Genomic DNA, 230,686 nt, shown 5'->3' with positions numbered 1-230,686 from the left:
TTTAACAAGCTCTTTTAAGGTGGTAAATAGAAAAAAATTACAGTTTGAAATTATCTCGAAAAAGCTTACGTATCCTTAAGTGACTAAATCGAGTACCTTTTTATGGGATTATTCTTTCTGTAATGGTAAGATTATTCTGAAAAATAAAAAGGAGGGACTCTAATGCGTACAAAAGAACAAATTTCAAACTTATTTCGAAACTTTTCAATAAAGGAATGTAAAGGGTCAAGTGATTTATATGAATATTTATCAATGAAAATTGCTGAAGATGAGGAAGTACTTACACTATCGTCCTATGCTCAGGTAGGTCAACCAGTCCCAAACTTACTATTAGGTGCAGTACATTATTTATTGTTAGCAGGGAAAGAACATCATTTAAAAACGTATTATAGTAGTTTAGTTGAAAATGCCGATACAAATTTAGATAAAGCTTTTAATCATTTTAAAGATTTCTGTAAAGAGTACCGAGAAGAAATCGTTACTTTGTTACAAACGAAACTCGTTCAAACGAATGAAGTAAGACGGTGTGCATACTTATACCCAAGTTTCTGCTACATATTTAACAAAGTGAAGAAGCCGTTAGCGTTAATTGAAATTGGGACAAGTTCTGGATTACAACTGTTCTGGGACCAATATCGTTATTCGTACGGAACGGATGAAATGTACGGAAATATAAATTCAACTGTGCATGTAACTGCTGAAATAAGAGGGGAGAATATGCCGCATTTACTTAAAGAAAGCCCATCTGTCGTAGAAAGAATCGGACTGGATTTACATGTGAATGATTTACATAATGAGGAAGATTATTTATGGCTACGTGCACTCATTTGGCCAGAACATAAAGAAAGGCTTGAAATGTTTGATCAAGCTGCATCTTTAGTGAAAAATGAATCTGTCCAATTCATAGAAGGAGACGGTGTAGAGCTATTATCATCTATTATTGAACAAATAAGTGATGAAGCTGTTATCTGCATTTTCCATACACACGTTGCAAATCAAATACCAGAACAAGTTAAACATAAATTAGAAAAACAAATACAAGAAATCGGCGCAAAACGTGATGTATTCCACCTGTATAACAATATGTGGGATCGTGACCTTCATATTGATTATTATATTAACGGAAACGAATATCGTGAAACGGTTGGAGAAACAGAAGGACACGGGAGATGGTTTAGCTGGAAGATTGGAAATGAGACGCTTATTTAGATTAATATTGGCGCTCTCACTTGTAAAAAGTGAGGGCATAGGTTCAAGCATTAACTAAATGACTAAGGAATAAATATTATTAGTACAATACAAAAAAAGCTTGGGAGAAATCCTAAGCTTTTTTTGTATTACACTTAAACCCCATAATGGATCATGTACTTCTGTTCTGTTGTAGCTTGTTCAATTTTTGAAGCTAACTCAATCAGCTCATCAGAATTTTTGAAGAACTTTGAAGATGTAACTGTTTCATAGAATATTGCTAATGATTCAGGCGGGATAATTGTAATACCGTAATAAGCTAAACCGTATTCCTGATTTTTGACTGTATGAAAGTAGGCTTTCATAATTGATAAATTTCGATTTAAGCTACTGATAATATCATCATCAACAGAAATACAATGATATTTCTCTGGTGTATAATCTTCGTAATTTTTTTGAGAAGTAAAATCGTCAATTATTCCAAAATCATGGACACATGCCATCATTATCATCCTTTCAATTTTAATAAAGTGAGTTCTATTAAAGTAAAATGGTCATTCGTTTAAGTGTAATAGAAATAGTTATGTAGTTCATAAAATATCTTCGGTTCTTCTTCGTGAAGACAGTTTATTTATCGATAAACTCATCGGGAGCCCAAGTGGCGATTTCATTCCCAGGTACAGCGACTACAAGCCATTGCTCACATAGAACACCAGATTGCCAACATTCATAATAATCATGAAAACCATTTACAAAAATAATTTGTCCACTCTCTAATGTAATAATTAAATGAGGGCTTTCTAAGCCGAGTCGTATAGCGGTAACTTTTTGTCTTCTTATCTTAAATATCCTTTCATATTCTTCTTCCTCAGAATAAACTTCAAATTCATCTTCATTTAATGGGTATCTTTTTTGAGGTTTATTAAATAAACACCATTTGGATTCGATATTGATATATAATTGTCCGTCATAATCAACTGAGTCGTGAAAGTTTGTGAAATGAATCTTTATAGCGGCTGGAGAAATACCAAATTGTAATCCATCAACTTATGATCCGATGAATAGATTTTTTAACACTTTTTCAGCGTAAATTTTATCCTCTTGATTCATTCTTGAAATCCTCCTTTTCTTAAAAATATACCTTATATTTTTATTGTAATAAATAAATTTTCATGTAAAATGAACCTTTTGTGAAAAACGAGCGAATATAGTGTGAAAGATCACGAGAAGGGGTTGTAATGTTGGATGAAGTAAAATTAAAAGAATGGCTATAGAGTTTACTTTACTGTTAAAGTATTTCATATAAAAATCACGCATTCATTCTAAGTCATTTACCCAAATTACGATATGTTCAATTTTCATAGGTTTCATCCATCCTATCTGTAGCAATTAGGCTTCCACTGTATTAAGTTTGCATTTGCATTGCAACAATTTTGCTTTGGTGTTAAAGCTAGTTGTTAATTTTTGATTATGTACGTACATACAATATGTAATTAAGTAAATGATCAACATAGTAATTACAGAAAAGGGTGAATGAAGCATATGAATCAATTTGAGCAAATGATGTACGTTGGTGTCATCATGTCTATTGTACTATCCGTTATGATTTTAGGGTCCTTATATTATAATCCTCGACTTTCATTAACTGATTATCCGAAAGATATTCAAAAAGTAGTTTTTCCAAAATCGATTCATGAAAAAAAGCAAACCATTTACTTTAATATTGTATATAATGCTATTCTTTTCAGTTGTCCTTTCGTTTCTACATATATATTACATAAGCATGAAAAATTATTGTATATTGATGCTTATTTACACACTTTTGGTATTTTAATGATTTTTAATTTAGTAGATTTATTTATAATTGATTGGCTAATTTTTTGCTGGATTACTCCGAGGTTTGTTGTGATTCCTAGTACAGAAGGAATGAAGGGATATAAAGATTATAAGTTTCATTTAAGAGGTGCTATAGTCGCTACTAAAATTTTAGCAATCGTAAGTTTATTTTTGGCGGGAATTGCAACAACTATTTAGTGTGAAGAAGGGCATGAAGCTTTTATAAAAGATAAGGATATTTATAATATATAGAATTAGAAATAAGAATTTGATAGTATTGGAGTAAGGAGTTTTAATAACAGTATATTAAACAATATTAATATACTGTTGCAAATGTTTTGATATTATGTAAAATTATACAATTTTACAGAGGCATTTGATAAAATTCAAAAAATATAATGGAGGCTAATATGAAAAAAGTAATTGGCGCAGCAACAGCAACTATTTTTGGATTGGGGGCGTTTACCTCAACTGCTACCGCAGAAACAATCGTAACAGCAGATGTACTTAACGTACGTGAAAAACCGACTACAGAATCAAAAGTGGTCGAAAAAGTAAAGAATGGGCAAGAGTTAAAAGTCATCAATACCGAAGATGGTTGGTCAAAAATTGAATTGAACGGTAAAGAAGTGTTTGTAAGTTCGGAGTTTACAAAAGATGTGTATCATGTAACGGCGAATTTGTTAAATGTACGTACCGAAGCAAACACAGAATCAGAAATTCTTGGCAGACTGAAAAAAGATGATGTAATTGAATCAACGCATCAAGTAAAAGACGGATGGCTGCAATTTGAGTATAAAGGAAAAACAGCTTATGCAAACGTTTCTTTCCTATCAAGTACAGCACCAACTGAAAAGAAAACCGAAGAGAAAACGAAGCAAGTAGCGAAAGTACAAAAATCAGTTAAAGAAAAGAAAGAAGTAAAGACGCAGAAAGTAGCAAAAGCGAAAGAAACAACGAAAGCGCAAGAAATAGTAAAGCCTAAAGAAGAAGTAAAAGTTAAAGAAGAACCGAAAGCGCAAGAAATAGTAAAGCCTAAAGAAGAGAAAAGTAAAGAAGAAGTAAAAGTTAAAGAAGAACCGAAAGCGCAAGAAATAGTAAAGCCTAAAGAAGAGGCAAAAGTTAAAGAAGAAGTAAAAGTTAAAGAAGAACCGAAAGCGCAAGAAATAGTAAAGCCTAAAGAAGAGGCAAAAGTTAAAGAAGAAGTAAAAGCTAAAGAAGAAGAAAAAGTGCAAGAAATAGTAAAGCCTAAAGAAGAGGCAAAAGTCAAAGAAGAAGTAAAAGTTAAAGAAGAAGAAAAAGTGCAAGAAATAACAAAAGCTAAAGAAGAAGAGAAAGCAAGAGAAATAGCAAGAGCTAAAGAAGAAGAGAAAGCAAAAGAAATAACAAAAGCTAAAGAAGAAGAGAAAGCAAGAGAAATAGCAAGAGCTAAAGAAGAAGAGAAAGCAAAAGAAATAGCAAAAGCCAAAGAAGAAGAGAAAGCAAGAGAAATAGCAAAAGCTAAAGAAGAAGAGAAAGCAAGAGAAATAGCAAAAGCTAAAGAAGAAGAGAGAGCGAAAGAAGTATCAAAAAACAACATAGAGTCTGCTAAACGTGAATTAACGGTAGTAGCGACAGCGTATACTGCTGATCCAAGTGAAAATGGTACATATGGTGGACGCGTTTTAACTGCGATGGGGCATGATTTAACGGCAAATCCGAATATGAGAATTATCGCAGTTGACCCGAAAGTAATCCCATTAGGATCTAAAGTATGGGTGGAAGGTTATGGAGAAGCTATCGCTGGTGATACTGGAAGCGCAATTAAAGGTAATCGTATTGATGTATTAATGGGTTCAAAAAGTAAAGCTATGAATTGGGGAAGACAAACTGTTAAAGTGAAAATTTTATAGTAACTATAATGATCCAAATAGAAGTCAGTTCTCTTTATTGAGGCTGGCTTTTATTTTTTTAGTGGAAGTATAATAGGATTCTTAAATGACTTATTAATAAAACTGTAATAAAACATAAAAATTGTATCATGTTTAGAAAAACTATTAAGAATGAGGTAAGGAAGTAGAACAGAAGGGTATTGAGAAGTAGAGAAGAATAGTATGTTGCTACAATTACACAAGATATCGAGGAACGTGAACTTATTTCAGTAGTTGATTTCCAGTTTGGGGAAATGAATATATACTATTATTTATGTAAAGATTGTTCAATTATAAAAACGGAAACACAAAGTACATAACAAGACTAACATATTATATTAGTCTTGTTTTTGTATCGCAACATCATTAAGAATCGCATCAAATATATCTTTTTGCGTAAAGTTATCTGTAAAAATAGTTTCTCTGGAAACCTCAATTGTATCGTGCGGATTATACCATTTTTGTAGGGAATCTTCACCAAATTCATGTCGTTTGTCCCTTGTGTTATGTCGTCTAATAGTTTCCTCTAATGATAAATCAAAGTAATATGTAAATGCATTTTTATCAAAATAACGAATTAATTCTTTTAACATCTCACCATACCTACGACTGTTCAATATACCTTCTAAAATAACAAATTCACATTTTCCTTTTCCGTACTTTGTAATTTCAAATAGTAAATCATGTGATAAATTCCCCATTGTGTCGTGTACTCTAAGCATATCTCTACGCACAACATCCTGTGATACTAAAAGTGTACCTTGTCCGAAATGTTCTTGTAGTTGCTTTGCAATCGTTGTTTTACCACTTGCGGAGTTTCCTCTAAGAATGATTAAAGTGGATGTAAATATAGGATTAGACATAATGTATTCCCCCCAACAGTATTAATTATATAGAAAATTTTAACAAATAAAGTGAGGAAAGTGTATAATTAATATGACGGATATTTAAGGAGGGGGTTAGATGGGGGATATATTAAAAAATGCACGACCTATATGGAAACGGACTTGGTTTCGTTATCTAGGGGCATTTTTTATTGTTCAGTTACTGTTTATCCCGCATTAACGGGCAGTAAGACCCCCACCTCAAAATTCAGCGAAAGCGAAGAAGTTAGGTGGGGGATCAACTGCCCGTAAAAGCCCGAATGGTTCAACTAATAATCAGTGGGGGATGAACAAAACCCCACTGATTAAAGTTTCACTTTATTTTGTGTGAAATAACTGCGTGGGCACCAAACTTTAGGCCAGGCGGAGAGTTTTTTAATAGAATATTAAATTCTCAATTTTTCACTGAATGGTTCACACTCTATACAATCCCGCAATTTAACGTATTTACAGCATTTTTTTCGATTACATTACTACCATATGCATTAGTAGGTGCAATGAAAGATATAACATCAAGAAAAAATATAAAGGAATAATAGAGGTATAATATGCTTTTTCAAAAAGAAGGTTTATTGATTAGATACGTAATGGAAGATGATGCATCTATCGTTTCTAAATGGTTAACGGACCCAGCAGTCCTGCGGTATTACGAAGGACGAGATAATCCGCAGTCTGTAGAAAAGGTGCTTGATCATTTTATACATAATCCAAACAATAATGAAAAAAGATGTTTAATAGAATTTGATACCGTTCCGATTGGTTACATACAAATGTACCCAGTTGATTCAGAGTGGAAAGCGTTATATGGCTATAAAGAATCACAAAATGTATGGGGAATGGACCAATTTATCGGTGAACCAGCCTATTGGGGAAAAGGAATTGGACAAAAACTCGTTCAGGCAGCAATTACATATATTATGGGTGAAATGAGAGCAGAAGCAATTGCAATGGATCCGAAAGTAAATAATGAACGAGCGATAAAGTGTTATGAAAAATGCGGATTTAAAAAAGTAAAGATTTTAAAGGAACATGAGCTGCATGAGGGGAAATTAGAAGATTGTTGGATGATGGAATACAAACAATTATAATGAATATGCAATGGCTTATATAAACGAAGGGAGCTGTGCGAAATGAAAAAAGCGTTAATCGTAATTGATGTGCAAGCGGGTATGTATACAGCTGGAATGCCAGTACATAATGGGGGAAAGTTTTTACAAACACTGCAAGAGCTTATTATGGAATGTCGTTCAAATGATATTCCAGTTATTTATATCCAACATAACGGTCCTAAAGACCATCCGTTAGAAAAAGGTACGGATGGATGGCGAATCCATGCGGCCATCGCTCCGCAAGAAGGAGATAATATTGTTGAAAAGACGACGCCAGATTCATTCCATAAGACAAACTTAAGCGAAGTGTTACAAGAGAAAGGAATTGAACACGTTATTCTTTCGGGAATGCAATCAGAGTATTGTGTAGATACGACAACGCGCAGAGCATGTAGTGAAGGATATAAAGTAACGTTAGTGAGTGATGCGCATAGTACATTTAATACAGAAGTGTTACGTGCTGAAGATATTGTGCAACATCATAACGCAGTATTGGGAGCGTTTGCGGATGTTGTTGCATTAAAAGACTTGAAAGTGGCTGCCTCTAAATAAGAGGTAGTTTTTTTATTAGAAAAAAGCGTCAAATATTGTCGGTAAGTCGATATTTTGAAATAATCGTTTATATAATTTCACGTACCATAATGAAAATATACAAAAAAGGAGCACCACATAATTAAAAAGGGTGCTCCTGCATTAAAATGTTACTTCTTCTTGTCTTTATCCAATATATTTTGTTCTTCAGCAAATTCCGTACCATATGCAAAGCGGCGATTAATACGAATGTTATCATTGTTGTGCCTTGTATGAGAGTTAGAGAAGCGATGAACGATTACTTCAGATAAAGTGAAGACGATGGCAGAAAGGATACTGCCCCATGCAATTTGCATATAGTTGTCTAATAAAATATTACCGAAAATCCATACGCTTAAATATGTTAATAAGAAATCCGACATAATGGCACCAGTATTGCCAATTCGATTTAAAATGATTTTATCAACGAACATGTAGGATACGATTGTAACAAAGAGACTGAATGAAATAATTTGAACAAACGTTGCAGGGAAAAATAAAGCAAGCCCAATGCTAAATGCGATAATGCACGATATAAACTTGATAAGCACTACTGTGAAATCATTCAAAATTCACACCTCCGATTTATACATAGTTTTTCAATAAATTCTGGAGTTCATACATTGTAACGGATTTATTTACGTAAAACTTTTTCATGTTCGGAATTTAGTCTAAATATTATAAAAACAACGGAAAAATGTTATAGTAAAATGAGAGTGTATGACATTTTTAGGTAAGGGGGAATCCAGGATGTGGATTACTTCAGAAGTAGAAATTCCAGATGAGTTAATCGATCACCTTGAGCAAGGAAAGTTAGTGTTATTTGTTGGAGCGGGAGTTTCTATGAAAGGGAAATCAAACTTACCGAATTTTGATGATTTAGTTGATGCAATTGCAAAAACGTTATATGTCGAAAAACGTGAAATAACAGAACCACATGATTATTATCTTGGTAAAATTGCAAAAACAAAAGATGTACATCAAGTTGCAAGAGATCTTGTTCATATAGAGAAATCAAAACCGAATCCATTGCATTTTGCAATTCCAAGGTTATTTCCTTTAGATACAGATATCCGCATTGTAACAACAAATTTTGATCAACATTTTACAACTGCAATTAAGGAAATAAATAGAGATATCAATGTTTATTATGCTCCAGCTTTACCGACTGGGAGAGCATTTAAAGGTCTTGCTTATATACATGGTAATGTAGAACAGGAGAAAGAGGCTTTAATTTTAACAGACGGTGATTTTGGAAGGGCTTACTTAACCGAAGGGTGGGCGAGAAGATTTTTAGTCGATCTATTCTCGAATTACACCGTTTTATTCGTTGGATATAGTCATAATGACCCAGTAATGAAATATTTAGCAACTGGTTTACCACCAAGTACAAGACGATTTGCTTTTGTCGCACAAGGGGAAAATACGTACCACTGGGAACATTTAGGGATAAGACCAATTGTGTATCCGAATAAAGTGAATAATCATCAATCCCTCGTAAAAGCGGTAAAACGCTGGGCGGAATTAATGGGCGATAATTATATTACGAAAAGAATGCGTATTCGGGATATTGTAACGGTTCCCCCGTCAGTAGAACAGGAACAATTATCATACATAAAGCAATCAATTAAAAAAATTGAAACAGTTCGTTACTTTGTGGAATTTGCTCATGATTATGAATGGGTCGAATGGTTAGAAGCAGAAGGTAAATTACAAAATTTGTTTATGCTTACGCCAAACTATAATGAAGTAGATGAATTACTTGCAGAATGGTTAGTGGAACAATTTCTTTTTAGTCATCAGAAAGAATTATTTCAATTAATTTATAAAAACTATTCTAAAATATCACCGTTATTATGGAGAACGATTTGTAACTACTTAAACGAAACGAAGAGTAAGATGGATCCGTTGTTGTTTGCAAGATGGACACTCTTTTTATTAGAAACAGCTGAAAAAGATAGTAGCTCTATAGAAAAGATTTCTAAGTTACTGCAAAAATGTTCTTTTCCTGAGCATAAGGAAATTGCCTTATTGTTACTAACTTTTATTTTAGATGGAAAACTGAAGTTGAAACGTGTAAGAAAATGGGGAAATGATACGCAAGAATCAATAGAACTCGAGGAATCGAGTCGCTTACCAGTATCAACATTTTCTCATGTGGAGCAAATTTGGAACGAAAAGATGAGGCCATATATCACCCATTATGCTGTTCCAATTATGATGATCGGATTAGAAAAATTGAGAATGTTGTCGTTAAGACAAACGGCACTGAAAAAAAGAAATAAGGAAGATGTAGAAAAAGATTTTCATCAAAATGATCTTGCATTTTTAATACAAATTGTAAAAGAGTGTCTAACTTATTTATGTGAAAACAATGAGAAAAAAGCGGATTATTATATTACAGAAATGATAGAAGCAAATAGTGTACTTCAAAAGCGAATTGCAATTGACGCGATGAATAAAAATATTTTTGTTCGTGTAGATGACAAAATGAAATGGTTGTTACATGAAGGACTTCTTTTAGATTTCACTTATAAACATGAAGTTTTTCAACTTTTAAAAAGGCATTATGCACATTGTTTAGAAGAAACAAAAGAAGAAGTCACTCGAACTGTAATAAAGCATCTTACAGAAGAGAGGGTATTTGATGCATGTCTCGTATTAGACTTATTATTCAAGTGTGATTCAAATAGTCCATCTACGGCAAATGGGTATGAGTTAATGAAGCAAAAGCATCCTCATTTTCATTCTGAACGATACAGTGTACAAAAGAAAGAGGATACAGCGCAAAGCATTACTTGTAATGTAACAGCTGACGGATTATTGCAGCTGAAAGATGTTGAAATTATGAAGCAAGTTCGGCAATTTTCGCAAGATGGTGTTTTTGAACAACGCCATTTTTTAGAGATGTTATCAAAAGCATGTAAATTGAATACAGAGTGGAGTATTTCATTCGCATATCAATTAGTAGGAGTGCAAGAAATAAGTAATGAAGTATGGTTTGTTTGTATTAGAGAATGGCGAAATAACCGAGGATTGACAAATGATCAAATCCAAAAAATTATTCCGCTATTGCAGAAATTTGTTAGAAATACTGCTTATCATTGGTTAATTAGTAGTTTTCTATATGAAATTAGTAATCGACTAGAAGAGTTAGAAGAGAATAGTATACGTGTTGTAAAACGCTTTGCTTTTTCAGTGTTTCCTCAAGTTATGAAGAGTGATACGGATTTTAAGCTTGGAAAACAAGATTTTTACAATGAATCAATTCAGCATCCTGTTGGGAAAATGACGGCTGTATTATTAAAGTTGTTATCATATGATCATTTATACGATCGTAATGTATATGAATATTTATTTTTATTTGAAGAACAAGTAAGAGTTAATTTGGAACGAACAAACTTTATGTTTGCTCGTTTAATAGCAGATATTACATTTCTATATCATATTGAAAAGCAATGGTGCCGAAAATATTTGTTACCATACTTAGATTTAAAAAAACAAAATGAAATTACGGAATATGCATGGGCTGGTTTATGTTACACGCAAATAAATTTACCTTTATTTACAGAAATGAAGCGTTTTATTAAGTATGCGATAGAACATTTGGAAGTATTACATCCGCATACGAGGGAAGCTTTCTTGAAGTGGCTTAGCTTTGTATTTATTAAATGTGTACTATATTGGGAGCAAAAAACAGAGTGGTTATACCCTTTACTCATACTAGAAAATGAAGAAAATAAAATTAAATTTATGCAGTTTTTATGCTATTACGTCAAAACATTAAGCGTAAAAGAACAACAAAAATTTTGGACAGCTTGGCTCAGTGTATTTTTACGAGAACGACCAAAAATGGGTGAGATAACTGCGAGAGAATATGTAATGCTTTTACGTATTATCTTATACATGGATGAAATATTAGAAAAAGGATTATGTATTATGTCTCGTGCATTTTCAAGTGTACATGGTAAATGTACAGGTGAGGAAATGAAGCAGTTATTGATTGAAATGCTTCATAAAAAAGAAAGTATGAAAGCGCATAAAGAAATGTTTGCAAATGTGTTTTTTATTTTACTACAAACATGTCACGAAGCCGTTTTATTTGAAAAAGAAATCATACAAATAAAAGAATTATTAGTTCAGTATGAAGTAGAGGAATATGTTTTACATTTACTAGAAAATGAAATAATTCGCATAGGAATTGTAATGGGTGATTTACAAAAAGAATTATAGGATGAAAGTGGAATTTTAAAAAAATATATAAAAAGTTGTTGACAGTGTTTTAAAAAGCGTTCTATAATACGAATCATACTTATTCAATTTCAAAAACATTTGAATAAACAAAGTGCAATGAAGAGATCACAGTAGTGGTTAGTCTTACTGTAACAGAGAGCTGGTGGTTGGTGTGAACCAGTACAGGGATAATCATGAATTACAGTCTTGGAGCATCTTTTTCGTAATAAAGATAGTTTGTCTTTATGAGGAAAAAGCGGTCAATTGATCGTTAACAGTGAAGAGAGGTAGACGGAAAGTTAGTCTACAACTAGGGTGGTACCGCGATAAATATCGTCCCTACTGATTTATTCAGTAGGGACTTTTTGTATTTTAGTGGTCCAACTTGAAAATAAAATAGTCATGCATTGAAAGGAAAAGCAGTAGTTGTTGTTTCCCTGTAACAGAGAGCTGGTGGTTGGTGCGAACCAGTACAAAAACAAGAGCGAATTACAGTCCTGGAGCATCTTTTTCGTAGTAAAGATAGTATTTGTCTTTATGAAGGGAAAGACGGTCAGATGATCGTTAACAATGAAGAGAGGTAGACGAAAGAAGTCTACAACTAGGGTGGTACCGCGATAAATATCGTCCCTACTGATTGCATCAGTAGGGCTTTTTTGTACAAAAAAGTGGGTTTTTAACTAGTAGTTCATGCCTTTGTACGAATTATTAGTTTAAAATAAGAAGAGGTATCGATTCCACTATAAATTTGTATAATTAACCAGTTCAGAAAATAGAGAATCTTTTATTCTCTTACTATACTTTTAAAACATTAGAGGAGGATTTCCAAATGGCAAATCATGAATTAGATCAATTACGTAAACAGGTAGATGAAATTAACTTACAACTATTACACCTTTTAAACAAACGTGGTGAAATTGTTCAAAAAATTGGAGAGCAAAAGCAAGTACAAGGTACGAAACGCTTTGATCCAGTACGTGAGCGTGAAGTACTTGATATGATCGCAGAGCATAACGAAGGACCATTCGAAACATCAACTGTTCAACATATTTTCAAAACGATTTTCAAAGCAAGCTTAGAGTTACAAGAAGATGATAACCGCAAAGCGTTACTAGTATCACGTAAAAAGAAACAAGAAAATACAATCGTTGATGTAAAAGGTGAATTGATTGGAAACGGAACACAAACGTTCATCATGGGACCTTGTGCAGTAGAAAGCTTAGAGCAAGTTCGTCAAGTAGGGCAAGCGATGAAAGATCAAGGCTTAAAATTAATGCGCGGCGGTGCATTCAAACCGAGAACATCTCCATACGATTTCCAAGGTTTAGGAGTAGAAGGACTTCAAATTTTACGTCAAGTAGCAGACGAGTTCGACTTAGCAATTATTAGTGAAATTTTAAATCCGAACGATGTTGAAATGGCATTAGACTACGTTGATGTAATTCAAGTTGGTGCACGTAACATGCAAAACTTCGATTTATTACGTGCTGTAGGTAAAGTTAACAAACCAGTATTATTAAAACGTGGATTAGCAGCAACAATTGATGAGTTCATTAACGCAGCGGAATACATCATTGCGCAAGGCAACGATCAAATTATTCTTTGTGAGCGTGGTATCCGCACATACGAAAGAGCAACACGTAACACATTAGACATTTCTGCAGTACCAATTTTAAAGAAAGAAACACATTTACCAGTTATCGTTGATGTAACACATTCAACTGGACGCAGAGATTTATTATTACCAACAGCGAAAGCGGCACTTGCAATTGGCGCAGATGCAGTAATGGCTGAAGTGCATCCAGATCCAGCAGTTGCATTATCAGATTCTGCACAACAAATGGACATTCCAGAATTCCATAGATTCATGGATGAGTTAAAAGGTTTCAAAAATAAATTATCTTAATTCCATATCATATATGCATTGAAGAGGAAACAGTAGTGCTTATCTCACTGTTAAAGAGAGCTGATGGTCGGTGTGAATCAGTACAAAGGTAAGCATGAATTACAGCCTTGGAGCATCTTTCCCGACAACTTATGGAGGGGAAGACGGTCAAACGATCGTTAAAGAAGAAGAGAGGTAGACGACAGTTGTCTACAACTAGGGTGGTACCGCGATAAACATCGTCCCTACTGAGCGCTCAGTAGGGACTTTTTTGTACAAAAAAATAGTAAAGGGGCAAGAGAAATGAGATACATTACAGCTGGAGAATCACATGGACCGCAGTTAACAGTTATTTTAGAAGGTGTACCAGCAGGTTTGACACTTACGGCGGAACATATTAATAAAGAATTATTAAGAAGACAAAAAGGTCATGGACGCGGAAGACGCATGCAAATTGAAACAGATACAGTTGAAATTGTAAGTGGTGTTCGTCACGGGATGACACTTGGATCACCGATTACGTTAATCGTAAAAAATGATGATTTCAAACATTGGACGAAAGTAATGGGTGCCGAGCCAATTTCGGAAAAAGAAAGTAAAGACATGAAACGTACAATTACAAAACCACGTCCCGGACATGCGGATTTAAATGGAGCAATTAAATATGGTCATCGTGATATAAGAAACGTATTAGAGCGCTCATCTGCAAGAGAAACGACAGTTCGTGTAGCTGCTGGTGCAGTTGCAAAACAAATTTTAAGCGAATTAGGCGTGGAAATTGCAGGACATGTTCTTGAAATTGGTGGAGTAAAAGCAAAACATATTTCAAACTTATCAATTGAAGAAATTCAAACAATTACTGAAAACTCACCAGTTCGATGTTTAGATAAAGAAGTAGAGCAAGAAATGATGAATGCGATTGACAACGCAAAAAGTAGTGGAGATTCAATCGGTGGCATCGTGGAAGTCATTGCAGAAGGTATGCCAATTGGCGTTGGTAGTTACGTTCATTACGATCGTAAATTAGATGCAAAACTTGCTGGTGCAATTATGAGTATAAATGCATTTAAAGGTGCTGAAATTGGCGTAGGTTTTGAAGCGGCACGACAACCTGGAAGCAAAGTGCATGATGAAATTCTGTGGGATAAAGAAAAAGGATACACGAGAAAAACGAATAATGCCGGCGGTTTAGAAGGCGGTATGACAACAGGTATGCCAATTGTCGTAAGAGGCGTTATGAAGCCAATTCCTACTTTATACAAACCGTTAGCAAGCGTTGATATTGATACGAAAGAAGAATTCCAAGCGAGTATTGAAAGATCTGATAGTTGCGCAGTACCAGCAGCGGGTGTAGTAGCTGAATCTGTTGTGGCATGGGAACTTGCAGATGCACTAGTCGAACAATTCGGAAAAGATCGTATGGAATTATTAAAACAAAACATTATGCAACACAATAACTACGCAAAAGAATTTTAATAAAAAGGTGGGTTTAACGTGCAAGTAAAGGATCAACTATCATCATTACAACCATATAAACCAGGTAAATCACCAGAACAAATGAAAGAAGTGTACGGAGATCATTCGTTTGTGAAATTAGCATCGAATGAAAATCCATTCGGTTGTTCACCGAGAGTTTTAGAAGAGTTGCAAAAATCTTGGTTGGAACATTCTTTATATCCTGACGGAGGTGCTACAACGCTCCGTCAAACAATCGCAGATAAGTTGCATGTGCAAATGGAACAAGTACTTTGTGGTAGTGGTTTAGATGAAATCATTCAAATAATAAGCCGCGCCGTATTACGAGCGGGAGATAACATTGTAACAGCAGGTGCAACATTCCCGCAGTACCGTCATCATGCGATTATTGAAGGCTGTGAAGTGAAAGAAATTCCTTTAAATAAAGGTGTATACGATTTAGACGAAATTTCGTCAGCGGTAAATAATAATACGAAAATCGTATGGATTTGTAATCCGAACAACCCGACGGGCACATATGTGAATGAGCAAAAATTAACTCAATTTATTGAAGGCATTAGTGAAAATACGTTAATTGTCATTGATGAAGCGTACTATGAATACGTAACAGCAAAAGACTTCCCTGAGACATTATCGCTTTTAGAAAAACATAAAAACATTCTTGTACTTAGAACGTTTTCTAAAGCATACGGATTAGCTTCTTTCCGCGTTGGATATGCGATCGGACAGGAAGAGCTAATTGAGAAATTAAATGTTGTACGTTTACCATTTAACGTATCTTCATTAGCGCAAAAAGCAGCTACAATTGCTTTTAGTGATGACGAGTTTATTAAAGAAATAGTTCGCGTGAATACAGAAGGATTACAGCAATACGAGAGTTTCTGTAAGGAAAACGGTATACCATTTTATTCGTCACAAACTAATTTCATCTTCTTACCGGTAGATAATGCTGGAGAGATTTATGAAGCTTGCGCACATGCAGGGTTTATTATTCGTCCATTCCCAAATGGTGTCCGTATTACAGTTGGAACAAGGGAGCAAAATGAAGGAGTGATTTCAGTGTTAAAACAACACTTTGAAAATAAAAAAAGTAAGTCTCGAGATGAGGCAAATGCGTAAAAAGGTAGTATTAATTGGAACAGGTTTAATAGGAGGCTCTCTCGCATTAGCAATTAAGAAAGAGCACGATGTAATGATAACAGGTTATGATATATTTAAAGAGCAAGTAGAGCGTGCAAAAGAATTACACGTAGTAGATGAAATAGCAGTTGATTTACAACATGCATGTGAAGAGGCACATTTAATTGTTTTTGCTTCTCCAGTTGAAGAAACGAAGAAGTTATTACACAAACTTGCGTCATTCCGTTTACGAGAAGATGTTATAGTGACTGATGTTGGTAGTACAAAAGGGTCTATTATGAACGAAGCGGAAGCTTTATTTTCAAAGGAAGTTTCTTTCATTGGGGGACATCCGATGGCGGGTTCTCATAAAACGGGAGTTGAAAGCGCAAAGGCGCATTTATTTGAAAATGCATTTTACATTTTAACACCGATGAATCATGTACCAAATGAACAAGTGGAAGACCTTAAAGTATGGTTAAAAGGAACAGGATCACATTTTCTTGTTTTAAATACAGAAGAACATGATTATGTAACAGGGATCGTTAGTCATTTCCCGCATCTTATCGCAGCAGGTTTAGTAAAGCAAGTTGAGAAGCATGCAGGAGATAATCCGCTCATTCATCAACTAGCTGCTGGAGGTTTCAAAGACATTACACGTATCGCATCTAGTAGTCCGAAAATGTGGAGTGATATTGTAAAGCAAAATCGAGAGCATTTAATGGTATTATTAAAAGAGTGGATCTCTGAAATGGAAGGTTTATATAAGACAGTTTCTACTGGAGATGCAGGCGAGATTCAAAACTATTTTGCAGATGCGAAAGAATACCGTGATTCTTTACCAGTAAGAAAGAGTGGTGCAATTCCTGCTTATCACGACTTATACGTTGATGTATTAGATAAGGTGGGGGCATTGGCTCATATTACGAGTATTTTAGCGCGCGAGGAAATTAGTATTACGAACTTGCAAATATTAGAAGCGCGTGAAGGACTGCTTGGGGTATTACGTATTAGCTTCCAAAGGGAAGAAGATCGTATGAAAGCAAAGCTAGCGCTTGGAGAAGAAGAATACCAAACTTATGAAACAATTTAAATGAGAAGGTGAAAAACGTGAAAGAAAGAACAATACAACCTGTTAATAACGGATTGAATGGCAATATTACAATCCCAGGTGATAAATCCATTTCACACCGTGCTGTTATGTTCGGTTCGATTGCAGAAGGGAAAACAACAATTAAAGGTTTCTTGTCCGGTGCAGACTGTTTAAGTACTATTTCATGTTTTAAAGAAATGGGAGTAGAAATTACGCAAAACGGTGATGAAGTTACTGTAGTTGGTAAAGGATTAGAAGGTTTACAAGAACCGAAAGCTGTATTAGATGTTGGTAATTCTGGTACAACAATTCGATTAATGTCAGGTATATTAGCTAACACACCATTTTTCTCTTGCGTACAAGGTGATGAATCTATCGCAAAAAGACCGATGAAGCGTGTAACAAACCCATTAAAACAAATGGGTGCAAACATTGACGGCAGAGAAGAAGGAACATTTACACCGCTAACAATACGTGGTGGAGATTTAAAAGCAATTGAATATATTTCTCCTGTTGCAAGTGCACAAGTAAAGTCAGCTATTTTACTTGCAGGGCTTCGCGCAGAAGGTGTAACAGCTGTTACAGAACCACATATTTCCCGCGATCATACGGAAAGAATGCTTGAAGCATTTGGTGTTAAAGTAACTCGAGAAGGAAAGACAGTGAAGCTGTCAGGTGGACAAAAATTAACAGCAACAAACATTCAAGTGCCAGGTGACGTATCATCAGCAGCATTTTTCTTAGTAGCAGGTGCAATCATCCCAAATAGTAAACTAGTATTACAAAATGTAGGAATGAATCCAACTCGTACAGGTATTATTGATGTTTTAGAGAAAATGGGTGCTACGTTCACTGTAGATCTAATTAACGAAGGGGCATCAGAACCAGCTGCAAATATTACAATTGAAACATCTTCATTAAAAGGAATTGAAATTGGCGGAGATATTATCCCTAGATTAATCGATGAGATTCCTGTAATCGCATTAGCGGCAACGCAAGCGGAAGGAATTACAGTAATTAAAGATGCACACGAATTAAAAGTAAAAGAAACAAATCGTATTGATACAGTCGTTGCTGAGTTAACGAAACTAGGAGCTCGCATAGAAGCAACTGATGACGGCATGATCATTTACGGAAAATCAGCTCTAAAAGGCAATACAGTAAATAGTTATGGTGATCATCGCATCGGAATGATGCTTGCGATTGCTGGCTGCCTGGCAGAAGGAAAAACAATTATTGAAGATGCAGAAGCAGTAGGTGTATCATATCCTACATTCTTTGATGAACTTCAAAAGTTAGCTAAATAATAAGGATGGAAAGCAGATACGTGATGTATCTGCTTTTTTTGTTAAAACGTCTTTCTAATTTCACTTACCGAACTACAAAAGTAAGAATTGTGATACAATTCAAACGGGGAATGGAGGAGAATTATATGAATGTCATACAATTAAAAGAAGATAAGTTCAGAGAAGCATTACGTTTATCAGAATACGCTTTTCAATATAAAGTAGATGAGGAACGATTACAGCAGCAACTTACAAAGATGAAGGAAAGTCATGAAATATACGGCATTATGGAAGGGGAAGACTTAGCAGCAAAACTACATCTTATTCCGTTTCATATTTACATAGGTAAAGAAAAATTTAAAATGGGTGGCGTTGCAGGGGTAGCGACGTATCCTGAGTATAGAAGAAGTGGGTATGTAAAAGAGCTACTTCAATATTCACTTCAAACGATGAAAAAAGATGGCTATACAGTCTCTATGTTACATCCATTTGCGGTTTCATTTTACCGTAAATACGGCTGGGAACTTTGTGCGAATTTAGTCACATGTCATATGACTAAGAGCGATTTAGTGATGAAAAAACAAGTAAATGGCACTGTGAAACGTTTCAATAAAGAAAATCATCCAGAAGAAGTCGAGAAGCTTTATGAAGCATTTGCAGAACGTTTTTCAGGTATGTTAGTTCGAGAGAAGAACTGGTGGTTTCAAGCGGTTTATGATGATTTAACATTAGCGATTTACTATGATGAAAATAAAAAGGCAGCCGGTTACATGTTATACAAAATAGAAAACTATAAAATGACAGTAGAAGAATTTGTACCACTGCATAATGAAGCACGAAATGGTCTGTGGAACTTTATTTGCCAGCATGATTCTATGATTAAAGAACTTGAAATGACAGTAAGTGAAAACGAACCGTTGCTATATTCATTGCAAGAGCCACGCGTGAAGACAGAAATAAAACCATATTTTATGGGAAGAATTGTAGATGTAGAGCAGTTCTTAAAACAATATGAGTTGAGCTGGAACAATGTACAGCAAGAAGTGATTCTACACATTACAGACGCATTTGCTCCGTGGAACAACGTATCAGTGAGGCTTGCGAATCATGAAATAACAATTATGAAAGAGGAAACAATAGATAAAGGAATTAAGCTGGATATTAACGCATTATCTACAATAATGTTTGGCTACAAGCGTCCGTTAGAACTTAATGAACTAGAATTCATTAGCGGAAGCGAAGAGGAAATACAAGCATTTGAGAATATAGTTCCAGTACGTAAAGCTTTTATTTATGATTTCTTTTAAGCTTTAAATAGGAAATGGGGCTGTCCCAAACAAAATTTGGGACGGTTTTCTCTTTGGTTCTCGTTTTTGTCGGTAAGTCGATGTATTCTAAAAACCGCTGATATAAATTGATTCACAAACAAGGGATTAAAATTGCAACTATACGTAGTTACGCACTTGACTTTTAGTCCTTGTAATTTATAATTAAAAACGGAATGAATTTTCATTCCTAAAAATAGAGGTGGAAAAAATGGCTAAAAACAAACAAGAGGATATTTTTGATGCTGCGATGCAACTTTTTGCAGAGCGTGGTTACGATGGTACGACAATTCCAATGATCGCTGAAAAGGCAAAAGTCGGTGCGGGTACTATTTATCGCTATTTTGAAAATAAAGAGGCACTAGTTAACTCATTATTTTCAAAAAGTATGTTAGAGCTTTCTGAAATGATAAAAACAGATTTTCCTGTTGAAGCAAATATTCGTGAACAGTTTAGTCATACGTACAACCGTTTATTTGAATTTGCGAGAAACAATGTGGACGCTTTTTTATTTACAAATTCTCACTGTGACAGTTATTTTCTTGATGAACAAAGTAAGAAAATATTTGACGATTTTATAGGCTTCTTTATGAATATTATTGAAGATGGAATCGCAAAAGGTTTTCTTCGTCCATTGCCTCCAGTTGCTTTAATTATTATTGTATATCAGCCGCTAGAAGCATTAACGAAAGTAATTGCAACAGGGCAATTAGAATACTCGAAAGAGTTAGTAAAAGAATTGGAAGAAAGCTCTTGGAATGCTATTAGAATCATTTGATTCTATAGCTTTATAAGGACAGGAATGAATATTCATTCCTAAATAGATTTAAAAAATGAAAGTAGGAGAGGGTATTTGTGCAACCAAAGGAATGAACATTCATTCCGGAAAAGATTAGTTTAATAGGGTCTATAGAATAAATCAATAGAATGATAGGAATGAACGTTCATTCCTAAAAATAGTTTCAAAATAATAGGAATGAATATTCATTCCGGAACTAACATTATACTTTCAAAATGGGAGATGATTAAAATGAGTAAGCTAAAAAATTGGAGAAGTTTATCTTTTCTATTATGGATAGTTATTACTATTACAATGATCGTAACGATGCCTAATATGGATAAATTAGTGAAAGAAAAAGGGCATATTACGATTCCGAATACAGAGCAAAGTAGTATCGCTGACAAAATGATAAGAGAGATGGATAAAGACGGGACAGAAAAATATGATGTTATAGCTGTTTTTAATAGTGGAAGTAAAGCAGCTTTAACAACTGAGCAAAAAGATGAAATAATAAAAACAATCAACGCTTTACAAAATGAAAAAGAGCAATTAGGAATTAAGGAAGTTGTTTCACATTTAGATAATAAAGACTTGGAAAAACAATTGATATCTAAAGACAATACGACCATTTTAACGCAAATTTCTGTAGATAAAAAACATGGTGAAATATCAAAAATTGCAAATGGGCTTCATAATAAAATTAAACCGAAGGGAGTTAAAACGTACTTAACAGGAAGTGATTTAATAGCGGGTGATTTTCTTACATCCTCTCAAGAGGGAGTGAAAAAGACAGAAGTTATTTCTATCATTTTCATTTTAGTTGTATTAATCATTGTATTTCGTTCACCAATTGTTCCAATCGTTTCTCTGCTTACAGTGGGTGTATCATATTTAGTTTCAATGGGGATTATTGCCCACCTAGTAGATCAATTTAATTTTCCGTTTTCTAACTTTACACAAGTGTTTGTAGTTGTTGTCCTGTTTGGGGTTGGAACAGACTATAACATTTTATTATATACAAGGTTTAAGGAAGAATTAAGTAAACAAGAAAATGCATTTTTAGCTACGAAAGAAACGTTTAAATCGGCAGGGAAAACCGTTTTATATAGTGGGATAGCAGTACTAATTGGTTTTGCATCTCTTGCTTTAGCGAGTTTTAAATTATATCAATCTACTTCAGCCGTAGCAATTGGTGTCGCAGTATTATTACTCGTATTAACTACGTTAAATCCATTTTTTATGGTGCTTTTAGGAAAAGGAATGTTTTATCCAGTAAAAACATTTAAAGGTCATGAGGATAGTCGTTTATGGGGATTTCTTGCGAAAAACTCAGTAGTAAGACCATTCGCAGCTTTAATCATTGTATTTGTGATATCGATTCCTTTCCTAATGAAATATTCTAACACACTAAATTACAATGATTTATTTGAAGTAGATAATAAATATGAATCGAAAAAGGGGATTAACGTAATAGAAGAACATTTTCCACCTGGTTTTTCTTCACCAAGTACGTTAGTCATTCAATCGGATAACAAGTTAGACGAGGCGAGTTCTCTTCAAACTTTAGATGAACTAACTGATAAGATTTTGAAAGTGAAAGGTGTGTCAGAAGTATATTCACCGACGCGTCCAACTGGGGAAAGGATAAAAGAACTATATATAAATAAACAAGCTGGAGAACTAAATACGGGGTTAGGAGATGCCAATGGTGGTATAAAGGACATTAATGATGGGTTAACTGCTGCGAAAGATAAAATGGGTAGTAAAGACTCAAATAGTCTTGCAAACGTTCAAAAGTTAATTGATGGAACAAACGAAGCGAAAAACGGTGTAACGGCATTAGGAACAGCTTTACATCAACTATCAAGTGGTATAAATGACGGAGCACAAGGTGCGCAACAAATTGAGGGTGGATTAACTTCAGTAAATGAAAATATAAATGTTTTATCTAATGCAACTTCACAACTTCATGCTGGTTATGCACAGTTAGAAAAAGGTTTAAGCTCTTACGATCAATACTTCGGAAGTATTTCTCAAGCAATTGATGGTGCGAAAAAAGGTTATGAACAAATTGAAGTGTTAATGACCAATTTTATTCAAACGAAACCAGAATTAGCAAATGATCCGAACATACTACAAACGATAGGAATTGCTAAAGAGGCTCAGAAGCAATTAGGTGTGCTTTCAAATGAATTAAATCAATTAGCAACGCATCATAAAGCGGCGATGGGCTCATTTAAAGAAGCGAATCAATCGTTATTGAAAGTGGATAACGGTTTAAAAGAAATGAACAATGGAGTTACTAAATTACAAAAAGGAGCAGCTGATCTTAAAAATGGATTAGATGAAGGTGCTTCAGGTTCTAAACAAATTGCGAACAAGTCATCTGAGTTACAAACCGGATTAACAAAAATAAATGATGGGCAAGGCCAGTTATTAACCGGGCTGAAAGACTTGCAAGAACAGATGGGGCAATTACAATCAGGATTATCTAAAAGTACAGAAGGGCTCGAAAAGGTAAGTAACGGACTAGGGGATGCTCAGAAATATTTAGGAGAATTGAATGAATCAAAAAGCTCTGAGAAATTTTATATTCCAAAAGAAGTTTTAGAGGGAGAAGATTTCCAAAAAGCATTGAATACGTACATGTCACATGATAGAAAGACTGCTAAAATGACAATCATTTTAGACGTAAATCCGTATTCAAAAGAAGCGATGCCAATCATTGAAGAAATTAATAAAACGATAGACGGTACATTAAATGGTACAGAATTAAAATCAACAAAAAAAGCGATCGGCGGTACAACAGCAAGAAACGTTGATTTAAAAGAAGTAACGGGCCAAGATTTCTTACGTACAGCTACAATTATGTTAATTGGAATTGCGGTTGTATTACTCGTTATTACACGGTCATTTTTAAATACAATCTTCATTATTGGATCTTTAATATTAGCTTATTTTGCATCACTTGGTATAAGTGAAGAAATTAGTACACACATACTAAACGTAGAGTCATTGAGCTGGAATGTACCATTCTTTAGTTTTATAATGATAGTCGCTTTAGGTGTGGATTATAGCATTTTCGTAATGATGAGATACAATGAGCTAGAGGGGGACCCAGCAACGAAAATTGTAAATGCATCTCGTCACATAGGAGGAGTCGTATTATCAGCGGCACTTATTTTAGGTGGTACATTTGCTGCATTAATCCCTTCGGGTGTATTGACGCTTATACAAGTAGCATCTGTTGTTGGTGTTGCACTGTTATTATTAGCTATTATTGTGATGCCAATATTGATACCTGCGTTAATAGGGTTAACGAATAAAATGAAGAATTATACGAAAAAATTAAGTAAAAGAAAGTAAAGAATCCCCTTTTAAAAGGGGATTCTTCTTATTTAATAAATTTGTCCATCACATCTTTATATTTTGCGAATTTTTCATATTTCATATCTCTGTTCATTATGAAATATGCTTCTATATAATATTATTTCGTTAAAAACGTACATTTTATTCAAGATAGAAAAGGGATGAATAGTAATCAACCGTTGCTATTCATCCAGCTTCTACTATATAATAGCTATAGTCTACAATAATTGAGTCGTAATATGCGATTTTTTAAGACAATCGGTGAGAAAACGCTGAAATAAGCGGTATTAGTAGGAGGACACAAATGATTACAGTAAGTAACGTTAGTTTGCGTTTCGCGGATCGCAAATTATTTGAAGATGTTAACATAAAATTCACGCCAGGTAACTGCTACGGTTTAATCGGAGCAAACGGTGCTGGTAAATCAACATTTCTAAAGATTTTATCTGGAGAAATTGAACCATCAACAGGTGATATACATATTACGCCAGGTGAGCGTCTAGCAGTATTAAAACAGAACCACTTCGAATATGAAGAGTTCCCAGTATTAGAAACAGTAATTATGGGTCACACGCAACTTTACAAAGTAATGCAAGAGAAAAATGCTATTTACATGATAGAAGACTTTAGTGATGAAGATGGAATGCGTGCTGCAGAACTTGAAGGTGAGTTCGCTGAGCTTAACGGTTGGGAAGCTGAGTCAGAAGCTGCAATCCTTCTAAAAGGTCTTGGTATTGGTGAAGATCTTCATGACAAAAAATTATCAGAATTGACTGGTGCAGAGAAAGTAAAAGTATTACTTGCTCAAGCATTATTCGGTAAACCTGATATTCTATTACTAGATGAGCCTACCAACCACTTGGACTTAAAAGCGATTCAATGGTTAGAAAACTTCTTAATGAACTTTGAAAATACAGTAATCGTTGTATCCCATGACCGTCACTTCTTAAATAAAGTATGTACGCACATGGCTGATCTTGATTTCGGTAAAATTCAACTTTATGTTGGTAACTATGACTTCTGGTATGAGTCAAGCCAATTAGCTTTAAAATTAACACAAGATGCTAATAAGAAAAAAGAAGAGAAAGTAAAAGAGTTACAAAACTTCATTGCACGCTTTAGCTCAAACGCATCTAAAGCGAAACAAGCAACTTCTCGTAAAAAATTATTAGATAAAATTACATTAGATGATATTAGACCATCATCACGTCGTTACCCATTCGTTGGCTTCACACCTGAGCGTGAAATAGGAAATGACTTATTAACTGTTGAAGGCCTTTCTAAAACAATTGATGGCGAAAAAGTGTTAGATAATGTGTACTTCACTTTAAATAAAGGTGATAAAGTTGCATTTATCGGTCGTAACGATATCGCGATGACAACATTATTTAAAATCCTTATGGGTGAAATGGAGCCAGATAGCGGTTCATTCAAATGGGGTGTTACAACATCTCAATCTTACTTCCCAAGAGATAACTCTAAGTACTTTGAGAACAGTGACTATAACTTAGTTGATTGGTTACGCCAATTCTCTCCACAAGATGAGTCAGAAAGCTTCTTACGTGGTTTCTTAGGCCGTATGTTATTCTCAGGTGAAGAAGTTAAGAAGAACGTTTCTGTATTATCTGGAGGCGAAAAAGTTCGTTGTATGTTATCTAAAATGATGTTAAGTGGTGCGAACGTAATCACACTTGACGATCCAACGAACCACTTAGACCTTGAGTCTATCACTGCATTAAACAACGGTTTAATTGCTTTCAAAGGTACAATGTTATTCACATCTCATGACCATCAGTTCGTACAAACAATTGCAAACCGCATTATCGAAGTAACACCAAACGGTGTAATCGATAAAGAGGCAACTTACGATGAGTACTTAGAAAATGAAGAGCTTCAAAAACAAGTAGATGCAATGTACAAAGGTCAATAATATATCATGAAAAAACTCGCTCTTTTTAGAGCGAGTTTTTTTGTCGAGAAAACATAACACCACTGGTGGGGCAAATGAATAATTATTCAAATATAATATTAATGAACATGAGGATTTTTCATGTACGGAAGAGATGTAATGACTTTAAGATTTAGTTGAAGCAGGGGAATGTAAGGTGAGCAATATAATTAAATAACATTATTTTTTCATGTGAAATATGTACCAAAATTGGAGATAGAATAGTTTGCGAATGAGTTTATAAAGGTATATAGTATGGGATGTCATAATTAGTGGATGAATCTTGGGAGAAAACAGGAAATGTTACAAATGTATTTTGTTAAATAGAAACCAAGGTCAAAATGTTTAAAAAGAAATAGTTGAATAAATACTAGCTTCAAATTATAATTACTAATATTCTTCATATAGTTAAATAAAGATAATCTATTTGAAGAAGAAAATTTGAATAGAGAGACAGACTTATAAAAAATAAGCCTTGGATGATTAAAAGAGGTGGAGAAATGAAACAGTTCTTATTAAAGAGCAAAAGTGTGTTAAGCAATCATTTTGGATTCTTTCTGTTTGCCGTTATTTTATTGTGGCTCAAAACATATGCCGCTTATGTAACGGAATTTAATTTAGGAATTTCAAACACAATCCAAAAATTCTTGCTGTTTTTCAACCCGCTTAGTTCAGCAGTTCTATTTTTAGGACTTGCATTATTTGCAAAAGGGAAACGATCTTATATTTGGTTAATCGTTATCAACTTGTTATTGTCGATTCTTTTATACGCAAACGTAGTATACTATCGCTTTTTCAGTGACTTTATTACGTTCCCGACATTAACACAAACGAATAACTTTGGAGATTTAGGTGGTAGTATTCTTGCGTTGCTACATCTTTATGATCCACTATACTTCCTAGACACGATTATATTAATTGTGTTAGTCGCAACAAAATTCGCAAATCCAAAACCAATTCGTGTTGCGAAGCATAAATTATCTCTAGTATTTGTAGCAGGTATTTTATTATTCAGTGTTAACTTAGGTCTTGCAGAATCCGACCGTCCTGAATTATTAACAAGAACATTCGATAGAAATTATATTGTGAAATATTTAGGGGCATACAACTACACAATTTACGATGGTATTCAAAGTGCGAAAGCATCAACAGAACGAGCATTAGCTGATGGGGATAATATGACAGAAGTAAGAAATTATTTAACATCAACTTATGCAAGTCCAAATCCTGAGTATTTCGGTAAAGGAAAGGGAATGAACGTAATTTATATTCATTTAGAGTCATTCCAAAACTTCTTAATCGATTACAAATTAAATGGTCAAGAAGTTACACCGTTCTTAAACTCATTTACAAAAGATGCGAATACACTATACTTTGATAACTTCTTCCATCAAACAGGACAAGGGAAAACATCTGATGCGGAGTTTATGTTAGAGAATTCAATGTTTGGTTTACCGCAAGGTTCTGTCTTTACAACGAAATCTCATAATACGTATCAATCAGCACCAGCTATTTTAGGACAACAAGGATACACATCAGCAGTATTCCACGGTAACTACAAAACATTCTGGAACCGTGACGATATTTATAAATCATTTGGTTTTAATAAATTCTTTGATGCGTCATACTATGATATGAATGAAAAAGATGTAGTAAACTACGGATTAAAAGATAAACCGTTCTTTAATGAATCTATTCCGTTATTACAAACGTTGAAACAACCGTTCTATACGAAGTTTATTACGTTATCGAACCATTTCCCTTATCCAATCGATAAGGCAGAAGCAACGATTGAACCAGCGACAACAGGCGATTCATCAGTAGATACGTACTTCCAAACAGCACGCTATTTAGATGAATCTGTAAAAGGTTTCATCGATTACTTGAAACAATCTGGTTTATATGATAACTCAATTATCGTTATGTACGGAGACCATTACGGTATTTCAGATAATCATAACGCAGCAATGTCAAAAGTAATGGGTAAAGAAATGAACTCATTTGAAAATGCACAGTTACAACGTGTGCCTTTAATCGTTCGTGTACCAGGAGTGAAAGGTGGCGTACAACATCAATATGGCGGTGAAATTGACGTTCTTCCTACGTTATTACACTTACTAGGTACAGATACGAAAAACTATGTTCAATTCGGTTCAGATTTATTATCACCAGAGCATAAACAAGTCGTTGCGTTCCGTAACGGTAACTACGTAAGCCCAACTGTTACTGCACTGAACGGCAAATACTATGATACAACAACTGGAAAACCTGTAGAATTTACAGATGAAATAAAGAAAAATGAACAAATGGTTCAAAACTCACTAAAATACTCTGACCAAGTCGTAAATGGTGACTTATTACGATTCTACACACCGGAAGGATTCACTCCAGTAGATCGTTCGAAGTATAACTATAACAATCGTGATAAAAACAAAACGAAGGTAAAAACGACTCCGGAAGGGGAAGCTAAATAAATAATAAAAAGCGCTATTCATATGAATAGCGCTTTTTATTTGTAAATATACCATCATTATTAGACAGAACTAGCTGTTGCTTTTTGTTTTGCCTTTCCGAAGAAAACTACACCGACGATGATAATAATGATAAATGCCCATTTAATGAAAGGGTTACTTTCGAAAAATCCAGCAAACCATTTCTCATCTACAATCATTTTTGCAGCAGTATAAGCTAAAACGGCTGCTCCAATCGTAATGATGACAGGAAAACGATCCACCCATTTTAAAATCAATGTACTGCCCCATACGACTACAGGAATAGAAACTAATAGACCAATGATTACTAAAGAAAAGTTACCATGGGCAGCTCCTGCAACAGCGAGTACATTATCAATGCCCATTAACGCATCAGCGATAATAATGGTTTTAATAGCAGACCAAAATCCTTCTTCGGCTTTAATATCATGATTTTTGCCCTCAGCAATCAACTTGTAAGCGATCCATATAAGAAGTATACCGCCAATTAGGAGTAAACCAGGTATTTTTAATAACCAAACGACAACTAAGGTAGCGAGGGCTCTAATAGCGATTGCCCCGACAGTACCCCATATAATAACTTTTTTTTGTTGGTCTTTCGGTAATCTTCTTGCTGCTAATCCAATTACGATGGCATTATCTCCGGCTAACACTAAATCGATTACAATGATGGCAAGCAAGGCAGACAAATATTCAGATGAGAGAAACTCCATATACATATCACTCCTTATGGTTAATATGTGCTAAAGTGTTGATAATATAAAAAGGGTTGAAATTTTATATTCAATCCATAACTTCTTACTATATTTTGATAAATCTGTTTTAATTTCGTATAAGTCGCTTTTGCAATCTTTTTTGTTTTTCGATTCTTTTTCTTAATTTTCGATTCATCTTTTTAATACGGTTTTCTTTTCTACTATCCCAGTTATCACTTCTGATTTCATTAATAGATGTATCTTCCTTAGCGCGAAAACGCCTTACTTTTTTTACGAAGGAAAGGGGGATGTTGCCGATAACACCTTGTTTTTCTAACGAATCCTCTTTACCTAGACACCAATCAGGATGAGATAATAAATAATCGAAATCAAATATTATCTCGTATTTTTTATCCATATATGTATACCATTCATCTAAAGTACACTTATTTTTGTATGTAAATATATTGATCCATCAGTCATAGCGCAGCACCAATAGTCAAAATAGCTCCATAGTACCCATTCTTTCGGTACATCTAGTGTTAAAATTACCATTTTTGAATTTGTTCTACCCCAAGCTTTATGATTTCGATTTGGGTAATTATTTGCTTCCCAGACCCAAATAGGATAGTTACCTTCGTAATGAGGCAATCTTGTTTTAGCAACGCGCACCATCCAGTCATATGAATATAAATCGTCTGGATCGATGAATTCTTTATTACCTTCTAAATAACCAAGTTTCTTAAATTGTTTCCAAGCTTCTTCAGTTTGTACTGTATATACGATCATATGGCACCTACTTATTTAAACTAAATTTTAGTATAACATGTGATTTTGAATTTTTATTGATATTAGAGAAGGGGGAATTTGAGTCGAATATACGAGGAGTAATTCCCAAAACGACAAAAAGACTTGATTCCCAGCTAAAGGGAATCAAGTCTTTTCATTACATACGATTATCATGCCAGAAGTTTAATGGGAAATGTTCGTTCTCATTATATGCTTCTAATTCATATCCTTTTTCTTTCAGTCCTTTAATAATTCCAGGTACTGCTTTTACTGATTGTGGATGAATATCATGCATAAGGATAACTTCTGTTGGATTTGTAGCACCATGTAACACGTTCTCTACAATTTTAGCAGATGCAGCATCAACTTGCATTTTGTTGTATTTCCAGTCTAAAGAATCAATTGTCCAATCCCAAACTTTTAAGCCATTTTCTACAACTTTGTTGCGAAGAGCTTCGTTTAATCCTGGCATAGAGCCGTAAGATGGACGAGTTAATACTGGTGATTTACCTAAAACACCAGCGATTAAGCCTTGGTCTTCCTTCATTTCATCTACGTAATGACCTTCTGTGTAAAGTTTCTTGTAGTTATGAGTCATACTGTGCATCCCAACGTAGTGGCCTTCAGCATCTTCGCGTTTTACAAGATCAGGGAAAGCTTTTACGTTTGAACCAATTAGGAAGAATGTTGCTTTTGCATTTTCTTTCTTTAACATATCTAAAAGCTCAGCTGTGTATTTTCCAGGACCATCATCAAATGTTAAATAAGCGACTTTTCTAACTTGCCCGTTATAATGTTTAGGAGCTTCTTTCGGAGCAAGAGATGTTTGAATCTCACTTACAAGTTGAACAGATTTTGCTTCATCCTCTGTACTAGCTAGAGCAGTATGTACTGATCCCAAAGCCGCTTCGTATGTGAATAATACCCCCGCACAAACTAACATAGCCCTTTTTACTAAAGTTGTCATTCGAATTCCATTGTGCATAATTTTCCTTCTCTCTATAAAAGTTCTACTCTACTATATTAGCAATTATAGGTAGGGAAATGCAAAAAAACTTTTTTACAAGTGTAAAAAAGTTTACTCAAAAGTATGCAAGATTTTATATCAATTGCAGTTTTGAAAAATAGGATGAATTTAAACTTTATTATTTAAACTTTCAATCATCAAATTTAAATCTTCTAATAAGGATGCATGCGCTTTTTTAGGAGAACCTGTATCAAAGGGAGGCTGAGGGTCGTATTCTAACATGAGTTGAACTGCTTTGCTTTTTTCATCTCCAAATTCCCAAGCTATTAACTGAAGGGCCATATCAATACCTGCAGATACACCAGCAGCTGTTATAATTTTTTCATGGCGCACGAATCTCTCTTCAGTTGGAATAGCTCCGAGAGAACGAAGTAAGTTAAAACAGCTCCAATGACTAGTAGCATTAACACCATTTAGTAGACCAGTAGCACCTAAGATTAAGGAGCCTGTACATACAGTTGTAGTCCACTTTGTCGTTTTATGTATTTGGAGAATCCAATTAAGAGTTTCTTCATCCTTCATAAGTTGTGTAAAGTTTGGTGGACGACATCCGGGAATAATAAGAATATCTGCTGAAGTAATTTCATTAAAATTGTAATCAGCATGTAAATAGCCCATTTTCGAATCTAATTTTATTAATCCCTTCGTTTTAGCAACAAATTTTATGTTGTTGTTGCTTTCTGCAGCAAATACTTCGTATGGACCAATAGCATCTAATGCAGTAATTCCATCATAGAGCATAATAACGATTTCCATTAAAACCTCTCCTTTATTTGTTACGAATTGAATCTAGTAACGATAAGGAAGATAAAATTATTGAATATTCTTTTATCGTTACTTTAAATATACTATACCCCTAATGTGTATCGCTTAGTGCAACTGTGTCAAAGGTGTGACGAAATCTATGAATAGGTTCATTTATTTTGAAAAGATGTATTCACTTATTTAATGGGTAAAAGTTTAATTTACTTGGAATTTCTATTAAAAACGATATGCCACTTTCACAGAAAGAAGAAATGAAAAATATAGTACTTAGGCTAAAGTCTTAAAACGAAAGGAGACTAATCATACTTTCGTATCATTTCATTTTCGTTCCAATTATTGATTCGAATATTTTTGTTTTTTATTAAAATATTGGTAAAGAAACAATTACATGAAAAAAGGAGTGGGAATATGGATAATTATATTTGCACTACATGTGGAGTACAGTATCCCGAAAATGAAGAAGCACCTTCTCGCTGTAAAATTTGTAATGAGGAAAGACAATATGTTAATCCAATTGGGCAGTCATGGACAACATTAGAAACGATGCAAAATAGCAATTTATACAAAAACGAAATAATAAAAGAAGAAAGCGGTTTGTATAGCATTACTACTAAACCTAAATTTGCGATTGGACAAACAGCATTTTTAATACAAAGTAAAACTCTAAATGTTATGTGGGATTGCATTAGTTATTTAGATGATAAAACGATACAACGTATATATGATTTAGGTGGTATTCAAGCAATAGCACTTTCTCATCCACATTATTACTCTACACAAGTTAAATGGGCGGAAACATTCAATGTACCTATTTATATTCATGAAGATGATAAAGAGTGGGTGGTTCGTCCGAGTAAGCAAATTAAATTTTGGTCTGGGGAGCATCTGATATTATCGGAAGAACTTACATTGCATCGCTTAGGAGGCCATTTTAAGGGGGGAACTGTTATACATTGGAAAGACGGTAATGAAGGGAAAGGCATTTTGTTATCAGGTGATATTATACAAGTAGTTTCGGATCGAAAATGGGTAAGTTTTATGTATAGTTATCCCAATCTCATTCCATTACCAGCGAATAAAGTTAGAGATATGGCAGAGAAGGTAAAAGATATCCAATTTAGTCGACTATATAATGCATTTCATGGTGTGGTGGAAGATGCGAATAAAGCTGTACAAAGATCTGCTGATCGGTATATAAAGGCCCTGCAAGGAGAACTATTTCATACGTAATAGCTTGTAATTCATCTCTACATTTATATAACTAATTTTATATGAATTTTATACTAAAGTCCTATTGTTTATTAACTAATAGGTCTTTTAACTTAGGAAGTTCACACTAATGAGGGATGTTAAAGGGAATATATGTAACCTATACTAATTACTATAAAGCTTTGGAAAATGAAAAGGAGGAGATTTGCATGAAGAATTGGGTTCAATTTAGAATTGCAAGACCAACAGATAAATTTGAAGAAGTGATAAATTTTTATGAAACAGGATTAGGTTTAAAACGTATAGGGGAATTTCACAATCATGAAGGATATGATGGGGTTATGTTTGGCTTACCAGATGAAGAGTATCATTTGGAGTTTACTACACATGTTAATGGAAGTCCATGTCCGGCACCGACAAAAGATAATTTACTAGTTTTTTATATGCCTAATAAAGATGAAATTGAAAAGATAGTGAATCGATTAAGTAATATGGGCTATCATGAGGTGGAACCAGAAAACCCGTATTGGATAGAGAAAGGAACCACAATAGAGGATCCAGATGGTTGGAGAATTGTGCTTATGAATGCATCTGAATAAAGAAACTATTTTCATATGAAATAGAGTGTAACAAAATAATTTAGACATAAATCCCTACAGTGTTTGTAGGGATTTTTATATAAGAAGATCTTATTGAGAGAGTTATTAAAATGTAGAAAGTATTTTGGCTAAGAACAAATGTAATAAACATAATTTATGAAGGAGGTATAAAAGTATGATAGTAAACCATTTTGAAGAGTTTTCTAAACATGTTGGAAATACACCTCTCATGAAATTAAAATGCGAAGAAACGAAGGATCTTTCTATCTATGCTAAATGTGAATGGCATAACCCTACAGGGTCAATTAAGGATAGGGCAGCACTTGGAATGATTAATAAATATTTACAAGAAGCGGACAAAAAACAAAATATTTTAGAGTATAGTGGTGGAAGCTTAGCGAGGTCAATTGGGTGTATTTGTAATTATTTAGGGATTCAATGCACGTTAGTTTTAAGTTCTGGAACCGGTAAATTTCTATTAAATGAACTTGATCGTTATGGTGCTAACGTAATCTTAGTTGATAAATGTAAAGGGTTCTACGCAGTAATTGAGAAAACAATAGAGATTAGCAAACAAAAGCCAGAATTATACTTTTTATTCCAACATTATAATAATGCAAATCTAGTAAGTCATATAGAAGGTACAGGGCGAGAAATTATTGCACAAATGAATGGAAAACCAATACATGCATGGGTAGCATCTGCTGGTACTGGTGGGACTCTAATGGGAGTCTATACAGCAATAAAGAATTATACAAAAAATGTTGAACTACATTTAGTAATGCCTGCTGAATTGCCTTATGGTTCGGAACAACCACCAAATGATTTAAAGAAATATGCTGGATCAGGTGGGTTCGGCTTAGGAAGGAAACAATATTTCATAGAACAGGAAGAAAATTTGATAGAAAAACAATGGACTTATTCATATGAAGATACCCTGTATGAAATGGCACGTTTTTACAAAGATACTGGTATAAAAATAGGAACTTCTGCGGCAGCGAATTTATTAGCAGCTAAACAAATTGGGAAAGAAAAAGGTGCGAATTTTAATGTAGTTACAGTTTTTCCGGACGCAGGGTCAATAGAAGAGTGGTCAGATGTAAAAAATTTAGTTGAAAAAATAGGTGATTGAGAGGACCATTAAAAGTTCTTTCGTAGTTTATATCTTATTCTACGCAAAATTGATACCATCAAAAAACTGTATGTTTAACATGTACAGTTTTTTAATGGTATAGCTGTGCAATGTTTAGAAATTTCACATACCGTATTTTAAAAATAAATATAGGAAAAACAAAAAGTAATGTAGAATATATCGTACATACATATATACAGTCAACATAAAAGATAAAGAGGTGGGTATATGTTACTTGAAGAAGTAATCCAGCAACTAGAGGAATATGGAACAGAACAAAATCGAAAAACGTATAAAAACCACGGAGCGAAAGAGCCATTATTCGGAGTTAGTTTTGCGAATCTAAAATTGTTAAAAAAGAAAATAAAAAAAGATCACGATTTAGCAGTTGAATTGTGGGAAACAAAAAATATGGACGCGATGACATTAGCAACTTATATTTTAGACCCGAAGAATATAACAGCAGAACAGCTTAATAGTTGGGTTCAGGATGTTGATTATTACTGTTTAATGGATGTTTTTATGACATCTATATGTACTTCGCCAATTGCAATAGAAAGAATGAAAGAGTGGACAAAGTCTAATGATGAATGGATTGGAAGAGCTGGCTGGTCTTTATTAGCAAATATATCGATTAAAAATAAAGCGTTACATGATGATTTCTTCTCTCCATACTTAGAAGAGATTAAAGAAAATATACATAATGAAAAAAATAGAAAAAAAGAAGCGATGAATAGTGCTTTAATCGCAATAGGAATTCGTAATGAAGACTTAGAGCGACAAGCGATTGAAATTGCACGTGAAATTGGAAAAGTAGAGGTTGATCACGGTACAACATCATGTAAAACACCAGATGCAGAAAGCTATATAAAAAAAGCGAGAGAAAGAGCTGAAAAAAAGAAAATGAAATAAGAAAAGAGGAACGGCTATGAAACCCATTGAAGCAGCACAAAGCATAATTACATCACAATTTCCGAATTGTGATGTAGCTTTACTCGGTGGAAGCGTTGCACGAGGAGAAGCGACAAAAACATCTGATCTTGATATTGTAATAGTTGACCAAAGTTTAACTTCTTGTTATAGAGAATCTTTCTATAGTAATGGATGGCCTGTTGAGGTGTTTGTTCATAATTTTACAACATATAAAACCTTTTTCAAAATGGATTGTGATCGAGGGAGACCGTCGTTACCACAATTAGTTTCAGAAGGGGTTGCATTAAAAGGGGAAAAGGAAATTGTTGAGAAATTAAAAAAAGAAGCGAATGATTTACTACATAAAGGACCAGCTAAATGGACCGAAGAAACGATTAAGCAGAAGCGATATTTTATTACGGATATTTTAGATGACTTTATTGGTGCAACAAAAAGAGAAGAAGAATTGTTTATCGCTAATTTATTAGCGGATTTAGTACATGAATATGTATTAAGAGTAAATGGTAGGTGGCTTGGGAGTTCAAAATGGTTTATTAGAGTGCTAAGAAGATATGATGGGCAATATGCAAACAAATTTGTAGCGGCTTTTGATCATTTTTATAAAACGGGAGAGAAAAATGAATTAATTCATTTTATAGAAAAGACGTTAGAACAGTATGGTGGAAGAGTGTTCGAAGGATTTTCTATTGGTAAATAAAAAGAGGAGAGAAAAATGAATGTACCATATGTTCAATTAAGAGAATTGACACTAGATGATGTAGAAGATCGCTATCAATGGTCATTAGATAGAGATGTAACAAAGCATTTAGTCGTACCAGATCAACATCCTCCGTTCACTCGTGGAGATACGAGAAACTGGGTTGAAGCTTGTATAAGCCGAAAAAATGGTTATGAACAAAGGGCGATCGTTACTGAGAAAGGTATACATATTGGATGGGTAGACCTTAAAAATTTTGATAAAACAAATAAAAATGCTGAACTAGGAATTGCGATTGGAAATAAAGACTATTGGGGGAAAGGATTTGGAATGGCAGCTCTAAACAGCATGTTACAAATAGGTTTTTCCCAGTTTGAATTGGAGAAAATTTGGTTACGTGTAGATGAAGATAATACACAAGCTAAAAAGAGTTATGAAAATGCCGGATTTGTATGCGAAGGGTTAATGAGAAATGATCGATTGAGACAGGGAAAGTTCATTCATCGCTATCGTTACAGTATATTAAAAGAAGAGTATGAATCAAAAAATAATAACCTATAAAAATATTATGTCAATTAAAAAGGGGAAGATAAAATGATTCGATTACTTACAAAAGCGGATGCAAAACAATATTGGGAGTTACGTTTACAAGCACTACAAGTAAATCCAGAAGCATTTGTAACGACTTATGAAGAAGCAGTACGTCAAGAAAACCCTCTTGAACGCGTTGCTAGTAATCTTTCATCCAACAGTAGTTTTACATTTGGTGCTTTTAATAATGAAAATCGTTTAGTTGGGGTTGTTACTTTATTAACAGAAGAAAAGGACGCATATAAGCATAAAGGGCATATCGTTGCAATGTATGTAGATACTGAAAATCGAAGAAGTGGTCTTGCACGTGATTTAATACGTAAAGCAATTGAAAGGGCAAAAGAGATGAAGCTAGAGCAATTGAATTTAGGGGTTGTGTCAACGAACGAACCAGCCAAACGATTATATGAATCAATGGGATTTAAAACGTACGGAATTGAAAAAAGGGCTATAAAAATGAATGGTGTGTATAGTGATGATGAACATATGGTGTTGTTCTTTTAAGAGAGGAAGTTTAGCATGAAAGATCTCCATTTAGAAAGAAATATGGACCTTCAAGTAGCGATTTTGTATGCGACGGTTGCTGATACGTTTAATAGATTGCAAAGGTTAGTAGAAGGTACTGAAGAGAACGAACTATCCTATAAAGGGTCTGAAAATAATGAAAATAGTATTGGGCAGTTACTTCAGCATTTAGCAGTTGTCGATTTACATTGGGTGTATCGTTTCAAGGGAGAAGATGTTCCAACAACATTTGAAAATAAATATGGTCCTATGTTGAATGAAGTAGGAGAAATGCCGAGTTTAAGAAAATACACGTTGCAAGAGTTAATGCAAGATTATGAAGCAGTGCAAAAATTGTTTCATGAAGAATGTATGAAACTAACAGAAACTGATTTAACGCGGGAAGTTTTGTATGAAAAAGGGGAAACTGCGACTATAAGATGGGGAATTTGGCATATAGCAGATCATAATCGATATCATCAAGCACATATAAGTCGATTGAGGAAATTATATAGAGCTAGATTACATACAAGTTAAAGATTGTGAATTTTAATTATATTTATTTTGTTGTATAGTATTAGGGAGAAACTAAACAAGGGGTTTTACAATGAAAGCAATTGTTATAGGAATACTGGCATCATTTTTCTTTGCCTTTACCTTTGTTTTAAACCGGGCAATGGACTTAGAAGGTGGAAGCTGGATTTGGAGTGCATCATTACGGTATTATTTTATGGTTCCAATGCTATTACTTATTGTTATGTATAGAGGGAACTTAAAGCAACTCTTTCAATATATGAAAAACAATCCGAAAGAATGGTTAGTATGGAGTATCGTTGGATTTGGTCTCTTTTATGCACCGCTTAGTTTTGCTGGAGCGTTCGGACCAGGTTGGCTTGTTGCATCAACATGGCAAATTACAATCGTTGCAGGGATTTTGTTAACACCATTTTTTGCGGTGGATCCACTACATAAAAAACTTCCGATGAAGGAATTAGTTATGTCGGGTATTATTTTATTCGGTGTTGTTCTCATGCAAGTAGAACATGCTTCTTCATTAGGTATTCGTGAAACCGTTTTATGTGTAGTTCCTGTACTTATTGCAGCATTTGCGTATCCTCTTGGAAATCGAAAAATGATGCAAGTTTGTAAAGGGGAATTAGATGTATTTCAGCGAGTACTCGGTATGACATTAGCAAGTTTACCATTTTGGTTTTTATTATCTGGTTACGAAGTATCAACTGGCGGATTACCGTCAAGTAGCCAAGTTTTTCAATGTTTTATTGTAGCAGTTAGTTCGGGGTTAATCGCGACAGTATTATTTTTCTTTGCAACAGATCTTGTGAAAGATGATCCACAAAAACTAGCAACAGTGGAAGCGACGCAGTCTGGTGAAGTTTTATTTGCGCTAGTAGGAGAGCTGATCTGGTTATCTGCACCAATTCCGTCATCATTATCTTGGATTGGTATGAGTCTCGTTATTATTGGGATGATACTTCATAGTTATGTAGCTGTCGTTGTAAAAAAAGAAGAAAAAATAACGGCGTAATGAGACTAGCTCTTTTTATTAAGAGCTAGTATTTTTTCGTAGAAAGGGATGAAAGTATGAATTTACAACTTGTTGAACAACTTGAAAAAGATTCAATATTAAATGTGCTACAATATGCCGTCGGTCCAAATGAAATAAGCTTAAAGAAAGCAGTATTACTTTATCAAAATAATAAAGGGACTTTGTACAAATATGAAGAAAAAGCTTGTATAGGTATAGAAGTAATCGGAGCAACTAAAGCACGAGTATGTCATATAGCAGTGGATCCAGATTATCGTCAAAAAGGAATTGCACTGCAAATGATTAAAGAGGTTGTAAGAATATATCAATTGACTTATATAGAAGCAGAGACAGACGATGGGGCGGTAGAATTTTATAAAAGAATTGGTTTTCGAGTTAAAAGTTTAGGAGAAAAATATAAGGAAATCGAAAGATTTCATTGTTATTTGGAAAAATAGTATAAAAATATGCATATGGAGTATAGTCTGAAAAAATAAGATCTACATTTTTCTTCATTTCAAAAAACTCTCGTTCATCATTATCTACGATTTTAATAGAGTTTTGAGTCTTCAGTATAATAATATACATATTTTTGTAGTAATGAATATGATTAAGTTAAAAATTAAGAAAAATATGATAATATATTTATATAAAAGTTTAAATTTACATGGCTAGTGGGGGAACCAATATGAAAATGAATGATATAGTAGCAAGTACAAAATTTCCAAATACAATCGAAACAATAACAAAAGATTTAAAAGCATTAGGAATCGAAAAAGGAATGACAATTATCGTTCATTCATCACTAAGTTCTATCGGATGGATATCTGGTGGTGCGGTTGCTGTAGTAGAAGCATTAATGAAAGTTGTTACGGAAGAAGGAACGATAATAATGCCAACGCAATCTTCGGATTTGTCTGATCCGAAACATTGGTCAAGACCACCTGTACCGGAAGACTGGTGGCAAATTATCCGAGATAACGTCCCTGCATTTGATTCACGTATAACCCCAACAAGGGGAATGGGTGAAATAGTTGAATGTTTTCGTACATATCCGAATGTAGTACGTAGTAATCATCCGTTAGGAAGTTTTGCTGCATGGGGAAAACATGCAGTAGAAATAACAATGAACCATTCATTATCAATGAGCTTTGGAGAAGAATCTCCATTAAGAAAAATATACGATTTAGACGGGTACGTATTATTAATTGGTGTTGGATATGATTCAAATACGTCTGTTCATTTATCCGAGGTGCGTACTGGTGCATGTGAGTTAATACAAGTAGGAGCACCTATTATAGAAAACGGTGAAAGAGTGTGGAAAGAGTTTGTTGAAATGGATTACGAATCTGAGAAGTTTGTAGAAATTGGTGTTGAGTTTGAGCGAAAAGGAACTGTAAAAAATGGGAAGATAGGGAATGCAACGTGTCGTCTAATGAAACAGCGTGATATAGTTGACTTTGGAACAGAATGGTTTCGTAAGAAAAATTAGTAAGGGATGGTTACAATGAAAGGGAAAAAGGTATTAATTACGAGCGGTGGTTGTCTAGAAAAATGGGATCAAGTACGCGGGCATACGAATATGGCTAAAGGTACAATCGGAAGGATAATCGCAGAAGAACTTCTAGCTAAAGGGGCACATGTTATATATTTACACGGTTATTTTGCGGAGAAACCGAGCGATGTACATAGAGGGTTAGAATTACATCCATTTGAAGGGATTGTTGATTTACAAGATAAAATGAAAAGTATCATCACACATGAAAAGGTTGATGCGGTTATTATGGCAGCGGCTGGATCAGATTGGATTGTGGAGAAGATCTGTGATCAAGATGGTAATGTTCTTAATATGAACGGAAAAATTTCAAGTGATATTGCACCGATTATTCACTTTCAAAAGGCTCCAAAAGTATTAAAACAAATAAAAGAATGGGACCCAGAAACAGTACTTATTGGTTTTAAACTTGAAAGTGATTTAAATGAAGAAGAACTGTTTGAAAGAGCGAAAAATAGAATGAAAGAAGCAAGGGCGAATGTAATGATTGCGAATTCACCACATTCTTTATATTCGCGCGGAGCTGTGCATTATGTAATTGGACAAGATGGTAAAGGGAAGTTGTGTAATGGGAAAGATGAAACAGCGAAAGAAATTGTCAAAAGCTTAGAGGTATTATGTAATCGTGTCACTGCTTTTTAAAATTAAGTTTTTAGATAAGAATGAATCCGCATAGTAATAAGTAAGCGAAACTTTAATTGGTGGGAATTTTACTTTTACACGAATGTGAAGCGTATATCAACCAAGAGCTATACACAGAATAATTGGTGAGGAGTGGATTCTATGGAACATTTATTAAAGCAAGCTATTAAACTTAGAAACGAAAAGAAATATGCGCAGTCTAAAGAGATGCTTATAGGATTAACAAACTTTACAAAGGATGCAGAAGTACTGTATCAGTGTGCGTGGATACATGATGTAATGGGGCTAGAAACAGAAGCAGTTCCGTATTATGAGCAGGCAATCGCAAATGGACTTGATGGCGAATCCCTTTGCGGTGCTTATATTGGTCTAGGAAGTACATATCGTTGTATAGGGGAATATGAAAAGGCAATTACAGTATTAGAAGCTGGGGTGAAAAAATTCCCAGAGAACGATCCGATGAAAGTATTTTTATCATTAGCAAAATATAACGTAAACGATCACGAGTCAGCGATGAAATTATTACTTGAAACTGTCGTGAAAGTAGAGGAAGTAAAAGAATTTGAACGTGCCATTTCATTTTATAAAGACCACTTAAATGAGGTTTTTAAATAAAGGAGTGAACGTATGAATGTTACACTATCGCGAAGGCGAAAAGGTATTTGGATTGGACTCGTCTCTTTAATTATGCTATCAAACTATTTATTGTATGCTCTTCCAATAGTACCAGCTGCGCCGAAAGAAGTTGTACTTGGGTCATTATTAGATTGCATGTTTGTCATTCCAATCATCACGTATTTCTTCATTATTCGAAAAAGGTACTCGTTAACGTATATAGTTCCTGTTGTAATAGCTGGTTATATTTTTGCAAGATTTATTATTCCAAGTGACTATTTACAAGATTTTTCATACGTTTCTTATATTATAGTTGCAGGAGAAATTGCTTTTGTATGTTTAGAGTTATTCCTTCTATATAAAATTGTTAGAAAGCTTCCTACCATAATAAAAAAATATAAAGAATATAAAAGTGAGTACTCTTCATTTTCTTATGCAATTGATGCTGCGTTTGACGCTACTATGAAAAGAAATAAATTAATAGATATCATTGTAACGGAGTGTAAGTTAATCTATTATGCATTTTTATCGTGGCGTGAAAAAGTACCAGAAGGTGAATACGTATACTCATATCACAAAAAGACTGGTGCAATAGGTGTATATATCATGATCATCCATGCGACCTTAATAGAAAGTATTGGTTTTCATTATTTGCTACACCAGTGGAATCCAGTAATAGCATGGATTTTACTTATTTTAAATGTATACGCGATGATTTATTTTATAGCTGAAATACAAGCGATGCGTAAAAATCCACTTATCGTAACAGAAGAACAAGTAATCATTCAAATTGGATTAGGAAAGAAAATTGTTATACCATTTACACAAATTGATAATATTGCGTTTTGCAAGGATGAATTGCTAACGGCAAAAGAAGGGAAACAGGTATTGGATGCAACTGTTATGGAGTTCATAAAAGAACCTGCTACTTTTGAAATAACATTAAAAGAGCCAGTGAAAGCACAGTTGTTATATGGATTTTCTAAAACAGTAAGTCGTGTGCACTTAAATGTTGATGAAGAACGAAAATTTTATGATGCGGTTAAGGAAAAGTTAAAACATGAGTAATAGTGCTGTTAGTTACATAAAAACAAATGAGTTTCCGTTAGAAGTGAAAAAATATGAAACATGGATAGTGAAAAACTCTTTCTAAATAAGAAGGAGTTTTTCTTGTGTACTTGTATAAATCATTATATAAAGAAGTATATAATTGAGGATAGAACTAGTATGAGGGGAAACAAAATAATGAATAAGTTACTTACATCGAAAAGTGAAATTATAGAAAGAAAAATCCGGTATAACTCAACAATAGTAGATCACAATTGTTTATTACTTGAAAAGCAATCACAAAGTATCGTTTTATTTCACGAGGTGCAGTATTCATTTACAATGACTGCAAAAGATACTAAGTTAACAATCCCAAAAGGAAGTTATACAATCGCATATTATTGGAAAGATCGTCCGTACAATTTATACGTATGGAGAGATATAAAAGGGAAGTATTTAGGTTCCTATTTTAATATCGTAAAAAACACACAAATAAAAGGAGAAGTGGTTTCCTTCGAAGATTTAATCATCGATATTATGGTACTTCCAAATGGAGAATACTTCCTATTAGATGAGGATGAATTACCAGAACCATTAGGAAATTTCGAAGGTGGTTATGTGAACGAAGCTCTTCATTTATTAACGGATACAATTAAAACGTTCTTTCCAAAAATAATAAAAGGGACTGCTGATATCTTTAAAAATAAATAATGTTCGCTAAAACCTAGTTGACTTATCGGAAATATTTGTATAATATGTACTTAATTCCATAACGTATTGCTGATTGGAGAAACCAAAGGCATTTTATCTGTTGATAAAATGCCTTTGGTTTTTTTATTGCACAAATACTGAATCTGTTCATTTATATGAATCATTTTAAGGAGGAGAAGAAATGACTGTTTCAATTGATGGGGTATCAAAATATTTTTTGAAACAAACTGGTACTGTTCAAGTATTAGAGAATATTAATTTTCAATTAGAGAAAGGGGATTTTGTTACAGTAATTGGTCCGAGTGGGTGCGGAAAAAGTACATTACTAAAAATTGTTGCAGGTCTAGATAATGATTTTGAAGGTGAAGTTATTATTGACGGGGAGCCTATCTTAAAAACGAGCAAGAAACAAGGTTTTATTTTTCAAGAGCATAGGCTTTTTCCATGGTTAACAGTTGAAGAAAATATAGCGGCAGATTTGTCGTTAAAAGATAAGTATGTGAAAGATAAGGTGAGAGAATGGGTTGAAATCGTTCGGTTAGATGGCTTTGAAAAATCGTATCCGAAAGAAATTTCAGGCGGGATGTCACAACGTGTTGCGATAGCGAGAGCGTTATTAAGAGATCCGAATGTATTATTACTTGATGAACCTTTTGGAGCGCTGGATGCTTTTACTCGAAGTCATTTACAAGAAGTATTGCTGAATATTTGGGAGCAGAAGAAAACAACAATGATATTCGTTACACATGATATAGACGAAGCGATATATCTTTCAAACCGAATTATCATTATGAGTGCAAAACCAGGGAAAATACATAAAGTGATTGAAAATAATTTGCCTTATCCGCGAAATAAAACTTCTCAATCGTTCCAACAACTTCGAACGAAAGTATTACAGCAGTTTGAATATGGAGGGTTGATTCAAACAAGTATATAGGAAAAGGGTGATTTTATATGTATAAAAAATTTAAAATTCTTTCTTTTGCTTTAGCTATATCAGTATTTTTATTAGGATGTGAAAAAAGTACAGTAAGTAGTAAGAAAGAAGATGTAACAATACAAATTGGTATACAGCAAGGATTAAGCCCGCTATTACTAGCAAAGAAAAAGGGATGGTTTGAAGAGGAGTTTAAAAAAGAAGGAGTTAAAGTGAAATGGACAGAGTTCCAAAGTGGACCTCCTTATTTTGAAGCAATCGCATCAAACCGGTTAGACTTTGGTGAAGTAGGGAATTCTCCAGTCATTTCAGCGCAAGCAGCAGGTATTGGATTTACCGAAATCGCCAATACAAGTTATGCGAGAAAAGGAACTGGAATTCTCGTTCAAAAAGATAGCAAGATTGCGAGTGTAAAAGATTTAAAAGGTAAAAAAATTGCAGTAGCAAAAGGAAGTAGTGCCTTTAATTTATTATATAGAGCGCTTGATAAAGAAGGTATTGATGCAAAAGATGTAAATGTCATTCAATTACAACCAGATGAAGCGCAGCCTGCATTCGAATCAGGATCAGTAGATGCATGGGCGATTTGGGACCCTTTCATATCATTACATACGTTAAATAAAGGTGCGAAGGTGATTGCAGACGGTGAAACATTAAATGTCTCTTCACCAGAATTTTTAATTACGAGGACAAAATTTGCGAAAGAACATCCAGAATTAGTTGAGAAATTCCTCAAAGTTTATGAGAAAGCACGTGTATGGCAAGAGGCTAACTTAGATGAAGCAATAAAAGTGTACACTTCTGTAAAAAAGATAGATGAAGAGATTGTAAAAGAAGTGTTTAATCACGACAAACCAATTTTAGTTCCGGTAACGAAGGAAATAATAGCAGAACAACAAAAGACAGCGGATTTTCAATATAAGCTCGGTTCTATAAAGAAAGAAATTAAGACGGAAAAAGTTGTAGATAATTCTTTCGTAGAAAAAGCATTGAAAGCGAAGTGAAAAGAGGTTTTGTAAAGTGGAAAATACGAAAGCTGTTATGAAACCAGCGAGTATAACGATTAAGAAAAATGGCATAAAGAAGGTACGAAAGTTAAATGTAAAAGTTTTAGTAAGGGCGATTACTATACCGGTTATTATATTAATAATTTGGCAGTTGGCTGGCGTATTCGGTCTTGTTTCTAAAACAGTTTTACCAACACCATTAGATATTTTTCTAGCTTTCCAAGAGCTTATTAAAACAGGAGAGTTATTCGGCCATTTAAGTATTAGTGTATTCAGGGCTGCGGCTGGTTTCTTTATTGGTGGGGGCTTAGGAATCATTTTAGGAACAATTGTTGGATTTTCAACGAGAAGTGAGCAATATTTAGACCCATCTGTGCAAATGTTAAGAACTGTACCTCATTTAGCTGTTGCGCCGCTTTTCGTATTATGGTTCGGTTTTGGTGAAACATCGAAAGTGCTATTAATTGCAGATGGTGCATTTTTTCCTTTATACGTAAACGCATTTTTAGGTATTAGAGGTGTGGATTCAAAGTTATTTGATGTTGCGAGAGTGTTAGAGTTTAGCAAAAGAAAACTAATTACGAAACTAATTTTACCATCTGCATTGCCTAACCTTTTACTAGGAGCAAGGTTATCGTTAGGTATTGCATGGGTGAGTTTAGTAGTAGCAGAACTTATGGGATCTACAGAAGGTATTGGTTATATGATTATGGATGCAAGGCAATTTTCAAATACAGATATCGTATTTGTCGGCATAATTATCTTTGCATTTGTTGGGAAGTTTTCTGACTCTCTAGTACGTTTATTAGAAGTGAAGTTTTTAAGATGGCGAGATAATTTTAAAGGTGAGACTAGGAATTAACATATAAATTATTAGGGGTAATTTATATAGAATTTGTTAGTATACGTTTCAAAATAAATAAGGGGTGTGTAAAGGTATGGAATTATTATGGTTTATTCCGGCTTATGGAGATGGTCGATATTTAGGAACGACAAAACGAGGAAGAGCAGCTGAATATGGTTATTATAAGCAAGTTGCTGCGGCAGCTGATTATTTAGGATATACGGGTGTTTTACTTCCAACTGGTCAAGGATGTGAAGACCCTTGGGTGTTAGCTTCAGCTCTTGCTGCTGAAACAGAAAAACTAAAATTTTTAGTAGCAGTGAGACCAGGACTAATGTCACCTACAGTTGCAGCGAGGATGGCATCTACATTTGATAGAATTTCAGATGGGAGACTACTTATTAATGTAGTAGCTGGAGGAGATCCAGTTGAACTACAAGGAGATGGATTATATCTTGAGCATGATGAAAGATATGAAGCAGCGGATGAATTTTTAAAAGTTTGGAAATCGACATTGCAAGGTGAAACGATCTCTTTAGAAGGAAAACATATTCAAGTTACAGATAGTAAAGTTGTATTCCCGCCAGTTCAAACACCATATCCTCCTATATATTTCGGAGGATCATCAGCTGCTGGAAAAGAAGTAGCAGCTGAACATAGTGATGTATATTTAACGTGGGGAGAGCCACCAGAGCAAGTGAAAGAGAAAATAGAAGAAGTAAGAAAACTTGCAGAAGAGAAGGGGCGTACAGTACGATTTGGCATTAGATTACACGTAATTGTAAGAGAAACAGAAGAAGAAGCGTGGGAAGAGGCAGAACGTTTAATTCAATATGTGGATAATGAAACAATTGAGCTTGCTCAAAAGACATTTGCAAGATATGATTCGGTTGGTCAAAAGAGGATGACACATTTAAATAAAGGTACGAGAGAGTCGTTAGAGATAAGCCCTAATTTATGGGCTGGAATCGGACTTGTAAGAGGTGGGGCAGGTACTGCACTTGTAGGCAATCCACATACAGTAGCAGAAAGGATAAAAGAATATGAATCGTTAGGAATTGATACGTTTGTTTTATCAGGATATCCGCATTTAGAAGAAGCGTATGAAGTGGCAGAATTGTTATTCCCATTATTGAAAAACGAGAAGAAAGAAGAAAATAAAATGGTTGGTGAAATGATTGCTGATGCATATGCATTAAAAAAATAGTGAGAAATAAAGTTTCACCTATTTATTGCTTTATTTTGTTTACTGCCTGTTAATACGGGATAAAAAACCCGCAAGTTATTCGCTTGCGGGTTTTCATCGTAAATTATTAGAAAATATGGTAAAATTAAAGGGTAACTTAAGGTGCGGTTGGTTGTTCAATTATCACTTCTCCGAGTAGGAGGGGGGTGATAATACGTGAGTGAAATAGCGTTGCTACTGCAAGGTGGACTGTTTCTCGTTGCATTGTTAACGTTCGTCGTCGTTTTAATAGACAAGCTCAAAAAATAACAACCCACCTATGCTTATAGAATGTGGGTTGTTTTGTTTGTAAGAAACAAATAGGATAAATGAACAATCCAATCTGCTAAGTTACGTGGACTAGTGTGTAGCCGCACATTAGTCTTTTTTATTTATATACAATTTATAATTGGTTTATGTGATTGTATTGTTCTTTTCATACTCATTATAACACAGTGTCTTTTCATCAAGAAAGGAGACCGTATGTTCTGGTTTCTGTTATATAGTAGGTGCTTTTTCTTTAAACAGCCCATCCATATACTGTTTTAAACTTTGGACATAAAATTTCTGCGTATTCACATTATTTACACCGACAATCGGCGATGGAAGGTCAAATCTTTTTTCTGATAAATGAACGACAACATCAAAGATGTCAAACAAACGAATGAAGCAAAACAGGCCGTCTTTATCGCTAAGTAAAATAAAGTAATGATTTTCACTACTTGTATTTAGCGTATTCCATAAAGAACTTTTGCTTAAATCACGTACAATGCTTTTTTCTTTTAGTTCCACGAAATCTGCATTGGAGAGAATGGTAGAAATATCAATTGCATCTTGATCTTCAAAGTAGCCGTCAACTGCTTGTACAGCGAATGTATAAGCCATTTTTAATACACTCATTTTATATTTACGGTTATCTAATAGTAATTCACGTTGAATAGAACTCGCTACTTTCGTTACACGTTCCTCTTTCCAAATTTCATTATGTAAGGAAATATCGTGCTTTTTACATAGTTTCATAATTAATGCATTAGAATAAAGAATCTCGTCGCTTACTTCGACAACATCAGTCTCAGCAGCCGCAAGTTCCTCACCGTGCTCATTCGTATAGAGTGGGGAATCAATTTGTCTTTTCATTTGTTCAATCTTAAATTGACTCAATTTATGCCTAATTAAAGGACGATCAATATTTGTTGTCATTTGTTCATGACAAGTATCACAAATTGAGTTTGTGAAATAATATCCACATAATATTTCTGGAATGACATATTGTTCACTAAGTTCTTTCGTATCTTTTCTGCAAATGATGCATTGTGTCATTTTTATCACCTTTACCTGCAAATTTGTATGTAATCTCATTGTAGTGTATTTATCGGTATTTTGGAATATTGTAAAGGAAAATATTATGTGAAATTCATACTTATTTTGGTACAATGAAGAGAAGTGCTAGTTTAAAGGAGGCCGTTTTTTTGAAATCAAAAGTGCACTTTTGGACATTAGAAGTGCTAATGGTTGTAGGAATCATATTTATTTGCACAAAAATATCATTTTTATTTCAACCGATTGGTATCTTCATATCAACATTATTTTTCCCAATCTTAATCGCGCTTTTTTTATACTTCATATTTAATCCTGTATTAATCTTTTTGGAGAATAAAAAAGTACCTAGAAATTTAGCGATATTACTGTTATATCTTTTTATCATAACATTAACTGCGGTTGGCGTTGGAGTAGTTGTTCCTACGATTTCACAACAGCTAATGGACTTAGTAAAAAATATGCCAGGCTACATAAAAGAGGGAAAAGTATACATACAAGAATTATCACATCATAGGTTGTTTGAATGGTTATCTACACAAAACTACGTTTCCATTGAAACAATTGAAAAAAATGCAATTGAATACTTAAAAGATATACCAAATACAATTACGTCGAGTGCAACGGCTTTATTTGGTATTATCACGAACGTTGCATTAGTTGTATTTACTGTACCGTTCATTTTATTTTACATGTTTAAAGATGGACATGCCTTTCCAGGAAAAGCGGTAAGTTTATTACCAGAGTCTTACCGTGAAGAGGGGCTTCGTATCATTAAGGAAACGAACGAAACATTATCTGCATATATTCAAGGACAAGCGCTCGTTTGTATATTTGTAGGTGCGTTTACATTTATCGGTTATTTAATTATCGATTTACCGTACGCTTTCGTTTTAGGAATTATTGCAGCATTTACAAACATCATTCCTAACTTAGGTCCATTTATTGGGGCAGCGCCAGCTGTTATTGTAGGACTGTTCGTATCTCCGATGCAAGCATTGTACGTAATTATTATCGTAACAATTGTACAACAGTTTGAAAGTAATATTATTTCACCACGTATTATGAGCTCGAAATTAAACATTCACCCATTAACAATTATTATCCTAATTTTAGGGGTAGGTAACTTTGCTGGAATCATCGGAATGATTTTAGCAGTACCAGTTTATGCAGTAACAAAAACAGTTGTTTCGAACTTAGTGAGATTGTTTAAGACGAAGAGAAGTAATCGGAAATAGTAAAACCTGAGAAAGATACACCGCTTTTTAAGTGGTGTATCTTTTGTTTATAAAAAATAATTAAAAGTGGGTTGATTTGATTTTATTATATATTTTTTATACATCAAATTCAGTGATGAACTTGTGTGATATAAGGCTCTATAAAACTATGTGGAATCCCTCTGAACTATCCAAATCATTTCCTTACAGCACGCTATCAACATCAAAATCGACTCCTTTCAATTCTATATAGTTAAACGATTAAAGGTGAGTGTAGTATTTGCTTCTACGATCTCGAATTTCATTAATAACTTGTTTATATTGTCTTTCTTGTTTTAATTCATTTTGAGATATTGTTTCTTTTTGAATCGTAATCGTTAAAAAGAAAAGGTGAAACTTCATATGTGAATTCCTCCTTTCGAATTGGAATTACAGATGACTACAGTAATGACTTTGTCTTTCTTTTACAGAATCCATAGCTTGATTAATTTGTCGTTCATGAAGCATTTCAGACTCAGAAAATTTATTTTTTTGAATGGTAATGGTTAAAAAGAATACTTTAAATTTCATTGGATAATTACCCCTTTATAAGTGATTTAGAAAAGACGAGTGTAATAAGAAGATTGGCGCTCTTTTACTTCGTCCATAATGTTTTGGATGTGTTGCTCACGTAAAATCTCTTTCTGTGAAAGCTTACGTTTTTGAATGGTGATTGTTAAAAAGAATGCTTTAAATTTCATGAATATATTACCCCTTTAAAATATATTTTTAATACATTTGAGTGTAGTATGAACTTTTAATGTCAGTTATTTTATCAGTCAGTTGTTTTAACTGTTGTTTACGAATGATTTCAGTTTCAGATAAAGTATTTTTTTGAAGCACAGTCGTAAAAAAGAAAATATGAAAAGTCATAAATGAATTCCTCCTTTCGAAAAGGAATTACAGGTGATCACAGTAAAGTGCTTGGCGCTCCTTAACATCATTCATAGCTTTTTCAATTTGCTCATTATGAAGAATTTCATCTTTGGAAATTGTATTTCTTTGAATCGTAATACTTAAAAACAATACGCTAATAGTCATTGAATGTTGCTCCTTTCTTAGAAAAATAATGTAAGAGACTAAAAAAACCGCGCAAAAAAACCACAGGAAGATACAGTTCTCCTATGGCGGGGCGTGAAAAAGCCACAGGAAAGTATACGACCTCCTGTGGCGAATTTATGAATTAAATGAAATAAAGTACGATTTTCAATTCTCCATTAGGGTGGTCGAATTCATATTTAATTGTCCAGAAAACACAGGTGCAGTTAACGCTAAAGTTAATGCATGTAATTGTAATTTCATCATTTCCTTCGACCTCCTTTTAGAATTTTTTTCTTACGTTAGTAAGTATATACAATTAATGGATAATTGTAAACATAAAAAATGAAAATTTTTAATTTTGATTAAAATGCGTATATTTAAAAAGGGATTTGAAAGTAAATATTGTAATTAACGAAATATCGATAAAAATGGGGGATGCTAAATGAAATATATGCATCATAACATAATCGTTATGCTAACAATTTTTTTATTCATTACGGCTTGTTCTAACGGAGAAAGAATAAAAGATATATATGATGTTAGGTCAGATGATTTTAAGAAATATACTGGGACATACGTTGGTAATAATTCAGATGTGGTTGCAATTATTAATCATTTATCCGGTGGTGGAACAGTTCAAAGTATAAGTTTAGAAAATGAAAATATAAAAGTGAACTATGGTGCAAAAGAGAGTGGAGCTCTTACAGAAGAAATGATTGAGACGTATTGGTTTGATGAGAAAGATACGATGAAGAAGAATTTTCTCTTTAATGCTACCTATCTAGTAATTTTAGTACCAAACGCAAAAGCTTATGAGTTTCAAATAGAAAATAAAAACTTTAAGATAACGAGGGAAGAAATGTTATCAATTTTGCATAGGGAATTCGATGATTTTCCAAAAGAAAAAGATATATGGGATAAAAATAAAGTTATAAAGTTCTTTAACGGCAATGAAGAAAAAATTAAAATGCTTGTGGAAGATAAAGATTTTCGGAAATCTTTATTTGCTAAATATCCAGTGAGCCAGTTGAAATAATGGAGGGGAGAAGATGGAGTTAGTATACAAAATTTCTTATCATAGAATGCAGGATCATTATTACAATTTTTGAAAGAAGATATTCCATACATCCCGCATGTAACAGTCGGAAGAAAAGAAAGTGCCGAATTAGCTGCTGAAGTAGTGAAGGAGATTCCTAGTTTGCATGGGAAGTTAAATTGTGTGATTGATAGAATAAGCGTGGAGCGAATTGGAGAGAACGGGGAATCAATTATTGAATTTGAAGTGCCATTTCTAAAAAGCTGACAAAAGTCAGCTTTTTATTTCGTAGCATGAAGTAATGCACCAATTGCACCGCTATTACCACCATCTTGTAAAAAGATTGGTGTTTTATTTTGATATTCGGTGTAGCTACTAATAATATGTTGAAGTTGTATGTTATTACATAAAGTTGAACCAATATAAATAATGTGTTCAATGTTTTTTGTTTCAGCGAATTGAAGGCTTAATGCAGTAACGACTTCACCGACAAGTCCTTGTACAGTAGCTAGTATATCGGAGCTACTATTATTTGATTCTGTAATGGCTGCTTTTCCGAAGTTACTAGCAGTTAAGTTATTATCGATAGGGGAAAGAATACCACCATAAATATCTCCAACCGTAATATCTAGTTCTTTTCTAGAGCCTACTTTTGTTAGAGGGATTACATCTTCAAAATGATCTATATTTGTTAACAATTTTGAAAGTCCCATAATAGTCCCACCGCCAACTCCGGTTCCACCAGCGCGAATATATTGTTCATTATAAACGTAATGGATAGAAGTACCTGTACCGATATTGGTTAAAATAAAATTGCGTATAGCATGTTTTTCTTCTTTTAATATGTATTGGACACCTGCAAGAGTAGCTTTAAATTCGTTTAGCTCTACTATTTTATATGAACTTGTAAGCAGTTGCTGTAATAGTTTCGATTTACCACCCGTAATACATATTTGTTTTATGCCATTGTTGCTTTTAATCCAATCTATTATTTTATGTTGTTCATGCGAATAAAATTTTTCAAAAGTTAATAGCTTTTTTTCGTTAAAATAAGCTATTTTCGTTAATGTGCCTCCAGCATCGATACCGATAGTACGTTCCATTTCCCTACTCCTAACTACGTAATATATTTTCTTATTTATTTAATTGGTTGAGAATAGATATTTCCAACTAATATAAGGAACACTTTAATCTGCTTGATATATTAATAGTTTTTCTATAGTTAAAATAGGCTGGTCGTTTACAGTTGCAATACCTTTACCAAGAATAAAACCTCGGCGATTGCGCGTTAGCTCATAATGTAAATCAAGTTTATCACCGGGATATGCTTTTCCGTGGAATTCAACTCCATCTAAAGAGGAGAGAAATCCTAGTCCTTCAGAATCACTTGTATGTATAAATGCACTAAGCTGAGCAAGTGCTTCTACAATTAACATATGAGGCATATGTTTGTGACTATCGTTTATAAACCATTCGTTATTTGTAATGAGTTTATATCCTGTAACGAATTCATCTTGTTTTACATTTATTACTTTATCAATCATTAAAAATGGATAACGATGGGGAAGTGTGTCTTTAATATGCATATGAAAGTACCTCCAATTAATAATACCCCTGCTAAAGTTAAGCAGGGGAGTGGGAACTAATTTTTAACTAATTCATTTACTTTTTCAAGGACGAAAATGCCGCTATTTCTAATGTTTTCAACAACTTGTTGCAACACTTCTTTATCTTGAACGAGTGCAATACGTACGAAGCCTTCTCCGTGAGGTCCAAATGCGTGACCTGGTGTAACAACGACATTCGCACGATCCATTAATGCATAAGCGAAGTCTAGAGAAGTCCATCCTTGTGGAATTTCAGCCCAGACAAACATACTACCAGCTGGCTTATCGACATTCCAACCAAATGTTCGGAATCCATCGACTAAAGTATCTCTCCGTTCTTGATAAATATCGCGGTTTTTCTCACAAAATGCAGCGCCATTTCTTAGTGCTGCAGATGCCGCTTTTTGAATTGGTAAAAATACACCGTAGTCGGTATTGGATTTAAATTGAGTAAGTGCACGAACAATTTCTTCGTTTCCAATCATATATCCAATACGGCTACCTGCTAAACTATAACTTTTTGACAAAGAATTGATTTCTACGCCAACTTCTTTAGCACCATGTACAGAGAGGAAGCTAATTGGCTTATTACCATCGAAATAAAATTCAGCATAAGCAAAATCATGGACAACGATAATATTATGCTTTTTCGCGAATGCGATTACTTCTTTAAAGAAATCTTCATGGGCCATTGCTGGAACGGGATTCCCTGGGAAGTTTAAAATCATCATCTTCGCTTGATCGGCAATTTCTTCAGGGATGACTTCTAAGTCTGGTAAGAAATCATTCTCTTTCTTTAAAGGCATGTAGTAAGATGTTGCACCAGCCATTTGAATACCTGTTTCATAAGCTGTATATCCTGGATCAGGAACTAATATAATATCACCTGGATTTGCATAAACCATAGGTAAATGAACGAGCCCGTCTTGTGAACCCATTAATAATAAAACTTCTTTATCCGCATTTAATAAAACGTTATGAGTGTTGTTGTAATATTCAGTTACAGCTTCGTGAAATTCTTGAATACCTGATAATGTATACCCGTAGCTCTCTTTCTCACTCGCTGTATGTACCATTGTTTCTCTTACAAAATCAGCGGGCGGCATATCAGGATTTCCGATGCTCAAATCAATCATGTTATGACCTGCTGCAATTTTTTCTTTTTTATAGGCTCCTAATTCACTAAATATAGAAGATTGGAATGCTTTCATTCTAGTTGCTAACGTGTAAGTCATCAAAACCCCTCCTAAAACAGTGCTTTCATTCTGCGTTTTTAATTATTCTGAAAACACATGTTTATATTTTATCATTTTTTTATGAAAATTAAAACGATTGACAAATTTAGAGGAAGTATTAGCCTATTTTGAAAAGTATCGATGTAAATAGCGTAGACGTGTTAATTGAAATGTCTATTATAGGATTCATTTTATATAACTTAAGTTATTTTATAGTTTTTATTAAGTATTTGTGGAAGATTTCTAAAGTGAAATAACGCAGAAAATATTTTCTGCGTTTCCTCTGAAATATAATCATTTCTTTTTATACGTGCATAATTTTTCAGCTGTCAAAAAGTATACATTTAATGTACCGTCGGCAACTTTTAAAGTTTGCTCTGATGTAAATGAATTACCATAATCAATGTGATATACATTAGAATTTTTGACAAATGAGCCTTTATATAAATCGTCTTTATTCTTTGTGGTTTGCATTTCTACTAAATTTTGCACAATTTCCTCTTTATTTTCTTTTTTGACAACTGTTTCAAATTTATAATATACAGGGCATTCACCATTTTTATTGTCAACGACTTCCCAAGAACCGTATATATCGTTATTGCTGCATCCACTAAGTAGGATGATTAGTATAGGAATTGTAAGTAGAACCTTTTTCATTTTGTGCTCCTTTCTTTTAAATTTGAATAAACGTGCGAATACGATAGGGATATTATAATAAATAAAGTTTAAATTTTTTTAAAGAATTATTTAATTTCATATAAAAATTTAGGAGAAATTAAATAAGCATGAATCTAGTGTAAAGTCAGATTCATGCTAGTACCATAGCCTATGTTATATCTTTTTTGAGGATAAATAAAGAGGAAAGCAGAAGCACTATTCCATTTAATATATATACGCTTGCGATCATAAAGGCTAACGTACCTGCGCCAAATCCTGCTTTATCGAATATAGAAGCAAATGTTGCGATAGTCAAAAAGACAATGGGAGTCAGTAGTAAAAATATGAAACCTGCCACGATTCTTTTTTTAAAACTATGTCCAGATAAGGAAATGGCTAAAAAGTTTAGGATGCTAAACAGAGCAATTGCAAAGAGCAGGACAATAAATACTTCAATGCCATCATACATTTTACCACTCCTTTTATAAAGAGTACTCTTTATAATCTATTCGAAATAAAAGGGGGATACTCCTTTAGGTAATTTCAATAAACGTAATAAATAGGCGTATTATAGAACAAAGAAGTATGGATTCAATATTATATCCATACTTCTTTGTTTATTTTATAAATTCGCAGATTGTGAATGCTGTTTTTCATAATGTTTCTGCTTAGAAAGGGAAATAGAAATAATCAATAATGAAACGACTCCGAAGATGAGAACCATATATTGTAACCCAATTGTATCTAAGAAGAACCCTGTGCCAAGTAAGACGATTTGGAACATAACCCTCTCAAACATATTACGGAATGAGAAGAGGCGACCGTGATAACTTTTTTCCACTTTCGTTTGGAAAATTGTCGACATAATAGGGAAGAAGCAGCCAACACTAAACCCAAACAAACCAAATGATGTAAGAGCCATCCATTTTATATCGCTAAAGAACAATGACAGGTGTGCAAAAGCAGTACAAATTGCGAAGAAATATAGTAATTTTTCGGGTTTGAAATGATCAGATAGACGTTTAATTACGAAGGCACCTAACATAAATGCGACACCTTCAATTGTATATATGAACCCTTTAATCGTAGGATCATGTTGCATTTCGCTAATGTTAATAACCATTAAATTAAACCCTGCTATAAATAATAGAGGGATGATACTTAATATAAGTGCTGTAAAAGCAATAGGAATTCCTTTTAAAATACGAAATACTTCCATAAAGCTATTATCTTTTGCAGCTTGTTTACTTGGTGTTGTTGATTTCTTGTCTTCGAATTGTAGGAAGAAAGTCGAGAGGAATAATAAGGCGTATGCTGCCATTGAGAAGGCATACATGTACTGTAAACTCATCACAACTAAAAGAATTCCACCTAGTGAAGTACCTGCAATACGAGCGATTGTACCAACATTCATATGTACACCATTCATTTGTAATAACTCATGCTCACGTACGATGAGTGGAATTACAGATTGTAATGCAGGGAAATAAAATGCTGCTGAAATTTGAAGAGCAACCATAAATGCAATCATAAATGCGATACTTTCAAATTGAATAGCAAAAAACATGAAAATAACACTTAAAACTCGACCAAACCCAGCGTAAAGAAGAACTTTTTTCTTTTCATACTGATCGATGACACGGCCAGCCATAGGTCCAACTAGAACACCGGCTAATAGTCCGATAAATAATATAACTGATTTCATGAAATCAGAAGGGACATATTTTTGCATAAATTCAAGGTTGCCAAGAATACCAAGCCATAATCCTAGACCTGCAATAAACTCCCCAATTAAAACAATCCAAACGTTTTTATTACGCCACATAACATAAAACCTCTCCGTCTTTTAAAATGAAAAACTCGTATATAAAACCTCCTTATTTATGTAGTATTTTTATACGAACTTTTTTAGAGTCAGAGTCTATATTACGTGTTTCATAATTGGATTTCAATCTTTTTGATTTGTAAAAAATTTGATGTATTAATTGATGAAATAAATGAAGCAAAACGTAAAAAATTCATGATTAAAGCTAATAGAAAGTAAGGATAAATATAAAAAAGCAAGAACGTATAACTACGTCTTGCTTTTCCAAAGTACAAAATTAAACATTAATTTCAATTAGCAATATTTACGCTCTTGTCCAATAGCTAAAGCGCTAAAAGATAGAGGACCAGCAACTTCTGTACTTGCACTACTAATAAGGTTTTCTACAGTTAATGAATATTCGTGTGTTCCACTGCTAACGTTTTGGTCTGTAGCTTGGAATGTTTGTACGTAAAATTGTTCAGAATTTGTTGATTCAATACCTACTTGTGTATTGAAAATTTCAATGTTATCAAGGAAAATTCGGAATAAAACTTGTGAAATCTCAGTTATACCTTCTACACCAACTGTAGCTATTAATTCTACTCGATTATTACGTGAATCTCTACTTGAAATTCTCAATTTCAAATTTGCTAGAATTACTTTGTTTGGAGAAGAGGGGATTGCAAAAGTTGTTGCATCAGTTTTACTTATAGGTTGAGTAGCTTAATAATCAATGATATGAGTCATATTCACAACCTCTTCATATACTGAAATACGGAAATAGGGATGAATTATCTTGGACAAATACTAGAATATTATAATAGAGTCCACAACAATTGTTGAAAAGAAGCAATTTACATAAAAGCATCAAGAATATATCATAATAAGATGATATTTTTCTTAATGCTTTTTGTAATTAAGCAGAATATTCTTCTTTACGTACTTCAAAAAATTCATTACGTCGTAAGTAATTATAAATTCTCTCAGAAACTTCTTCTTCTTCAGACACTAAGAAACGATGGTCAAAAGCGTAGAAAGATTGACCTTTAATTAATTTTACATAATATATATTAAACGCCTCCTGACACTAGATTATTACTTTCTTCATATTATGATGGCCTATATGTCTGCTAAAAATACTTGGAGTTTCAAAGGAAGTAAGTAAAGGGATGAAAGAGCTTACAATTTTGTAAGGTTTATGTCACCTTTTTCGATAGTTTACATTCACCAATTTCTTCTATACTACAAATAAGTTGCATAAAATAAGGGGGTAAAAAGATGGATGAAGTAATTGGAGAAGTTGTAGCAGGTATTTGTGAATTTGTAGTAGAAGTAACAGCGGATGCTATAGGAAGTTTAGTTTCCGGAAATGATGAGGAAAAAGAAACATTATAATAATTTGTAAAAGTATAAAGTTGATCAAATTGTAAAGGCTGATTTCTAAAGGGAAGTCAGCTTTTTATTTTTTACATTATATTAACTTAATTTGAATATTCATTTGTTATTATATTGAAGAAACCTATATAAGGAGGTGAATAAACAAATATGTCGAATTCGGGGGCTGATTTATCTGTTTCTCGTTTGATTGTGGCAAATGTAGAGGAAAAGGAATATCATTTTATTGTTCGTGAACATCCGATTGTAGGGAAAGTTATATCGCTATTTGAAAATGGTAAAGAATATGGTTTACTAGATAAACAAATCGCTAATAAAGATAAATTTATTACATCGGAGCTTACTAAATTAGATTATTTTAACTTAGATGTTTTATATCATACACCTGGGTGGATATGGATTGGTATGGATCAATTTGGTTTACATGCTCGTGAGGCTACTTATAACGAAGTAGATGTTATTATGAAGTTGAAAGAGGATTTATATTATATAGATATATACGAAGAAATAAAAATGTAGTAAATATTTAGTCAGGTTAGGGGACAAGTTCCCGTAGCCTTTTTTGTTTAATAGTAAAACGTAAAATTATATTATTTTGATTATAGGTAAACTTGATAAGAAGTGAGATGAAAAGAGGATTTGAAAATACATGAAGAGAATTGTAATAATTATATGAATCGTATATGTAAATAACAATAGAAAGAAGATGATAAAATGAGTAAGGAAGAGCTTGTGAAAAAACAGTTTGGCAGTAATGCAGATAAGTATGTGAATAGTAAAATACATGCTAAAGGACAGGACTTACAATATGTAGTTCAACAAGTTGCGTCTCGCCATAATAATCGTCTTCTTGATGTTGCTACTGGTGGCGGACATGTTGCGAATATGTTAGCACCTATGTTTGAAGAAGTAGTTGCACTTGATTTAACAGAACAGATGTTAGAAGAAGCAAAAGGTTTTATAAAGCAGAATGGTCATGGAAATGTGTCTTTTGTAGTAGGAAACGCAGAGGATTTACCATTTGCAGACCATTTTTTTGATACAATTACATGCCGGATTGCAGCCCATCATTTTACGAATCCGGCTCAATTTATTTTTGAAGTAAATCGTACGTTGGAGGATAATGGATTATTCATCTTAATAGATAATGTTTCGCCAGAAAATAATGAATATGATACATTTTATAATTTTATAGAAAAAAAGCGGGACCCAAGTCATGAACGAGCTCTAAAAAAGACAGAATGGCTTACTTTATTAGAAAAAAACGGTTTGCAAATGCAGTCATGTCTTACTTTTGATAAGAAGTTTGATTTTGACTGGTGGTGTAATATGATGAATGTCCCTGTACAAAAGCGCGAAAAATTAACAGAATGTATGATGAAAGCACCAAACGAAATGAAGGGATATTTTAATATTCAATTTAAAAATAATAAAGTAGATTCATTCTATACTGAAATGGCTATGTTTATATGTAAAAAAAGTACAACATTAAAAAGATAAATGTGTTGCAGTCTTTCTGAAGTACGATATACTTAGTACAGAGAAACTGAGAATTGAGGAATAGTTATAATGATTCGTGTACGCATTGAAGGTACTGAGGAAGAAATGCTTGAATTTATGGGGAAAATGCCGGACATTCCTGGATTTGAAAAGACACATATGAGAGAGCCGAGAAAAGGAAATAACCCGAAATACGATTCGAGTAAAAATGTACTAGCATATTTGTCTTATAAAAAGATTGAAGTCGCCAATAAATAGGCGGCTTTTTTAGTTTGCGCTGTTTCACCGCCTTGTCTTTTTCACATAATAATAATAGTAGATTATGCTGAAGAGGGGTGAGAATAGTTAATAAGAAAATCATCTTTTTTGGAGACTTTGGTATTGATGACGCCGTAGCGTTAATTTATGCAAATAAAACATGTAAATTAGATATTCTAGGTATTGTTGCAGAGTACGGGAATGTATCACGAGAAATCGTTACGGAAAATGTTTATTTTTTAGAAAGGTACTATGCTACACATGTAAAAATTATTGAAGGTGCGAGTAGGCCGATGACAGCTGAAGAACCTTTGTTTTTCCCTGAAATCCATGGGGATCACGGTTTAGGTCCTATTAATCCACCTGAGATGAGAATTTGTAAACGAGAAAATTTTTGTGAATTAATCAAATTAATCGAACCTTGTCCAGAAGATATTATAATTGTGGCGACAGGAAGACTAACGACGCTTGCTACGTTATTTTTATTGTATCCCAATATAATGGATCGTATTTGTTCGTATTATATAATGGGCGGTGCTTTCCTATTTCCAGGTAATGTTACACCAGTATCTGAAGCGAATTTTTATGGTGATCCAATTGCAGCAAATATTGTTATGAAATATGCGAAAAACGCTAGTATATACCCGTTAAATGTAACACAGGGCGCGCTTATTACGCCTGAAATGGCCAATATAATAGATAAACAAGGAACTGGACAGGCGAAACTCATTAAACCAATGATTGATTTTTATTATGAGAACTTCTATAAAAAAGAATATCCGGGTATTGGTGGAAGCCCTATACACGATTTACTACCGTTTGTCTCGTTTATAAATGATAGTATTTTTGAATATAAAAAATCGGCAGTGTGGATTAGTACGACAAATGATGTGACTAGGGGCCAAAGTGTAGCTGACTTTAGAAAAATAGCTGAACCAACAAGGTTTGATGGTCGGCCGATTCAAAGAATTGCTGTTGGTTTTAACTATCCTGCTTTTAAAGAAGAGTTTATGCGAACAATATTGAAGCCAGATTGTCCTTAATGTGTTAATAATAAGTCGGATAAATCGTTAGTCCGAAAAATGGTTTATCAGTCTGTATTATTCTCAAAAGTCTTATAGTTGAGCAGCATGAATAACTTATGAAAAATGTCACATAACTAATGGTAAGCAATTGTTTCTAATTATATTTTGATTGGTTAAATATAAAGGAGGTTATTATATGATTTGGTCTTTAATCGTTGGTGGTTTATTAGGATGGTTTGCAAGCTTAATTACTGGAAGGGATGTACCAGGTGGTGTAATTGGTAATATTATTGCTGGTATTATCGGTTCTTGGATTGGTACGAAATTACTTGGTAGTTTCGGTCCTGTAATAGGCGGATTTGCAATCATTCCTGCTTTAATTGGTGCGGTTATTTTGATTTTCATTGTGAGTTTTTTACTACGAGCAATGCGGAAATGAATGTAGCAGGACTGTTTACATTTGTAAGCAGTCCTTTTTATATGTTATGCTAGTATTATACAATCAGGAGGTGTCAGCATTGAAATCATTTACAGTAAATTTCCATCAAGAAGATAATGCAAAAGCGACAACAGTACATAAATTAAGTGAAGAGGACTTCAATAAAGCAACTGAAAAAGGTACTCGTCATTTATTTGATTTAGATACAAACGTTGGCTTCTTCGTATTCTTTGATGCAGAAGATGCAGAAGGAAATGATCAATACTTAATGTTACAATATGAAGGGGATCATGAAGAACCAACTGCGTGCTACGGATTTGATTTAAAACTATATTATCAATTTTTAGCGCTATACTTAAACGATCTTGAATTCCAAGGCGAAACAGATGAGGAAGAGGAAGAATACGGTCCAATTCATCATTTAGCGCACTTACTTTATCATATTGTTGAAGATGGTAAATCAATCGAAGTATAATATACATATTTGAAGCTGTCCTTTTGGGGCAGCTTTTTTATATGACATTGAATTGGTGTATTATTAGTTGAACCAATAAGGCTTTTACGGGCAGCCCTGCCCATCTAACTTCTTTGTTTCCGCTGAATTTTGAGGTGGAGATTTTACTGCCCGGCAAATAGCAGGATAAATTCATAATAGAAATTTATTTATTACTTTCATGTTAGCATCGTAAAACACCTGTTATAATGATTGTAATTAAATTCATGGAGGCTAATTCTATGCTTGTAGATGTAAAAGCTTTTATTAAAGCTGCAGGTTTAACATGTATTTCATCATTAAGTGGAGATAACACGTTTGTTTATAATTTTGAAACTGTAAAAAACACTATCGCTACACTTTTTAAGAAGCTAAGATTTACCATTTAATTTCATTTCAACCAGTAGGAAAAGAGTAATCACTTCCTACTGGTTTTTTTTCTGTTTGAAGGAGCTGTTGTGACAACATGTTTTAAGTGATAGATAGAGGATATTGTCATTGAGAAGAGAAGGGTTAAATAAGGAGATGAAAATGGTTTCGTTTATCAGGAGGTAGTTACTTCGGATATAACAGACTTGGTTACTTTTTAGAAACAGCTTTTGTAATATATTTTGTACAAGCTTTTTGAGAGAGTGAAGTACTGACTTTTTTGAACAAACATAATTTGAAAAGTAGTGTAATGGGTTGGTTAACGAAATAAATAAGATGCAATAGGGGGTAAAAATGATGAAAATATATTTAAAAATAGTTATGTTATTTTTGGTGTTTACATGTATGTTTGCGCTAGCCGCATGTAAAGAGACAGACGAAAAAAACGAAACAAATCCAACCTTGGAAAATAATAAAAATAAACAAAGTAATTCTTCAGAAGAACAGAAAAATCTTGAAACAAAACCAAGTAATGAAAAAACAACAAAACCATCAACTGAGCCAGATTCGAAAAATAGAACATTTAATCAAAAATCAATTAACCACATTAAAGATTTGTTTGAATTAGCAAAAGAAGGAAAAGTACCTAATGTACCATTTGGAGCCCATACAGGGGATATTGAAGAAATAGAAAAAGCATGGGGGAAAGCGAATAAAACCGAACAAGCAGGGAACGGAATGTACGCAACTTTTACAAATAAAAATGTTGTTTTTGGATTTAATAAAGGGTCACAAGTTTTTGATGTACGCTCATATCATGCAGAACTAAAATCGATTACATTACAAGAAATTGAAAAAGTGTTAGGAAAACCATCTTCAGTTAAAGGGAATGGTGGAGACAAAATATATGTATACAAAGTAAATAACCAGTATGAGTTAAAATTTGTCATTCCAAAATCGACTGGTAATGTAGATCATATTTCCGTGTTTTCACCAGAGGATAGTATTAATAAAATGGCAGGATAAGAAATTAAGTGATTTCAAAAACACCTCGCTCTTTAAGTGAGGTGTTTTAGTTGTAAACAAGGAACGTCTCATTTCATATGCGAAATACTTCACTTTTGTTTTTTAGCATGCATCCAATAAGAAATGTTGATCTACTGAAAAAGTAGTAACTTATAAATTATGTGTAGGCTGGTTTGCGATTTTTTTTCGTTCCAAATTTTGAACAAATAACGCTTGTACAATACCTCCAACTAATAAGAAACTAGCGCAAATATAAAACAGCATACTTCCATTTAACTTACTTAATAAAACTGCACCAATAACTGGTCCACACGTTCGAGATATATCCCAGTGTATACCGTAAATTGAAAAATATAAACCACGTTTATCATGAGGTGCAATTTCTGAAACGAATCGTAATAAATGGTTTAGAGCAATACTTTCTCCAATGACTAAAAAGAGTAAGGTGAAGAATAACGACAATATCGTCGTTGAATAACTAAAGCCAACTGCAGCTATTGTATAGCAGGCGTAAGAAATAAGGATGATTTTCGCCATAGAAAATCGTTCAGACCATTTTACGAGGAAGATTTGTAGAATGATTTCCAAAATGGCTTTACATGTTGAAATAAATGCGAGTATGAATACGAGATTAAGAAATACATGTTCTGCAAAAATACGATAATTCGTCTCAGTTTGTGCATAAAAAAAGCTAATAGGAAGTGTAGAAACCATAAGACCGAATATGGCGTAATGTTTAAAAATAAATTGCTTTGGTGAACTTGCCTCAACTGTTTGTTTTGACATACTTATTGGTGGAACGGTTTCTGGGAGCTGGGTCCAAACAACAACGGCATATATCGTAAGGGTTACACTTTGCACGATAAATAAATATTCTGGGTGAGTATTATAAAAACTTGCACCGATTAAAGGGCCGACTACGGATCCAATTGCTCCCATCGTTTGTAGGAGAGCAAAAATTTCTGCTTGCTGCTCTTTTTTTGTTAAATCAGCAATTTGTGCACGTTGAGCCGGAATATATAAGGAACGGCCAATGCCATTAATGACATATAACAGTGCAAATATAAAAACGGATTGAGCGAAAACGAAACTACCGATTGCAACACTTTGTAGCAATAAGCCGAGTAACATAATCTTTTTCCGGCCATATTTATCAGTAATTCCTCCAGCAATAAGTGTAAATAAAATGTCTGAAAGTGGCTGTAATCCGAAAATCAGCATAGTTATTATTACATTGCCGTTTAACATTTTATTGACGTAAATAATCATAATGATAGCTAACATAGATTCAGTCGTTCTGGTTAATAATTCACCACACAGTCTAATAAAAATAGGTTTATTGTAACGAAGTAAGAGATAATTCAATATTAATTCCTCCTTTCTATATTGAAATGATAAGATGAAAGAAGAATTGGAAAAAGTGTAGAAACAATAGGGAGTATTTTTCACCTTTTAGGGGGATTATGATGTTTATTTTAGATCAATACATTGAACTATGGAGTGCTTATGGAAAAGGGGAAAAAGAGGGAGAACAATTGGAAGTAACAGTGCAAAATATATCTGAAACATTATTTTGTACAGAGCGTAATAGTAAATTAATTATAAAAAAATTAGATGAGTTAAATTGGATCAAGTGGTTTCCAGGTCGCGGCAGAGGAAATCGTTCTAAGTTAATATTTCAAAAGGACCCGATATCTTTAATTTTAGATAGAGGAAAAGAAATAACGAAAAAAGGGGATGTGAAAAGCGGGAGCATATTTGTGGAACGCTATAGCTCACATTTTCCATTAGTAAAGGAAGAATATCACTCCTGGGTGGATTCAATATTTGGTCATAAGATTGAAATGACATCTGAAGGGAGAAGAGATGTACTCCGGTTGCAAGTACAAATGAATTTAGATATCACATTAGATCCTGTATACGCTACAATGCGTTCAGAATGCCATATGGTAAAACATATATTCGATACACTCGTGTATGTAGACGGTAATACAAACATTATAGAGCCAAGACTTGCATTTCACTGGGAATATAATGATGCTGAAAAAATATGGACGTTTTATTTACGAAAAGGAGTTCACTTTCATAATGGAAAACAACTTACTGCACATGATGTTATATACTCATTGAATCGATTTATGAAGCTGGAAAATAATGCACACGCATGGATGTTACAACACGTTGAAAGTATTCGTTCAGTGGATGACTACGTTGTCGAAATTCAATTACATACGGAAAATCGAATGTTTTTACATATGCTAAGTGCAGAACAGTGTTCTATCGTGAATAAAGATGAAGCAGGAGAGCTAATTGGAACAGGGCCTTTTCAATTATATAAAAGTAATGAAAATTTGTTCATTTTAGAAGGTCATCCTTTATATTTTCGTGAAAGACCTTTTTTAGATCGTGTTGAGTTGTGGAATGTAGAACAAGGTGTAAGTACATACGATGTTTTAGTAAAGGCGCAGTATAAAGATAAAGAAAAACATAATAAAGAATTGTCTCGGCTTGAGTCGAACGTGACATATATAACATGTAATCATACGAAAGAAGGACCAATGCAAGATGAGTTATTTCGGAAAGCATTATATAAAATCATTCATGGTTATACAATCGTTCAAGAACTCGGCGGAGAACGTGGAGAAGTGGCACAGAAACTAATATTAGCAGGTGAAAGCATTGTAGAGATTGAGGAAGATGTAGAAAGTTTAATTAAAAGGAGTACTTATCATAATGAAGCGCTACAACTCTACACATTTACAGGACGAGATCATGTTGAAGATGCACAATGGATACAAAAAGAGTGTGTGAAGTACGGGATTCGTGTAGAAAATAATTTTCTTGACATAGAAGAGCTATTGGAAGTAAGTACGATACAAAAGGCCGATATGATGCATGATAGTGCCACAATAAGTGAACGAATAGAAGATAGTCTATTATATATGTTTCTTACAAAAAATAGTTTTATTCATGGACAAAGCAGCATGGACTTTCATGAAAAGTTGTCTCCTTATTTTAAACAAGAAGAATTAGAGAAAAGAGTTACACTGTTACGCGATATTGAGGATACTTTGTTACGTCAAATTCATATTATTCCTTTATATCGTAATAAACAAGAGGTAAGTACACATGAAAAAGTCCAAAATATAATGATTAATTCACAAGGTTGGATTGATTTTTATAATATTTGGTTTAAATCTTGATATATAAGGGCTTTTGCGCATTTTCATAAGATGTGTAAGAGCCTTTTTTTGTATGTGGGAATAGGTTTGTTTTACACATTGTTACCCTACTTGTGATAAAAGTCTATTTACAGCGTAACAGTGTTATGTTACATTGTTATCAGGAAGGGGTGTTATACAGTTGAGTACAGATTTAATTTCAAAAAAAGATTTATTAGAACTAACTGGTATTTCATACGGACAGTTATATAGGTGGAAGAGAAAAAATTTAATACCGGAAGATTGGTTTGTACGAAAGTCAACATTCACGGGTCAAGAGACATTTTTTCCGAAAGAAAAGATATTAGAGCGCATCGATAAGATCCAAACGATGAAAGAGGATTTATCACTTGATGAACTAGCGAATATGTTTTCACCGAGTGTGAGAGAAATTCTTTTAACAAAGGAAGACATTTTACGTAAGGAGATTGCATCAGAACCAGTTTTACAATTTTTCATAGAACAAACGAATAAAACAGCAGAGTTTCAATTTGTAGATATTCTTTATGTGTACATGTTAGAAGAATTACTACAATCGGGAGAGATTAGTTTAGAAGAAGGAAAAATGGTCTTGCAAGTTTTACGTGAAAATTATGAAGCAATTAAACATAAAACTTGTGATTTAATCGTTGTCCGAAAATTAGGGATTTCTACATGTTTATTAGTTTCAAACGTGGACGATTTAATTTTTGAAAAAGGCACTAAAATCGTTTTACGCGAAGCGATTATGAAATATACCGAAGCATTAAAAACTAAATTGTTGTAGTGGAGGAGAAAGTATGCGTACAGATAATTTGATTATAAATGGTTACGGTTCATCCAATGGCGGCGAGTTTCATAAAGTACAATTAAACGGAAAAGGAACTGTGAATGGAAATGTTGAATGTGAGCAATTTGAATGTAACGGTTACGGTGCAGTTACTGGCGATTTGAAAAGTAGCAGTGCACGAATTAGCGGATCTGGTAAAGTCGATGGCACAGTTCATGCTGAAACGATGCGAATTGATGGGAAAGCAACAATTACGCAAGATGTAAAGGCAAACAGTTTGAAAATTGCAGGAAAAGGTACGATAGGTGGAAATGTCACTGGTGAAGAATTTAAGGTCAATGGTCAAGCTACAATTGACGGTAATTGTGAAGTGGATACTTTTTCTTCAGAAGGACAATTTACAATTGGCGGATTATTAAGCGCTGATGAAATAAATATTAATATTCACGGTACATGTCGAGCGAAAGAAATTGGTGGTCAAACGATTAAAGTAAAGCATAGACTAAGTACTTTTAGTAGGCTGTTTAAATCAGTATTTGGTATGCAATTAGAGGCTGAACTATTAGAAGGTGACAATATCGATATTGATTATGCTCACATAAGAACGGTAAGAGGAAATAATGTTACGGTAGGACCGAACTGTGAGATTGAACTAATCGAATATACGGGTGTTCTTACTGTTGATAAAAGCGCAAATGTAAAAGAAATTAAGCAGATTTAATGGAAGGGAGAAAATGATATGGAACATCAACACAGTCTTACTGTTAATGGTTCTGGTAGTTCAGCGGGCGGAGATTATAATAAAGTAAAGATTCGCGGTGAAGGAACGATTTCTAATGATATGAGCTGTAATGAATTTAAAACGTACGGCACGAGTGAAGTGTGCGGTAATATGAAAGTGAAAAGTTATGTCGTGTATGGAGATAGTGAAGTACAAGGAAATGTAGATGCGGAATCTGTAAAAGTATACGGAAATACACAAATGCATAGTGATGCTCATATTGAAAAAATAAAAGTAAGAGGTATGATAGAAGTTAAGGGGAAATTAACTGGTGATTTCGTAGATGTGAAAGGCGCTTTAAATGTAAAAGGAGATATTGAAGTTGAAGAACTATCACTAACTGGTGGCCTTGAAAGTGATGGATTACTTAATGCTGAAAATATTGAAATTTCACTTCGTTATGAAGGTAGCAAAGTAAGAGAAATTGGCGGTCAGAAGATTACCGTTCGTAAAAAAGTGAGATTTATTCCATTTACCAATCATGCTGGAAGCCTCCAAACATCTATCATTGAAGGAGATGATATCTATTTAGAACATACGATTGCTGAAGTTGTAAGAGGAAACAACGTTACAATTGGTCCTGGATGTGAAATTAGTATTGTAGAATATCATACTAGTTTTAACCAAAAAAGTAATGCAGTCGTAAAAGAACATAAACAAATATAAGTAGTATGAGGGAGAGCAAGGTTATGGTTGAGAAGAATAATAGGCTCGGCTTTGTTGTAGCGGGCTTATTGCTAGGTATTTTAATGGCATCAATGGATAATACCATTGTCGTTACAGCGATGGGAACAATCGTTGGTGATTTAGGAGGCCTTGAAAACTTTGTATGGGTCGTTTCTGCCTATATGGTCGCAGAAATGGCAGGTATGCCGATATTCGGAAAACTATCAGATATGTATGGTAGAAAGAGGTTCTTTATTTTCGGTTTAATCGTCTTTATGATTGGTTCGGCACTTTGTGGTACTGCTGAAAATATTACACAGTTAGGGATTTATCGTGCCATTCAAGGTATTGGCGGCGGGGCATTAGTGCCGATCGCGTTTACTATCGTTTTTGATATTTTCCCTCCTGAAAAGCGTGGGAAAATGGGTGGTTTATTCGGAGCAGTATTTGGTTTATCAAGTATTTTTGGTCCGTTGCTTGGTGCGTATATTACAGATTACATAAGCTGGCACTGGGTATTTTATATTAACTTACCGCTTGGCGTTTTAGCACTTATTTTTATTACATTCTTTTATAAAGAGTCAAGAGTTCATAGAAAGCAAAAAATTGATTGGTTTGGCGCAATTACTTTAGTTGGAGCAGTAGTTTCTTTAATGTTTGCGCTTGAACTTGGCGGACAAAAGTATGATTGGGATTCTAACTTTATTTTAAGTTTATTTGGTGGATTCGCTATTTTAATTATTGCATTCATTTTTATTGAACGTAAAGTAGAAGAACCGATCATTTCATTTGAGATGTTTAAACAACGTTTGTTCGGAATGAGTACAATTATTGCTTTATGTTACGGAGCTGCGTTTATGTCAGCAACTGTATACATTCCATTATTCATTCAAGGTGTATACGGTGGCACTGCAACAAACTCGGGATTATTACTTTTACCAATGATGTTAGGCTCAGTCGTAACAGCGCAGTTAGGTGGGTTTTTAACGACAAAGCTTAGCTACCGAAACATTATGATCATTTCTGCGGTTATTATGCTAATTGGACTATTTTTATTAAGCACATTAACGCCAGAAACAAGTCGTGTATTATTAACAGTGTATATGATTATTATCGGATTTGGAGTCGGCTTCTCATTCTCTGTACTAAGTATGGCAGCTATTCACAACTTCGGTATGGAACAGCGCGGATCTGCGACTTCGACGAGTAATTTCATTCGTTCATTAGGTATGACACTTGGTATTACAATCTTCGGAATGATCCAAAGAACAGGTTTCCAAGATCAATTAGAAGAAGCATTTAAAGGCATGAGCGGGGGAATGAATACAAACACATTAGGGGATTCAAGAGCCATTTTATCAGAATCGGCAAGATCTCAAATCCCTCCGCAAATATTAGATAAGATTATTGATGCTCTTTCTAGTTCAATTGTTCAAACATTCATGTGGGCATTGGTACCAGCTGGATTAGCATTCATATTCATTTTCTTTATGGGAAATGAGCGCATGGTAATTAAGAAAGAACAAACAAATAAAAAAAGTGAAACATCAAAAGCGTAATGAAAAAGCTCCTTTCCAATTGGAAAGGAGCTTTTTCGTATGTATGGTGTTAGATTAGCCTTCAATAATTTCGTATTCTTCGTCTGCAAGTAATAAAATTTGTGTTTTCTTACCTTTGTTTTGAACTTCAATTACATCGTATGCACCTAAGTCTCTTACTTTGCTTTGAGAAGCGTTAACCATAACTTCCATAGAATCGATTAAGATATCTTCTTCAATGTATGATTCAGGCAATGCCATATCTTCAGTTTCTAATACACATGCATATAGATTTTGTAAGTTTTCAGCAGTTGGGTTTTGTTCCTCAACATCAATGATGTTTTTTACTGCTTCCATATTTTCTTCTTTTACTTGGTATACTTTAATTTTAGCCATTGTTTTAATCTCCTTTATAACGTAATCGTAGAGGCTACACTTCATTATAACGTTTTTTTCATGAAAGATGAAATTGTTATATGTATTTATAGTAAAAATTATGTGTTATTACTCATTATTGGTGTAATTCCCTTACTAATATTATGAATAGGTAACGATATTCCTACGTTAAAGTTATATTGTCCAAGCTTTTTTGTTTTCCTTTCATATATATGTATTAGCTATTCTATATAGAGAAGGGATGGAGTGTAAGTGGATTGTGAGCCGAAACGTGATTGTGGATGTTGCCAAAATAGTATATGTGAATTTTTACAAAGTCTAGAACCGTATACTAAAGTTGAAAGTATTGTAATAGTAGGAAACGAAATCGTTGTATCTTATTTTCTTTCATTTAATGCGATGAAAGGGATTGTATCATTCGTACAAGAAGACAGTGAGGTTATTTTTGTAGATTGCTCAAAAATTGATGTAATCCGAATAGGAAAAGTTTGTAGTTGCAAATCGAAAGTTAAATATATTGAAGAGGACTTTAGCTTGCTAGGAAATGTGTGCCCGCAATGTTTAACAGAGGGGAGTACAATCTTTTTTGATTTTCATAATCCAGAATTAAATTTATGTTTACAAGCGAAAACAATTGATGCACCTATATGTACTGAATTTACAGATGAACTTGGGAATGTAGTAAAGCAATTTGCAATTGTAGGTGAAGCGATTGTTTCTAAGGATTTTGTTCAAGTACCTGAACTGTTAGATTTTCGATTAGTTTTATCGGATACTGCTGCGAACCCTTTGAAGTTTGGAATGCTGTTCATTAATTTTCCTGATATTACATTCGTTATTCTTTTCGCATCTAGTGGATACTTAAACATTTCAAATTGTTTAAAGGTAGAGAGTGGAACTGGTAATATCGAAATAGAAGAGCTGAAAAAAATGATAAAGGATGACGTTAACACGTACAAGTCAGTTGTTAAATTGACTAAAGTATATAAAAATGGTGAAATGGAATCTTTTATTTCTAAGAAGGAGTTATAACGCATTTTTTGATAAATCCTCATACATTATGTTGAGGGTTTATACATACACGATGTATATTCTAAAGTTTAAAAAGTGAGATACTCTTTTTTTATTAGATGTTATAATAATTTTATATTTGTGAATGATTTATAATTATATAAAAATTTAGTTTAATAGGTGTTTTCTTATATGGTAAATGGTTGATTGAAAAATTATATAAGTTTATTCTAAAAGATTTAGAATAAGATTGATTTTATAGAAGGCGGGAATGTAAATGATACATGAAGCGAATATACATACAAGAAAAAAACTAGTTTCTATGTTTGATGATTTCAATAACGTTATTTTACTTTCTTATTTACAAGGGCATATGGGGACTGCTTGGGTAAATGATCTTGAAAATCCAACAGTAGCACAAGTTACGGTAGGAATTTTCACATTTTACGCTGGAGACCCAAATGTGCAAGAAACAGAAGAGTTATTACGTAACATTCCTGAAAGAATTCTAGTTATCGTAAATAGTGAAGAGTGGAAACAACGCTTAGAAACATTCCATGAAAGAAAAATAGATAAGTTTTTACGCTATAAGTTCAAACGAAATTCAGAAGGTTTTAATCGTTCAAAATTACAGTCTTTTATATCAATACTTCCAAAAGGATATGAGTTAAAAAGAATAGATGAGCATATCGCAAATAGCCCTACATTACATAAAATCTCTGAAGATTTTATAAGTCAATTTCAGTCGGTAGAAGATTATATAAACCGTGGTATAGGTTATAGCATTTTATATAACGGAGAAGTTGTATGTGGTGCATCCTCGTATAGTATTTATAATGATGGAATTGAAATTGAAGTTGCGACTGATCACAATTATAGAAGAAAAGGCTTGGCAACTGTAGTTAGTGCAGCTCTTATATTGGATTGCTTAGAAAATGGAAAGTATCCAAACTGGGACGCAGCGAATACTACATCTGCTAACCTAGCAGAAAAGTTAGGATATGTTTTTGATAAAGCGTATGATACTTATTTTGTGGATAATAGATGAGTGAAGGAAATTACATACTAAAAAATAAATACGCCCTAGTACGTAAGTCTAGGGCGCATTTATTAGTTGGTAAATATCTTCATAACAATCTTATCACATTTTATCTTTTGAATGTTTGGAATTAAAGATATTTATGTGACTTTTTGAAAAAATAAAAGAGCAGCTAGCAAAAGCTAACTGCTCCTCTCCAAGGGAGAATGGAGAAATACAATCATGTTACCTATAGTATTGACGGAACATTGAGTTTTAATCAGCCATTTATAAAAGGAGAGATAAAATATCTTTGATTAATCCTTAGGCTCCGATTAGGAGTACTGATAGAAAAACGATTGAGAATATACTTTTTATTATATTTACAATTTAAATAGTAGAACGTGTTTATCGTAGTTCTCCAAACACCAATTATATTTTTTTAGAATAATTGGATGGACTGCTTCTTTCGTAGTATCGACTTCAGTATAGCCATATTTCTTATAAAAGTTTTCTAATTCCTCAAAAGGAAGACAATATACATCTTGTATTTGTGATTTTTTTACAGTTTCTACTAAAAATGAAACAAGCTCACCAGCTAATTGTAGCCCTCTAAATTTAGGGAGAATAAAAATCCCGCCCATTTCTATAGTATCTGCATCTATTTGGACTAATCGTCCAACACCTGCATACTCGTTGTTATATGTAATAATTGCAACTTTATCTCTCTTTAAATCACTTCGTACAAATCCTATTGATTCATATTGATTATTAATCCATTTTAAATCGTTAGATGTAGCTAGTTGAATACTCATATACATGCTCCTTCCGAATACTAGCGCTCTCTTCATTATATAGAACATAAGATACTATATCAAAGGAACCTTGAGATAGCACATTTGTTTAAGTTATTAGTTAAAAGTGTGGGGTTGCTGGCATTGAAATGTAGGCTTCACCAAATATAGGATAATAATGTTGTGAATTTAGTGTTACATAGTCAAAATAAAAAATAGTTCATGTGTTCGATAACGCACGATTTTTTTAGTGTAGAGAAAATCATAGGGATATTTTAATTAGTAGCTACTGTATTCATTGAAGCTATTAAGGAAATGTGGTAATCGCCAGCCTTAGTGATACAAATCATATTAGGATTTAGTAAAAAAACTCTTCCTGAAAAAGAGGGAGATTAAAGATAAGAGCACTTCGAAAAGTGCCCTTCAGTAACGACTACTCATTCTAAAAATATTATATGAAGTTAAGTGTATTTAAGTATGGGTCTTTTATATAAATGTGAAATAAAAGATGGTTGTCTTCTTGTTAGAAGGCTATTTTTTGTTATTACAAAAAAGAATTAGAAGTAAAATATAAATTCAAGTTACTTGTCCAAACAAATTATTAAAAAATACATAAAATGCTAGTAGTTAGCCAATATTTTAATATTGCTAATTTTTTAGTTTAAAAGGGGTGATTTTATGTGTGATTGTGAAGTTTGTAGACGAAAGAAAAACCGGGATCCATTAAATCGGGATTCTGAACGAAAAAAAGTGGATTCTGAGCCAATAAAAAAGGATTGTGAACCAAAAAAACAGGTTTCTGAGCCAATAAATCAGGATTCCGAATCAGTAAATTCTTATTCATATAGTAAAAATGCAAATTTTTTAGAAGAAGCTATACAAACAGATGAAATCGATCAAGTTTCTGAGGAATATATTGAAATAGTAGATTCAGCAGATGTACAAGTTACTACTACAGATACAAAAGCTGCGCTATCCATCCAAGCTGCGTTACAAGCAGCTATTGTGGTTGTAGTAAGTATTTCTATAGCAGATAGTGAAAAGGCAGATAAAATAACACAAGAATTGTTTCAAAAATCATCTATTAAACAAATTAATAGACAAAAAACATTTATTAAAAATTCCAGAAACGTAACCGTAACAACTACTGATACAGATATTGCAGTGAATATTCAAATTCTCCTTCAAATTTTATTAGCGTTACTAGTTAAACTAAACATTTTATAAAGTGTCTATCCCATTTATATTTAGCTATAATGGTTGACTCAAAGTAAATATTTTTTTGTTGTAATATGTGGTACAAGCTTGGACTTCTTATTATGACTAAATTAAAATTCAAGATTGATGGGAAGGTAAGTGGGGATAACTATACAATAGCAAAGGTGAACTTATTATTTAACAGTAATTAAAACTTATATATGTTAAGTAACGGGAGGCTGTCTTCGCATTAGAAGACAGCCTTTTGATTTCATTAGTAAAAAGAAGGGAAAATAGAAGATTAAGTTACTTGTCCAAGCAATTGTTATTTAAATACATATAATGCTGGTAGTTATTTGAAATTTTTATAGAAAACTGATAGGAGTGAACATTGTAAATGGATGATTTAAATAAATTTTCTTCCTTTAAGTTTGATAAAGATCAAAAGAATATAATTATAGACCTTTTACTCTCAGATATTTTTAATAGGCATGGGATAAATGAAGAAAAACTAAAAAATTTATCGCCAGAAAAAAAGCAGCAAATTAAAAGTATTATTTCTGAAATACAATCACAGGTTAATAATTATTTAGATTGAAAGGGGGTGAACTTATGGAAAAAACATGTCATTCAGATGGAAATAAAAAGTGGAGTGCATTAGATTCTTCAAATCCTCATCCGTCTTTTAAAAATGCTAGCGTTTCAGAAGCAGCTGCGCAAGAAAGTAAAACTTATCAAATTTCTGAAGAATCTATTACAATAGTTGATTCAGCAGATGTAGAAGTTACTACTACTGATACAAAAGCTGCGTTATCTATTCAAGCAGCTTTACAAGCAGCTATTGTGGTTATAATAAGTATTTCTATAGCAGATAGTGAAAAAGCTGATCGTGTAGCACAAGAATTGTTTCAAAAATCATCTATTAAACAAATTAATAAACAAGAAACTGTTATTAGAAATTCTAGAAATGTTACAGTTACGACTACGGATACAGACATAGCAGTAAATGTTCAAATTCTTCTCCAAATTTTATTAGCTTTACTAGTAAAATTAAATATTTTATAAAATGTTTAACCTGTTTTTTTATATAGTGATTCTTACAGGTGAATATAGTACAGGCTATAAATATTAATCATTAACATCGCCAAAATAATAATGAGAACAATGTGATGGGAAATAAAGTTTGGTTGTTTTATGGAAATTTAAAAGCCATTTCCTTTATTGGATGTGGCTTTTAAATTTTAAACAGTATAAATTTTAAACAGTATAAATTTGAAAAGATTATATTAAGATAAAGAATTAAAATATGATGATACAAAATACTTATAAAATTATTCGTGTTATTGAAAAATGATAAGAAAAAGGTGTTTAAAATAGAACCATTTTCATTAATAGTTCAAGTTTTGAAGAATAGTGCATACAATATAAAGTGTTTTCCTTTCTTCATTTAAGTTTTACGTATATAATTTAAAAGTACTATTTTTATTTTATTATTTTATATTTATAACAGAATAGAGGTTTAAAAATGGGTGTTAAAATCATTACGGATAGTGCGGCGGATTTACCAGTAGAATTGCTGCAAGCATATGATATTGATTTAATTCCACTCCGTGTATATGATGAAGTAGAAACAGAGTATTTAGATGGAGTAACATTAGAGTCAGTTACATTACTGCAAAAAATGAGAGAAGGCGCTGTTTATAAAACGTCATTGCCTTCACTTGAAACTTTCCAAGAAAAATTTGTTTCTTATGCAAAAGAAGGTAATCCTTGTATATATTTAGCTTTTTCATCTGAACTGTCTGGTACATATCAATCATCAGTTGTCATTAAAGAGGAAGTAAAAGAAACATATGCAGATTTAGATTTAGAAATTATTGATACGAAATGTGCTTCGCTTGGTCAAGGGCTTGTCGTATTAGAAGCTGCTAAAATGGCAAAAAACGGCGCATCAAAAGAAGACATATTAAAACGTGTCGCTTTTCTAATGAACCATATGGAACATATCTTCACTGTAGCTGACTTACAGTACCTTGTTAGAGGCGGGCGCTTAAGTAAAGTAGCAGGATTTATCGGTGGTTTATTAAACATTAAGCCGATTTTGAACGTGGAAGAAGGAAAACTTGTCCCACTTGAAAAAGTACGAGGGAAAAAGAAAGTATTAAGCCGTATTGTTGATATTATGGAAGAACGTGGAAAATACCTTAAAGGTCAAACAATCGCTATGACTCACGGTGACGACTTAGAAACAGCTGAAGCGTTAAAAGCATTAATTACTGAAAGATTTGGCTGTGAAGTATTTATCGTAAATACAATTGGTGCAGCAATCGGTGCACATACAGGTCCTGGCGTTATAACGTTATTTTTCTTAAATGAAGTAGAGTAAAGGATTGATCTTTTGATCAATCCTTTTTTATTTTTTAATCTGTGATAATCGGTCGATATGGTATGGATGAAGATGAAACCTTTGAAGTTAGCCTATATCAAATGCAATCCTGTAGAGGGAGTATTTTTTATATGTGAAATGATACTTTATGGTAGAAGAAAAGATATAAATAAGAATGCATTTATAGAAATCTGAATATTTAAGGATATCGAAATTTTTTTATTTCATATATAATTGTGTAGGAAGAAATATCTGTAACTATTTGTAAAAATAGGAGGCGGCTATAAAAATGCAAGAAATTGCTAGATGGGATTTAAATCGATTGTATTTGAATGAGGATATTCTATTTCCGATTTTAGAGTTGAAAGAGCAATATTTTGTAACAAAAGATGTAGAGGTTCTTTCAAAGCTTATACAAGCTATTGAAAAAGCAGAATACTATTTGTATTGTCAATGGGTTGAAGAAAGTGTTTCATCTGACCTTACTAAATTGAATGTGAAAGTGAAGGAACTAAAAAGTGAAGTACAGCAAATAATAAAACATAGTGAAGTAGAAACTTCCGATAATATTAATATTAAGTTTATAAAAAATGAACTTAGTGCGTGGGAAGATATGTACATACAATTACGGGATAGGATAGAAATAGAGCACAATAATAAACAATTATCATTTGGACAAGCAAATAATATTGCAATGAATAGTGAAAATGAAAAGGAAAGATTAGAAGTATTCGAGTTACTTACAAGTACTTTACATAAGGAAAAAGAAATCTTTGCTACTGTATTAAATCAAATAGGGAGATTGCGTAATGCAAAGAGTAATGAAATAGAAGATAGAGAGATTTTAACACAATCTTTTCATGCGAATGGCATTTCAGAAGCTGTATTATTCCAAATGTGGAATGCGACAGAAGAAAACCTTGATAAATTAGTAAGTGCTTTAAACGTGTATAAGAAGGGAAAAGAGTCAATTACATGGCATGAACTTATGACAGTAAAGGAAAGTAATGAGGTTATAATTCCTTTTTCAGTAGCAGTACAAAACGTTTATGATGCATGTAAGAATATTGATGAAGAATTAGCAGAATTTGCACGTAATGCGATAGAAAGTGGATGGGTAGATGCTGAACCGAGAGAGAATAAACCACCAGGTGGGTTTTGTGCTCCATTTTTCAGTGAGAAAGAATCACGAATTTCAATGCGCTATGATGGGAGTATAGATAGTGTAAGAGTGCTCGCTCATGAATTAGGACACGCTTGGCATTTTTATAATATGAGTTTCGAACAATCTATATCTTTTTTAGATGATAATTTGCCAATGAGTACGGCTGAATCAGCATCTATTTTCTTTGAAACGGTACTCTTAAATTATCTAATTGAAACAACGGATAGTAAAGATATGAAAAAGTTATTACTTAGCTGGAAAATAAGAAATAGTTTTAATTATGTAATGGCAATACGAGCATCGTATCAGTTTGAAAAAACATTTTATGAAAAATGTAAAGAGGGTCCTTTAAGTGCTGATGAAATTGAGAAATTATCTATAATGGCACAGAAAGCAGCTTATGGAAATGCTTTAAGTGAATACCAACCGTTTGTATGGATGAAATATATTCAATTTTATATAGCAGATGTTCCTTTTTACAATTATCCATACACATTTGGATATTTAGTAAGTTTTAGTTTATTAGAAATCGCTCAAGAAAGTAAAGGTACTTTTCATTCGAAATATAAAGAGTTTTTACGAGAAACAGGAAAGGTTCCAGTAGAGGAGCTTATGAAAAAATATTTTGAAATAGATATAAGAAATTATGAATTTTGGAATAAGGCTTTTATTCAAATTTCTAAAGATATTGATGAATATTTGCAGCTTATGTAAGGGGAGAGTATAGTGGATCAGCAGTTTATAAAAGGTATACCTTTTTCAACTTTAGAATATGCAAAAGCTATAAGTTTATTAAAAGGTTGGCTACATGAACAACAAGAGAAACCAAGGTTTGTAGTAACTGCAAATCCTGAAATTGTTATGTCTGCAAAGGAAAATACGGAAAAATCAAAGCAGTTTAAAAAGATGTTACTATCTGCGGATTTAATAACAGCGGATGGGATTGGTGTCATAATTGGCTCGAAAATATTAAAAGGAACTTTGAAAGAACGTGTTACTGGAGCGGATTTAACTCACGATTTAATAAAATATTGTAACGACAATGAATATCGTGTCTTTCTTTTTGGAGCCGCTCCAGAAAGTAATAAAAAGGCATTAGAAAAATTAAATGAGCAGTTCCCAGGAGCGCAGTTTAAAGGACAGCATGGATTTGTAAATGGTGAAGAAATAAAAATAAAAATTAAGCAATTCAAGCCGCATTTACTACTCGTAGGACTAGGTTCACCAAAACAAGAAGAGTTCATCTATGAAAACATACAAACATTAAACGTTCCGCTATCTATTGGTATCGGAGGCATGATTGATATAGTATCTGGTACTGTAAAAAGAGCACCGAAAATGATGAGGGATACTGGAACTGAATGGCTGTATAGGTTACTCTCACAGCCGAAAAGGTTAAAGAGACAACTTGTACTTCCGAAATTTTTATTGTCGGTTATGTCTGAGAGGATTAAAGGGATTAATTAATAAAGGAGACTACATACATGAACAGAATCGGCATTATTGGAGCAATGCAAATTGAAATAGATTTACTTTTAGAAAAACTAGTTATACAAGAGGAACAGACAATAGCGGGAATGCCTTTTTATATTGGAGAATTCATGGGGATAGAAGTAATTATTACACGTTCTGGTGTAGGGAAAGTAAATGCAGCTGCATGCGCGCAAACATTAATTCATAAATTTGATGTAGACTCTATCATTAATACAGGCGTTGCTGGTGGGTTACATCCAGATGTAAAAGTTGGCGATTTAGTTATTTCAACTAACGTAACCCATCATGATGTAAGTAAAAATCAAATGAAAAACTTATTTCCGTTCAAGGAAGAATTTATCGCAAGTAAGGAATTGGTAGAGTTAGCACGTAAAGCATGTAATAGTAGTAGTTTACGTACTAGGGTTCATGAAGGAAGAATCGTCAGCGGTGAATGTTTTGTTGAAGATTCAAAGTTAAAGGCGAAATTAATAGACGAATACGCACCTCATTGTACAGAAATGGAAGGAGCAGCAATTGGACATGTCGCCTACATAAATGATATACCGTTTCTTGTTATAAGATGTATTTCTGACAGTGCAGATGATGAAGCTCAAGTTTCTTATGATGATTTCGCGAAAACTGCCGCAAATTATTGTTCAGAAATTATCGTTGAGATGCTGAAAAATATATCGAGTAATACTTATAGTTCAAAAGGGGAGAATGACATGTTACAAGCGTTAATTTTTGATATGGACGGAACGTTATTTCAAACAGATAAAATTTTAGAATTATCGTTAGATGATACTTTCAATCACTTAAGATCACTACAACTATGGGATACAGTAACACCAATTAATAAATATAGAGAAATTATGGGTGTGCCGTTACCGCAAGTTTGGGAAGCTTTATTACCGGACCATTCTATTGAAGTAAGAGAACAAACAGATGCATATTTTTTAGATAGACTAATTGAAAACATAAAAAGCGGAAAAGGCGCTTTATATTCAAATGTAAAAGAAATATTTACATATATAAAAGAAAATAATTGTTCAATTTACATTGCTAGTAATGGTTTAACTGAATATTTACGAGCAATCGTAACTTATTATGCTTTAGACAAGTGGGTGACTGAAACGTTTAGTATTGAACAAATACAATCGCTAAATAAAGGTGACTTAGTTAAAAGTATTATGAACAAATATGATATAAAAGAGGCAGCGGTAGTTGGTGACAGGCTATCTGATATAAATGCAGCGAAAGACAACGGTTTACTTGCGATTGGATGTAATTTTGATTTTGCGCAAGAAGATGAACTTGCTCAGGCTGATATAGTAATAGATGATTTAATGGAGTTGAAGGGGATATTATCTGAAGTGAAGAATACGCACGCTATGAATTACATAAAGTAACAACCATAAAAATGCTCAGAATAAATGATTCTCGAGCATTTTTATGTGTTTTCATACTTAGGGGGAATGGACTTGAAAGATATACATATTCAAAAAATAGAAAATTTAATGGAGTATGAATTCAGTCATCTCGTTCAAGACAGTGAAGAAGAAGGTTTTAATTTCCTTATAAGACTAATAAATGAATATAAAAACAAAATAAATGTATTCAATAAAACTGGAGAATGTTTATATGGTGTTTTCCAAGGTGATATGTTAATTGGAGTTGGAGGTTTAAATGAGGATCCGTACACAAAAGACAATAAGATTGTGCGGTTAAGGAGATTTTATATTTCAAGGGATTATCGGCGTATAGGGTTAGGGAACTTATTATTAAACCAACTATTATGTCATGCGGAAAAGTATTTTGAAGTGATTGTTTTACATGCTGACACGAAGCAAGGGGATGTGTTTTATACTGCAAATGGATTTGTAAAAGGGGGATTATATAAGGGATCGAGTCACTACAAACTATTATAGAGATTGCTATCCAAAGAATAGCTACGGACAGGGTTTTTGTTGGTAAATCGATATATCTTAAAAATCGCTGATATATATGAAGTTGCGACCCTTATATAAAAAAACAACTTTTATAATTTCATTTACTAAATTGTTATTATAAAAAAGAGCACCTTAGCTTTTAAAATTTAGCTTATAAGGTGACTCCTTTTCAGTCAATTACGTTTTAACGTTCATTTGTTTCAATAATAATCCTGGTTTACCTTTTACATAATAAAAATGCGGATTATTTTCATCATCATAAAGCATAATATAAGGCTTTTCATTTAGTGGGAGCAGTATAAGTACTTCGTCTATTGTAGTGTGTAACCATTGATTAGTAATAGAAACCGGCTTAGATAATGGGATTTTTATCATATAGCCATCTTTTGGAACGACATTTAAGTTTTTAAATGGACCGGTTATTGCTTTAGCGTATTGAACTGCTTCTTTTTGGATTACTGGATCTAAAGATTGTTTTTGAATGACCATTTCTTTTTGACAATCAAATACTTCAATTTGTTGATTGGTTTTTGCGAACGCATTTGTTGATAATAGAAATAAAAGAAGAGAAATGACCCCGATTTTTTTTATCATAATACAACACCTCACCATTACTATCCCCTCAAAAGCTTTAAATATTTTTCTGTCACATTCATGTAACAAAGATGTTGTATGATACAATTGGTTTTTGTTTAAAAGCAATGGAGGAAAAAATATGAAAGTTTTAATTGCAGATGACGAACAAGATATGTTAAGAATTTTAAAAGCTTATTTTGAAAAAGAAGGCTTCGAAGTTTTATTAGCGAAAGACGGAGAGGAAGCACTTCAAATGTTTTATGATGAAAAAATTGATTTAGCAATTTTGGATTGGATGATGCCGAAACATAGTGGTATTACTGTCTGTCAGGAAATAAAAAAGAATTCAAGCGTAAAAGTGTTAATGCTTACGGCGAAAAGTGAAAGCGAAGATGAATTAGCAGCGCTTCAAAGTGGGGCAGATGAGTACGTAAAAAAACCATTTCATCCAGGAGTACTAATTACACGAGCGAAAAAGCTTATTCAGCATGATGATATTATTCAAGTACAAGATGTAAAGATAAATTTCGCCAAAAATAAAGTATATAAAAATGATATAGAGTTAGAAATTACAAAAACAGAGCTCGAATTAATAAAATGCTTTTTAAATCATAAAGGAACGATTTTAACTCGTAAAAAATTGCTAGATATTGTATGGGGATTTGACTATTTTGGAGAAGAGAGAACTGTTGATACACATGTAAGAAGGCTGCGTAAAAAAATTGGAGAAAATATTATTAAGACGCATCGCGGGCTGGGCTATAGTTTGGAGGAACAAAGTGAATAAACTTGGAAAAAAGTTATTTTTCAGTATTTCTGCAACTGTTATTCTCATCTTTATGATTTCGTTATTATTCATTAACAATCTCTTACCGAACTATAATATTTATAAAACACGTGAAAGCTTAAATAAATTTACAACACAAATACAAAATACAACAGTGGAAAATATAGAGGATGTTATTCATACAATTGAAAGTGAAAACAACGTTACAATTGCGTATACGCCAATTAATCAGTCAGAAGATGCTATGAACGAAGCATTACGCATGCAACTTACGAAAAAGAAAGTGACGTTAAATAAGCTTTGGATTACGAAAGACGAAGTCATGAAAGTGAAGACGGAAGGGCAATCGAATAAACTGTACGATCAAGGAAAGGTAAAAGCGAGTTTTTTTGCTAAATATATTGCGAAAGATGATACGATAATTTTAATTGGGACTTCTATTGCGAATTCAAATGAAATTATAAGTACGTTAAATACATTTTACTTATACATCGTATGTTTCTCGCTGCTTCTTATTATTTTACTTGTGTGGATACTTTCAAAAATAATAACGACGCCACTGAAAGAGCTAAGTGATGTAGCTCAGGATATTTCACATTTGCAGTTTAAAAGAACGAAAGTGAAAACGAATGATGAAATAGGAGAGTTGGCCAATAGTATTAATATCATGAGCGAAAAACTACATGAAGCACATCAAGATTTAACTGATCGTAATGAACATTTAAAACGATTTATGGGTGATGTGACGCATGAATTAAAGACACCGATCGCATTAGTAAAAGCATACTCTATGGGGATTAAAGATGGACTAGATGATGGGACTTACGTAGATACAATTATTAAACAAACAGATCAAATATCAAACTTAATTGAAGAACTATTACGATTTTCTAAACTAGAAAGAGATATTTTACAAAAAGAAGAATTCCCTATTGAACCACTGGTCCAGAGTATATTAGATAAGCATCAGATTGAACTGGATTCGAAAGAAATTAACTTGCAAGTAAACTGTAATACGAGCGATACAATCGTTTATGCAGATTTAAATAAAATGAGAATGGTATTTCAAAATTTAATTTCTAATGCAATAAAATATTCAGCAAATCAAAACATAATAATTACTTTAGAAGATAGAAATAAAAGTATATATTTTCAAATAAAAAATGGCATTCATACGGAAAAAATTAAAGATATCGATAAAATTTGGGAGCCTTTTTACGTACTAGAATTTTCTCGTAGTAAAGAAAAATCAGGTACAGGATTAGGACTAGCGATAGTGAAAAGTATTTTAGAAAGACATGGTTTTGAATATGGAGTTTCCTCTATAGATGGAGAAATTCAATTTTATATAAATGTGAAAAAGGATTAATGAAAATATTAGTCCTTTTTGCAGCTTTAGAGGTTAGCGATACAGGATGAATCACCATAATTTTCAAAATTGATGTATTAAATGGAGAATTAGCAAATGTTCTACTTTCATTAAATTCACGTGAAGTTCACAGGGAAACGTTACATTTACATAGTTACATTTGAATTTAATGAAGTGAGGTATTCGGATTTGAAAAGAAAGAAATTAGTAATAGGTAGCATTTTAATGGGGATGACGTTATCTTTATCCGCATGTGGTTCATCAGATAATATTGTAACTACAAAATCAGGAAGCATTTCAGAAAGTGATTTTAACAAAAAATTAAAAGAAAACTACGGTAAACAGAATTTATCTGAAATGGTAGTAGAGAAAGTATTAGATGATAAATATAAAGTTACGGATGAAGAGGTAACGAAACAACTAAAAGAATTAAAAGACAAGATGGGTGATAATTTTAATACATATATGGAATCTAATGGTGTGAAAAATGAAGATCAGTTGAAAGAGAAATTAAAGCTTACTTTCGCTTTTGAAAAAGCTATTAAAGCAACCGTAACGGAAAAAGATTTTAAAGATCACTATAAGCCAAAGCTTCAAGTTAGCCATATTTTAGTGAAAGATGAAAAGACAGCAAAAGAAATTAAAGAAAAATTAAATAGTGGCGAAGATTTCGCGGCATTGGCTAAACAATATTCAGAGGATCCAGGTTCTAAAGAGAAAGGTGGAGAACTATCTGAATTTGGACCAGGTATGATGGTGAAAGAATTTGAGGATGCTGCATATAAGTTAGAAGTTGGTCAATTGAGTGAACCTGTTAAATCTTCCTTCGGATATCATATTATTAAGTTAACGGATAAAAAAGAGCTTAAATCGTATGAGGAAGAGAAAGAGAATATTCGTAAAGAATTAGAACAGCAACGTATACAAGATCCTCAATTCCATCAACAAGTTACTAGAGATCTGCTTAAAAATGCAGATATAAAGGTATCTGATAAAGACTTGAAAGATACCTTTAAAGAGTTAGAAAAATAATAAATGGAATGTAAGACAATCGATAGAAATATCGGTTGTCTTTTCCTCTATTTATCCCGCTATTTGCCGGGCAGTAAGACCCCCACTTCAAAATTCAGTGGAAGCAAAGAAGTTAGACGGGGGCCCTGCTGCTCGTAAACGCCCGATTGGTGAGTGCTGATTACAGTTTCACTTTATAAAGAAGGGGGGAGTGGGAAAATACTTTCACACCTGCATTAAATTTTACTTAATAAGAAATCTTTGAGTTTCTCAACTTTTATATAAAAATAAAACTGAATTTTCAGTTATTTTTTATATAGTAAAAGAGAACGAATAAGGGGAGGGAACATTTTGAGTAAAAAGAAAATGGCAATTACACTGTCAGCAATGCTATCTGCAACAATTATACCTAGCTTTACTATGGATGTGCATGCAGAGAAGAAGGAAGAGACTAAAAATACGAAAATTGAATTAGAAAATGGGATGACAAAGCCGATTTATTCTCTCGATGAAGCTATTATCGAAAATTTATATGTAGAGACAGAAGTTGATAGTGATCGCGACGGTAAGAAAGACAGAGTATCGATAAAAGTTATGCGTCCAAAGACAGATCCGAATGTGAAGGTTCCTGTTATTTATGAAATGAGTCCATATCGATCTGGATTAAAAGATGTTCCTGTATATAATGTAGATGAAGAATTGTATGCGTATGAAGGAAAACCGTATGGAGCAGTTAATCTTGGTTCGTATGGGAACTATTACGTGCCAAGAGGTTATGCAGTTATTCTAGGCGAAAGTATCGGTACTGGAAAATCAGATGGATGCCCTACAACTGGAGATGAACAAGAAATACTCGGTACAAAGTCTGTTATTGATTGGGTAAACGGTCGCGCGAAAGCATTTACAGAACAGGGTGAGGAAGTTCAGGCAAATTGGTCTACAGGAAATGTAGGTATGACTGGAGTTTCTTATAATGGTACATTACCAAATGCTGTTGCGACTACTGGAGTTGAAGGTTTAAAAACAATTATTCCAATCGCAGCAATTAGTAGTTGGTATGATTATTATCGTGCAAATGGTGCAGTCATTGCTCCAGGCGGATATCAAGGAGAAGATACAGATAATATGGCAGAAGCAGTACTGACAAGAAAGAATCCAGAAGTTTGTGGTCCGATAATGACAGAACTTACTGCTGGACAAGATCGGAAAACGGGTAATTATAACGATTTTTGGGATAAAAGAAATTATGTAAAAGATGCTAAAAATGTAAAAGCGAGTGTATTTGTTGTTCATGGTTTAAACGATTGGAATGTTAAAACGAAACAGTTCGCACAATGGTGGGATGCTCTTGGAGAAAATGATGTACCTCGTAAAATGTGGCTATATTAAGGTGGACACGGTGGGACATCAAGTAATAACTGGCAGCAAACACAAAATAAATGGTTAGATTATTGGTTGTACGGAATTGAAAATGGAATTATGGATGAACCAATGGTTGATGTGCAAAGAGAAAATAAATCGTGGCAAAAGATAAAAAATTGGCCAGATCCAGCGGCTGTACCTTCAAAAATCCGTATGTATTTAAGTAATAAATCAGTCAATTTGCGACTAAGTATGGGATCGGTTAATAAAGTTTTCTCATTCGTAGATGATGCACAAATAAAATCAAATCAATTAGTAGCAAACCCAGAATTAGAAGTAGCCAATCGATTAGTATATACAATGCCTGTACTGCAAAAAGATACGCGTATAAGTGGTATACCAAAGATTTCAATTACAGGAAATATTGATCGATCTGTATTAAATTTAACAGCATTACTTGTTGACTATGGAGGAGCGAAGCCGGAAATCGTAACGAGAGGCTGGATGGATCCACAAAACTTAAAGAGTATAGAAAATTCAACAGCGATTCAACCGGGCAAAGATTATGCATTTACATGGGACATGCAGCCAGATGATTATGTATTTAAAGTGGGGCATCAAATCGGAGTTGTTTTAATTGCAAGTGATTATGATTATACAATTAGACCGAAAGCTGGAACGAAACTTACAGTGAAATTAAGTGAAGTGACATTGCCGATTGTGAAATAAATATTTTTTCTAAAGAGCTTACTAAAGTAAGCTCTTTAATTTACAGTCTGAATTTTTAATTTTTATATTTCAAATTGGAAGGTTATGTAATACAATATCATTATATTCTATGGAAAGTGAGTGATATATTATGACAGTCAGCTCTTTCAAAATCTCATTAAAATTCGAGGTACAGGAAGATTAGTTGAATTGAAATCTTCCGTACGTAAAAACGGAGGAGAAAATAAATGTTTAGTTTTTATAGTACACTTTGTACGGAACTGTATGATTACACAAAACCAGTCGGTTATTCTTTGAATGGTGATATTGAGTATTACAAAGAACGTTTAAAAGATTGTAGAGGAAGAATCCTCGAAGCTGCAGTAGGTTCAGGGCGTGTCATCATTCCACTTCTAGAGGCTGGTTTTACAGTAGATGGGATAGATTATTCACCTGAAATGCTAGATTCTTGCCGTAAGCGCTGTAAAGAGAGAGGCTTACATCCTAATTTATATGAAGGAAGCTTGCAACAATTATCACTTCCGCATAAATATGAGGCAATTATCATTCCTACTGGATCTTTTTGTTTAATTGAAAATCGTGTCGATTCTATAAACGCATTGAAATATTTTTATGAACATCTTAATCCAGGCGGACGATTAATCGTAGATATTATGCTTCCGTATGACTGGAAGACTGGGGAAATTCATACATCGACTTTTTCTTTGCCGAGCGGAGACGGAATCACATTAGAAAATAAATCAATTGAAATAGATTGGCTGAACCAAGTTACTGTATCATATTTGAAATATGAAAAGTGGAGTAAAGGACAGTTAGTACAAACAGAACTACAACGCTTTGCGGTACGTTGGTATGGAATAGAAGAGTTTAAACTTCTGTTAGAAAGTATAGGTTTCTCTAATATTACTTGCTCTGCTGAATATGCTTATAAAAACGAACCGTCAAATGCAAATCAAATGTTTACTTTTGAAGCTGTGCGAAAAGAATAGAACTAATACTATGAATAAAAAAATAAGGCAATCGATTAAAAATCGGCTGCCTTATTTTTAATTTTATGTAATTGTTTATAGAGAAAGATCGGAGGGAAATAAATGAAACTTATATTAATATTTGGCCCACAAGCAGTTGGGAAAATGACAGTGGGTCAAGAATTAGCAACATTAACCGGTTTAAAACTTTTTCATAACCACATGACAATTGATTTAGTAAGTCCAATTTTTGATTACAGTACGACAGAAGCAAAAAGGCTAGTAAGTTTATTTCGTAATGAAATATTTGAAGAAGTATCTAAAAGTGATTTATCTGGAATGATTTTTACGTATATATGGGCATTTGACCTCCAATCGGATTGGGATTATATACATTATGTAGAAAGTATTTTTGAATCAAAAGGTGGGACAGTGTATTTTATAGAGCTGGAAGCGGAATTAGATGAAAGATTAGAACGGAATAAAAGTCCGAATAGATTAGAACATAAACCGAAAAAAAGAGATATTGAGTGGTCTCAAAATAATTTGAAAGAGACGATGAAAAAGCATAGATTAAACTCTCTTCATGGTGAAATTGAAAAAGAAGAGTATATAAAAATTAATAACACGTATTTGAGTGCAAAAGAAGTAGCGGAAATGATTAAAGAGAAGTTTCAATTGTAAAATTTTTGAAGTCTATTTCGTTTCCATTGTCTAAGCATTCTCCTACTAATTACATATACTATTTATGTTAAAATCGGTCGCTATTTTAATATATATAACTATACAGGGAAGAGGAGAGAATAAATTTGGAAAACGTAGAACAAGATAGAATTGAAAATCAAGTGTATTCAAATCGTGTAGTAAGATCAGAATTTGATGCGAATTGGGAAACTTGTATATCAAAGAGTGGTTATGTAATTTATGTAGCAACAAGTAATAATGCTGAAGTAATAGTGCTTCTTGCAGATGGTTCAAGTAAATTATTAATTTTTGAAAAAGGCGGTAAAGTAGTAGTAGGTGGCGGTGGAACAAGTCATTACAGTAAGCCGCATATTGCAATAAATATTTAAGGTAAAACATGTTAATTGAGAAGAAGCTGGAAAACGGTTAGTCATTCATATTTAGAGAATGACTAACCGTTTTTAAATGTGGTTTTTGAAGAATTATATAAGCAATATAAAAAGCATTTCCTATTTCGGCAAATGCTTTTTATATGTTATAGTATAATAGTGTCCTAAAGTAATGTTATTTTAATATATTTCAAATTTTGTTGTGTATTATTTTTATATTAAATTAGCACCTAAAGTATTTTTTTATATAAGGAGTAATAATTAGAGAAATGAAAAATATAGACTTTATACTAGAAAGTGATGAGGCATTAAAACCGTCTGAACGATTAGTGCTATTATTATTAGAGAAGCATAGAATGTTATATACGAACGATCTATTGGCATTATCAAATTTATCATATAAAACATTAACAGACTCATTAACGGCGCTTGTTTTAAAATCGTATGTGTTAAAGGAAACAGGTAAGGGAAGAAGACAGAATTGCTATAGATTAGTATGATAAGGCAGCTGTTTTAGAGAATTTTACATATGTTTTTTTCAAACGTAAGGTGAAAAAAGTTTTTTGTTTTCAAACGAAAAACTCACTATAAGAGGGACGAAGATAGTGGCGTTTCATTTTTGTAAACGTAATTATTTCTTCATTGAAAATACAAAAAATAAACCGCATAAAACAGAAATAAAAAAACAATCCATTTTTAAAATGGATTGTTTTTTTATTGGAATAATATTATTTGATATGTTGAAAGCATGAATAGCAGAATAAACATTACCTGTTTTATTTCATGCAACTGAACAAATATGATGAAAACTATGTGTATAGTTTTTTGCTTGCTTTTTCAGTAACTCTAATGAAATCATGGTCTTCATTGTTTAAAGGCAGTATTTTTAACATTATTGCTATTCAGCATTAAGCACAAAAAGGGATATATAATATTATTATGTAAACTTAAGGTTTTAAAAGGAAAATGTAATAATTAATAGAACATGTAGAAGGAGATGCTTAAATAGTTTGAAGGATGGGAGATTATTATGGAGCATTTACAATCAATAGCACAAGCTGTTATAAGTGGTCATAAGGGAAAAGTAGTGAAGTTTATAAAGGCGAGTCCAAGTATTGTTAACGAATGTAGTGAAGATGGCTGGACACCACTTCATTTAGCAGCTTATTTTGGACAAAAAGAAATAGCGAGTTTTCTTTTAGAAAGCGGTGCAGATATACATAGTAGAGCGAAAAACGAAAATGAAAATACGCCTTTGCAAGCAGCAATCGCGAACAAGCAAAGTGAACTTGTTGCTTTCTTAATTGAAAAAGGATCAAATGTAAATATTATGCAAAGTGGTGGCTGGACAGGACTTCACGAAGCGGCATTATTAGGAAATGAAGAAATAATTATGCTACTCCTTAAAAATGGAGCTAATAAGATGATAAAGAAAAATGATGGGAAAAACAGCGTATGATATTGCATTAGAAAAAGGATATGATCACCTTTTACATCATTTGAAACAGGAAGTGAACTTATGATGAATAAATGGAGTGTTGGTATATTTTTATTTAATGAAGTAGAAGTGTTAGATTTTGCAGGACCATTTGAAGTTTTTTCTGTAACTGAGGTGAATGAAGAAAAACCATTTACTGTTTATACAGTTAGCGAGAATGGAGAAATGATTACAGCAAGGAATGGATTGAAGGTACAGCCAGATTATAGTATTGAAAATTTACCACCAGTGGATATTTTAATAATTCCGGGTGGGCTAGGTGCTAGAAAATATGAAATAAAAAATGAAATAGTAATAAAATGGATTCGCCAACAAATGAAAGAAGTAAAGCTGATGACTTCAGTTTGTACAGGAGCGTTATTACTGGCGAAAGCAGGTTTACTGGAAGGGTTAAAAGCAACAACACATTGGGCTAGTATTGAAAAGTTTAAAAATGAGTTTCAAAATGTTGAAGTTATAGAAAATGTAAAGTTTGTAGATGAAGGACATATTATAACATCTGCCGGAATTTCAGCTGGAATTAATATGGCATTTCATATTGTGAAAAACTTGTTAGGTGTGCATGTTGCGGAGGACACAGCGAAGCGAATGGAGTATGATATTAGTTTGCCAAATTAAAAAGCCCGGATTGGGCTTTTTATATTGAATGAATATAGTTAAGCTCTTCATCACTCAAAATAGGGCGAACAGATGCATTTGCATTTTCTTGTGCTTGCGTTCCTGACTTCGCACCAGGAATTACAACACTTACTGCCGGATGAGAGAGTACATAGCGAAGTGCAAGTTGCCCTAGGGTCTGATTTTTTTTTGAGAGCAACCGAAGTTTCTCTACGGTTTGTAAGTCTTCTTGAAACCAAGTTTCATTTGGCCAATCTTTGCGTAAATCTCCATCTGGAAAAATTGTTTTATTTGTAAATTTTCCAGTTAAAATGCCCATTTTTAATGGACCACGAATAACAGCCCCTAGATTTTTCTCTTGTAAGAATGGTAATATATCTTTTTCTGGTTTTCGATTTAATATATTGTAATCAAGTTGTACGATATCAATTTCGTTGTTGTTATTGAAATGATGAATGTATTGTAAATCATGAGTCGAAACACCGACTGCTCTTACTTTGCCATCACGTTTTAATATGTCAAATGCACGTAGAAATGCTTCTGTTTCTCTACGATTATGCCACCAAATATGACAAAAATAAAGATCAATATAATCTGTTTGAAGACGTTGTAAACTTGTTTCAAATACGGCGATGATTTTTTCAGGAGTATCATATACAGGAACGCCATTAGTGTCGTAGTGATGTCCGATTAAACCACCTTTCGTTGATAGTATAATATCATTACGATGTCCTTTAATCGCGGTAGCCACCAACTTTTCACTATGTCCTAAACCATACACATCCGCAGTATCAATAAAATTCACACCACACTCAATGGCTTTTTTTATAGCAGTTATAGATTGTTTATCGTTAACAGGTCCCCATTCATCACCACCGATTGCCCATGCCCCAAAACCTATTTCAGAAACAGTTATTCCAGTGTTACCTAATGTGCGGTAATGCATATTTCCCCTCCTTGTAAGCATGTTATAACATGGATATGTAGGGAAGGAATTTTGTGTGTGAAAAAACTCTTCTACAATAGTAGAAAAAGAATTACAGAAACTACTATTTTATAGCAGCATGTATAAAAAAAATCGGTGTAAATATGGAAATGTCGTCGAATGCTATCTTTAATTGGTTAATTTATGGGATATTTTTGTGAAGGAGTTTATTTTATAAGAATAGAATTTAGTTTAGTAAGAAAACGTGCCGATGGTAGTGAAAAATATGGGTTAGGGGGATTTGAATGAGGAAACTCAAACGAGTAAATGTTCCTAATATACCAGAGCAGTTATCACAACCTAGTGACAAGCGTAGGATAAATAAAAAGAAGTTAAGGCGACTTATTTTAATGGTCCTTTTTATTGCAGCAACTACTCTGTACGTTCAATATATTTTAACGAAACAACAAGAAGTAATTGATAAGAAGAAAGGTACGATTACGGATCAAAAGGAACAATTAGTATCTTTAAAGAAAGATAAAGATTCTTTAAAGACTAACATAGAAAATTTAACAGACGATGAGGAAGAAATTTTGAAGTTTGCGAGAAAAGAGTATCAATTTTCTAAGTCAAATGAAACTATATTTGTGATGCCCAAGTAATGAAAAAAATAGTTAGCCGTCGCTAACTGTTTTTTTTATGTATGAATGTAATGGTACAAGGAATAATCACATATTGTAAAAATGAAGAGTTTAAGCTATTTTCATAGATATGGAATATGCACTAAAATAAATGTTGTTAAAATTCTGTCAATTATATTATAATACAAGGTAAGCGGATACATTTTTTGATCAACGTTGAGTTCCTCGCTCATACGACTATTAAGAAACCCGTTATCCTCGTATACGAAAGGAAGATAGCTGTTGTACGCTTCAAATACAATTTATATCGTAGGGGATGCGAAAGCACCTCAAAATAATCCCATTACTGAAAAGTTTAAAAGCTATTTCGTAGCATTTGTACTTGTTAAGGATACAGGGGAAATTGTAGATGTAGACTGCTCAGCGACAATTGCATTAACATCTCAATTTGTTAAATATTTATTTCTACATAAAAATATAAATGACCCGGCGTTAGTAATGGAAGTAAAGAACCGATATTTCGGCTCTTCTCAAAAAGCGTTACTTGTAGCGCTAAAAGATGCACAGAAAAAATATAATCAGATTGCTGCTTTGTCTACTCAATCATAGACAAAATCCAGCCGTAAGAATCATTCTTATGGCTGGATTTTTTTATTTCACATTATCATCCTACATCAAAAGTAAACGGAAACAAAGTAGAGAGATAGGAGAGTAAATGCCCAATAGGTTTACTTAATAATCTGTGGGTATAAATCTCCGGTGGATTAAAATTTCACTTCATTGGAGAACGAAAGGATGAACAAAATGAAAATTACAGATGTAAAAGTAAATCGTAGACGTGTAAAACTTCATACACCGTTTAAAACCGCGCTTCGTACTGTAACAGAAATTGAAAGTATAGATGTTTATATTCATACAGATGAAGGAGTGATTGGTAAGGGAGCTGCAGCCGCAACGCCAGTTATTACGGGTGATTTCACCAGTGGAATAGTAGAAGCGATTTTAGGACCGATGCGTTCATGTTTAATTGGTCAAGATATCATTCAGTTTCAGCAGTTACTACAGCGCATTCAAATGAGTTGTATTAGAAATTCAAGTGCGAAAGCAGCGGTAGATATCGCTTTATATGATGTATATTGCCAATATCAAAAGGTGCCGTTATATGCATTGTTAGGCGGGAAGAAAGAAATTTATACGGATATTACAGTGAGTGTGGATGAGCCTGTATTAATGGCAAAAGAAGCGAAGAAACATATAGAAAAAGGATTTCAAACATTAAAGATTAAAGTGGGTAAAGAGGCGCATTTAGATTTGGAACGTATTGAGGCAATTCGAAATGTGGTACCAAGAAATACGACATTACGTTTAGATGCGAATCAAGGTTGGAGTCCAAAAGAAGCGGTCTCTATCATTCAAGGGATGGAAAATCGTAATTTAAATATAGAATTTATTGAACAACCAGTACACGCGAAAGATTGGGATGGGTTAAAGTACGTCAAAGATCGTGTGCAAACGCCAATTATGGCCGATGAAAGTATATTTTCAGCAAGTGATGCATTAAAGCTCGTTCAAGGAAGATATGCAGACTTAATTAATATTAAATTAATGAAATGTGGTGGCATACGTGAAGCATGGCGTATTGCAGATATCGCAGAAACAGCTGGTGTGAAGTGTATGGTGGGAAGCATGATGGAATCTTCACTTTCCGTTAGTGCTGTTGCGCATTTAGCGGCAGCGCATCCTAATATTCATTATTTTGATCTTGATGCACCGCTTTGGTTAATGGAAGAGCCGGAAGGAATGACTTATTCTGGATCAAAGGTAAACCTTCAATCGACAGTGAATAGTAAGTCTTAGGAGAAGAGACTAGTAAACTATTTTTTTTAGGGGGATATATATGAAAAAAGTAGGAACTGCATTTTTAACAACTTTATTTATATTTTCATCGTTTACATCGGCAAATGCTGAAGAAAAGAAGGATAATAAAGCATTTATAGATGTATCTGCTGCAACGTTATGGACAGCACCTGATGCATTAAGGCCAATCGATACACCGAGTGCAACAAATCCAGTGGATCTATGGAAATGGACGAAATCAATGACACTTGACGAGAAACTATGGTTAACAAATGCAAATAAATTAGAAACACAAGCGTTACTCGGTCAAGAAGTAACTGTTATTGATAAGAAAGGCGAGTGGGTGAAGGTATTAGTGCATGGACAGCCAACGCCACGAAATGAAGAAGGTTATCCGGGCTGGATGCCTGAAAAGCAATTAACATATAATCAAGAATTTGCAGATAAAACAAATGAACCTTTTGTGTTAATAACAAAGCCAACAGCGATTTTATATATAAATCCTTCTGAAAAACATAAATCACTTGAAGTCAGTTATAATACAAGACTGCCGCTATTAAGTGAAGACACAATTTCATACCGTGTATTGTTGCCAGATGGTCAGAAAGCATGGCTACGAAAAAATGATGGAACAGTTTACCGCTCTCAAACTGATATTCCAAAACCGACCGCTGATGATTTAATTAACACAGGGAAAATGTTTTTAGGTTTACCGTATATATGGGCTGGTACAAGTGGTTTTGGATTTGATTGCTCTGGCTTCACGCATACGATCTATAAATCGCACGGCATTACAATTCCGCGAGATTCTGGACCGCAATCAAGAGCAGGGGTTGCAGTTGATAAAGAAAACTTACAAAAGGGAGATTTAATTTTCTTTGCACATGATCAAGGGAAAGGTAGTGTCCATCACGTTGCAATGTATATTGGTGATGGCAATATGATTCACTCACCAAGAGCTGAAAGGTCGGTAGAGATTATACCACTAAATACACCAGGATATATAGAAGAATACGCTGGTGCTCGTCGTTACTTACCTTAAAAATAGAGGGGGTTTTTAAATGAAAAAAGTTGTTCGTTACTCATTAGTTAGTACTCTATTAGTTTCTTCATTTTTAGTTGGCTGCGCAAAAGAAAAAACTACAACAAAGCCGAAAGATGAAAAGAAAGTATTACAGTTACTAGAAACGGGTGAAATTCCGTCGTTAAACTCAGTGAAAGTCACAGATGCAATCTCGTTTAACGTTTTGAATAACGTAATGGAAGGACTATTCCGTCTATCGAAAAATGATGAAGTAATTGAGGCAGGCGCACAAAAATATGAAGTGAGTAAAGATGGAAAGACATATACATTTCATTTGCGTGATGCGAAATGGTCAAACGGAGATCCAGTAACCGCTCATGATTACGTATACGCTTGGAAGCAATTGATTAATCCAGATACCGCTTCTCAATATGCATACATTGCGTACGATGTGAAAAACGCTGAGAAGATAAATAAAAAACAACTAGGTCTAGATGAATTAGGAGTAAAAGCGAAGGATGATAAAACGTTCGTCGTAGAGCTAGAACATCCTGTACCGTATTTTACGAAATTATTAATTTTACCATCCTTCTATCCAATTAACGAAAAATATGCGAAAGAGCAAGGTGATAAATACGGATTAGAAGCAAATAAAGCGGTATATAATGGACCATTTACATTATCAGAGTGGAAGCATGAAGCTAGCTTTACAATGAAGAAAAACGATAAGTATTGGGATAAAAAAGAAGTGAAGTTAGATGAAGTAAACTATCAAATTGTAAAAGAAATTTCAACTGCGGTAAATTTATATGAAACAGATAAAGTTGATAGAGCTGTTATTTCTACAGAATTCGTGGATAAATATAAAAATAATAAAGAGCTAAAACAATATACAGATCCAGTTATGTACTTCTTCCGATTTAATGAAAATGTACCGATTCTTAAAAATAAAAATGCACGTCTTGCGCTAAGTACAGTTTTTGATAAGAAAGGACTTGCGGATTCATTTTTAAATGATGGTTCGGTTGCTGCAAACTATTACGTACCAAAAGGATTTTTAAAGGGACCAGATAAAAAAGATTTTAGAAGTACGGCAGGTGAGTTTAATAAAACTGATGTAAAAAAAGCGAAAGAATATTGGGAAAAGGCAAAGCAAGAAACAGGTACAGATGAAGTGACGTTAGAACTATTAAATTATGACTTAGAAAACTTTAAAAAAGTTGGAGAGTACATTAAAGAGCAGCTTGAGAAAAATTTACCAGGTTTAAAAGTGAATGTGAAATTGCAACCACATACGCAAAAATTAGCACTAGAGAAGAAGAAAGAATATGAAATGTCGTTATCACGCTGGTTACCGGATTATCCAGATCCAATGACTTACTTAGAAGTATTCCTTTCTGGAAGTAGTGTTAATAATACAGAATATGCAAACCCAGAATATGATGCGTTAATTAAGAAGATTAAAACAGAATTAGGTAATGATGAAAAGGCTCGCTGGAAAGCAATGCAGGATGCTGAAAAAATGCTACTTGATGATGCAGTAATTGCACCGGTATTCCAGCGCGGATTATCTTACTTACAAAAACCATATGTGAAAGATTTATATGTACATCAATTTGGTCCAGCTACAAGTTTAAAATGGGCAGATGTACAAAAATAAAAGAATGGGGAAACAGACTTCACGTATGTGATAGTCTGTTTTTTTGTACAGTTCCGAATGAAATATAGACATTTCATATGTTTTTTTACGACTTAAAAATAAAATTATTACTAAAATTCCAGTGTGAAATTTATGTAGAATCTTGTATAATTAACGTGTTTCTATGGAAACATTTTCTTGCGCTATTTCTATAGGATTTAATAGAACAAGGAAGGAAATACATACATGTATATAATAGACAAATAGAATGGAACATCATGTATAGAGAAAAAGGAGAGAAAAGATGGCGTGTCAAAGACAAGGGTTACAAGTTAATAACGATAGAAAGAGGGACAGAAGATGAAAATGAAGCATGCTTTTGGTCCTATAATTTTAGCGTGTGTGCTTTTTTTCATTATCATTCTAATCCCATCGAAAAGTTTAGTATCGCTTATTAGTGATAAGAAGGTAGAAGATGCGGCTACTTCTTTACAAAAAGAGAAATTACAAAGTGTTTTCTTACAGCAAAAAATGTTAGATAATTCACAGTATTTACCGATGTACGGTTCATCAGAATTTTTACGAATGGATGCATATCATCCGTCTAATTATTTCAAAGTAAATCCAGCTGGTTTTACACCGTTTTTAATTGGAACTGGCGGTACACAAAGTTTAGCTCATATTTTAAATATGACATCTACTATGGATGAATTAGAAGGTAAAAAAGTAGTCTTTGTTCTTTCACCACAATGGTTTACAAAGACTGGTGTATCACAAGGGGATTTCACTAATAATTTCTCCAAACAACAAGCATATCATTTTATTTTTAATGATGAGATAAATCCAGAAATGAAGAAGCAAATCGCGAAACGGCTATTAGATTATAAAGTTGTTCAAGAAGATGATATATTAAAAAATTCATTAGAAGGTATTGTATATAATGATACGAAACATAACATAAAAGCAGGTTTAGTTAAACCACTTGCTTATATGCATCGAAATATTTTAGATCATAGAGATTTATTTAACTCTTTATTTAAAATCGAACCGATGAAAGAGAAAACAAATAGCGGACTTCGTTCAATTTCTTGGGAAGACGCACGTAAACACGCAGAACAAGAAGGGAAAGCTGAGTCTACTACAAATACATTTGGAATTGAAAATCCGTATTATCATAAGAATAATCTGAAGAAAAAACTTAAAGGTTTAAAAAACTTTAGAGCAAATGAAACATATGATGAATCACCAGAATATAATGATTTACAAATTATTTTAGATTTATTTAAAGAGAAAAATGTCAAACCGCTCTTTATTTCTGTACCTGTAAATGGGCCTTGGTATGATTATACTGGATTCCCGAAAGAACGCCGTGAAGTGTATTATAAAAAAGTTCGAGAACAGGTTGAGAAAGCAGGATATCCAGTAGTTGATTTCTCTGGCCATGAATATGATAAGTATTTCTTAAAAGATACGATTCATTTGGGCTGGAAAGGTTGGATTTATTTTGATGAAGCAGTGCAGAAATTTTATTCTGAGAAATAAAGTATAGAAATCGGAATGGCTATGAGCCGTTCCGATTTTTTTAGTATAGAGGATTTTGGTGAGGACAATTTGGGAATGCATGTATATCTTGAACCTGTCTATAATCATAATGTTTCATTGCGAACTGAGCTTGATAAAGGTATTCATACACATATAATTGACCATCATGCGCTGAACATAATACGCCGGAAGTTCCTTGCCCATTTATGAAGGAAATACCGATAGGGCGTCCGATTAAGTATGGTATTTTTTGCTGCCAATGCATAGGGGAATCACTCCTTTTTGAGATAATATACGAAAAGAATGATCGAATGGTTGCTTATCCATGTAAATGTAGATGGAAAGGTGTTATATAATTCCTGAAGATTAATTCATATATAAATAAAAAGCCGCTATAACTTCGAATGAATTTATAGCGGTTTTTATTATATTCTTAAGCAAGATTTTTGCGCTTTTTTGTCCATTTTTTTATAACGAAGTATAAAAGTATAAGTACGACGCCACCAATTGCAAATGATTTCACATACGGACCAGCAATATCGTTTATATTCTCCCAATTTTCACCTAGTTTTTCACCTAAATAAATGAAAATAATAGACCAAGGGATAATCGCAAGTGCTGTTAATGTAGTGAAACGTAGTAAAGGCATTTTTGTAATACCAGCAGGAATTGAAATCGCATGACGCACTACTGGAATGAAGCGTGCTGTAAAAATGACGCCAGTTCCGTAACGATTAAACCAATCTTCTGCAGCATCTATTTGTTTTTTATGTATGAAAATATATTTTCCATAACGTTCTAATATAGGGCGTCCGCCGTATCGTCCAAGCCAATAAATAAAGATTTGGGCAATAACACCGCCAATTGTACCGAATACAACTGCGCCTATAAATGAGATACTACCATTGAATACTAAGTATCCTGCATAAGCAAGGACAATTTCACTTGGGATAATCTCAATCATAAGTCCAAGCATAATGCCCCAATAACCTAATCCTTCAAAAAACGTTAATACTGAATGAATAAAACTACTTAACATTGTTGCACCTTCTAATTTATGGATTTTTGAATATATGCCCCTTTACTTAATAATATAAAAGGTTCACTATATGTATATTATACCTTATTCATATAGGGGATTGCTATTTCAATTCTTTTATGTCTCCCATAAGTATTATAGTAAAGGATATAAGCCACGTTTTCATGAAGGGTTAATGAAAAGATTATTAAAAATTTCTTATATATCAATGATAATAAACTGAAAATTAAGTATAATGGTATAAGTCTTTCATTTACAAAAATAGGAGGGAAACGTATGTATATTACAGATCCGATTTATGGACCAATCTCTATTCGTGATAGAGATATCCTTCGTTTGATAGATACAAAAGCATTTCAAAGGTTGGCGAATATTAAACAACAAGGACATACTTATTTTTTACATAAGAACGCAATACATACGAGGGAAGAACATTCGATAGGTGTATATGTGCTAGTAAATAAAGTAATAGAACATCTTACTGAGATTGGTGACATACATTTATCGAAATATGAACGAAAGCTAGTATCTACTGTAGCCCTTCTACACGATGTTGGACATGGGCCATATTCACATTGTTTTCAGCAAATATCGGGTGAAGATCATGGTGATTGGACGGTACGAATCATTCAAGAGGACGAAGAAATACGTACGATTTTAAATCAAACACCTAGATTATTAGATGATGTAACGAAAGCTTTAACAGAAGATGGATTTTTTCCAATTATAGATGAGCTCTTATTTAATTCATTAGGAATGGATCAATTAGATTTTTGGAATAGAGATTTATATTACTCATCGCTTGAATTAGAAGGTTTACAGATAGAAGAATTGATTGCTAACATGCGTTTAATTGACGGTAAACTTGTTATTGAAGAATCGGGAATCCCCTTCATTGAACAATTAATGAAAATGAAAGAAGGGCTTTACAATAATGGATTTGGCCACCCGTTTGTGATAGGAAAAGACATATTGCTGCAAACAATTTTTAAAATGATAGAGGAGAAAAATCTTTCGTTCTATACTCCTGAACTTCAAAACTTCTTTCATAACGGAGAGAAGTTAGAAGTAGAGGACTTTCTTCCGTTACAAGATGAAATCATTTTAAATGAAATAAAGTACTTTGCAAAATCAAAGGACGTACAATTAGCGACGTTAATTCAGCTTTATTTTTCAGAAGCCAAAAGTTTATCTTTTGAAAAAGGACTAGAGGGTGATTTTAAAAAGGAAAATAGCACTTTAGCAGTAATAACTGAGAAAAAGGCGTACAGTTCATATGTAGGTGGTATTTACGTCTATAGTGAGGGGCAGTTAGAGGATATTATAGAAAAATCCCCTTTTATTCAACAGATAGTGAGATTACCTAAAAAAGAATATGCATATTCTTTTTAAATTGGTTTGAAAACATAAAATAGATGGGGTGGAAATGTGAACTGGAAAGAACGTCTTCTATAATTGGATGATTTACCAATTATATTAGAATGGTATAACGACGAAGAATTACATAACATAGCAGATGTGAAACCATTTAAGCGATATACAATAGAAGAACTTCGGGAGTATTGGACTAAAAAATTAGCGCGGTCTTATGCAAGTTATCATGTAATAATAGTGAGAGATGAAGTAATAGGAAGAGTCGGATTAAAAAAGACGAAATATGATGATACCTATGTGATGGAATACTCTATTCTTATTGGCGTTTCGAATTTATATTCAAAAGGACTTGGAACAGAAATTACAAAGTATTTCATAAGTAAATCGTTTTTAGATTCCGATATACAAGCAGTTGTATTACAGGTAAGGGAAGACAACAAAAGGGCAATTCGTTGTTATGAGAAAGCTGAATTTAAAAAAGTAAAATCATATATAGAGAATGAAGTGAAAGTGTATGATATGCATAGAATTAAGAATGAGAAAATAGCACATTAAAAAAACAGTTAATTCTGAATGTAATGAGGGTTAGAGGGATATATGGAACCTTAAATGACACTACTTGTAGATATGCGTAATACTACGGCTTTATATGAAATGAAACTTAAATTTAAATAAATCAAGCAAGCATTTGTTGTATATTTGGAACAGATGGTTGCTTGTTTCCGTTATAAAAAAATAGAAGCATTTCTGCTCCTATTTTTTAAGGCTTCACATCTAAGTTCTGTAAAAATAACGTTGCTGTTACGTAACGCTTTGCTAACATTTGTACATAAGCGGTATGTACAGAAAGGGTCGCAATGATAATAGCGTTACGAATTGCTTCGCGTTGTTCGTTATTAATTTGATCGAACTTGCTTGCGATTTTATCAGCTTTTTCTTTTACAATGTTTTCAATTGTATGAACGGTATCTGTTGCATTTAATTGTAAGCAATTCCCTTGATTGAGTTCTTCAAATAGAGAAGAGTATGCTACATATAAATGAACAGGATTGATTAAATCATCACTTCGATCGGCTGGGTCATTTACAATAAGGCGTAATAGCTTACGAATGGATTCAAAATCAAGTGCTGTTTTTAAATCTTCGACAATAAATAGTAAGGCTGCTTGTTCAATTGAATATTTTTTCCCTTTTTGAGGAGAGCCAATCATTTCTTTTATATCTCGTTTCACCCAGTTTTGCATAGCAGTTACAGAGAAACTTGTGTTTTCAATCTGATTGCCAAGCGCAACTATTTCATTTAAAGAAAAACCGACATCAGTATCGTCAATTTTAATCAGCTTTTCAAAAATAGGTGAAAGTGCGGTAGTAATAAAAGCTGTAACGCTTTGTCCGCTTTCAATATCTTTTTTATGTGACTTTGCCCAAGCTTCTTGTAAAATACCGAGAGGCTTTTTCGTATTCCATCCTCTTAGTGATAGAAGAAGGGTAGCCATTTCGTTTCGTGTGAGATGAAATGTTTCCATCTTTTCACCTCCAAAATAATAAAAAGTTCTTATGAACTTATAATATGTTTTGTTTCATTTAAAGTCAATTCTGTTTTGCTTAAATTTTCCTTTGTCACCAAACTGTCGGAAGTAAATAATACTTGCATATTTCGACAAAAGTTCATATAATAAGTTCATAAGAACCTTTAAAATGTTCTTAAAAACAAATCTATCATTCTGAATTTACTAGAAAGATAGATTTCACATATATCTATATAAAAGGAGAATGGATATAATATGTTGAAAAAACTTGTAGCAGTAATGACAGCATTTATGGTTATCTTTGGGGCTAGCAGCTTTATGTTCGTAGATCATGCGGCAGCGAAAAGTTACAAATCTGGTAAAAAATCATTTACACCAAGTTCAGGTCAAAAGTCAAAAGTTGATTTAAACAAAAAAGACTCAAATGTAAATTCTCAAAAAACGACTCCAGATTCAAAAACGAAAGCAACAAACACAGCACCAAAAAGTAATAAAGGAAGCTTTATGAAAGGTTTATTACTAGGTGGTCTTGGTGGTTTACTAATGGGTAGCTTATTTGCAAATATGGGAGCTCTTGGTTCTGTATTAGCGTTTATGGTAAATATGTTAGTAATGGCTGGTATCGTAATGTTAGCAGTTCGTGCATTTAAATACTTCAAAGACCAACGTAAAAAGAAGGCAGATGAAGTAGCATGGAAACAATAAAAATTTCTGAACAAGAATTAATAAATGCGCTTTGCGTATATATAGCTGAAAAAAGACAAGTGGGTCCAGAAGAAGTGTTAGTTGAACTCATGTATGACGATGACTACGGTTTCTCTGCGGAAGTAGAGGTAAATGGTCGCCAGCAAATTTTAATTCAAGCAAACTTAATCGAAGCATTACGCTTATTGCTTGACAGAGAATATAATGTCAATTCATTCGCAGCGAGATTACAGCTTGAATTAGATGATGAAGAAGGTATTTACGCATTAGCGAAATTTAATAACTCGGATGAGTAGAGAAAAGAGCTGTTGAGAATAATCTCAGCAGCTCTTTTTAGTATGTGCATATGTAGAAGAATAATCACGCCAAATTTCATTCATCTTTCGTCTACCGATATCTACCATCGGATTAAACTGAATTGCAGCTTTCTGACGAACAAAGTGAACGTTTTGAATGGCGTGATATAATTGTTGGTCGACTATATCACGTTTTTTACTTGCATATTTAGCAATTGATAGACCTGCAACAGTTCCTTGCGCCATCGCAATTTTTCCGCTTTCAATGCCTGTAATATTGCCAGCTACAAATAAACCTGGAAGAGGGGTTTCCATTGTTTCGGAATGGAGAGGAACGTGTCCGCCTAATTCTGAAATGTAATGGAAGGGACAACCAGCTACAGCTGCAAGTTCGGCAAGTGGGTATAATCCCCCGGCAATACAAACAAAATCTGCTTCATATATTTTCTCTGATCCATTAATAACATTTCCTTTAGAGTCAATATTAGCAATACGTACACCTTCAACTTGATCTGTTCCGATAATTTCAAGAGCTGCTTTCCGAAGGTGAAGTGGCGTTCCGTTTATTTTCATTCCGCTGTTTGGATAGAATGTTAATCCAGCTTTTCGAATCCAATCATATTTCATAAAGTGGCTACCTATTCGTAAAATAGCAGAAGGAGCGAGATGTGCTGCATTTAAAAGAGAGTTTAAAACTTCTTCAGGTTCACCAGCTTTTTGACTTAACTCGCTTTTTTCAGGGAGTACAATATGATCTACTTTAATTCCCGCTAATTGCAATTCACTTAAAATGGCGAAAGACAAAATGTTAGCACCAATAATGATTCCTTTTTTTCCAACTTGCACGCGATGAACATTTGTCATAACTTGAGCTGCTCCAATTGACATCACTCCTGGAAGTGTCCAGCCTGGAAGGGGAATAGAATATTCCGCAGCACCAGTAGCAAGTAGTACGAACGGTGCTTCTAACGTACCGATATTAGTATGTACAAACCAATTGTTTTCATCTTTATCTAAATTATAGACCGAAACACCGCACCTGATATGTACTGAAAGTGATTCTGCTTCTTCATGAAGTCGCTTCGATTCTTCTATTCCGTTCCACCATTCTCCAGTAGGCTCTTGATGCAACTGTCCTAACAATCTCCCGCCCGGCTTCATAAATTCATCAATAACGAGCACTTTTAGTCCGAAACGAGCACAAGAGATAGAAGCAGATAATCCCGCTGGTCCTGCACCAATGATAATTACATCACTCATCGTTTTTTCACCATCTCTCTCACGATATTCGGATGCTGTTTCCCGCTTTCAACAACCATGTTTTCTTCTACAACAGTTAAGCATGCGCGTACATTTGTTTGATTATTTACTGTCACGCGGCATTCGGAACAGTGCCCGATATTACAATAAATACCTCGCGGTGTCCCGCTATCTTCATGAACTCTTAATGTCCGTATTTCATTTGCTAACAGGGCAGCAGCTATCGTTTCATGTTCATATGCTTCGTATTGATGACCGTTAAATTGAAAAGTAATACGCTCACTACTTTGTAAAGTACCTAAAATAGGGTGATGTGTAATTCTATTCATTTACTTTCACCTACCGATCCAAAAGTAACTGCACGTATTGGTGGTTGATATTTTAACGGTAGTTCATTAAGAGTTACGTCAGGATTCGCATTTTCTATCATTCGATCTATCATTATTCTGCATGTGCGACCACCGCAAAATCCCATGCCAGCACGTGTTCTTAGTTTTAATTCTCTTGCCGAGCAGTTATATTCAGCAATTGTCGATTGAAGTTGTCCATATGTAACCTCTTCACAACGACAAACGATTAAGTTGTTTTTATTTGTCATATGTATTCCTCCTCTAGTTCGGTTTGCACAAATTATATATGCAAAAATCATGCCAATATAGAGGGGAGAGGGCTACCTATAAACGCCTGATTGGTGCATACTGATTCTTTATTGAAGTCCGAGTTTCTTTAAACGGTTATATAAAGTAGCCCTTGTTACGCCAAGTTGTTTTGCGCATTCTAATTTATTCCCATTTAAAATTCGTAAAGCCTTTTCAATAACTTTTTTCTCATGCTCATCCATCTCTTCTTGTAAAGAAAGGATTGTATTATTGTTGCTGAGTAATAGGGAATGAGCTGTATGATTGTCTAAATTTTCGGTTGTATGAAATGGTAAATATTCTTGTTTTATAATTCCGTCTGTCGCAAATACCACAAGTCGTTCAACAACGTTTCGAAGTTCGCGAATATTACCTGGCCAATTGTAATGAAGCAGTTCATGCATAATGCTTGAAGGTAAGTCACGAATTGGTCTGTTATAGTTGATTGAAAAATCGTTTAAGAATGAGTATGTGAGTTCGATAATATCCTCTCGTCTTTCACGCAGCGGTGGAATATGCAGGCTAACTACATTTAAACGATAATATAAATCTTCTCGGAAAGTTCCTTTTCTCATTTCTTCTTGTAAATCCCGATTTGTAGCAGCGATAATGCGGAAATCAATATTAATTTCTTTTTCTCCGCCAACTCGGTAATACTTTCGTTCTTGTAGTACACGTAACAGTTTTACTTGCATATCGAGCGGCATTTCGCCAATCTCATCGAGGAATAAAGTACCGCCTTGTGCGAGTTCGATTTTACCTTTTTTCCCTTTACTATTCGCTCCAGAAAAGGCCCCACGCTCGTAACCGAATAATTCACTTTCAAATAAAGCTTCTGGAATTGCCCCGCAGTTAATCGAAATGAAAGGCGCCTTCGCTGCTTCACTTGCTTCATGAATTGCTTTCGCAAATACTTCTTTTCCAACTCCGCTTTCCCCAAGTATTAAAACAGTTGATTTCACCGAACAAACTTTTCTAGCTAATTGTATCGTTCTTTGTATAACAGGACTTTTCCCATTCATCGCAAGGAATGGATCGGATTCATCTTTATACTTTGCCACTTCTTGTTCTAAACGGTGCATTTCATGTGACATATTAAATAGTTTTTCATTTAAAGCGACTTGATTTGTAACATCTGTTTCTGAAACGACTGCTCCTATAATTTCATCATTACAATAAACTGGATTTGAATTAATTAATACGAATAAATCGGGACGAGGCTGATGGAACTGAGCGACTATATTTTTTCCATCATGTAAAGATTGTAAAATTTCCAAGTCTTTATAATCAAAAAAACGAGTAATCGGTTGCCCAATAATCTCATTATGGTTGACTGAAAATATTTTTTCAGCACCATCTGTCCAAGTTCGAACGCATTCTTTACTATCAATGACTGTAACAGAAGAGTCAGTTGTTTGTATTACGGTGTTATAAAATGACTGTAGTTCATTGTAGGACTTATAAAGAAATGGAATCATTTGCTGAGAGGTTATACAGAATATCGGCTCATCATTTTCGTTAAGGATGATAACAGCTAATTCATAAGAAAAAGCGTCAATTAATGTAGTGAATGAGTCATCTACATAAATAATGGCGCAATTATATTCTTCTGTAGTAGAAGGGAGATAATAAAACCTTCCGTTTACTTGCTTAATGTGATTAAGGCTACATGTATGATCGATTAAAATACTTTCCAAAAACTCTTGTATAGTCGGAAATGAAAATGCCATAATATCCTCCCGTTATGTATAAAAAATTTGACAGTGATAAAAAAATAATACACCTATTTACTATAAATTTGAATTATTTTTACAAATAAAAATATTGTTTATGGAAATTGTATATGTGCAGAATTGGCACGTCAATTGCATAAAAGAAAGTGAGAGGTTTAGGGAAAGGAGGAGTATATTGTGAGGCACTGCGACGTTTTAATTATAGGTGGTGGAATAATAGGGTGTTCTATCGCTTATTACACTTCAAAATACGTAAGAGACGTAACAATCATTGAAAAAGGAGAATTTGTCAGCGGGACGTCTTCACGGTGTGATGGGAATATTTTGGCCATTGATAAAGACCCAGGGTTTGATAGTCAAATGTCTTTAGTAAGTCAAAAATTAGTAACTGATTTAAGTGAAAAATTAGAGCATTCATTTGAATATAGGGCACCAGGAAGTATTCTCGTATGTGAGTCAGACGAAGAGATGGAAGCTGCGCAGCAATGGGTAGATCGGCAAAAAGAAGCTGGATTACCGTTTCGAATGCTTGATAGGCAAGATATAAGAGAAGAGTCGCCTTTTTTTGCTGATGATTTATTAGGCGGTTTAGAATGTGCGACGGATTCAACTGTGAATCCATATCTCCTTGCTTTCTCGCTTCTGTCAGAGGCACAAAAGTTTGGCGCAAAAGCCTTTAAGCAGACCGAAGTAAAGAGTATGAAAATAGAGACGAATGGTTCATTTGTTGTAGAAACTACGAATGGTACTTTTACAGCAAAACAAGTTGTAAATGCAGCCGGTGTGTGGGCTCCTAAGATTGGTCAGATGTTAAATGTAAATATACCAATTGAACCGAGAAAAGGGCATATTATAGTAGCATCAAGGCAACAACATGTAGGATGCCGTAAAGTAATGGAATTCGGTTATTTAATTTCTAAATTTGGCGGAAAAAGAAAAGTAGATGCTTTAACTGAAAAATACGGGGTTGCGCTCGTATTTGAGCCTACTGAAAGTCAAAATTTCTTAATTGGAAGTAGTCGTGAATTTGTAGGGTTTCATACGAGAATAAACAATGAAGTCATTAAATGTATCGCAAATAGAGCGACTCGCTTTTATCCGAAAATGGCAGATATGATGGTAATTCGTTCTTACGCTGGTTTACGTCCGTGGACAGAAGATCATTTGCCGATTATTTCACGAGTGGAACATATTCCGAATTATTTCATTGCCGCTGGACATGAAGGGGATGGGATTAGTCTTGCAGCAGTTACTGGGAAAGTAATTGAAGAGTTATTAAATGAAAAAGAGACAATTATTCCTATTGAACCACTTCGTTTGAGTCGTTTTACAGAAAGGGTGTTAAACGGATGAGGTCACAAAGAGTCTTTACGACTATTGATACACATACGGGCGGGAATCCAACGAGGACATTAATTAGCGGACTTCCAAAGTTGATTGGAGAGACGATGGCAGAGAAGATGTTACATATGAAAAAGGAATATGATTGGATTCGAAAATTGTTAATGAATGAACCGCGTGGTCATGATGTAATGTCAGGGGCATTATTAACAGACCCGTGTCATCCTGAGGCTGATATAGGTGTTATATACATAGAGACAGGTGGATACTTACCGATGTGCGGTCACGATACAATCGGTGTATGTACAGCGTTAGTTGAATCAGGTTTAATTCCAGTAGTTGAACCGATTACTTCTTTAAAACTAGATACCCCGGCTGGCTTAGTGGAAGTAGATATTGCTGTTCAAGATGGAAAAGCAAAAGAGGTATCTTTCTGTAACATACCAGCTTTTCTATTGAAAAATATTACTGTACACGTCAAAGACATTGGAACTGTAGAGGCTGATATTGCGTATGGAGGGAATTTTTATGCCATTATTGATGCGAATTCAGTAGGCCTAGAATTAGTACCAGAAAATGCATCTACAATCATCGATAAGGCGATTCATATAAGAAACACAATTAATGAGAAGTTTGAAATCATTCATCCAGAGTATTCGTTTATTAGAGGATTAACACATGTTGAATTTTATACAGATGCTACTCATGAATGTGCGAATGTGAAAAATACAGTTGTTGTACCACCAGGCGGAATAGATCGATCCCCATGCGGTACAGGAACATCTGCGAAGCTAGCTGTATTATACGCTCAAAAAGAAATCAAAATTGGTGAAGAGTTCATTCATGAGAGTATCGTTGGTTCTTTATTTAAAGGATATGTCGTGAATACGACACATGTTGAAAATATTGAAGCTGTCATAACGAAAATTACGGGATCAGCTTGGCTTATGGGTATGCATAAATTTTTTTACAATGAAATGGATCCACTCAAAGAAGGATTTTTGCTAATTCCGCCGATGGAACATGAAACGGAGGATATAAAATGAACATTCAAAAAATGTATACAGCAGTAGACGTACATGTAAATGGCGAGGCATTTCGTGTAATGAAAGACGTACCATGCAAATACTACTACAGTTTGGAGCAATTAAATGAACAATTTTCAGGTGAATTAGCAGAAGAGAGGAAGCTTTTATTAAATGAACCACGTGGTTTTATCGGTTTGAATGGGTGTATTGTCGTTCCATCTATCCATAATGAAGTGGATGCAGCTGTATTATTTTTTAATCATGAAGGTTCGATTCCGCTTCATTATGGGGGCATTGTTGCGGTAATAACGATGTTACTCGAAAGTGGGTATTTAAAAAAGAGAGAGTCCAATCAATACAAAATTGAAACGTTATCTGGAATATTTTTAGTTCATGCGTATGTAGAGAATGATGAAGTTGTATCTGTTTCGTTTGAAAGCAAACTTTGCTATTTGATTGAGGAAAATTTACAGGTTGGTAATGTAAGTTATTCTCTCATACAAGCAGATAAAGTATATGCAGTTGTAGAAAAAGGTGCGTATTCGCCAGAAATTCGTGTTGAAAACATTCCAGAATTGAAAAGATGGGGAGAAGCTACACTGCAGGTTATACAAAAACAGTCGCTAATAAAAAGGCTTATTTTAGTAGATCCTTCGCAAAAAGAAAAGAACCATATAAAGTCGATTACATTTCATGAAGATAACTTTATCGTACGTTCGCCAGGTTTTGTTTCTACTATCGTTTCCTATGTTCATGCGTTATTTAAAAATGATTATATGGCGGATAAACCTTTTAAAAATGAAAGTATATTTAATAGTTTTATAACTGTGGAAAAAGTGAAGAAGGAGGAGCTAGGGTACATTTTCCGTTTTGAAAGTAGAGGATTTATTACAGGAATGCAGACGTTTCTATTAGACCCTACGGATCCATTTCCGGCAGGGTTCTTATTAAAATAAAATGTGATAAGGAGAGATAAATATGCAAAAAATTAAAGGGGCATTTCCAGTATTAATAACACCGATGGATGAATTTCAGGAAATTAATTGGGATGGGGTAAAACAAAATGTAAATTACTTTATCGAACAAAAGGTTGCAGGCATCATCATTAATGGAAGTACAGGAGAGTTTGTAAGTTTATCAAAAGAAGAGCGATTTAAAATGGTAGAAACCGTTTTGAAAGAAATTGATGGCCGTATTCCAGTCATTGTTGGAACTGCTGCGGAAACCACGAAAGAAACAATTGAATATACGAAACATGCAGAAGCGCACGGAGCGGATTGTGCATTAATTATAAACTCTTACTATTGTAAACCGAAGGAAGAGGAGATCTATTTTCATTTTAAAGAAATCTCAAACTCTGTAAATATACCAATTATGTTATACAATAATCCATTTACTTCTGGTGTTGATATGAGTACAGAGCTAATGCTCCGTATTGGAAAAGAGTGTGAAAATGTTACACATATTAAAGAATCTAGCGGAGATATTCGAAAAGCAAGAGATTTAGTAAGACAAAGTGAAGGGGCTTTCCAAGTCTTCTGTGGTTCTGAAGATTTAGTTATGGAATCATATTTAGTTGGTGCCTCGGGATGGGTTTCAGTAGCAGGAAATATCGTTCCTGGTCTCGTTACAAAAATGTATGAGCATTTTCAAAATGGTGAATTAGAAAAAGCATGGGAAATAAACGATGCTATTTTACCACTTTGCGAGTTTCTTGAAGGGTCAGGGAAATATGTTCAAATCGTTAAACGTTCCATGGAATTACATGGGCAAGCGGGAGGACCTTCTCGCTATCCAAGACTAGGATTAACTGTTAACGAAGATCAAAAGCTTCAAACGATTTTATCAAATATTGCAGCTCATGCAGCTGTTTAAATAAGGAGGAGAACATAATGTTAAAGACAAATATTGAGCTGAAACCAAAAGTGGAAGCGTTTTTAAATGAAGAAATTAAAATGTTTATTAATGGCGAATTTGTTTCTGCTATTGGCGGAAAGACGTTTGAAACGTACAATCCAGCAACAGAAGATGTTTTAGCAGTCGTATGTGAAGCGCAAGAAGAGGATATTGATGCTGCAGTAAAAGCAGCAAGATCTGCATTTAAATCTGGTCCGTGGGCAGAAATGACTACTGCTGAAAGAGCGCATCTTATTTATAAATTAGCAGATTTAATTGAAGAACATAGAGAAGAGTTAGCGCAATTAGAAGCTTTAGATAATGGGAAGCCGTATCAAGTAGCACTTGAGGATGATATTTCAGCGACTGTAGAAAATTATCGTTATTACGCAGGATGGGCTACAAAAATTATTGGGCAAACAATCCCGATTTCAAAAGATTACTTAAACTATACGAGACATGAACCTGTAGGTGTTGTAGGTCAGATTATTCCGTGGAACTTTCCGCTCGTTATGTCTTCTTGGGAAATGGGAGCTGCACTGGCGACAGGTTGTACGATCGTATTAAAACCAGCAGAGCAAACACCTTTATCCTTACTATATACAGCAAAACTCTTTAAAGAGGCTGGATTTCCAAACGGTGTTGTAAACTTTGTACCAGGCTTTGGTCCTGAAGCAGGAGCGGCAATTGTAAATCATCATGCCATTGATAAAGTTGCTTTTACAGGATCTACTGTTACAGGAAAGTATATTATGCGTCAGTCTGCAGAAATGATTAAGCATGTAACGTTAGAGCTTGGCGGCAAATCACCAAATATCATTTTAGAAGATGCGGACTTGGAAGAAGCAATTAGTGGTGCATTCCAAGGTATTATGTATAATCACGGTCAAAATTGTAGCGCAGGATCACGTGTATTTGTTCATCGTAAACATTATGAAACTGTAGTAGATGCACTTGTGAAAATGGCGAACAACGTAAAACTTGGAGCAGGTATGGAGAAAGGAACGGAGATGGGTCCACTCGTATCTAAGAAACAACAAGAGCGTGTGTTAAATTACATTGAGCAAGGGAAGAAAGAAGGTGCTACAGTTGCGGCTGGTGGTGAACGTGCGCTTGAAAAAGGTTATTTCGTTAAGCCAACTGTATTCACAGACGTTACAGACGATATGACAATCGTTAAGGAAGAAATATTTGGACCAGTTGTTGTTGTACTTCCATTTGATTCGACAGAAGAAGTAATTGAACGAGCGAACAACTCATCTTATGGCCTTGCTGCGGGTGTATGGACGCAAAATATCAAAACGGGTCATCAAGTGGCAAATAAATTAAAAGCAGGAACAGTGTGGATTAATGATTATAACTTAGAAAATGCAGCTGCACCATTTGGTGGATACAAACAATCTGGTATTGGCCGCGAATTAGGTTCATATGCGCTTGATAATTATACAGAAGTGAAAAGTGTTTGGGTAAATATAAAGTAATAGGGCGTTTTACTGACAAAAATTGAGGGATGAAATAATGAAAGATGCGGACAACTAGAAAGTTTGATAATAGTTGTCCGTTTTCTTATATACAAAATTGTTTTTCAAAAGAATGATAAGGGGGATTTGGATGGAGAATTTAGTAGAATGGTTAGTAGGGCAAGTGTGGAGTATCGGTTTAGTTGTTTTTGCATTAGGGGCAGGCGTATATTTCACGATTGCAACACGCTTTTTGCAAATTCGTTATTTTAAAGAGATGATTAAACTATTATTTGAAGGAAAGAGTTCAGAGACGGGAATATCATCTTTTCAGGCATTTTGTTTAGCCTTATCAGGAAGAGTTGGAATTGGTAATATCGCAGGGGTAGCGACAGCAATCGCTTTCGGCGGGCCTGGAGCTGTATTTTGGATGTGGGTAATGGCTTTGTTAGGGGCAGCGAGCGCGTTTGTTGAATCAACATTATCTCAAGTATACAAAAGTAAAGTAGGGAATGAATATCGCGGCGGTACTCCATATTTCATTGAGAAAGGTTTAAAAATGAAATGGTTTGCAGTCATTGTAGCGGTAGTTGTAACACTTTCATATGGCGTGTTATTACCAGGTATTCAATCTAGTAGTATCGCAGTTGGATTTGAAAACTCTAATGGTATTAACAAATATATAACTGGTATATTTTTAGTCGTGTTACTAGCAGCAATTATTTTTGGTGGTGTAAAGAGAATTGCTGGCGTTTCTCAAATGCTTGTTCCATTTATGGCAATTGGTTATGTAATTGTTACATGTATCATATTAATTGCGAATGTAACGGAGATTCCAAGTATGTTTGCTTTAATTTTCTCTAGCGCATTTGGTGTAAATGAAATGTTTGGTGGAATTGTTGGTGCAGCTATTGCATGGGGCGTAAAACGCGCTGTATTTTCAAACGTTGCTGGTGTCGGAGAAGCGACGTATAGTTCGGCTGCTGCTGAAGTATCGCATCCTGCAAAACAAGGATTAGTTCAAGCGTTTTCCATATATATCGATACAATTGTCGTATGTACAGCGACAGCTCTTATGATATTAATTACAGGTATGTATAATGTTATACCTGAAGGGAAACGCGCTATTGTAAAAAACATAGGAAGTGTGGAAGCAGGTCCAATTTATACGCAACAAGCAGTTGAAACTGTGATGACAGGGTTTGGTCCAATATTTATTTCAATTGCAATTTTCTTTTTTGCATTTACAACGTTACTCGCTTATTACTATATCGCTGAAACGACACTTACTTATTTAGATCGTCAATTGAAGTATGGCTGGTTAAAACCAGTTTTAAAATTTGGATTTTTAATTATGGTTTACATCGGTAGTGTTGAATCAGCGTCGCTTTTATGGAATCTCGGAGATTTAGGAATCGGTAGTATGGCATGGTTAAACTTAATCGCGATTCTATTATTAAGTAAAATCGCATTAAAAGTGTTAAAAGACTATGAAACGCAGAAAAAAGAAGGGAAAGATCCAGTATTTGATCCTAAAAATGTAGGGATTGAAGGATTAACATTTTGGGAAGAAAGAAGTAAAGAGGTTGAAAGGAAAAGTTCTAGAGAAAAAGTTATAGTAGATGATAATTTAAAATTATAACGTAAATTAACTGAAAATTCTTGATTTAAAAGAAGGTATATTGCCTCCATTTCATCGCATACTACAATAGGTATGGATAATATGACTGGAGGGAATAAGATGGAACATGAGCAACATAGTTCGATAAATGATATTCTACATCATTATAAAGAAGGTATAGGTAGTTTTACAAATCAAATTCCTGAAATCGCTGAGACATATAATGCGTTTACGCAAGCTTGTTTTCAAGAGGGTGCTTTAACAAAAAGAGAAAAACAACTTATTGCATTAGGAATTAGTTTAGCAACGCAAGATGAGTATTGTACAATTTATCATACAAAAGGTTGTCTTGATCAAGGATGTTCGGATAAAGAGATTCTGGAAGCATGTGGTGTTTCAGCAGCATTTGCTGGCGGAGCTGCGATGAGTCAAGCGGTAACTTTAGTGCAAGAGTGTTTAACAGAACTGAAAAATCAAAAGCATTGAATAAAAAAACGTTTTAAACTTTATGTTTAAAACGTTTTTTTATGTGAAATTAAATTTGTATTCACTTTAGTATTCTATATCTTCATAAATCGAATTCTCTACATCAGGAAGAACTGTGTATATACTCTTACCGATTAAAGCTTCTAATTCTTTCTTAATTGCATAAAACCCTTTCCAATGTAAAGATGTATGAGATGTTGTACCATGACGCAAACCAACGGAAATTAATCTTCTTTCCAGCGTAGTAAAGCCATCCGCGTCAGCAAGAGCGTCACAAAGAGTAATTACTTTATTGTATAAGTCGTAGTTACTATGTTCATTCAATATTGCAACCAACCGGCTTTTCATATGGTCAGGAACGAGATGCCATTCCGCTGCGATATCTATATGTTCATTTTTACAGGGAAACGAGTGTGTCACACAAATAATGGCGTTTCCTGCATATCCTAAATCATTCATATACATATAACCATCATAGGAATGAATGACCGATTTGGTAAAACCTTTGTATCTTCCGATATCATGCAAAAGGGCAGCGTTATATGCTATGTCAGCGTCTAGGTCATACCCTTTTTTGATAAGCTCTATAATTATGTTTTCAGTTGCATGAGCAACATGTAGTGAATGTTCAAACCAAGGGCCCGGGTTTTGTTCATATGCCCATTCGAGTAATTCTTTTGCATATGTTCTATCTAATATATATTTCATATAGTTATCCTTTCACTAAAAAAATCATATCCTAAATAAATTCATCTTATTATTTCATTATTCCTTCTTTAAAAATTGTTACAATGAAACAAAAGGGGGAAAAGTAATGCGAAATTTAGTAATTGAAGAAATTAAGCAACTAGAAAATGATATGGAAGAACTTTCGAAACTTTTGAAAACGGTTGTAAATGATGGGGCATCAATTGGTTTTTTGCCTCCACTGGAACAAAAAGACGCAACAAAGTATTGGCAAACAGTATTAGCGCCAGAAGTGATATTGTATGTGGCTAAAATAAACAACGAAGTAGCAGGGAGTATTCAATTACAATTAGTTACAAAGCCTAACGGAATTCATAGAGCCGAGATTTGCAAATTAATGACTCATCCAAACTTTAGACGTAACGGTATTGGACGATTGCTTATGCAAAAAGCAGAGGAACGAGCGAAGCAAGAAAACAGGTCTCTTTTAGTATTAGATACTAGAGAAGGAGATCCTTCCAATAAATTGTACAAATCACTAGACTACCAAGAAGTTGGAACAATACCAGGGTATGCAATTTCTCCGAATGGAAAGTTAGATGCTACGGTTCTTTATTATAAATGCATATAAATTGTGATTAAAAGGTTATCATACTGAATAATAAGAAACTATTTTAACACCGTCTATATTTTTCTGGCGGTGTTAAATAAATTTATTGATATAATCCATTTAACGCACTAAATGAATTTGAGAAAGTTTTTAGAGGGTTCTTTTAGTAATGATTCTCGTCTTATAATAAATGTAGAGAAGATGACTAGCCAACTATAGTTATTTTCGCTTTATTATCGGAAGGGGATGAAAGAATGAAAAAGAATAGTTTACAAAAGATGAAGAAAGTTATTTTAAGTGGTGGCGTATTACTTACGGGATTATTAACATTTGGATTTTCAGAAAAGGCTTCAGCTCATGGTTATGTAGAATCACCAGCGAGCCGATCTTATTTATGTAAGCAAGGGGTAAATGTAAATTGTGGACCGATTCAATATGAACCACAAAGTGTAGAAGGGATAGGGGGATTTCCGCAACTAGGACCTTCTGATGGACAAATTGCAGGGGCTGGTCATTTTCCTGCTTTAGATGTTCAAACTGTGGATAGGTGGAAGAAAGTTACGTTAAATGGCGGGACGAATACATTCAAGTGGAAACTAACTGCTCCTCATAGTACGAAAGAGTGGAAATATTATATTACGAAAAAAGGCTGGAATCCAAATAAACCTTTAACGCGATCAGATTTAGATTTAGTGCCATTCTATGTGAAAAATGACGGTGGGGCTAGACCAGGGACAACAGTAACGCATGAAGCAAATGTACCAACTGATCGTAGTGGATACCATCTTATTTTAGCTGTTTGGGAAATTGCAGACACTGGAAATGCGTTTTATCAAGTTATAGATGTAAACCTTGTGAATAATGGCTTAGCTTCAAATTTCGCTTTTAACAACGTAGTGCAAGCTCCTACACTATTTTAATTGAAACATATATTTCGATCATCTAATTCATTTTAGATGATTTTTTTTATGAAAATGATGAAAAATATAGAAGAAAGTGCAATTATTTATAAAAAAATATGCTTTAAATATTGTCATATTTGCTTCTTTAAGATATCCTTTTCATGAAGAGGTGGAAAACATGGAAAAAGTACTAGTTTTCGGGCATAAAAACCCAGATACAGATGCAATTTGTTCTGCAATTGCTTATGCAGAATTGAAAAAAGAATTAGGAATGAATGCTGAGCCTGTACGTTTAGGCGAAATCAGCGGTGAAACTCAATTTGCGTTAGACTATTTTAAAGTAGAAGGACCGCGTTTTGTTGAGACAGTAGCAAGCGAAGTGGACAACGTTATTTTAGTTGACCATAACGAGCGTCAACAAAGTGCTAACGATATCGAATCAGTTCGTGTGTTAGAAGTTATTGACCATCACCGTATTGCTAACTTTGAAACAAGCGATCCTATATACTATCGTTGTGAGCCAGTTGGATGTACAGCTACAATCTTAAACAAAATGTACAAAGAAAATGGCGTTACAATTCGTAAAGAAGTTGCAGGTTTAATGTTATCTGCAATTATTTCAGATTCTTTACTATTCAAATCTCCAACTTGCACAGAACAAGACGTAGCAGCTGCTCGTGAATTAGCGGAAATCGCTGGTGTAGATGCTGATAGCTACGGCTTAGAAATGTTAAAAGCTGGTGCTGACTTAAGCGGAAAAACAATGGAGCAATTAATCTCTCTTGACGCTAAAGAATTCCAAATGGGTAATGCGAAAGTTGAAATCGCACAAGTAAACGCTGTTGATACAAACGACGTTCTTGTACACCAAGCGGAACTTGAAAAAGTAATTTCTGCAGTAGTAGAAGAAAAAGGTTTAGACCTATTCTTATTCGTTGTAACTGATATCTTAACTAACGATTCTGTCGGTCTTGCGATCGGTAAAGCAGCAAACGTTGTTGAGAAAGCATACAACGTATCACTAGAAAACAACACAGCTACATTAAAAGGTGTTGTATCTCGTAAAAAACAAATCGTACCAGTATTAACAGAAGCATTCCAAGCTTAATTTTATTGAGTACACATAAACAGCAAGGACAAGTAGTCAGATTGGCTACTTGTCCTTTTTTATCTCTAAAAAACAGAAAATTAAATGCAGGATTTAATAATTATAGTGAGTATGCCTTTAAACAAAAAAATAGAGATTACAGTATTGAAGATTGTTTTAAGTTTCATGAGTCGATAGAAAAGTGTGTTGTACCAATTTGGAAACAGTTAGGAAGTTTTCTTAAAAAGAATCTTGATGTAAAAACGTATCGTCCCTGGGATCTTGCTCCTTTTAATTTGCAAAAATATCCATTTGAAAATTATATTAATTTATTGGATGGAATTGAAGAAATGTTGCGGAAGACAGATTCATGTTTTCATGAGGAATTTACTCATATAAGGAAAGCGGGATTAATTGACGTACAAGAACGGAAAAATAAAGCACCAGGAGCTGCTTGCTTTACCTTATCTCATAGTAAAGACGTTTTTGTTTATTCTAATTTTAGTTCTTCATTTTATGCGATTCATGCATTAATACATGAATTGGGGCATGCATTTCACTTTTATAAACAATTTAACAATGAAAGTAGTATGCAGGAAAGATACCTTCGTGAAGAGGTGGCGGAACTTTATTCCCTTAGTCTTGAATTACTATTAATGGATAAGCTTAATATTTTTTATACGCAAGAGGATGATTATAAAGAAGTACAGCAAGCTCAATTATATCGTACTTTATCGTTATTAATATCGTCAGTTTCAGGAGATGTATTCCAGCACTGGCTTTATACAAATCCAAACCATTCACCAGAAGAGCGAGATGAGAAATATATTGAACTATGTAAAAGGTATCAATATTCATCAGTTGATATTGCAGGAGTAGAGAATGAAATTGGTTCGAGTCATTTCACTTTGTTCAGTTTCCTTTTTATAAAATTGAATATGCAATTGCGCAAATAGGAGCGATGCAATTGTTTCAAATTTATCGAGAGAATCAGGAACAAGCGATTGCTTTCTTTAAAGAGGGAGCGAGTTCAGATTGGAATTTACCTATACAGGAAATATATATAAATACAGGTGTTGCGTTTGACTTTTCGGAAGAAAGGATACAAAGTACTGCAAGGGCTATTTTAGATTTGATTAACGAATTAAAATAAGGATAGCGTTAGCTATCCTTATAATCGTTTATTCGTAAGATTTTTTCTTGTTTATATAAAATGTGATTATCGCAGTAATGAAGAAAATAGGTATCGCATACACTTGCCCAACAAATAACTTCCAGCCGACATAATTATAGCCTTCAGATGCTGGGATGATAACGGAAATAACGCAAACGATAAAATAGACTAATAGTGCAGGGATAATATTTTTCATTTTTATGAACCTCCTTTTTAATTATATCTATACATCCTTATGTTAAAATTTATATTTAATATTTTGAAGAAAAAAAGCAAAAATTTTTATGGTATTATAATATTTGCAATGAGAGTGATCCATAGTACGTATATGGTAAAATGTGTAATTTTAGCTTTCGGAATTATTATATAGTATTTCGAGAGAAAAATGTACAAAATAACGAATTTTATTTACAGAAGTAAAGGGAGTAGAAATATATATGAAAAGGCTATGTATAATTCCTTGTGGAAAAAAGAAAATTTGGGATAAGCACTCAAACTACGGACCGATGGAAGCAAAAGATGTATATATTAGTCCGTTCGGAAAAGCATGTCAGGCATACGCAACTATGTTTTTCGAAAACTGGGTTATATTATCAGCGAAACATGGATTTTTAAGACCAAATGATATTGTATTAGAAAACTATGATCTTGCATTTGATTCAAAAAGCGATGAGGTAATAAGTATAGAGCAATTACAAAAACAGTTGGTAGATAAAAGTTTATTACAGTTTGACGAAATCGTCTTACTAGCAGGAAAAAAGCATAAAAAAGTAGTGACAAAGTTATATCCAGAAGAAATGATTACATATCCGCTAGAGGGGTGTAAAGGGATTGGGTATATGTTGCAGAGGTTGAAAGAAGCTGTGAAGGAAGGGGAGGAAATATAGGTGAAGTTTCAGTGATTTTAAACTCTATTTATTTAGGGAGCTTAGGCATCGCCGAAAGGGTGATGCTTTTTTGTTCGTGCCGTCAATTTTAGAAAATGTAGGGTGTATGGGTACAGTTAAGATTGTAAGTGGGAATAGCAATAAGACAAGTTTTGAATAGAATATTAAGAAAGGAGATGTTGATGAATAATGGCTAGATATAGTTTGCACGGAGGACATAATAGTATTGTTCAAGGTGCTAATTTCGGGAATCGGAAAGAACACGTTCTGGATAGGCAAGTTAAAGATGCCGTGGCGGCTAAGTTAAGAGCCTTAGGACACACGGTTTATGACGATACGGACGAGGTAGGAACAACTCAATCACAAAATTTAAATAATATCATTCGTAAAAGCAATTCCCATGCTGTGGATTTAGTTATTTCTTTTCATCTTAATGCAAGCGATGGAAATGGACAGGGTGTTGAGGTTCTGTATTATGATCAGAAAGACTTGGCGGCTAAAATCTCAGCTCAACTAGCAAAAGATATTGGATGGCGTGATCGAGGTGCAAAACAGCGTACAGATTTAGCGGTATTAAATGGGACGAAAGCACCTGCTATTCTTATAGAATTAGGATTTATTGATAATGAATCTGACATGGCAAAATGGAATGTTGATAAAATCGCTAATTCTATTGTGTTTGCTCTTACAGGACAAACTGGAGGAGGTACAGTGGATTTGCTCAAAGTAAAAACTGGCGGTGTAGCATTTAGTAATTTACAAGCTTTGGCTCAAGCGATGGTTGATGCGGGTATTGATGGACAAATTGTCGTTCAGAAAGATGGCATTGGTTATGCTATAACGAATGGCTATCCAGCTGGAAATATCGATAAATTTACAGCTTGGTTAGATGCGCGTAAGTGGTACTATGAGTATGTGAGATAAAGTAAAACTTTAATCAGTGGGTTAAAAATACAAGTTGGCTTTTATTATTTTAATGGCTCACGATAATATACTATGTAACCACAAATATGGACAATGTATATAATTAAAACCACCTATCAAAAAGGTGGTTTTAATTATATACTTTAGTTTTTTTGAATAATCATCTTTTAAATCTATAATAATATTCTATTTTTCGATACATAAGTTAAATTTTAAATCATTATCAATGAATACAAAATCTCTACTGCTAATTAAAAAACTGACTTGATTGTTTAAGGGATAAGAGCAAAAAATACAATCTCTGAATATGATAATAAAAAAGGAGATGATGAATAATGGGTTACATTGTAGATATTTCAAAATGGAATGGCAATATTAACTGGGATATCGCAGCCCCACAATTAGATTTCGTAATTGCACGTGTGCAAGATGGTTCAACTTATGTTGATCCTTTATATAATAATTATGTACAAGCAATGAAAGTAAGAAATATTCCGTTTGGTAATTATGCGTTCTGTCGTTTCGTTTCAGTAGAGGATGCACGGATAGAAGCAAGAGACTTTTGGAACCGTGGTGAAAAAAATGCCACAGTTTGGGTAGCTGACGTAGAAGTAAAAACAATGAATGATATGAGAGCGGGTGCACAAGCATTTATTGATGAATTACGTAGATTAGGAGCTAAGAAGGTCGGTTTATATATTGCTCATCATATGTATGCTCCATTTGGAATGGCAAATGTCAATTCTGATTTTGTATGGATTCCTCGTTATGGTGGTAACAAACCGGCGTATCCATGTGATATTTGGCAATACACAGAAACAGGGAATGTAGCTGGTATCGGAAAATGTGATTTAAATGAGCTAATTGGAAATAAACCGTTAGCTTGGTTTATAAATCAAACTGTTGAGCCAATAAAGAAACAAGAAGGGGTTGGAATTATAGTGAATAAATATAACAAAGTAGTTACTTATGAATTTGGTGTAAATTTAATTCCTGACATGATTCAAATGATGGATAAGCTTGGATATACTTCTAAAATAATATCTCCCGGAAATAACCAAGGACTTGTGTATTTCGAGACAGATTATCGTCAAGGGAACGAACTGGACAAAGTAACGGCTTGGTTAGATACGAAAGGAATTAAATTTTTTTATACAAAAGAGTAGTTTGCTAAATAAAAAGCCGTCATGTGACGGCTTTTTATTTTTATGTAATCTTCTAAATCTAGTTATAATATGGAGAAAATAGACTAATAAACAAGCCTTTGTATACTTTCAAACATAGAATATGATGAATTCTATTAAGGAGGAAGCATATCCATGGGGAATACTTGTCATTGTGGGCATTCCCGAAATTGTAATAAATTTTGGGATAATTTAATGTTTGGGAGATGTAGATGTAAACGCAGTGATTTTCACGAATGTTGTTGCAAAGAGAAACCGAAATGTGAGTGTGAAAAATGTCATTGTAAAACGAAACCGAAATGCCATTGTAGAGATGAAGATGAAGGGTATTAATAATAAAAAAGAGTACGATACGTACTCTTTTTTAGGGTGGTTATATTCCATCTTGAACAGATTTCTTTACAATTACCCATGTGTCTTTCTTTTTAACCGTTATAGCTACATTAGTTCCATTAGATTCCTTATAAAAGATATATCCATTGTTTGAGTTTACATATGTTACTGGCTCACCTATGCAATCTCGCGAGCAGGATTTGTTGACCAGTTCAATTAGGGATAGTTCGCTTGGATCGGTTTTACTTGCTTCTATAACAGCATCAAGGTTTGTTTTTCGATAACCTTGCAAGTTTATATGAAAAAGCTGCTCTATTTCTCCTGTAATGCTAGTATTCATTACTTCTACTGAATTCTTTTTTTCTTGAAGAAATCCGTTTTCATAAAGTAATTTTGTATATCCAATCCATGCTATTAATACTAGCATGAAAAACATACCCGTCATTTTAAGCATTCGAAGTCGTTTACTTATAATTGTTTCTGAGTATTTCATTCAGTCTAATCCTCCAATGTTTTTAATTTAAAATATGCTTGGATACATACTTTTAGAAGAGGATGAGAATGAATGAGTTTTCAATAAAAAAGAAAACATCCAGAGCTAGATGCTTTCCTTTTTTGTATGTTTCGCTATCTGTTAGTTACTTGTTTCATCAGCGGTCTTATTTCTTTAACTGGTGGTTTCTTATCATAGGCATCAACGTAAGAAAAGTAGTAGTTTAAGTTTCTTAGAAGACCTTTTCCTATTTTTGCACTTAAGAAAGGAAATACTTGTCCAGTATAATCATCGAGAGATTTACAGTAATATTTTTCATCTAAATATATACTGTATTTACATGTTAGTTCTACTAAAGGATTCCCTTCATCATCAAATACTTCTTTAGAATCAATAATATCTATTAGTGCAAATTTTTCATTTAGGTAAACTTTCTTTTTTTTCTCGTGTTTATTTGTAAGTATAAAAACGAGCCCAATCGCGTTAATCAAACTATTTCCTCCTATAAAAAACGGATATTAATAAAATATATCGATATAAGCTAAATGTAAAGAGGAGAGGTGAAATATCATGGAGAGAAAGTTAAATAAGCCGATTTATGTTTGGGAATCGACTTATTTTATCAAGTATTACTTAGTAGTAATACCTACTCTGATTAACATTTCACTTTATTGAAATACTTGTGGGAATTGTTTTACGATTGCGTTTGTTATCATGTCGGCCATTTCTAATGCTTCTTTTTCAATTTTATCGTAAAGTTGTACTCCTGCTTCATAATCTTTATTTAGGAAGGTAAGTGCTTCTGCTTTCGTTAGTGCTAAATGTTCATAAAACATTTTTCGGAATTCTTCTTTTCCTATATATGGGTTGATGTTATTAAGAAACTCAACGATTTCATCACCATTAGCGTACCATTTTTTCTCTATAGCGGCAGCTGCATTTTGATCACCAGTTTTTGCGGCTTTAACAAGATCTGCTGCAATGACTAAGTGATCCTTAATTAATGCACTATATTTTTTTACTGCATCTTCACCGTAAAATGGTTCAAGTGATAGTCCCATATGTGTTGCGTTTTGTAGAAGGCGTCCAACAGTAACGTTAACATCGGGTAAATTAAATACAATACTTATAATAGCCAATCTCGTCCAAGCGACGTGTTGTTCCCATAAAGAACGCATATACCCTTTTAAAAAATTCTCGTTTTTACTAATTCGGTAGTTACGTACGGATAAATCATAGTTTACATAAGGGTTATGGTAGGGGGAGTAATACGATTGCCAATAAGAATACATAAATAGTAACACTCCTTTGAACATGTATAACTCAAAGTATGATATAGATTTATGTTTAGTTACGTGTCCTAGATTATTTTTAGGGAATTTGAATTGGAGAAATTAGGTGAATGATCTTGTGGTATATATGAATAAATTGAATATAAAGTAAAAGAGGGTCTGCAAGGGAAGTTACAGACCCTCAAAAGGGTATTGCCGAGATGTCGGACTCGACTACGTAATGTTATCATAAAATTCTTTTGAAAAAACCTGGTAAATGTGTCCAAATGAAATTGGGACCTTAATAAAGTCAAAGAGACCTGCTTCCCGCGGCAGGCCCCATTAACTAGATAATGTCGATGAGCAAAAACTCATCTGGAGTACTTTCATAGTAACAAGTAAAATGTGTTTTGTGTATTGAGAAAGAAGAATTGCATAATTATATGTGAACAATTAAAATCCCAACAATTTATGATTATCATTAATTGTTGGGATTTAAATATGGTTATAAAATGGAAAAAAGACTTGGAAGTGAGATTGAGGTGTAGAAGTAAGTAATCATGAAAAAGACCTGCTAATATAAGCAGGTCAACTTAAGGGGTTTATCCAACAGATTATTATATATGGTAACAACTGAATTGTAGTAAGTCTATACATTTAATATTGAGAAAAATTCTGCGAATGATATATTTTTTGCGCATATATTAACATCTAAAAAGTTGAGAAAGAAAATTAAAAAGCTTTTTATAAGAGAATAATGGTTGGTACTTATAGTATGATTCATATTTCCACGCATCATTATTAGAGAATTGGAGTTGTGTTGTTTTCTTTTTTGCCGTGATGGAACTCATATTATGATGTTTCATATAGAAACCTCCTGAATTTATATGTATACGATTAGTAGTATTCAAGAAAGGGAAATAAAATGAATATTTAAATTGAAACTCTTTCTTCATGTTTACTGGATTTACGTTATAAATGTTGTAAAACATATAAAACATGGATGCTAATTCATATTAAATAGGTGGAGAAACATAGAATAATGAAAAAATAATAAGCATCTATTCATCTCTTTCAAGTCGCATAAGTGATTGATATAATAGAAGTAGATGAAAGATAAAGAAAAGCAGGTGACTCTTTTTTGTTTACTAAAGCACAAGAACTTTTAGCGTCCTATTTTGGTTATTCTTCGTTTCGAAGAGGACAAGATGAAACAATTAAAAATGTACTAGATGGGAAAGATACAGTATGTATTATGCCAACGGGTGGCGGTAAGTCGATTTGTTATCAAATTCCGGCATTAGTATTTGAAGGAACGACGTTGGTTATATCGCCTTTAATATCACTTATGAAGGATCAAGTAGATACATTGGTACAGAATGGCATTTCAGCTACATATATTAATAGTTCTATTTCTATTGCCGAAGCAAATCAGCGAATTCAATTAGCGAAACAAGGACATTACAAATTACTTTATGTCGCGCCTGAGCGTCTTGATTCGATGGAGTTTGTTGACCAACTTATCGATATGAAAATCCCTATGATTGCGATTGATGAAGCACACTGTATTTCACAGTGGGGACATGATTTCCGTCCAAGTTATTTACATATACATCGCATATTAGATTATCTTCCAGAAAAACCGCTCGTATTAGCATTAACAGCAACAGCAACACCGCAAGTACGTGAGGACATTTGTAACACACTTGAAATTAATCAAGAAAATACAATTATGACAACGTTTGAGCGTGAGAACTTATCGTTTTCTGTCATTAAAGGGCAAGATCGAAATGCATATTTGGCGGATTATATTCGTCAAAATCAAAAGGAATCTGGGATTATATATGCAGCTACTAGAAAAGTAGTCGATCAGTTATATGAAGATTTAATGAAGGCTGGAGTTTCTGTATCAAAATATCATGCTGGTATGAGTGATAGTGATCGAAATGAGCAACAAGAACTCTTTTTACGAGATGAAGTAAGTGTAATGGTAGCAACATCTGCATTCGGGATGGGTATTGATAAATCGAATATTCGTTACGTAATTCATTATCAGCTTCCAAAAAATATGGAAAGTTACTATCAAGAAGCAGGACGTGCTGGTCGTGACGGATTAGATAGCACATGTATATTGTTATATTCTTCTCAAGATGTACAAGTACAGCGTTTTTTAATTGATCAATCAACTGGAGAATCACGTTTTTCAAATGAACTTGAAAAATTGCAAAATATGACCGATTACTGTCATACAGAACAATGTTTACAATCATTCATTTTGCAATACTTTGGAGAAGAACCGAAAGAAGATTGTGGACGCTGTGGTAATTGTACAGACGATCGCGAGAGCATTGATGTGACAAGGGAATCACAAATGGTTTTATCATGCATGATTAGAACGAACCAACGCTTTGGGAAGCAAATGATAGCGCAAGTATTAACGGGGTCGAAAAATAAGAAAGTTATTGAATTTAATTTTCATACTTTACCAACGTATGGGCTTTTATCGAACCGTAGTGTAAAAGAGGTCAGTGAGTTTATTGAGTTTTTAATTTCAGATGAGTTAATTGCAGTTGAACATGGCACTTATCCGACGTTAAAAGTAACAGAAAAAGGGAAAGAAGTATTACTTGGTAAAGAGAATGTTTTACGAAAAGAACGAGTAGAGACAAGACAAATTGTACAAGACCATCCTTTATTTGAAGTGCTTCGTGAAGTACGTAAAGAAATTGCACAAGGAGAAGGTGTACCTCCGTTCGTTATTTTCTCTGACCAAACATTAAAAGATATGTGCGTGAAAATGCCGCAAAGTGATTCCGAATTGTTGACGGTAAAAGGTATCGGAGAACACAAACTTGTGAAATATGGCTCGCACTTCTTACAAGCAGTTCAGCATTTTATTGAGGAAAATCCAAATTACGCTGAAACGATTAAGACAGAAGTAGTTGCAGAGCGTAAAAAGTCAGGAAAAGCGTCCGCAAATTCTCATTTAGAAACGTATGAAATGTATAAACAAGGTATTGATTTGAATGAGATTGCAAAAGAACGTAACTTATCAAGACAAACAATCGAAAACCATTTAATTCGCTGCTACGAGGATGGAATGGAAGTAGAGTGGCAAAGTTTTGTTCCAGCAGAGTATGAATCTCTTATTGAAACTGCCGTTCAAAATGCTGAGGGTGGTCTGAAATCTATTAAAGAACAGCTTCCGAATGAAGTGAGTTACTTTATGATTCGTGCTTATTTACAAATAAGAAAGTAGAGACATATAAAGGGGATAAGATTTTATGTATCATGTTTTCGTTTATGGCACGTTAAGAAGAGGACAAACGAATGCTCATTATATGTTAGGTGCAACGTGCATTGCAGACAGAGCTTGGACATATGGAAAATTATTTGATACGAATGAAGGATATCCGGCTATGACTTATTCGATTGAAGAAAAGGTGTATGGAGAAGTTTATGTAGTAAATGATGAGATATTGTGTAAGTTAGATGAACTAGAAGAATATACAGGTAATGCGGAGACCGATTTATATGATCGAATCACGCAAACAGTATATGTTGCTGATAGGGAAATAGAAGCATATGTGTATATCGCTCAAGATAAAAAGATGATATTGAAAGTTATTGATTCTGGTGACTGGGTGGAGTATCAAAAAGAAAAATAAAAGTAGCTAAAGAGTAGATAGTGGAATAATCCATTATCTATTTTTTATACTTTCACTTTCAAAATTCTTATTATTTTGATGAATTGTAAATATAGGGAAATCAAAAGGAGGATTTTTCATGGGCATTAGAAATTTAGTTTCTCACCTGTAACAGAAAAATAATTTGCAGGAGGAGAATAATAATGAACGAATTAAATGTAAAAGAATTTTATAAAAAACAATTTGAACTAATAAGCTATGATATAAATAATGAAAATTGGTTACAGGAAGTTGCTAAAGAAGTGCAAGAACAAGTTGGATATCCAATTCAGACGATGTTAGAACTAGGAGCTGGAAATGGCGGATTTGCAAGGGCGATGTCTAATTTGAATGTAAAAATGACTACTGTTGAGCTTGTACCGGAGTTAGCTATGTTTGCAAAAGAACATGCTACTAATGATATTGAGGTTCATTGCGCCGATTTTTATAAAATTAACTTTAAAGAAAAGTTTGATGTTGTTATTTATTTAGACGGATTTGGTGTAGGAACAGATGAGGAACAATTGATTCTATTAAAACGAATTAAAAATTGGATGATGGATGATGGATGTGCACTTATTGATATTTATCAACCGTTATATTGGGAAAAGGCCAATGGACAAGAAATGCCGATAGGTTCTGCAATGCGAAAGTATGAATATGATAGTGAAAATGCAAGAATGCTAGACCATTGGTGGGAAATAGATTCTTCAAATGATATCGTGACACAATCTTTACGCTGCTATGCTGTAGGTGAGATTAGTAATTTATGTGCCGAGGCTCATTTAAGTATAGTTGGGATTTTCCCAGGAGGAGCGCATGATTTTGAAGCTGGGAAATATAAAGAGCGATCCTCTTTAAATGAATGTTTATCATATCGAATAAAAGTAAAAAAGAGTAGGGATTAAATCCTTACTCTTTTTACTTTTATTGTGTGAATAATTGTCGTTTTTGTATACATCAATTTAATATATGTGTAGTTGTGTGATTTAAATGTTGCATATTCTTTTTAAATTAGAAAGATGAAAAGTAAGTTTTTTCGGAAAATTTAAATAGAAACTATTGACTTTATGATTGGATTTTTAATACAATGATACTTCGACTGAAAAATTAGAACGGACAGGAGGGAATCGTCGAAATGAGCAACATATTTGAAGATGAGTTACAAAAAATGAAGGATACTTTGCATACGATGGATGAGCAATTGGATAAGCTTGAAAAAATCCCAGTTTATTATGGAGAAGATTTTAAGGAGCAAATTCTTGAAAGTATGAGAGAGTCTAATAGACAAAATTTACGTATTGGTGTGCAAGAGCCGTACTTTGGAAGGTTAGATTTTCAGGAAGATGGTAAAGAAGCAGCTATGCCGATTTATATTGGAAAAGTAGGGGTTTCGGATATGGACACGATGAAACCAATCATTATTGATTGGAGAGCACCTGTCGCAAGTATGTTTTATTCATTTACCGGTGGAGAAGAATTAGCATTTTATCAATCACCAGATGGGTTAGTAGAAGGTGATGTGTATTTAAAACGAAACATTTCTATTCGAAAAAGAGAACTTGAACGTGTCGTTGATACATATGTAAAAGGAAATGAAGATGTATCACATGCCGATGATTTTCTTCTATATCGATTAGGTGAGAATAAAGATAATAAACTAAAGGATATTGTTTCAACGATTCAATCGGAACAAAATGATATTATTCGTGCGGAAAGAAACTTGCCATTATTAATTCAAGGGGTTGCAGGGAGCGGAAAGACAACAATTGCTTTACATCGCCTTGCTTTTTTGATTTATGAATATCGTGAGCAGCTAGAAGCTGAGAGAATGATCGTATTTGCGCCGAATAGTCTGTTTTTAGACTATATTTCGAGTGTACTTCCTGAATTAGGTGTAGGGAATATTAGTCAAACAACGTTTCCGGATTGGGCATTACGCACGTTAGATGATTCAGTGAAACTAAAGCAGACAGAAGAAAAATTGAAAGAAGCATTTTCAATTAATCGTGATGAAGAAAAGGTTATGCTCGGTAAATTGAAAGGTACACTGGAATTTAAGTTCTTTATTGAAGAGAGAATGATTCAATTTGAAAATGAATTAATACCAACAAGTGATTTTGAGGCATGGGACAAAGCTATTATTCCAGTAGAAGACATAAAAAAATGGATGCAAGTTGAATATAAACATTATCCATTAAAGAAAAGAAGAGAAAGATTAGTCGGCCGAATGAAGCGCTGGATTGAAATTGAACTGAAAAAGTATGGAGAAACAAACGAGAAGAAATTATTAAAAAAAGAAGCGACAAAGAGATTGAACACTTATATGAAGTTTTGGCCGAAAATGAGCCCACTTTCACTATATAGTTCAATATTGAAAAGTAAAGAAATACTCGAAGTATTGCCTGAAGAACTTGTGAAAGAAACTGAAAAGAGTTGTCGTAAAAAAGAAGTGTATGTAGAAGATTTACCAGCTTTAATTTACATACATCACCGCATAACAGGTATTGAAATCGGACAGAAATTCCATCACGTCGTTATTGATGAAGCGCAAGATTTTCCACCATTCCAAGTTTATGTATTAAAAGAAATTACACTAGGTAATTCTTTTACTATATTAGGTGATTTATCTCAAGCAATTTATGATTATCAAGGAATTGAAGATTGGAGTGCTTTTAAAGAAGTATTCCAAGAAACAGGTTATTATGAACTGACGAGAAGTTATCGTTCTACAAAAGAAATTATAGAATTTGCGAACGAAATAATTAAAAATGCAGAGATTCCAGTTGGGCTCGCAACACCAGTTTTTCGCAGTGGTGAAGATGTTAAGGTAATCCATGCAGAAGATCAATTTAATGAGATTATGAAGACGTTAAAACATCTACAAAACGAAGATGTGAAAACCATTGCGGTAATAGGAAGAACAGACGATGAATGCCGCGATATATATGAGAAATTAACAAAAGCAGGATTGGCTGTAAACGTTATTGAAGCAGATCAAAGTAAATATGAAGGTGGTATTTCAGTAGTACCTGTCTATTTAGCGAAAGGTTTAGAATTTGATGCGGTGCTTTTAATTGATGTGGATGAAGAACATTACAAAAACACAAAACATGATGCAAAGTTACTATATGTCGGATGTACAAGATCACTTCATGATTTATGGATTTTCCATAGTGGGGAAGCGTCACCTTTAATTAAAGGATTAAAATAAAGTGAAACTATAATCAGTGGGGAGTTTTACTGCAAGCTAATGTGGGATAAATATAAAAAGAGGATTTTCTAGTACTGTATGAAAATCCTCTTTTTTATATTGAAATGGTAGATGTGTAAAATGACAATAAAGTTATTTAATTTTAAAACCTAAAACAAGTATAACCCCGCTCTAAATTTAGGACGGGGTTAAAACATAGTTATTTAATTTTCGATATAAGATACTTCACTGTACTTAAAAATATAACAATAAAGTCGTTTGAAAATCTAAGTTTTATTCAACAATATCGCCCATTGTTGAATAATGTTCAATTTTAAACGAATAAAGCCATTAATATTAAATTTTGATAGCTATCATTCAATTTTACACCCTTTGCTTTTCTACCCTCTTCAAAGAAGCCTAGATTCTTATATAACTGGATTGCACCTAGATTATCTTCCATTACCTCAAGACAAACTTTTTCAATCTTACTGTTATTTTTAGCCCAATTGATTAACGTTTCTAGAAGAGCTCTTCCAATACCATAATTTCGATATTCAGGTAGTATGGTCATCGCGAAAGCCCCTTGATGACTAATTTTTTCTTTGTTTCCGTTCTTAAAATCTATTGCACCGACTAACTTACCATCAACTTCAGCAATAAACTGTACATAATTTGGATTTTCATGATAAGCTTTTAACGTTTTTTGAATAGCATCGATACGCACCTTTTTTACATCCTCAACCGTACTTAGCGTGTATGGAGCGTTTATTAAAGCTTTTGAAGCAGAATCTAGTATTCTTTCTGCATCCTGTTCTTTAGCTTCTCTAATTATTACTGTTTTTCCATCCTTAGATTTATAAGTAAAAACATTAGTTGATAAGATACTACACACACCCTTTCGGAATATAATTAATTAAAATTTTTAACTGTTTCGCGATTCTTAAGTAAGAAAAAGTCGTATCACCTTTTTCTGCATTCGCTCTGCTTCAACTTAATAACGATTATTTCAAATGTTTCTAATTTTTACAATAATTTATTCCGTTATATAACCCGATTTTTGAATAACATGACTGGCGTTTTTTAAACAAATTCATTATCTCTGTACAAGATGAATTAACGACTTGAGCTGTTGTATAAATAATATACAATGACCTTTTCTAATTCCTTAGTTTGTCCTTTTTCCCGTATACGAACGGCATCTACTGGAATTTGTGTATGTTTTAACCAATCTAGAATAAGGTGTAGTTGTACTTGTATTTGACCAATGTGTAGCTTCTTTATGTTCTTATTCTGAATTCTATTAATTAATTGCAGCATATAGGGAAGTTTTTCTATACATTCGCTTAAATCTCCGCAATAACCTGAAGGGAATTCATTTGTACCAAATTCTAAAGTATTGATGTAATTAGAAACTAGGTATATCATGGCTTTTTGTTCGGTATAACCACCTAATTCAATCGCTTTTCGAAGGGATTTTTCTAAATCGTCTTCTTTATTGCTAGAGTCCATATAAATTCCTATCCATCTAAAAGGTCTTGAATCAATCGGATTGTTTTCTGTCCATCTATATAGAATATCAATTAGAAAACTATTTAGTGAGAAAGTTAAGACCTCATCTTTTTCGTTTAATGCATCTAAAATAGTAAACAGCGAAATGGCAAACTCTTCTTGATCTTTTGATTCCCATTTCTTTGCATTTGAAATAAATGTCTCTAAATGTTTATAAGCTAATTTTCGAAGTCCCGCTTCGCGATGCTGACAGTAACAAATAAAATCATGCCAATGTTCATTTGTATTCATATTTATAATAATGGTTTGTAATGCAGTGTGAGGTTTATGTATTATAAGTCCCCCAATCTATTAAGAACGTGTTGAAAATTTAGTGTTATTATATCATTACATAAATTAAAAAGGGAGAGTTACTATGATTACAAAAGTAATTACGAAAAGTAATTGGGAAATCGCAAAAATAATTGGAGAAATTAATGAAGATTCACTTATAGAAGAGGGATTTATTCATTGTTCATTAGTAGATCAAGCTTTAAAAGTTGCAGAAAAATATTTCAAGCATGAAGAAGATGTTTTATTACTTACAATTGATCCAGCCCTATTAAAAGCAGAAGTAAAATATGAACTTGCTTCTAACGGTCAAGAATATCCGCATGTTTACGGAGTAATTAATGTTGAGGCGATTGTAGAGGTTGTTCCATTGCATAAAGAAAACGGAGAGTTTATCCCGCATTAACAGACAGCTCGATTGGTGAGGGCTGATAATCAGTGGGGAATGAACCAAACCCCCACTGATTAAAAAAGATAAGTATGTTATATATGTTAGTGAGAAAAGCGCAAATCATATAGTTAGTGTGTTTTATTATCCGTTTTTTGGTAAAAAATATTGTTTTTATCACACTAATACTGTACGATACATAGTATAAAACATATACTGTATGACATATAGTAATGGGAAAGAGGTGAGTGAATGGATGCTTTATTAAATTCGTTAATTACTGAACTAAGAAGAGGAACATTAACATTAGCGGTTTTAAGCCAGTTAAGAACACCGCAGTATGGGTATTCACTTGTCCAATTATTGGAGAAATCAGGGATCACAATCGATCAAAGTACTTTATATCCACTACTTCGCCGATTAGAAAAGCAAGAGCTAGTGACGAGTAGTTGGGATAAAACGGAGAGTAGACCGCGTAAGTATTACGTTTTAAGTGAATACGGATTAGAGATATTTTTGCAGTTAAAAAAGGAATGGATAAAGGATTCGAAGGAACTTTATAACTTATTAAAGGAGGACAAGAATGAATTTAATTGATATTTATGTCGAGGAAGTAGCGAAGAGATTACCTGAAAAAAATCGTGAAGATATTATTCTTGAACTACGGTCAACAATCGAGGATATGTTACCGGATGATTATAATGAAGATGATGAAAAAAGAGTTCTTGAAAAATTGGGAAGTCCAGTTGCATTAGCTAATGGGTACTTGGATAGACCAATGCATTTAATTGGACCACGTTATTTTGATGTATATATGACATTATTAAAAATGATCTTACCAATCGCAGTTGTAATTGCGCTTATTTCAATGGTTGCAGAAAATTTTATTAGTTATAGTGGTGATCAGGCTGTATTAAATGTTATTTTAAAATTGATAGGTGAAGGCATTGGAAGAACGTTTGAAGTAGGTTTCCAAGTATTTTTCTGGCTGACAGTTGTGTTTGCTGTTATAGAAAGAACGGATAAAGAAAAGGACCCACAACCATTAACAACAAGTTTAAAAAAATGGACGCCGGATGATTTGAAAAATATTGCGTATATCCCGAAGAAAAAGGCGATCTCAAAGTTTGAAGTGTTTGGAGGTCTAATGTGGACGGCAATATGGGCTACACTTTACTTCTATGCGAATCATCTCGTTGGCGTATACAATGGTACGGAAAATGGACTGAAGTTTGTCTCGCCAACTTTTAATCAAGATGTTTTACTGCAGTACTGGCCAATTGTTGTAATTATGATCGTTTTTGAAATAGGTATATCCCTTTATAAATTAGTGCAAGGAAAATGGACGCAAAGATTGGCGATTGGAAATGCTATTCTTCAAGTAGCTGGGACGATAGTATTCATTGTAATTGTAGTAAATCCACATTTATTTAACACAGGATTTATTACGTATTTGGCAAATGCATTTACTATTTCCACAGAGGAGTTTAAAACGTGGCTCATTGGGGGAGGAATTTTCTTCTATACGTTATCTGCTGCAATAAATATATTTGATGGTTTCCGAAAAGCTAGTATTCGTACGTAGATAAAAATCGGAAATTTCGGTAAAATAAAACTATTAAAAAGATAGTGAAATAAGATGAACATGATGAAAGGAAGAAAACAATGATAAGGGAAGCAACGAAAAGAGATTTAGCATACATTTTAGATATTTATAACGATGCGATACTTTATACAACAGCTGTATATGCGTATAAACCTGTAACCCTTGAAAATAGAATAGATTGGTATGAACAAAAAAAGGCCGAAGGGTATCCAATTTTCATATACGAATTAGATAATAAAGTAGTAGGATTTGCGACATTCGGCCCATTTAGAGCGTGGCCTGCTTATAAATATTCAGTTGAACATTCTGTGTATGTAGATAAGACATATAGAAAAAATGGCATTGGGTCTTTATTCATGAAAGAATTAATTAAAATTGCGAAGGAACGAGAGTATATGACCTTAATTGCTGGAATTGATGCAGAGAATGAGAAAAGTATTGCCTTGCATCAAAACTATGGATTTGTTCATGCAGGGACAATAAAAAAAGCTGGTTATAAGTTTAATAAATGGCTAGATTTAGCTTTTTATCAGCTGGAGCTTAACGGTCCTGAAAATCCTATAGAAGAATAAATATTTTTCGGTAGCAAGAAAAAATTCATGCTACCTTTTTCTTATTTTAATAGCTGATGAAAAGGTTTTTTATATTCAATATTGAATTATTAGAAGTTAATATAACGATATGAAAAGAGGGATGGAAATGGAAACTGTCATAAATAAAATAAAAGAGGTACAATCTAATTATGTGGGAATGGAAATTTATTCTACAAAAAACAATCGTATAGTTGCTTCATATAATAGTGAATTAAATATTCCGTTAGCATCAGCAGCAAAATTAGTTATTGGATTTGTAGTAGCACAAATGGTGAAGGAAAATAAACATAATTGGAATGATATACTTCATCACATTAAATTTAATCCGCATGAAGATAGTACGCAGTTATATCCGCATTTACAAGGAAGAACTTCTTTAACACTTAGTCAAGCGGTCGAGGTAATGATAGCTTGTCATGATAGCTACGTTGCACAGTCAGTTGTAATGCACTGTGGTGGATGGGATGCTGTGAAAATGTATGTACAAACGTACTTTTCAAAAATTCATATACAAGAGAATGCTAGAGATGAGAAAAATATTGGAGACTTAAATGAAGTTCTTGCCCTTTTGATACAAACCTTTCAAGGTTATAAATCAGAACCAGAATTATGGGAACCAATTATTAGTGGCATGGTAAGACAACAAGGAGAGTATGAAGAAATCCCATATTATCATTTAGCTCATATGACAGGTGGATTGCTCACAGCTACAATAAATATTGGTATAATAGGAATGTTTAACGAATTTCCGCTTCTTTATGTGATTGGGGGAAAAGATTTACCGAATCGACGTGAAAATAAAGAGGTAGATGAAGCTTTTGCAGTAGTTTTAAAGTACATATACAAAGAATATAGTGAAAACATGCTAGGAGTGAGCGGTTGAAAAGAAACTTAAAGACTTCAACAATCATTATTTTAATTTTAACGATTATTGCTCTTGAAGTTGGAATCGCACTATATAATCACAATTTGTCATTAGATACAATTTACTTTGCAGCAATCCTTATTTGTATTGTATTGCTTTTTGGTACACGTGTTTCTGAAGAGAAAGAAAGTAAATCGAAACGAGGGCGAAGAAAAACAGCTCTTATATTTTGGCCATCTATTTTATTGTCTATCACTTGTTTCGCAGTTATAAGTTACATAAGGATAGGCTATGTCTCTGTACCAGGGATAATTGGCTTTTCATGCTTTGTTACATATGGTGGATTCGTATGTATTAGTATTTTAAAGAGAAAAAATAAAATGTAGCTTACTGAGCTGAAAGGAAGCAATATATATGAAACATATAAAGAACGGTACACGCACTGAAGGAGAATATATTAAAAATAAAGTTATTCAATATAATATGTCCATCTTAACAGATGAGGCAAGACAGACGATGGAAGAAGTAAGCCTCGTAGTAAAAAATGAAGAAGGAAAAATTTTTGGTGGCGTAACAGGTACGATGTATTTTTATCACCTTCATATCGACTTTTTATGGGTTGATGAATCAGTTCGTCATGACGGTTATGGTAGCCAACTTTTACATGAAATTGAAGGTATTGCGAAGGAAAAAGGGTGTAGATTAATATTGCTAGATTCATTTAGTTTCCAAGCACCAGAATTTTATAAAAAGCACGGTTACAGGGAGTATGGTGTCGTTGAAGATCACCCGAAAGGTCATAGTCAGCACTTTTTTGAAAAGAGATTATAATAATATTATGTATACTGTTTGATGGGAGAAAGAATATGTACACGTATAAATTGCAACAAGAACAACCAATCTGTGCAGAAAAAATAAAAAAACTTTATGATTCTGTCAGTTGGTGGCCAGAAAGAAAAGAAGTCGATATTGAAAAAATGTTAAAGAATAGCATAGCCATTGGAGTATGGGAAGAAAATGAATTAGTTGGATTTGCTAGAGTCGTTTCTGATGGTATTTTTCGAGCATACATTGAAGATGTTGTCGTACATGAGAGTGTAAGAAATAATGGTATTGGAGAGAAGATGCTAACAATATTACTTCGAGAAATATCTCATATTGATATTGTTAGTCTATTTTGCGGAGAGAAGCTAATAAAGTTTTATGGTGAGCAACAATTTCAAACAACGAAGCAAATTGTGATGCATCGTAATCAAACAGGGAAAGAATAAGAGGTGCCAATTAAAATGAATGCAACAAGAGCGTACTGTTTATCGAAAAGAAAAGCGAAAGAAGATTCTCCAGATGGCTGGAGTGCAACATGTATGAGGCTTAATAATAAAATATTTGCGATAGTAAATCATGAAGAAGGTGAAAAAGCTGCGATTACATTGAAGTGTGACCCAGAAGTCGCATTAAGAATAAGAGAAGATTATCCAGAAACAATTATTCCAGGCTATCATATGAATAAAAAACATTGGAATACTATTTATATTCATAAGGGTATAGAACAGGAGCAAATAAATAAAATGATTGATTGGTCGTATGATTTAGTATTACAATCATTTTCAAAGAAAAAGCAGCAGGAGTTAATGAATTAATATGTATTAGGAGTGTGTGTAATGAAAGATTCGATTAAAGATACGTATGATAAATTAGCGAGTACATATAAAGAAAATCTAGATTTCGCAAATCCATATAACAGTTATTATGAAAGACCGGCGATGATGGAGCTTATTTCAAAGGAACTAGAAGGAAAAAAGATACTAGATGCTGGATGTGCAGCTGGATGGTATACTTCTCAATTCATAGGAAGAGGAGCAAATGTTACAGCAATTGACGTAAGTCCTGAAATGGTAAAAGCAGCAAAAGAAAATATAGGAGAAGAAGCGACGTTCCTTTGTCATGATCTGCAAGAAACATTGCCATTTGAAGATAATATGTATGATGTGATTGTAAGTTCATTAACTCTTCATTATATAGAAAATTGGAATCAAGTATTTCAAGAATTTCGTCGTGTATTGAAGCCAGGTGGAGAACTTATTTATTCTATTCATCATCCTTTTATGGATTTCACAAAGTTTCCATGTGAAAATTATTTTGAAAAACAGTTATTAATAGATACTTGGGTTAAACCGAATATTACTATTGAAGTCAAGTTTTTTAGAAGATCATTACAAGACATACTAAATGAAACTACAAATTATTTTGTATTAGAAGAGATAGTGGAACCGAAGGCAATTGAAAAAATGAAAGAAGTAAGCGAAAAATCATATCATTATTTAAATATGAATCCACATTTTCTTATCATAAAAGCAATCAATAAATAGCTAGTAAAATAACTTTGTTTTACTAGCTATTTACAGTTTTACATTACATATTAGGAGACTTTAAAATGAATACGAAACGAAATAGAGTAGTATATGCACTATTTACTATAGTTGTTATTATTTTAGGTCTTAGCTCAAGAAAGTTTGCTTTTGCACTACCACATCTATTAAATGATTATTTAGGTGATGCATTATGGGCATTAATGATTTTCACTGGCTTTGGATTTTTGTTTCCTAAAACAGAGACGAAGAAGTTGGCTTTTATTAGTTTAATGTTTTGCTACGGGATTGAAGCGAGCCAATTGTATCATGCGGAATGGATAGATAGCATGCGTGCAACGACTTTGGGGGGACTCGTGTTGGGATACGGTTTTTTGTGGAGTGATGTAGTGGCTTATACAATTGGTGTTGGAGTGGGAATACTTTGTGAGTTTATGTTACGGAGGAAATAATCGATTTTAAAAAGGAGCCCTTTATGAAAAAAATAATATTAATTGGTTCTGGTGGTTCAGGAAAATCTACATTAGCAAGGCAGTTAGGGAATAAATTAAATATTAAGGTGCATCATCTTGATGCATTATTTTGGAAACCGAATTGGGAAGGTGTTCCGAGAGAAGAACAAATAACAGTTCAAAATAACTTAATTAAAGATGAGAAATGGATTATTGATGGGAATTATGGCGGGACGATGGGTATAAGACTGAATGCAGCTGATACAATTATCTTCCTTGATATTCATAGAACAATTTGTGTTTATAGGGCTTTTAAAAGAATTGTAAAATACCGAAATAAAACAAGACCAGATATGGGCGCGGGATGTGAAGAAAGATTTGATTTGCAATTTTTTAAATGGATATGGGAATATCCTAATGCTAAACGACCTACAATTTTAAAAGGGTTAGAGCAATTGCCGGAAGAGAAAAAGGTTATTGTTTTAAAATCTCCAAATGAGGTTCGGAAATTTTTAGAGCACATATAATTATAGAATGTAACACAAAAATTCTTTGTGAATCTTACCGATTAGTTTAATAAAACTAATCGTTTTTTATTATGAAAAATTTAACGCTTTTTGAAAATTGTATTTTGTAATGAGTATATGACTTTAAGTTCATATAAAATGAACGTTTGGAGGAATAGAAAATGACTAACGATTTAATTCAACTAATCGATTCATTAATGGTCAATATTCCAGCTGGAGAGGTAGTATTAAGAGATGATCGAATAAAAAAAGAATGGCTAGTACAAATTCAACCATTTCTTCTTGCAAAGTATGCTGTAACAATGGAACTATATGATGCTATTACAAATAGTACATTAAATAATTTTGATAAAAATCATAAACCAGTTGTCAATATTTCATGGAACGATGCTATTGCGTTTTGTAATGTACTTTCAAAAAAAGCGGGATTAAAAGAATATTATTCTATTAGTGATGGTGGTCAAATTGTGAAATGTAATTTAGATTCAAATGGCTACCGATTACCATCTGAGGCGGAGTGGCAATATGCATGTAAAGCAAGTACAACCGGATATACATACGGGAAACTTCTTGATATAGCGTGGTATAATGAAAATTCAAATGGACAAATTCATGACGTTGGCCAAAAGGAACCGAATGCATGGGGACTTTATGATATGCTAGGGAACGTTTGGGAATGGTGCTATGATTTGTATGATGAAAAAGTATACGGATCATACCGCATTTTTCGTGGAGGTAGTTGGGCGGAGGCAGCGAGAGGTTGCGGCGCTACTTGTCGTCGCCGAAGCCATCCCACATTTCATATAGAAGATCTCGGTTTTAGACTTGCTAGGTCAATTTAGCAGGAATATGATACGAACAACAAAGAAAAGAGTATGGAGAGAATCCATACTCTTGCTAACATAGAAATGATTTAACGTAAGGAGTGTTTATAATGGCGCGTGTTTTATGTATTAACGCTGGATCAGAAGGACATATAAATCCAACTTTACCGGTTGTAGAAGAATTGATTTCTCGCGGTGAAGAGGTCGTTTATTTCTCAATAGAAGCTTTCAGGGAGCGGATTGAAAAGACAGGTGCTACTGTACGAACGATTGATGATCAAAAATTTATAAAAGCGTTTCTATCTGGAGGCAGAAATTATTTACAGGAAAGAATAAACGGTCTTCTACATACAGCGGATATTGTTATACCTAGTGTTCTAGAACAAATTGAAGGTGAACATTTTGATTACATAATTCATGATTCTATGTTTGGCTGTGGGCACTTAATTGCTCAAATTCTTAAACTGCCATCCATAAATTCATGTACATCTTTTGCGCAGGATGAAAAATCTTTTGAACAAATGTTAGGTCATCTGTCAAAAAATATTCCAGTAGAAATTCATGATAAAATACAGAATGATTTTCAAAACTTAACGAAGGGAATTGCTGAAAAATATGGTGTTGAAATAAAATCACAGTATGAAGTTTTCTGTAATCCTGCACCCCTTACTATTGTGTATACAATTAAGAAGTTCCAGCCTTTTGGTGATACGTTTGATGAAACATATAAATTTGTAGGACCATCTATCTCTGCACACGTGAAAAACAGAGACGTTGATTTTACTTCAATTGAAGAAAAAAGTCCGATTTATATTTCATTAGGTACTGTTTTTAATGAAGCGATTGACTTTTATAAACTGTGTATGAAGGCCTTTGAGAATAATGAGCATACAATTGTTATGTCTATTGGTAATAAAACGAAAATAAGTAATCTAGGCGAAATTCCTAAAAACTTCATTGTGAAACACTATGTGCCTCAAACCGAACTGCTTACTTATACGAAACTATTTATTACACACGGCGGGATGAACAGTACGCATGAAGGACTATATAACGGGGTTCTGCTCGTTGTAATACCGCAAAGTGCAGATCAGCCAGCAATCGCAAAGCAAGTGGAGAGTCTTGGAGCAGGAGTTCAATTACATATGAATGAATTAACCGTGGAGAAATTGCGTGAAAGTGTGGAGTTAATTTTAAATAACCCTTCATATAAAGAGGCTGCTTTGAATTTGAAGGAATCATTCCGAACATCGGGTGGATATAAGGAAGCTGTTGATGAAATTTTCACATTTGTAGGTCAGTAATAAATATAAAGTTATACAACAGAAAAGTGTCTATATTAAATGATATAGACACTTTTCTGTTGTAAGAAGAGAAGAATTGTTTAAATGGAAAAAATGAAAATACTAAATGTGAATTTTGAGAACTAAGTCTACAATTTCTGCTGCACACTTTTATTTTATCCCGTATTAACCGACCGTAAAACCCCAACTAATTAAAGTTTTACTTTATGATTTCAGGATGTGGTTTTATATGTTAGTAATAATTTCACTGTTTCTGCACAACTTCTGCACATGCTTAGGCGAGTTCTATGTCATGATATATTCATAAAGTGAAATATTTCACAAGGAAAAAATATATTTTCACTGCGGTGTATGCATAATTAATACATACATCGGTACAAGTTTGTCTCTTGTTATTCTTTTACATCAAAGCCCACATTCCACTACAAAGTATAACAAGAAGGAGACATGAACATGAATAATCGATTTTTAAAACAACTACAAAACATGAAAATGAACAAAAAAAGTTTAGGAGCTGTAGCATTAACAGCTGGAATTATTAGTACGACACTTATTCCTCAAAATGCTTATGCGCACGGTTTTGTTGAAAAGCCCGGTAGCCGATCCGCTTTATGTAGTCCAACTTATGGTGCGCTAAATGTAAACTGCGGAAGTGTTATGTATGAACCACAAAGTTTAGAAGCTCCAAAAGGGTTCCCACAAGGTGGTCCAGTAGATGGACAAGTTGCTTCAGCAGGCGGAAAATTTGGTGGTATTTTAGATCAACAAACAGCAAATCGTTGGTTTAAAAATACAATCACTGGTGGGGAAAATACATTTACTTGGAAGTATACTGCGCCTCACTTAACGAGTAAGTGGCATTACTATATTACTAAAAAAGGATGGAATCCAAATAAAGCGCTAACAAGAGCAGATTTTGAACCAATTGGAACTGTGCAACACGATGGTTCTGCAGCTTCAAATAATTTAACTCATAAAATTAATGTACCTACTGATCGTAGTGGATATCATGTGATTTTAGCAGTATGGGATGTAGCTGATACAGCAAATGCATTCTATAATGTAATTGATGTTAATCTTATTAATGATGTGAAACCAGACATAGAAGCGCCAAGTATTCCAAATGGACTTCAGACGAAAAAAGTAACAGCGAATAGTGTAGAACTAACATGGAACTCTTCTACGGATAATGTAGGGGTAAAAGGATATCAAATCTTCCGTAACGGAGAGATGATCGATACAATACTAGGCACTCATTTTATTGATAAGAAATTACAACCAAGCACAGAATACTCTTATACTGTAAAAGCAATTGACGCAGCTGGAAATGTATCGAAAGAAAGTACAGCGCTTACAGTAAAAACAACAGTTGCGACTCCTGATACAGAAGCACCAACACAACCAAAAGGATTACATAGTATGGGAACGACAGCATCAAGTGTGGATTTAATGTGGAGTCCATCTGACGATAACATTGGTGTAGACCATTATGATATTTATAGAGAAATAGAAGGATTAATGAAAAAGATTGCAACATCCAATACAACTTCTTATATGGATAAAAATCTGCTTGCTAATACTACTTATAAATATGTAGTGAAAGCTGTTGATGTAGCTGGAAATGAATCCGTACAGAGTGATATATCCACAATTACTACAAAAGCTGAAAGCGCTTCATATGAAGCGTGGGATGCAAAAAAAGCATATAAAAAGGGAGATAGAGTTCTACACGAAGGAAAAGTATATGAAGCAGTCCAGAGTTATCAAGGAAATGGTGATCCAAACTGGATTTATGCATTATCATTATGGAAAACAGTGTAAGCTTTACCTAGGCATGAACTAAGAGATGATGGGCTTTGATGCAAAAGGGAATCTTGAGAATTCGCTTTTCTATTTATAAAAAAGACGACGTATTCAGCGTCGTCTTTTTTTCTAAATTTTACTTCCCTTCATTCAATGATGATAAGTCCCGTAATTAATTAAACTAAAGTGTTATTTTAATAAAATAGCGGGAAAAGGAGAGATTTATAGAAAAATCGTTGTGTATGATTCTAAAATGTTTTTGAAAATGTATGGAGTGAAATAAAAAGAACCCTTTGTAAAACGGGTTCTTTTGGTGCGTTAATCTATTAATTACAATCTTGATGATATTCATCACATGAATCTTTATTATCGTTACAGCAAATACAAAATGTTTTTTGCACAAATAAACTAACTATACTAGTAGGGCCTTCCTGTTTCGTAAAAGTAAGACTTTGAAAATCTTCAACTTGAAATATTTTTGTTTGAACAGGTTGTAATGTTGTAGTAATTGGGCGGCTAGATTTTCTTGTTAGAATAGTTACTTGAACGGGTGCACTCATCCCGACAACGAATAACTGAATTAATGTTTTATTATGATTGTTTGTGAAATCCTCAAATACAGTTTGTGGAGCGGTGGTTTCAAGGAAAACAGATAAAGGTATATTTCCATTTGCATTTTCTTCAGAACCAGTTATCGTATGAGTTTCAATAAAACAGTTATTTTTTTGATCGTTCGAATACGATTGGTTTTTATAATATTTTTTACCATCTTTATAAAAATAATTAGCCATAATTATTTTGCTCTCCTTTCTTTGGAATATCAATATATAGTATTAATTAAAAGGAAAGAGTGCTTGTACTAAAGAATAATATCCGCTCTTGAAAATAATTGAAAAAACAATTTGATATGCATACTATTTGAGAATGTTGTAGTTTCTAACTAAAAATAAGCACACATTAAAGTGTGCTCTAGATAAGAAAGGTAAGAATCTTATGAATGGAGAATCTCCATTCAATAACATATGCTTGTCAAATTTTAAGGTGAAAACTTTTTAACAAGAAAGTTATTCAGAAAATTTTCCTGTGATGATAAAATTATATTTTTGATTTTAAATGTTTGGAATTATGGATGTCGAGATGGATTTTTAAAAAAATTATAGAAATTTAATTTTACTATAAATAAAGGAGCAGTTAGCCAAGTTTAACTAATCGATATATAGATATTATATTGAGTTATGTATTGTATTCGAGGAGGAATAAAGAATGTGTACGTATTGGGAAACGTATTTAGAGAATTCTCCGAGAAGCAAGAAAAAAATAAATGAGCCGTTAGCAAAAGCTAACGGCAAACAGGGATGTCACACTAGATGTATTTATAATATTAAAGAAATATTGATTTTTATTCAAATGGAGAGAAGTAGGCTATTAACATGGAGATGCATAAATTCATATCCTGTAAGTAGTAAATTAATGACGGGATAGATTGAAAATGGATGATCCGATTAAGGAGATAGTTGGTGCTTGGTTTGTTGCAGTAGGGACAATTATTGCTGCGGTTGGTAGTACACCTTTTAAAAAATTGAATGACGAATTAAGAAGAGATTTAAACGTATGGGGGAATGTATTACAGGCAACAGGGAACGGCCTAGAAGCTGATGGACAAGGGGAAATATCTCTTGAAAAAATCGGTAATGAAATCCAATCAATTGGTAATGTAACGGTTTTAACAGGACTCATTATAGAATTTGAAGATAATACACAAAAAAAAGTAGTGATTGCAGGGAATTGGATTCAAGCATTAGGTGGTATTACATCAATAGGTGGTGAATTAGAGGATAGTTCCGACATAGATGAATCGTATAACATTGTTGGGAATGTGTTACAAGCGACTGGAAATTCATTACAGGCAATAGGTGGAATAGATGAATTGAAAGCTAGTCGGGATAAAGTGGAAGAAATTTCGGAAGGAAATGAGGAGGATGGACAGATTATAGTGATTACGGGGAGCTGGATTCAAGCGGTTGGTTCAGTAGTTTCATTAATCGGTCAAATAAGAGAAGAAAGACAAGAGATTTTAGACAACAATTCATAGTGAGTTTAATAAAATATTCTTTTTAAAGTGAAAGCAAACAGAATATAGTGCGAATAGAAAACTAGAGAATGCCAATTTCATTAAGGGTGTTTTAAGACTATGTATGCTAGGTTCTTTGCTTTCAAGTTAAAAGTTCTTTCATTGGAATATTCACTAAAGAGACTTTCAAGTGAATAAGATACAGAGAGGTGACTATATGAATAAACAATATAGTCACCTTTCTATTATGATAACATTTTCGTCATAAGTATATGTGGAATGCTATCTTCCATGAATATATCAGAAGAAGTTTGATAGCCTAATTTTTTATAAAATCCTTCAGCTTGTGTTTGACCGTGTAGCTTCACTTTTGTAACTTGTTCGTTACGAGCAATTTCTTCTAACGTTTGAATGATAACTTTACCTAATCCGTATGTACGATAATCTTTTAAAATACAAATACGTTCTAATTTTCCGACACCATCAACAAATCGTATACGCCCTGTGCCTACAGGAAACTCATGATAATAAACTAAAATATGTTTACATTGCTCTCCGATTTCATCGAATATATCGAATTCATCTGCAAGAGGGACACCTTGTTCTTTTACAAATACTTCTTTTCGAATGTGAAAGGCAGTTTCTAAATCAGTAAGTTCTGTTATAAGTTTGGATTGCAAAATGTTCAGTCCTTTCTAGTGTAATCAGCTTGTGTTTTCATAGTATATCATAATAAAGTGCTATTAAGAGAAGATGAACATACTAAAAAGCCAACTTTAAAAAGTCAGCTTTTATTACAATTCCTTTATCCCATTTTTAGTGCAGATAATTGCTTTACTCGTCATACTTATAAACAATCCTGTTTCAACTACACCAGTAATCATTTTTAATTGGGTGTGTAAATGGGCAGGATTAGAAATATGATTAGAGAATATACAATCGATAATCATGTTATTGTTATCGGTTATATAGGTTTCATTATTTTTCAAACGTAATGTTGTTTGACACCCTAAAGACTGAATTTTATTTTCGGTTTGTTTCCATGAAAAAGGGATGATTTCAACAGGTAATGGAAAATTACCTAAATGTGTTACAAGTTTCGATTCATCAGCAATGATAATTAGTTCTTTAGAGGAAGAGGCAACGATTTTTTCACGAAGTAATGCACCACCACCGCCTTTTATAAGTTGTAAATTTGAATCAATTTCATCCGCTCCATCAATTGTAAGATCAAGACTTTGTACGTCGTTTAACGAAATTAGGGGGATATTTAGTTGCTGTGCTAATGCTTCAGTTTCCTTTGATGTCGGTACAGCTTGAAATGATAATCCTTCTTTTACATACTCACCTAATTTTTGTATTGTCCAATATACAGTAGAACCTGTACCAAGCCCAATCTTCATACCATCATTTACAAAGTTAGCAGCATATTCGCCAGCGAGTTGTTTTAAATTCATCGCTTTACTCCGCCGGACGTGGCCCAGCATCAAGACTTGAATTTTCAACTGTAAGTACCGGACGAACGACTATATCTTTATGTACACGCATTTGACAAGATAATCGTAAATGATCTTCAATCCCTTTTTCCGTCATTGCATGTTTCTCATTCGCACTCGCTTCACAGAAATCACCTGCTAGTATTTCTACTCTACAAGTCGTGCAACGTGCATTCCCGCCGCAACGATGGAGAATGTTGACACCGCTATCTTCAATTGCTAATACTAACTTTGTTCCTTCTTTCACATCAAAAGTTCCCGCACCTTCAATTGTTAATTTTGGCAAATTTGTTCCTCCTCACGTAAAATTGTACATAACATATTTATGACCGCGAATTCTTGAACATAAACATTATTTTTTTATACCCCCCGTAACTTTTTTAAATGTAGAATCGTTTATTAAGTAAGCGCTGAAAAGGAGTGGTTATTTTGTGCACAAAAGTAACTCATGTTTTAAAGAATCATATCGATATGAATCATTCAAATATAAATTTTTTAATTGAACAATATGGAGAGCTAAAAAGATACTGTACTTTTTTAACGAAAAACAAATGGGATGGGGAAGATCTCGCCCAAGAAACGGTGTGTAAAGTGCTTCAAAAATATAGAAATAAAGATATTTGTATGACACTCGTCTATAAAATAGCTAGAAATCGTTGGTTAGATCAGATGAAGTCTAAGTCTGTTCATGAAAAAATAAGAGAACAAATCACTGTTGAAGAACCACATGAGAACATTGCAGATTTGCATGAAATGGTAGGGAAAGTATTGTCTTCATTAAATGTACAGCAATCCGCAATTTTATTATTAAAAGATGTTTTTCAATATAGTATCGCTGATATTGCTAAATTGTGTTCTGTATCAGAAGGTGCAGTGAAAGCTTCTTTATTTCGGAGTAGAAATAGGCTGAAAACTGTAAGTGAAGAAGGGATCGAGATAGTCGAATTCACAGAGGATATTGAAGTTGTTGTAACGTCTATTCGTGAGGAAAGACCGGAATTGTTAACGAAACTTCTTCCGACAATAGATTTTACTAAGTTACCATCTAAACAGCCAGTCTTATTATTTAGTGTAAAAGAACCTTCTTCCTACAGTTGTATGCTTTGCGTTGCATAACAAGTATTGGAGGGATTTAAAATGAATGCAATTCCATATGTAGTAGAACAAACAAAATTAGGAGAACGTTCCTATGATATATATTCAAGGTTATTAAAAGACCGCATTATTATTATCGGTTCAGAAATTAATGATCAAGTAGCGAGTAGTGTCGTAGCTCAATTATTATTTTTAGAAGCAGAAGATGCAGAGAAAGATATATTCTTATACATCAATAGCCCCGGCGGTTCAACGACAGCAGGTTTTGCAATATTAGATACGATGAATTTAATTAAACCAGATGTGCAAACGCTGTGCATGGGCTTTGCGGCATCATTTGGTGCATTGCTATTATTATCTGGAGCAAAAGGAAAACGGTTTGCGCTCCCTAACAGTGAAATTATGATTCATCAGCCGCTTGGTGGTGCACAAGGGCAAGCAACAGAAATTGAAATAACTGCGAAAAGAATATTAAAGTTAAAGCATGATATTAATAAAATGATTGCAGAAAAAACAGGCCAACCGATTGAAAGAGTAGCACATGATACAGAAAGAGATTATTTTATGACTGCAGAAGAAGCGAAGGAATATGGGATTGTAGATGATGTTGTTACGAAAAAATAAGATGAAAAAGGCTAGAGGATATATTAATTCTCTAGCCTTTTTATTAATCCTTTACCCATTCATCAACTAATGCTTGATTTTTTTTAATCCATTTTCGCGCAGCTTCTTCAGGATCTTTTGTTTTATTTAACATGACCATTAACGTACCGAGCTGTTCATCGTTCATTTTCCATTTATCAAAGTATTTTATAACATCTGGGTGATCTTTTTCGAAACCTTTACGAACGGAGTAATAAATGTCATCTTTTTCACCATATACTTTCTTAGGGTCTTTTAAATATTTCAAGTCAAATTCTGAAAACCCCCAATGCGGATTCCAAAGCGTAACAGCGATTGGTTTCTTTTTTGTATATGCTTTCTTTAGTTCACTCATCATCGCAGCTTCAGAGGATTGGACAAGTTTTAGTTTTATATCATATTCTTTCATTGCTTTATTCGTTAAATTCATAAGACTACTACCGGGTTCGATACCGACAATTTTATTATCTAGTTCATCTTTATGAGCATTTAAATCTTCGATACTGTTTATATTTTTCATATAAGAAGGGACGACTAAACCTAGTCCAGTACCTTCGTACCATTTTGATTTTAAGACAATATCATCTTTATAACGATCGTTTAGCGGTTTATCTGTAACTGGTAGCCATACTTCTAAATTCGCATCAACATCGCCACGAGCAACACCAGTCCAAATTGCGGCTTTTTCTAAATACATGAGCTCAACTTTGTAGCCTTTTTCTTCTAATAAAACTTTCCACATGTTTGCAGTTGCAATATTTTCTTTCCAACTTGTTACACCAAGTTTAATTTTCCCTTTCGAATTTGCATTTGTTGCATTACATGAAGTGAAAATCATAGTAATAAATAATGCAAGGCATATAAACCAAATTTTCTTTCGCATTGAAAACCTCCTAAGTAACGTTTGCCTTATAAAATAAATGTATAAGTAAGCATTCTTATTATGAACGGAAACGAGAATTTTAAAGAAATCTTATGAATGTCATTTTTATGTAATATTTCTTTGTAAAATCGCAACACTATGTGAATAGATGGGTAGAAAAGGAGTAGTGACATGGATAATACAAAGGTGCGTGTTGAAAACGTAACAAAAGTATTCGGGAAACATCCGCAAAGAGCCCTTTCCTTATTAAAAGAAGGAAAAAGTAAATCGGAAATTTTAAAAGAGACAGGAATGAACGTTGGGGTGAAAAAAGCAACGTTTGAAGTATACTCTGGAGAAATTTTCGTTATTATGGGTTTGTCTGGTAGCGGGAAATCTACGCTAGTTCGTATGTTAAATCAATTGATTAAACCAACTGCAGGTCATATATACATAGATGGTGAAGACATCGCAACGATGGGAAAAGAAGAGTTACGAAGAGTAAGAAGAACGAAAATGAGTATGGTATTTCAGAAATTCGCTCTATTTCCGCATCGTACAGTTATACAAAATGTTGCATATGGGTTAGAAATACAAGGAGTTCCGGTTGAAGAGCGAGAGAAAAAAGCGTTAGAATCGCTACAGTTAGTAGGACTCGATCATCATAAAGATAATTATCCAAGTCAACTTAGTGGCGGTATGCAGCAGCGCGTTGGAATCGCAAGGGCGCTAACGAATAATCCAGATGTATTACTAATGGACGAGTCATTCAGTGCATTAGATCCACTTATTCGAAAAGAAATGCAAGATGAATTGTTAGAGTTGCAAGATAAAATGGAAAAAACGATTATATTTATTACGCATGATTTAGATGAAGCGCTTCGAATTGGAGATCGTATCGCATTAATGAAAGATGGAGAAATCGTTCAAATTGGAACGCCAGAAGAAATTATGATGAGCCCCGCTAATGAATTTGTAGAAAAGTTTGTTGCGGACGTGAATTTAGGAAAAGTAATTACGGCGGAGTCTATTTTAAAACGACCAGAAACTTTATTAATTGATCGTGGACCTCGTGTAGCCCTTCAAATTATGAGGAATGCTGGTGTTTCAACTGTATATGTTGTAAACAAAAAGTATGAGTTTTTAGGTATATTAACTGCGGATGATGCGAGTAAGGCAGTACAAAAACAGTGGCCGATTGCTGATTTATTACTTAATGATATTCCGCATGTGTATTTAGATACTTTACTGGAAGAGACGTATGCAAAAATGGCGGAGATGAAATATCCGTTACCAGTAATCGATGAGAAGAAAAGGCTAAGAGGAATTATTAAACGTGAAAGTGTCATTCAAGCTCTTGCAGGAAACATTGAGGAAGAGGTGAAAGACGATGAATAGTATACCGCGTATTCCGTTAGGGGAATGGGTCGACTCATTTGTTGTAAGTTTATATGAGCACTTTGAAGGCTTATTCCGAGGATTCTCTTATATTATTGGTGGATTCGTTGATTTACTCACTAATTTTTTAATAATAATTCCTGCCATATTGATGATTATTATCTTATGTTTCCTCATTTGGTACACAACGAGAAAACTATCTTTAGTCATTTTTACGCTTATTGGATTATTATTTATTTTGAATATTAACTACTGGGCACAAACGATGCAAACATTAGCACTCGTACTTACGTCAGTTATTATTTCAATTATTGTCGGAATTCCAATTGGTATATTAGCATCTCAAAATGAACGTTTCTCAAAATTTTTAAAACCAACATTAGATTTTATGCAAACAATGCCTGCATTCGTATACCTTATTCCAGCGATCACATTTTTCGGAGTAGGTGTAGTACCTGGAATTATTGCATCAGTAATCTTTGCAATGCCACCGACAATTCGTTTTACTGACTTAGGAATTAGACAAGTTCCAGAAGATTTAATTGAAGCAGCGAATGCATTTGGATCCACTGCATCACAAAAACTATTTAAAGTACAATTACCACTTGCAACCGGAACGATTATGGCTGGTGTGAACCAAAGTATTATGCTTTCGTTATCAATGGTTGTAACAGCGTCACTTGTAGGAGCTCCTGGACTTGGAGTTGATGTATATCGCTCGGTAACACAAGTTAATATCGGAATGGGATTTGAAGCTGGATTAGCTATCGTAGTAATCGCAATTATATTAGACCGAATTACACAAGGGTTCCATACGAAAAGAAAATAATGACCAAAAAACACACTTTTATACTACAAAGTGTGTTTTTTATTGCATCCAGTTTACATACGAACGATAACAGAACCTCCAGCTGGTGCACAAACTTGGTTTTGCTGTTGTTCCATGGATTTAATTAATTGATTATTTTCTTCAATTAATGAGATTAATTTAGCTAACTGACTTTCAAGACTTGCGATGCGCTGCATCATATATTGTGAATCATGATGCAATGTATTCCTTACAGGATGGGGGAATAAACATACTGTTGATTTATATTTGGATTCCAATGAGGATGCATTTGAATCGTTCCTCCTTCAATAAATTACGGATCTTTCTTATAGTAAATGCCTATATATATTTAATGGTTACTTGAAATTTTTTCATTATAAAAGGAGTATGTACAGAAAATGGAAAATATTATATATGAAGTTAAAGTGCATTTTTTGAAAAGATTCAAGCGAGATAGTGCGTATATTAATACATTTAAGTGAATGCATGTTGTTTAGGGAGAAATGATGGGAGGAGATGCAATTTTGGCTAAAAATAAAAAAAGAAATGATGCTTTGGCAATAGGTGTCGGTATAGGGGTTGTAATCGGTGTATTTCAAGGGCACTTTACAAATAATTTAGTAATCGGAATTGTGATTGGGATTATAATTGGGATTGCGTTTTTGAAGAAATAATGAGGTGTAAATTCATTTCAAAAATTGCTGTATAAAGAGAATGAAAATTCGGAATACGAAACTTATTTTTCCTTTTTTTGTGATATTATATATGAAAAGGATGGTGATGGATATGTCAACAAACAATCAAGTAGAACAAAACTGCTTCATTTGCGAAAAACATAAAGGAAATATTATAGTTCCAGGTGGAGCTATTTACGAAGATGAACTCGTTTACGTTGGACATGTCTACTGGGATAGTGAAGAAACATACCTAGGTTATGTAATGATAGATATAAAAAGACATGTACCTGGCCTTGCTGAACTAACAGATGAAGAAGCGAAAGCGTTCGGACTTATAACAAGTAGAGTAAGTAAAGCGCTAAAAGAAAGCGAAGGTGCAGAGCATATTTACACTTTTGTTTCAGGAAATGGTGTACCACATATGCATATGCACATTATTCCACGTTATCCAAATACACCAAAAGAATTTTGGTCACCAACCGAAGTAGCGAAATGGACTGGTGCACCATATGGTGATGAAGAGAAAATAAAAAAACTATGCGAAAGAATACGTAAGTATATGGTAAATGAGTATGCATACAACAAATAATACACAATATTCATGGGTTGGAAATATAGAAATGTGTTTAGGAGAAATTTCAGTTAAGCAATATGGTGATATTGTACTTGGTAAATATGGCGGGAATATAAGTGCTGGAGCGAAAAAGAATGAAGATGGTGTATTAGTTTGGTCAAATGGTGAATGGGAATTTGCAGCTATATTAGATGGACATAATAGTGCAGAAAGTGTTGATTTAGTAGTAAATACAATCGAAAAAGAATATGAAAATATAAAAGTAATTTTGAATGAACCAATTAATACAGTGTTTCAATCTATTGAAAATCATATACTGACAATTTTTCAGTCATCTTCATTTAAGGAAAAGTGCAAAAGAATACAAGGTGAAACAGCTTGCTTACTATGTGTAAGAAAAGAAAATTATATATGGTGGCTTTCTATTGGTGATTGTTTAGTGTATGTATTTCATGAAGAGTTACATAAGTTAGGACAATATGCATTAAATCAACGTCATTTTTACGAATGGATTGGAAATGTAAACACATTTGATTTACCTGTTCCTTGTTATTCATCAGGTATTCGTGAATTACGTACTGGAAAGAACCGAATTGTAATGGTGACAGATGGAGTATTAGAATGCGGGGAACGCCGATATGAAACGCCAGTAAATCTGTATAATAATATGAATAGAAATAATAAAAAACTTGAAGAAAGTGTTCATCATGTATTAGAGCACGTTCATCATCAATTCGGACGCGATAGTGCGACTATAATTAGTTGGGACGTTGAAAATAAAGAGAGTGCTACGTATCCGAGTGATCAGCCGGAGAAAAGGTAAAGGAGGAGGCCTTTCTGTTTCTTTTGAAACTAATTGTCTTATTGTTATGGATTATAATTTTATTCTTTTTAGAAAAAATTGTGAGGAAGAAGTTAAATATACCGAGACAAACTGGATGGAATAGTAAATATGTCAGCCAATCACATAAATGGGGGCAATGGATTATCATTATTTCTTATGTAGTACTTATGATGATAGGTTCAATTTTGAATCCAATATACATGACTTATATACCAATTTTCTTTTTTATGACGTTGTACATTTTTCAAGGATATATGCAGTGGAAATATGATAGGAAAGCAAAAGAATATATTATTTCGTTTGGAATTGTTCCGTTACTAATAATTACAGGTTTTATTTTGAATGTATTCTATAATACGTATTGGTGATGAATGGTCATACAAATAAAGGGTGAGAAAATGATAAGACCACGTTTACGGGCTGAAGTAATGATTGTAAACGACGAACATTCAAAAGTACTAGTACAATGTGATGAGAATGAATCATTTTATCGTTTTCCAGGTGGCTCTATTGAATTTGGTGAAACGTCAAAAGAAGCAATAATTCGAGAGTTAATAGAAGAATACGATTTGAAAGTTGATGTTCAAGAGTTAGCAATTGTAAATGAACATATTTTTGAGTGGGGCAACGAAAATGGTCATCATTGTACATTGATACATTGGGGGACTGTTGAAAAAATCATTACAAATGAAATAAGGCATAAAGAGCATGAGGATATTATATTAATTTGGAAAAGTCTAGAGGAATTACAGGAGAAGCCGACATATCCTGAAGGCATCATAAGTTATTTAGAAGGGGATAACCGTAATATAGTCCAATTTATTTCAAGTAATTAAATGAAATAATAGGAGGGGTGAAAATGGGAGCTTCTACTTTTGGGATTATAACTATTGTTTTTTGTATAGCTGTCTACTTTCTCGATAAGTTTTTAAGAAAAAAATTGAATATGCCCAAGGGTGGTTTTTGGGGATATAAGAAACATGTAAATAGTTTACATAAAAAATTGGAAATAGGACTACTTTTTATTTATTTAATAACTAGCTTTATATTTATCTTTAAATTTGAAAGTGTTAATATCGCTTATGTCATTTTTACTTATTTAGGTGGGACGTTAATCTTAAGAGCATTGATGGAATGGAAGTATGATAAAGAATCGAAAGAATATATATTTTCGGTAATTGGGGTATTCACGTTTATTTTTATGACTTCGATACTATTTTACTTCTTTCCACCTGCTGTATAATAAAAATTTGATAGTACAAATAATGAAATAACTAATAAGCAAGAAACCATTTACTACTAAATGGTTTCTTGTTTATTTAAGCATTTATTTTAGTTAATATAGATGTAATGAAATTAGTTTTATCCTCTGCATACTTATGTTTATCAGTAGGATTAGCTTGTGAAAGTTGAATTTTTAACTGTTCATACTGCATGCGTGCAGTTATATTGTCTTTTAAGTAATCACGAAATTGTAATTGTTCTATTAAATATGTATTCCCTTGTTCATATATATGAATTTGATGAGTTCTTGGTTCACTTTTATTAAAATAGTATCTTTCGGGTAATACTTCTTTTCTATATTTATAGTTTAGTAGTTCTAACTTTTTAATAAAATGTATACCGTCCGTATAATTTTCTAATTCAATTGCTATATCAATAATTGGCTTTGCACTTAAATATGGAATAGAAGTACTACCAATATGGTGTATCGCTAAAATATGTTCGCCAATTTGTTCCTCAATGATTTGTTTCTCTTTCATAAACTCAATTTCCCATTCTTCAGTCCACGGCACTAAAAACACTTTCCCATATGGTAAACCTAACATTTAATTAGCACCTCTTTCAAAATAGTTTTCAAAAAGTTTATTACATCTTCTTAAAGCTTCTCAAAACAAGGTGTTCCCACAATCTCCAAGGAAGAATCTTCTTCGTAAAGATCATAAATTTTACACCTTTTCCAATAGGATATCGTAAAGTAGTACGCTTTGTTTCAGCAATTTCAACGATTTTATTAGCAACATCTATCGGATTACCAAATGTATCACTACCGCTATTAATATGTTTTTGTATTTTATCCATATATTCTTTGTAAGGAGATGTTGTATCAGATTGGTTTTCAGCTAGTTGTTTACCAACCTCCCATATATTTGTATTGTAAGAACCAGGTTCAATTAAAGCGACATCTATTCCGAAAGGTTTTAATTCTAAGCGAAGCGATTCACTCCAGCCTTCTAATGCATATTTTGAAGATACATAAGGAGATAAACCAGGGAATCCAACTTGGCCGCTAATGCTGCTTATATTAATGATTTTTCCACTTCTTTGTTTTCTCATATATGGTAAAACAAGCTGGGTAATTGATATAGCTCCAAATAGGTTCGTTTCAAATTGTTTACGGTATTCCTCTACTGGAATTTCTTCTACAAAGCCGCCATTTGCATATCCTGCATTATTAACAAGTAGGTCTACTTTTTGTATTTCTTTTAAAAATAATTGGAAGTTATGTATAGAGTTTTGATCGGTTACATCTAATTGTTGAATTTTTATGTTTTGTTGTAAGTTGAGTTGAGTAGCTTGAGATAGTAAGTTCACTTGTTTTTCAAGGTTCCGCATTGTAGCAATAACTAAATAATCTTTTTTTGCGAGTTCGAGTGTAGTTAATAGTCCAAATCCACTTGAGGCTCCAGTAATTATTGCGATTTTTTTATTCATTTTTCGCCAGCTTTCTTTTTCTTTTATCATAACGAGTTATGATAAGAAAATCTATTATTCTTACATTTAGTATGAAATCAATTTGTATGTAAAAAAAGGGGATTATAGGGAATCAGCGTATATAGAGTAGTGTATATTAATATGATAATGAAATGAGGGAAGAAAAATGGTCCATGTAAAAGCTGTATTAGCGGATCAGTTATTAGCAAATGCAAATGATCCCAGTTGGTATATGCCATTTTCAGATGCAGTTAAGGGTTTGTCTGAGAGGGAAGCTTGCTGGAAACCGAATGAAGAGAGTAATAGTATAGCTGAAATCGTACAACATTTACTGTATTGGAACTCTACGTGGCAAACTAGGTATAAAGAATCAAATGTGAATGCAGTACCCGCTATAGGAGATAATAACAAAAGTTTTATGCTTTCAGATAATCAAACTTTCGATGAATTACGGGAAAAACTACTAGAAAAACTGTTACAATGGCAAAATCTCATTAATGAAGAAAAGGTTGAAAGTGATGTAGTGGGATTTCCTGTTTCTGCAAAGTGGTGGGAAGTGTTAGCGAATGTAACAACTCATAATGCATATCATATTGGGCAAATTATTTACATCCGAAAATTACAGCAGAGCTTTGAGAATGAATAAGATAATAGTTCTCAAATTAGGTGAACAAAGGTGGACAAAACGAGACAAACGTCTCATTTTGTCCACTTTTTTATTGTTAAAAGATAGAGAAAACCTATTAAAACAAGGATTCGAAATTGGCACAATACTTGCAATATAAAAGACGAACAAGAAAATAGGAGGGCTGGACATGTTAAAAACAACTGAAAGTAAAGGGAATGAAATTACGAAAGAACAAGCTCATTGGATGTACGAAAAAATGTTAGAAATTCGTAAGTTTGAAGATAAGGTGCATGAATTGTTCGCGCAAGGCGTTTTGCCAGGTTTCGTTCATTTATACGCAGGTGAAGAAGCGGTAGCAGTTGGTGTATGTGCCCACTTAACGGATAGTGACAGTATTACAAGTACACATAGAGGTCATGGACATTGTATCGCAAAAGGTTGTGATTTAAATGGTATGATGGCTGAACTTTTCGGGAAAGCGACAGGATTATGTAAAGGTAAAGGCGGTTCCATGCATATTGCCGATTTAGATAAAGGAATGCTTGGTGCGAATGGCATTGTAGGCGGGGGTTTCCCACTTGCTTGCGGTTCAGCATTAACAGCTAAATATAAAGGAACAAAGGATGTAAGTGTTTGCTTCTTCGGTGACGGAGCAAATAATGAAGGGACATTTCATGAAGGGGTTAATTTAGCAGCGATTTGGAAGTTACCAGTTATTTTTATTGCAGAAAATAATGGTTATGGTGAAGCAACTACATTTGAATATGCTTCAAGTTGTGATTCTATTGCCAATCGTGCAAAAGCTTATAATATTCCAGGTGTTCAAGTAGATGGAAAAGATCTTCTCGCTGTATATAAAGCTGCTGCAGAAGCAGTGGAACGTGCGCGTAATGGTGATGGTCCAACAATTATTGAATGTATGACATATCGTAATTATGGTCATTTCGAAGGTGAAGCGCAAACATATAAAACAACAGAAGAAAAAGAAGAACATTTAAATGAAAAAGATGCAATTGTGAATTTCCGTAAGCATTTAATTCATGAAGGTTTATTAACAGAATCTGAACTTGTTGATATGGAAAAAGCAGTAGATGATGCAGTACAAAGATCCATTGAATTTAGTGAAAATAGTCCATACCCAGACGATGAAGAATTATTAAAAGATGTATACGTTTCTTACAAATAAGAGGAGGGTGAAAAATTATGACTAGAACAGTAAGTATGTCAACTGCAATTAATGAAGCGATGAAAATCTCAATGCGTCGTGATGAAAATGTAATTTTAATAGGTGAAGATGTTGCAGGCGGTGCACAAGTTGATCACCTGCAAGATGATGAAGCTTGGGGTGGTGTTCTTGGTGTTACGAAAGGACTTGTACAAGAGTTTGGTCGAAATCGTATATTGGATACACCAATTTCTGAAGCGGGTTATATGGGAGCTGCGATGGCAGCTGCTGCAACTGGGTTACGTCCGATAGCTGAGTTAATGTTTAATGATTTTATCGGTAGTTGTCTTGACCAAGTATTAAACCAAGGTGCGAAATTCCGTTATATGTTTGGAGGTAAAGCGAAAGTACCCGTTACAGTACGTACGATGCATGGCGCTGGTTTTAGTGCAGCAGCTCAACATTCACAAAGTTTGTACGCATTATTTACGAGCATACCAGGTATTAAAGTTGTTGTTCCTTCCACACCGTATGATGCAAAAGGCTTATTATTAGCGGCAATTGAAGATGATGATCCAGTAATCTTCTTTGAGGATAAAACACTTTACAATATGAAAGGTGAAGTGCCAGAAGGATACTATACAATTCCATTAGGAAAAGCAGATATTAAACGGGAAGGTTCTGATGTAACAATTGTCGCAATCGGAAAGCAAGTTCATACAGCGCTTGCAGCTGCAAAGCAATTATCGAAAAAGGGGCTTGAAGTAGAAGTAATTGATCCACGATCTTTATCACCACTTGATGAAGATACTATTTTATCATCTGTTGAAAAAACAAATCGTCTTATCGTCATTGACGAAGCGAATCCTAGATGTAGTATTGCAACAGATATTGCGGCAATTGTAGCGGATAAAGGTTTTGATTTGTTAGATGCACCTATTAAACGAATTACAGCACCACATACACCTGTTCCGTTCTCACCACCACTTGAAAAGTTGTATTTGCCAACGCCAGAAAAAGTAATTGAAACTGTATCAGAAATGATTGGAGACCAATCTTTATTACATGTGTAATAAAACGATGAGAAGGGAGAGAGACACATGGCTGTAGAAGTTGTAATGCCGAAGTTAGGTATGGCGATGAAAGAAGGTATTATTACGAACTGGAATATTAAAGCAGGCGATAATGTAGCAAAAGGAGAACTAATTGCTAGTATTAATTCAGAAAAAATTGAAACGGAAATTGAAGCGCCAGCTGATGGTACGGTACTTGATATAGCTGTAAGTGAAGATGAAGGAGTGCCGCCTGGTACTGTAATTTGCTACATCGGTAAACCGAATGAAAAGGTAGAAATGCAGGAAAGCACACATGTTGTAGAAGAAAAAACATCTAATATAGAAGTACAAAATGTACAAAATCAAGAAGCAAATGGGAAAGAAGTATCGAAGCAAAGAATTAAAATTTCACCTGTAGCGAAGAAAATTGCAAAGTCTGAAAATCTGGATATCAAGGCATTAGTTGGTACAGGTCCTGGCGGAAGGATTACAAAGGCAGATGTATTAAAAGTACTTGAGGTAAGAGTAAACGTTCCGGAAATATCTGAACGAGAAGAAAGTAAAGCGATTCCTGTTACTGGTCTGCGTAAAGCAATCGCAAATCGTATGCACGCAAGCTTACAAAATAGCGCACAATTAACGTTAACGATGAAAGTAGATGTAACAGATTTAGTTGCTTTACATAAAGAAATAGCGGAAGTTGTACAAAAAAGATATGATAATAAATTAACTATTACGGATTTCGTCTCGCATGCTGTTGTATTAGCACTTGGAGAGCATAAAGAAATGAACAGCGCTTATATAGATGATGCAATTCATCAATTTGAACATGTGCATTTAGGCATGGCAGTCGCATTAGAAAAAGGGTTAGTCGTTCCAGCTATTCGCTTTGCAAATAATTTATCTTTAGTAGAGTTGTCTAAAGAGATTAAGAATGTGGCACAAAAGGCACGAGCAGGTAGCTTAAGTAGTGATGATATGCACGGAACGACATTTACAATTAGTAATTTAGGTAGCTTTGGTATTGAATATTTCACACCGGTATTAAATACACCTGAAACTGGTATTTTAGGTGTAGGTGCAATTGAACATGTTCCTGTATTTAAAGGGAAAAAATTAAGAAAAGGAAGTATGTTACCTTTAAGTTTAACATTCGATCATCGTGTATTAGACGGTGCACCAGCAGCTGCATTTTTACGCACAATTAAACATTATTTAGAAGAACCTATAACAATTCTTTTATAAAGAGAAGGTGAGAGAATGAGTAAATTAGTTGTTATTGGGGGCGGACCTGCTGGCTATGTAGCAGCAATTACCGCGGCTCAAAATGGCAAAGATGTCACTCTTATTGATGAAGCTGACCTTGGCGGAACATGTTTAAATGTTGGGTGTATGCCTACGAAATCACTGTTAGAAAGTGCTGAAGTACATGACATTGTGAGAAAAGCGAATGATTATGGAGTTACGATTAATACAGAAAATATCTCAATTGATTGGGGTCAAATACAGGCGAGGAAATCACAAATCGTAAAGCAACTCGTCCAAGGAATACAATATTTAATGAAGAAAAATAAAATTAAAGTTGTAAAAGGAAAAGCGAAATTCGAAACGGATCATCGTGTGCGAGTTGTACAAGGAAATAAAGAAGAAGTAATTGATGGAGGGAGCTTTATTATTGCAGCTGGTTCCGAACCTACAGAATTACCATTCGCTCCGTTCGATGGAAAATGGATTTTAAATAGTAGCCATGCAATGTCTCTTGAGAGTGTACCATCTTCATTGTTAATCGTTGGCGGTGGTGTAATAGGATGTGAGTTTGCAAGTATTTATAGTAGACTCGGCACAAAAGTATCGATAGTTGAGATGGCACCGCAATTACTACCTGGTGAAGATGAAGATATCGCGAATATTTTAAGAGAGAAATTAGAAAAAGATGGTGTGGAAATTTTTACGGGAGCAGTTTTAAAAGGATTAAATAACTATAAGAAGCAAGCTTCATTTGAATACGAGGGAATTACTCACGAAGTAACTCCAGAATTTGTTCTTGTTTCTGTAGGAAGAAAACCACGAGTACAACAATTAGGATTAGAAAAGGCAGGAGTTCAGTTTTCAAATAAAGGGATTGCTGTGAATGAACATATGCAAACGAACGTATCACATATTTACGCAGTTGGTGATGTGATCGGTGGAATTCAGCTTGCTCACGTTGCCTTCCATGAAGGAACGACAGCAGCATTACACGCAAGCGGAGAAGACGTGAAAGTAAATTATCACGCTGTTCCCCGTTGTATATACACAGCTCCAGAAATAGCTAGTGTCGGGTTAAGTGAAAAAGGTGCAAGAGAACAATATGGTGATATTCTCATTGGAGAATTCCATTTTACAGCGAACGGAAAAGCTCTTATTTTAGGAGAACAAACGGGTAAAGTAAAAGTCATTGTGGAACCTAAATCCCAAGAAATTGTAGGGATTTCTATTATCGGTCCTCATGCAACTGAACTTATTGGTCAAGGGACCGTAATGATTCATACAGAAGTTACCGCTGATATAATGAGAGATTATATTGCAGCGCATCCAACCTTATCTGAAGCGATTCATGAAGCATTATTGCAAGCTGTAGGACAGGCTGTACATGCTTAAATCGAATTATAATAAACCACTATTCTCTAAATGAATGAGAGAATAGTGGTTTGAATTTTTATAGAAGAAATTAAATCCTCTATTACTTTTTAATGTCAATAGCTGAAGTTTTATCGTTCCATTCAGGAGCTAAATTAGCAGTTTTACCGTACCAATCAGCGTGTTTAAATAAAACGCCTTTTCCATATCCTTGTGTTGAAGTGTGTTCCCAAAGTGTTGTTGAATAACTTGCAGAAGGCGACGCTGTACTTACAGAAGAAATTCTGTCATTCCAGCTAGATGGTAAGTTTTTAAAGCCACTGCTCCAGTAAATATATTGGCCACCTTTATCTTTATGTTCATAAAAATCAGTACTACCAGCACCACTACCTAAAGGATTAATATTATTTTTAATTGCTTTTTTATCCTTTGCAATATACGCATCCAATGTTTCGCGGCTAGTAAAACCATAAGCTAGCCAATCTCCATTTTCATTTTGCTTAGGTAATACCATAGTAATTTGGATATCTTTCTTATCCTGATCACTTAATTTTGCAAATGAATTAACATTTTGTTCATCCACTTTTAAATAATCAAATGACTTAATTGTGTTACTTTTTTCCTCAGCGCTTACTGCACCTAGTCCTCCAGTTAATGCAAAACCCGCTACTAATGTCCCTGCTACTAATTTCTTCAACATATAACCATCCCTTTTTGTTTGAATTTTTGTACAGGTGAATCTTGTACAGCTAAAATGTATTCTAATTTTATACTTTTGTAAATATTCTGAAGTTTTAGAAATAATAGGCGGAATATTTACATTTTTACATTATTTCTTTAGAAAAAATGGTTATTGGAATGATATAATAAGTGGATGTATTGCTTTTACTGGATGTAAAGATATTTTAGGAGAGGTGTCATTGAAATATTTTACAAGAGAATGGTATAAAAAAATGCAAGTTTTAGAATTTGTAAGTTTTATAGAGTCTATAAAAGAATGGTCGGAAATGGATATACAAAGTTTAAAGGAAGAAATAGAGGAAAGGAAAATAGATTTATTAAAATTCCTTCCTGAATCGATATACTCAATTATACAAAACATAACAATTAATTCAGAATACCCCTCAGGTGAACTGAAAAAACTTATGCAAGAGTGGACAACAGATTATGAGAAAAGAATGGCACAATTAGATCAATCATACGTAGAATATTTTAATTCCATTGAGAAAAAACTTCCGTCAAATGTCGCTCAGTTACACAAGACATCACTACACGATAGTGTAATTAAAGTAATAAAGAGAGAATCAGAAGATACTTTGTCTATCGTATTAGATTGCAGTGGTACTTTTAGTGAATTTGATAAACTTGAAGTAACCTTTATAGGAGTAACAAAGTGTTCTATGCAGGAAAACTTTGACAGTGCTTGGTGGCTATATCATGAAATAGCTCTTACTGAAGATGGTTTTGAACTAGGTGTTTTATTTGACTCTCCATTTAGAGAAGTGACGATTTGCGCAGCAGATGTATTACTTGTGAAGAAATAATGTTGTATGGAGTATTACAAACGTTTGACATAATAAAAAAATAAAGTTATTGTAGATACATGGAGTCTACAATAGGAGCTGTACTATGAAATATTCTAAAGCTACAAATTATGCTCTTCATACAATGCTTTTTCTGGCAAAGGCCACACCAAATAAGTTAGTTAGTGTTTACCAATTAGCAGAAATGCAAAATGTTTCACCAACGTACTTGTCTAAAATACTAACTAAGTTGACGAAGGAAGGGATGATACACTCATCATCTGGTCCAAAGGGCGGTTACTCGCTTAGTAAGAATTGGGAAGATATTTCATTTTTAGATATTATACATGCAATTGAAGGCAAAACATCATTGTTTGACTGTTGTTTACATGACAAACCTGGATGTTTAATTAATGAGGCAATGCTCGCAGCAGAAGAGAAAATGGAAGAAGAGTTAAGAAATCAAAAAATCGTAGATCTTGCGAAAAAAATAAAAGTGGATTTTTAATCTGCTTTTATTTTTAAATTAATTAAGGATAAAAAGGCTCTTTAATATCTTTAATTGTAGTTAGAAAATGATATGAAGAAGGAGAGAAGATGATGAATAATTTTTGGAATGATCGATATAAATCAGATGAATATTTTTACGGGGAAGAACCTAATACATTTATTAAAGAACAAGCATTTCGTTTAGCAAATCACAATAAAGTAATAGCATTTGCGGAGGGGGAAGGTAGAAATGCTGTATTTCTAGCAAGACAAGGGAACGAAGTAACAGCTATTGATTATTCGAAAGATGGATTAGAAAAGACAAAAAAATTGGCAGAGAAGCATAACGTAAACGTGCATACAAAAAAAGTAGATTTATTAGCTGATAGTTTGCCAGAAAATGAATATGATGCGGCAATTATGGTATTTGGACATTTTCATGATGATTATAAAAAAATGATATTAGATAAAATGATACAAACGATAAAGCCTGGTGGATTAATTATGTTTGAAGTTTACTCAAAAAAACAAATAAACTATAGTACTGGTGGACCAAAAGATGTTGATATGCTGTATGATCCAATTGATATCCTTACTTGGTGTGAAGAACATAAGGTAATTCATTTCTTTAATGGAGAACAAGAGCGAGTTGAAGGGAAAGGGCACACTGGTTTAGCTGATGTTATTCAAGTTGTTATTAGAAAATTAATATAAGTGTTAATGAAAGTTAAATGTATGAATGTAAAAAGACCAGTCGTATAAGACTGGTCTTTCTATTTAGATACTAAATTATCAAGCTTCCAATATGTATTTGTTAACGGCGCAGCTTTGCTATCTATGTATAAATACATATTATTTAAATCTTTTGGTGAAGTTTTCAGTTCAAATACAACGTCAGTAGTTAAAGAGAATTCGTGTGGAACATTTTTATAGTGCTCGTCACCTATCGGATGAGCTTCACCTTCATATTTCTGACCAGTTTTTTCATCTTGTATGAAATATTTTATTTCCGAAAGATCAATAGTTTGTCCATCGTCTCGAACATTATTAATCATAACACGAGTAGTAAGGCGCCGCTCTTCGTCTATTTTTTCAAACTTTGCATTCTCAACTGTCGCTCTATAGTATTCATTTTTAACTATTTCTCCATAGTGCATTGCATTCTTTTCGAGAGCGCTCTTTTCTTGTTTTGGTGTAGTATTGCTATTGCACCCTGTTAATATTCCTGTAAATAATAATGCTGTACATGTCGTTTTGATTAGTGATTTCATAGTAATCCCTTTCTGTATTAAAAAGTAAAACATAGGAATAATTTTACATGAATAAGGAAATAAATAGAAGTCTTTTAGTGGAATATGCAAATCTGCATTTATTTTATGTGAAGTTAACAAAATAGAAAAAGAGGAAAACACTGCATAAAGACGGAAGAAAAAGGATTGAAAATATTGTGAAACGGAAGAAACGTGCATATAATTAATATAAAGTTCAAATTTCTGAACCTTCAATAACGGTGGTGATAACATGTTTACTGAAGAACGTCGAGAGAAAATTTTAGAACTACTTAATACAGATGGAAGAGTAATAGCAAAGGATCTTGCGGAAAGATTTGATATGTCTATTGATTCTATAAGAAGAGATTTGTCTATTATGGAAAAGGATGGTTTATTAAAAAGAACGCACGGAGGTGCAATTGAACTTACGCGAGTGAGAAACTTAGCTGCGGAACCAACTAAACGTTATAGTGATAGCTCAATATATGAGGACACAATTGCAAGAGTTGCGGTATCTTATATACAAGAAGGTGATTCAATTTTTATTGGTGGGGCTTCCGTTCATAATGCGATGCTGAAATATTTACCGGAAGTATCATTTACGGTTATTACGAATTCTATAGAAATAGCTGGTTATCTACGAGAATATAAGAATATTGATACGTATTTAATTGGCGGAAAAGTAAAACCTTCAGGGAATATTACTGATACACTTGCCTCTGAATTGATAAGCAGATTTTCTATTGATCTGTATTTCTCTACAGGTGGAGGCATTTCATTACAAGGTATTAGTACCGCAACACCTGAAGTTGCTTATTTTAGTAAAAGAGTAAGTGAAATTGCTAGAAGAAATATTTGTTTAGTTCCGCATAATAAACTTGGAATAGATTGTTTTATAAGAGGAGAGTCTCTAAAAAAAATTGACATTATTATAACTGACGAAGAGGCTAGTAAAGAAACTGTTCAGGACTTTGAGAAACAAGGTAAACAAGTTGTAATAGCGCCATTATATTCATTTGAAAGGAGTTTGACATGATTGTAAAAGAGCAAGAGTTTCATATAAATGGATTAACTTATACAATTCGTTCTGCAGCTGAGAAAGATGCAGAGCAGTTATCGAAAATTAGAGTTCAGATTGATGGAGAAACTGAAAATATGGATAGAGATGCTGGAGAGGGATTTATAGATGATCTAGGATTTCAAAAAATAATAAAAACAGATAGTGAAGAGACTAAGAATCTCTTTTTAGTTGTAGAAGTGCACAATCGAATCGTTGGATTTTCAAGATGTGAAGGGTCAAATTTTAAGAGATTATCTCATAAAGTGGAGTTTGGTGTTTGTATTTTAAAAGAGTTTTGGGGATATAGAATGGGTAAGAGTCTATTGCAACAATCTATTAAATGGGCTGATGAAAATGCAGTAAATAAAATATCTTTACAAGTATTAGAGACAAACGAGAAAGCTATTCATCTGTATAAAAAATTAGGTTTTGAAGTAGAAGGCATTTTGAAAAATGACAAAAGACTATCGGATGGAAAGTATTATAATACGGTAGTGATGGGAAGGTTTACTGATACTTTTCATAAAAGAGGGGAAGAGGTATGTTTTACAGAAGGAAGTACTATGTAGTGAAAAATGAATTCATAGAAGTATTTAATGATCATTTCAATAACACGAACTTACCTAATCAGTTAAAGCATGGCTCTAGGCTAATAGGACGCTGGATGAAAGGTAATAAGAATGGTACGTCTGAAGTATTCGCCATATGGGAATATGATAGTTTTGAAAGGTATAAAGAAATTGAATCGAAAATTAGAAGTGACGAGATTCATGTAAAAAGAATACATGATTGGTATGAAAAACATGGCGGAAGAGAATATGTTTTACAGAAGTACATAGTAGAGATGAAAAATGAAGAGTTAGTATGTACTGTAAAATAATAGGAGCGAAGACTAATGCAGGTCAGAACGAAATTATATATTAGTTTATCAGCCGCTATTTTATTTGCAATAGCCGTGATTGTTTTCTTTATAAATGGTAATCCACAAAAGTGGTTTTGGTTATGTATTTTCTTTGCGTCCATTATACAAAATATGGTGCTACTAAAAAAGAATAAAGACGCACATTAATATATTCAAATTATCAACATATTTGTGTCATCTTTCTAGTTGTATTGAAAACGCTTTTATTCAGTTTTATAATAGAAGTATGTTTTATAAATCTCCAAAACAATTAAAAGGGAGATGATACAATGTTAGCTTCACCGTTTTACTTACATACATGGAAAAAGTTTATTGATGAAGGAGTCTTTGATTCGAACCGTATAAACGAAAGAATTTCAGAGTCATGGCATCGATGTAGACAAGCAAATGTGAATCCTTATATGAATAAAGGTCAGAAAATTTTGTCTTCTAATGTTTTTCAAGAACAAAAGAAAAAGAGTGAAATTTTTCTTGATATAGCATTACCTCAAATACAAAATATGAGAAAAACCATTGATGAACTACAAATGATGGCATTATTAATCGATCCAGATGGTTATGTTCTATCGTTAAGTGGAAATAAACAAACGTTAAAGCGAGCGAAACATATTAATTTTATTGAAGGTGTAAAATGGACAGAAGCAGCTGTTGGTACAAATGCAATTGGAACAGCGCTAGAAATTGAAGAAGCTATTATGATAAGTGGTACTGAACATTATTCCGTGGCATCTCATAGCTGGAGTTGTGCGGCTGCTCCTATCCATAATGATGACGGGAAATTAATTGGTGTTCTAGATTTCTCCTGTCCAATTGAATTTTCGCATCCATATATGCTCGGTATGGTAACTTCAATTGCACATGCAATAGAACGTGAATGTAGCATAAGAGTTCATCAAAATGAATTACACTTAATTCATCGTTTTTTGGATGTCATTGATAGTGACGAACAAGTAGTTATTTGTAATCATCGTGATGTTATCGTTTCTGCGAGTAAGAGTGTTCGTGAACGAATAAATAATTGGTCAAGAATGAAGCTTGAAGAGTTAATGCACCATGGATTGGAAACTAAATTAGAGATACCAGTATATAGTAATGAAAGAATGATTGGGAAATGTATGTATTTAAAGAAAAACAAACAAATAAATACATATTCTGCTTTCGCATTTATAAAAGGAATTACTTTTTCAGGAGTTACCGGGACAAGCAAAGCATTTCAACACACACTAGAAGAAATTAAGCTTGTTTCACCGACTGATGCTAGTGTGTATGTATGTGGTGAGACAGGAGTAGGAAAGGAATATGTTGCGAGAGCGATTCATGAAAATAGCCCAAGAAAAGATGGTCCCTTTATAGCTGTTAACTGCGGTTCTCTGCCTAAAGAATTAATGGAAAGTGAATTGTTCGGTTACGTTGAAGGTGCGTTTACAGGTGCGCGACGTCAAGGGTATAAAGGGAAATTTGAACAAGCGCATGGAGGAACATTATTTTTAGATGAAATTGGTGAAGTACCACCAGAGATGCAAGTAGCATTATTGCGTGTTTTACAAGAACGTACAATAACTCCAATAGGAAGTTCAAAAGAGGTACCAGTAAATATTCGTATTATTACTGCCACACATAAAGATTTACTACGGTTAGTAGAAGAAGGGAAATTCCGTCAAGATTTATATTATCGTTTGCACGTTTATCCGTTATATGTTCCATCGTTAATAGAAAGAAAAGAGGATATCTCATATTTTATACAACACTTTTGCGAACGGAAGAATTGGAATGTTGTATTTCCAAAGAGTATTTGCAATCAATTTTTACAACATACATGGCCCGGAAATATTCGAGAACTAGTAAATGTATTAGAACGCATTTACATCTTGTCGCAAGGACGGGAAATATGCGAAAAGCAAGTCGCTTTTTTGCTACAAACAATGATGGGAAATCAACAACAACTTGAGTTACAAGTTGAAAATAAAACAGAACATCCACTAAATTTTCGCGAAAAAATACAGCGTGATAGCATGATTGAGGTATTACAAAAGACAAACGGAAATGTTTCATTAGCTGCAAAACTATTAGATGTACCCCGTAGTACATTTTATAAGCGAATGCAAAAATATAAGTTATAAAGTAGATTTTTGTAATCTACTTTTTCTTTGTGGGCTCATGTTCTGTCGGAATCTGCGCTTACCGGGGAAATAATAGAATTGTTAGAAGGGAAATTTCCTAATGGAGGTTAGTATGTGAAGTATATTGAGATTGGAATCGGGAATAAGTGGTTCGTTCGAACGGAAACTGAAAATAAAGATGGGACTGAATTTGAAGAACGAGGAATTATAAAACCTATTTACTTAGAGTCTGTATACGTACGAATTTGGTTTCGGAAAACGTGTTTTATTTTTGATACGAAAGAGGGTTTTAAGAAAGATAAGAAGAGAAGGATTGAATATAAATTTATTGTTGGAATTGTGAGTAGGGTGACTGAAGAAAAAGTACGCTAATGAAAAGCATGTAAAGTAAAAGTGGTACTCAATCAATTGAGTACCACTTTCAGTAAATGATAGAAATTTGTTTGCAAGTTTTTCTAGCGACATGTTTTTATCCTTTCTATATAGAAGTTTGTATTAAGAATATTATGCAATAAATATCAGAAAATACAGTTATTAATAGATTAGGAGAGAATAGTATGTCAATGTCACTATATTATAAAAAAATCCGTGAGCAATTAGGGCATGAACTAATATTCATGCCGAGTGTAGCTGCTATTATAAAAAATAAACAGGGGGATATTTTATCCCGCATTAACGGGCAGTAAGACTCCCATCTCAAAATTCAGCGAAAGCAAAGAAGTTAGGTGGGGGATAATAAAACCCCCACTGATTAAAGTTTCACTTTATTTCAATATCCTGGTGGGGAATACTGGAGTTTGCCAGCTGGAGCAATTGAACTTGGGGAAACTCCAGAAGAAGCCGTAGTTAGGGAAGTTTGGGAAGAAACAGGATTGAAAGTACAAGTAAAAAAACAAAAAGGAGTATTTGGAGGAGAAAAGTACCGCCATACATATCCGAATGGTGATGAAGTAGAATATATTATTGTTGTGTTTGAGTGTGAAGTTAGCGGTGGCGAGTTGAAATCGATAGATGGTGAATCGTTAAAACTAAAATATTTCCCTTTATCTGAAAAGCCCCTTTTAGCATTGCCATACCCAGATAAAATATTTTTATAAATGTAAAATAGCACACCGTATTTATTGCAGGTGTGCTATTTATATAACCCCGTCGTATACATTTCCGTCAATGTATGTACTATCTCTTCTAACTCTAATTTTTTATCATTTTTCACAATCGCCCAAAGAAACATCTCATTCATTGCGAACCAAGCACGTGCTACAATTTCTTTATTTAATTCAGGCTGTGCTAATCCACTTTCTTGAGAGTATGTAATATCCTGCGTAATATTGTTTATGAAGCGTTCCCGTATCTCGTCCCATTTTTTACGTATCTCTTTTGATAATCCGATTGCTTCTTCTACAACTTGTAAAATAGCTCGTTCTTTCTTTGCTAGTTGGAGAAATGCTCTAACTTGATTTCGAATCATTTTATGAGCTTCTTCCTTCGTTTGAGGCAAAAAGGAGCGCTTGGCAATATTATGAAATTGATTCATAACATCTTCCATTAAACTAATTAGGAGATCGTCTTTGTTTTTGAAGTATACATATGCTGTTCCGTAACCGGTTTCTGCATGTTTAATAATTTGTGTAATTGTCGTTTTTTGAAATCCGTTACGTATAAAAATAGTGTAACCAGAGTGTAGTAGTTTCTTCTTCGTTTCTAAGGAGCGGTGTTTTCTTGATGAAAGAGTAGAGTTTTTCAAAGAATCACCTCTTTATACTGAAATGTCTGAAAATATAACTGTATTGTAAAAGAAGTTCATATATAAAGTCAACTGACATAATATCATTGACGTTATATCAATTAAGGTGCTATATTTCAATTAGTTAGAATAAAAAGAAAATTAAGAGAAGGTGACACCATGTATAAAGAACCATTTCAACCAACTTATGAGTATGCGCTTGAATGTGATAAACATGATGAACTGAAAGATTTTCAAACTGAATTCTATAAAAAAGAAGGTACTATATATTTAGATGGAAACTCATTAGGGCTACTTTCAAAAAGAGCAGAGAAATCATTACTTACGTTGCTAGATTCGTGGAAAGAATATGGAATTGACGGTTGGACTGAAGGTGAGCACCCGTGGTTCTTCCTTTCAGAGAAATTAGGTAAACTTACAGCCCCTCTTATTGGAGCTTTACCGGAGGAAACTATTGTAACCGGTTCTACGACTACAAATATACACCAAGTTATTGCGACGTTTTATGAACCGAAAGGAATACGTACAAAAATACTTGCGGATGAATTAACTTTCCCGTCAGATATTTATGCACTTCAAAGTCAAATACGTTTAAAAGGATTAGACCCAGATGAGCATCTAGTAAGAGTGAAAAGCCGAGATGGTAGAACACTTTCTGAAGAAGATATTATTCATGCGATGGAAGATGATATCGCTTTAATTTTATTACCTTCTGTTTTATATAGAAGTGGTCAAATTCTTGATATGAAACGTTTAACAACGGAAGCACATAAACGAGACATTCATATCGGATTTGATTTATGTCATTCAATAGGATCTATTCCGCATCATTTCAAAGATTGGGATGTTGATTTTGCTGTTTGGTGCAATTATAAATATTTAAATGCAGGACCGGGTAGTGTTGCAGGACTTTATGTAAATAATAAACATTTTAATAGACTGCCAGGGTTGTCTGGATGGTTTAGTTCTAAAAAAGATAAGCAGTTTGATATGGAGCATACATTAACAGCCGCTGATCATGCAGGTGCTTATCAAATTGGTACACCTCACGTATTAAGTATAGCACCATTAATTGGTTCTCTTGAAATTTTCAAAGATGCTGGTATTGAACGTTTACGTGAGAAGTCTTTACATATTACGAGATACATGCTGAATTTAATTGATCATGAATTAAAAGATTTCGGATTTACAATTGGAAATCCGTTAGAGGATGAAAGTCGAGGCGGGCACATTTATTTAGAGCATGCAGAAGCAGCACGTATATGTAAAGCGCTAAAGGCAAATGGAGTAATTCCAGATTTTAGAGCGCCAAATGGAGTGAGACTTGCGCCGGTCGCTTTATATAACACATACGAAGAAGTGTGGAAATCTGTACAAATATTAAAGGGAATTATGAAAGAAGAAAAGTATAAGCAGTTTGAAAATAAGCGAGAGGTTGTGGCATAAGTATGAAAACATCAGAGTGGATTGATATTTCACAACCGCTAAATAATAATATTGCAACGTGGCCAGGAGACACACCGTTCTCGTATGAAGTTTCATGGTCAAAAGAAGAAAGTGGCTCGGTAAATGTCGGAAAGTTAACGATGAGTATTCATACAGGCACTCATATTGATGCACCATTTCATTTTGATAATGATGGAAAGAAAGTATTGGATTTAGATGTTCAAGTTTATGTTGGCCCAGCACGGATTATTGACGTTTCTAATCTTGAAAGCATCGGGAAAAAGGAATTAGAAAACTTTCATTTAGAAGGTGTAGAACGATTATTATTACGTACATCTTCACATGGAAAAAATGAAGAATTTCCAGATGTGATCCCTCATTTACGTGCAGACATAGCACCTTTTCTATCAGAGAAAGGTATTCGTTTAATCGGAGTAGATGTACCATCAGTTGATCCGTTAGATGATAAAGAATTAGCAGCGCATCATCAATTATTTAAACATGGAATTCATATTTTAGAAAATGTCGTATTAGATCATGTAGCAGACGGTGATTATGAACTTATTGCATTACCACTTGCATTAACTGATGCAGATGGAAGTCCAGTTCGAGCCGTTATTAGACCAATATAAGTAGAATTATATAAAAGGGGCGTTTGGCTAATATGAAAGAAAATGAAAAAGTAATTATTGAAAAAGGGATTCATACGGATTTTAAAGAGAATATGACGTATGGGGAGTATTTACAATTAGATAGTTTACTATCTTCTCAAAAAAGATTATCGGACCATCATGATGAAATGTTATTTATCGTTATCCACCAAGCAAGTGAGCTTTGGATGAAGCTCATTTTACATGAGCTAAATGCGGCGATTGAATCTATTAAACAAGATAAATTACAACCAGCTTTTAAAATGTTAGCACGTGTATCGAAAATTCAGTCTCAAATTATTCAATCTTGGGATATTCTTGCGACATTAACACCATCAGAATATATTGAGTTTCGTGATTCACTCGGTCAAGCTTCAGGTTTTCAATCGTATCAATATCGTATGATTGAGTATGCACTTGGCTATAAAACGCCGCACGCATTAAAAATTTATGAAAAGGATCCAGAATTACATGCACGACTTCATAAAGCGCTACATGCACCAAGTCTATATGATGTCGCGATTCAAGCATTAGTAAAAGAAGGATTCCCTATTCATAAAGATGTGTTAAACCGTGATATTACGCAGCCTTATGAAGAAGATGCAACAGTAGAAGCGGCGTGGTTAGAAGTGTATGTGGATGTGAAAAAATATTGGGATTTATATCAGCTTGCTGAAAAATTGATTGATATTGAAGACTGGCTACAACAATGGCGTTTCCGTCATATGAAAACAGTAGAAAGAATTATTGGACATAAAATGGGAACAGGTGGATCCTCCGGTGTTTCTTATTTAAAACGAGTACTTGATCAAAGATTCTTCCCAGAGCTTTGGAATGTTCGTACGAAATTATAAAAATAAACCTGTCAGTTCATTATGGCTGACAGGTTTATTTTTATTTGAGCACAATTATGTTTAAAATGAAGTAACAAGATATAATAAATGGAGTAACTATTTAAATGGAGGTAAAGTTTTTGGATTTCAAGCAACTAGAAAATAAATTCGAAAAGAAAAAAGTGAATACATTTCTTGTTTATCAAAAAGGGGAATTAACAACTGAGTATTATAAAACACCTGAATGTACAAATAACTTATATAAAATAAATTCGATTACAAAAAGTATCGTATCTTTATTAATTGGTATTGCAATTGATAAGGGCTATATAAATGATATACATACACCGATTACAGAGTGGATTGAAAATGTACCTGGGGAAAAACATGATTTGACGCTTTATCACTTATTAACAATGACTACTGGTGAGGATTGGAAAGAGTTTGGGAATGGAGTAGTATTCCCAAATGACTTTGTAGAATCAGAGAACTGGGTACAGTACATATTAGAAAAGCCAATAATTGAAAAACCTGCTACAAAAATGAATTATAATTCAGGTTCTTCTCATTTACTGAGCTATATTATTCAAGAAGCTACTGGAATGTCGACAGAGCGGTTTGCAAAGAAATATTTATTTGATCCATTAGAAATTAACGAATACGAATGGCAACAAGATCCGCAGGGTATATATGTTGGCGGCTTCGGTATGAAAATGAAATCTACAGATTTATTAAAATTAGGAAAATTATGTTTACAAAATGGATATTGGAATGGGAAAGAAATTGTATCAGCACAATGGTTAGAAGAGTCAAGCAGGGCGCAATTTGAAACATATGAACATGTCGGTGCCTATGGATATCACTGGTGGGTATTACATAACGAAAGATTTCACATACCGTATTGTATATATTTCGCTATGGGATATGGCGGACAATACATCGTTATCATTCCTCAGTTAGAAGTAGTAGCTATTATAAGTAGTCATATGCCAAAGCGTGGGCTCGTTCCATTAAAATTATTTATTGAGCATGTACAGGGAAATTCTAATTATTTATAAGAAAAGGAGGGAATGTATGAGGGGTGAAAAAACTTTATCTTTATTTAGATTATGTTTAAGTCTTCTAGCATGTAGCGCCATTATTACGCAATTCATAATCAGGGCACAAGTGAAACCGTTCAATCCAGTTAACTTTTTTAGTTTCTTTACGATCGAAAGTAACATTTTAGTTGCATGTATTCTCCTTTTAAGCAGTATCGGAACAGCTACATTTGGTCGATCAGAGCAGTTTGGTATACTTCGTGGTGCGGCAACGGTATATATACTTACGACAGGACTAATTTATTTTTTACTATTAAGAGGATTAGAAGAATCACTTCAAACTGCAATACCATGGGTAAATACGGTGCTGCATTATATCATGCCAATTACCATGCTTTTAGATTGGATTTTAAATCCACCAAATAAGAAAATCACCTGGAAAAAAGCTGCAAGTTGGCTCTTATTCCCGTTTTTTTACGTTGTATATAGCTTATTACGTGGTCCAATCGTAAATTGGTATCCATATCCTTTTTTAGATCCGAGAATAGGAGGATATGGTAGAGTCCTTTTATATAGTATAGGGATAGCTGTTGTAATTGGCGCTATTTGTATATTGGTAAGATTTTTAGGGAATCGAAATTTTAGGAAAGAATTTTAGAAATGCAAGAACCCCACTGTTTCTGTTTTTAACAGTGGGGGTTCACTTTATCTACTCGTCTTCTGAAACGACAACTTTATAAATTTCTCCGTCTTCGTTTCAAATTCTACATCAACAAAAACACCATATTCTTTTCCATCTTCACGTAACCACAATTTAAATTTTTCAACAGTTATTTGAACTGTTTTGGGTTTTCTACCTATATGTAGATAATCAATAATTTCTGCTTTTGGGTATTGTTCTTTCGTCTTTTCTACGGCAAGTTTACCCCATTTGGCATACGGCGGCTGCGCATGAACAATTGATGAGCCTGTATATATATTTGAACATGTTGTTAGGAACAGAATGACGAGTGCGACACGTTTTAACGATTTTTTCATGATGAACTCCTTTTATCCTTTTTTTATATTGTTTACATATTTTTTCAACGATATTAGTTTGGATTTTTTTGTCTTCTTTACATAAAAGCGAGGCTTTTACAAAACATAACCAAGAAATCATTTCTGTAATTAAGGAGGGAAAAGTATGCGCCAAAAAGCTATTTTTAAAATAGCAGTTTTACTTGCGTTCATAGGACTGTCTTTAATGGTCAGTAGTATACAACTAAAGAATGTAGAAGCTTTTTCTAATCAAGTCATTCAAAGAGGAGCATCTGGCGAAGATGTCATTGAACTGCAATCTCGTTTGAAATATAACGGATTTTATACGGGAAAAGTGGATGGTGTTTTCGGATGGGGTACATATTGGGCACTTCGGAATTTTCAAGAGAAATTCGGATTACCCGTTGATGGTTTAGCTGGAGCTAAAACGAAGCAAATGCTCGTGAAGGCAACGAAGTATGACAAGTCCACTGCCAATAAAGGAAATAGTGGTAGTACTGCACAAAAAAATAAACCATCTCAAAATAAAGGGACAAATGTTCCGAATGGTTATTCGCAAAATGACATTCAACTCATGGCAAACGCAGTATACGGGGAATCACGTGGTGAACCGTATTTAGGACAAGTTGCAGTAGCTGCTGTTATTTTAAATCGTGTTACAAGTGCATCATTTCCAAATACCGTTTCAGGAGTAATATTTGAGCCAAGAGCCTTTACGGCAGTTGCGGATGGGCAAATATATTTAACGCCAAATGAAACAGCGAAAAAAGCTGTATTAGATGCGATTAATGGATGGGATCCAACAGGAAATGCTTTATATTATTTCAATCCAGATACTGCGACTAGTAAATGGATTTGGACTCGTCCACAAATTAAAAAAATCGGTAAACATATTTTCTGTAAATAGAGCGGAGGTGGGACAATGTTACGAGGTATTATCATTGTATTATTAACAGTCGGTGTAGTAGGAACAGGATACTGGGGCTATAAAGAGCACCAAGAGAAAAATGCGGTTTTAATTAGAGCGGAAAATAGCTATCAACGTGCATTCCATGATTTAGCATACGAAGTCGATTTATTACACGATAAAATTGGCACAACACTTGCGATGAATTCACGATCATCTTTATCACCTGCATTAGCGGATGTATGGCGTTTAACATCTGAAGCTCGCTCAGATGTAGGGCAACTTCCTTTAACATTAATGCCATTTAATAAAACGGAAGAATTTTTAGCGAATATCGGTGATTTTAGTTACCGTGCAGCCATTCGTGATTTAGAAAAAGAGCCTTTAAATGAGCAAGAATATAAAACGTTGCAAACTTTATATTCAAATGCAGGAAATATACAAGATGAACTAAGAAAAGTACAACATCTTGTTTTGAAAAATAATTTACGCTGGATGGATGTAGAAATGGCACTTGCATCAAATCGCGATCCAGCAGATAACACAATTATTGATGGATTGAAAACTGTAGAGAAAAACGTAACATCATATTCTTCTACAAACTTCGGACCGACCTTTACAAGTGCGCAAAAAAATAAAAAAGGCGGATTTGAAGCGCAAGGAAAGGCAATTTCTAAAGATGAAGCGGCGAAAATTGCAAAATCGTTTTTGAATTTAAAAGGAAATGAAAAAGTAGATGTTGAGAAAAGCGGAAAAGGTGCGAAAGAATCTTTCTATAGTGTGAAAATTAAAGATGAAGCAACGAACAATGAGTTTTATATGGATATTACGGGAAAAGGCGGATATCCAATTTGGGTTATGAATAACCGCGAAATTAAAGAACAGAAAGTTAGTTTAAACGATGCAGGTAGTAAAGGTTTGAAATTTTTAAAGGACCATAAGTTTAATAATATGGAGCTTTATGATAGCTCTCAATATGATAATGTTGGTGTGTTTACGTATGTAGTAAATGAAAATGGAGTACGAATTTATCCAGAAGCAATCCAAATGAAAATTGCTTTAGATGACGGTTCTATCGTAGGGTTCTCCGCAAAAGAATATTTAGCGTCGCATCAAAAACGAACAGTTCCATCGGCAAAGTTAACTGTAGCAGAAGCAAGAAAGAAAATCAATCCGGATGTGAAAGTAATGGAAGAACGTAAAGCTGTAGTAGTCAATGATTTGCATAATGAAGTACTTTGCTATGAATTTGTAGGTACTTTAGGAAAAGATACGTACCAAATATTCATTAATGCTAATAGTGGGGCCGAAGAAAAGGTAAAGAAAATGCAAGCTGTTGAAAAAATTTATGATTAAACCTTAATAGTGAAGTGGTGAAAATAATGAAAACTCTAATATATATATTGATGCTTTGCTTCGTTATAACTGGATGCAGTATTGGAAAAAAAGACAATCCAAACGAAAAGCCGGAACAAAAAAATGTCTCAATGAAAAATGTTAATTATACGAATAAATCAAATAAGCCAAATGAAAAAGCAGCAGATCATTTAGCATCTTTAGCTGCAAGTGTGCCAGGTGTGAATGATGCGACAGCCGTAGTAGTCGGCAAATATGCAATTGTAGGTATAGACGTAAAAGCAAAACTTGATCGAACTCGAGTTGAATCAATTAAATACTCTGTTGCAGAAAGTTTAAAAAATGATCCTGATGGTGCTAATGCAGTCGTTGTAGCAGATGTTGATACGTATGAACGCCTCAAACAAATTGGAAAGCAAATTAAAAAAGGAAAAACAGGTGAAGGTATACTAGATGAATTAGCGGCTATTGTGGGCCGAGTAATGCCACAAGTTCCAAATGATATGATTGAAAATAGAGAAACGAATCCAATTAAAGATAATGATAAACAATTACCAAAAGATGAAAAACAAGAGCTAAGAAAAGAACAGGATGATCAATCAAATAATCATTTGAATAAATGAAATTAGCCTCGTACTTAATTGTACGAGGTTTTTGAATATAATATTAAATATTCAGTTTATTTTTAAGGGAATATATGGTTTAATTATGATGGGAGGGACAACTGTTATGATGAAAAAAAGCGCATGTATATTGTTTAGTTTTTGCTTAGGTTTCAGTATGACAGCGTGTGAACAGAGAAAAGAAGTGAAAAATCAAACAGCAACTTCTTCTACTGTGATGGAAAGGCAACAGAAAGCGTCTATCAATATAAACCATTTCTCGAACATAAATGAAGGAATGACTTATACAGAAGTAAAAGATTTAATTGGTTGTGAAGGGGATTTACTTATAGAAGAAGGGGTAGAGCATTCTACACAAATTAAACAAATTTTTGCTTGGAAAGGAAACGATCCAAATTCATTTGTTGAAATTACCTTTTTAGATGGAAGAGTGCATTCAAAAGTACAGCAAGGTATAAGTTAATAAGCAAAAAATGGGAGAGTTTAGCATGAACATACACACAGGGGAAATTCAATTAGTTCCGTATAAGGAGAAATATAAAGAAGTTATACAAACATTTACTTTACCAAGTGAACAAGTTCAGTTTACATCAGATCCAAGCGCATTACTGGAGAAAGCAAAAAGTGATCGTACAAAAAATGTGATTGTTATTTTAGATTACAATGGGGTACCGGTTGGTCTTTTCGCATTGCAAACGGGAGATAGAGTAAAGGAGTTTACGGATAATGAGGATGCTTTACTTTTAACATCATTTTCTATTAATCACAATAGACAAAGAAAGGGATACGCTAAAAAGTCATTGTTATTATTAGAAGAGTTTGTAAAACGTTATTTTCCAATAAAAAATGAAGTTGTACTTGCTGTGAATGAAAGAAATATTCCTGCACAAAATTTATATGCAAAAGTCGGCTTCAAAGATAAAGGTTTTAGAAGAATGGGACCAATTGGCCAACAAATAATAATGCATTTACCTATAATGAAATAATGAGATAGAAAACTTACTCTTGAATATTCATGTAGTAGGTTTTTTTATTTTAACAATATATAATATATGTATATAAAATGAAACAGAAATGAAGGATATAAAAAATGAATCAAGATAGACAATGGAATATTGTTGGGGGAAGAGTGATTAAAACTGGGATTGCAGTTTTTCTTACAGTGTTAGTTTGTAATTTTTTTAACATCCCAACTATTTTTGCTGTAATAACAGCAATTGTTACAATTGAACCAACTGCAACAGACTCAATAAAAAAAGGGCTTATTCGCTTTCCGGCCTCAACAATTGGATCGGCATATGCCATGACTTTCACATTTTTCCTAGGCCATCAAGCAATTTCTTATGCATTAGCTGCGATGTTTACGATTGTTACATGTCAAAAACTAAGGTTACATGCGGGAACATTAGTCGCGACTTTAACTGCTGTAGCTATGATTCCAATTACGGCAGATCATTATTTTACTGCATTTTTAATTCGTTTAGCTACTACATCTACTGGTATTATAGTATCTACTTTAGTGAATTTTTTCATTTTCCCACCACACTACACGAAAACGATTTTTGGATGTACAGAGGATCTATTTGCTAAAACAGCAAATATTATGGAAGAATGGATTACTGCATTACTTGCAGGAAAAGGTATGAAAAAGGAGACAGCTCAGGATCTATCTAAATTGACTTTATTATTGCATAAGGCGATACAATTTGTTCAATATGAGCAGAAAGATTGGAAATATCATCACCATACAAAGAAGGAAATGAGAAGCTTTTTACTTGTACAAAAGCAATTGCATTTATTACAGCAAATCATTTACCATATAGATAATTTAGCTCGAGTGTCAATTGAGACCTGTGACTGGTCACAAAGTGAAAGGGAAATATTACAACAAACAACTTATTCTATAATTGCTATATTGAGAAACCGTTGTAATGAAATTGATGAGGAACATTTTAAACTTATTGCTGAATTAGACAAGCAATTTTGGAGTTATAAAAATGATTTAAAAGATTATAAACCAGATCATTATCATCACCATTTCTCAAGTGAATCTATTATTTTATTTGAGGTATTATCTATTCATGATATGTTAGAAGAATTAAAACAAATATCCGAGAAATATGAGTGGGAAAATCAATTCAGTTGATAAATTCATTTTATTGTGGGGGAATAATATGACAATTTATGTTGCACTACTAAGAGGAATCAATGTCGGTGGACATAAAGTAATCAAAATGGCTGATTTAAAACGATTGTTTGAATCAATAGAATTAAAACATGTGAAAACATATATACAAAGTGGTAATATCGTGTTCGAATCTGAGGAAGGTATAAACTTTCTAAAGGACCGAATACAATCTGAAATGAAAAATGAATTTGATTTCGATGTTCCAGTCATGCTAAGAACACATGATGAATTTATAAATATTATTAAACAATGTCCGTATGAAGTTCATTCATTGTTAGAAGGAGAAAGTGTTCATGTTGCTTTTTTAGCTAATGTACTTTCTGAAGAAGAGAGTAGTCAATTGCTTACATTTAAAAGTGAACTTGAAGATTGCTATATAGATGAGAAGGTTGCTTATTTGTTTTTCAAAAATAGCATTCGAAATTCTAAATTAATGAACCAGTTTCAGAAGTTACATACACCAGCTACAGTTAGGAATTGGCGGACTGTGAATAAATTAAAAGCAATTGTAGAGAGTATGTAAATATAAAAAGATGAGGTTTTCTACATGTAGAAAACCTCATCTTTTTACTTATATTGTTTTGCAACTATGAGTTCGACAATAGGATAAATAAAGAATGAAGAGCAAATTGCGATGAACAGAGGGAGGTTTTTAACGCCATCTAAATTAGCCCCCATAGAAAATCCTTCGGAGAAGATTAATAAAAGGAACATTATAACTACAAGCACAAAATACGCAATTTTAAAGCTTTTATATGTAATTTGTTGGCCCATTTCATCTTGACTTTCTTCTGATACACCGTGGGGATCTCCCCAAGTAATGTGATTAATTAAATTACTAAGTATTAACGAAATAGCAAAAATCGTACTACCCAAAATAGAACCTTCAGTGATGTATTTATATGTGCCATGTACTATTATTGCAATTAATGCTAAAACAATGATGATAAAAATAGTTTTTTTAGTATTCAATAAATAATTGCCCCCCTCGATTGTAAAAAACTCTTTACAAATATAAGTATAAAATTGGAAAAGTATCATGTCAAATACTTTTTACATAAAATATGTAAGTATGCAATATTTTGGTTTTATGATAAATAAAAAATTACAATACATTTGAATGTAAAAGAATGGGCTCGCATATATTTGGAAGGGATGTCAGATTAATTTAGGGGGTAGTTATGTCTATACTTTTAAAAGCTGGTGCAGATGCAGGAAACAACGGTTTGAAGTTAATGGTGAAAGGGCAAGACCCTATTTTTATTCCGAGTATTTATTCTTTATATATAGGTGAGCCTACAGGACTCTTAGATGAGGTAGATGTTTCATTATCTGAATTAGAAAACCACATTGATGTGACTATAAGTTCGCCATCGTTAATGCTAAATAATGTACGATACATCGTTGGAGAAAAAGTCATTCAAGATCAATTAAAAGGTACTGAGGTAGAGAAGAAATCGAATAAGTCAACGGATGAGTTAATGGTTATTACAATACTATCAGGTTTGGCGGTAAGCGCTATGCGTCAAAGTCCAACTTCTAGCCATATTAATATTCGTTATGATTTATCTGTCGCTCTTCCTATGCAGCTTATTACACAAGAAATAGCTGCTGAAAATGCAAAACGTTATATGGGAAATCATAAGGTTATTTTCCATTATCCGAACGGACGCGATGTGACAATTAATGTTTCAATTGAGTTTTGTAAATGCCTGCCTGAGGGCGCATCTGGGACGTGGGGCATTGTATACGATGAAGAAGGAAATGTTGTGAAACATAAAATAGAATGTGAGCCGAATCAAGTTTCTGAAATTGATTTTGTAGATAAGACTCTACTCTCTTTTGATATTGGTGCAGGGACGACAGAAGAAGTTGTTTCATTAGGGGTAAATTTCCGTCCGCAACTAAGTAAAGGTTTATCTTATGGTGTAAAAGAGACGTTATTACAAATTATCACGAGATGGAACCGAAAGTATCCAACTAAGACGGTTGATAGTATTACAGAATTCAATCAAATTTATTTAAATGATAAGCATCCGAGAAATACCTTATTAGTTGAGGAATCACAGCCGGCACTATTAGGTTTAGCAGCTCGTGTTGCAACAGATATTATAAATAAAATTGATGATATGAAAGACGATCCATACGTGTTTATTTATGGCGGTGGTGCAGTAATTATTAAAAACAGTTTAAAAATGATTTTAAAGCAAAAAGGACGACTCAAAAATGTAATCTTTGTAGATAATCCGTTATTTACCAATGCACGAGGATTATTAGTCTATACTTGTTCGCCAAAATATAGAGAGCATAAGCAAAAAGAGTTAGGATTTACAAACTTAACGATAAGTTAGTTGGTGGAAGTATGCGATCTAGGCGATATAAACGTGGTGATCGAGTAAAAATCAATATTCATAAATCGGTATCACCTGAAATGCTTGCGTGGCTGAATAAACAATCAAATCCAACTAATTTCTTCTTTTTTGCTGCGCAGCAACTATTTAAACAAGTAGGAGATATTGACGTTTCTAAAGCTTTACCAAGCAGCCATGTTTTCTCATTATATGTGGAGCCTTCATCCTTATTAAAAGTTGAAGTAAACCCTTTTAAAAACATGACACTAGAAACAAATACATCCACCGAAAATGCAAAAAAAAAATTATGGGAATCTGTTGATCAATTAGATTGTCCATTTTTTTAAACATAGAAAAATATAAGAAGTCCCATCACTATACATACGAATACAGTGATGGGTTTTTGTTTGTAAATAGAAGGGGCACAATATAATTTGTGCCCCTTTTGTTAATTATTTGTTTGTCTAAATTTCAGATGTATGTTTAGAAACAGCAGTAATTATGTTTTCCCAGTCATCTGGATGGTTTTCATGGCCTGCCCCTTTAAGAGTTAATAGTACTGAGTTTGGAATTTCATCAATTAGTGCGAGGCCATGTTCGAATGGGAGTGCTGTATCATCTGTTCCGTGAATAACCAATGTAGGTGCTTGTATGGAGTGAAGTACACCTTCATATGCATCATCACCTTGAAGTAAAGCATGATTAAACATACTTAATAAATTATTTGCGCGTTCTATTTCTTGTTTTACTTGTGTATAAACTCTATTTTCATCAAATATTCGTTCTGATCCACATAATAGACGAGATCCTGAAACTAAATACTCTGCCACATCGTTTTTATTTGTCCAATCTATACTTGTGCCATTTACATGATGTGTTAAAATTCTTTCATCCATTGGAGGTAAATCGCGAGTATTGTCATCAGATCCTATTACACTAGTCGCTAGTAAAGTTAGCGTCAAAATTCTTTCGGGATGTTTTATAGCGGCAATTTGAGCAATCATACCACCTAATGACATACCAAATAGGTGAGCTTTATCAATATGATAAGCATCTAGTACTCCAATTGCATCTTCAGCCATATCTGTTACTGTATAATTGGAAGTTCTAGGTTCGTAGGCAACAGAGCGTCCAACATCACGGTTATCAAAGCGAATAACAAATTTCCCCGTACTAGCCAACAGCTCACAAAACTCTTCGTCCCAATAAACCATGGAACATGTAGCGCCCATAATTAATAAAATAGCAGGGTTCTTAGGGTTCCCAAAGCTTTCTGTACATATATCAATTCCGTTTATTTTAAATATCTTTTCACTCATATAGTTAGCCTCATTTCTTTTGAATTTAATTAATAAAACAGTTTTGGATGATTCTAAGATGTGTGTAAGATTCTTTTTGAAATTCATCCCGCTATTTGCCGGGCAGTAAGAGCCCGATTGGTGAGGAATGATTAAAGTTTTACTTTATAATGCTTTTTGCATAATTACCCCCAAAAATAAGTATATGGTAATTCAAGGCAAAAAATTTTGAGAAATAATTGTATGTTATTAAAATAAACAGCAAGGAGGAGAGGAAATGAAAGCAATTGTTATTGATCGATATGGCAGTGTTGAAGAATTGAAAGAAAGACAAGTTTTAAAATCGGTTGTTAAGAATAACGAAAAAGCTCAACAATAAATAATAGCCCATACTACACATTGTCATTTTCGGGTATTATTTATTGTTGGCTATTGTGTTATTACTTCTAACAAATACTGTTTCGTATTGTATCATGTAATTTCTCTAATCCAATTGCCATATCTTTCTCGTTTAACATTGAATAGCTAATTCTTAATTGGTTATCATTTGTTTCGTAGTTTAATAGACAAGCTGTTCCTGGTAAAAAAGAGACATCTACTTCATTTGCTTTTTGTAATAAGGTAAAGGGATCTATCGAATCAGGCAGTTTCACCCATAAATTAAAACCGCCATTTGGTATCTCAAAGTTTAGTCCTTTTAATGGCGATAGTATATCAATTGTTAAATCACGTCTCATCTGTAAAGCTGTACGTAATTTTTCTAAATGATTTTTCATACGTTCCGCACGTAAGAAAGGTAGAAGTGCCTTCTGTGTTAATAAAGGACTACCGATATCCATGGAACCTTTCACTGCATATAGCCATTCAAAAATAGGACCATCGGCAAAAAGTGCTGCGATACGGAGTCCTGGTGCTAACGTTTTACTAAATCCTTTTATATATATCACGTGGCCATCCTTATCAAAACTTTTGATTGGTGGTGGGACTATAGCACCTTCAAAATATATTTCTCCGAAAGAATCATCTTCAATGATAAAAAATTGATATAGCTCCGCTAGTTCTATAAGTTCCATTCTTCGTTCTTTACTCATTACTGTACCTGTCGGGTTCTGGAAGGTGGGATTTGTATACAATAAAACAGGATTTTTACTTTGACAAATATCATCAATTAAGTCGGAGCGAACTCCATGATTATCAAGAGAAATAGGAATGATTTGAACACCTTTATTGATGAAAACGTCAAGCGCAGCACTGTAACATGGACTTTCTACTAATACGATATCTCCAGGTTTTAATAATGTTTGAGCAATTAAATCAATTCCTTGTTGTGCTCCGCTTGTAATTAATAATTGAGATGGGTCCGTCACTAATTTCTGGTGTTCATTTAAGTAATTTGCTATTTCAACTCGCAGTTCATAATCGCCTTGAACTGGCCCATAAGTTGCTAACAACATCGGATTTTTATCTAGCAATTTATGCATTTCGTCTGCCAAAAATGGATTTGGTAACAGACGAGGATACAGAATTGCTTGTGAAAAATCATAATATTTACGGTGCTTATTCATTGCATATTGAGAACGCATAACATTAATAGATCTTGATTGTTGCCATTTATACGGTATCGGTTTGAAATCTTTCTTTACACGTTTATATATGTAAGCACCTTTTCCTTGTTCGATGCGTATATACCCTTTCGTTTCTAACTGTTTATACGCTTTACGAACAGTTAATACATTGATTTGTAAATCTGTGGCCATACAACGTAAAGAAGGAAGGGATTCACCATGTGAAAGCATACCACTTTGTACTCTTTCAACAATTTGCATATATATTTGCTTGTAATACGGTATGTTTGATTCTTTACGCAATACAATCTTCATAGTTTCACCTATTTTTCTTTTTAATTTAATTAAAGCGAAAAATATATAGGGAATCAACTACAACTTGAAGTAACTGTTATATGTATTGATACACTGTTATACACCATACCCTCTATACTCATTTTAAGAGTAAAAAGGAGGAAGAAAAATGGTCATTTTTAATTACATTTTAGTATGTATTATTTTCGGGACAACATTTTTAACAATAAAAATTGGAATTGAAGCAGGGGCGCCACCGTTGTTTTCAGCAGGAATTCGATTCTTTTTAGCGGGCATAATCCTTATGATTATTTTTAAATTAAAGCGAAAAGAAATTATGCCACATATATTTTCAAAACGTATTATGTATGCTGGATTTTGTTTAACATTTATGACATTCGCAAGTTTATATTGGTCAGAACAATATATTTCTTCGGGATTAGCTGCTGTTCTTTCTGCTACGGGACCAATGATGATTTTATTAATACAAGCAAAGAGGAATAGGGAGAAATTACAAAAGGAGCAACTCGTTGCTTTAGTTATCGCACTAATAGGTGTTATATTTGTTTCTTTACCAGGAATGCATCAACAAGTAAGTTTCATATGGAGTATTGCTTGTATTGTTTTAGTTATAGGAGAGTTATTTTACGGAATAGGCTCTATTCGTTCGAAAGAAATACTTTCAGATTTATCAAATGTATCACCATTTCTTATTAACGGTATTCAAATGTTTTATGGAGGGATTTTACTACTAATCGCATCTATTATTGTAGAACAACCAAATGTAACTGTATTAACTTCATGGAGTGTACAATGGCCTATTTTATATCTCATATTTATCGGATCGATCGGTGGACACGGACTATATTACTGGCTCTTATCAAAAACAAATCCAGTATTTCCATCGACGTGGTTATATGTATCACCATTAATTGCAATAATTGTGGGATATATCATTTTAGGAGAACCTTTAAATCCTATAATGGGAATGGGGGCTTGTTTTATATTGATTGGTGTATTTTTAGCCAATCGTTCTACACTACGGACTTATTTCAAAAAAGGGCGGTTATTAGAGAAGGAGATGTAGTTTAATAAAGCAACAGCCCTGTATATTACAGGACTGATACAATAAAAAACACAGTTGGTTATTTTTCCAACTGTGTTTTTTATAATTAATTCACTTTTTTAATAAAACCTTTATAATGACGTTTTACAAGCTGGCTTTCTAACGTCTTCATAGTTTCTAGTGCTACACCGACAATGATAAGTAAGCTTGTACCACCAATTTGGGCAGAAGGTGGTAACGTAGCAATTTTCGTGAATACGAGCGGTAATATAGAAATTGCACCTAAGAAAATTGCACCGATAAATGTTAAACGGTATAAAATTTTAGTTACATATTGTTCAGTTGCTTTACCAGGACGAATACCAGGAACATATCCATTTTGCTTTTTCAAATTCTCAGCCATTTGTTCAGGATTTACTTGAATAAATGCGTAGAAGTATGTGAAAGCAACGATAAGACCGACATAAAGTGTCATTCCAATTGGATGTGCGAAATCAAGATTTGCAACTAACCATTTTGATATGCTTGAATCAGGGAAGAGCTGCGCAATTGTACGCGGCGTCATTAAAAATGCAGAAGCAAAGATAACTGGTATAACACCAGCACTATTTACTTTAAGAGGTAAATGAGTGTTTTTTGCTCCTTGATATTGATTGTTTCCTGAAACAGCTTTTGCATATTGTATCGGTATTTTACGTACAGCTTGTTGAATGTAAATAACGCCAACAACTATCGCTAAAATTACGAGTCCAATTAAAACAATTTTTATTATGTGCATGAATAGCTGATCGCCAGCATTTTGGAATTGTTGTAAATAAATTTGATTTGCAACATTTGGAATCGCGGCAACGAGACCTGCGAAGATAATCATCGAAATACCATTACCAACTCCGTTAGCGGTAATTTGTTCGCCTAACCAAAGTAAAAATGCAGTACCTGCAGTTAAAACTGTCGCAATAAATAAGTATGTAGTCCAGCTTTGATCTGTTATTAATTGTCCACCAGCTATATTATTAAAGCCATAAGACATTCCGATGGCCTGTATGAATGCGAGAATGATTGTAAAGTATCGAGTGAATTGAGCTGATTTCTTACGGCCCATTTCTCCTTGCTTTGCCCATTCCGAAAATTTAGGTATAACATCCATTTGAAGTAATTGTACTATGATAGAAGCTGTAATATATGGTGTAATACCTACAGCAAAGATTGAGAAGTGTTGCAGTGCTCCTCCACCAAATACGTTTAACATACCTAGAACGTTAGCTTGATCTTGTACTTTTAATACCTCTGCGTTAGTATGAGGAACTGGAATAAACGTGCCAATTCGAAAAACGATTAACATCGCTAGTGTAAAAAGGATTTTCCTTCTTATCTCAGCTACTCTCATGAAATTTGAAATCGTACGAAACATTATGTCGCCTCCTATATTTTTATCAGTAAAAAACTGATTATTATACCCTATGAAGTAACCACAAACCTCCTTCCGCACTAAATTCATTTGACAAATGGATTTTCATACACTTTGTAGTTTTCACGGATATAAAAATATAAGGTGTCATATAAGCGACCTATACACTTTTCGTAATCATTCAATACCCATAATATATCGAATAAATTCACAAATGTACATACATACGCATGAAAAATGAATAAATAGGGTCATTTTTTACATTTATTTAATGATAAATTGATAGGACATTATTATTCACGATTGTTATACATGTTATAAAAATAAAGGCGAGCCACTATGATTTATAGCTTATATTCATTCAAATGTGTCAGCTAATAGTGTCTCCCAATCTTTAAATGATAATTTATTAGTTATATGTTTTAGTGCATTAGGTACAACAATATGACAAATAAGTTCTAAGCTATTACCATCTGGATCAATAAAATAAACAGATGCATTACCTTGATGTGGACGGACAAAGGGTTCAATAGATTCATTACTTCCAAACGGAACGGTTTTAATTTGAAGTGAGTGTAACCAATGTAATGATTCTTTTAAATCCTCATATGAAACTCTAAATGCAATATGACGTAAAGAAGGATGATATTTTGTTTCGTATTCAGAGCCCGCCCATAATCCTAGCCAACTTTTCCCATCCTCAATCCAAAAGAATGCTGTTGACTCATCGCTCCAGGCTAACTTCAATCCTAGTTTTTCATAAAATTCGATAGATTGTTGTAAATTACTCACTGGTAAATGTGCTTCGTATATTCCTTTAATCAATTAAAATCCTCCACCTTTTTATTTCCTTACAATTAATATATCGATTTAAAAAGAATGTAAAATCAAATAAAAGTATGAAAGTACATACTACTTTAGTAGTAGTAATCAATTATATTACAATTGAAATTTATCCCCCGCTGATTAAAGGTTCACTTTATATGATTAGAGAATTCTTTTAATTTAAGAAGGAATAAATGTTAAAAAAAGCTAATTAAACAGTGTACGTATTTATAGGGGAGAAGATGTAAATGAAAGTTGTTATAAAAAAATTACCACCATTAGAAGTAGCGTATATAAGACGAACTGGTAGCTACTTTGAACCGCAAAATCACTGGGGAAAGTTACTGAACTGGTCAATTGAAAATAACCTTTATCCACCAGAGCAATCATTTATCGGAATATCATTAGATAATCCTGAACTCGTTGCAAGTCATAAGTGCCGGCATGATGCATGTGTTACGATTCCTGAAAACTTCGATAAAGAAAAGTATCATGATGTGCAATTTAAAAGATTAGATGGAGGTACATATGGTCTATACCAGTTCTATGGTGAACCTCATAAATTAAGTGAAGCGTATCAATACATGTATGCAGAGTGGCTACCAAATAGTGAGTATGATGCAGATTATGATAGAGATAATTTAGAGTTTTGCTTAAATAATGTTCCTGAGGATTTAGAAGGAAAGTTAAAGGTTGATTTATTTGTGGCTTTAAAATGAAATTGGAATAGTAGTGAAAGAAAATCTTTTTTCGAAGATAATATTTCTAGCGTAGGAATTTAAGTATGTAGGTTGCAATGAAAGGAGAATCCACATGGATACATTTGTAAATAACAAGTTTTATGAAACGAGATATCAATTAGTTGAGGAAATTAATTTGTTGAGTGATGCTCAATTTAATAGGAAACCAGATAAGGATAAATGGAGTATTGCACAAGTTTGTCATCATTTAGTTTTATTAGATGAAAGAGTGATAACAGTTATTTCCTCAGGGTTAAAAAAGTTAGATAGTACCCAAAATGAGCGTAAAGAAATTCACACTATTTTATTAGATAGAACGAAAAAGTTTATAGCTCCAGAAATGATTGAACCAAGTATAGAACCATTTGAAGTGGAGCAAATGCTCAATATGCTAAACGAATCAAGAAAAGAATTGATGCGTTTTCTGAGTACAATAGAAGATGAATCTAAATTAGTAAAAAAATCAGTGATGCATCCAGCTCTTGGAGAATTATTTCTTGATCAGTGGATAGAATTAATCTATTTGCATGAACAGCGTCATATAGAACAAATCAAAGAGATAAAATTGCTTTGTGAAATTGAAAAGTAAAAATCATTCCCTGTTTATTGATGCGTATTATAAACAGGGGAAACGATTGATTCATATTGATTCAGAAGAAAACAAAAATAGAATGAAATTAGTTGAAAGTAACCAATAAGCTTAAGAAAATATAAAACTATCCGATTTTCTGTATAAGTATAACCCCGTCTTAAATGAAGAGCGGGGTTATTTTTTTTGAAAGTGTTTTTATTTAGAAGGAAATAAATCAGCAACGAAATTCAAAAAATTAATCATCATAACATATTGTATATGCACGTTTTAATAAATTGAAATGATAATGAATGATATATCCTTATTTTGAAAGTACACTTCACACCCTTAAGGAAGGGGTATTCTGTCAGGAAACGATAAAATACAATTCTGTTAGGGGATGTATGCAATTTATTCTCTTTATTTTTGCAACAGAACCACCTTCAAAATTATCTTTTGTAGTTGAAGTTTCCCGAATAATAAGTTACATTTTTAAAGTTCAAACAACTTTACGAAAGTACAAAAAGGGGAGAAATATTATTATTATGCAAAAAATGAAATGGAAGAACTATGTATGTTACTTTGTAATTCTATTACTGCTCGGAACAGCAGTAATAGTCAAACCACCTATCTCTAAGGCTGAGGAATCTGAAGTTAATATTACATTGTTAGGTACTGCAGATATTCATGGCAGATTTATGCCTTGGGATTATGCGCTTGATGGAGCAAATATAAGTGGAAGTTTGACGCAGCTTTATACGGTTATAAAGAAGGTCCGTCAAGAAAATCAAAATACCATATTAGTAGATGCCGGGGATACAATTCAAGGAAACTCAGTAGAATTATTCAACGATAAGCCACAATCGCCAATGATGGTAGCGATGAATACAATGGGATATGACGCCTGGGCATTTGGAAATCATGAATTCAACTTTGGATTAGATACATTGAAAAAAGTTAGTGAGCAATATAAGGGAAAAACGTTAGCAGGAAATATTTATAAGGAAAATGGAGAGCGCTTTCTTCCTGCATATACAATTGTAGAAAAAGGTGGAATTAAAGTTGGGATTATTGGTATGAATACACCAATGATTAGTGATTTTGAAAAAGGGACAGATCACTTAAATGGTTTAGTGGTGAAAAATCCGGTAGAAGAGACGAAAAAGGCAATTAAGGAATTAGAAGGTAAAGTAGATGTAATGGTAGGAGTTATGCATATGGGATTAGAAAATGAGAATGGTATCCCTGGTACTGGTGTTCAAGATATTGCAAATGCTTGTCCGGAACTAAGCGCTATTTTTGCGGCTCACATGCATAAACTTGTAAAAAAAGAAGTTGTAAATGGCGTAATTATTACAGAGCCAGATAAATATGGAACACATATTTCACGTATTGACCTTACTTTTACAAAGCAAGATGGGAAGTTGGTTTTAAAAGATAAAACTGCTACCGCTATACCTGTAAAAAATGCTGATGGAACAACGATAATATCTGATCCTACACTTGAAGAAACACTAACACCTTTTCACGAATATGCGAGAAGAGATGCAAATGTTGTAGTCGCTCAATTAAAGGGTAGAAATCTTGTTCCTGAAAATGAAATAAAGGGTATCCCAAGTGTTCAGATTCAAGAAACACCTTTATCAGATTTCTTTCATGAAGTCATGCTCTACTACAGTAAAGCAGATGTAGTAGCCCATCAAATTGATAATGATTATGCCCGTTTGGATACAGGTCCTATTAAGAAAAAAGATATTGCGTATAATTACCAATATGCCTTGGGAGAAATTACAGTATATAAGATTTCTGGAAAAGATTTAAAAGACTATATGGAATGGGCAGCAGGATATTTTAACTCATCTCGTGCCGGAGATGTAACCGTTAGCTTTGATAAAACCCGCCGTGCATCTAAATACAGTACGAACGATTTCTTTGGAGGCGTAAAATACGAAATTGACTTAACAAAACCATACGGAAGTAGAATTACAAATTTACGCTCTATTCGTACAAACAAACCAATCAAAATGAGCGATGTTATGACGCTGGGAATGAATGCATATAGAATGGAGGCTCTTCAGGCAAAAGGAGGAGCTTTAGAGGGGCGTAAGTTTGAACAAATTTGGTCATCTAAACAAGAGAATGCATTTGGAGAAACAGGTGGAACCATTCGTAACCTTGCTATTACATATTTAAAAGAGGTAAAGAACGGTGTATACACACCAAAAGTTATGCGTAATTGGAAAATTACTGGTGTAGATTTACATTCTTCAGAGCATAAGGCTGTAGTTGATCTTGTGAATAAAGGGATTTTAGAAATTCCAAAAACAGAAGACGGAAAATACACAAATATAGCATCTATAAATACGAAAGATTCAATTACAAAAGAAGAGATTGTAGCACTCTCACAAAAAGCAAATATTAATCCAAATCAGTTTAAGCATATAAAAACGAAAGGTGAATTTTACAAAAAACTTAGTAGGATTACTAAAAAAATATAAATTATAAGGTTTCTTATAGTAATTGTTATTTTAATAGCATTAAACCCACTCTTACAATAGTAAAGAGTGGGTTTTTATGTTGTTATTTAGATGTAAGTGCACTTTTATTAGAATGAATATAGATAATTAACCAATTGGATGAGCGCCTAAAAGGACTCTTTTTTATTCAAATTAATGTTCATATGTGTTCCGTTCATTATTTATAATATTGACCACAATTTATGTAATTTTGCATAATGTTACATAAATTGTGTATTTTCTCTTTTTTCCGACAGAAATAGACAGTATACTTTGTACAAGCTTTCTATTTCAAAAATTATACGAGGTGAAATAATGAAAAACACAAAGACATTAACTAAGGTAGCATTAACAACAGGATTAGCTTTAACAGCTGTGGCACCATATGGGGTAGGTCATGCAGAGGAAACAGATCAGTTACAAGTTCAAATTCAGGAGGAATCGTTCCGTTCGGGTGAACTTACACAACCGTCACAAAAGGCACCAGAAAATGTAGTAAAGGATGCACTTAAGGAGAAAACAGAGCAAGCTCTGTCCCAAAAACAAGTCAATGGAGAAGCAGGAGTAGATTATAAAGTCCTTCAAAAACGTGGTTCGTATGATGGAACTACACTTGTACGTATGCAGCAAACATACGAAGGAAAAGAAGTATATGGCCATCAATTAACTGCACATGTAGATAATAATGGTGTTATTAAAAGTGTTTCAGGTGATAGCGCGCAAAATTTAAAACAAGAAGAATTGAAAAAACCTATTAATCTATCAAAAGATGAAGCAAAACAATTTATTTATACGAAGTACGGGAACGATATCAAGTTTATTACTGAGCCAGAAGTTAAAGAGGTTATTTTTGTTGATGAAAATAATGGACAAGCTAAAAATGCATACCAAGTTACCTTTGAAGCCGCAACACCAAACTATGTTTCTGGTACTTATTTAGTAAATGCACAAAATGGTGATATGTTAAAAAATATGGTACAAGAATCTAACTTAAAGGCCAGTGACAAACTAGTTGGAGCTTTAAAGAAAAGTAAACAAAGCAGTCTTACATCATTAACTGGAACAGGAAAAGATGATTTAGGTATTTCTCGTTCATTTGGTATCTCTAAACAAAGTAATGGCAAATATGCTCTTGCTGATTATACAAGAGGGCAAGGGATTGAAACATATGATGTGAATTACAAAGATATTACTAAAGAAGAAAGCTATTATCCTGGTACATTAGCGACTAGTACTTCGGCAACATTTAACGATCCCAAAGCGGTAAGTGCTCATTACTTAGCAACAAAAGTATTTGATTTTTATAAAGATAAATACAAGCGTAATAGCTTTGATAATAAGGGACAAAAGGTAGTTTCAGTTGTACACGCTTGGGATTCTGAAGAGACGAATGATCCGAAGAATTGGCAGAATGCATTAAGTGCTAATAATGGAAGTATGCTTGTATATGGTGATCCTATTGTTAAAGCATATGACGTAGCTGGACATGAATTTACACATGCTGTTACTTCTAGCGAATCTAATCTTGAATATTACGGGGAATCCGGTGCGATTAATGAGGCACTATCTGATATTATGGGAACATCTATTGAGAAATACGTAAATAATGGAAACTTTAACTGGACAATGGGAGAACAAACGGGATCTGTTTTCCGTGATATGGAAAACCCAGCTTCTGTTCCATCTTCACTTGGAGTACCTTATCCAGATGATTACAGTGAATTTAACGATTTTAATGGATGGGATCAAGGCGGTGTTCATTTTAATTCAAGTATTATTAATAAAGTTGCGTATCTCATTGCAAAAGGCGGAACTCATAACGGAGTGACTGTTAAAGGAATTGGTGAAGATAAAATGTTTGATATTTTCTATTATGCAAATACTGATGAGTTAAACATGACTTCTAATTTCAAAGAATTGAGATCAGCATGTATTCGAGTGGCAACTAATAAATATGGTGCAAATACAGCTGAAGTTCAAGCAGTTCAAAAGGCATTTGATGCAGCAAAAATTAAGTAATTTAGAAATATAGTTATCATTCGTATATTAATACATTATGAAAAAACAGCTAATATCATTTTAAGGATATTAGCTGTTTTTTTACTTAGCAATGTATTGTTGGAAATAAACTGACTAAGCAATAATTAGGTGCGTTATCTGTAAGAAGTTGCGACAAATAAATAAGGTTTAAAGTGTGTAAAAACAGAAAATTAATAATATATTGACCTCTTGATAGAAAGTCTATAAAATGAAAGCGATAACAAACGATTGCTTTAAAATGATTTCCCTGACCTTTTAGCATTTACAAATATATGAGGGCATACACAAATCTATTTTTTTAAGCAATTTATGCAAACGCTTCCGTATTAAAAGGTCATTGAAATACATACGTGAAAATAGCCAATATGGAGGTGAAGCAAAAGAGATTTCTAGATTAATTTAAGCAGTGTTATTCAGTGTAAGCATAATAAATCGCTAGTAATATTTGAAGAAAGGGTGTATGTGGTGCAAATTATAAAAAGATTAATTAACAAAACAGTTTTATTACTTACTTTAATCGTTATGTTATCATCTGTTTTCTCCTTTCAGGGTGTGAAGGCAGTTTCAAATTCGAAAACAACTGAAGTTATCATTCATTACAAAGAGAAGCTTGGAAATACAAAAGACTGGAATCTTTGGTTATGGGGAGAAAATGCAAATGGTACATCTTATGAATTTACTGGTGAAGATGAATTTGGAAAATACGCTAAGATAAAAATAGACGGTGACTATAATCGTGTAGGATTTATAGTTCGAACAAATGAATGGGAAAAAGATGGTGGGGATCGTTGGATTGAAAATATAAAGGGCGGTCGTGCTGAAGTATGGATTCTTTCGGGCGATGAAAAAGTATATAACTCTAAGCCTTCTTCAGATCTCTCAATTCAAAAAGCAACTATTGATAGTTTCCATGAAATTACCGTAACGACTAATGTCCCGTTTCATATTAGGGAAAAGAAAATTGAAATTGAAGGCATTAAAATTAAAAATATTAGTCCTTATGATATAAATAGTGGAGATATTACTAATAAGGTCAAAATAATTACGGAACAGAAAATTGATTTAAAACAAACATACAAAGTTAAAATAGAAAACTTAGCTGATACGAATACTGAAATTGGTAAAGTCATTCGTAGCGAGGAATTTGATAATTTATTTTATTATAGTGGTAACGATTTAGGGAATACATATACCGCGCAACATACAAAGTTCCGTTTATGGGCTCCTACTGCAAGCGAAGCGAAGTTAGTTACATATAAAAACTGGAACGATAAAATAGGTGCTGAAATAAACATGCAACAAGGTGAAAAGGGAACTTGGACAGCAGAACTAAAGGGGAATCAAAAAGGGCTCTTTTATACGTATAAGGTCAAAATTGGTGATAAGTGGACTGAAGCGGTTGATCCATATGTGCGTGCTGCTTCTGTAAATGGAGATAAAGGTGCAGTCGTTAATTTAGAAGAAACAAATCCGAAAAAATGGAAAGCAAACAAAAAGCCAAAATTTAAAAATCCGGAAGATGCTATTATTTATGAGTTACATGTACGCGATCTTTCCATCCAACCTGAAAGTGGTATTAAACAGAAAGGGAAGTATTTAGGTGTAACAGAAAAAGGAACAAAAGGGCCAGAAGGTGTAAAAACAGGACTTGATCATATAAAGGATCTAGGTGTTACTCACGTTCAGTTTTTACCGATATTTGATTATGCTTCTGTAAATGAAGAGACTTTAAATGAACCGCAATATAACTGGGGATATGATCCTAAAAATTTCAACGTTCCAGAAGGCTCCTATTCTACAAATCCTTATGAGCCGACTGTGCGAATAACTGAATTGAAGCAAATGGTTCAAACACTACATGATAATAATCTTCGAGTAGTGATGGATGTAGTATATAACCATATGTATAACGCTGCTGAATCTAATTTCCATAAGTTAGTTCCAGGTTATTATTATCGTTACAATGAAGATGGAACATTTGCAAATGGAACTGGAGTAGGAAATGATACTGCTTCAGAAAGAAAAATGATGAGGAAATTTATGATAGATTCCGTCACATATTGGGCAAAAGAATACAATTTAGATGGATTCCGTTTTGATTTAATGGGTATTCATGATTATGAAACGATGAATGAAATACGTAAAGCTGTTAATCAAATTGACCCTTCTATTATACTACACGGAGAAGGATGGGATTTAAATACACCTCTTGCAGCTGAGCTGAAAGCAAATCAAAAAAATGCAGAGAAAATGAAAGGGATTGCTCATTTTAACGATAATATACGTGATGGGTTGAAAGGTAGTGTATTTGAGGAAAAGGAAAATGGTTTTATAAATGGAAAGGAAAACATGGAAGATCGTATTAAAAAAGGTATTACGGCAGGTATTGACTACGATACAAATTCGTCTACCTATCAAGATCCGGAACAGGTATTAACTTATGTGGAAGCACATGACAATCATACATTATGGGATAAACTTGAGTTAACTAATTCAGGTGACAGTGAAGAAGTGCGAAAACAAATGCACAAATTGTCTTCTTCAATTTTATTAACATCACAAGGAGTTCCATTTTTACATGCAGGGCAAGAGTTTATGCGGACGAAATACGGTGATCATAATAGTTACAAATCTCCAGATTCAATTAACCAGATGGATTGGCTGCGCCGTGCAACGTTTAATAATGAAGTAGATTATATGAAGGGTTTAATAGAATTACGCAAAAAGTACTCAGCTTTTCGAATGACATCTGCAGAGCAAATAAAAACACACGTATCATTTATTGATGCTCCGAAAAATACGGTAGCTTATACAATAGAGGGGAATAAAAATGAATACTTTACAGTGGCTCACAATGCAAATAGAGAAGCTGTTGAAATAACACTTCCATCGAAAGGGCCTTGGAAAGTACTAGTAGACAGCAAGCAGGCGGGAAGTAAACCACTTTATGTTGTCCATGACAATAAAATTAAAGTTCCTGCATTAAGTTCATTTGTCTTAAAAACAGAGAAACCGATTAAATAAAAGCGAAGAATGTGGAAATAAATACTGCATTGAGCAAATTTAACAAGGATTGCAAATAAAAAAAGCGAAGTGAAGATTATTCTCACTTCGTTTTTAAAGTTAATGTAATATAATTTCACATACTGTAATTATATTACAATTTAATAAAAGAAATAAGCAATAGATTATTTCTTTTGTGGCAGTAGGAGAAGAAGATATCTTTGAGTTTATTTATAAAATTACCTGAAATACATTCGTAATTCAGATAATGTTTATTATATATTCGAACATATAACGAACTAGATGTTCGAGTTGTATTAATTCCTACAAATCGTTTAAAAATAACAAAGGCGTAAAAAGTATAAGGAATTAAAATAGAGAAAAGACACCATTCAAGGTGTCTTTTCTCTATTTTGAATATGAAATGTAAGTAACTCGATTGTATGTAATAGTATGTGATATTTTCACACTAACTGATTAAGAAAAATTTAAAACTCTTTTCTTAATCTATTTGTAATAAATTACATCATAAAATTTTATCGATATAATAAATAAAACTTTCTCAACATTATTTGATTTAATAACTATATTCAACCGCTCTCCAATCCATTACAATAATTTCACATTGGAAATACATGAATATTCTCAATGTTATAAATGGTTTATACCTTATAGGATTACTATGGGAAAGGATGTGAAATATCCAAAAAGAAATCATTTTTTATGATGAAATAAAAAATTTTAATGAAGAAAAAGTTATTTCATTATTTTCAAGTTTCGTTAAAGTGCATGTATTTATAATCACTATGAGACAAGGAGCAGAATCCAAAAAAATTTTTGTAAATTAGAAAATTGCATTTCAAAAATAAGTTAAACGTTTATGGAGGGTTATATGAGCGAGAAAATTTATTACTGGTCTCCGATTAAGCATTGGGAGAAGTTGCATAATGAAGTTTTGATAGGGGAAATGAGATTTACAGGTATTCTGTCTGAGTGGTTTCCAGATTTTTATTTTATGGCTCAAAAAGGTGTGAAAATTAGTGAACTAGTAGAGCGCTTTTCGTTAGGAAATGTAGAAGAGACACAAAAAAACATAGAGCTCATGATAAAAAATCGTGTGTTAGTAAGTAATATATTACACCCAAGAGAAGTATTTTCTTCACAAGAAAAGATTTTTTCAAATCCATATAGCAACCAGATTCGCTTTTCTAAAGAAAAGTTAGATAAGTATATGAGTGAACAATTAAATCGCACGCACGTTGCTGCACGGTCGACCGAAATTCAACTTGAAACAACAAATGAGCTACCTACTATAATTAAGGAACGTAGATCTTGTCGTCAATTTGATACGGAAAAACATATTAGTTTTTCGGAATTTTCCCAATTCTTATCAACTCTAAAACAGGTTAAGGAAGAAAAAATATACTATCATTACGCAAGTGCAGGCGGGCTCTATCCCATTGATATCTTTGTTTATATAAAACCAAAACGTATAGAGGATATGAAAGCTGGATTTTATTATTATAACCCATCAAAAAACAGTCTTGTGATTGTAAACAACATTGATCAAGTGATCAAAAGTGATCATGAGTTAATTAATCAGGATTTATTTACTCAATCTGCATTCTCAGTTTATTTGATTTATAATGCGAACGCTTCTATCCCGAAATACGGTTCAGATGGATATTTATTTGCTTGTATTGAGTCAGGCATTATCACTGCTACCTTAAATATGGTTGCTGAAACATTAAATTTAGGGGTTTGTTCAGTTGGTCATATGAAATTTGAAGATATTCAGCAATTTTTATGTTTGGATAATCATCAAGTGTTTCTCCATGGGCTTGAAGTTGGCTTAAAAATTAACGAGTAGAAGAAATGAATATTAGGGGGATAAAGATAAAAATGCACATTAAAGATCGAAGTTCAATTCATGAAAATAAAGAAGTAGAAGCGTTTTGGAAGGAGCAATTATCTTCCGAGATTCTCGATTTTTCTGTATTTAAATTTAATAGCGATTACCAACTAAATAAAGAAACACCTTGTGAGTACGTTCAAGTCAGAGTGAATGTAGAATTTAGTAAAAGTATACAAAAAATAAGTAAGTCTCAAGATTTATTATTATTTAGCTGGTTTCAAGCCGCTTTAAGGGTTTGTTTGGCACATTATACAGATCAAGAAAGAATTACCATTGGTATTCCTATAATTGAAAAGAATCTTGAACAAAGTGAGAATCTTAATAAGTTGATTCCTTTAGGAAGTGAAATCCATCCGCATCACCCCTTTAAACAATTAGTAAATGAGATTGAACAAACGACTTTATTCGGGTATGAAAATCAGGAGTATCCGCTCTCTGAATTATTAGTTAAACACAATTTAACTCCTTTTCAAATTGTAATCGGGATGGAAGGATTACATAATGAAAATTCGCTAGAAGAATACGCAGAGAATAATTTAGCCCTATGGATACGAAGAAAATGGAATGAAATACATAATGAATTTGAATTTCAAATTTCTTGTAAGTCCCGTTCATTCTCTTCTTTGCAACAGTTTGCCAATTCGTATTGTTATGTTTTAAAGCAAGTTTCACAAAATCCGAATTTGGCATTGAAAGATATTTGTATTATTGCAGAAGAAGAAAAAGAGTTGTTAGAAGGATTGAATACTTTTCAAACGGGCATAGACTTGTTTCAATCATTTCAAGATTTGTTTGAAGCGCAAGTATTAAAAACTCCAGATCAAATTGCTGTTGTTTGTAATGATCAATCTTTGACATATAGAGAATTGAATAAGAAAGCGAATCAATTGGCTTCTATTCTTCAAAGTAAAGGTGTTTCAAAAGAAAGTATTATTGGCGTTATGGTAGATCGGTCATTAGAAATGATTATTGGTATGATGGGGATTTTAAAAGCAGGAGCAGCGTATTTACCAATCGACCCTAACTACCCAACTGAACGAATTGAATATATGTTACAAGATAGTCAAGCAAAATATTTACTTAGTAAGCGAACAGAGGAAGTATTGCCGCAATTTGCGGGTGAAGTACTGTATCTTGATAAAGAATATCTTTTCCAAGGTGAAGAAAGTAATTTAGTACGAGAACATAATCCTAATGATTTGGCTTATGTTATTTACACATCAGGATCGACAGGAAATCCAAAAGGGGTAATGATAGAACAAAAATCGCTAGTTCATTTTTTAAATGTAATGAGAGAAAAAGTAAAGGCTAATCAATCATTCTTGTTTCTTGCTAGTGTATCTTTTGATATTTCCTTGTTAGAAATATGTCTTCCTTTAACGCAAGGTTCAAAAGTAGTAATTGCTACAGAGGACCAGTTTGCAACAAAAGAATTGGCTCATTTGGTCAAAAAACATAAGGTGGATTTATGGGAATCAACGCCATCGCGAATGGAAGTGATTTTGAGTGATCCAGAAGGGGCAAATTTTCTAAAAGATTTAAAATCTATTTTATTAGCAGGAGAAGCATTTTCCATTGATTTGGTTGAAAAAATTCGTTGTATCAGTGAAGCAACAATTTTAAATATTTATGGTCCCACAGAAACAACCATTTGCTCAACAGTAAAAGACTTGAGCATTTCCAAAGAAGTTACGATTGGCAAACCAAATCCGAATTATCATTCCTATATATTGAATAAGTATGGCCAATTAAAACCATTTGGAATTCCTGGTGAACTCTGCATTGCTGGAGTAGCGGTAGCACGAGGGTATCTTGGTAAAAGTAAACTGACAGATGAAAAATTTGTACCGAATCCTTTTACGGCAGGAGAAATGATGTATCATACAGGTGATCTCGTTCGTTGGTTGCCTAATGGAGAACTTGAGTATTTAGGTCGAATGGATCATCAAGTGAAAATTCGGGGGTATCGGATTGAATTAAGAGAAATCGAAACTCAATTAAGGGAATATCCAGAAATAAACCAGGCTATCGTTGTTGATCAAGTGTATGGAAATAGGAAATTATTAGCTGCCTACTATGTATCGGATAACAAGGTGTCTTTTGGTGAAATCAGAAAATATTTAAGTGATAAATTACCTGAGTTTATGATTCCTGAAAAAATGATTCAGGTAGAAGAGATTCCATTGAATCCAAATGGAAAAGTGGATAGAAAAAGGTTATTGGATATAACACAAACGGATTATGTATCAATCCCATACGTTGCCCCGCGCAATGAAATTGAACAAAAATTAGTGTGTGCATGGGAAAAAGTTATGGAGATTGAGGGAATCGGTATTCATGATAATTTTTTTGCATTAAAAGGAGAATCCATTAAAGCACTTCAAGTAATTAATTTACTAAGAAAAGACTGCTTAAAAATAAGTACAACAGATTTTTTTAAGCACCCTACAATCGCTCAACTGAGTTCTTGTGTAAAGTTAGAGCATAAAGAGGAAAACTTTGAAAGTAGACCAACTCATGTTAAAGATTTATCTAATCCATTTTCCTTAACAGAAGTTCAGACAGCGTATATGTTAGGAAGGAATTCACAGTTTGAATTAAGTGGTATTTCACCTCAAACATATTTTGAATATGAAACAACATTGGATATCAATCGTCTTTCAAAAAGTTTTCAAAAGGTAATCCATCGTCATCCAATGTTGCGAGCTGTAATTTTACCAGAGGGAAAACAGCAAATATTACAAAGCGTTCCTGATTACGAGATTGAAATAGTGAGTCTCATAGATTTAGATGATAGGAATCAACATGCTCGCTTACAAGAAGAGCGTTCTCGAATGACTAACCATGTATTCCCTTTGGGGCAATGGCCTTTGTTTGAATTGAAAGCTTTTCTTTTAAAAGAAGACACGTATTTATTATGTTTTCGATACGATGCTTTGTTAATGGACGGAGCAAGCATGAACATTGTTGGACAGGATTTGTTGCATTATTATTATAAACCAAATCAAAAATTAGAATCTTTATCTTTTGATTTTCAAGATTATATGTTTATCTATGATGAAATGGAACAAAGCGAAGAATATAAAACAGCAAAAGATTATTGGACAAGTAAGCTTCCTGACTTTCCGTTTGCACCTTCTTTGCTGTTAAAAAAGGATCCAGCAGAGATTGCTACTCCTAAATTCCAATCACTTACAAAAATCCTGGATAATAAAAAATGGACAAAGCTAAGAAAGTTAGCACAAGAGAAAGAGGTAACTCCTTCCGCTCTACTTTGTACAATATATGGTGATGTGTTGGCATATTGGAGTAATCAACGTCGATTAGCAATTAACTTGACTGTATTTAACCGTTATCCTGTTCATGATGAAGTAGAACAGATTGTTGGAGATTTCACATCGCTTATTTTATTGGATGTTGATGTAAAACCAGAGCAAACTTTCTTTACTAGAGTAAAAGAAACGCAATCTACTTTATTAGATGGCCTTGAACATCGTCATTACGATGGAGTTAACTTTATTCGAGATTTTACTCGATATCATCAAATGACGCCAAAAGCAGTTATGCCAATCGTTTTCACCTCGATGTTAGCAGGTGCAGGTGCTTTCTCTTGGGAACAACTTGGTTCTCTTCGCTATATTCATGCTCGGACTCCACAAGTGTATTTGGATAATGTAGTAATTGAAAAAAATGGTGAGTTATTAATTAGCTGGAATTATGTTGAAGAGTTGTTTGATATTGATGTGATAGAAGCAATGTTTTCCCAATTTGTTGACTTATTGGAACAATTGGTGAAACAAAGCGATATAACATCTTTGCAGATGAAAGAATCGGATCAAACTTTAATTGAACAATATAATGAAACAACAGAAAAAATACCTTCAACTACTCTGTATCAATTATTTACAGACCAAGTAAAACGTACACCGAATGAAGTAGCGGTGGTATTTGAGCAAAAATGGTTAACATACTCGGAACTTCATAAACGCTCCAATCAAATTGCCCACTTCTTAAAAGAGCAGGGCATTGGTCTTGGTGACAAAGTCGGTCTTTTAGCCAAAAGACGAGTTGACACAATTGTTAATATGCTAGGTATTTTAAAAGCAGGTGCTGCTTATGTTCCGATTGATCCCAATCATCCTTTAGATCGCCAAACATATATTTTAAAAAATAGCTCATGCAAGCTTTTATTAGAACCTAGTCTTTATGAAGAAAATGATTTGTCATTTTATACAACAGAAGACATGCCCGCTATTGCTGGTCCAGAAGATATTGCCTATATTATATACACTTCAGGAAGTACAGGAAAACCAAAAGGAGTAATTATTACTCACCAAGCGGTTACAAATACGATTCAAGACATAAATCAAAAATATGAGGTAAATGAAGATGATCGTATTATTGGTATCTCTTCCATGTGTTTTGACCTATCTGTATACGATATTTTTGGAGCTTTAAGCACAGGTGCAATGTTAGTAATGATTCGTGATCCGAGAGACATGCAAGAATTAATCCGCACTGTCGAACGTAGAGGGATTACAATTTGGAATACAGTGCCTGCAATCATGGATTTGGCATTGGATCAAGTAGGTTCTCATTTTGAACATTCTTCTTTACGTTTAGTTTTACATAGTGGAGATTGGATTCCGCTTTCTTTACCAGAAAAAATAAAACGACATTTTCCGATTGCAGAAGTAGTTTCACTAGGAGGAGCAACAGAAGCATCGATTTGGTCAATTTATTATCCGGTCAAACAGGTGGAATCACATTGGAATAGTATTCCATACGGGATGCCCTTGGCAAACCAAACGTATTATGTGTTGAACTATGAAAAGAAAATGTGCCCTGTTGGTGTAATTGGAGATTTATATATCGGGGGAGTGGGCCTTGCTAAAGGATATTTAAATGATGAAAAGAAAACAAATGAAGCGTTTGTGTCACATCCTGATTTTGGTCTTATATACAAAACAGGAGATTGTGGAAAAATGCATTCTGAGGGATATATTGAATTTTTAGGCCGCCAAGATTACCAAGTAAAAATTCAAGGGTATCGAGTAGAGTTAGAAGAAATCGCTCATTGTCTTCTAACTTATAAACAAGTCGAACATGCTGTCGTAATTGATCAAACAGATGAGAACGGAATAAAATTTTTAGTTGCATATGTGGTAACTGAGCAAAATATTAGTACAACAGAACTACGAAAGCATTTGCGAGATCACTTGCCAGATTACATGATTCCTTCTTATTTTGTTTATTTGGATCAATTACCCTTGACTCCAAACGGTAAATTAGATAGAAAAGCGCTCCCTACTCCCGAGAAACAAACAAATGAAGTATTTATTGCTCCAAAAACTGAAATGGAAAAAATATTAACTAGTATTTGGCAAGAAGTACTCAAAATAGATCAAGTTGGAGTAAATGATCATTTCTTCGCCTTAGGTGGAGATTCGATAAAAGCGATTCAAGTGTCCGTCAGACTGTATCGACAAGGATTTGAGCTTGAACCAAAAAATCTATTTTCATTTCCTATATTAAGGGACATGGTTCAATTTGTTAAAAAGCTAGACCATTTTTCAAGTTCACAAACAAATGATGTAAACATAATGAACGATAATAAAGCTACATTACTAAATATTAAAGATAAACAACTTAATCAACAAACACTTACCAAAATACAAGAAAAAATGCCGGATATAAAAATAGAACGTATTTACCCGTTAGCACCTTTCCAAGAAGTTATTTATGAACATGCTACGAATGAACCTGATACAAATGCATATTTTGAACAAACAATTTGGGCACTTGAGGGGGAGTTGGATATTAAACTCTTTATTCAGTGTTTCCAACAATTAGTTGATCGTCATGATTCTTTAAGAACAATAATTGTGCAAGATGAACAAGCAAAACCTTGGCAAGCTGTTCTATATGATGTTCAAATAAATTCAGAAATAAAAAACTTGATTGAGATGACGAAACAAGAACAGCAAGAATTCCTAAAACAGTGGATGAATGAAAATTTAAGTCGAGGATTTAAAAATGATGAACTTATGACACGTCTCTGTATATTCCAACTAGGTAATAACGAGCATAAGGTAATTTGGAGTTCCCATCATCTATTATGTGATGGTTGGAGCGTCAGCATTTTGATAGACGAATTATTCCAGCTCTATGAAACAACAAATGCGGGAACTACGGCGGGGTTACCTATAGTAAAACCTTTTGAAACATTCATAGACTGGACTTTGGTACAAGATCATGAGAAAGCACGTCATTTTTGGAGGGATTATTTATCAGGATACAATCAGAAAATTAGTATTCCTAAAAAGAAAGTCCCATCTAAAAGTGAAGGGTTAAACTTCACTTTTATGGATTTAACCTTAGACAAGGATTTGACTAATCAGTTACAGACATTTGTAACTAAAAACAATATAACTATGAATACAGCACTACTAGCTGTATGGGGAATATTACTTGGCAAATTCAACGGAACGAGAGAAGTAGTATTGCCTAATCTCGTATCAGTCAGACCTCCCGAAGTAGAAGGAATTGAAAGTATGTTCGGTCTGTTCACAAATGTTTTGCCTATCCGATTAGCATGGACAGAAACGCAGTCTTTTGTGGACTTCCTGCAAAAGGTACAACTAGAGACATTGAAATGTAATGAGTATGCATACTATTCATTTGTTGATATACAAAAGCAAAGTGAATTAAAAACTGAGTTGACTGACCATCTTTGGGTTTTTGAAAACTATCCAACTAATCCAGCAATCTTTTCTTCAAATGAAAACAGACATTTTGCTATCACGGATTACGAAGTTGTTGATGAGCCACATGTAAAGTATGGAATTATGTGCTTCCCTGAAGAAAGACTTACAATAAAGTTTGGATATGATCAAACTTTATATGAAGCGAAGAAAATACAGGAAATATTAAATCACATCCATTGCTTAATCAACATGATTCTTCAAAATCCAATACAAACAATTTGTGATTACAAATTATAAAAAATGAAAAGGCGAGCAAGAACTCGCCTTTTTAAATAGAATAGGGGTAAATCAAATGACAAAAAACTTGCAGCTATCAGCCGAAGAAATGCGTCAGTTAGGATATCAAGCGGTTGACTTGATTGTTGATCATATGAATCATTTAAAAAGTAAACCAGTTTCAGAAACGATTGATAGTAATATTTTTAGAGACAAGCTAATTGAAACGATTCCGGAAAACGGATCTAATCCAAAAGAATTACTTCATTTTCTTAATAACAATGTGTTTAATCAAATTACTCATGTGGATCATCCTCATTTTATGGCTTTTGTGCCAGGTCCTAACAATTATGTTGGTGTATTAGCAGATTTTTTAGCAAGTGGGTTTAATGTATTTCCTACAGCTTGGATAGTAGGTGCAGGTGCCGAACAAATTGAATTAACGACAATTAACTGGTTAAAATCAATGCTAGGATTCCCTGATTCAGCTGAAGGACTATTTGTCAGTGGTGGTTCCATGGCTAATTTGACTGCACTTACTGTAGCGAGACAGGTCAAGCTGAATAATGACATAGAAAATGCGATTGTTTATTTTTCTAACCAAACTCATTTTTCTGTAGATCGAGCACTTAAAGTATTAGGTTTTAAACAGCATCAAATTTGCCGAATTGAGACAGATGAAGACTTAAAAATTTCAGTTAGTACTTTAAGAAAACAAATAAAAGAAGATCGATTAAAAGGGAAAAAACCATTCTGTGTTATTGCTAATGCAGGGACAACGAATTGCGGAGCGGTGGACTCCCTCGATGAATTGGCTGATGTATGTGGTGATGAAGATATATGGCTACACGTGGATGGGGCTTATGGGGCTGCAGCAATTCTCAGTGAAAAAGGAAGGGAGTTATTAAGTGGAATTCATCGTGCCGATTCTTTAACGTTAGACCCGCATAAATGGCTTTTTCAGCCTTATGATGTTGGTTGTGTACTTATTCGAAATAGCCAATATTTAAGTGAAACATTCCGTATGATCCCAGAGTATATTAAGGATACAGAAACTAATATAGAAGAAAAAGTGAATTTTGGGGAGCGTGGAATTGAACTTTCTCGTAGATTTAGAGCATTAAAGGTATGGCTTTCTTTTAAAGCATTCGGAGTTACAGCTTTTCGTGAGGCAATTGATCATGGCATTATGCTAGCTGAACAAGTTGAAGAGTTTTTAAGGAAAGAAAAAGATTGGGAAGTAGTAACACCCGCCCAATTAGGAATTGTTACTTTTCGTTATATTCCATGTGAGCTAACATCTACAGATACAATTCATGAAATAAACAAAAAATTAGTGGAAGAAATTAATCAAAGAGGATTTGCTATGCTAAGTACTACTAAATTAAAAGAAAAAATAGTAATTCGACTTTGCTCTATCAACCCAAGGACAACAAAAGAAGAAATACTTCAAATCATGATGAACATAAAAGCATTGGCAGAGGAAATAAACACATCGCCTAAACATCTTATATCTGTTTCTCAACCTTGATATATTAGGCGGATTTTACATATTAATAGCCGATTCTCATTTAGAATCGGCTATTATGTTTAAATGATAACATATATACTATTTATAAGTATTTATCTTGTAATGGGATTAAGCCTCAACCTTGGATACTCGTTTGAAACCAGTCTTTATTGCTTGTACTATTTCGTTCACAGCATAAATAGATACATCGGCATTTGGATTTAACCCTTCAAACCAGTGATAGGCATTTGGATATAAATGAAACTCCACATCAACACCAGCTTGCGCTAGTTTGCTTACATAGGTTAATGTTTCGCTGCGGAATGGATCTAATTGACCAACAAATGTGTAAGTATACGGTAAGTCACTATAATCCTCAGCTCGAGAAGGTGCTGCATAGGCAGGGATTTGATCCGTTCCATACATTTCTCCTAAATACATTTTCCAGCCAGCTTCATTTGCCTTTTGATTCCAAACAAATCCCTCTTTAATTTCATTCGCTGAAGGTGTATCATTTCTGTCATCAATCATTGGATATAGTGGCATTTGTAAACAAATTGAAGGATATTTTCGATCTCGGGCTAATAATGATAATGCTGCTGTTAGTCCACCGCCGGCACTTACTCCTGCAACCCCAATACGATTTGAATCAATGTTTAATGACTTTGCATTATCAGCAATCCATTTTAAAGCTGAATAACAATCCTCAATTGGTGCTGGGTAAGGGTGTTCAGGTGCTAAGCGGTAGTCTACAGATACAACCACACAGCCAGCTTCTTTTGCAAACCTCATACAAGTATCATCGTTATCATCTATAGAACCTAAGATATAACCACCACCATGTATCCATAATAAGACAGGTAAAGATTCATGATTTGATTTTGGACGATAAATTCGTAATGGTAACGGATTATCATCAGGCCCAACAATGACTTTATCTGTTAAAGAAAGAGAGTCATCAACAACGGTAGGTGGTCTCATTTGAGCTATTCCTTCTCTGATTGATTGCAAGTTTTCCGGGCGTAAATCGAGATCCGGAAACATCTCTAACCCTTGTAATAATTCTGGATTTACTCTAGTTTTCATTTTAGCACCTCTATTTGTAATTGTTTTCAAATAAATGAAGTGTATATTCTAAGTAGTTTAATTGTGAAAGAACACCACAATTAAATTGTAAATTGGATATGTTATAACGGTCAACAGAATATTCGGAAATTAAAACCTTTCTCAAGAAGGACTTTCATGCAATTAATAATACAAGTATTGGATTTAAGAGCAAAGTGGTTTAATGTCGTTGTAATTATGTACATTAGAAAAATTTCTTTTCTAGACTCATGAAGAATTATGAAAAGCAAAATTTTATAGATAGTTATCTTAAAAATAAACAAAGAGAGAAGAACTAACCAATGTTCTTCTCTCTTTTTCATATGTAATTAGGGTATCCTTAACTGCAAATACGGATGGTATAGATTAATGGATGAATAATTTCCTTTTAAATTAATAACGGAATACATAAAGATTTTTATATGTAATATTGCATATACAGGGACTACTAGTGAAAATGTTGAGCAATGTTTTTCCATATGGTAAATTAGTTCCTTAGTTATTTATTTTATTTCATTTTCAATCGTGTAAGGCTAGGGGCGAAGATTTACAAAGGTGACTAGTAAAAAATATAACAATATAAGTATAAGATTTTGTACTTAGTAATCTCGCGATTTAAGGCATGACATTGGATAAGTGCGGGGAGTTCAATCGATTTTGAATAAAATCAATAGTATCAGTTGCAATTTTTTTACGTTTAAGAACGATCCCGGCATGCCCACATTTATAAATATATCGTGGAGGTCTTTCCCAAGATTCCCACAAGTAGTCTGTATCCTCAGAATGCACATATAGATCATGCTTACCTGAAATTAATAAAATATTTTCTTTTTTTACTTTTGGCAATGCTTGACTCGGTTCAGTGATTTTCCAATAATCTATTAAATCATCATACGTAACACCATGATGTTCCAAGTCTTCTCTAATAAATTTACCTGGAGTTGTATTCCAAATAGAATAAGAAAGTCGATTTGCATAGAAAATGGATGCTAACACATCAATTTCTTCTTCAACAAGAGAGGTTAAGTTAGTAATAAATCCGCCTAAACTAATTCCTATTAGAATCAGGGGCCCATTTTTATTTGCTTTAATCCATTTAATCAAAGCTCGTAAGTCAGCTACCGCTTGTCTAGTTGCTTGTAATGTTCGTTCAATATTTGCACTTACCATATACTCTCCACTGAATAAGGATTGATCGGGTTTTCTTTCAAAATGATAGGGTAGAGTGAAATAATACATATTCCACTTCAGGCTGGTCATATGATCGTGGAATATTTTTTTCACACGTTCGTTAGAATCCATTCTCCAACCGTGAACAAAGATAACATGAGGTGCATTTTCATTTTTATGTAAGAATAATTCCCCAGTTACAGAGTCGTTGCGTGAATCACCGGATTGAACCGAACTTTTATAGTTGAATTGCCCAACCATGTATTCATTTTCCTGCTTTGAATGCTTAATGTCAAAATGAAAATGTGATGGTTGTACTTTATAAAAAGATTCTATGTCCTTTATATTTAATGAAGTGTTAGAAAGGGAAGTAAACTGAAATGCTACACTTCTTTTTTTATGTAAATCATATAAGGCGTACCGATCAATGAGTTTTGAAAAAATCAAATTAACCTCCTCCAAAATACATATTGTTTAAAACATGGACAAAATTTATGTTGTAAATTAATTATAAAATATTCTCTTTTCCTAATAGTAGGTGATAAATTTGTATATCATATTATAAAGCTTGCAATAAAATAAAACTATAAATATATACTAAAATTTAAGAAGTAAGTTAATGTTCATATCCGTATAAAAGAATATTAAATTGTTTCTTTTCTTATTAAAAGATGTAATTTCTATTAGGAAACTTACATTCTCATATAAATATTTACAAATAGGTTTCTCTATATTTATTGTATAGAAATTACACAGTAAATATTTTTTGTGCTACATACATTAAATTAATCTTAACCTTTAATAAATTTATTAAACGGAATAACTCCTTATCAATATTCAAAAACGGCTGCATTTTTGAATTTGTGTTCTAGCTTTTCTGAAACAGGTAAATAACTACACATAAACTCCTTATATCTCTAGTTAAACTACCGATTAGCTCCATATAAACTCTAGATAACCTATATAGAATACAAGTTATCAAGGAGGTAAGAAAAAATGAATTTTATGAAACGAGCAATTCTCAGTATGAAAAAAAGGATAGGAACATCATTAATTTTGATGGCAGTTTTTCTGATTGTTACAAATTTGGTTCTTTCAGGTTTCACAATCCAAAATGCATCAAAAAAAGCAGCGGATGCTGCAAGAAAAAAACTTGGTGCAGATGTTACTTTAGGTCTTGATTTCGACAAATTAGGTCAAAAAGCTAAGGAAACTGGAGAAATGCCAAATCCGCCGCAGCTCGATGCAAAAGAAACAGATCAATTAGCGAAGTCCAAGTATGTAAAAGATTATAATTACATAGCTAACACTTTCGGTATTTCTGATGGGCTTAAACTAGTAGGAGCTTCAGAAGGAGAAGGAAAAGGTAAAGTGGGAATGGCGGCTGCGCGAGGCGGTTCAAGCTCTGGTACAGAAATCGATATGAACGCTTCTTTTATGATTGAGGGAGTTCGCAAGACTGCATTACAAGAAAGCTTTAAAAACGGAAAAAGTAAAATCATTGATGGAAAACCAATAACAGAGCAAATGAAGGATCAGAATGTAGCTTTAATGGAAAAACGATTAGCGGAATTAAACAATTTGAAAGTAGGAGACAAAGTTAAAGTGCAATCAGGGGATAAGAAGGAAACCCTTGAGGTTGAAATTATCGGTATTTACGAAACAAATGAGCAAGCAATGGGTCAACAGGCTCCTCCTATTATGGATCCAGCTAATAAACTATATATGCCGCATTCAACTATGAAAAAATTAGAAGTAGACCAAGGTATAAGTAGTGTTCAAGTCGTGTATTTCTTGAATGATCCACAATATATTGATGCATTTAAAAAAGAAGCAAGAAAATTTAATATTGATTTTAATTATTATAAATTAGATGCGCATGATTCATTGTACAAGCAAATGATTGGTCCTATCGAAAATATCTCTTCGACTTCTCAAATGATTATTTATATTGTATCGATTGCAGGTGCGATCATTTTAGGATTAATCATAATGCTATCAATTAAAGGGCGTCGTAAAGAAATGGGAATTCTATTGTCCATTGGAGAGAAAAAGTGGAAGCTGATGGCGCAATTCGTAGTAGAAGTAGTGTGTGTCGCTATTTTAGCATTTGGATTATCCATAACAACAGGAGCTAAAGTTTCTCAATATATCGGGGATAATTTACTTTCGAATGAAATTGCTACTTCAAGCGAAGAAACAGATACCTCGCAACATGGTACTGTAATGATGGCTGGACCTGGTGGTACTCTACAAAATCAAAAAGAAGATCCGATTAATAAAATTGATGTAAGTGTAACAGGAGAAGATGTAGGAAAAATGGGTGGAATTGGACTAGCTATTGCTATAATAGCAACGCTTCTTCCGGCATTATCTATTCTACGTTTAAACCCAAAACAAATTCTTTTAAAAGATGAATGAGGAGGCTCGATATGGAGACAATTTTACAGTTTAAAAATTTAGATTATTATTATGAAAGTAATGGAAAAAATGTAGCGATACTAGAAAATGTTAACTTTTCTTTTCAAAAAGGACATTTCTACACGATTTTAGGACCATCTGGATCTGGTAAAACTACGACTCTAAGCTTAGGTTGTGGACTAGATGTCCCTAAAAATGGTTATGTACTGTATAATGGCAAAGATATTAGAAAAATTGGTTTGGATCGATACCGTAATCAAAATGTATCTGTAATTTTCCAATCTTATAACTTAATAACCTATATGACAGCTCTTCAAAATGTCTTAACAGCAATGGAAATTACAGGTGTTAAAGTGCAAAATAAAACAGCAAGAGCATTACAGTTATTAGAGAGGGTAGGACTCTCAGAAGCTGAAGCGAAACGAAACGTCCTGCAACTAAGCGGTGGGCAACAACAGCGTGTAGCAATTGCTCGAGCACTATCTTGTAATGTTGATTTATTGATTGCGGATGAGCCAACAGGAAACCTTGATGAGCAAACCGCAATGGATATTATAGAACTGTTTCAAGAACTTGCACATAAAGAGAATAAATGTATTATTGTTGTGACGCACTCACAGGAGGTTGCTAAAAAATCAGATCGTGCAGTGTATTTAAGTAAGAAGAAGTTGGTTGTAAATGAAATCTAATATAAACATCGTAGCTGTTCAATTCACATAATTTTCAAAATCTAGACCTTTCAAAAGCTTATATTTGATTTATAATAAAATCAAGCCATAATCAAAATGGTCTCCCTGTACTGAATGTTAAAATAGTTTGTTGTTCCCGTTTTAATAATATTTGAAAAAGAACTTGTAGGATATTCTACAAGTTCTTTTTAGTATAATTGGTTACCTATATCATGGGATAATCATACATAAAAAACGGAACATTACCTAGATGTATAATCTAAATATCGTCCCGTTTACCTATCTATGTATCTGTATAGTTATTGCAGAATTAAACCTACAATCATAATTAAACTAAATACTATCATCCAACCAAACGCACAATATCCAAAAATTTTAATCCATTTAGGTAATTGATTCATGTTAATTTTATTTGTGGGAACTCCTTGCATCGAAAACATCATTTTTTGATCTCTATCTCTATTATTTTGTTGTTCATACATAATATCATCACCTTTCCAGAACTATTGTGTTTATAGTATATCAACCTAAAGAAAATTATGTACAGAATAAAAGAGGATAGCATATATATTATGTGGTGAATTTTATAAATAAATGCATTTAATTGCCATGATTCTAAGTGCTAATACGTTATAAATACTGAACAAGAGCCCTACATAAATAGGACTCTTGTTCTTCAAATATTAACTTGCTGGATATGCATCAGAACCAAGATAACGTTCTTTTATAATTTGAAGATGATGAAGCTCATGACCGGCAATGATGTATGCTAATGCACGAACTGTAACTTCAGAATTATTCGCATTTCCTCTTTGTGACCAGGCTTCTTTATCTAAGCTTCTAAGTAAATACAGGGTAGATTGGCGAACAACTATTAAATTCTCAAGAAGATCTTGCATAGATTGCTTATCAAAAGCAGCTCTAAGAACATACATATCATCATTATAGCCTGGAAGTTCTGCTGTCTCGCCTCGAGCGATAGATAGCAATCGATACGCCATAATACGTTCTGTATCTGCTATATGACCGATTACTTCTTTTATACTCCATTTAGTAGGAGCATACCGGAAAAGTCCCTTACTATTAGAAATTCCCTTTAATAAAAGATTCGTTTCCTTCATTTGTTGTTCTAGAATATGTATGATATTTCCGTCTGATACCAAGTTGGTATACGTTGCATAATAGGAGTTATATTCACTTACCTTTGGTCTTATTTCCATACGAATCATCCTTTATGTTTAATCTTTACATATAGCTTATCATAAAAGAATTCCAAATTAATCTGAAAAATGGAGGTGAATAAACATTTTTCATCCTCCTTTTCAGTTTCATAGATGAAATGTATCTCAAATAAGAGAATCTAATTTGCTGCTAAGCGTAATTTCGCTTTTTTTGCTGTTATAGGTAAACATTTAAGTTGAATACAGTTTGTCACTACTTATGACAATCGCCATTTAAAAAGTAGCATACGTCATTAAACGAAAAGCCTGTTAATAAGTTTATACTTACTACAAAAACAAATAAACTCGCCCTATTTAAAGGAGAGTTTATTTGTTTTTATGTTTAGATAGCGGAATACTCATGCAAAATTGCACACTATGTTCCATATTTTTTATTGAATACTTTATATCTAACGTTTCAAGAATTTGTTTAACAATATATAGCCCCAAACCACTTCCTCCAGTATTTCGATTCCTTGATTTTTCAATTCGATAAAATGGTTTGAAAATTTGTTGAATATCTTCATCTTTAATATTGATACCTGTATTTATAATTTTCATTTCGATTTGATCTTGTTTAGAATTCTCTCTTAACTTTATATAGACTTTTTCATTATGTGGTGAATACATAACCGCATTGTGGATAATATTTTTGCATGCTTTTTCTAAAAGAGCACAATCTGTATAAATAGAAAGGTCAGAATCAAATTCTTTTATTATTTCGATACTTTTTTGAGAAGCAAAAAATTCGAGATCTTTTGTGATTGTACCTATTAACTTTGAAGGATTAACTTCCTCTACTTTTAGTTTGAAGGTGTGTTGTTCTAATTTCGATACGCTTAAAATTTCACGAACTAATTGTTCCATACTTTCAATAATTTGATGATTTTTCTTTAAATATTGATCGCGATTTTGATAAGGGCCAATATTGTATATCATCCCTTCTAAGTATCCTTTCATTACAGTAAGAGGGGACTTTAATTCATGTGCTACAATCGCAAAAAACTCTCTGCGTTTTGTTTCTATTTCTCTTTCTTTTTCAATATCATTTTTTAATTGTTCATTTGCTTTTTTTAAATCAAACATAGCTTGTTGTAAGTTAATAGACATGTCATTCAAACTATTAGACAATTCTCCTAACTCATCTGTAGAGCGAACCTCAATTTTTTCGGAGAAATCTAAATTTGCCATCTTTTGTGCACCTTCATTAATATAAATAAGTGGCTTTGTAATAAACCTGGAATAAAAATAAGCACTTCCTATACCAATAATGAGCACAATGATACTAATATAGGGGAGAAATCGTACTAAAACCTGTGAAGCTTCATCAATCGGTTGAAATGTAGCAAAGACTATAAGTGTTAAACTACCATCTTGGAATTGAATTGGTTTCGTAACGTTATATGAATTGCTAAGGGTACTTGCATTCTCGAATCGTGTTGCTTTAGTAACTACTGTTTTTTGCGTACCACTTTGAATAAAAGAAAATGAAGGAGAGTAAATAATTACTCCTTCTTTATTTTGAAGGTAAAGCATCGCATTATTTTTTTTTGCGTATTCATCAAAAAGTGGTATCGCATCTTGAAACGTAAGATTTTTAGACTTATCAATGATTTCGTTTATCCCTGTTTGAAGTTGATCTGTTTTATATTGCTCATAAAACGTAGGGAGAAAGAAGTATAAAGTTAAATAAATCAATACTGCAAAGGATAACAAAATGAGAGATGTAGTCATAAAGAGTTTATAAGTAATTTGCTTCATCTTCATGAGTTTCACAATACTATTCATCAATTTTATAACCAATACCCTTTATTGTTTTAATATAAGGGATAGCTAATTTTTTGCGTAGGTTTTTAATATGTGTATCAATTATTCGTGTTTCTCCAAAATAATCGTACCCCCAAACCTTCTCTACGATATTTTCTCTTGTAAGTACTTTTCTCTCATTTTGAAATAGTAGTTGTAGAATTTCAAACTCTTTTGTCGTTAATATAATTTCAACATCATTTACATAGACTCTATATGCATCCACATCGATACGAACTTCTTTAAATATCAAATGATTATTTACATTTTTATCATAACTTCTTCTAAGTACAGCTTCGACTCGTCTAATCAAAACATGAAATGAAAAGGGTTTTGTTATATAATCATCGATCCCAAGATCGAATCCTTTCATTTGATCTTCCTCTTCTTCCAACGCAGTTAGCATAATAATTGGTACGTTTGACTGACTTCGAATCATTTTAGAAACTTCAAACCCATTAAGATTGGGCATCATGACATCTAGGAGAATTAAATCAAAGGATTGCTTATTAAATTGTGTCATACCCTCTAGTCCATCTGAAGCGACTACCACTGTATAATGCTGTGTCATTAAAAATTGTTTAATTAATTCCTGAATTTCTTGATCGTCCTCTACCACGAGAATATGATAGTTTTTCATAATATCACCTCTGGTAGTCATTATAGCCGTACTATCTGGAGTTTATGTGGAGATACAGTAGTAAACTTCATAGGACGTTTACTACCAAAAAGTATTATTAGCTATATTACTTTTTTATGGAGAAATAATTGATTAAAAAACTTATCGTATGAATTGATGTATGAATAATATTTACGAAAAACTAATGTATAATAATGTGAATTGTATGTAATTTCTTAAAATTCGTGAAAATATACTTGTACTTCTTTACCAAAAGAGGGAAAGGAATTTTAATATAGAAGAAGCTACAGTAATACTAGAGTGTGTGCCAAGAACTTTGGATTTCTCTCATCTAGTTTCTATTTAATCGTTAATCACTACATAACAATGTTCTGGCTAAACCAAAAGTTTAAAGGTACAAACTTGGAGAGATTTATATAATGTTAGAAAGGTTGTGAAATGATTTGAAGTGTTATAAAGGTATGCTGTTTGATTTAGATGATACCTTACTTGATAGGGATAAGGCAGTAGCGGCATTATTTTTAATTGTTTTAGAAAAGTGTTATGAAAATGTAGATGGTGCGGCTAAAAGCAACATGTTACAGAAATTCAAAGAATACGATAAAAGAGAATATGGCATAAGTAATAAAACGACAGTTTTAGAATCATTGTTTGATGAATTCACGCCGAAGTATAGACTGCCACGCAATTATATCCAAGATTTTTGGAATAATAATTTCCCTAGATGTTTTTCAATAGACCAAAATACTATTCATTTCTTAAATCAAATAAAGAAGCACTTTAAAGTTGGAATTATAACAAATGGCTCAACTCAGAGGCAAAAAGCTAAAATATTTAACACGAATTTAAATAGGTATTTTGAAACAATCATTATTTCTGAAGAAGTGGGATTTAGTAAACCTGATAAACGTATATTCGAACTAGCGTTAAATAAGCTAAATTTACAGCCGGAAAATACTTTATTTGTTGGGGATGACTTAGAAAAGGATATTGCTGGTCCTCAAAATATAAATATAAAAGGTGTGTGGTTTAACCCTCAAAAAATCAAGAATACTACCAAAATACAACCATATGCCGAGATTAACACTTTGGATAGTTTGTTAAGTTATGTTACTCCACAATATTTTTATAACAAGTAAAAGCAATTTCATATATATATTCAAAAATATAAAAAAGAGAAACTATCATTAATTTCATTGACCGTATTAGTAATAAAGAATAGAGGCGATTTTAATAGCTGCGGCTAATTTAATCTATGATTAATACGAAGTTTTGTAAAACAATTTTACTCATACGGTGCACATTATAAAGGGGTGGGACTATGGACATAAAGAAAGTAGTAATCGATGGAATCAATATTGCGGTCATTAGAAACGATCAGGTATTAATATCGGATGTTCAGTCTGCATTAGATACTATGGCAACAGTTCAATACGAGGTAGATGCGAAGCATATTATTATCCACAAGTCATTAATAAGTGAAAGCTTCTTTGATTTAAAAACACGTCTTGCGGGTGATATCCTTCAAAAGTTTATAAACTACAAGGTAAAGATTGCTATCATTGGGGATTTCTCTATTTACACTAGTAAAAGCTTAAAAGACTTTATTTATGAATGTAATAAAGGGAATGACATTTTTTACTTAGCAACTGAGCAACAAGCAATTGAAAAACTAAGTACATTAAAGTAAAAATTATATCCTGCTAAATTCCCCCATTTCACTTAGTTCATGATTATATACGATATAGAAGAACTGATGTTTGTGGTAAACTAAGAGATGAATAAAGGGGGAGTTTTTTTGAACAATTTTAATGATACGATCCGAAATTTAAATAATATAGTTTACCAACCTAACAATTTAATGATTACGAATCTAAAAGAAGAAAAGCAAAACGCAGAATATGCAGGATGTTTATTCCACTTAAATAACAAAACCATTCGTTTTAGAAAATCAAAAGTTACTCCTAATAAAATTGGTCAATTTGTTTCTTTTTGGGAGAAAGATGACAATATGCAAAATCAAGCATTTTCTTATGACGCTGCTCCTGATTTATTAGTTATTACTTGTATAGATGATCATAAACTAGGACAATTCATTTTGCCTAAAGAGATTCTTCTTAAGGAAAAAATCTTGAGAACACAAAATCAAAAAGGCAAGATGGCTATGAGGATTTATCCTATATGGGATAAGCCTGTTAGCAATCAAGCTAAAAAGAGCCAAATGTGGCAACTTCAGTATTTTGTTGATTTAAGCGATTGTAATAATTTACCTATAGACAAACTATTAAATTTGTATTTGTAGCTTCTTATCTTTAGTGATCTTGTCGGTTAGACTTTTTGTACCGGTACAGTTACATAAAATGTACGTTGTTACAGTACCCCTTAAAACTTACAATCAGCATATATTATTTAAACTTATAAAATTTTAAGGGGTGCTAAATATGACAAGTTTACAAGATCAGCTTTTCGCAAGATTAAATCTTAAAAAACGTAATGAAGTAACGTTTGAAGAATTACCTACTATACTCTTTTCATTTGCACATACTATACCATTTGAGAATTTAGACGTTATAGCACAAAATACGAATCAAATCTCTCTGGAAAACTTACGAGAGAAAATTTTAACTAGTTCCCGTGGTGGACTTTGCTACGAATTAAACACCCTTTTTTACTATTTCTTAAAAGACTGTGGCTATGATGTACAACTGGCATTAGGTACGGTTTATAAAAATGATATAAATGCATGGGCACTTGAGGATGGCCATATAACAATTATTTTAACTTATGCTAATGTACAGTATTTAATTGATGTAGGTATAGCTTCATTAGTACCTCTTGTTCCTGTACCTTTTACTGATGAGTCTGTTTCTTCAAAGAATGGGTCGTACCGGGTGAGACGAAAAGATACGAGTAAAGGAAATTATGTTTTAGAAAGAATAGATGCTGAAGGAGAATGGAAAGTTTGTCATGCCTTTTATAAACATATTATTGATGAGATAGTAGTAAACGATGTTCAAAGAAGAGTAATAGAAGATGAGAAATCTATTTTTAATAAGGGACCAATTGCAGTGAAATTGACGGACTCTGGGCATGTCTCTTTAACGAATAATAGTGTAACTGAAATTATTTATGGAGCAAAAACTAAGCGTGAGGTTACAGAAGAGCAATATAGAGAGCTTTTATATACTTTATTTGCTATTAAGTTATGAATAATAAAGATAGCCGGTACTTAATCAGAGGCGGCTATCTTTATTATTTTTTGGTGTAAATGGTTTTCGTCTAATATGTTTCGGAAACTGCGGTATAGTTAATGTTTCCTCAGTTTCTTCATATGTATGAAAAACTGGTTCTTTTGCAGCAGAATAATATGATTTAAAGTTTGATTTTCTTAATACATATAATACACTAGAACAGTACGAAAAAGTATGTACAATGAATTTTGAATGTAAAGGAAGATTATTATGTCAGTTATTGATAAATTGAAACTTAATAAGTATACAAATATGGTCGTAATTAACGAACCAAGTAATTATGACATTTTTACAGGTAAAGAAACTGTATTCTCAAAAGAACACGATGCTATCTTTATATTTGTAGAAACGCTTGATGAAATGGTGAAACAAACGAATTTTATTATTAGTAATGAAGAATTACTAATTGAAAAAGGTTACGTGTTCTTCGCATATCCGAAAAAAGGTAATGCTCGTTATAGTACGTTTATTCACCGTGATGAGATGTTTCCGGCATTAAACGTTGGAGAAGATGGTTATGTGGGAGAAAGCAATATTAAATTTGCACGAATGGTAAGTATGGATGAAGTCTTTACTGTTGTAGGTTTAAAACGTGAAAAGAAAAAAACAATGAAAACATCTGCTATGAGTCAATGTGTTGCCGATTATGCAGATCGAATTAAAGATGTTGAAGCATTATTAACAAATCACCCGAATGAACTTAAGTTTTATCAAAGTTTAACGCCTGGATACCAAAAAGATTGGGCACGTAATCTTTTTTCTGTGAAACAAGAAAAAACACGTGAAAAACGTCTAGAGAAAATGATAGAAATCCTTTCACAAGGCTATAAAACAATTGAATTATTCCGTAAGAAGAAAAAATAATGACTAAGAAAGTCACAATGCTGCAACAATTAATTGTGATGAGTACATTGAAAAAAGTATTCCTTCCATTATACTAAGGAATGTTCTTATATTTATATAATTAGCAAAAAGAGAAAAGGTGTTTGAAATGAAATCGTATATTGTAGTTGGATCTGGAATTTTAGGAGCGTCTACTGCTTATCATCTTGCTAAAGCAGGTGCGAATGTTACTATCGTGGATCGCCAACAATTAGGGCAAGCAACTGATGCAGGAGCAGGTATTGTATGTCCATGGCTATCACAGCGTCGTAATAAAGCATGGTATAAAATCGTTAAAGGCGGTGCAAGTTACTATTCTTCGTTAATTCAGCAATTAGAAGAAGACGGTGAAACTGACACAGGATATAATCGTGTAGGTGCAATTAGTTTACATACTGACGAAAAAAAGTTAGATCAAATGGAAGAGCGAGCTTATAAACGACGTGAAGATGCCCCAGAGATTGGTGAAATCACTCGCTTATCAGCTGAAGAAACAAAAAAATTATTCCCAGCATTATCAGACGAATATAGTTCTGTTCATATTAGTGGTGCTGCACGAGTAAATGGAAGATTATTACGCAATGCATTAATAAGTGCTGCGAAAAAACATGGTGCAACTTTTATAAAAGGCGATGCCATATTAGTCCGTGAAGGAAATCATATTACTGGAGTTATAGTAAACGATGAAACAATTTTAGCAGAAAAGGTTCTTGTAACTGCAGGTGCATGGGCGAATGAAATCTTGAACCCATTAGGAATTAATTTCTTAGTTACATTCCAAAAAGGACAAATTGTTCATCTGCAAATTGAAAATACAGCAACAGAAAATATGCCAGTTGTTATGCCGCCAAACGATCAATATATTTTAACGTTCGACAATGGTCATGTCGTAATTGGTGCAACACATGAGAATGATACGGGTTTCGATCATCGTGTAACAGCAGGTGGTCTACATGAAGTATTCCATAAAGCATTAGCAGTTGCACCTGGCTTAGAAAATGCTACAATGCTTGAAACGAGAGTTGGATTCAGACCATTCACACCAGGATTCTTACCTGTTATCGGACCGCTACCTAACTTTGAAGGAATTCTCGTTGCGAATGGATTAGGAGCTTCGGGTTTAACAGCTGGTCCATACTTAGGAGCGGAACTTGCTAAACTAGCGCTCGGACAACCGATTGAATTAGATTTAAATGATTATGACGTTGCTGGAGCAATTGAATAATATGGGGTACTGCTAACATTTAGGAAAACCATGCTAAACAAATTTGACAAGGAATAAACAGTTTTTCCTCTGTTAAGAGTATGCCTGTTTATGAAAAATAAAATTCTTTAAAAATAGAGGGCCGACATTATAAACCTGCATTAATAATGTAGAATTGTGATGTCGGCTCTTTATTCATATTGATTTAAAACTTATTTTCGAGAGGAGGTTAAGTAATGAGAGCACCATATCAAGTATTGATATTTCCTTATATAAAAACTGACGATTCTATTCAATATGGTATTTTTAACCGAAGTGATTATGGTTATTGGCAAGGAATAGCTGGTGGCGGAGAAGACGGTGAGATTCCTATTGAATCAGCAAAACGGGAAGCGTTTGAAGAGGCTGGTATTACAAGAGAATGTCCATATATACAATTAGATTCTGTGTCTTCACTACCAGTAGAGGATGTAGTTGGAGGATTCCTTTGGGGAGAAGAGGTTTATGTAATAAAAGAATTTTCTTTTGGAGTTAAAGTCCCTACAAAAAACATATCATTATCTAAAGAACACTTCAATTATAAATGGTTATGCTTCGAGGAAGCAGTAACGTTTTTGAAATGGGATAGCAACAAAACAGCATTGTGGGAATTAAACAAAAGGCTATTAAAACAATAAAAGTTTTAGCTAACAAAGATATTAGTGGAACAAGAATTTGAACAATTAAAAAAATCTTGCTACACTTCTAAACAGTGTTTTAGATTATAAAATAGAGTAATATAGATTTGGCATGGGTAATGAACTAAGAGAACTTGCACTAAGAAAAGCCCTATACAGTTGCCTGTGAAAAAATGAAAATAGTTAGAAATATTTTTATGTTGTACAGTTTTTGGCTATGAATAGCGGAATAAATATTAAGTATTCAACAGTTCAAATAGAACGAGTCATCTTTTTATTTTAAGAAGAAAGATGACTCGTTTTATGCTAAAATTCGCTTAGTGTATATTTTCGTTAAAATGTGGGTGGGCCCCTTTTAGCAAAACCGGAGTGGGAATGATGAGTATAAATAGTTTTGTGGGATTAATAAAGGACGAATTATTAAAAGAGGTAAGCATACGAAGTGAGGATGAATTCGAGCCTGTAGTAGTTAAAGATATTCCTAGACTTTGGAAGTGTTTAGGGACAGGTAATTATGCCGCAGTATTCATGCACAGAGAATACAAAGATTGGGTAGTGAAAGTTTACGTGCGAGAAGGAGAAGGAATTGAAAAAGAGTCAGAAGCATACCGAAGAATTGGAAATCATCCTTCTTATTCAAAGCTTATATATAAAGGAGAAAATTTCATAGTATTGAAACGTTTAAAAGAAATTACTTTATACGATGCTATTCATAAGGGGATTAAAATTCCTAAGCAGGTAATACTTGATATCAATGAGGCTTTGGAGTATGCGAGGGAACAAGGGTTAACTCCTTGTGATGTTCACGGGAAAAATGTGATGATGGAAAAAGGAAGGGGATATGTGGTCGATGTATCTGATTTCTTAAAAACAAAAGAAGATAGTAAGTGGAGAGACCTAGAAAAGGCATATTTCACCTTTTATTTTCCTTTCATTTATAAATTGCCTTTCCCCGTTAAAATACCGTATTTTATGTTAAACATTGTTAGACGTTCGTACAGAAAATATAAGAAGCTTAAAAAGAAATTCAAATTATAAAAGGACCACATATGTTCCCAAAAACGAGTTGAATTCACATAAATTACTGTAGAAAAATTTAAATTTTTGTTTAGGGGCTACTTCAAGACCTTAGCTTGCTGGGTATATGGTGCTACCCCATTACTATCAACTTAAGAATTGATAGTAATGGGGTATTTAATTTCTTATCTTGATGAGTATGGGATACTGCCAGCATTTCTTCTATCTTCTATATTCTTGTTGTAGGGTGTTATAAAATTCTTAAGTTAATAGGCCTTGAGTGGCATACAATAGCAGAATTAACGAGTAAATGTAACAATCTCATCAACAGCTTTGATATAACCACCTGCCTCACGGAATGATTGACTAATTTTTTTGGCATTCTCTTTGTAAATCGAATGCTGCAACACTTCATTAACGGCATGTTTTAAATCCTCAGCCAATAATTGCTGGATATTTAACATAAATCCTGCGCCATAAAGTGATTCACTTGTGCTATTCATTCCACAATGACTAATAAATACATCCGCTTGGCGCAGTATATCTAATTGTGGAAGATAATTACCAACAATAAAATTATCAGGTATATCTCCTAGCTGCTCCACTGTTAATTGTTTGCCTATACTAAGCTTTCGCATTGAGATCTTTTAAACCGACGAAACATTTTTGATAGAATTCAGGCTGATTATTAATTATGGTTCCCATAGAAATATGCAACCCATTTTCCAGGTAAAGACTGTGCATCATAGAGGATGTAATCGTATGTTTCTTTGGAGGTTTCTTCAAAAATGGAATCAGTAATTCTTTCCATAGCATGAAGGAAGTGTAATAAGTACTCTTGAGGATGGGAAGTCATAAGATTCATAGTTTCCGAAAGCTCTCTTTGTGCCTCTTGATTGATGGGACGGAATTGTGCACCTGCTTTTTTGATTTTTTCTTCAAAATCATTTGATGAATAATAGACAATGTTGTCTCCACGTTGTACTAAATCATGTACTAATCCTAATGTTGGATTTAAGTGTCCTTCTCCACCTATATTGATGTAAAGTGCTTTTTTCATCTTTATCCCCTCCAGTAAATTTGATATCGTAAAATGTAAACGATTTTTTATTTTGTTTGAATTATAACGAACGAAGTGAATAAATGTCTATTTTAATTTTTGAATATTCTTAATTTTTAGAGGGTATTTTATTTAGATAACTTGATGGATGTGGCGAGACCCCACATCCATCAAGTTAAGAAAAAGAAACACCCCAAAAACAAAAAAATGAGATGACTTCTCAAAGTAACTAACTGTAGAGAAAGAAAAATTTCATTTAGTGGGTACTTCAAAACCTTAGCTTAATGGCGATGGGTTCACCATATCAAAACAAGAAAATTGTGCGTATAGACATATTTTTCAACCGCTTCCTGTACGTTAAGGGAATCGTTATTTTTTTACAGTTTTTTTATTATGGAATTCAAAATAACTAATTATAATAGGTGAAAAAACAATCAATAGTTGGGTTACGGAAAGGATTCGAATTTACATTCTTTCTCAATACATATTATGGATAAATAAAGTAAAATATGGGTTAGGGTTATGTCTCATGTTGTGTTAATCCTAACAATAACTAAGGGTACATAATATGCTTTCATACCTTTGAATAATTTTGTTATAGAAGGGATGGAGATTTAAATGGCTCAACTTGTTGGTATTGATAGATACCTTTGTACTGGGGCTTTAATCTATATGCGTGAGGGCCTTTCCCTAAGTCTTGTTAGGAAGTAAGGAACAGCAAGCAAACACTTATACAATATGAATAGAGGAGAGGAATGCCTTATGAAAATACGTAGTCAAATTACATGTGCAAGTTTGGCCCTTTTAATAGTTGGAAGTTCCCTGTTATATACAACACCAACCTCAATTATAAAAGCAGAGCCCACTCAGAATGTATCTAGTTCGTTACAAACAAATACGCAACGAGATCATACTTCCGTCAAGCAAGCAATGCGGGATACATTGCAACTTGGATACCCGGGGATACTTGCTAAAACTTCTGAGGGTGGAAAAACGTGGGGGTATGCCGCTGGAATAGCGGATCTGAGAACCAAGAAACCAATGAAAACAGATTTTCGCTTTCGCATTGGGAGTGTGACGAAGACGTTCACCGCAACAGTTGTACTTCAATTAGCTGGAGAGAATCGCCTGAAGCTAAACGACTACATCGAAGACTGGTTGCCTGGTGTCATTCAAGGAAATGGATATGATGGTAACAAGATTACTATCCGGCACATATTGAACCATACAAGTGGTATCGCTGAATACTCAAGGTCAAAAGACGCTGATTTTACGGATACAAAAAAATCGTATACGGCTGAAGAGTTAGTGAAGATGGGGGTTTCTCTGCCTCCAGACTTTGCTCCAGGAAAGGGCTGGTCTTATTCAAACACAGGATACGTATTACTGGGCATTCTTATTGAAAAAGTAACTGGAAACAGCTATGCGGAAGAGGTTGAAAATCGAATTATTGAACCACTTGAATTGTCGAATACATTCCTACCAGGCAACTCAAGTGTTATTCCAGGCACTAACCATGCCCGTGGATATGTCCAACCAGACGGAGCAAGTGAGCTAAAAGACGTTACTTATTATAACCCAAGTGCAGGTAGCTCTGCTGGAGATATGATTTCTACTGCTGACGACTTAAACAAATTCTTCTCTTACTTGCTCGGTGGCAAATTACTGAAGGAACAGCAACTAAAACAAATGCTTACTACAGTTCCTACAGGAAAAGAAGGAATCGATGGATATGGTCTTGGAATCTATGAAACTAAGCTGCCAAGCGGTGTCTCGATATGGGGACACTCAGGTGGCATTCTAGGGTTTACAACTCTAGTTGGAGGTACACTTGGAGGCAATCATACGTTGGTCGTCAATTGGAATAGTTTGGGTAGAACTGGCAGTCCTAATCCTTTTAAAAATATTTTACTTGCTGAATTTAGCAAGTAGGAAAAAAGGAAAAATTTATCGTAGTTTTCATAGTTGAAAATGTACTTTTCTGGTTCAAAAGCCCCAACTTATTTTCAAGAAAACTTTGGGGCTTTTTTTGTTTTGGTGGCGTTTATTCTTAAGTTGATGGATGTGTGGTGCTACCCCATCGCTATCAAGCTAAAAAAGTAGGTCACCCCAAAAAAGAGAAAATACGTTAAATTCTCATAGATAACTAT

Annotated in this window: 236 protein-coding genes, 11 pseudogenes and 3 other annotated features; of the genes and pseudogenes, 180 read left to right on the top strand and 67 right to left on the bottom strand. The window is 33.5% G+C overall.

Features of this window, described 5'->3' with window-relative positions; translation table 11 throughout:
• Positions 1 to 162: 162 nt before the first annotated feature.
• Positions 163 to 1,209, top strand: a complete 1,047-nt coding sequence (locus DOS87_RS15770; protein ID WP_097826167.1) for a DUF2332 domain-containing protein — start codon at positions 163 to 165, stop codon at positions 1,207 to 1,209.
• A 134-nt stretch (positions 1,210 to 1,343) separates the two neighbouring features.
• On the opposite strand, the gene DOS87_RS15765 is transcribed toward DOS87_RS15770, so the two are convergent.
• Both DOS87_RS15765 and DOS87_RS15760 read right to left on the bottom strand, forming a co-directional pair.
• The gene (locus DOS87_RS15765) at positions 1,344 to 1,694 is read right to left on the bottom strand and encodes a short-chain dehydrogenase (protein WP_141403414.1); all 351 of its coding nucleotides are present in this window, start codon (positions 1,692 to 1,694) and stop codon (positions 1,344 to 1,346) included.
• 121 nt (positions 1,695 to 1,815) lie between these two features.
• On the bottom strand, positions 1,816 to 2,214 hold the full coding sequence (locus DOS87_RS15760) for a hypothetical protein (protein WP_261795691.1): 399 nt from the start codon (positions 2,212 to 2,214) through the stop codon (positions 1,816 to 1,818).
• 516 nt (positions 2,215 to 2,730) lie between these two features.
• Between DOS87_RS15760 and DOS87_RS15755 the strand changes: the two genes are divergently transcribed.
• Complete coding sequence (locus DOS87_RS15755; RefSeq protein WP_001071238.1) at positions 2,731 to 3,222, top strand: hypothetical protein; 492 nt, start codon at positions 2,731 to 2,733, stop codon at positions 3,220 to 3,222.
• Between the two features lie 212 nt (positions 3,223 to 3,434).
• A complete protein-coding gene (entB, locus tag DOS87_RS15750) occupies positions 3,435 to 4,916 on the top strand; it encodes a cell wall-binding protein EntB (protein ID WP_208730017.1) in 1,482 nt (493 codons plus the stop codon).
• Between the two features lie 356 nt (positions 4,917 to 5,272).
• Here entB and DOS87_RS15745 read toward each other — a convergent pair whose 3' ends face one another.
• Positions 5,273 to 5,797: a kinase gene (locus DOS87_RS15745; protein WP_000070084.1), complete on the bottom strand. Its 525-nt coding sequence runs from the start codon at positions 5,795 to 5,797 to the stop codon at positions 5,273 to 5,275.
• A gap of 100 nt (positions 5,798 to 5,897) precedes the next feature.
• On the opposite strand from DOS87_RS15745, the pseudogene DOS87_RS15740 reads away from it, so the two are divergent.
• The 4 genes and pseudogenes from DOS87_RS15740 to DOS87_RS15725 all read left to right on the top strand — a co-directional run.
• A pseudogene (locus DOS87_RS15740) lies at positions 5,898 to 5,984 on the top strand (hypothetical protein); the annotation flags it as partial.
• A gap of 151 nt (positions 5,985 to 6,135) precedes the next feature.
• Positions 6,136 to 6,354, top strand: a pseudogene (locus DOS87_RS15735) (YfzA family protein); the annotation flags it as partial.
• A 12-nt stretch (positions 6,355 to 6,366) separates the two neighbouring features.
• Positions 6,367 to 6,906 (top strand): GNAT family N-acetyltransferase, encoded by a 540-nt coding sequence (locus tag DOS87_RS15730; RefSeq protein ID WP_000898779.1) that lies wholly within the window; start codon positions 6,367 to 6,369, stop codon positions 6,904 to 6,906.
• A gap of 42 nt (positions 6,907 to 6,948) precedes the next feature.
• Positions 6,949 to 7,479, top strand: coding sequence for a cysteine hydrolase family protein (locus DOS87_RS15725; protein WP_017763308.1), 531 nt, complete (start codon positions 6,949 to 6,951; stop codon positions 7,477 to 7,479).
• A gap of 149 nt (positions 7,480 to 7,628) precedes the next feature.
• On the opposite strand, the gene DOS87_RS15720 is transcribed toward DOS87_RS15725, so the two are convergent.
• Positions 7,629 to 8,066: a YndM family protein gene (locus DOS87_RS15720; protein WP_000997702.1), complete on the bottom strand. Its 438-nt coding sequence runs from the start codon at positions 8,064 to 8,066 to the stop codon at positions 7,629 to 7,631.
• Positions 8,067 to 8,247: 181 nt separating this feature from the next.
• Here DOS87_RS15720 and DOS87_RS15715 point away from each other — a divergent pair, with 181 nt between their 5' ends.
• The 11 genes from DOS87_RS15715 to DOS87_RS15665 all read left to right on the top strand — a co-directional run bounded on the left by DOS87_RS15715 (position 8,248) and on the right by DOS87_RS15665 (position 28,486).
• The gene (locus DOS87_RS15715) at positions 8,248 to 11,730 is read left to right on the top strand and encodes a DUF4020 domain-containing protein (RefSeq protein WP_000265189.1); all 3,483 of its coding nucleotides are present in this window, start codon (positions 8,248 to 8,250) and stop codon (positions 11,728 to 11,730) included.
• 108 nt (positions 11,731 to 11,838) lie between these two features.
• Positions 11,839 to 12,074, top strand: a binding site (T-box leader).
• 54 nt (positions 12,075 to 12,128) lie between these two features.
• Positions 12,129 to 12,365 (top strand) — a binding site (T-box leader).
• A gap of 194 nt (positions 12,366 to 12,559) precedes the next feature.
• The gene (locus tag DOS87_RS15710; RefSeq protein WP_001273575.1) at positions 12,560 to 13,636 is read left to right on the top strand and encodes a bifunctional 3-deoxy-7-phosphoheptulonate synthase/chorismate mutase; all 1,077 of its coding nucleotides are present in this window, start codon (positions 12,560 to 12,562) and stop codon (positions 13,634 to 13,636) included.
• 9 nt (positions 13,637 to 13,645) lie between these two features.
• Positions 13,646 to 13,865: a binding site (T-box leader), on the top strand.
• Positions 13,866 to 13,918: 53 nt separating this feature from the next.
• Entirely contained in the window at positions 13,919 to 15,091 is a 1,173-nt protein-coding gene (aroC, locus tag DOS87_RS15705; RefSeq protein ID WP_001269426.1) for a chorismate synthase, read from the top strand.
• A gap of 18 nt (positions 15,092 to 15,109) precedes the next feature.
• The gene (gene hisC, locus DOS87_RS15700) at positions 15,110 to 16,210 is read left to right on the top strand and encodes a histidinol-phosphate transaminase (protein WP_001197269.1); all 1,101 of its coding nucleotides are present in this window, start codon (positions 15,110 to 15,112) and stop codon (positions 16,208 to 16,210) included.
• On the top strand, positions 16,203 to 17,303 hold the full coding sequence (tyrA, locus tag DOS87_RS15695; RefSeq protein WP_001228126.1) for a prephenate dehydrogenase: 1,101 nt from the start codon (positions 16,203 to 16,205) through the stop codon (positions 17,301 to 17,303). The genes hisC and tyrA overlap by 8 nt, the downstream gene beginning before the upstream one ends.
• Positions 17,304 to 17,320: 17 nt before the next feature.
• Positions 17,321 to 18,610, top strand: coding sequence for a 3-phosphoshikimate 1-carboxyvinyltransferase (gene aroA / locus DOS87_RS15690; RefSeq protein WP_000664637.1), 1,290 nt, complete (start codon positions 17,321 to 17,323; stop codon positions 18,608 to 18,610).
• 125 nt (positions 18,611 to 18,735) lie between these two features.
• Complete coding sequence (eis, locus tag DOS87_RS15685) at positions 18,736 to 19,896, top strand: GNAT family N-acetyltransferase (protein WP_208730016.1); 1,161 nt, start codon at positions 18,736 to 18,738, stop codon at positions 19,894 to 19,896.
• Positions 19,897 to 20,125: 229 nt separating this feature from the next.
• Entirely contained in the window at positions 20,126 to 20,692 is a 567-nt protein-coding gene (locus tag DOS87_RS15680) for a TetR/AcrR family transcriptional regulator (RefSeq protein ID WP_001107300.1), read from the top strand.
• A 252-nt stretch (positions 20,693 to 20,944) separates the two neighbouring features.
• Positions 20,945 to 24,061, top strand: a complete 3,117-nt coding sequence (locus DOS87_RS15675) for an MMPL family transporter (protein WP_142307955.1) — start codon at positions 20,945 to 20,947, stop codon at positions 24,059 to 24,061.
• 307 nt (positions 24,062 to 24,368) lie between these two features.
• Positions 24,369 to 25,994: an ABC-F family ATP-binding cassette domain-containing protein gene (locus tag DOS87_RS15670; RefSeq protein ID WP_208730015.1), complete on the top strand. Its 1,626-nt coding sequence runs from the start codon at positions 24,369 to 24,371 to the stop codon at positions 25,992 to 25,994.
• A gap of 518 nt (positions 25,995 to 26,512) precedes the next feature.
• On the top strand, positions 26,513 to 28,486 hold the full coding sequence (locus DOS87_RS15665; RefSeq protein WP_029442622.1) for a lipoteichoic acid synthase: 1,974 nt from the start codon (positions 26,513 to 26,515) through the stop codon (positions 28,484 to 28,486).
• 59 nt (positions 28,487 to 28,545) lie between these two features.
• Here DOS87_RS15665 and DOS87_RS15660 read toward each other — a convergent pair whose 3' ends face one another.
• The 4 genes and pseudogenes from DOS87_RS15660 to DOS87_RS15645 all read right to left on the bottom strand — a co-directional run bounded on the left by DOS87_RS15660 (position 28,546) and on the right by DOS87_RS15645 (position 31,771).
• Complete coding sequence (locus tag DOS87_RS15660) at positions 28,546 to 29,217, bottom strand: TerC family protein (RefSeq protein ID WP_000395169.1); 672 nt, start codon at positions 29,215 to 29,217, stop codon at positions 28,546 to 28,548.
• 109 nt (positions 29,218 to 29,326) lie between these two features.
• Positions 29,327 to 29,988: pseudogene (locus tag DOS87_RS15655) on the bottom strand (DUF3841 domain-containing protein).
• A gap of 157 nt (positions 29,989 to 30,145) precedes the next feature.
• Positions 30,146 to 30,973, bottom strand: coding sequence for a peptidoglycan-N-acetylglucosamine deacetylase (locus tag DOS87_RS15650; protein ID WP_000551449.1), 828 nt, complete (start codon positions 30,971 to 30,973; stop codon positions 30,146 to 30,148).
• A gap of 150 nt (positions 30,974 to 31,123) precedes the next feature.
• A complete protein-coding gene (locus DOS87_RS15645; RefSeq protein ID WP_000407025.1) occupies positions 31,124 to 31,771 on the bottom strand; it encodes a DJ-1/PfpI family protein in 648 nt (215 codons plus the stop codon).
• A gap of 417 nt (positions 31,772 to 32,188) precedes the next feature.
• On the opposite strand from DOS87_RS15645, the gene DOS87_RS15640 reads away from it, so the two are divergent.
• The 20 genes from DOS87_RS15640 (at position 32,189) to DOS87_RS29885 (ending at position 47,844) form a co-directional block, all read left to right on the top strand.
• Positions 32,189 to 33,010, top strand: coding sequence for an MBL fold metallo-hydrolase (locus tag DOS87_RS15640; RefSeq protein ID WP_000371021.1), 822 nt, complete (start codon positions 32,189 to 32,191; stop codon positions 33,008 to 33,010).
• Between the two features lie 188 nt (positions 33,011 to 33,198).
• On the top strand, positions 33,199 to 33,588 hold the full coding sequence (locus DOS87_RS15635) for a VOC family protein (protein WP_000800663.1): 390 nt from the start codon (positions 33,199 to 33,201) through the stop codon (positions 33,586 to 33,588).
• 175 nt (positions 33,589 to 33,763) lie between these two features.
• Positions 33,764 to 34,720, top strand: a complete 957-nt coding sequence (locus tag DOS87_RS15630; protein ID WP_208730014.1) for a PLP-dependent cysteine synthase family protein — start codon at positions 33,764 to 33,766, stop codon at positions 34,718 to 34,720.
• 228 nt (positions 34,721 to 34,948) lie between these two features.
• Entirely contained in the window at positions 34,949 to 35,632 is a 684-nt protein-coding gene (locus DOS87_RS15625) for a DNA alkylation repair protein (protein WP_071714203.1), read from the top strand.
• A 16-nt stretch (positions 35,633 to 35,648) separates the two neighbouring features.
• The gene (locus DOS87_RS15620) at positions 35,649 to 36,350 is read left to right on the top strand and encodes a nucleotidyltransferase domain-containing protein (RefSeq protein ID WP_071714204.1); all 702 of its coding nucleotides are present in this window, start codon (positions 35,649 to 35,651) and stop codon (positions 36,348 to 36,350) included.
• A gap of 15 nt (positions 36,351 to 36,365) precedes the next feature.
• A complete protein-coding gene (locus tag DOS87_RS15615) occupies positions 36,366 to 36,911 on the top strand; it encodes a GNAT family N-acetyltransferase (protein ID WP_071714205.1) in 546 nt (181 codons plus the stop codon).
• A gap of 33 nt (positions 36,912 to 36,944) precedes the next feature.
• Complete coding sequence (locus tag DOS87_RS15610; protein ID WP_000620322.1) at positions 36,945 to 37,445, top strand: GNAT family N-acetyltransferase; 501 nt, start codon at positions 36,945 to 36,947, stop codon at positions 37,443 to 37,445.
• A gap of 15 nt (positions 37,446 to 37,460) precedes the next feature.
• On the top strand, positions 37,461 to 37,982 hold the full coding sequence (locus tag DOS87_RS15605; protein WP_000653847.1) for a DinB family protein: 522 nt from the start codon (positions 37,461 to 37,463) through the stop codon (positions 37,980 to 37,982).
• A 70-nt stretch (positions 37,983 to 38,052) separates the two neighbouring features.
• On the top strand, positions 38,053 to 38,991 hold the full coding sequence (locus DOS87_RS15600; RefSeq protein WP_000644594.1) for a DMT family transporter: 939 nt from the start codon (positions 38,053 to 38,055) through the stop codon (positions 38,989 to 38,991).
• A 56-nt stretch (positions 38,992 to 39,047) separates the two neighbouring features.
• Positions 39,048 to 39,449 carry a GNAT family N-acetyltransferase gene (locus tag DOS87_RS15595; protein ID WP_001053229.1) on the top strand — a complete coding sequence of 134 codons (402 nt, stop codon included), beginning with the start codon at positions 39,048 to 39,050 and terminating at the stop codon, positions 39,447 to 39,449.
• A gap of 236 nt (positions 39,450 to 39,685) precedes the next feature.
• On the top strand, positions 39,686 to 40,483 hold the full coding sequence (locus DOS87_RS15590; RefSeq protein WP_127726076.1) for an AAC(3) family N-acetyltransferase: 798 nt from the start codon (positions 39,686 to 39,688) through the stop codon (positions 40,481 to 40,483).
• A 15-nt stretch (positions 40,484 to 40,498) separates the two neighbouring features.
• Complete coding sequence (locus DOS87_RS15585; RefSeq protein WP_000676727.1) at positions 40,499 to 41,188, top strand: phosphopantothenoylcysteine decarboxylase domain-containing protein; 690 nt, start codon at positions 40,499 to 40,501, stop codon at positions 41,186 to 41,188.
• A 141-nt stretch (positions 41,189 to 41,329) separates the two neighbouring features.
• Positions 41,330 to 41,803 (top strand): tetratricopeptide repeat protein, encoded by a 474-nt coding sequence (locus tag DOS87_RS15580; RefSeq protein WP_000400637.1) that lies wholly within the window; start codon positions 41,330 to 41,332, stop codon positions 41,801 to 41,803.
• 12 nt (positions 41,804 to 41,815) lie between these two features.
• Positions 41,816 to 42,871, top strand: a complete 1,056-nt coding sequence (locus tag DOS87_RS15575) for a hypothetical protein (protein WP_097853373.1) — start codon at positions 41,816 to 41,818, stop codon at positions 42,869 to 42,871.
• A 177-nt stretch (positions 42,872 to 43,048) separates the two neighbouring features.
• Complete coding sequence (locus DOS87_RS15570; RefSeq protein WP_071714209.1) at positions 43,049 to 43,561, top strand: ribonuclease FAU-1 family protein; 513 nt, start codon at positions 43,049 to 43,051, stop codon at positions 43,559 to 43,561.
• A 181-nt stretch (positions 43,562 to 43,742) separates the two neighbouring features.
• Entirely contained in the window at positions 43,743 to 44,498 is a 756-nt protein-coding gene (locus DOS87_RS15565; RefSeq protein ID WP_000218578.1) for an ABC transporter ATP-binding protein, read from the top strand.
• Between the two features lie 17 nt (positions 44,499 to 44,515).
• Positions 44,516 to 45,502 (top strand): aliphatic sulfonate ABC transporter substrate-binding protein, encoded by a 987-nt coding sequence (locus DOS87_RS15560; RefSeq protein ID WP_000276915.1) that lies wholly within the window; start codon positions 44,516 to 44,518, stop codon positions 45,500 to 45,502.
• 16 nt (positions 45,503 to 45,518) lie between these two features.
• Complete coding sequence (locus tag DOS87_RS15555) at positions 45,519 to 46,367, top strand: ABC transporter permease (protein WP_208730013.1); 849 nt, start codon at positions 45,519 to 45,521, stop codon at positions 46,365 to 46,367.
• Between the two features lie 76 nt (positions 46,368 to 46,443).
• On the top strand, positions 46,444 to 47,556 hold the full coding sequence (gene ssuD / locus DOS87_RS15550) for an FMNH2-dependent alkanesulfonate monooxygenase (protein ID WP_000422253.1): 1,113 nt from the start codon (positions 46,444 to 46,446) through the stop codon (positions 47,554 to 47,556).
• Between the two features lie 195 nt (positions 47,557 to 47,751).
• Positions 47,752 to 47,844: a putative holin-like toxin gene (locus tag DOS87_RS29885; RefSeq protein ID WP_001289320.1), complete on the top strand. Its 93-nt coding sequence runs from the start codon at positions 47,752 to 47,754 to the stop codon at positions 47,842 to 47,844.
• Between the two features lie 228 nt (positions 47,845 to 48,072).
• On the opposite strand, the gene DOS87_RS15545 is transcribed toward DOS87_RS29885, so the two are convergent.
• Positions 48,073 to 48,894 (bottom strand): HNH endonuclease, encoded by an 822-nt coding sequence (locus DOS87_RS15545; protein ID WP_000189714.1) that lies wholly within the window; start codon positions 48,892 to 48,894, stop codon positions 48,073 to 48,075.
• Between the two features lie 149 nt (positions 48,895 to 49,043).
• Between DOS87_RS15545 and DOS87_RS15540 the strand changes: the two genes are divergently transcribed.
• A complete protein-coding gene (locus DOS87_RS15540) occupies positions 49,044 to 50,129 on the top strand; it encodes an AI-2E family transporter (protein ID WP_000837892.1) in 1,086 nt (361 codons plus the stop codon).
• A 240-nt stretch (positions 50,130 to 50,369) separates the two neighbouring features.
• On the opposite strand, the gene DOS87_RS15535 is transcribed toward DOS87_RS15540, so the two are convergent.
• The 5 genes from DOS87_RS15535 to DOS87_RS15515 are packed head-to-tail and all read right to left on the bottom strand — an operon-like array spanning position 50,370 to position 51,188.
• Positions 50,370 to 50,510 carry a YrzI family small protein gene (locus DOS87_RS15535; RefSeq protein WP_000668498.1) on the bottom strand — a complete coding sequence of 47 codons (141 nt, stop codon included), beginning with the start codon at positions 50,508 to 50,510 and terminating at the stop codon, positions 50,370 to 50,372.
• A gap of 27 nt (positions 50,511 to 50,537) precedes the next feature.
• Positions 50,538 to 50,678, bottom strand: coding sequence for a YrzI family small protein (locus tag DOS87_RS15530; protein WP_000669805.1), 141 nt, complete (start codon positions 50,676 to 50,678; stop codon positions 50,538 to 50,540).
• A gap of 26 nt (positions 50,679 to 50,704) precedes the next feature.
• Entirely contained in the window at positions 50,705 to 50,848 is a 144-nt protein-coding gene (locus tag DOS87_RS15525; RefSeq protein ID WP_000668963.1) for a YrzI family small protein, read from the bottom strand.
• A gap of 28 nt (positions 50,849 to 50,876) precedes the next feature.
• Positions 50,877 to 51,020 carry a YrzI family small protein gene (locus DOS87_RS15520; protein ID WP_000142727.1) on the bottom strand — a complete coding sequence of 48 codons (144 nt, stop codon included), beginning with the start codon at positions 51,018 to 51,020 and terminating at the stop codon, positions 50,877 to 50,879.
• Between the two features lie 27 nt (positions 51,021 to 51,047).
• A complete protein-coding gene (locus tag DOS87_RS15515; RefSeq protein ID WP_000156193.1) occupies positions 51,048 to 51,188 on the bottom strand; it encodes a YrzI family small protein in 141 nt (46 codons plus the stop codon).
• Positions 51,189 to 51,630: 442 nt separating this feature from the next.
• On the opposite strand from DOS87_RS15515, the gene DOS87_RS15510 reads away from it, so the two are divergent.
• Positions 51,631 to 52,224 (top strand): DUF4825 domain-containing protein, encoded by a 594-nt coding sequence (locus tag DOS87_RS15510; protein ID WP_000876530.1) that lies wholly within the window; start codon positions 51,631 to 51,633, stop codon positions 52,222 to 52,224.
• A gap of 51 nt (positions 52,225 to 52,275) precedes the next feature.
• Positions 52,276 to 52,491 (top strand): annotated as a pseudogene (locus tag DOS87_RS15505) (2'-5' RNA ligase family protein); the annotation flags it as partial.
• A 14-nt stretch (positions 52,492 to 52,505) separates the two neighbouring features.
• On the opposite strand, the gene coaW reads toward DOS87_RS15505, so the two are convergent.
• The 8 genes from coaW to DOS87_RS15465 all read right to left on the bottom strand — a co-directional run bounded on the left by coaW (position 52,506) and on the right by DOS87_RS15465 (position 58,599).
• The gene (gene coaW, locus DOS87_RS15500; protein WP_208730012.1) at positions 52,506 to 53,327 is read right to left on the bottom strand and encodes a type II pantothenate kinase; all 822 of its coding nucleotides are present in this window, start codon (positions 53,325 to 53,327) and stop codon (positions 52,506 to 52,508) included.
• Positions 53,328 to 53,411: 84 nt separating this feature from the next.
• Positions 53,412 to 53,810, bottom strand: a complete 399-nt coding sequence (locus tag DOS87_RS15495; protein ID WP_000547637.1) for a 3-hydroxyacyl-ACP dehydratase FabZ family protein — start codon at positions 53,808 to 53,810, stop codon at positions 53,412 to 53,414.
• Positions 53,811 to 53,866: 56 nt separating this feature from the next.
• Complete coding sequence (locus DOS87_RS15490) at positions 53,867 to 55,066, bottom strand: LL-diaminopimelate aminotransferase (protein WP_000222695.1); 1,200 nt, start codon at positions 55,064 to 55,066, stop codon at positions 53,867 to 53,869.
• A gap of 294 nt (positions 55,067 to 55,360) precedes the next feature.
• Positions 55,361 to 55,723: a hypothetical protein gene (locus DOS87_RS15485; RefSeq protein WP_000757024.1), complete on the bottom strand. Its 363-nt coding sequence runs from the start codon at positions 55,721 to 55,723 to the stop codon at positions 55,361 to 55,363.
• A gap of 169 nt (positions 55,724 to 55,892) precedes the next feature.
• On the bottom strand, positions 55,893 to 56,192 hold the full coding sequence (locus tag DOS87_RS15480) for a hypothetical protein (RefSeq protein ID WP_144514312.1): 300 nt from the start codon (positions 56,190 to 56,192) through the stop codon (positions 55,893 to 55,895).
• Between the two features lie 153 nt (positions 56,193 to 56,345).
• Complete coding sequence (locus tag DOS87_RS15475) at positions 56,346 to 57,548, bottom strand: MFS transporter (protein WP_000269259.1); 1,203 nt, start codon at positions 57,546 to 57,548, stop codon at positions 56,346 to 56,348.
• Between the two features lie 294 nt (positions 57,549 to 57,842).
• Positions 57,843 to 58,241 (bottom strand): exosporium protein ExsC, encoded by a 399-nt coding sequence (gene exsC, locus DOS87_RS15470; protein ID WP_223837280.1) that lies wholly within the window; start codon positions 58,239 to 58,241, stop codon positions 57,843 to 57,845.
• A gap of 205 nt (positions 58,242 to 58,446) precedes the next feature.
• Complete coding sequence (locus tag DOS87_RS15465) at positions 58,447 to 58,599, bottom strand: YqbF domain-containing protein (RefSeq protein ID WP_074789873.1); 153 nt, start codon at positions 58,597 to 58,599, stop codon at positions 58,447 to 58,449.
• A gap of 476 nt (positions 58,600 to 59,075) precedes the next feature.
• On the opposite strand from DOS87_RS15465, the gene DOS87_RS15460 reads away from it, so the two are divergent.
• The 9 genes and pseudogenes from DOS87_RS15460 to DOS87_RS15420 all read left to right on the top strand — a co-directional run bounded on the left by DOS87_RS15460 (position 59,076) and on the right by DOS87_RS15420 (position 64,035).
• Positions 59,076 to 59,444: a hypothetical protein gene (locus DOS87_RS15460; protein ID WP_000071474.1), complete on the top strand. Its 369-nt coding sequence runs from the start codon at positions 59,076 to 59,078 to the stop codon at positions 59,442 to 59,444.
• A 195-nt stretch (positions 59,445 to 59,639) separates the two neighbouring features.
• Positions 59,640 to 60,425, top strand: a complete 786-nt coding sequence (locus DOS87_RS15455) for a class I SAM-dependent methyltransferase (RefSeq protein ID WP_000031314.1) — start codon at positions 59,640 to 59,642, stop codon at positions 60,423 to 60,425.
• Between the two features lie 69 nt (positions 60,426 to 60,494).
• On the top strand, positions 60,495 to 60,683 hold the full coding sequence (locus tag DOS87_RS15450) for a DUF3970 family protein (RefSeq protein WP_000621885.1): 189 nt from the start codon (positions 60,495 to 60,497) through the stop codon (positions 60,681 to 60,683).
• 77 nt (positions 60,684 to 60,760) lie between these two features.
• Positions 60,761 to 61,726, top strand: a complete 966-nt coding sequence (locus DOS87_RS15445) for a nucleoside hydrolase (protein WP_001223689.1) — start codon at positions 60,761 to 60,763, stop codon at positions 61,724 to 61,726.
• A gap of 178 nt (positions 61,727 to 61,904) precedes the next feature.
• Positions 61,905 to 62,147, top strand: a complete 243-nt coding sequence (locus DOS87_RS15440; RefSeq protein ID WP_000638310.1) for a GlsB/YeaQ/YmgE family stress response membrane protein — start codon at positions 61,905 to 61,907, stop codon at positions 62,145 to 62,147.
• A 79-nt stretch (positions 62,148 to 62,226) separates the two neighbouring features.
• Positions 62,227 to 62,622: a hypothetical protein gene (locus DOS87_RS15435; protein WP_000834883.1), complete on the top strand. Its 396-nt coding sequence runs from the start codon at positions 62,227 to 62,229 to the stop codon at positions 62,620 to 62,622.
• A gap of 260 nt (positions 62,623 to 62,882) precedes the next feature.
• The gene (locus tag DOS87_RS15430) at positions 62,883 to 63,029 is read left to right on the top strand and encodes a hypothetical protein (protein WP_000959552.1); all 147 of its coding nucleotides are present in this window, start codon (positions 62,883 to 62,885) and stop codon (positions 63,027 to 63,029) included.
• A gap of 140 nt (positions 63,030 to 63,169) precedes the next feature.
• Positions 63,170 to 63,340: pseudogene (locus tag DOS87_RS15425) on the top strand (aminopeptidase); the annotation flags it as partial.
• 23 nt (positions 63,341 to 63,363) lie between these two features.
• Entirely contained in the window at positions 63,364 to 64,035 is a 672-nt protein-coding gene (locus tag DOS87_RS15420) for a YjgB family protein (protein ID WP_015945824.1), read from the top strand.
• A gap of 150 nt (positions 64,036 to 64,185) precedes the next feature.
• Here DOS87_RS15420 and DOS87_RS15415 read toward each other — a convergent pair whose 3' ends face one another.
• Positions 64,186 to 65,400, bottom strand: a complete 1,215-nt coding sequence (locus DOS87_RS15415) for an MDR family MFS transporter (RefSeq protein ID WP_001108447.1) — start codon at positions 65,398 to 65,400, stop codon at positions 64,186 to 64,188.
• A gap of 101 nt (positions 65,401 to 65,501) precedes the next feature.
• On the opposite strand from DOS87_RS15415, the gene DOS87_RS15410 reads away from it, so the two are divergent.
• From DOS87_RS15410 to DOS87_RS15390, 5 genes are all read left to right on the top strand, one after another.
• The gene (locus tag DOS87_RS15410) at positions 65,502 to 67,238 is read left to right on the top strand and encodes an ABC transporter substrate-binding protein (protein WP_017763287.1); all 1,737 of its coding nucleotides are present in this window, start codon (positions 65,502 to 65,504) and stop codon (positions 67,236 to 67,238) included.
• A 160-nt stretch (positions 67,239 to 67,398) separates the two neighbouring features.
• A complete protein-coding gene (locus tag DOS87_RS15405; protein WP_000102242.1) occupies positions 67,399 to 68,022 on the top strand; it encodes a YhbD family protein in 624 nt (207 codons plus the stop codon).
• A 13-nt stretch (positions 68,023 to 68,035) separates the two neighbouring features.
• A complete protein-coding gene (locus tag DOS87_RS15400) occupies positions 68,036 to 68,746 on the top strand; it encodes a bactofilin family protein (protein WP_001258382.1) in 711 nt (236 codons plus the stop codon).
• Between the two features lie 18 nt (positions 68,747 to 68,764).
• Positions 68,765 to 69,472 carry a hypothetical protein gene (locus tag DOS87_RS15395; protein WP_000401029.1) on the top strand — a complete coding sequence of 236 codons (708 nt, stop codon included), beginning with the start codon at positions 68,765 to 68,767 and terminating at the stop codon, positions 69,470 to 69,472.
• Positions 69,473 to 69,495: 23 nt separating this feature from the next.
• A complete protein-coding gene (locus DOS87_RS15390) occupies positions 69,496 to 71,031 on the top strand; it encodes an MDR family MFS transporter (RefSeq protein ID WP_000229652.1) in 1,536 nt (511 codons plus the stop codon).
• 54 nt (positions 71,032 to 71,085) lie between these two features.
• Here the strand turns inward: DOS87_RS15390 and DOS87_RS15385 are convergent, their stop codons facing one another.
• The gene (locus DOS87_RS15385) at positions 71,086 to 71,406 is read right to left on the bottom strand and encodes a hypothetical protein (protein ID WP_001062742.1); all 321 of its coding nucleotides are present in this window, start codon (positions 71,404 to 71,406) and stop codon (positions 71,086 to 71,088) included.
• Positions 71,407 to 71,658: 252 nt separating this feature from the next.
• On the opposite strand from DOS87_RS15385, the gene DOS87_RS15380 reads away from it, so the two are divergent.
• Complete coding sequence (locus DOS87_RS15380; RefSeq protein WP_098578497.1) at positions 71,659 to 72,438, top strand: BC_2878 family exosporium-associated protein; 780 nt, start codon at positions 71,659 to 71,661, stop codon at positions 72,436 to 72,438.
• A 256-nt stretch (positions 72,439 to 72,694) separates the two neighbouring features.
• Positions 72,695 to 73,465, top strand: a complete 771-nt coding sequence (locus DOS87_RS15375) for a GNAT family N-acetyltransferase (protein ID WP_000581063.1) — start codon at positions 72,695 to 72,697, stop codon at positions 73,463 to 73,465.
• A 353-nt stretch (positions 73,466 to 73,818) separates the two neighbouring features.
• Here the strand turns inward: DOS87_RS15375 and DOS87_RS15370 are convergent, their stop codons facing one another.
• Positions 73,819 to 74,250, bottom strand: coding sequence for a GNAT family N-acetyltransferase (locus tag DOS87_RS15370; RefSeq protein ID WP_000027164.1), 432 nt, complete (start codon positions 74,248 to 74,250; stop codon positions 73,819 to 73,821).
• 657 nt (positions 74,251 to 74,907) lie between these two features.
• Here DOS87_RS15370 and DOS87_RS15365 point away from each other — a divergent pair.
• The 8 genes from DOS87_RS15365 (at position 74,908) to DOS87_RS15330 (ending at position 82,381) form a co-directional block, all read left to right on the top strand.
• The gene (locus DOS87_RS15365; RefSeq protein ID WP_000332789.1) at positions 74,908 to 75,456 is read left to right on the top strand and encodes a spore coat protein; all 549 of its coding nucleotides are present in this window, start codon (positions 74,908 to 74,910) and stop codon (positions 75,454 to 75,456) included.
• Between the two features lie 367 nt (positions 75,457 to 75,823).
• The gene (locus DOS87_RS15360) at positions 75,824 to 76,024 is read left to right on the top strand and encodes a spore coat protein (protein ID WP_000342252.1); all 201 of its coding nucleotides are present in this window, start codon (positions 75,824 to 75,826) and stop codon (positions 76,022 to 76,024) included.
• Positions 76,025 to 76,038: 14 nt separating this feature from the next.
• Positions 76,039 to 76,491 (top strand): spore coat protein, encoded by a 453-nt coding sequence (locus DOS87_RS15355; protein WP_000415813.1) that lies wholly within the window; start codon positions 76,039 to 76,041, stop codon positions 76,489 to 76,491.
• Positions 76,492 to 76,951: 460 nt separating this feature from the next.
• Positions 76,952 to 77,812 (top strand): DegV family protein, encoded by an 861-nt coding sequence (locus DOS87_RS15350; protein WP_000538298.1) that lies wholly within the window; start codon positions 76,952 to 76,954, stop codon positions 77,810 to 77,812.
• A 289-nt stretch (positions 77,813 to 78,101) separates the two neighbouring features.
• Complete coding sequence (locus DOS87_RS15345) at positions 78,102 to 79,691, top strand: M3 family metallopeptidase (RefSeq protein WP_098577857.1); 1,590 nt, start codon at positions 78,102 to 78,104, stop codon at positions 79,689 to 79,691.
• Positions 79,692 to 79,703: 12 nt separating this feature from the next.
• On the top strand, positions 79,704 to 80,444 hold the full coding sequence (locus DOS87_RS15340) for a WecB/TagA/CpsF family glycosyltransferase (RefSeq protein WP_098577858.1): 741 nt from the start codon (positions 79,704 to 79,706) through the stop codon (positions 80,442 to 80,444).
• 17 nt (positions 80,445 to 80,461) lie between these two features.
• The gene (locus tag DOS87_RS15335; protein ID WP_001079713.1) at positions 80,462 to 81,862 is read left to right on the top strand and encodes a 5'-methylthioadenosine/adenosylhomocysteine nucleosidase; all 1,401 of its coding nucleotides are present in this window, start codon (positions 80,462 to 80,464) and stop codon (positions 81,860 to 81,862) included.
• 24 nt (positions 81,863 to 81,886) lie between these two features.
• Positions 81,887 to 82,381 carry a GNAT family N-acetyltransferase gene (locus DOS87_RS15330; protein ID WP_057187471.1) on the top strand — a complete coding sequence of 165 codons (495 nt, stop codon included), beginning with the start codon at positions 81,887 to 81,889 and terminating at the stop codon, positions 82,379 to 82,381.
• A gap of 198 nt (positions 82,382 to 82,579) precedes the next feature.
• Here DOS87_RS15330 and DOS87_RS15325 read toward each other — a convergent pair whose 3' ends face one another.
• Positions 82,580 to 82,996 (bottom strand): hypothetical protein, encoded by a 417-nt coding sequence (locus DOS87_RS15325; protein ID WP_000591758.1) that lies wholly within the window; start codon positions 82,994 to 82,996, stop codon positions 82,580 to 82,582.
• 121 nt (positions 82,997 to 83,117) lie between these two features.
• On the opposite strand from DOS87_RS15325, the gene DOS87_RS15320 reads away from it, so the two are divergent.
• The 10 genes and pseudogenes from DOS87_RS15320 (at position 83,118) to DOS87_RS15275 (ending at position 92,393) form a co-directional block, all read left to right on the top strand.
• Positions 83,118 to 83,765: a response regulator transcription factor gene (locus DOS87_RS15320; protein WP_000865984.1), complete on the top strand. Its 648-nt coding sequence runs from the start codon at positions 83,118 to 83,120 to the stop codon at positions 83,763 to 83,765.
• A complete protein-coding gene (locus tag DOS87_RS15315; protein ID WP_001037228.1) occupies positions 83,758 to 85,134 on the top strand; it encodes a sensor histidine kinase in 1,377 nt (458 codons plus the stop codon). Before DOS87_RS15320 ends, DOS87_RS15315 begins: the two co-directional genes overlap by 8 nt.
• A 189-nt stretch (positions 85,135 to 85,323) precedes the next feature.
• The gene (locus DOS87_RS15310; protein WP_015945822.1) at positions 85,324 to 86,166 is read left to right on the top strand and encodes a peptidylprolyl isomerase PrsA; all 843 of its coding nucleotides are present in this window, start codon (positions 85,324 to 85,326) and stop codon (positions 86,164 to 86,166) included.
• 330 nt (positions 86,167 to 86,496) lie between these two features.
• Positions 86,497 to 88,236 (top strand): annotated as a pseudogene (locus DOS87_RS15305) (Xaa-Pro dipeptidyl-peptidase).
• A gap of 227 nt (positions 88,237 to 88,463) precedes the next feature.
• A complete protein-coding gene (locus DOS87_RS15300) occupies positions 88,464 to 89,225 on the top strand; it encodes a class I SAM-dependent methyltransferase (RefSeq protein ID WP_000490920.1) in 762 nt (253 codons plus the stop codon).
• Between the two features lie 102 nt (positions 89,226 to 89,327).
• The gene (locus DOS87_RS15295) at positions 89,328 to 89,888 is read left to right on the top strand and encodes an AAA family ATPase (protein ID WP_000767068.1); all 561 of its coding nucleotides are present in this window, start codon (positions 89,328 to 89,330) and stop codon (positions 89,886 to 89,888) included.
• Between the two features lie 125 nt (positions 89,889 to 90,013).
• The gene (locus DOS87_RS15290) at positions 90,014 to 90,277 is read left to right on the top strand and encodes a hypothetical protein (protein ID WP_000432422.1); all 264 of its coding nucleotides are present in this window, start codon (positions 90,014 to 90,016) and stop codon (positions 90,275 to 90,277) included.
• Between the two features lie 269 nt (positions 90,278 to 90,546).
• Positions 90,547 to 90,777, top strand: coding sequence for a hypothetical protein (locus tag DOS87_RS15285; protein WP_000789031.1), 231 nt, complete (start codon positions 90,547 to 90,549; stop codon positions 90,775 to 90,777).
• Positions 90,778 to 91,307: 530 nt separating this feature from the next.
• Positions 91,308 to 91,800, top strand: a pseudogene (locus tag DOS87_RS15280) (ankyrin repeat domain-containing protein).
• The gene (locus DOS87_RS15275; protein ID WP_000981426.1) at positions 91,797 to 92,393 is read left to right on the top strand and encodes a DJ-1/PfpI family protein; all 597 of its coding nucleotides are present in this window, start codon (positions 91,797 to 91,799) and stop codon (positions 92,391 to 92,393) included. Before DOS87_RS15280 ends, DOS87_RS15275 begins: the two are co-directional and overlap by 4 nt.
• A gap of 19 nt (positions 92,394 to 92,412) precedes the next feature.
• Here DOS87_RS15275 and DOS87_RS15270 read toward each other — a convergent pair whose 3' ends face one another.
• Positions 92,413 to 93,339 carry an aldo/keto reductase gene (locus tag DOS87_RS15270; protein ID WP_000559372.1) on the bottom strand — a complete coding sequence of 309 codons (927 nt, stop codon included), beginning with the start codon at positions 93,337 to 93,339 and terminating at the stop codon, positions 92,413 to 92,415.
• 284 nt (positions 93,340 to 93,623) lie between these two features.
• Here DOS87_RS15270 and DOS87_RS15265 point away from each other — a divergent pair, with 284 nt between their 5' ends.
• The 6 genes from DOS87_RS15265 to dltD all read left to right on the top strand — a co-directional run bounded on the left by DOS87_RS15265 (position 93,624) and on the right by dltD (position 100,021).
• Positions 93,624 to 93,980: an FtsB family cell division protein gene (locus DOS87_RS15265; protein WP_001228728.1), complete on the top strand. Its 357-nt coding sequence runs from the start codon at positions 93,624 to 93,626 to the stop codon at positions 93,978 to 93,980.
• A gap of 261 nt (positions 93,981 to 94,241) precedes the next feature.
• The gene (locus tag DOS87_RS15260) at positions 94,242 to 94,568 is read left to right on the top strand and encodes a DUF3870 domain-containing protein (protein ID WP_000271316.1); all 327 of its coding nucleotides are present in this window, start codon (positions 94,242 to 94,244) and stop codon (positions 94,566 to 94,568) included.
• 186 nt (positions 94,569 to 94,754) lie between these two features.
• The gene (locus DOS87_RS15255; protein WP_017763261.1) at positions 94,755 to 95,816 is read left to right on the top strand and encodes a dipeptide epimerase; all 1,062 of its coding nucleotides are present in this window, start codon (positions 94,755 to 94,757) and stop codon (positions 95,814 to 95,816) included.
• Between the two features lie 40 nt (positions 95,817 to 95,856).
• Positions 95,857 to 96,858, top strand: coding sequence for a C40 family peptidase (locus DOS87_RS15250; protein ID WP_017763260.1), 1,002 nt, complete (start codon positions 95,857 to 95,859; stop codon positions 96,856 to 96,858).
• Positions 96,859 to 96,877: 19 nt separating this feature from the next.
• Positions 96,878 to 98,500, top strand: coding sequence for a peptide ABC transporter substrate-binding protein (locus DOS87_RS15245; RefSeq protein WP_000758265.1), 1,623 nt, complete (start codon positions 96,878 to 96,880; stop codon positions 98,498 to 98,500).
• 339 nt (positions 98,501 to 98,839) lie between these two features.
• Positions 98,840 to 100,021 carry a D-alanyl-lipoteichoic acid biosynthesis protein DltD gene (gene dltD, locus DOS87_RS15240; RefSeq protein WP_000782293.1) on the top strand — a complete coding sequence of 394 codons (1,182 nt, stop codon included), beginning with the start codon at positions 98,840 to 98,842 and terminating at the stop codon, positions 100,019 to 100,021.
• Between the two features lie 40 nt (positions 100,022 to 100,061).
• Here the strand turns inward: dltD and DOS87_RS15235 are convergent, their stop codons facing one another.
• Positions 100,062 to 100,286, bottom strand: coding sequence for a hypothetical protein (locus DOS87_RS15235; protein WP_000558692.1), 225 nt, complete (start codon positions 100,284 to 100,286; stop codon positions 100,062 to 100,064).
• Positions 100,287 to 100,454: 168 nt separating this feature from the next.
• Positions 100,455 to 101,060 (bottom strand): undecaprenyl phosphate transporter UptA, encoded by a 606-nt coding sequence (locus DOS87_RS15230; protein ID WP_000952913.1) that lies wholly within the window; start codon positions 101,058 to 101,060, stop codon positions 100,455 to 100,457.
• 276 nt (positions 101,061 to 101,336) lie between these two features.
• Between DOS87_RS15230 and DOS87_RS15225 the strand changes: the two genes are divergently transcribed.
• On the top strand, positions 101,337 to 102,452 hold the full coding sequence (locus DOS87_RS15225) for an HD domain-containing protein (RefSeq protein ID WP_208730011.1): 1,116 nt from the start codon (positions 101,337 to 101,339) through the stop codon (positions 102,450 to 102,452).
• 63 nt (positions 102,453 to 102,515) lie between these two features.
• Positions 102,516 to 102,989, top strand: a complete 474-nt coding sequence (locus DOS87_RS15220) for a GNAT family N-acetyltransferase (protein WP_206776795.1) — start codon at positions 102,516 to 102,518, stop codon at positions 102,987 to 102,989.
• 205 nt (positions 102,990 to 103,194) lie between these two features.
• On the opposite strand, the gene DOS87_RS15215 is transcribed toward DOS87_RS15220, so the two are convergent.
• A complete protein-coding gene (locus DOS87_RS15215) occupies positions 103,195 to 103,959 on the bottom strand; it encodes a DUF1836 domain-containing protein (RefSeq protein ID WP_000447231.1) in 765 nt (254 codons plus the stop codon).
• A 258-nt stretch (positions 103,960 to 104,217) separates the two neighbouring features.
• Between DOS87_RS15215 and DOS87_RS15210 the strand changes: the two genes are divergently transcribed.
• A complete protein-coding gene (locus tag DOS87_RS15210; protein WP_000914478.1) occupies positions 104,218 to 104,667 on the top strand; it encodes a hypothetical protein in 450 nt (149 codons plus the stop codon).
• Positions 104,655 to 104,963 carry a YxcD family protein gene (locus DOS87_RS15205; RefSeq protein WP_000447759.1) on the top strand — a complete coding sequence of 103 codons (309 nt, stop codon included), beginning with the start codon at positions 104,655 to 104,657 and terminating at the stop codon, positions 104,961 to 104,963. Before DOS87_RS15210 ends, DOS87_RS15205 begins: the two co-directional genes overlap by 13 nt.
• Positions 104,964 to 104,987: 24 nt before the next feature.
• Here DOS87_RS15205 and DOS87_RS15200 read toward each other — a convergent pair whose 3' ends face one another.
• The 4 genes from DOS87_RS15200 to DOS87_RS15185 all read right to left on the bottom strand — a co-directional run bounded on the left by DOS87_RS15200 (position 104,988) and on the right by DOS87_RS15185 (position 108,591).
• Positions 104,988 to 106,223 carry an NAD(P)/FAD-dependent oxidoreductase gene (locus tag DOS87_RS15200; RefSeq protein WP_016098630.1) on the bottom strand — a complete coding sequence of 412 codons (1,236 nt, stop codon included), beginning with the start codon at positions 106,221 to 106,223 and terminating at the stop codon, positions 104,988 to 104,990.
• A complete protein-coding gene (locus tag DOS87_RS15195) occupies positions 106,220 to 106,552 on the bottom strand; it encodes a (2Fe-2S)-binding protein (RefSeq protein WP_001080019.1) in 333 nt (110 codons plus the stop codon). Before DOS87_RS15195 ends, DOS87_RS15200 begins: the two co-directional genes overlap by 4 nt.
• Entirely contained in the window at positions 106,549 to 106,821 is a 273-nt protein-coding gene (locus DOS87_RS15190) for a (2Fe-2S)-binding protein (RefSeq protein WP_000182619.1), read from the bottom strand. The genes DOS87_RS15195 and DOS87_RS15190 overlap by 4 nt, the downstream gene beginning before the upstream one ends.
• Before the next feature lie 108 nt (positions 106,822 to 106,929).
• Positions 106,930 to 108,591 carry a sigma-54 interaction domain-containing protein gene (locus DOS87_RS15185; protein WP_208730010.1) on the bottom strand — a complete coding sequence of 554 codons (1,662 nt, stop codon included), beginning with the start codon at positions 108,589 to 108,591 and terminating at the stop codon, positions 106,930 to 106,932.
• 180 nt (positions 108,592 to 108,771) lie between these two features.
• Between DOS87_RS15185 and DOS87_RS15180 the strand changes: the two genes are divergently transcribed.
• The 7 genes from DOS87_RS15180 to DOS87_RS15150 all read left to right on the top strand — a co-directional run bounded on the left by DOS87_RS15180 (position 108,772) and on the right by DOS87_RS15150 (position 116,426).
• A complete protein-coding gene (locus DOS87_RS15180; protein ID WP_208730009.1) occupies positions 108,772 to 109,947 on the top strand; it encodes an NAD(P)/FAD-dependent oxidoreductase in 1,176 nt (391 codons plus the stop codon).
• Positions 109,944 to 110,981 (top strand): proline racemase family protein, encoded by a 1,038-nt coding sequence (locus tag DOS87_RS15175; RefSeq protein WP_001257539.1) that lies wholly within the window; start codon positions 109,944 to 109,946, stop codon positions 110,979 to 110,981. Before DOS87_RS15180 ends, DOS87_RS15175 begins: the two co-directional genes overlap by 4 nt.
• Positions 110,978 to 111,919 carry a proline racemase family protein gene (locus DOS87_RS15170; RefSeq protein ID WP_001025577.1) on the top strand — a complete coding sequence of 314 codons (942 nt, stop codon included), beginning with the start codon at positions 110,978 to 110,980 and terminating at the stop codon, positions 111,917 to 111,919. Before DOS87_RS15175 ends, DOS87_RS15170 begins: the two co-directional genes overlap by 4 nt.
• 22 nt (positions 111,920 to 111,941) lie before the next feature.
• Positions 111,942 to 112,838, top strand: coding sequence for a 4-hydroxy-tetrahydrodipicolinate synthase (dapA, locus tag DOS87_RS15165; RefSeq protein WP_001169450.1), 897 nt, complete (start codon positions 111,942 to 111,944; stop codon positions 112,836 to 112,838).
• A gap of 17 nt (positions 112,839 to 112,855) precedes the next feature.
• Positions 112,856 to 114,340 (top strand): aldehyde dehydrogenase family protein, encoded by a 1,485-nt coding sequence (locus DOS87_RS15160; protein WP_208730008.1) that lies wholly within the window; start codon positions 112,856 to 112,858, stop codon positions 114,338 to 114,340.
• 130 nt (positions 114,341 to 114,470) lie between these two features.
• The gene (locus DOS87_RS15155) at positions 114,471 to 115,961 is read left to right on the top strand and encodes an alanine/glycine:cation symporter family protein (RefSeq protein WP_208730007.1); all 1,491 of its coding nucleotides are present in this window, start codon (positions 114,471 to 114,473) and stop codon (positions 115,959 to 115,961) included.
• Between the two features lie 72 nt (positions 115,962 to 116,033).
• Positions 116,034 to 116,426, top strand: coding sequence for a carboxymuconolactone decarboxylase family protein (locus DOS87_RS15150; protein WP_001999958.1), 393 nt, complete (start codon positions 116,034 to 116,036; stop codon positions 116,424 to 116,426).
• Between the two features lie 66 nt (positions 116,427 to 116,492).
• Here DOS87_RS15150 and DOS87_RS15145 read toward each other — a convergent pair whose 3' ends face one another.
• Entirely contained in the window at positions 116,493 to 117,134 is a 642-nt protein-coding gene (locus tag DOS87_RS15145) for an HD domain-containing protein (protein ID WP_000874108.1), read from the bottom strand.
• A 106-nt stretch (positions 117,135 to 117,240) separates the two neighbouring features.
• Between DOS87_RS15145 and DOS87_RS15140 the strand changes: the two genes are divergently transcribed.
• From DOS87_RS15140 to DOS87_RS15125, 4 genes and pseudogenes are all read left to right on the top strand, one after another.
• Positions 117,241 to 117,744 carry a GNAT family N-acetyltransferase gene (locus DOS87_RS15140; protein WP_001245262.1) on the top strand — a complete coding sequence of 168 codons (504 nt, stop codon included), beginning with the start codon at positions 117,241 to 117,243 and terminating at the stop codon, positions 117,742 to 117,744.
• A gap of 233 nt (positions 117,745 to 117,977) precedes the next feature.
• Entirely contained in the window at positions 117,978 to 118,643 is a 666-nt protein-coding gene (locus tag DOS87_RS15135; RefSeq protein WP_000742282.1) for a lytic polysaccharide monooxygenase, read from the top strand.
• Positions 118,644 to 118,803: 160 nt separating this feature from the next.
• A complete protein-coding gene (gene ppaC, locus DOS87_RS15130) occupies positions 118,804 to 119,733 on the top strand; it encodes a manganese-dependent inorganic pyrophosphatase (protein ID WP_000416871.1) in 930 nt (309 codons plus the stop codon).
• 71 nt (positions 119,734 to 119,804) lie between these two features.
• Positions 119,805 to 120,865, top strand: a pseudogene (locus DOS87_RS15125) (M3 family oligoendopeptidase); the annotation flags it as partial.
• 28 nt (positions 120,866 to 120,893) lie between these two features.
• Here DOS87_RS15125 and DOS87_RS15120 read toward each other — a convergent pair.
• Complete coding sequence (locus DOS87_RS15120) at positions 120,894 to 121,082, bottom strand: DUF4017 family protein (protein WP_000789485.1); 189 nt, start codon at positions 121,080 to 121,082, stop codon at positions 120,894 to 120,896.
• 241 nt (positions 121,083 to 121,323) lie between these two features.
• Here DOS87_RS15120 and DOS87_RS15115 point away from each other — a divergent pair, with 241 nt between their 5' ends.
• The 3 genes from DOS87_RS15115 to DOS87_RS15105 all read left to right on the top strand — a co-directional run bounded on the left by DOS87_RS15115 (position 121,324) and on the right by DOS87_RS15105 (position 123,863).
• Entirely contained in the window at positions 121,324 to 121,773 is a 450-nt protein-coding gene (locus tag DOS87_RS15115) for a DUF6884 domain-containing protein (RefSeq protein WP_000824878.1), read from the top strand.
• 189 nt (positions 121,774 to 121,962) lie between these two features.
• The gene (locus tag DOS87_RS15110; protein ID WP_000135285.1) at positions 121,963 to 122,697 is read left to right on the top strand and encodes an N-acetylmuramoyl-L-alanine amidase; all 735 of its coding nucleotides are present in this window, start codon (positions 121,963 to 121,965) and stop codon (positions 122,695 to 122,697) included.
• Positions 122,698 to 123,032: 335 nt separating this feature from the next.
• Entirely contained in the window at positions 123,033 to 123,863 is an 831-nt protein-coding gene (locus DOS87_RS15105; protein ID WP_000540626.1) for a GH25 family lysozyme, read from the top strand.
• Positions 123,864 to 124,254: 391 nt separating this feature from the next.
• On the opposite strand, the gene DOS87_RS15100 is transcribed toward DOS87_RS15105, so the two are convergent.
• From DOS87_RS15100 to DOS87_RS15090, 3 genes are all read right to left on the bottom strand, one after another.
• Positions 124,255 to 124,707, bottom strand: coding sequence for a hypothetical protein (locus tag DOS87_RS15100; RefSeq protein WP_000877576.1), 453 nt, complete (start codon positions 124,705 to 124,707; stop codon positions 124,255 to 124,257).
• 134 nt (positions 124,708 to 124,841) lie between these two features.
• Complete coding sequence (locus DOS87_RS15095) at positions 124,842 to 125,198, bottom strand: hypothetical protein (RefSeq protein ID WP_000606231.1); 357 nt, start codon at positions 125,196 to 125,198, stop codon at positions 124,842 to 124,844.
• A gap of 177 nt (positions 125,199 to 125,375) precedes the next feature.
• Positions 125,376 to 125,999, bottom strand: a complete 624-nt coding sequence (locus tag DOS87_RS15090) for a hypothetical protein (RefSeq protein WP_000287734.1) — start codon at positions 125,997 to 125,999, stop codon at positions 125,376 to 125,378.
• A gap of 1,120 nt (positions 126,000 to 127,119) precedes the next feature.
• Here DOS87_RS15090 and recQ point away from each other — a divergent pair.
• From recQ to DOS87_RS15070, 4 genes are all read left to right on the top strand, one after another.
• On the top strand, positions 127,120 to 129,237 hold the full coding sequence (recQ, locus tag DOS87_RS15085; RefSeq protein WP_000494275.1) for a DNA helicase RecQ: 2,118 nt from the start codon (positions 127,120 to 127,122) through the stop codon (positions 129,235 to 129,237).
• Between the two features lie 25 nt (positions 129,238 to 129,262).
• Positions 129,263 to 129,646, top strand: a complete 384-nt coding sequence (locus DOS87_RS15080; RefSeq protein ID WP_000274901.1) for a gamma-glutamylcyclotransferase family protein — start codon at positions 129,263 to 129,265, stop codon at positions 129,644 to 129,646.
• 182 nt (positions 129,647 to 129,828) lie between these two features.
• Positions 129,829 to 130,572, top strand: a complete 744-nt coding sequence (locus DOS87_RS15075; RefSeq protein WP_001004294.1) for a class I SAM-dependent methyltransferase — start codon at positions 129,829 to 129,831, stop codon at positions 130,570 to 130,572.
• A gap of 230 nt (positions 130,573 to 130,802) precedes the next feature.
• On the top strand, positions 130,803 to 132,878 hold the full coding sequence (locus tag DOS87_RS15070; RefSeq protein ID WP_000065164.1) for a HelD family protein: 2,076 nt from the start codon (positions 130,803 to 130,805) through the stop codon (positions 132,876 to 132,878).
• A gap of 313 nt (positions 132,879 to 133,191) precedes the next feature.
• Here the strand turns inward: DOS87_RS15070 and DOS87_RS15065 are convergent, their stop codons facing one another.
• Together DOS87_RS15065 and DOS87_RS15060 are read right to left on the bottom strand one after the other, a co-directional pair.
• Positions 133,192 to 133,752: a GNAT family N-acetyltransferase gene (locus DOS87_RS15065; protein ID WP_180227754.1), complete on the bottom strand. Its 561-nt coding sequence runs from the start codon at positions 133,750 to 133,752 to the stop codon at positions 133,192 to 133,194.
• Positions 133,753 to 133,973: 221 nt separating this feature from the next.
• The gene (locus DOS87_RS15060; RefSeq protein WP_001095278.1) at positions 133,974 to 134,660 is read right to left on the bottom strand and encodes a hypothetical protein; all 687 of its coding nucleotides are present in this window, start codon (positions 134,658 to 134,660) and stop codon (positions 133,974 to 133,976) included.
• Positions 134,661 to 134,784: 124 nt separating this feature from the next.
• Between DOS87_RS15060 and DOS87_RS15055 the strand changes: the two genes are divergently transcribed.
• From DOS87_RS15055 to DOS87_RS14985, 15 genes are all read left to right on the top strand, one after another.
• On the top strand, positions 134,785 to 135,105 hold the full coding sequence (locus DOS87_RS15055; RefSeq protein ID WP_000629079.1) for a DUF952 domain-containing protein: 321 nt from the start codon (positions 134,785 to 134,787) through the stop codon (positions 135,103 to 135,105).
• A gap of 234 nt (positions 135,106 to 135,339) precedes the next feature.
• Positions 135,340 to 135,684: a PadR family transcriptional regulator gene (locus DOS87_RS15050; protein ID WP_000339346.1), complete on the top strand. Its 345-nt coding sequence runs from the start codon at positions 135,340 to 135,342 to the stop codon at positions 135,682 to 135,684.
• Positions 135,671 to 136,672, top strand: a complete 1,002-nt coding sequence (locus DOS87_RS15045) for an HAAS signaling domain-containing protein (RefSeq protein WP_001048843.1) — start codon at positions 135,671 to 135,673, stop codon at positions 136,670 to 136,672. Before DOS87_RS15050 ends, DOS87_RS15045 begins: the two co-directional genes overlap by 14 nt.
• An 80-nt stretch (positions 136,673 to 136,752) precedes the next feature.
• Entirely contained in the window at positions 136,753 to 137,265 is a 513-nt protein-coding gene (locus DOS87_RS15040) for a GNAT family N-acetyltransferase (protein ID WP_000617519.1), read from the top strand.
• Positions 137,266 to 137,392: 127 nt separating this feature from the next.
• On the top strand, positions 137,393 to 138,169 hold the full coding sequence (locus DOS87_RS15035) for a serine hydrolase (RefSeq protein ID WP_000450757.1): 777 nt from the start codon (positions 137,393 to 137,395) through the stop codon (positions 138,167 to 138,169).
• Positions 138,166 to 138,537, top strand: coding sequence for a hypothetical protein (locus tag DOS87_RS15030; protein WP_000828002.1), 372 nt, complete (start codon positions 138,166 to 138,168; stop codon positions 138,535 to 138,537). The genes DOS87_RS15035 and DOS87_RS15030 overlap by 4 nt, the downstream gene beginning before the upstream one ends.
• A 28-nt stretch (positions 138,538 to 138,565) precedes the next feature.
• Entirely contained in the window at positions 138,566 to 138,982 is a 417-nt protein-coding gene (locus tag DOS87_RS15025; protein WP_000680538.1) for a GNAT family N-acetyltransferase, read from the top strand.
• 35 nt (positions 138,983 to 139,017) lie between these two features.
• On the top strand, positions 139,018 to 139,422 hold the full coding sequence (locus DOS87_RS15020; RefSeq protein ID WP_000288977.1) for a GNAT family N-acetyltransferase: 405 nt from the start codon (positions 139,018 to 139,020) through the stop codon (positions 139,420 to 139,422).
• Positions 139,423 to 139,437: 15 nt separating this feature from the next.
• Complete coding sequence (locus tag DOS87_RS15015; protein ID WP_000994614.1) at positions 139,438 to 139,791, top strand: MmcQ/YjbR family DNA-binding protein; 354 nt, start codon at positions 139,438 to 139,440, stop codon at positions 139,789 to 139,791.
• Positions 139,792 to 139,812: 21 nt separating this feature from the next.
• A complete protein-coding gene (locus DOS87_RS15010; protein ID WP_000655265.1) occupies positions 139,813 to 140,520 on the top strand; it encodes a class I SAM-dependent methyltransferase in 708 nt (235 codons plus the stop codon).
• Between the two features lie 65 nt (positions 140,521 to 140,585).
• On the top strand, positions 140,586 to 140,972 hold the full coding sequence (locus DOS87_RS15005) for a ribosomal maturation YjgA family protein (protein ID WP_098578555.1): 387 nt from the start codon (positions 140,586 to 140,588) through the stop codon (positions 140,970 to 140,972).
• 23 nt (positions 140,973 to 140,995) lie between these two features.
• Positions 140,996 to 141,499 carry a DNA topology modulation protein gene (locus DOS87_RS15000; protein ID WP_000720562.1) on the top strand — a complete coding sequence of 168 codons (504 nt, stop codon included), beginning with the start codon at positions 140,996 to 140,998 and terminating at the stop codon, positions 141,497 to 141,499.
• Between the two features lie 161 nt (positions 141,500 to 141,660).
• Positions 141,661 to 142,341, top strand: a complete 681-nt coding sequence (locus DOS87_RS14995) for a formylglycine-generating enzyme family protein (protein WP_098578554.1) — start codon at positions 141,661 to 141,663, stop codon at positions 142,339 to 142,341.
• A 92-nt stretch (positions 142,342 to 142,433) separates the two neighbouring features.
• Positions 142,434 to 143,627 carry a macrolide family glycosyltransferase gene (locus DOS87_RS14990; protein ID WP_208730006.1) on the top strand — a complete coding sequence of 398 codons (1,194 nt, stop codon included), beginning with the start codon at positions 142,434 to 142,436 and terminating at the stop codon, positions 143,625 to 143,627.
• A 453-nt stretch (positions 143,628 to 144,080) separates the two neighbouring features.
• Positions 144,081 to 145,448 (top strand): lytic polysaccharide monooxygenase, encoded by a 1,368-nt coding sequence (locus DOS87_RS14985; protein ID WP_001065153.1) that lies wholly within the window; start codon positions 144,081 to 144,083, stop codon positions 145,446 to 145,448.
• A gap of 308 nt (positions 145,449 to 145,756) precedes the next feature.
• Here the strand turns inward: DOS87_RS14985 and DOS87_RS14980 are convergent, their stop codons facing one another.
• Complete coding sequence (locus tag DOS87_RS14980; protein ID WP_000024965.1) at positions 145,757 to 146,221, bottom strand: hypothetical protein; 465 nt, start codon at positions 146,219 to 146,221, stop codon at positions 145,757 to 145,759.
• A 472-nt stretch (positions 146,222 to 146,693) separates the two neighbouring features.
• Between DOS87_RS14980 and DOS87_RS14975 the strand changes: the two genes are divergently transcribed.
• Positions 146,694 to 146,912, top strand: coding sequence for a hypothetical protein (locus DOS87_RS14975; RefSeq protein ID WP_000337734.1), 219 nt, complete (start codon positions 146,694 to 146,696; stop codon positions 146,910 to 146,912).
• Positions 146,913 to 146,919: 7 nt separating this feature from the next.
• Entirely contained in the window at positions 146,920 to 147,522 is a 603-nt protein-coding gene (locus DOS87_RS14970; protein ID WP_000342605.1) for a DUF6944 family repetitive protein, read from the top strand.
• Between the two features lie 224 nt (positions 147,523 to 147,746).
• Here the strand turns inward: DOS87_RS14970 and DOS87_RS14965 are convergent, their stop codons facing one another.
• The 3 genes from DOS87_RS14965 to DOS87_RS14955 all read right to left on the bottom strand — a co-directional run bounded on the left by DOS87_RS14965 (position 147,747) and on the right by DOS87_RS14955 (position 149,283).
• Complete coding sequence (locus tag DOS87_RS14965; RefSeq protein ID WP_001190875.1) at positions 147,747 to 148,181, bottom strand: GNAT family N-acetyltransferase; 435 nt, start codon at positions 148,179 to 148,181, stop codon at positions 147,747 to 147,749.
• A gap of 114 nt (positions 148,182 to 148,295) precedes the next feature.
• Positions 148,296 to 148,958 carry a ribose 5-phosphate isomerase A gene (rpiA, locus tag DOS87_RS14960; RefSeq protein WP_001049995.1) on the bottom strand — a complete coding sequence of 221 codons (663 nt, stop codon included), beginning with the start codon at positions 148,956 to 148,958 and terminating at the stop codon, positions 148,296 to 148,298.
• Positions 148,959 to 148,962: 4 nt separating this feature from the next.
• Positions 148,963 to 149,283: a 2Fe-2S iron-sulfur cluster-binding protein gene (locus tag DOS87_RS14955; protein ID WP_001125391.1), complete on the bottom strand. Its 321-nt coding sequence runs from the start codon at positions 149,281 to 149,283 to the stop codon at positions 148,963 to 148,965.
• A gap of 143 nt (positions 149,284 to 149,426) precedes the next feature.
• Between DOS87_RS14955 and DOS87_RS14950 the strand changes: the two genes are divergently transcribed.
• A complete protein-coding gene (locus DOS87_RS14950) occupies positions 149,427 to 150,113 on the top strand; it encodes an RNA polymerase subunit sigma-70 (protein ID WP_000337517.1) in 687 nt (228 codons plus the stop codon).
• Between the two features lie 21 nt (positions 150,114 to 150,134).
• Positions 150,135 to 150,716 (top strand): ATP-dependent Clp endopeptidase proteolytic subunit ClpP, encoded by a 582-nt coding sequence (gene clpP, locus DOS87_RS14945; protein WP_000991612.1) that lies wholly within the window; start codon positions 150,135 to 150,137, stop codon positions 150,714 to 150,716.
• Positions 150,717 to 150,759: 43 nt separating this feature from the next.
• On the opposite strand, the gene DOS87_RS14940 is transcribed toward clpP, so the two are convergent.
• Complete coding sequence (locus tag DOS87_RS14940) at positions 150,760 to 151,617, bottom strand: glycine betaine ABC transporter substrate-binding protein (protein ID WP_001227615.1); 858 nt, start codon at positions 151,615 to 151,617, stop codon at positions 150,760 to 150,762.
• Positions 151,618 to 151,788: 171 nt separating this feature from the next.
• Here DOS87_RS14940 and DOS87_RS14935 point away from each other — a divergent pair, with 171 nt between their 5' ends.
• Positions 151,789 to 152,994, top strand: coding sequence for a quaternary amine ABC transporter ATP-binding protein (locus tag DOS87_RS14935; RefSeq protein WP_000370606.1), 1,206 nt, complete (start codon positions 151,789 to 151,791; stop codon positions 152,992 to 152,994).
• Positions 152,987 to 153,823, top strand: a complete 837-nt coding sequence (locus DOS87_RS14930) for an ABC transporter permease (RefSeq protein WP_001084773.1) — start codon at positions 152,987 to 152,989, stop codon at positions 153,821 to 153,823. Before DOS87_RS14935 ends, DOS87_RS14930 begins: the two co-directional genes overlap by 8 nt.
• Before the next feature lie 53 nt (positions 153,824 to 153,876).
• On the opposite strand, the pseudogene DOS87_RS14925 reads toward DOS87_RS14930, so the two are convergent.
• Positions 153,877 to 154,112 (bottom strand): annotated as a pseudogene (locus DOS87_RS14925) (hypothetical protein).
• A gap of 217 nt (positions 154,113 to 154,329) precedes the next feature.
• Here DOS87_RS14925 and DOS87_RS14920 point away from each other — a divergent pair.
• The 6 genes from DOS87_RS14920 to DOS87_RS14895 all read left to right on the top strand — a co-directional run bounded on the left by DOS87_RS14920 (position 154,330) and on the right by DOS87_RS14895 (position 157,161).
• Positions 154,330 to 154,497, top strand: a complete 168-nt coding sequence (locus DOS87_RS14920; protein WP_000508401.1) for a glycine zipper domain-containing protein — start codon at positions 154,330 to 154,332, stop codon at positions 154,495 to 154,497.
• A gap of 91 nt (positions 154,498 to 154,588) precedes the next feature.
• Positions 154,589 to 155,089: an HIT family protein gene (locus DOS87_RS14915; protein ID WP_025118383.1), complete on the top strand. Its 501-nt coding sequence runs from the start codon at positions 154,589 to 154,591 to the stop codon at positions 155,087 to 155,089.
• Complete coding sequence (locus DOS87_RS14910) at positions 155,073 to 155,897, top strand: PP2C family serine/threonine-protein phosphatase (RefSeq protein ID WP_000557601.1); 825 nt, start codon at positions 155,073 to 155,075, stop codon at positions 155,895 to 155,897. The genes DOS87_RS14915 and DOS87_RS14910 overlap by 17 nt, the downstream gene beginning before the upstream one ends.
• Positions 155,898 to 155,920: 23 nt before the next feature.
• A complete protein-coding gene (locus DOS87_RS14905; RefSeq protein WP_000767735.1) occupies positions 155,921 to 156,286 on the top strand; it encodes a DUF4181 domain-containing protein in 366 nt (121 codons plus the stop codon).
• Between the two features lie 30 nt (positions 156,287 to 156,316).
• Positions 156,317 to 156,754, top strand: a complete 438-nt coding sequence (locus DOS87_RS14900) for an NUDIX domain-containing protein (RefSeq protein WP_000620919.1) — start codon at positions 156,317 to 156,319, stop codon at positions 156,752 to 156,754.
• 23 nt (positions 156,755 to 156,777) lie between these two features.
• Positions 156,778 to 157,161 carry a DUF4181 domain-containing protein gene (locus DOS87_RS14895; protein ID WP_000501282.1) on the top strand — a complete coding sequence of 128 codons (384 nt, stop codon included), beginning with the start codon at positions 156,778 to 156,780 and terminating at the stop codon, positions 157,159 to 157,161.
• Positions 157,162 to 157,237: 76 nt separating this feature from the next.
• On the opposite strand, the gene DOS87_RS14890 is transcribed toward DOS87_RS14895, so the two are convergent.
• Positions 157,238 to 157,747 (bottom strand): GrpB family protein, encoded by a 510-nt coding sequence (locus DOS87_RS14890; RefSeq protein WP_097946184.1) that lies wholly within the window; start codon positions 157,745 to 157,747, stop codon positions 157,238 to 157,240.
• 40 nt (positions 157,748 to 157,787) lie between these two features.
• Positions 157,788 to 158,633 carry an oxidoreductase gene (locus DOS87_RS14885; RefSeq protein WP_065228957.1) on the bottom strand — a complete coding sequence of 282 codons (846 nt, stop codon included), beginning with the start codon at positions 158,631 to 158,633 and terminating at the stop codon, positions 157,788 to 157,790.
• A 166-nt stretch (positions 158,634 to 158,799) separates the two neighbouring features.
• On the opposite strand from DOS87_RS14885, the gene DOS87_RS14880 reads away from it, so the two are divergent.
• From DOS87_RS14880 to lpdA, 5 genes are all read left to right on the top strand, one after another.
• The gene (locus DOS87_RS14880; RefSeq protein WP_000233779.1) at positions 158,800 to 159,279 is read left to right on the top strand and encodes a DinB family protein; all 480 of its coding nucleotides are present in this window, start codon (positions 158,800 to 158,802) and stop codon (positions 159,277 to 159,279) included.
• 169 nt (positions 159,280 to 159,448) lie between these two features.
• On the top strand, positions 159,449 to 160,447 hold the full coding sequence (gene acoA / locus DOS87_RS14875) for an acetoin:2,6-dichlorophenolindophenol oxidoreductase subunit alpha (protein ID WP_098578610.1): 999 nt from the start codon (positions 159,449 to 159,451) through the stop codon (positions 160,445 to 160,447).
• A gap of 17 nt (positions 160,448 to 160,464) precedes the next feature.
• Positions 160,465 to 161,499, top strand: coding sequence for an acetoin:2,6-dichlorophenolindophenol oxidoreductase subunit beta (gene acoB, locus DOS87_RS14870; RefSeq protein WP_000198898.1), 1,035 nt, complete (start codon positions 160,465 to 160,467; stop codon positions 161,497 to 161,499).
• A 27-nt stretch (positions 161,500 to 161,526) separates the two neighbouring features.
• Complete coding sequence (locus DOS87_RS14865) at positions 161,527 to 162,726, top strand: dihydrolipoamide acetyltransferase family protein (RefSeq protein ID WP_098578611.1); 1,200 nt, start codon at positions 161,527 to 161,529, stop codon at positions 162,724 to 162,726.
• Positions 162,727 to 162,741: 15 nt separating this feature from the next.
• On the top strand, positions 162,742 to 164,121 hold the full coding sequence (gene lpdA / locus DOS87_RS14860; RefSeq protein ID WP_208730005.1) for a dihydrolipoyl dehydrogenase: 1,380 nt from the start codon (positions 162,742 to 162,744) through the stop codon (positions 164,119 to 164,121).
• Between the two features lie 82 nt (positions 164,122 to 164,203).
• Here lpdA and DOS87_RS14855 read toward each other — a convergent pair whose 3' ends face one another.
• Entirely contained in the window at positions 164,204 to 164,800 is a 597-nt protein-coding gene (locus DOS87_RS14855) for a hypothetical protein (RefSeq protein ID WP_000914437.1), read from the bottom strand.
• A 220-nt stretch (positions 164,801 to 165,020) separates the two neighbouring features.
• Here DOS87_RS14855 and DOS87_RS14850 point away from each other — a divergent pair, with 220 nt between their 5' ends.
• The 3 genes from DOS87_RS14850 (at position 165,021) to DOS87_RS14840 (ending at position 166,826) form a co-directional block, all read left to right on the top strand.
• On the top strand, positions 165,021 to 165,644 hold the full coding sequence (locus tag DOS87_RS14850) for a DUF4085 domain-containing protein (protein ID WP_000873450.1): 624 nt from the start codon (positions 165,021 to 165,023) through the stop codon (positions 165,642 to 165,644).
• 85 nt (positions 165,645 to 165,729) lie between these two features.
• Positions 165,730 to 166,131, top strand: a complete 402-nt coding sequence (locus DOS87_RS14845; RefSeq protein ID WP_000877653.1) for an Rrf2 family transcriptional regulator — start codon at positions 165,730 to 165,732, stop codon at positions 166,129 to 166,131.
• An 89-nt stretch (positions 166,132 to 166,220) separates the two neighbouring features.
• Positions 166,221 to 166,826 (top strand): class I SAM-dependent methyltransferase, encoded by a 606-nt coding sequence (locus DOS87_RS14840; protein ID WP_002082658.1) that lies wholly within the window; start codon positions 166,221 to 166,223, stop codon positions 166,824 to 166,826.
• A 59-nt stretch (positions 166,827 to 166,885) separates the two neighbouring features.
• On the opposite strand, the gene DOS87_RS14835 is transcribed toward DOS87_RS14840, so the two are convergent.
• On the bottom strand, positions 166,886 to 167,383 hold the full coding sequence (locus tag DOS87_RS14835) for a hypothetical protein (protein ID WP_000838461.1): 498 nt from the start codon (positions 167,381 to 167,383) through the stop codon (positions 166,886 to 166,888).
• Positions 167,384 to 167,633: 250 nt separating this feature from the next.
• Here DOS87_RS14835 and DOS87_RS14830 point away from each other — a divergent pair, with 250 nt between their 5' ends.
• The 8 genes and pseudogenes from DOS87_RS14830 to DOS87_RS14795 all read left to right on the top strand — a co-directional run bounded on the left by DOS87_RS14830 (position 167,634) and on the right by DOS87_RS14795 (position 172,582).
• A complete protein-coding gene (locus DOS87_RS14830; RefSeq protein ID WP_000493642.1) occupies positions 167,634 to 168,419 on the top strand; it encodes a DeoR/GlpR family DNA-binding transcription regulator in 786 nt (261 codons plus the stop codon).
• Positions 168,416 to 169,012 (top strand): GNAT family N-acetyltransferase, encoded by a 597-nt coding sequence (locus DOS87_RS14825; RefSeq protein WP_000635676.1) that lies wholly within the window; start codon positions 168,416 to 168,418, stop codon positions 169,010 to 169,012. The genes DOS87_RS14830 and DOS87_RS14825 overlap by 4 nt, the downstream gene beginning before the upstream one ends.
• Positions 168,985 to 169,323 carry an NIPSNAP family protein gene (locus tag DOS87_RS14820; RefSeq protein WP_000499995.1) on the top strand — a complete coding sequence of 113 codons (339 nt, stop codon included), beginning with the start codon at positions 168,985 to 168,987 and terminating at the stop codon, positions 169,321 to 169,323. Before DOS87_RS14825 ends, DOS87_RS14820 begins: the two co-directional genes overlap by 28 nt.
• Positions 169,324 to 169,338: 15 nt before the next feature.
• Positions 169,339 to 169,512 (top strand): hypothetical protein, encoded by a 174-nt coding sequence (locus DOS87_RS14815; protein WP_001198098.1) that lies wholly within the window; start codon positions 169,339 to 169,341, stop codon positions 169,510 to 169,512.
• Between the two features lie 122 nt (positions 169,513 to 169,634).
• Positions 169,635 to 171,485, top strand: coding sequence for a sigma-54-dependent Fis family transcriptional regulator (locus tag DOS87_RS14810; RefSeq protein WP_000881380.1), 1,851 nt, complete (start codon positions 169,635 to 169,637; stop codon positions 171,483 to 171,485).
• 114 nt (positions 171,486 to 171,599) lie between these two features.
• Positions 171,600 to 171,857, top strand: a complete 258-nt coding sequence (locus DOS87_RS14805) for a DUF3977 family protein (RefSeq protein ID WP_000873836.1) — start codon at positions 171,600 to 171,602, stop codon at positions 171,855 to 171,857.
• A 185-nt stretch (positions 171,858 to 172,042) separates the two neighbouring features.
• The gene (locus tag DOS87_RS14800; RefSeq protein ID WP_000062924.1) at positions 172,043 to 172,171 is read left to right on the top strand and encodes an NUDIX hydrolase; all 129 of its coding nucleotides are present in this window, start codon (positions 172,043 to 172,045) and stop codon (positions 172,169 to 172,171) included.
• A 15-nt stretch (positions 172,172 to 172,186) separates the two neighbouring features.
• Positions 172,187 to 172,582 (top strand): annotated as a pseudogene (locus DOS87_RS14795) (NUDIX domain-containing protein).
• 35 nt (positions 172,583 to 172,617) lie between these two features.
• Here DOS87_RS14795 and DOS87_RS14790 read toward each other — a convergent pair.
• Positions 172,618 to 173,229, bottom strand: a complete 612-nt coding sequence (locus DOS87_RS14790; RefSeq protein WP_000798548.1) for a TetR/AcrR family transcriptional regulator — start codon at positions 173,227 to 173,229, stop codon at positions 172,618 to 172,620.
• Positions 173,230 to 173,388: 159 nt separating this feature from the next.
• On the opposite strand from DOS87_RS14790, the gene kynU reads away from it, so the two are divergent.
• The 5 genes from kynU (at position 173,389) to DOS87_RS14765 (ending at position 177,856) form a co-directional block, all read left to right on the top strand.
• On the top strand, positions 173,389 to 174,675 hold the full coding sequence (gene kynU / locus DOS87_RS14785; RefSeq protein ID WP_000276297.1) for a kynureninase: 1,287 nt from the start codon (positions 173,389 to 173,391) through the stop codon (positions 174,673 to 174,675).
• Positions 174,676 to 174,677: 2 nt separating this feature from the next.
• Positions 174,678 to 175,307 carry an arylformamidase gene (gene kynB, locus DOS87_RS14780; RefSeq protein WP_000858071.1) on the top strand — a complete coding sequence of 210 codons (630 nt, stop codon included), beginning with the start codon at positions 174,678 to 174,680 and terminating at the stop codon, positions 175,305 to 175,307.
• A 32-nt stretch (positions 175,308 to 175,339) separates the two neighbouring features.
• A complete protein-coding gene (kynA, locus tag DOS87_RS14775; protein ID WP_000661939.1) occupies positions 175,340 to 176,179 on the top strand; it encodes a tryptophan 2,3-dioxygenase in 840 nt (279 codons plus the stop codon).
• A gap of 119 nt (positions 176,180 to 176,298) precedes the next feature.
• Positions 176,299 to 177,216, top strand: coding sequence for a serine hydrolase domain-containing protein (locus tag DOS87_RS14770; RefSeq protein WP_000346260.1), 918 nt, complete (start codon positions 176,299 to 176,301; stop codon positions 177,214 to 177,216).
• A gap of 16 nt (positions 177,217 to 177,232) precedes the next feature.
• Positions 177,233 to 177,856, top strand: coding sequence for a Pr6Pr family membrane protein (locus DOS87_RS14765; RefSeq protein ID WP_001213866.1), 624 nt, complete (start codon positions 177,233 to 177,235; stop codon positions 177,854 to 177,856).
• Positions 177,857 to 177,903: 47 nt separating this feature from the next.
• On the opposite strand, the gene DOS87_RS14760 is transcribed toward DOS87_RS14765, so the two are convergent.
• Positions 177,904 to 178,236: a DUF3889 domain-containing protein gene (locus DOS87_RS14760; RefSeq protein WP_000749154.1), complete on the bottom strand. Its 333-nt coding sequence runs from the start codon at positions 178,234 to 178,236 to the stop codon at positions 177,904 to 177,906.
• Between the two features lie 145 nt (positions 178,237 to 178,381).
• Between DOS87_RS14760 and sleB the strand changes: the two genes are divergently transcribed.
• The 7 genes from sleB to DOS87_RS14725 all read left to right on the top strand — a co-directional run bounded on the left by sleB (position 178,382) and on the right by DOS87_RS14725 (position 183,833).
• The gene (gene sleB / locus DOS87_RS14755) at positions 178,382 to 179,143 is read left to right on the top strand and encodes a spore cortex-lytic enzyme (RefSeq protein ID WP_001249046.1); all 762 of its coding nucleotides are present in this window, start codon (positions 178,382 to 178,384) and stop codon (positions 179,141 to 179,143) included.
• A gap of 15 nt (positions 179,144 to 179,158) precedes the next feature.
• Complete coding sequence (ypeB, locus tag DOS87_RS14750; protein ID WP_000943737.1) at positions 179,159 to 180,499, top strand: germination protein YpeB; 1,341 nt, start codon at positions 179,159 to 179,161, stop codon at positions 180,497 to 180,499.
• Between the two features lie 26 nt (positions 180,500 to 180,525).
• The gene (locus tag DOS87_RS14745; protein ID WP_000854056.1) at positions 180,526 to 181,122 is read left to right on the top strand and encodes a YhcN/YlaJ family sporulation lipoprotein; all 597 of its coding nucleotides are present in this window, start codon (positions 180,526 to 180,528) and stop codon (positions 181,120 to 181,122) included.
• Positions 181,123 to 181,228: 106 nt separating this feature from the next.
• Positions 181,229 to 181,585 carry a hypothetical protein gene (locus tag DOS87_RS14740; protein WP_000976437.1) on the top strand — a complete coding sequence of 119 codons (357 nt, stop codon included), beginning with the start codon at positions 181,229 to 181,231 and terminating at the stop codon, positions 181,583 to 181,585.
• Positions 181,586 to 181,595: 10 nt separating this feature from the next.
• A complete protein-coding gene (locus DOS87_RS14735) occupies positions 181,596 to 182,108 on the top strand; it encodes a GNAT family N-acetyltransferase (RefSeq protein WP_118961769.1) in 513 nt (170 codons plus the stop codon).
• Positions 182,109 to 182,212: 104 nt separating this feature from the next.
• Positions 182,213 to 183,268, top strand: a complete 1,056-nt coding sequence (locus DOS87_RS14730) for an aromatic acid exporter family protein (RefSeq protein WP_016077574.1) — start codon at positions 182,213 to 182,215, stop codon at positions 183,266 to 183,268.
• Positions 183,269 to 183,296: 28 nt separating this feature from the next.
• A complete protein-coding gene (locus DOS87_RS14725; RefSeq protein WP_000158574.1) occupies positions 183,297 to 183,833 on the top strand; it encodes a DUF1697 domain-containing protein in 537 nt (178 codons plus the stop codon).
• Between the two features lie 44 nt (positions 183,834 to 183,877).
• Here DOS87_RS14725 and DOS87_RS14720 read toward each other — a convergent pair whose 3' ends face one another.
• On the bottom strand, positions 183,878 to 184,282 hold the full coding sequence (locus DOS87_RS14720; protein ID WP_001093136.1) for a hypothetical protein: 405 nt from the start codon (positions 184,280 to 184,282) through the stop codon (positions 183,878 to 183,880).
• Positions 184,283 to 184,491: 209 nt separating this feature from the next.
• Here DOS87_RS14720 and DOS87_RS14715 point away from each other — a divergent pair, with 209 nt between their 5' ends.
• Together DOS87_RS14715 and DOS87_RS14710 are read left to right on the top strand one after the other, a co-directional pair.
• On the top strand, positions 184,492 to 185,661 hold the full coding sequence (locus tag DOS87_RS14715; RefSeq protein ID WP_098577951.1) for a ParM/StbA family protein: 1,170 nt from the start codon (positions 184,492 to 184,494) through the stop codon (positions 185,659 to 185,661).
• An 11-nt stretch (positions 185,662 to 185,672) separates the two neighbouring features.
• Complete coding sequence (locus DOS87_RS14710; RefSeq protein WP_001257762.1) at positions 185,673 to 186,008, top strand: hypothetical protein; 336 nt, start codon at positions 185,673 to 185,675, stop codon at positions 186,006 to 186,008.
• A gap of 117 nt (positions 186,009 to 186,125) precedes the next feature.
• Here DOS87_RS14710 and DOS87_RS14705 read toward each other — a convergent pair whose 3' ends face one another.
• Positions 186,126 to 186,980: a BCA family alpha/beta fold macrolide esterase gene (locus DOS87_RS14705; RefSeq protein ID WP_001290768.1), complete on the bottom strand. Its 855-nt coding sequence runs from the start codon at positions 186,978 to 186,980 to the stop codon at positions 186,126 to 186,128.
• Positions 186,981 to 187,405: 425 nt separating this feature from the next.
• A complete protein-coding gene (locus tag DOS87_RS14700; protein WP_000706774.1) occupies positions 187,406 to 188,839 on the bottom strand; it encodes a MocR-like pyridoxine biosynthesis transcription factor PdxR in 1,434 nt (477 codons plus the stop codon).
• Between the two features lie 148 nt (positions 188,840 to 188,987).
• On the opposite strand from DOS87_RS14700, the gene DOS87_RS14695 reads away from it, so the two are divergent.
• Positions 188,988 to 189,905, top strand: coding sequence for a DMT family transporter (locus DOS87_RS14695; protein ID WP_000234335.1), 918 nt, complete (start codon positions 188,988 to 188,990; stop codon positions 189,903 to 189,905).
• 85 nt (positions 189,906 to 189,990) lie between these two features.
• On the opposite strand, the gene secY is transcribed toward DOS87_RS14695, so the two are convergent.
• Both secY and DOS87_RS14685 read right to left on the bottom strand, forming a co-directional pair.
• Entirely contained in the window at positions 189,991 to 191,295 is a 1,305-nt protein-coding gene (gene secY, locus DOS87_RS14690; RefSeq protein WP_000490132.1) for a preprotein translocase subunit SecY, read from the bottom strand.
• Positions 191,296 to 191,649: 354 nt separating this feature from the next.
• Positions 191,650 to 192,117 carry a VOC family protein gene (locus tag DOS87_RS14685; protein WP_000589638.1) on the bottom strand — a complete coding sequence of 156 codons (468 nt, stop codon included), beginning with the start codon at positions 192,115 to 192,117 and terminating at the stop codon, positions 191,650 to 191,652.
• Positions 192,118 to 192,365: 248 nt separating this feature from the next.
• Here DOS87_RS14685 and DOS87_RS14680 point away from each other — a divergent pair, with 248 nt between their 5' ends.
• From DOS87_RS14680 to DOS87_RS14645, 8 genes are all read left to right on the top strand, one after another.
• The gene (locus DOS87_RS14680) at positions 192,366 to 192,836 is read left to right on the top strand and encodes an AraC family transcriptional regulator (protein ID WP_000869618.1); all 471 of its coding nucleotides are present in this window, start codon (positions 192,366 to 192,368) and stop codon (positions 192,834 to 192,836) included.
• Positions 192,837 to 192,930: 94 nt separating this feature from the next.
• Positions 192,931 to 193,446: a DinB family protein gene (locus tag DOS87_RS14675; protein ID WP_000379383.1), complete on the top strand. Its 516-nt coding sequence runs from the start codon at positions 192,931 to 192,933 to the stop codon at positions 193,444 to 193,446.
• Between the two features lie 527 nt (positions 193,447 to 193,973).
• On the top strand, positions 193,974 to 195,926 hold the full coding sequence (locus DOS87_RS14670; RefSeq protein WP_098577953.1) for a bifunctional metallophosphatase/5'-nucleotidase: 1,953 nt from the start codon (positions 193,974 to 193,976) through the stop codon (positions 195,924 to 195,926).
• A gap of 333 nt (positions 195,927 to 196,259) precedes the next feature.
• Positions 196,260 to 197,963 (top strand): M4 family metallopeptidase, encoded by a 1,704-nt coding sequence (locus DOS87_RS14665; protein WP_000799184.1) that lies wholly within the window; start codon positions 196,260 to 196,262, stop codon positions 197,961 to 197,963.
• A 486-nt stretch (positions 197,964 to 198,449) separates the two neighbouring features.
• Positions 198,450 to 201,008 carry a type I pullulanase gene (gene pulA, locus DOS87_RS14660; RefSeq protein WP_098577950.1) on the top strand — a complete coding sequence of 853 codons (2,559 nt, stop codon included), beginning with the start codon at positions 198,450 to 198,452 and terminating at the stop codon, positions 201,006 to 201,008.
• Between the two features lie 871 nt (positions 201,009 to 201,879).
• On the top strand, positions 201,880 to 202,857 hold the full coding sequence (locus DOS87_RS14655) for a SagB/ThcOx family dehydrogenase (protein WP_063675424.1): 978 nt from the start codon (positions 201,880 to 201,882) through the stop codon (positions 202,855 to 202,857).
• Positions 202,858 to 202,889: 32 nt separating this feature from the next.
• A complete protein-coding gene (locus DOS87_RS14650; RefSeq protein ID WP_142330495.1) occupies positions 202,890 to 209,906 on the top strand; it encodes a non-ribosomal peptide synthetase in 7,017 nt (2,338 codons plus the stop codon).
• A 55-nt stretch (positions 209,907 to 209,961) separates the two neighbouring features.
• Positions 209,962 to 211,416 (top strand): pyridoxal phosphate-dependent decarboxylase family protein, encoded by a 1,455-nt coding sequence (locus DOS87_RS14645; protein ID WP_098577948.1) that lies wholly within the window; start codon positions 209,962 to 209,964, stop codon positions 211,414 to 211,416.
• 108 nt (positions 211,417 to 211,524) lie between these two features.
• Here DOS87_RS14645 and DOS87_RS14640 read toward each other — a convergent pair whose 3' ends face one another.
• Together DOS87_RS14640 and DOS87_RS14635 are read right to left on the bottom strand one after the other, a co-directional pair.
• The gene (locus DOS87_RS14640; protein ID WP_000857939.1) at positions 211,525 to 212,481 is read right to left on the bottom strand and encodes an alpha/beta hydrolase; all 957 of its coding nucleotides are present in this window, start codon (positions 212,479 to 212,481) and stop codon (positions 211,525 to 211,527) included.
• Positions 212,482 to 213,114: 633 nt separating this feature from the next.
• Complete coding sequence (locus DOS87_RS14635) at positions 213,115 to 214,116, bottom strand: alpha/beta hydrolase (RefSeq protein WP_000577701.1); 1,002 nt, start codon at positions 214,114 to 214,116, stop codon at positions 213,115 to 213,117.
• Between the two features lie 549 nt (positions 214,117 to 214,665).
• Between DOS87_RS14635 and DOS87_RS14630 the strand changes: the two genes are divergently transcribed.
• Together DOS87_RS14630 and DOS87_RS14625 are read left to right on the top strand one after the other, a co-directional pair.
• Positions 214,666 to 216,090 carry an ABC transporter permease gene (locus DOS87_RS14630; protein ID WP_001010216.1) on the top strand — a complete coding sequence of 475 codons (1,425 nt, stop codon included), beginning with the start codon at positions 214,666 to 214,668 and terminating at the stop codon, positions 216,088 to 216,090.
• 11 nt (positions 216,091 to 216,101) lie between these two features.
• Complete coding sequence (locus DOS87_RS14625) at positions 216,102 to 216,779, top strand: ABC transporter ATP-binding protein (RefSeq protein ID WP_000447865.1); 678 nt, start codon at positions 216,102 to 216,104, stop codon at positions 216,777 to 216,779.
• 299 nt (positions 216,780 to 217,078) lie between these two features.
• Here DOS87_RS14625 and DOS87_RS14620 read toward each other — a convergent pair whose 3' ends face one another.
• From DOS87_RS14620 to DOS87_RS14605, 4 genes are all read right to left on the bottom strand, one after another.
• On the bottom strand, positions 217,079 to 217,261 hold the full coding sequence (locus DOS87_RS14620; protein ID WP_000273237.1) for a hypothetical protein: 183 nt from the start codon (positions 217,259 to 217,261) through the stop codon (positions 217,079 to 217,081).
• A gap of 201 nt (positions 217,262 to 217,462) precedes the next feature.
• Positions 217,463 to 217,999, bottom strand: a complete 537-nt coding sequence (locus tag DOS87_RS14615) for a DinB family protein (RefSeq protein WP_000405918.1) — start codon at positions 217,997 to 217,999, stop codon at positions 217,463 to 217,465.
• A gap of 327 nt (positions 218,000 to 218,326) precedes the next feature.
• Positions 218,327 to 219,787 (bottom strand): sensor histidine kinase, encoded by a 1,461-nt coding sequence (locus DOS87_RS14610; protein ID WP_001084893.1) that lies wholly within the window; start codon positions 219,785 to 219,787, stop codon positions 218,327 to 218,329.
• Positions 219,780 to 220,445: a response regulator transcription factor gene (locus DOS87_RS14605; protein ID WP_000800727.1), complete on the bottom strand. Its 666-nt coding sequence runs from the start codon at positions 220,443 to 220,445 to the stop codon at positions 219,780 to 219,782. The genes DOS87_RS14610 and DOS87_RS14605 overlap by 8 nt, the downstream gene beginning before the upstream one ends.
• A gap of 461 nt (positions 220,446 to 220,906) precedes the next feature.
• Between DOS87_RS14605 and DOS87_RS14600 the strand changes: the two genes are divergently transcribed.
• The 4 genes from DOS87_RS14600 to DOS87_RS14585 all read left to right on the top strand — a co-directional run bounded on the left by DOS87_RS14600 (position 220,907) and on the right by DOS87_RS14585 (position 223,654).
• Positions 220,907 to 221,584: an HAD family hydrolase gene (locus tag DOS87_RS14600; protein WP_000895696.1), complete on the top strand. Its 678-nt coding sequence runs from the start codon at positions 220,907 to 220,909 to the stop codon at positions 221,582 to 221,584.
• Between the two features lie 182 nt (positions 221,585 to 221,766).
• Positions 221,767 to 222,135 carry a DUF4180 domain-containing protein gene (locus tag DOS87_RS14595; protein WP_098578581.1) on the top strand — a complete coding sequence of 123 codons (369 nt, stop codon included), beginning with the start codon at positions 221,767 to 221,769 and terminating at the stop codon, positions 222,133 to 222,135.
• 108 nt (positions 222,136 to 222,243) lie between these two features.
• Entirely contained in the window at positions 222,244 to 222,747 is a 504-nt protein-coding gene (locus DOS87_RS14590; RefSeq protein ID WP_001058784.1) for a MepB family protein, read from the top strand.
• 139 nt (positions 222,748 to 222,886) lie between these two features.
• The gene (locus DOS87_RS14585) at positions 222,887 to 223,654 is read left to right on the top strand and encodes an arylamine N-acetyltransferase family protein (RefSeq protein ID WP_000202738.1); all 768 of its coding nucleotides are present in this window, start codon (positions 222,887 to 222,889) and stop codon (positions 223,652 to 223,654) included.
• A 20-nt stretch (positions 223,655 to 223,674) separates the two neighbouring features.
• On the opposite strand, the pseudogene DOS87_RS30630 reads toward DOS87_RS14585, so the two are convergent.
• Positions 223,675 to 223,879 (bottom strand): annotated as a pseudogene (locus tag DOS87_RS30630) (hypothetical protein).
• A gap of 27 nt (positions 223,880 to 223,906) precedes the next feature.
• On the opposite strand from DOS87_RS30630, the gene DOS87_RS14580 reads away from it, so the two are divergent.
• From DOS87_RS14580 to DOS87_RS14565, 4 genes are all read left to right on the top strand, one after another.
• Positions 223,907 to 224,560 (top strand): YdeI/OmpD-associated family protein, encoded by a 654-nt coding sequence (locus DOS87_RS14580; RefSeq protein WP_000110860.1) that lies wholly within the window; start codon positions 223,907 to 223,909, stop codon positions 224,558 to 224,560.
• Between the two features lie 127 nt (positions 224,561 to 224,687).
• Positions 224,688 to 225,803, top strand: a complete 1,116-nt coding sequence (locus DOS87_RS14575; RefSeq protein WP_081143695.1) for an NAD(P)/FAD-dependent oxidoreductase — start codon at positions 224,688 to 224,690, stop codon at positions 225,801 to 225,803.
• Positions 225,804 to 226,018: 215 nt separating this feature from the next.
• Positions 226,019 to 226,459: an NUDIX hydrolase gene (locus tag DOS87_RS14570; protein WP_001202616.1), complete on the top strand. Its 441-nt coding sequence runs from the start codon at positions 226,019 to 226,021 to the stop codon at positions 226,457 to 226,459.
• A gap of 378 nt (positions 226,460 to 226,837) precedes the next feature.
• Positions 226,838 to 227,497 carry a protein kinase family protein gene (locus tag DOS87_RS14565; protein WP_000026523.1) on the top strand — a complete coding sequence of 220 codons (660 nt, stop codon included), beginning with the start codon at positions 226,838 to 226,840 and terminating at the stop codon, positions 227,495 to 227,497.
• 278 nt (positions 227,498 to 227,775) lie between these two features.
• On the opposite strand, the gene DOS87_RS30220 is transcribed toward DOS87_RS14565, so the two are convergent.
• Both DOS87_RS30220 and DOS87_RS14555 read right to left on the bottom strand, forming a co-directional pair.
• Entirely contained in the window at positions 227,776 to 228,114 is a 339-nt protein-coding gene (locus DOS87_RS30220; protein ID WP_003265578.1) for a glycosyltransferase, read from the bottom strand.
• Positions 228,115 to 228,164: 50 nt separating this feature from the next.
• Complete coding sequence (locus tag DOS87_RS14555; protein WP_003309556.1) at positions 228,165 to 228,536, bottom strand: glycosyltransferase; 372 nt, start codon at positions 228,534 to 228,536, stop codon at positions 228,165 to 228,167.
• Positions 228,537 to 229,298: 762 nt separating this feature from the next.
• Here DOS87_RS14555 and DOS87_RS14550 point away from each other — a divergent pair.
• Complete coding sequence (locus DOS87_RS14550; RefSeq protein ID WP_000702513.1) at positions 229,299 to 230,468, top strand: serine hydrolase domain-containing protein; 1,170 nt, start codon at positions 229,299 to 229,301, stop codon at positions 230,466 to 230,468.
• Positions 230,469 to 230,686: the final 218 nt, after the last annotated feature.

It is taken from the genome of Bacillus sp. CR71 (assembly GCF_003429245.1).
GTDB lineage: Bacteria > Bacillota > Bacilli > Bacillales > Bacillaceae_G > Bacillus_A > Bacillus_A thuringiensis_S.
The sequence above is the reverse complement of the archived record's forward strand: the minus strand, read 5'-3'. Positions and strand labels throughout refer to the sequence as shown.

Bases quoted from the DNA above. Each gene is read 5' to 3' on its own strand.
- DOS87_RS15770 (WP_097826167.1), top strand. From the start codon at position 163: ATGCGTACAAAAGAACAAATTTCAAACTTATTTCGAAACTTTTCAATA.
- DOS87_RS15765 (WP_141403414.1), bottom strand. From the start codon at position 1,694: ATGATGGCATGTGTCCATGATTTTGGAATAATTGACGATTTTACTTCT.
- DOS87_RS15755 (WP_001071238.1), top strand. From the start codon at position 2,731: ATGAATCAATTTGAGCAAATGATGTACGTTGGTGTCATCATGTCTATT.
- entB (WP_208730017.1), top strand. From the start codon at position 3,435: ATGAAAAAAGTAATTGGCGCAGCAACAGCAACTATTTTTGGATTGGGG.
- DOS87_RS15745 (WP_000070084.1), bottom strand. From the start codon at position 5,797: ATGTCTAATCCTATATTTACATCCACTTTAATCATTCTTAGAGGAAAC.
- DOS87_RS15730 (WP_000898779.1), top strand. From the start codon at position 6,367: ATGCTTTTTCAAAAAGAAGGTTTATTGATTAGATACGTAATGGAAGAT.
- DOS87_RS15725 (WP_017763308.1), top strand. From the start codon at position 6,949: ATGAAAAAAGCGTTAATCGTAATTGATGTGCAAGCGGGTATGTATACA.
- DOS87_RS15715 (WP_000265189.1), top strand. From the start codon at position 8,248: ATGTGGATTACTTCAGAAGTAGAAATTCCAGATGAGTTAATCGATCAC.
- DOS87_RS15710 (WP_001273575.1), top strand. From the start codon at position 12,560: ATGGCAAATCATGAATTAGATCAATTACGTAAACAGGTAGATGAAATT.
- aroC (WP_001269426.1), top strand. From the start codon at position 13,919: ATGAGATACATTACAGCTGGAGAATCACATGGACCGCAGTTAACAGTT.
- tyrA (WP_001228126.1), top strand. From the start codon at position 16,203: ATGCGTAAAAAGGTAGTATTAATTGGAACAGGTTTAATAGGAGGCTCT.
- eis (WP_208730016.1), top strand. From the start codon at position 18,736: ATGAATGTCATACAATTAAAAGAAGATAAGTTCAGAGAAGCATTACGT.
- DOS87_RS15680 (WP_001107300.1), top strand. From the start codon at position 20,126: ATGGCTAAAAACAAACAAGAGGATATTTTTGATGCTGCGATGCAACTT.
- DOS87_RS15675 (WP_142307955.1), top strand. From the start codon at position 20,945: ATGAGTAAGCTAAAAAATTGGAGAAGTTTATCTTTTCTATTATGGATA.
- DOS87_RS15670 (WP_208730015.1), top strand. From the start codon at position 24,369: ATGATTACAGTAAGTAACGTTAGTTTGCGTTTCGCGGATCGCAAATTA.
- DOS87_RS15665 (WP_029442622.1), top strand. From the start codon at position 26,513: ATGAAACAGTTCTTATTAAAGAGCAAAAGTGTGTTAAGCAATCATTTT.
- DOS87_RS15660 (WP_000395169.1), bottom strand. From the start codon at position 29,217: ATGGAGTTTCTCTCATCTGAATATTTGTCTGCCTTGCTTGCCATCATT.
- DOS87_RS15650 (WP_000551449.1), bottom strand. From the start codon at position 30,973: ATGCACAATGGAATTCGAATGACAACTTTAGTAAAAAGGGCTATGTTA.
- DOS87_RS15645 (WP_000407025.1), bottom strand. From the start codon at position 31,771: ATGGAAATCGTTATTATGCTCTATGATGGAATTACTGCATTAGATGCT.
- DOS87_RS15640 (WP_000371021.1), top strand. From the start codon at position 32,189: ATGGATAATTATATTTGCACTACATGTGGAGTACAGTATCCCGAAAAT.
- DOS87_RS15635 (WP_000800663.1), top strand. From the start codon at position 33,199: ATGAAGAATTGGGTTCAATTTAGAATTGCAAGACCAACAGATAAATTT.
- DOS87_RS15630 (WP_208730014.1), top strand. From the start codon at position 33,764: ATGATAGTAAACCATTTTGAAGAGTTTTCTAAACATGTTGGAAATACA.
- DOS87_RS15625 (WP_071714203.1), top strand. From the start codon at position 34,949: ATGTTACTTGAAGAAGTAATCCAGCAACTAGAGGAATATGGAACAGAA.
- DOS87_RS15620 (WP_071714204.1), top strand. From the start codon at position 35,649: ATGAAACCCATTGAAGCAGCACAAAGCATAATTACATCACAATTTCCG.
- DOS87_RS15615 (WP_071714205.1), top strand. From the start codon at position 36,366: ATGAATGTACCATATGTTCAATTAAGAGAATTGACACTAGATGATGTA.
- DOS87_RS15610 (WP_000620322.1), top strand. From the start codon at position 36,945: ATGATTCGATTACTTACAAAAGCGGATGCAAAACAATATTGGGAGTTA.
- DOS87_RS15605 (WP_000653847.1), top strand. From the start codon at position 37,461: ATGAAAGATCTCCATTTAGAAAGAAATATGGACCTTCAAGTAGCGATT.
- DOS87_RS15600 (WP_000644594.1), top strand. From the start codon at position 38,053: ATGAAAGCAATTGTTATAGGAATACTGGCATCATTTTTCTTTGCCTTT.
- DOS87_RS15595 (WP_001053229.1), top strand. From the start codon at position 39,048: ATGAATTTACAACTTGTTGAACAACTTGAAAAAGATTCAATATTAAAT.
- DOS87_RS15590 (WP_127726076.1), top strand. From the start codon at position 39,686: ATGAATGATATAGTAGCAAGTACAAAATTTCCAAATACAATCGAAACA.
- DOS87_RS15585 (WP_000676727.1), top strand. From the start codon at position 40,499: ATGAAAGGGAAAAAGGTATTAATTACGAGCGGTGGTTGTCTAGAAAAA.
- DOS87_RS15580 (WP_000400637.1), top strand. From the start codon at position 41,330: ATGGAACATTTATTAAAGCAAGCTATTAAACTTAGAAACGAAAAGAAA.
- DOS87_RS15575 (WP_097853373.1), top strand. From the start codon at position 41,816: ATGAATGTTACACTATCGCGAAGGCGAAAAGGTATTTGGATTGGACTC.
- DOS87_RS15570 (WP_071714209.1), top strand. From the start codon at position 43,049: ATGAATAAGTTACTTACATCGAAAAGTGAAATTATAGAAAGAAAAATC.
- DOS87_RS15565 (WP_000218578.1), top strand. From the start codon at position 43,743: ATGACTGTTTCAATTGATGGGGTATCAAAATATTTTTTGAAACAAACT.
- DOS87_RS15560 (WP_000276915.1), top strand. From the start codon at position 44,516: ATGTATAAAAAATTTAAAATTCTTTCTTTTGCTTTAGCTATATCAGTA.
- ssuD (WP_000422253.1), top strand. From the start codon at position 46,444: ATGGAATTATTATGGTTTATTCCGGCTTATGGAGATGGTCGATATTTA.
- DOS87_RS15545 (WP_000189714.1), bottom strand. From the start codon at position 48,894: ATGACACAATGCATCATTTGCAGAAAAGATACGAAAGAACTTAGTGAA.
- DOS87_RS15535 (WP_000668498.1), bottom strand. From the start codon at position 50,510: ATGAAGTTTCACCTTTTCTTTTTAACGATTACGATTCAAAAAGAAACA.
- DOS87_RS15530 (WP_000669805.1), bottom strand. From the start codon at position 50,678: ATGAAATTTAAAGTATTCTTTTTAACCATTACCATTCAAAAAAATAAA.
- DOS87_RS15525 (WP_000668963.1), bottom strand. From the start codon at position 50,848: ATGAAATTTAAAGCATTCTTTTTAACAATCACCATTCAAAAACGTAAG.
- DOS87_RS15520 (WP_000142727.1), bottom strand. From the start codon at position 51,020: ATGACTTTTCATATTTTCTTTTTTACGACTGTGCTTCAAAAAAATACT.
- DOS87_RS15515 (WP_000156193.1), bottom strand. From the start codon at position 51,188: ATGACTATTAGCGTATTGTTTTTAAGTATTACGATTCAAAGAAATACA.
- DOS87_RS15510 (WP_000876530.1), top strand. From the start codon at position 51,631: ATGAAATATATGCATCATAACATAATCGTTATGCTAACAATTTTTTTA.
- coaW (WP_208730012.1), bottom strand. From the start codon at position 53,327: ATGGAACGTACTATCGGTATCGATGCTGGAGGCACATTAACGAAAATA.
- DOS87_RS15495 (WP_000547637.1), bottom strand. From the start codon at position 53,810: ATGCATATTAAAGACACACTTCCCCATCGTTATCCATTTTTAATGATT.
- DOS87_RS15490 (WP_000222695.1), bottom strand. From the start codon at position 55,066: ATGACTTACACGTTAGCAACTAGAATGAAAGCATTCCAATCTTCTATA.
- DOS87_RS15485 (WP_000757024.1), bottom strand. From the start codon at position 55,723: ATGAAAAAGGTTCTACTTACAATTCCTATACTAATCATCCTACTTAGT.
- DOS87_RS15480 (WP_144514312.1), bottom strand. From the start codon at position 56,192: ATGTATGATGGCATTGAAGTATTTATTGTCCTGCTCTTTGCAATTGCT.
- DOS87_RS15475 (WP_000269259.1), bottom strand. From the start codon at position 57,548: ATGTGGCGTAATAAAAACGTTTGGATTGTTTTAATTGGGGAGTTTATT.
- DOS87_RS15460 (WP_000071474.1), top strand. From the start codon at position 59,076: ATGTCGAATTCGGGGGCTGATTTATCTGTTTCTCGTTTGATTGTGGCA.
- DOS87_RS15455 (WP_000031314.1), top strand. From the start codon at position 59,640: ATGAGTAAGGAAGAGCTTGTGAAAAAACAGTTTGGCAGTAATGCAGAT.
- DOS87_RS15450 (WP_000621885.1), top strand. From the start codon at position 60,495: ATGATTCGTGTACGCATTGAAGGTACTGAGGAAGAAATGCTTGAATTT.
- DOS87_RS15440 (WP_000638310.1), top strand. From the start codon at position 61,905: ATGATTTGGTCTTTAATCGTTGGTGGTTTATTAGGATGGTTTGCAAGC.
- DOS87_RS15430 (WP_000959552.1), top strand. From the start codon at position 62,883: ATGCTTGTAGATGTAAAAGCTTTTATTAAAGCTGCAGGTTTAACATGT.
- DOS87_RS15420 (WP_015945824.1), top strand. From the start codon at position 63,364: ATGATGAAAATATATTTAAAAATAGTTATGTTATTTTTGGTGTTTACA.
- DOS87_RS15410 (WP_017763287.1), top strand. From the start codon at position 65,502: ATGTTTATTTTAGATCAATACATTGAACTATGGAGTGCTTATGGAAAA.
- DOS87_RS15400 (WP_001258382.1), top strand. From the start codon at position 68,036: ATGCGTACAGATAATTTGATTATAAATGGTTACGGTTCATCCAATGGC.
- DOS87_RS15395 (WP_000401029.1), top strand. From the start codon at position 68,765: ATGGAACATCAACACAGTCTTACTGTTAATGGTTCTGGTAGTTCAGCG.
- DOS87_RS15390 (WP_000229652.1), top strand. From the start codon at position 69,496: ATGGTTGAGAAGAATAATAGGCTCGGCTTTGTTGTAGCGGGCTTATTG.
- DOS87_RS15385 (WP_001062742.1), bottom strand. From the start codon at position 71,406: ATGGCTAAAATTAAAGTATACCAAGTAAAAGAAGAAAATATGGAAGCA.
- DOS87_RS15375 (WP_000581063.1), top strand. From the start codon at position 72,695: ATGATACATGAAGCGAATATACATACAAGAAAAAAACTAGTTTCTATG.
- DOS87_RS15370 (WP_000027164.1), bottom strand. From the start codon at position 74,250: ATGAGTATTCAACTAGCTACATCTAACGATTTAAAATGGATTAATAAT.
- DOS87_RS15365 (WP_000332789.1), top strand. From the start codon at position 74,908: ATGTGTGATTGTGAAGTTTGTAGACGAAAGAAAAACCGGGATCCATTA.
- DOS87_RS15360 (WP_000342252.1), top strand. From the start codon at position 75,824: ATGGATGATTTAAATAAATTTTCTTCCTTTAAGTTTGATAAAGATCAA.
- DOS87_RS15355 (WP_000415813.1), top strand. From the start codon at position 76,039: ATGGAAAAAACATGTCATTCAGATGGAAATAAAAAGTGGAGTGCATTA.
- DOS87_RS15350 (WP_000538298.1), top strand. From the start codon at position 76,952: ATGGGTGTTAAAATCATTACGGATAGTGCGGCGGATTTACCAGTAGAA.
- DOS87_RS15345 (WP_098577857.1), top strand. From the start codon at position 78,102: ATGCAAGAAATTGCTAGATGGGATTTAAATCGATTGTATTTGAATGAG.
- DOS87_RS15335 (WP_001079713.1), top strand. From the start codon at position 80,462: ATGAACAGAATCGGCATTATTGGAGCAATGCAAATTGAAATAGATTTA.
- DOS87_RS15330 (WP_057187471.1), top strand. From the start codon at position 81,887: ATGATTCTCGAGCATTTTTATGTGTTTTCATACTTAGGGGGAATGGAC.
- DOS87_RS15325 (WP_000591758.1), bottom strand. From the start codon at position 82,996: ATGATAAAAAAAATCGGGGTCATTTCTCTTCTTTTATTTCTATTATCA.
- DOS87_RS15320 (WP_000865984.1), top strand. From the start codon at position 83,118: ATGAAAGTTTTAATTGCAGATGACGAACAAGATATGTTAAGAATTTTA.
- DOS87_RS15300 (WP_000490920.1), top strand. From the start codon at position 88,464: ATGTTTAGTTTTTATAGTACACTTTGTACGGAACTGTATGATTACACA.
- DOS87_RS15295 (WP_000767068.1), top strand. From the start codon at position 89,328: ATGAAACTTATATTAATATTTGGCCCACAAGCAGTTGGGAAAATGACA.
- DOS87_RS15285 (WP_000789031.1), top strand. From the start codon at position 90,547: ATGAAAAATATAGACTTTATACTAGAAAGTGATGAGGCATTAAAACCG.
- DOS87_RS15275 (WP_000981426.1), top strand. From the start codon at position 91,797: ATGATGAATAAATGGAGTGTTGGTATATTTTTATTTAATGAAGTAGAA.
- DOS87_RS15270 (WP_000559372.1), bottom strand. From the start codon at position 93,339: ATGCATTACCGCACATTAGGTAACACTGGAATAACTGTTTCTGAAATA.
- DOS87_RS15265 (WP_001228728.1), top strand. From the start codon at position 93,624: ATGAGGAAACTCAAACGAGTAAATGTTCCTAATATACCAGAGCAGTTA.
- DOS87_RS15255 (WP_017763261.1), top strand. From the start codon at position 94,755: ATGAACAAAATGAAAATTACAGATGTAAAAGTAAATCGTAGACGTGTA.
- DOS87_RS15250 (WP_017763260.1), top strand. From the start codon at position 95,857: ATGAAAAAAGTAGGAACTGCATTTTTAACAACTTTATTTATATTTTCA.
- DOS87_RS15245 (WP_000758265.1), top strand. From the start codon at position 96,878: ATGAAAAAAGTTGTTCGTTACTCATTAGTTAGTACTCTATTAGTTTCT.
- dltD (WP_000782293.1), top strand. From the start codon at position 98,840: ATGAAAATGAAGCATGCTTTTGGTCCTATAATTTTAGCGTGTGTGCTT.
- DOS87_RS15235 (WP_000558692.1), bottom strand. From the start codon at position 100,286: ATGCATTGGCAGCAAAAAATACCATACTTAATCGGACGCCCTATCGGT.
- DOS87_RS15230 (WP_000952913.1), bottom strand. From the start codon at position 101,060: ATGTTAAGTAGTTTTATTCATTCAGTATTAACGTTTTTTGAAGGATTA.
- DOS87_RS15225 (WP_208730011.1), top strand. From the start codon at position 101,337: ATGTATATTACAGATCCGATTTATGGACCAATCTCTATTCGTGATAGA.
- DOS87_RS15215 (WP_000447231.1), bottom strand. From the start codon at position 103,959: ATGGAAACATTTCATCTCACACGAAACGAAATGGCTACCCTTCTTCTA.
- DOS87_RS15210 (WP_000914478.1), top strand. From the start codon at position 104,218: ATGTTGAAAAAACTTGTAGCAGTAATGACAGCATTTATGGTTATCTTT.
- DOS87_RS15205 (WP_000447759.1), top strand. From the start codon at position 104,655: ATGGAAACAATAAAAATTTCTGAACAAGAATTAATAAATGCGCTTTGC.
- DOS87_RS15200 (WP_016098630.1), bottom strand. From the start codon at position 106,223: ATGAGTGATGTAATTATCATTGGTGCAGGACCAGCGGGATTATCTGCT.
- DOS87_RS15195 (WP_001080019.1), bottom strand. From the start codon at position 106,552: ATGAATAGAATTACACATCACCCTATTTTAGGTACTTTACAAAGTAGT.
- DOS87_RS15190 (WP_000182619.1), bottom strand. From the start codon at position 106,821: ATGACAAATAAAAACAACTTAATCGTTTGTCGTTGTGAAGAGGTTACA.
- DOS87_RS15185 (WP_208730010.1), bottom strand. From the start codon at position 108,591: ATGGCATTTTCATTTCCGACTATACAAGAGTTTTTGGAAAGTATTTTA.
- DOS87_RS15175 (WP_001257539.1), top strand. From the start codon at position 109,944: ATGAGGTCACAAAGAGTCTTTACGACTATTGATACACATACGGGCGGG.
- DOS87_RS15170 (WP_001025577.1), top strand. From the start codon at position 110,978: ATGAACATTCAAAAAATGTATACAGCAGTAGACGTACATGTAAATGGC.
- dapA (WP_001169450.1), top strand. From the start codon at position 111,942: ATGCAAAAAATTAAAGGGGCATTTCCAGTATTAATAACACCGATGGAT.
- DOS87_RS15160 (WP_208730008.1), top strand. From the start codon at position 112,856: ATGTTAAAGACAAATATTGAGCTGAAACCAAAAGTGGAAGCGTTTTTA.
- DOS87_RS15155 (WP_208730007.1), top strand. From the start codon at position 114,471: ATGGAGAATTTAGTAGAATGGTTAGTAGGGCAAGTGTGGAGTATCGGT.
- DOS87_RS15150 (WP_001999958.1), top strand. From the start codon at position 116,034: ATGGATAATATGACTGGAGGGAATAAGATGGAACATGAGCAACATAGT.
- DOS87_RS15145 (WP_000874108.1), bottom strand. From the start codon at position 117,134: ATGAAATATATATTAGATAGAACATATGCAAAAGAATTACTCGAATGG.
- DOS87_RS15140 (WP_001245262.1), top strand. From the start codon at position 117,241: ATGCGAAATTTAGTAATTGAAGAAATTAAGCAACTAGAAAATGATATG.
- DOS87_RS15135 (WP_000742282.1), top strand. From the start codon at position 117,978: ATGAAAAAGAATAGTTTACAAAAGATGAAGAAAGTTATTTTAAGTGGT.
- ppaC (WP_000416871.1), top strand. From the start codon at position 118,804: ATGGAAAAAGTACTAGTTTTCGGGCATAAAAACCCAGATACAGATGCA.
- DOS87_RS15120 (WP_000789485.1), bottom strand. From the start codon at position 121,082: ATGAAAAATATTATCCCTGCACTATTAGTCTATTTTATCGTTTGCGTT.
- DOS87_RS15115 (WP_000824878.1), top strand. From the start codon at position 121,324: ATGAAAAGGCTATGTATAATTCCTTGTGGAAAAAAGAAAATTTGGGAT.
- DOS87_RS15110 (WP_000135285.1), top strand. From the start codon at position 121,963: ATGGCTAGATATAGTTTGCACGGAGGACATAATAGTATTGTTCAAGGT.
- DOS87_RS15105 (WP_000540626.1), top strand. From the start codon at position 123,033: ATGGGTTACATTGTAGATATTTCAAAATGGAATGGCAATATTAACTGG.
- DOS87_RS15100 (WP_000877576.1), bottom strand. From the start codon at position 124,707: ATGAAATACTCAGAAACAATTATAAGTAAACGACTTCGAATGCTTAAA.
- DOS87_RS15090 (WP_000287734.1), bottom strand. From the start codon at position 125,999: ATGTATTCTTATTGGCAATCGTATTACTCCCCCTACCATAACCCTTAT.
- DOS87_RS15080 (WP_000274901.1), top strand. From the start codon at position 129,263: ATGTATCATGTTTTCGTTTATGGCACGTTAAGAAGAGGACAAACGAAT.
- DOS87_RS15075 (WP_001004294.1), top strand. From the start codon at position 129,829: ATGAACGAATTAAATGTAAAAGAATTTTATAAAAAACAATTTGAACTA.
- DOS87_RS15070 (WP_000065164.1), top strand. From the start codon at position 130,803: ATGAGCAACATATTTGAAGATGAGTTACAAAAAATGAAGGATACTTTG.
- DOS87_RS15060 (WP_001095278.1), bottom strand. From the start codon at position 134,660: ATGAATACAAATGAACATTGGCATGATTTTATTTGTTACTGTCAGCAT.
- DOS87_RS15055 (WP_000629079.1), top strand. From the start codon at position 134,785: ATGATTACAAAAGTAATTACGAAAAGTAATTGGGAAATCGCAAAAATA.
- DOS87_RS15050 (WP_000339346.1), top strand. From the start codon at position 135,340: ATGGATGCTTTATTAAATTCGTTAATTACTGAACTAAGAAGAGGAACA.
- DOS87_RS15045 (WP_001048843.1), top strand. From the start codon at position 135,671: ATGAATTTAATTGATATTTATGTCGAGGAAGTAGCGAAGAGATTACCT.
- DOS87_RS15040 (WP_000617519.1), top strand. From the start codon at position 136,753: ATGATAAGGGAAGCAACGAAAAGAGATTTAGCATACATTTTAGATATT.
- DOS87_RS15035 (WP_000450757.1), top strand. From the start codon at position 137,393: ATGGAAACTGTCATAAATAAAATAAAAGAGGTACAATCTAATTATGTG.
- DOS87_RS15025 (WP_000680538.1), top strand. From the start codon at position 138,566: ATGAAACATATAAAGAACGGTACACGCACTGAAGGAGAATATATTAAA.
- DOS87_RS15020 (WP_000288977.1), top strand. From the start codon at position 139,018: ATGTACACGTATAAATTGCAACAAGAACAACCAATCTGTGCAGAAAAA.
- DOS87_RS15015 (WP_000994614.1), top strand. From the start codon at position 139,438: ATGAATGCAACAAGAGCGTACTGTTTATCGAAAAGAAAAGCGAAAGAA.
- DOS87_RS15010 (WP_000655265.1), top strand. From the start codon at position 139,813: ATGAAAGATTCGATTAAAGATACGTATGATAAATTAGCGAGTACATAT.
- DOS87_RS15005 (WP_098578555.1), top strand. From the start codon at position 140,586: ATGAATACGAAACGAAATAGAGTAGTATATGCACTATTTACTATAGTT.
- DOS87_RS15000 (WP_000720562.1), top strand. From the start codon at position 140,996: ATGAAAAAAATAATATTAATTGGTTCTGGTGGTTCAGGAAAATCTACA.
- DOS87_RS14995 (WP_098578554.1), top strand. From the start codon at position 141,661: ATGACTAACGATTTAATTCAACTAATCGATTCATTAATGGTCAATATT.
- DOS87_RS14990 (WP_208730006.1), top strand. From the start codon at position 142,434: ATGGCGCGTGTTTTATGTATTAACGCTGGATCAGAAGGACATATAAAT.
- DOS87_RS14985 (WP_001065153.1), top strand. From the start codon at position 144,081: ATGAATAATCGATTTTTAAAACAACTACAAAACATGAAAATGAACAAA.
- DOS87_RS14980 (WP_000024965.1), bottom strand. From the start codon at position 146,221: ATGGCTAATTATTTTTATAAAGATGGTAAAAAATATTATAAAAACCAA.
- DOS87_RS14975 (WP_000337734.1), top strand. From the start codon at position 146,694: ATGTGTACGTATTGGGAAACGTATTTAGAGAATTCTCCGAGAAGCAAG.
- DOS87_RS14970 (WP_000342605.1), top strand. From the start codon at position 146,920: ATGGATGATCCGATTAAGGAGATAGTTGGTGCTTGGTTTGTTGCAGTA.
- rpiA (WP_001049995.1), bottom strand. From the start codon at position 148,958: ATGAATTTAAAACAACTCGCTGGCGAATATGCTGCTAACTTTGTAAAT.
- clpP (WP_000991612.1), top strand. From the start codon at position 150,135: ATGAATGCAATTCCATATGTAGTAGAACAAACAAAATTAGGAGAACGT.
- DOS87_RS14940 (WP_001227615.1), bottom strand. From the start codon at position 151,617: ATGCGAAAGAAAATTTGGTTTATATGCCTTGCATTATTTATTACTATG.
- DOS87_RS14935 (WP_000370606.1), top strand. From the start codon at position 151,789: ATGGATAATACAAAGGTGCGTGTTGAAAACGTAACAAAAGTATTCGGG.
- DOS87_RS14930 (WP_001084773.1), top strand. From the start codon at position 152,987: ATGAATAGTATACCGCGTATTCCGTTAGGGGAATGGGTCGACTCATTT.
- DOS87_RS14920 (WP_000508401.1), top strand. From the start codon at position 154,330: ATGGGAGGAGATGCAATTTTGGCTAAAAATAAAAAAAGAAATGATGCT.
- DOS87_RS14915 (WP_025118383.1), top strand. From the start codon at position 154,589: ATGAAAAGGATGGTGATGGATATGTCAACAAACAATCAAGTAGAACAA.
- DOS87_RS14910 (WP_000557601.1), top strand. From the start codon at position 155,073: ATGCATACAACAAATAATACACAATATTCATGGGTTGGAAATATAGAA.
- DOS87_RS14900 (WP_000620919.1), top strand. From the start codon at position 156,317: ATGATAAGACCACGTTTACGGGCTGAAGTAATGATTGTAAACGACGAA.
- DOS87_RS14895 (WP_000501282.1), top strand. From the start codon at position 156,778: ATGGGAGCTTCTACTTTTGGGATTATAACTATTGTTTTTTGTATAGCT.
- DOS87_RS14890 (WP_097946184.1), bottom strand. From the start codon at position 157,747: ATGTTAGGTTTACCATATGGGAAAGTGTTTTTAGTGCCGTGGACTGAA.
- DOS87_RS14885 (WP_065228957.1), bottom strand. From the start codon at position 158,633: ATGAATAAAAAAATCGCAATAATTACTGGAGCCTCAAGTGGATTTGGA.
- DOS87_RS14880 (WP_000233779.1), top strand. From the start codon at position 158,800: ATGGTCCATGTAAAAGCTGTATTAGCGGATCAGTTATTAGCAAATGCA.
- acoA (WP_098578610.1), top strand. From the start codon at position 159,449: ATGTTAAAAACAACTGAAAGTAAAGGGAATGAAATTACGAAAGAACAA.
- acoB (WP_000198898.1), top strand. From the start codon at position 160,465: ATGACTAGAACAGTAAGTATGTCAACTGCAATTAATGAAGCGATGAAA.
- DOS87_RS14865 (WP_098578611.1), top strand. From the start codon at position 161,527: ATGGCTGTAGAAGTTGTAATGCCGAAGTTAGGTATGGCGATGAAAGAA.
- lpdA (WP_208730005.1), top strand. From the start codon at position 162,742: ATGAGTAAATTAGTTGTTATTGGGGGCGGACCTGCTGGCTATGTAGCA.
- DOS87_RS14855 (WP_000914437.1), bottom strand. From the start codon at position 164,800: ATGTTGAAGAAATTAGTAGCAGGGACATTAGTAGCGGGTTTTGCATTA.
- DOS87_RS14845 (WP_000877653.1), top strand. From the start codon at position 165,730: ATGAAATATTCTAAAGCTACAAATTATGCTCTTCATACAATGCTTTTT.
- DOS87_RS14840 (WP_002082658.1), top strand. From the start codon at position 166,221: ATGATGAATAATTTTTGGAATGATCGATATAAATCAGATGAATATTTT.
- DOS87_RS14835 (WP_000838461.1), bottom strand. From the start codon at position 167,383: ATGAAATCACTAATCAAAACGACATGTACAGCATTATTATTTACAGGA.
- DOS87_RS14830 (WP_000493642.1), top strand. From the start codon at position 167,634: ATGTTTACTGAAGAACGTCGAGAGAAAATTTTAGAACTACTTAATACA.
- DOS87_RS14825 (WP_000635676.1), top strand. From the start codon at position 168,416: ATGATTGTAAAAGAGCAAGAGTTTCATATAAATGGATTAACTTATACA.
- DOS87_RS14820 (WP_000499995.1), top strand. From the start codon at position 168,985: ATGTTTTACAGAAGGAAGTACTATGTAGTGAAAAATGAATTCATAGAA.
- DOS87_RS14815 (WP_001198098.1), top strand. From the start codon at position 169,339: ATGCAGGTCAGAACGAAATTATATATTAGTTTATCAGCCGCTATTTTA.
- DOS87_RS14810 (WP_000881380.1), top strand. From the start codon at position 169,635: ATGTTAGCTTCACCGTTTTACTTACATACATGGAAAAAGTTTATTGAT.
- DOS87_RS14800 (WP_000062924.1), top strand. From the start codon at position 172,043: ATGTCAATGTCACTATATTATAAAAAAATCCGTGAGCAATTAGGGCAT.
- kynU (WP_000276297.1), top strand. From the start codon at position 173,389: ATGTATAAAGAACCATTTCAACCAACTTATGAGTATGCGCTTGAATGT.
- kynB (WP_000858071.1), top strand. From the start codon at position 174,678: ATGAAAACATCAGAGTGGATTGATATTTCACAACCGCTAAATAATAAT.
- kynA (WP_000661939.1), top strand. From the start codon at position 175,340: ATGAAAGAAAATGAAAAAGTAATTATTGAAAAAGGGATTCATACGGAT.
- DOS87_RS14765 (WP_001213866.1), top strand. From the start codon at position 177,233: ATGAGGGGTGAAAAAACTTTATCTTTATTTAGATTATGTTTAAGTCTT.
- DOS87_RS14760 (WP_000749154.1), bottom strand. From the start codon at position 178,236: ATGAAAAAATCGTTAAAACGTGTCGCACTCGTCATTCTGTTCCTAACA.
- sleB (WP_001249046.1), top strand. From the start codon at position 178,382: ATGCGCCAAAAAGCTATTTTTAAAATAGCAGTTTTACTTGCGTTCATA.
- ypeB (WP_000943737.1), top strand. From the start codon at position 179,159: ATGTTACGAGGTATTATCATTGTATTATTAACAGTCGGTGTAGTAGGA.
- DOS87_RS14745 (WP_000854056.1), top strand. From the start codon at position 180,526: ATGAAAACTCTAATATATATATTGATGCTTTGCTTCGTTATAACTGGA.
- DOS87_RS14740 (WP_000976437.1), top strand. From the start codon at position 181,229: ATGATGAAAAAAAGCGCATGTATATTGTTTAGTTTTTGCTTAGGTTTC.
- DOS87_RS14735 (WP_118961769.1), top strand. From the start codon at position 181,596: ATGGGAGAGTTTAGCATGAACATACACACAGGGGAAATTCAATTAGTT.
- DOS87_RS14730 (WP_016077574.1), top strand. From the start codon at position 182,213: ATGAATCAAGATAGACAATGGAATATTGTTGGGGGAAGAGTGATTAAA.
- DOS87_RS14725 (WP_000158574.1), top strand. From the start codon at position 183,297: ATGACAATTTATGTTGCACTACTAAGAGGAATCAATGTCGGTGGACAT.
- DOS87_RS14715 (WP_098577951.1), top strand. From the start codon at position 184,492: ATGTCTATACTTTTAAAAGCTGGTGCAGATGCAGGAAACAACGGTTTG.
- DOS87_RS14710 (WP_001257762.1), top strand. From the start codon at position 185,673: ATGCGATCTAGGCGATATAAACGTGGTGATCGAGTAAAAATCAATATT.
- DOS87_RS14705 (WP_001290768.1), bottom strand. From the start codon at position 186,980: ATGAGTGAAAAGATATTTAAAATAAACGGAATTGATATATGTACAGAA.
- DOS87_RS14700 (WP_000706774.1), bottom strand. From the start codon at position 188,839: ATGAAGATTGTATTGCGTAAAGAATCAAACATACCGTATTACAAGCAA.
- DOS87_RS14695 (WP_000234335.1), top strand. From the start codon at position 188,988: ATGGTCATTTTTAATTACATTTTAGTATGTATTATTTTCGGGACAACA.
- secY (WP_000490132.1), bottom strand. From the start codon at position 191,295: ATGTTTCGTACGATTTCAAATTTCATGAGAGTAGCTGAGATAAGAAGG.
- DOS87_RS14680 (WP_000869618.1), top strand. From the start codon at position 192,366: ATGAAAGTTGTTATAAAAAAATTACCACCATTAGAAGTAGCGTATATA.
- DOS87_RS14675 (WP_000379383.1), top strand. From the start codon at position 192,931: ATGGATACATTTGTAAATAACAAGTTTTATGAAACGAGATATCAATTA.
- DOS87_RS14670 (WP_098577953.1), top strand. From the start codon at position 193,974: ATGCAAAAAATGAAATGGAAGAACTATGTATGTTACTTTGTAATTCTA.
- DOS87_RS14665 (WP_000799184.1), top strand. From the start codon at position 196,260: ATGAAAAACACAAAGACATTAACTAAGGTAGCATTAACAACAGGATTA.
- DOS87_RS14655 (WP_063675424.1), top strand. From the start codon at position 201,880: ATGAGCGAGAAAATTTATTACTGGTCTCCGATTAAGCATTGGGAGAAG.
- DOS87_RS14650 (WP_142330495.1), top strand. From the start codon at position 202,890: ATGCACATTAAAGATCGAAGTTCAATTCATGAAAATAAAGAAGTAGAA.
- DOS87_RS14645 (WP_098577948.1), top strand. From the start codon at position 209,962: ATGACAAAAAACTTGCAGCTATCAGCCGAAGAAATGCGTCAGTTAGGA.
- DOS87_RS14640 (WP_000857939.1), bottom strand. From the start codon at position 212,481: ATGAAAACTAGAGTAAATCCAGAATTATTACAAGGGTTAGAGATGTTT.
- DOS87_RS14630 (WP_001010216.1), top strand. From the start codon at position 214,666: ATGAATTTTATGAAACGAGCAATTCTCAGTATGAAAAAAAGGATAGGA.
- DOS87_RS14625 (WP_000447865.1), top strand. From the start codon at position 216,102: ATGGAGACAATTTTACAGTTTAAAAATTTAGATTATTATTATGAAAGT.
- DOS87_RS14620 (WP_000273237.1), bottom strand. From the start codon at position 217,261: ATGTATGAACAACAAAATAATAGAGATAGAGATCAAAAAATGATGTTT.
- DOS87_RS14615 (WP_000405918.1), bottom strand. From the start codon at position 217,999: ATGGAAATAAGACCAAAGGTAAGTGAATATAACTCCTATTATGCAACG.
- DOS87_RS14610 (WP_001084893.1), bottom strand. From the start codon at position 219,787: ATGAATAGTATTGTGAAACTCATGAAGATGAAGCAAATTACTTATAAA.
- DOS87_RS14605 (WP_000800727.1), bottom strand. From the start codon at position 220,445: ATGAAAAACTATCATATTCTCGTGGTAGAGGACGATCAAGAAATTCAG.
- DOS87_RS14600 (WP_000895696.1), top strand. From the start codon at position 220,907: ATGCTGTTTGATTTAGATGATACCTTACTTGATAGGGATAAGGCAGTA.
- DOS87_RS14595 (WP_098578581.1), top strand. From the start codon at position 221,767: ATGGACATAAAGAAAGTAGTAATCGATGGAATCAATATTGCGGTCATT.
- DOS87_RS14585 (WP_000202738.1), top strand. From the start codon at position 222,887: ATGACAAGTTTACAAGATCAGCTTTTCGCAAGATTAAATCTTAAAAAA.
- DOS87_RS14580 (WP_000110860.1), top strand. From the start codon at position 223,907: ATGTCAGTTATTGATAAATTGAAACTTAATAAGTATACAAATATGGTC.
- DOS87_RS14575 (WP_081143695.1), top strand. From the start codon at position 224,688: ATGAAATCGTATATTGTAGTTGGATCTGGAATTTTAGGAGCGTCTACT.
- DOS87_RS14570 (WP_001202616.1), top strand. From the start codon at position 226,019: ATGAGAGCACCATATCAAGTATTGATATTTCCTTATATAAAAACTGAC.
- DOS87_RS14565 (WP_000026523.1), top strand. From the start codon at position 226,838: ATGAGTATAAATAGTTTTGTGGGATTAATAAAGGACGAATTATTAAAA.
- DOS87_RS30220 (WP_003265578.1), bottom strand. From the start codon at position 228,114: ATGCGAAAGCTTAGTATAGGCAAACAATTAACAGTGGAGCAGCTAGGA.
- DOS87_RS14555 (WP_003309556.1), bottom strand. From the start codon at position 228,536: ATGAAAAAAGCACTTTACATCAATATAGGTGGAGAAGGACACTTAAAT.
- DOS87_RS14550 (WP_000702513.1), top strand. From the start codon at position 229,299: ATGAAAATACGTAGTCAAATTACATGTGCAAGTTTGGCCCTTTTAATA.